The sequence below is a fragment of the Pseudomonas sp. LBUM1679 genome, from assembly GCF_059695565.1.
The window spans coordinates 1,552,750-1,780,817 of record NZ_CP166774.1; the positions used below are offsets into that span (position 1 = coordinate 1,552,750).

208 protein-coding genes, 5 tRNA genes, 3 rRNA genes and 4 pseudogenes (2 of these 220 only partly in view) are annotated in these 228,068 nt (G+C 60.5%); 97 read left to right on the top strand and 123 right to left on the bottom strand.

Features of this window, described 5'->3' with window-relative positions; all coding sequences use genetic code 11:
* The 7 genes from ACA062_RS07155 to ACA062_RS07185 all read right to left on the bottom strand — a co-directional run.
* Positions 1-1,055, bottom strand: partial view of a transporter substrate-binding domain-containing protein gene (locus tag ACA062_RS07155; RefSeq protein ID WP_497455777.1) — the 5' portion only. Its footprint begins 2,581 nt before the window's first position; the window shows 1,055 of its 3,636 coding nt (coding positions 1-1,055); the start codon lies at positions 1,053-1,055; its stop codon lies beyond the left edge, outside the window.
* Between the two features lie 8 nt (positions 1,056-1,063).
* Positions 1,064-1,690 (bottom strand): response regulator, encoded by a 627-nt coding sequence (locus ACA062_RS07160; RefSeq protein ID WP_497455778.1) that lies wholly within the window; start codon positions 1,688-1,690, stop codon positions 1,064-1,066.
* Between the two features lie 255 nt (positions 1,691-1,945).
* Positions 1,946-2,338, bottom strand: a complete 393-nt coding sequence (locus ACA062_RS07165) for a response regulator (protein WP_497455779.1) — start codon at positions 2,336-2,338, stop codon at positions 1,946-1,948.
* Positions 2,339-2,521: 183 nt separating this feature from the next.
* Positions 2,522-3,850, bottom strand: coding sequence for a deoxyguanosinetriphosphate triphosphohydrolase (locus tag ACA062_RS07170; RefSeq protein WP_497455780.1), 1,329 nt, complete (start codon positions 3,848-3,850; stop codon positions 2,522-2,524).
* A 457-nt stretch (positions 3,851-4,307) separates the two neighbouring features.
* Positions 4,308-4,649 carry a hypothetical protein gene (locus ACA062_RS07175; RefSeq protein ID WP_497455781.1) on the bottom strand — a complete coding sequence of 114 codons (342 nt, stop codon included), beginning with the start codon at positions 4,647-4,649 and terminating at the stop codon, positions 4,308-4,310.
* Positions 4,646-5,035, bottom strand: coding sequence for a phage holin family protein (locus tag ACA062_RS07180; protein ID WP_064676499.1), 390 nt, complete (start codon positions 5,033-5,035; stop codon positions 4,646-4,648). The genes ACA062_RS07175 and ACA062_RS07180 overlap by 4 nt, the downstream gene beginning before the upstream one ends.
* A 2-nt stretch (positions 5,036-5,037) precedes the next feature.
* Entirely contained in the window at positions 5,038-5,352 is a 315-nt protein-coding gene (locus ACA062_RS07185) for an ElaB/YgaM/YqjD family protein (RefSeq protein WP_128871571.1), read from the bottom strand.
* Between the two features lie 304 nt (positions 5,353-5,656).
* Here ACA062_RS07185 and ACA062_RS07190 point away from each other — a divergent pair, with 304 nt between their 5' ends.
* Complete coding sequence (locus ACA062_RS07190) at positions 5,657-6,865, top strand: ammonium transporter (protein WP_497455782.1); 1,209 nt, start codon at positions 5,657-5,659, stop codon at positions 6,863-6,865.
* 1 nt (position 6,866) lies between these two features.
* Here the strand turns inward: ACA062_RS07190 and ACA062_RS07195 are convergent, their stop codons facing one another.
* Complete coding sequence (locus ACA062_RS07195; RefSeq protein WP_497455783.1) at positions 6,867-8,579, bottom strand: cation:proton antiporter; 1,713 nt, start codon at positions 8,577-8,579, stop codon at positions 6,867-6,869.
* 209 nt (positions 8,580-8,788) lie between these two features.
* Here ACA062_RS07195 and ACA062_RS07200 point away from each other — a divergent pair, with 209 nt between their 5' ends.
* The 3 genes from ACA062_RS07200 (at position 8,789) to ACA062_RS07210 (ending at position 10,472) form a co-directional block, all read left to right on the top strand.
* On the top strand, positions 8,789-9,025 hold the full coding sequence (locus ACA062_RS07200; protein ID WP_497455784.1) for a glutaredoxin family protein: 237 nt from the start codon (positions 8,789-8,791) through the stop codon (positions 9,023-9,025).
* Between the two features lie 164 nt (positions 9,026-9,189).
* On the top strand, positions 9,190-9,510 hold the full coding sequence (locus ACA062_RS07205; RefSeq protein WP_497457375.1) for a transcriptional regulator: 321 nt from the start codon (positions 9,190-9,192) through the stop codon (positions 9,508-9,510).
* A 71-nt stretch (positions 9,511-9,581) separates the two neighbouring features.
* Positions 9,582-10,472 (top strand): pseudouridine synthase, encoded by an 891-nt coding sequence (locus ACA062_RS07210; RefSeq protein ID WP_497455785.1) that lies wholly within the window; start codon positions 9,582-9,584, stop codon positions 10,470-10,472.
* A 70-nt stretch (positions 10,473-10,542) separates the two neighbouring features.
* Here ACA062_RS07210 and ACA062_RS07215 read toward each other — a convergent pair whose 3' ends face one another.
* Together ACA062_RS07215 and mobA are read right to left on the bottom strand one after the other, a co-directional pair.
* Positions 10,543-10,764, bottom strand: a complete 222-nt coding sequence (locus ACA062_RS07215; RefSeq protein ID WP_497455786.1) for a YgdI/YgdR family lipoprotein — start codon at positions 10,762-10,764, stop codon at positions 10,543-10,545.
* Between the two features lie 77 nt (positions 10,765-10,841).
* Positions 10,842-11,444 (bottom strand): molybdenum cofactor guanylyltransferase MobA, encoded by a 603-nt coding sequence (gene mobA / locus ACA062_RS07220; protein ID WP_497455787.1) that lies wholly within the window; start codon positions 11,442-11,444, stop codon positions 10,842-10,844.
* An 81-nt stretch (positions 11,445-11,525) separates the two neighbouring features.
* Here mobA and moaB point away from each other — a divergent pair, with 81 nt between their 5' ends.
* Positions 11,526-12,065, top strand: a complete 540-nt coding sequence (moaB, locus tag ACA062_RS07225) for a molybdenum cofactor biosynthesis protein B (protein WP_497455788.1) — start codon at positions 11,526-11,528, stop codon at positions 12,063-12,065.
* 22 nt (positions 12,066-12,087) lie between these two features.
* Complete coding sequence (locus ACA062_RS07230) at positions 12,088-13,275, top strand: molybdopterin molybdotransferase MoeA (protein WP_497457376.1); 1,188 nt, start codon at positions 12,088-12,090, stop codon at positions 13,273-13,275.
* A 235-nt stretch (positions 13,276-13,510) separates the two neighbouring features.
* On the opposite strand, the gene ACA062_RS07235 is transcribed toward ACA062_RS07230, so the two are convergent.
* Positions 13,511-13,822 (bottom strand): hypothetical protein, encoded by a 312-nt coding sequence (locus tag ACA062_RS07235; protein WP_497455789.1) that lies wholly within the window; start codon positions 13,820-13,822, stop codon positions 13,511-13,513.
* 227 nt (positions 13,823-14,049) lie between these two features.
* Between ACA062_RS07235 and yegS the strand changes: the two genes are divergently transcribed.
* The 3 genes from yegS to ACA062_RS07250 all read left to right on the top strand — a co-directional run bounded on the left by yegS (position 14,050) and on the right by ACA062_RS07250 (position 17,144).
* Positions 14,050-14,970: a lipid kinase YegS gene (gene yegS, locus ACA062_RS07240; protein WP_497455790.1), complete on the top strand. Its 921-nt coding sequence runs from the start codon at positions 14,050-14,052 to the stop codon at positions 14,968-14,970.
* Positions 14,971-15,083: 113 nt separating this feature from the next.
* The gene (locus tag ACA062_RS07245; protein WP_497455791.1) at positions 15,084-16,019 is read left to right on the top strand and encodes a chemotaxis protein CheV; all 936 of its coding nucleotides are present in this window, start codon (positions 15,084-15,086) and stop codon (positions 16,017-16,019) included.
* Between the two features lie 318 nt (positions 16,020-16,337).
* The gene (locus tag ACA062_RS07250; RefSeq protein WP_497455792.1) at positions 16,338-17,144 is read left to right on the top strand and encodes an MOSC domain-containing protein; all 807 of its coding nucleotides are present in this window, start codon (positions 16,338-16,340) and stop codon (positions 17,142-17,144) included.
* Between the two features lie 67 nt (positions 17,145-17,211).
* Here ACA062_RS07250 and ppnP read toward each other — a convergent pair whose 3' ends face one another.
* The 7 genes from ppnP to ACA062_RS07285 form a co-directional block, all read right to left on the bottom strand.
* Complete coding sequence (gene ppnP / locus ACA062_RS07255) at positions 17,212-17,496, bottom strand: pyrimidine/purine nucleoside phosphorylase (protein WP_054614024.1); 285 nt, start codon at positions 17,494-17,496, stop codon at positions 17,212-17,214.
* Positions 17,497-17,574: 78 nt separating this feature from the next.
* A complete protein-coding gene (locus ACA062_RS07260) occupies positions 17,575-18,117 on the bottom strand; it encodes a 3'-5' exonuclease (RefSeq protein WP_497455793.1) in 543 nt (180 codons plus the stop codon).
* A gap of 339 nt (positions 18,118-18,456) precedes the next feature.
* Positions 18,457-20,418, bottom strand: a complete 1,962-nt coding sequence (locus ACA062_RS07265; RefSeq protein ID WP_497455794.1) for an acetyl/propionyl/methylcrotonyl-CoA carboxylase subunit alpha — start codon at positions 20,416-20,418, stop codon at positions 18,457-18,459.
* 59 nt (positions 20,419-20,477) lie between these two features.
* Positions 20,478-21,275: an enoyl-CoA hydratase-related protein gene (locus tag ACA062_RS07270; RefSeq protein ID WP_497455795.1), complete on the bottom strand. Its 798-nt coding sequence runs from the start codon at positions 21,273-21,275 to the stop codon at positions 20,478-20,480.
* Entirely contained in the window at positions 21,272-22,429 is a 1,158-nt protein-coding gene (gene atuD / locus ACA062_RS07275) for a citronellyl-CoA dehydrogenase (RefSeq protein ID WP_497455796.1), read from the bottom strand. Before atuD ends, ACA062_RS07270 begins: the two co-directional genes overlap by 4 nt.
* Positions 22,430-22,454: 25 nt before the next feature.
* A complete protein-coding gene (gene atuC / locus ACA062_RS07280) occupies positions 22,455-24,071 on the bottom strand; it encodes a geranyl-CoA carboxylase subunit beta (protein WP_497455797.1) in 1,617 nt (538 codons plus the stop codon).
* Positions 24,072-24,154: 83 nt separating this feature from the next.
* A complete protein-coding gene (locus ACA062_RS07285) occupies positions 24,155-25,957 on the bottom strand; it encodes an acyclic terpene utilization AtuA family protein (RefSeq protein WP_497455798.1) in 1,803 nt (600 codons plus the stop codon).
* Between the two features lie 178 nt (positions 25,958-26,135).
* Here ACA062_RS07285 and ACA062_RS07290 point away from each other — a divergent pair, with 178 nt between their 5' ends.
* The 3 genes from ACA062_RS07290 to ACA062_RS07300 all read left to right on the top strand — a co-directional run bounded on the left by ACA062_RS07290 (position 26,136) and on the right by ACA062_RS07300 (position 28,762).
* On the top strand, positions 26,136-26,759 hold the full coding sequence (locus ACA062_RS07290; RefSeq protein WP_497455799.1) for a TetR/AcrR family transcriptional regulator: 624 nt from the start codon (positions 26,136-26,138) through the stop codon (positions 26,757-26,759).
* Between the two features lie 94 nt (positions 26,760-26,853).
* The gene (locus tag ACA062_RS07295) at positions 26,854-27,648 is read left to right on the top strand and encodes a substrate-binding periplasmic protein (protein ID WP_497455800.1); all 795 of its coding nucleotides are present in this window, start codon (positions 26,854-26,856) and stop codon (positions 27,646-27,648) included.
* A gap of 100 nt (positions 27,649-27,748) precedes the next feature.
* Positions 27,749-28,762 (top strand): GNAT family N-acetyltransferase, encoded by a 1,014-nt coding sequence (locus ACA062_RS07300; protein WP_497455801.1) that lies wholly within the window; start codon positions 27,749-27,751, stop codon positions 28,760-28,762.
* Positions 28,763-28,928: 166 nt separating this feature from the next.
* Here ACA062_RS07300 and ACA062_RS07305 read toward each other — a convergent pair whose 3' ends face one another.
* On the bottom strand, positions 28,929-29,477 hold the full coding sequence (locus ACA062_RS07305; RefSeq protein ID WP_497455802.1) for an RNA polymerase factor sigma-70: 549 nt from the start codon (positions 29,475-29,477) through the stop codon (positions 28,929-28,931).
* A gap of 417 nt (positions 29,478-29,894) precedes the next feature.
* Here ACA062_RS07305 and ACA062_RS07310 point away from each other — a divergent pair, with 417 nt between their 5' ends.
* A complete protein-coding gene (locus ACA062_RS07310) occupies positions 29,895-42,872 on the top strand; it encodes a non-ribosomal peptide synthetase (RefSeq protein ID WP_497455803.1) in 12,978 nt (4,325 codons plus the stop codon).
* A gap of 271 nt (positions 42,873-43,143) precedes the next feature.
* Positions 43,144-43,968, top strand: a complete 825-nt coding sequence (locus ACA062_RS07315) for an alpha/beta fold hydrolase (RefSeq protein ID WP_497455804.1) — start codon at positions 43,144-43,146, stop codon at positions 43,966-43,968.
* 113 nt (positions 43,969-44,081) lie between these two features.
* On the opposite strand, the gene dsbG is transcribed toward ACA062_RS07315, so the two are convergent.
* From dsbG to ACA062_RS07340, 5 genes are all read right to left on the bottom strand, one after another.
* Positions 44,082-44,852 (bottom strand): thiol:disulfide interchange protein DsbG, encoded by a 771-nt coding sequence (gene dsbG / locus ACA062_RS07320; protein ID WP_497455805.1) that lies wholly within the window; start codon positions 44,850-44,852, stop codon positions 44,082-44,084.
* Positions 44,828-45,694: a prolipoprotein diacylglyceryl transferase family protein gene (locus ACA062_RS07325; RefSeq protein WP_497455806.1), complete on the bottom strand. Its 867-nt coding sequence runs from the start codon at positions 45,692-45,694 to the stop codon at positions 44,828-44,830. The genes dsbG and ACA062_RS07325 overlap by 25 nt, the downstream gene beginning before the upstream one ends.
* Positions 45,694-47,430 (bottom strand): protein-disulfide reductase DsbD, encoded by a 1,737-nt coding sequence (gene dsbD, locus ACA062_RS07330; protein ID WP_497455807.1) that lies wholly within the window; start codon positions 47,428-47,430, stop codon positions 45,694-45,696. Before dsbD ends, ACA062_RS07325 begins: the two co-directional genes overlap by 1 nt.
* A gap of 268 nt (positions 47,431-47,698) precedes the next feature.
* A complete protein-coding gene (locus ACA062_RS07335) occupies positions 47,699-48,514 on the bottom strand; it encodes a hypothetical protein (RefSeq protein WP_497455808.1) in 816 nt (271 codons plus the stop codon).
* A gap of 250 nt (positions 48,515-48,764) precedes the next feature.
* Positions 48,765-49,568: a hypothetical protein gene (locus tag ACA062_RS07340; protein WP_497455809.1), complete on the bottom strand. Its 804-nt coding sequence runs from the start codon at positions 49,566-49,568 to the stop codon at positions 48,765-48,767.
* Between the two features lie 326 nt (positions 49,569-49,894).
* Here ACA062_RS07340 and ACA062_RS07345 point away from each other — a divergent pair, with 326 nt between their 5' ends.
* The 5 genes from ACA062_RS07345 to ACA062_RS07365 all read left to right on the top strand — a co-directional run bounded on the left by ACA062_RS07345 (position 49,895) and on the right by ACA062_RS07365 (position 54,397).
* A complete protein-coding gene (locus ACA062_RS07345; protein WP_497455810.1) occupies positions 49,895-50,575 on the top strand; it encodes a response regulator in 681 nt (226 codons plus the stop codon).
* Complete coding sequence (locus ACA062_RS07350) at positions 50,572-51,897, top strand: ATP-binding protein (RefSeq protein WP_497455811.1); 1,326 nt, start codon at positions 50,572-50,574, stop codon at positions 51,895-51,897. Before ACA062_RS07345 ends, ACA062_RS07350 begins: the two co-directional genes overlap by 4 nt.
* Before the next feature lie 216 nt (positions 51,898-52,113).
* Positions 52,114-52,599 carry a GNAT family N-acetyltransferase gene (locus ACA062_RS07355; protein ID WP_497455812.1) on the top strand — a complete coding sequence of 162 codons (486 nt, stop codon included), beginning with the start codon at positions 52,114-52,116 and terminating at the stop codon, positions 52,597-52,599.
* A 75-nt stretch (positions 52,600-52,674) separates the two neighbouring features.
* The gene (locus ACA062_RS07360; protein ID WP_497455813.1) at positions 52,675-54,087 is read left to right on the top strand and encodes an aspartate aminotransferase family protein; all 1,413 of its coding nucleotides are present in this window, start codon (positions 52,675-52,677) and stop codon (positions 54,085-54,087) included.
* An 82-nt stretch (positions 54,088-54,169) separates the two neighbouring features.
* Positions 54,170-54,397 carry an MbtH family protein gene (locus ACA062_RS07365; protein ID WP_008152757.1) on the top strand — a complete coding sequence of 76 codons (228 nt, stop codon included), beginning with the start codon at positions 54,170-54,172 and terminating at the stop codon, positions 54,395-54,397.
* A gap of 143 nt (positions 54,398-54,540) precedes the next feature.
* Here ACA062_RS07365 and ACA062_RS07370 read toward each other — a convergent pair whose 3' ends face one another.
* The 10 genes from ACA062_RS07370 to soxR form a co-directional block, all read right to left on the bottom strand.
* Positions 54,541-55,443, bottom strand: a complete 903-nt coding sequence (locus ACA062_RS07370) for a metal ABC transporter substrate-binding protein (protein WP_497455814.1) — start codon at positions 55,441-55,443, stop codon at positions 54,541-54,543.
* Positions 55,444-56,343, bottom strand: coding sequence for a metal ABC transporter permease (locus tag ACA062_RS07375; protein ID WP_003226663.1), 900 nt, complete (start codon positions 56,341-56,343; stop codon positions 55,444-55,446).
* Complete coding sequence (locus tag ACA062_RS07380; RefSeq protein ID WP_497455815.1) at positions 56,343-57,200, bottom strand: metal ABC transporter ATP-binding protein; 858 nt, start codon at positions 57,198-57,200, stop codon at positions 56,343-56,345. The genes ACA062_RS07375 and ACA062_RS07380 overlap by 1 nt, the downstream gene beginning before the upstream one ends.
* Complete coding sequence (locus ACA062_RS07385; RefSeq protein ID WP_497455816.1) at positions 57,197-58,123, bottom strand: metal ABC transporter solute-binding protein, Zn/Mn family; 927 nt, start codon at positions 58,121-58,123, stop codon at positions 57,197-57,199. Before ACA062_RS07385 ends, ACA062_RS07380 begins: the two co-directional genes overlap by 4 nt.
* 35 nt (positions 58,124-58,158) lie before the next feature.
* A complete protein-coding gene (locus ACA062_RS07390; RefSeq protein ID WP_497455817.1) occupies positions 58,159-58,731 on the bottom strand; it encodes a DUF6162 family protein in 573 nt (190 codons plus the stop codon).
* On the bottom strand, positions 58,728-59,057 hold the full coding sequence (locus ACA062_RS07395; protein ID WP_497455818.1) for a hypothetical protein: 330 nt from the start codon (positions 59,055-59,057) through the stop codon (positions 58,728-58,730). The genes ACA062_RS07390 and ACA062_RS07395 overlap by 4 nt, the downstream gene beginning before the upstream one ends.
* Complete coding sequence (locus ACA062_RS07400) at positions 59,054-59,596, bottom strand: PA2404 family protein (protein WP_064676538.1); 543 nt, start codon at positions 59,594-59,596, stop codon at positions 59,054-59,056. The genes ACA062_RS07395 and ACA062_RS07400 overlap by 4 nt, the downstream gene beginning before the upstream one ends.
* Positions 59,593-60,792, bottom strand: coding sequence for a PepSY-associated TM helix domain-containing protein (locus ACA062_RS07405; RefSeq protein ID WP_497455819.1), 1,200 nt, complete (start codon positions 60,790-60,792; stop codon positions 59,593-59,595). The genes ACA062_RS07400 and ACA062_RS07405 overlap by 4 nt, the downstream gene beginning before the upstream one ends.
* Positions 60,793-61,042: 250 nt before the next feature.
* Positions 61,043-61,501, bottom strand: coding sequence for a VOC family protein (locus ACA062_RS07410; RefSeq protein WP_497455820.1), 459 nt, complete (start codon positions 61,499-61,501; stop codon positions 61,043-61,045).
* A 164-nt stretch (positions 61,502-61,665) separates the two neighbouring features.
* Positions 61,666-62,133, bottom strand: a complete 468-nt coding sequence (gene soxR, locus ACA062_RS07415; protein WP_497455821.1) for a redox-sensitive transcriptional activator SoxR — start codon at positions 62,131-62,133, stop codon at positions 61,666-61,668.
* A 94-nt stretch (positions 62,134-62,227) separates the two neighbouring features.
* Here soxR and ACA062_RS07420 point away from each other — a divergent pair, with 94 nt between their 5' ends.
* From ACA062_RS07420 to ACA062_RS07440, 5 genes are all read left to right on the top strand, one after another.
* Complete coding sequence (locus tag ACA062_RS07420) at positions 62,228-62,593, top strand: antibiotic biosynthesis monooxygenase (RefSeq protein ID WP_497455822.1); 366 nt, start codon at positions 62,228-62,230, stop codon at positions 62,591-62,593.
* 267 nt (positions 62,594-62,860) lie between these two features.
* The gene (locus ACA062_RS07425; RefSeq protein WP_497455823.1) at positions 62,861-63,130 is read left to right on the top strand and encodes a hypothetical protein; all 270 of its coding nucleotides are present in this window, start codon (positions 62,861-62,863) and stop codon (positions 63,128-63,130) included.
* Between the two features lie 98 nt (positions 63,131-63,228).
* Positions 63,229-63,843 (top strand): LysE family translocator, encoded by a 615-nt coding sequence (locus tag ACA062_RS07430; RefSeq protein WP_497455824.1) that lies wholly within the window; start codon positions 63,229-63,231, stop codon positions 63,841-63,843.
* A gap of 204 nt (positions 63,844-64,047) precedes the next feature.
* Positions 64,048-65,214: a cysteine desulfurase family protein gene (locus ACA062_RS07435; protein WP_497455825.1), complete on the top strand. Its 1,167-nt coding sequence runs from the start codon at positions 64,048-64,050 to the stop codon at positions 65,212-65,214.
* A gap of 57 nt (positions 65,215-65,271) precedes the next feature.
* The gene (locus tag ACA062_RS07440) at positions 65,272-67,080 is read left to right on the top strand and encodes an aminopeptidase P family protein (protein ID WP_497455826.1); all 1,809 of its coding nucleotides are present in this window, start codon (positions 65,272-65,274) and stop codon (positions 67,078-67,080) included.
* Positions 67,081-67,116: 36 nt separating this feature from the next.
* On the opposite strand, the gene ACA062_RS07445 is transcribed toward ACA062_RS07440, so the two are convergent.
* Positions 67,117-67,722, bottom strand: coding sequence for a 2-hydroxychromene-2-carboxylate isomerase (locus tag ACA062_RS07445; protein WP_497455827.1), 606 nt, complete (start codon positions 67,720-67,722; stop codon positions 67,117-67,119).
* 36 nt (positions 67,723-67,758) lie between these two features.
* The gene (locus ACA062_RS07450; protein WP_497455828.1) at positions 67,759-68,487 is read right to left on the bottom strand and encodes an SDR family oxidoreductase; all 729 of its coding nucleotides are present in this window, start codon (positions 68,485-68,487) and stop codon (positions 67,759-67,761) included.
* A gap of 93 nt (positions 68,488-68,580) precedes the next feature.
* Here ACA062_RS07450 and ACA062_RS07455 point away from each other — a divergent pair, with 93 nt between their 5' ends.
* Positions 68,581-69,141, top strand: coding sequence for a TetR/AcrR family transcriptional regulator (locus ACA062_RS07455; protein ID WP_497455829.1), 561 nt, complete (start codon positions 68,581-68,583; stop codon positions 69,139-69,141).
* Between the two features lie 9 nt (positions 69,142-69,150).
* Here ACA062_RS07455 and ACA062_RS07460 read toward each other — a convergent pair whose 3' ends face one another.
* From ACA062_RS07460 to ACA062_RS07470, 3 genes are all read right to left on the bottom strand, one after another.
* Entirely contained in the window at positions 69,151-69,432 is a 282-nt protein-coding gene (locus tag ACA062_RS07460; RefSeq protein ID WP_128870961.1) for a hypothetical protein, read from the bottom strand.
* A gap of 172 nt (positions 69,433-69,604) precedes the next feature.
* Positions 69,605-70,492: a threonine/homoserine exporter RhtA gene (gene rhtA, locus ACA062_RS07465; protein WP_497455830.1), complete on the bottom strand. Its 888-nt coding sequence runs from the start codon at positions 70,490-70,492 to the stop codon at positions 69,605-69,607.
* Positions 70,493-70,737: 245 nt separating this feature from the next.
* The gene (locus ACA062_RS07470) at positions 70,738-71,037 is read right to left on the bottom strand and encodes a hypothetical protein (protein ID WP_497455302.1); all 300 of its coding nucleotides are present in this window, start codon (positions 71,035-71,037) and stop codon (positions 70,738-70,740) included.
* A gap of 136 nt (positions 71,038-71,173) precedes the next feature.
* Between ACA062_RS07470 and ACA062_RS07475 the strand changes: the two genes are divergently transcribed.
* The 5 genes from ACA062_RS07475 (at position 71,174) to rrf (ending at position 76,476) form a co-directional block, all read left to right on the top strand.
* Positions 71,174-72,710 (top strand): 16S ribosomal RNA (locus tag ACA062_RS07475).
* 165 nt (positions 72,711-72,875) lie between these two features.
* Positions 72,876-72,952: transfer RNA gene (locus ACA062_RS07480), tRNA-Ile, on the top strand.
* A gap of 34 nt (positions 72,953-72,986) precedes the next feature.
* A tRNA-Ala gene (locus ACA062_RS07485) sits at positions 72,987-73,062 on the top strand.
* Positions 73,063-73,312: 250 nt separating this feature from the next.
* Positions 73,313-76,204, top strand: a 23S ribosomal RNA gene (locus ACA062_RS07490).
* A 156-nt stretch (positions 76,205-76,360) separates the two neighbouring features.
* Positions 76,361-76,476, top strand: a 5S ribosomal RNA gene (gene rrf, locus ACA062_RS07495).
* Together the 16S, 23S and 5S rRNA genes with 2 tRNA genes alongside form the textbook arrangement of a ribosomal RNA operon.
* A gap of 223 nt (positions 76,477-76,699) precedes the next feature.
* On the opposite strand, the gene ACA062_RS07500 is transcribed toward rrf, so the two are convergent.
* Positions 76,700-77,623, bottom strand: coding sequence for a TIGR03571 family LLM class oxidoreductase (locus ACA062_RS07500; protein ID WP_497455831.1), 924 nt, complete (start codon positions 77,621-77,623; stop codon positions 76,700-76,702).
* Positions 77,624-77,882: 259 nt separating this feature from the next.
* On the opposite strand from ACA062_RS07500, the gene mrdA reads away from it, so the two are divergent.
* Complete coding sequence (gene mrdA, locus ACA062_RS07505; protein ID WP_497455832.1) at positions 77,883-79,775, top strand: penicillin-binding protein 2; 1,893 nt, start codon at positions 77,883-77,885, stop codon at positions 79,773-79,775.
* Between the two features lie 12 nt (positions 79,776-79,787).
* Here mrdA and ACA062_RS07510 read toward each other — a convergent pair.
* Positions 79,788-80,147 (bottom strand): annotated as a pseudogene (locus ACA062_RS07510) (LysR substrate-binding domain-containing protein); the annotation flags it as partial.
* On the opposite strand from ACA062_RS07510, the pseudogene ACA062_RS07515 reads away from it, so the two are divergent.
* The 8 genes and pseudogenes from ACA062_RS07515 to recR form a co-directional block, all read left to right on the top strand.
* Positions 80,139-80,639: pseudogene (locus ACA062_RS07515) on the top strand (M20/M25/M40 family metallo-hydrolase); the annotation flags it as partial. The pseudogenes ACA062_RS07510 and ACA062_RS07515 overlap by 9 nt on opposite strands.
* Before the next feature lie 165 nt (positions 80,640-80,804).
* Positions 80,805-81,829 (top strand): annotated as a pseudogene (locus ACA062_RS07520) (histone deacetylase family protein).
* A gap of 246 nt (positions 81,830-82,075) precedes the next feature.
* Positions 82,076-83,980 carry a sigma-54-dependent Fis family transcriptional regulator gene (locus ACA062_RS07525; RefSeq protein ID WP_497455833.1) on the top strand — a complete coding sequence of 635 codons (1,905 nt, stop codon included), beginning with the start codon at positions 82,076-82,078 and terminating at the stop codon, positions 83,978-83,980.
* Positions 83,980-85,698: an ABC transporter ATP-binding protein gene (locus ACA062_RS07530; protein WP_497455834.1), complete on the top strand. Its 1,719-nt coding sequence runs from the start codon at positions 83,980-83,982 to the stop codon at positions 85,696-85,698. The genes ACA062_RS07525 and ACA062_RS07530 overlap by 1 nt, the downstream gene beginning before the upstream one ends.
* Entirely contained in the window at positions 85,688-86,365 is a 678-nt protein-coding gene (qhpE, locus tag ACA062_RS07535; protein ID WP_497455835.1) for a subtilisin-like serine protease QhpE, read from the top strand. The genes ACA062_RS07530 and qhpE overlap by 11 nt, the downstream gene beginning before the upstream one ends.
* Complete coding sequence (gene qhpG / locus ACA062_RS07540) at positions 86,362-87,651, top strand: flavin-dependent monooxygenase QhpG (RefSeq protein WP_497455836.1); 1,290 nt, start codon at positions 86,362-86,364, stop codon at positions 87,649-87,651. Before qhpE ends, qhpG begins: the two co-directional genes overlap by 4 nt.
* A gap of 162 nt (positions 87,652-87,813) precedes the next feature.
* Positions 87,814-88,851, top strand: a complete 1,038-nt coding sequence (curA, locus tag ACA062_RS07545) for an NADPH-dependent curcumin/dihydrocurcumin reductase (protein WP_497455837.1) — start codon at positions 87,814-87,816, stop codon at positions 88,849-88,851.
* An 88-nt stretch (positions 88,852-88,939) separates the two neighbouring features.
* A complete protein-coding gene (gene recR / locus ACA062_RS07550) occupies positions 88,940-89,542 on the top strand; it encodes a recombination mediator RecR (protein WP_497455838.1) in 603 nt (200 codons plus the stop codon).
* A gap of 127 nt (positions 89,543-89,669) precedes the next feature.
* Here recR and ACA062_RS07555 read toward each other — a convergent pair whose 3' ends face one another.
* The 16 genes from ACA062_RS07555 to ccoN (ACA062_RS07630) form a co-directional block, all read right to left on the bottom strand.
* Positions 89,670-90,218, bottom strand: coding sequence for an adenine phosphoribosyltransferase (locus tag ACA062_RS07555; RefSeq protein ID WP_497455839.1), 549 nt, complete (start codon positions 90,216-90,218; stop codon positions 89,670-89,672).
* Between the two features lie 79 nt (positions 90,219-90,297).
* Positions 90,298-91,032, bottom strand: a complete 735-nt coding sequence (gene fnr / locus ACA062_RS07560; protein ID WP_497455840.1) for a fumarate/nitrate reduction transcriptional regulator Fnr — start codon at positions 91,030-91,032, stop codon at positions 90,298-90,300.
* Positions 91,033-91,125: 93 nt separating this feature from the next.
* A complete protein-coding gene (gene hemN / locus ACA062_RS07565) occupies positions 91,126-92,508 on the bottom strand; it encodes an oxygen-independent coproporphyrinogen III oxidase (protein WP_497457377.1) in 1,383 nt (460 codons plus the stop codon).
* Between the two features lie 217 nt (positions 92,509-92,725).
* A complete protein-coding gene (locus ACA062_RS07570) occupies positions 92,726-93,409 on the bottom strand; it encodes a sulfite exporter TauE/SafE family protein (RefSeq protein WP_497455841.1) in 684 nt (227 codons plus the stop codon).
* Positions 93,402-93,620 (bottom strand): cbb3-type cytochrome oxidase assembly protein CcoS, encoded by a 219-nt coding sequence (ccoS, locus tag ACA062_RS07575; RefSeq protein WP_042932684.1) that lies wholly within the window; start codon positions 93,618-93,620, stop codon positions 93,402-93,404. Before ccoS ends, ACA062_RS07570 begins: the two co-directional genes overlap by 8 nt.
* Before the next feature lie 23 nt (positions 93,621-93,643).
* A complete protein-coding gene (locus ACA062_RS07580; RefSeq protein ID WP_497455842.1) occupies positions 93,644-96,097 on the bottom strand; it encodes a heavy metal translocating P-type ATPase in 2,454 nt (817 codons plus the stop codon).
* Positions 96,098-96,222: 125 nt separating this feature from the next.
* Positions 96,223-96,762 carry a FixH family protein gene (locus ACA062_RS07585; protein WP_497455843.1) on the bottom strand — a complete coding sequence of 180 codons (540 nt, stop codon included), beginning with the start codon at positions 96,760-96,762 and terminating at the stop codon, positions 96,223-96,225.
* Between the two features lie 11 nt (positions 96,763-96,773).
* Complete coding sequence (gene ccoG, locus ACA062_RS07590) at positions 96,774-98,186, bottom strand: cytochrome c oxidase accessory protein CcoG (RefSeq protein ID WP_497455844.1); 1,413 nt, start codon at positions 98,184-98,186, stop codon at positions 96,774-96,776.
* Between the two features lie 490 nt (positions 98,187-98,676).
* Positions 98,677-99,660 carry a cytochrome-c oxidase, cbb3-type subunit III gene (gene ccoP, locus ACA062_RS07595; RefSeq protein ID WP_497455845.1) on the bottom strand — a complete coding sequence of 328 codons (984 nt, stop codon included), beginning with the start codon at positions 99,658-99,660 and terminating at the stop codon, positions 98,677-98,679.
* The gene (locus ACA062_RS07600; protein WP_003175465.1) at positions 99,657-99,842 is read right to left on the bottom strand and encodes a CcoQ/FixQ family Cbb3-type cytochrome c oxidase assembly chaperone; all 186 of its coding nucleotides are present in this window, start codon (positions 99,840-99,842) and stop codon (positions 99,657-99,659) included. Before ACA062_RS07600 ends, ccoP (ACA062_RS07595) begins: the two co-directional genes overlap by 4 nt.
* 5 nt (positions 99,843-99,847) lie before the next feature.
* Positions 99,848-100,456, bottom strand: a complete 609-nt coding sequence (ccoO, locus tag ACA062_RS07605) for a cytochrome-c oxidase, cbb3-type subunit II (protein WP_018925301.1) — start codon at positions 100,454-100,456, stop codon at positions 99,848-99,850.
* Positions 100,456-101,898: a cytochrome-c oxidase, cbb3-type subunit I gene (gene ccoN / locus ACA062_RS07610; protein ID WP_497455846.1), complete on the bottom strand. Its 1,443-nt coding sequence runs from the start codon at positions 101,896-101,898 to the stop codon at positions 100,456-100,458. Before ccoN (ACA062_RS07610) ends, ccoO (ACA062_RS07605) begins: the two co-directional genes overlap by 1 nt.
* Before the next feature lie 482 nt (positions 101,899-102,380).
* A complete protein-coding gene (ccoP, locus tag ACA062_RS07615; RefSeq protein WP_497455847.1) occupies positions 102,381-103,334 on the bottom strand; it encodes a cytochrome-c oxidase, cbb3-type subunit III in 954 nt (317 codons plus the stop codon).
* The gene (locus ACA062_RS07620) at positions 103,331-103,531 is read right to left on the bottom strand and encodes a cbb3-type cytochrome oxidase subunit 3 (RefSeq protein WP_170206212.1); all 201 of its coding nucleotides are present in this window, start codon (positions 103,529-103,531) and stop codon (positions 103,331-103,333) included. Before ACA062_RS07620 ends, ccoP (ACA062_RS07615) begins: the two co-directional genes overlap by 4 nt.
* Before the next feature lie 21 nt (positions 103,532-103,552).
* Entirely contained in the window at positions 103,553-104,161 is a 609-nt protein-coding gene (ccoO, locus tag ACA062_RS07625) for a cytochrome-c oxidase, cbb3-type subunit II (protein WP_403138571.1), read from the bottom strand.
* 10 nt (positions 104,162-104,171) lie between these two features.
* Positions 104,172-105,596 carry a cytochrome-c oxidase, cbb3-type subunit I gene (gene ccoN / locus ACA062_RS07630; RefSeq protein ID WP_497455848.1) on the bottom strand — a complete coding sequence of 475 codons (1,425 nt, stop codon included), beginning with the start codon at positions 105,594-105,596 and terminating at the stop codon, positions 104,172-104,174.
* A 94-nt stretch (positions 105,597-105,690) separates the two neighbouring features.
* On the opposite strand from ccoN (ACA062_RS07630), the gene ACA062_RS07635 reads away from it, so the two are divergent.
* A complete protein-coding gene (locus ACA062_RS07635; protein WP_497455849.1) occupies positions 105,691-106,365 on the top strand; it encodes an alpha/beta family hydrolase in 675 nt (224 codons plus the stop codon).
* A gap of 161 nt (positions 106,366-106,526) precedes the next feature.
* Here the strand turns inward: ACA062_RS07635 and ACA062_RS07640 are convergent, their stop codons facing one another.
* Entirely contained in the window at positions 106,527-107,450 is a 924-nt protein-coding gene (locus ACA062_RS07640; RefSeq protein ID WP_497455850.1) for a LysR family transcriptional regulator, read from the bottom strand.
* 227 nt (positions 107,451-107,677) lie between these two features.
* Here ACA062_RS07640 and ACA062_RS07645 point away from each other — a divergent pair, with 227 nt between their 5' ends.
* Positions 107,678-108,898 carry an acyl-CoA dehydrogenase gene (locus ACA062_RS07645; protein WP_497455851.1) on the top strand — a complete coding sequence of 407 codons (1,221 nt, stop codon included), beginning with the start codon at positions 107,678-107,680 and terminating at the stop codon, positions 108,896-108,898.
* 171 nt (positions 108,899-109,069) lie between these two features.
* Here the strand turns inward: ACA062_RS07645 and ACA062_RS07650 are convergent, their stop codons facing one another.
* Positions 109,070-109,876 (bottom strand): TatD family hydrolase, encoded by an 807-nt coding sequence (locus ACA062_RS07650; RefSeq protein ID WP_497455852.1) that lies wholly within the window; start codon positions 109,874-109,876, stop codon positions 109,070-109,072.
* 230 nt (positions 109,877-110,106) lie between these two features.
* Between ACA062_RS07650 and ACA062_RS07655 the strand changes: the two genes are divergently transcribed.
* The 3 genes from ACA062_RS07655 to ACA062_RS07665 all read left to right on the top strand — a co-directional run bounded on the left by ACA062_RS07655 (position 110,107) and on the right by ACA062_RS07665 (position 113,464).
* The gene (locus ACA062_RS07655) at positions 110,107-111,528 is read left to right on the top strand and encodes an MltF family protein (protein ID WP_497455853.1); all 1,422 of its coding nucleotides are present in this window, start codon (positions 110,107-110,109) and stop codon (positions 111,526-111,528) included.
* Positions 111,529-111,633: 105 nt separating this feature from the next.
* Positions 111,634-112,068 (top strand): DoxX family protein, encoded by a 435-nt coding sequence (locus ACA062_RS07660; RefSeq protein ID WP_128871796.1) that lies wholly within the window; start codon positions 111,634-111,636, stop codon positions 112,066-112,068.
* Positions 112,069-113,155: 1,087 nt separating this feature from the next.
* Positions 113,156-113,464, top strand: coding sequence for a class I SAM-dependent methyltransferase (locus ACA062_RS07665; RefSeq protein ID WP_128871797.1), 309 nt, complete (start codon positions 113,156-113,158; stop codon positions 113,462-113,464).
* A gap of 18 nt (positions 113,465-113,482) precedes the next feature.
* Here the strand turns inward: ACA062_RS07665 and greB are convergent, their stop codons facing one another.
* From greB to ACA062_RS07680, 3 genes are read right to left on the bottom strand one after another with little or no spacing between them, the layout of a single operon-like run.
* On the bottom strand, positions 113,483-113,980 hold the full coding sequence (greB, locus tag ACA062_RS07670) for a transcription elongation factor GreB (RefSeq protein ID WP_028619975.1): 498 nt from the start codon (positions 113,978-113,980) through the stop codon (positions 113,483-113,485).
* Between the two features lie 34 nt (positions 113,981-114,014).
* Complete coding sequence (locus ACA062_RS07675) at positions 114,015-116,519, bottom strand: ABC transporter permease (RefSeq protein WP_497455854.1); 2,505 nt, start codon at positions 116,517-116,519, stop codon at positions 114,015-114,017.
* Positions 116,519-117,202, bottom strand: a complete 684-nt coding sequence (locus tag ACA062_RS07680) for an ABC transporter ATP-binding protein (RefSeq protein ID WP_128871799.1) — start codon at positions 117,200-117,202, stop codon at positions 116,519-116,521. Before ACA062_RS07680 ends, ACA062_RS07675 begins: the two co-directional genes overlap by 1 nt.
* A gap of 10 nt (positions 117,203-117,212) precedes the next feature.
* Here ACA062_RS07680 and ACA062_RS07685 point away from each other — a divergent pair, with 10 nt between their 5' ends.
* From ACA062_RS07685 to ACA062_RS07695, 3 genes are all read left to right on the top strand, one after another.
* Positions 117,213-117,818 (top strand): arylesterase, encoded by a 606-nt coding sequence (locus tag ACA062_RS07685; RefSeq protein WP_128871800.1) that lies wholly within the window; start codon positions 117,213-117,215, stop codon positions 117,816-117,818.
* 56 nt (positions 117,819-117,874) lie between these two features.
* Complete coding sequence (locus ACA062_RS07690) at positions 117,875-118,168, top strand: hypothetical protein (protein ID WP_003226812.1); 294 nt, start codon at positions 117,875-117,877, stop codon at positions 118,166-118,168.
* Between the two features lie 267 nt (positions 118,169-118,435).
* Positions 118,436-119,407 carry a L,D-transpeptidase family protein gene (locus tag ACA062_RS07695; protein ID WP_497455855.1) on the top strand — a complete coding sequence of 324 codons (972 nt, stop codon included), beginning with the start codon at positions 118,436-118,438 and terminating at the stop codon, positions 119,405-119,407.
* A 120-nt stretch (positions 119,408-119,527) separates the two neighbouring features.
* Here the strand turns inward: ACA062_RS07695 and oprI are convergent, their stop codons facing one another.
* Positions 119,528-119,779: an outer membrane lipoprotei OprI gene (gene oprI / locus ACA062_RS07700; protein ID WP_003172710.1), complete on the bottom strand. Its 252-nt coding sequence runs from the start codon at positions 119,777-119,779 to the stop codon at positions 119,528-119,530.
* A gap of 636 nt (positions 119,780-120,415) precedes the next feature.
* Between oprI and ACA062_RS07705 the strand changes: the two genes are divergently transcribed.
* Positions 120,416-120,703: a GNAT family N-acetyltransferase gene (locus ACA062_RS07705; RefSeq protein ID WP_008057026.1), complete on the top strand. Its 288-nt coding sequence runs from the start codon at positions 120,416-120,418 to the stop codon at positions 120,701-120,703.
* An 86-nt stretch (positions 120,704-120,789) separates the two neighbouring features.
* Here ACA062_RS07705 and ACA062_RS07710 read toward each other — a convergent pair whose 3' ends face one another.
* Both ACA062_RS07710 and ACA062_RS07715 read right to left on the bottom strand, forming a co-directional pair.
* On the bottom strand, positions 120,790-121,866 hold the full coding sequence (locus tag ACA062_RS07710) for a 3-deoxy-7-phosphoheptulonate synthase (RefSeq protein ID WP_307339950.1): 1,077 nt from the start codon (positions 121,864-121,866) through the stop codon (positions 120,790-120,792).
* A 169-nt stretch (positions 121,867-122,035) separates the two neighbouring features.
* Complete coding sequence (locus ACA062_RS07715; protein ID WP_497455856.1) at positions 122,036-122,479, bottom strand: PilZ domain-containing protein; 444 nt, start codon at positions 122,477-122,479, stop codon at positions 122,036-122,038.
* Between ACA062_RS07715 and ACA062_RS07720 the strand changes: the two genes are divergently transcribed.
* The 4 genes from ACA062_RS07720 (at position 122,478) to cysB (ending at position 125,550) form a co-directional block, all read left to right on the top strand.
* Positions 122,478-122,864 carry a thioredoxin family protein gene (locus ACA062_RS07720; RefSeq protein WP_497455857.1) on the top strand — a complete coding sequence of 129 codons (387 nt, stop codon included), beginning with the start codon at positions 122,478-122,480 and terminating at the stop codon, positions 122,862-122,864. The genes ACA062_RS07715 and ACA062_RS07720 overlap by 2 nt on opposite strands.
* Positions 122,865-122,958: 94 nt before the next feature.
* Positions 122,959-123,864, top strand: a complete 906-nt coding sequence (locus ACA062_RS07725; RefSeq protein WP_497455858.1) for a 5'-nucleotidase — start codon at positions 122,959-122,961, stop codon at positions 123,862-123,864.
* Positions 123,865-123,958: 94 nt separating this feature from the next.
* Entirely contained in the window at positions 123,959-124,462 is a 504-nt protein-coding gene (locus ACA062_RS07730; protein WP_128871806.1) for a universal stress protein, read from the top strand.
* A 113-nt stretch (positions 124,463-124,575) separates the two neighbouring features.
* Positions 124,576-125,550 carry an HTH-type transcriptional regulator CysB gene (gene cysB / locus ACA062_RS07735; protein WP_497455859.1) on the top strand — a complete coding sequence of 325 codons (975 nt, stop codon included), beginning with the start codon at positions 124,576-124,578 and terminating at the stop codon, positions 125,548-125,550.
* A 6-nt stretch (positions 125,551-125,556) separates the two neighbouring features.
* On the opposite strand, the gene ACA062_RS07740 is transcribed toward cysB, so the two are convergent.
* Positions 125,557-126,039 carry a GreA/GreB family elongation factor gene (locus ACA062_RS07740; RefSeq protein WP_497455860.1) on the bottom strand — a complete coding sequence of 161 codons (483 nt, stop codon included), beginning with the start codon at positions 126,037-126,039 and terminating at the stop codon, positions 125,557-125,559.
* 14 nt (positions 126,040-126,053) lie between these two features.
* A complete protein-coding gene (locus tag ACA062_RS07745; RefSeq protein ID WP_497455861.1) occupies positions 126,054-126,464 on the bottom strand; it encodes a hypothetical protein in 411 nt (136 codons plus the stop codon).
* A gap of 124 nt (positions 126,465-126,588) precedes the next feature.
* On the opposite strand from ACA062_RS07745, the gene earP reads away from it, so the two are divergent.
* Positions 126,589-127,731, top strand: coding sequence for an elongation factor P maturation arginine rhamnosyltransferase EarP (gene earP, locus ACA062_RS07750; protein ID WP_497455862.1), 1,143 nt, complete (start codon positions 126,589-126,591; stop codon positions 127,729-127,731).
* A gap of 48 nt (positions 127,732-127,779) precedes the next feature.
* Positions 127,780-128,349 carry an elongation factor P gene (locus tag ACA062_RS07755; RefSeq protein ID WP_007943632.1) on the top strand — a complete coding sequence of 190 codons (570 nt, stop codon included), beginning with the start codon at positions 127,780-127,782 and terminating at the stop codon, positions 128,347-128,349.
* Between the two features lie 108 nt (positions 128,350-128,457).
* Here ACA062_RS07755 and ACA062_RS07760 read toward each other — a convergent pair whose 3' ends face one another.
* A complete protein-coding gene (locus ACA062_RS07760) occupies positions 128,458-129,414 on the bottom strand; it encodes a LysR family transcriptional regulator (protein WP_497455863.1) in 957 nt (318 codons plus the stop codon).
* Between the two features lie 110 nt (positions 129,415-129,524).
* Between ACA062_RS07760 and ACA062_RS07765 the strand changes: the two genes are divergently transcribed.
* On the top strand, positions 129,525-130,274 hold the full coding sequence (locus ACA062_RS07765) for a sulfite exporter TauE/SafE family protein (RefSeq protein ID WP_497455864.1): 750 nt from the start codon (positions 129,525-129,527) through the stop codon (positions 130,272-130,274).
* Here ACA062_RS07765 and ACA062_RS07770 read toward each other — a convergent pair.
* A complete protein-coding gene (locus ACA062_RS07770; RefSeq protein ID WP_497455865.1) occupies positions 130,264-131,118 on the bottom strand; it encodes a LysR substrate-binding domain-containing protein in 855 nt (284 codons plus the stop codon). The two genes, ACA062_RS07765 and ACA062_RS07770, sit on opposite strands and share 11 nt — an antisense overlap.
* Before the next feature lie 95 nt (positions 131,119-131,213).
* On the opposite strand from ACA062_RS07770, the gene ACA062_RS07775 reads away from it, so the two are divergent.
* The 3 genes from ACA062_RS07775 to ACA062_RS07785 all read left to right on the top strand — a co-directional run bounded on the left by ACA062_RS07775 (position 131,214) and on the right by ACA062_RS07785 (position 133,133).
* Positions 131,214-131,435 carry a DUF1127 domain-containing protein gene (locus ACA062_RS07775; RefSeq protein WP_150765859.1) on the top strand — a complete coding sequence of 74 codons (222 nt, stop codon included), beginning with the start codon at positions 131,214-131,216 and terminating at the stop codon, positions 131,433-131,435.
* Positions 131,436-131,596: 161 nt separating this feature from the next.
* The gene (locus ACA062_RS07780; RefSeq protein WP_497455866.1) at positions 131,597-131,836 is read left to right on the top strand and encodes a DUF1127 domain-containing protein; all 240 of its coding nucleotides are present in this window, start codon (positions 131,597-131,599) and stop codon (positions 131,834-131,836) included.
* Between the two features lie 67 nt (positions 131,837-131,903).
* Positions 131,904-133,133, top strand: coding sequence for a winged helix-turn-helix domain-containing protein (locus tag ACA062_RS07785; protein WP_497455867.1), 1,230 nt, complete (start codon positions 131,904-131,906; stop codon positions 133,131-133,133).
* Between the two features lie 123 nt (positions 133,134-133,256).
* Here the strand turns inward: ACA062_RS07785 and ACA062_RS07790 are convergent, their stop codons facing one another.
* Positions 133,257-134,603, bottom strand: coding sequence for a class II 3-deoxy-7-phosphoheptulonate synthase (locus tag ACA062_RS07790; protein ID WP_497455868.1), 1,347 nt, complete (start codon positions 134,601-134,603; stop codon positions 133,257-133,259).
* A 148-nt stretch (positions 134,604-134,751) separates the two neighbouring features.
* Between ACA062_RS07790 and ACA062_RS07795 the strand changes: the two genes are divergently transcribed.
* Positions 134,752-135,507: a spermidine synthase gene (locus ACA062_RS07795; RefSeq protein ID WP_497455869.1), complete on the top strand. Its 756-nt coding sequence runs from the start codon at positions 134,752-134,754 to the stop codon at positions 135,505-135,507.
* 133 nt (positions 135,508-135,640) lie between these two features.
* On the opposite strand, the gene ACA062_RS07800 is transcribed toward ACA062_RS07795, so the two are convergent.
* Positions 135,641-136,432, bottom strand: coding sequence for a crotonase/enoyl-CoA hydratase family protein (locus tag ACA062_RS07800; RefSeq protein WP_497455870.1), 792 nt, complete (start codon positions 136,430-136,432; stop codon positions 135,641-135,643).
* A 422-nt stretch (positions 136,433-136,854) separates the two neighbouring features.
* Here ACA062_RS07800 and ACA062_RS07805 point away from each other — a divergent pair, with 422 nt between their 5' ends.
* Positions 136,855-138,528: a DEAD/DEAH box helicase gene (locus ACA062_RS07805; protein WP_497455871.1), complete on the top strand. Its 1,674-nt coding sequence runs from the start codon at positions 136,855-136,857 to the stop codon at positions 138,526-138,528.
* Between the two features lie 76 nt (positions 138,529-138,604).
* Here ACA062_RS07805 and ACA062_RS07810 read toward each other — a convergent pair whose 3' ends face one another.
* The 8 genes from ACA062_RS07810 to minC form a co-directional block, all read right to left on the bottom strand.
* On the bottom strand, positions 138,605-139,942 hold the full coding sequence (locus ACA062_RS07810) for an amidohydrolase (protein WP_497455872.1): 1,338 nt from the start codon (positions 139,940-139,942) through the stop codon (positions 138,605-138,607).
* A gap of 67 nt (positions 139,943-140,009) precedes the next feature.
* Positions 140,010-142,166: a mechanosensitive ion channel domain-containing protein gene (locus ACA062_RS07815; RefSeq protein WP_497455873.1), complete on the bottom strand. Its 2,157-nt coding sequence runs from the start codon at positions 142,164-142,166 to the stop codon at positions 140,010-140,012.
* Positions 142,167-142,242: 76 nt separating this feature from the next.
* The gene (locus ACA062_RS07820) at positions 142,243-142,419 is read right to left on the bottom strand and encodes a hypothetical protein (RefSeq protein ID WP_497455874.1); all 177 of its coding nucleotides are present in this window, start codon (positions 142,417-142,419) and stop codon (positions 142,243-142,245) included.
* 123 nt (positions 142,420-142,542) lie between these two features.
* The gene (locus tag ACA062_RS07825) at positions 142,543-143,832 is read right to left on the bottom strand and encodes a M18 family aminopeptidase (protein ID WP_497455875.1); all 1,290 of its coding nucleotides are present in this window, start codon (positions 143,830-143,832) and stop codon (positions 142,543-142,545) included.
* A gap of 212 nt (positions 143,833-144,044) precedes the next feature.
* Positions 144,045-144,680: an RluA family pseudouridine synthase gene (locus tag ACA062_RS07830; protein WP_030131660.1), complete on the bottom strand. Its 636-nt coding sequence runs from the start codon at positions 144,678-144,680 to the stop codon at positions 144,045-144,047.
* 172 nt (positions 144,681-144,852) lie between these two features.
* Entirely contained in the window at positions 144,853-145,107 is a 255-nt protein-coding gene (minE, locus tag ACA062_RS07835) for a cell division topological specificity factor MinE (RefSeq protein ID WP_007944431.1), read from the bottom strand.
* A complete protein-coding gene (gene minD, locus ACA062_RS07840) occupies positions 145,107-145,919 on the bottom strand; it encodes a septum site-determining protein MinD (protein ID WP_497455876.1) in 813 nt (270 codons plus the stop codon). The genes minE and minD overlap by 1 nt, the downstream gene beginning before the upstream one ends.
* Positions 145,920-146,120: 201 nt before the next feature.
* Positions 146,121-146,858 (bottom strand): septum site-determining protein MinC, encoded by a 738-nt coding sequence (minC, locus tag ACA062_RS07845; protein ID WP_497455877.1) that lies wholly within the window; start codon positions 146,856-146,858, stop codon positions 146,121-146,123.
* Between the two features lie 117 nt (positions 146,859-146,975).
* Between minC and ACA062_RS07850 the strand changes: the two genes are divergently transcribed.
* Both ACA062_RS07850 and ACA062_RS07855 read left to right on the top strand, forming a co-directional pair.
* Positions 146,976-147,908 (top strand): lipid A biosynthesis lauroyl acyltransferase, encoded by a 933-nt coding sequence (locus ACA062_RS07850; RefSeq protein WP_497455878.1) that lies wholly within the window; start codon positions 146,976-146,978, stop codon positions 147,906-147,908.
* A gap of 155 nt (positions 147,909-148,063) precedes the next feature.
* On the top strand, positions 148,064-149,236 hold the full coding sequence (locus ACA062_RS07855; protein WP_497455879.1) for a patatin-like phospholipase family protein: 1,173 nt from the start codon (positions 148,064-148,066) through the stop codon (positions 149,234-149,236).
* A gap of 161 nt (positions 149,237-149,397) precedes the next feature.
* Here the strand turns inward: ACA062_RS07855 and ACA062_RS07860 are convergent, their stop codons facing one another.
* From ACA062_RS07860 to puuE, 8 genes are all read right to left on the bottom strand, one after another.
* A complete protein-coding gene (locus ACA062_RS07860) occupies positions 149,398-150,183 on the bottom strand; it encodes an outer membrane protein OmpK (RefSeq protein WP_497455880.1) in 786 nt (261 codons plus the stop codon).
* Between the two features lie 375 nt (positions 150,184-150,558).
* Positions 150,559-151,344, bottom strand: coding sequence for an outer membrane protein OmpK (locus ACA062_RS07865; protein ID WP_497455881.1), 786 nt, complete (start codon positions 151,342-151,344; stop codon positions 150,559-150,561).
* A gap of 156 nt (positions 151,345-151,500) precedes the next feature.
* Positions 151,501-152,859, bottom strand: a complete 1,359-nt coding sequence (locus ACA062_RS07870; protein WP_497455882.1) for a nucleobase:cation symporter-2 family protein — start codon at positions 152,857-152,859, stop codon at positions 151,501-151,503.
* A 156-nt stretch (positions 152,860-153,015) separates the two neighbouring features.
* Positions 153,016-154,320: a urate hydroxylase PuuD gene (locus tag ACA062_RS07875; RefSeq protein ID WP_497455883.1), complete on the bottom strand. Its 1,305-nt coding sequence runs from the start codon at positions 154,318-154,320 to the stop codon at positions 153,016-153,018.
* Between the two features lie 50 nt (positions 154,321-154,370).
* Complete coding sequence (locus tag ACA062_RS07880) at positions 154,371-154,874, bottom strand: ureidoglycolate lyase (protein ID WP_497455884.1); 504 nt, start codon at positions 154,872-154,874, stop codon at positions 154,371-154,373.
* A 116-nt stretch (positions 154,875-154,990) separates the two neighbouring features.
* The gene (gene alc, locus ACA062_RS07885; protein WP_338922273.1) at positions 154,991-155,986 is read right to left on the bottom strand and encodes an allantoicase; all 996 of its coding nucleotides are present in this window, start codon (positions 155,984-155,986) and stop codon (positions 154,991-154,993) included.
* Between the two features lie 99 nt (positions 155,987-156,085).
* The gene (uraD, locus tag ACA062_RS07890) at positions 156,086-156,601 is read right to left on the bottom strand and encodes a 2-oxo-4-hydroxy-4-carboxy-5-ureidoimidazoline decarboxylase (protein WP_497455885.1); all 516 of its coding nucleotides are present in this window, start codon (positions 156,599-156,601) and stop codon (positions 156,086-156,088) included.
* On the bottom strand, positions 156,598-157,524 hold the full coding sequence (gene puuE / locus ACA062_RS07895) for an allantoinase PuuE (protein ID WP_497455886.1): 927 nt from the start codon (positions 157,522-157,524) through the stop codon (positions 156,598-156,600). Before puuE ends, uraD begins: the two co-directional genes overlap by 4 nt.
* 422 nt (positions 157,525-157,946) lie before the next feature.
* Here puuE and uraH point away from each other — a divergent pair, with 422 nt between their 5' ends.
* Positions 157,947-158,300 (top strand): hydroxyisourate hydrolase, encoded by a 354-nt coding sequence (gene uraH, locus ACA062_RS07900; protein ID WP_497455887.1) that lies wholly within the window; start codon positions 157,947-157,949, stop codon positions 158,298-158,300.
* 198 nt (positions 158,301-158,498) lie between these two features.
* Here uraH and ACA062_RS07905 read toward each other — a convergent pair whose 3' ends face one another.
* From ACA062_RS07905 to ACA062_RS07940, 8 genes are all read right to left on the bottom strand, one after another.
* Positions 158,499-160,418 (bottom strand): hypothetical protein, encoded by a 1,920-nt coding sequence (locus ACA062_RS07905; protein ID WP_497455888.1) that lies wholly within the window; start codon positions 160,416-160,418, stop codon positions 158,499-158,501.
* Positions 160,419-160,825: 407 nt separating this feature from the next.
* Positions 160,826-161,455, bottom strand: coding sequence for a LysE family translocator (locus ACA062_RS07910; RefSeq protein WP_497455889.1), 630 nt, complete (start codon positions 161,453-161,455; stop codon positions 160,826-160,828).
* Positions 161,456-161,518: 63 nt separating this feature from the next.
* Entirely contained in the window at positions 161,519-162,868 is a 1,350-nt protein-coding gene (locus tag ACA062_RS07915; RefSeq protein ID WP_497455890.1) for an NCS2 family permease, read from the bottom strand.
* A gap of 509 nt (positions 162,869-163,377) precedes the next feature.
* The gene (locus ACA062_RS07920; protein WP_497455891.1) at positions 163,378-163,749 is read right to left on the bottom strand and encodes a glutathione S-transferase N-terminal domain-containing protein; all 372 of its coding nucleotides are present in this window, start codon (positions 163,747-163,749) and stop codon (positions 163,378-163,380) included.
* A gap of 102 nt (positions 163,750-163,851) precedes the next feature.
* Complete coding sequence (gene folE / locus ACA062_RS07925) at positions 163,852-164,397, bottom strand: GTP cyclohydrolase I FolE (protein ID WP_128871843.1); 546 nt, start codon at positions 164,395-164,397, stop codon at positions 163,852-163,854.
* 78 nt (positions 164,398-164,475) lie between these two features.
* Positions 164,476-165,033, bottom strand: coding sequence for a Smr/MutS family protein (locus tag ACA062_RS07930; RefSeq protein ID WP_497455892.1), 558 nt, complete (start codon positions 165,031-165,033; stop codon positions 164,476-164,478).
* A 76-nt stretch (positions 165,034-165,109) separates the two neighbouring features.
* Positions 165,110-165,430, bottom strand: coding sequence for a hypothetical protein (locus tag ACA062_RS07935; protein WP_497455893.1), 321 nt, complete (start codon positions 165,428-165,430; stop codon positions 165,110-165,112).
* A gap of 131 nt (positions 165,431-165,561) precedes the next feature.
* On the bottom strand, positions 165,562-166,152 hold the full coding sequence (locus ACA062_RS07940) for a cysteine hydrolase family protein (protein ID WP_497455894.1): 591 nt from the start codon (positions 166,150-166,152) through the stop codon (positions 165,562-165,564).
* A 239-nt stretch (positions 166,153-166,391) separates the two neighbouring features.
* On the opposite strand from ACA062_RS07940, the gene prmB reads away from it, so the two are divergent.
* A complete protein-coding gene (prmB, locus tag ACA062_RS07945) occupies positions 166,392-167,300 on the top strand; it encodes a 50S ribosomal protein L3 N(5)-glutamine methyltransferase (protein WP_497455895.1) in 909 nt (302 codons plus the stop codon).
* A 124-nt stretch (positions 167,301-167,424) separates the two neighbouring features.
* Here prmB and ACA062_RS07950 read toward each other — a convergent pair whose 3' ends face one another.
* Together ACA062_RS07950 and ACA062_RS07955 are read right to left on the bottom strand one after the other, a co-directional pair.
* Positions 167,425-168,216 carry a hypothetical protein gene (locus ACA062_RS07950; protein ID WP_497455896.1) on the bottom strand — a complete coding sequence of 264 codons (792 nt, stop codon included), beginning with the start codon at positions 168,214-168,216 and terminating at the stop codon, positions 167,425-167,427.
* Between the two features lie 99 nt (positions 168,217-168,315).
* On the bottom strand, positions 168,316-169,314 hold the full coding sequence (locus ACA062_RS07955) for an alpha/beta hydrolase (protein ID WP_497455897.1): 999 nt from the start codon (positions 169,312-169,314) through the stop codon (positions 168,316-168,318).
* A gap of 84 nt (positions 169,315-169,398) precedes the next feature.
* Between ACA062_RS07955 and aroC the strand changes: the two genes are divergently transcribed.
* Genes aroC through ACA062_RS07970 form a run of 3 tightly spaced genes read left to right on the top strand, consistent with a single transcriptional unit; the run spans position 169,399 to position 172,247 of the window.
* A complete protein-coding gene (aroC, locus tag ACA062_RS07960; protein WP_497455898.1) occupies positions 169,399-170,490 on the top strand; it encodes a chorismate synthase in 1,092 nt (363 codons plus the stop codon).
* A gap of 28 nt (positions 170,491-170,518) precedes the next feature.
* Complete coding sequence (locus tag ACA062_RS07965) at positions 170,519-171,670, top strand: MFS transporter (RefSeq protein WP_497455899.1); 1,152 nt, start codon at positions 170,519-170,521, stop codon at positions 171,668-171,670.
* A gap of 31 nt (positions 171,671-171,701) precedes the next feature.
* Entirely contained in the window at positions 171,702-172,247 is a 546-nt protein-coding gene (locus tag ACA062_RS07970) for a 1,2-dihydroxy-3-keto-5-methylthiopentene dioxygenase (RefSeq protein WP_497455900.1), read from the top strand.
* 126 nt (positions 172,248-172,373) lie between these two features.
* On the opposite strand, the gene ACA062_RS07975 is transcribed toward ACA062_RS07970, so the two are convergent.
* The gene (locus ACA062_RS07975) at positions 172,374-172,652 is read right to left on the bottom strand and encodes a DUF3509 domain-containing protein (RefSeq protein ID WP_064676634.1); all 279 of its coding nucleotides are present in this window, start codon (positions 172,650-172,652) and stop codon (positions 172,374-172,376) included.
* 344 nt (positions 172,653-172,996) lie between these two features.
* Here ACA062_RS07975 and ACA062_RS07980 point away from each other — a divergent pair, with 344 nt between their 5' ends.
* Both ACA062_RS07980 and ACA062_RS07985 read left to right on the top strand, forming a co-directional pair.
* A complete protein-coding gene (locus ACA062_RS07980; protein WP_497455901.1) occupies positions 172,997-174,832 on the top strand; it encodes a long-chain-acyl-CoA synthetase in 1,836 nt (611 codons plus the stop codon).
* Between the two features lie 96 nt (positions 174,833-174,928).
* Entirely contained in the window at positions 174,929-175,447 is a 519-nt protein-coding gene (locus tag ACA062_RS07985; RefSeq protein WP_497455902.1) for an ankyrin repeat domain-containing protein, read from the top strand.
* Between the two features lie 255 nt (positions 175,448-175,702).
* Here ACA062_RS07985 and ACA062_RS07990 read toward each other — a convergent pair whose 3' ends face one another.
* Complete coding sequence (locus ACA062_RS07990; RefSeq protein WP_497455903.1) at positions 175,703-177,043, bottom strand: substrate-binding domain-containing protein; 1,341 nt, start codon at positions 177,041-177,043, stop codon at positions 175,703-175,705.
* Between the two features lie 244 nt (positions 177,044-177,287).
* Between ACA062_RS07990 and ACA062_RS07995 the strand changes: the two genes are divergently transcribed.
* Positions 177,288-179,648, top strand: coding sequence for a DNA polymerase II (locus tag ACA062_RS07995; protein WP_497457378.1), 2,361 nt, complete (start codon positions 177,288-177,290; stop codon positions 179,646-179,648).
* Here the strand turns inward: ACA062_RS07995 and ACA062_RS08000 are convergent.
* Positions 179,634-180,083 (bottom strand): DUF1810 domain-containing protein, encoded by a 450-nt coding sequence (locus tag ACA062_RS08000; protein WP_497455904.1) that lies wholly within the window; start codon positions 180,081-180,083, stop codon positions 179,634-179,636. The genes ACA062_RS07995 and ACA062_RS08000 overlap by 15 nt on opposite strands.
* 30 nt (positions 180,084-180,113) lie before the next feature.
* The gene (locus ACA062_RS08005; RefSeq protein ID WP_497455905.1) at positions 180,114-180,935 is read right to left on the bottom strand and encodes an aldo/keto reductase; all 822 of its coding nucleotides are present in this window, start codon (positions 180,933-180,935) and stop codon (positions 180,114-180,116) included.
* Between the two features lie 436 nt (positions 180,936-181,371).
* Between ACA062_RS08005 and ACA062_RS08010 the strand changes: the two genes are divergently transcribed.
* Positions 181,372-182,121 (top strand): hypothetical protein, encoded by a 750-nt coding sequence (locus tag ACA062_RS08010; RefSeq protein ID WP_497455906.1) that lies wholly within the window; start codon positions 181,372-181,374, stop codon positions 182,119-182,121.
* A 337-nt stretch (positions 182,122-182,458) separates the two neighbouring features.
* Positions 182,459-183,244 (top strand): sulfite exporter TauE/SafE family protein, encoded by a 786-nt coding sequence (locus ACA062_RS08015; RefSeq protein ID WP_150765817.1) that lies wholly within the window; start codon positions 182,459-182,461, stop codon positions 183,242-183,244.
* A 19-nt stretch (positions 183,245-183,263) separates the two neighbouring features.
* Here ACA062_RS08015 and ACA062_RS08020 read toward each other — a convergent pair whose 3' ends face one another.
* Positions 183,264-183,632, bottom strand: a complete 369-nt coding sequence (locus tag ACA062_RS08020; RefSeq protein ID WP_497455907.1) for a VOC family protein — start codon at positions 183,630-183,632, stop codon at positions 183,264-183,266.
* A 45-nt stretch (positions 183,633-183,677) separates the two neighbouring features.
* Positions 183,678-184,145 carry a GNAT family N-acetyltransferase gene (locus tag ACA062_RS08025; protein WP_497455908.1) on the bottom strand — a complete coding sequence of 156 codons (468 nt, stop codon included), beginning with the start codon at positions 184,143-184,145 and terminating at the stop codon, positions 183,678-183,680.
* Between the two features lie 228 nt (positions 184,146-184,373).
* Between ACA062_RS08025 and ACA062_RS08030 the strand changes: the two genes are divergently transcribed.
* On the top strand, positions 184,374-184,931 hold the full coding sequence (locus tag ACA062_RS08030) for a DUF4174 domain-containing protein (protein WP_497455909.1): 558 nt from the start codon (positions 184,374-184,376) through the stop codon (positions 184,929-184,931).
* Positions 184,932-185,213: 282 nt separating this feature from the next.
* Here ACA062_RS08030 and ACA062_RS08035 read toward each other — a convergent pair whose 3' ends face one another.
* Both ACA062_RS08035 and ACA062_RS08040 read right to left on the bottom strand, forming a co-directional pair.
* A complete protein-coding gene (locus ACA062_RS08035) occupies positions 185,214-185,849 on the bottom strand; it encodes an HNH endonuclease family protein (protein WP_497455910.1) in 636 nt (211 codons plus the stop codon).
* Entirely contained in the window at positions 185,842-187,209 is a 1,368-nt protein-coding gene (locus ACA062_RS08040) for an AAA family ATPase (RefSeq protein WP_497455911.1), read from the bottom strand. The genes ACA062_RS08035 and ACA062_RS08040 overlap by 8 nt, the downstream gene beginning before the upstream one ends.
* 502 nt (positions 187,210-187,711) lie before the next feature.
* On the opposite strand from ACA062_RS08040, the gene ACA062_RS08045 reads away from it, so the two are divergent.
* On the top strand, positions 187,712-188,071 hold the full coding sequence (locus ACA062_RS08045; RefSeq protein ID WP_497455912.1) for a DUF6124 family protein: 360 nt from the start codon (positions 187,712-187,714) through the stop codon (positions 188,069-188,071).
* A gap of 232 nt (positions 188,072-188,303) precedes the next feature.
* Here ACA062_RS08045 and ampC read toward each other — a convergent pair whose 3' ends face one another.
* From ampC to ACA062_RS08070, 5 genes and pseudogenes are all read right to left on the bottom strand, one after another.
* On the bottom strand, positions 188,304-189,458 hold the full coding sequence (gene ampC, locus ACA062_RS08050) for a class C beta-lactamase (RefSeq protein ID WP_497455913.1): 1,155 nt from the start codon (positions 189,456-189,458) through the stop codon (positions 188,304-188,306).
* A gap of 172 nt (positions 189,459-189,630) precedes the next feature.
* The gene (locus ACA062_RS08055; RefSeq protein WP_497455914.1) at positions 189,631-189,900 is read right to left on the bottom strand and encodes a PAAR domain-containing protein; all 270 of its coding nucleotides are present in this window, start codon (positions 189,898-189,900) and stop codon (positions 189,631-189,633) included.
* A gap of 2 nt (positions 189,901-189,902) precedes the next feature.
* Positions 189,903-190,595, bottom strand: a complete 693-nt coding sequence (locus ACA062_RS08060; protein ID WP_497455915.1) for a T6SS effector phospholipase Tle3 domain-containing protein — start codon at positions 190,593-190,595, stop codon at positions 189,903-189,905.
* Entirely contained in the window at positions 190,592-193,153 is a 2,562-nt protein-coding gene (locus ACA062_RS08065) for a type VI secretion system Vgr family protein (RefSeq protein WP_497457379.1), read from the bottom strand. The genes ACA062_RS08060 and ACA062_RS08065 overlap by 4 nt, the downstream gene beginning before the upstream one ends.
* Before the next feature lie 172 nt (positions 193,154-193,325).
* Positions 193,326-193,529, bottom strand: a pseudogene (locus ACA062_RS08070) (enolase C-terminal domain-like protein); the annotation flags it as partial.
* 123 nt (positions 193,530-193,652) lie between these two features.
* Here ACA062_RS08070 and ACA062_RS08075 point away from each other — a divergent pair.
* The gene (locus tag ACA062_RS08075) at positions 193,653-193,883 is read left to right on the top strand and encodes a hypothetical protein (protein WP_497455916.1); all 231 of its coding nucleotides are present in this window, start codon (positions 193,653-193,655) and stop codon (positions 193,881-193,883) included.
* A 184-nt stretch (positions 193,884-194,067) separates the two neighbouring features.
* On the opposite strand, the gene ACA062_RS08080 is transcribed toward ACA062_RS08075, so the two are convergent.
* The gene (locus ACA062_RS08080) at positions 194,068-194,979 is read right to left on the bottom strand and encodes a DMT family transporter (RefSeq protein ID WP_497455917.1); all 912 of its coding nucleotides are present in this window, start codon (positions 194,977-194,979) and stop codon (positions 194,068-194,070) included.
* Positions 194,980-195,075: 96 nt separating this feature from the next.
* On the opposite strand from ACA062_RS08080, the gene ACA062_RS08085 reads away from it, so the two are divergent.
* Together ACA062_RS08085 and ACA062_RS08090 are read left to right on the top strand one after the other, a co-directional pair.
* Positions 195,076-195,939 (top strand): LysR substrate-binding domain-containing protein, encoded by an 864-nt coding sequence (locus ACA062_RS08085; RefSeq protein ID WP_497455918.1) that lies wholly within the window; start codon positions 195,076-195,078, stop codon positions 195,937-195,939.
* A 322-nt stretch (positions 195,940-196,261) separates the two neighbouring features.
* Positions 196,262-197,323, top strand: coding sequence for an AI-2E family transporter (locus tag ACA062_RS08090; protein WP_497455919.1), 1,062 nt, complete (start codon positions 196,262-196,264; stop codon positions 197,321-197,323).
* Here the strand turns inward: ACA062_RS08090 and ACA062_RS08095 are convergent.
* The 3 genes from ACA062_RS08095 to ACA062_RS08105 all read right to left on the bottom strand — a co-directional run bounded on the left by ACA062_RS08095 (position 197,320) and on the right by ACA062_RS08105 (position 198,575).
* A complete protein-coding gene (locus ACA062_RS08095; RefSeq protein ID WP_497455920.1) occupies positions 197,320-197,502 on the bottom strand; it encodes a hypothetical protein in 183 nt (60 codons plus the stop codon). The genes ACA062_RS08090 and ACA062_RS08095 overlap by 4 nt on opposite strands.
* Positions 197,503-197,602: 100 nt before the next feature.
* Complete coding sequence (locus tag ACA062_RS08100) at positions 197,603-197,797, bottom strand: hypothetical protein (protein WP_003179723.1); 195 nt, start codon at positions 197,795-197,797, stop codon at positions 197,603-197,605.
* Between the two features lie 403 nt (positions 197,798-198,200).
* Positions 198,201-198,575: a hypothetical protein gene (locus tag ACA062_RS08105; RefSeq protein ID WP_497455921.1), complete on the bottom strand. Its 375-nt coding sequence runs from the start codon at positions 198,573-198,575 to the stop codon at positions 198,201-198,203.
* A gap of 244 nt (positions 198,576-198,819) precedes the next feature.
* On the opposite strand from ACA062_RS08105, the gene ACA062_RS08110 reads away from it, so the two are divergent.
* Entirely contained in the window at positions 198,820-199,638 is an 819-nt protein-coding gene (locus ACA062_RS08110; protein WP_497455922.1) for a shikimate 5-dehydrogenase, read from the top strand.
* 258 nt (positions 199,639-199,896) lie between these two features.
* On the opposite strand, the gene ACA062_RS08115 is transcribed toward ACA062_RS08110, so the two are convergent.
* Positions 199,897-200,544: a YceH family protein gene (locus ACA062_RS08115; RefSeq protein ID WP_497455923.1), complete on the bottom strand. Its 648-nt coding sequence runs from the start codon at positions 200,542-200,544 to the stop codon at positions 199,897-199,899.
* Positions 200,545-200,683: 139 nt separating this feature from the next.
* On the opposite strand from ACA062_RS08115, the gene ACA062_RS08120 reads away from it, so the two are divergent.
* Positions 200,684-201,193, top strand: a complete 510-nt coding sequence (locus ACA062_RS08120) for a DUF1993 domain-containing protein (protein ID WP_150800307.1) — start codon at positions 200,684-200,686, stop codon at positions 201,191-201,193.
* A gap of 187 nt (positions 201,194-201,380) precedes the next feature.
* On the opposite strand, the gene sstT is transcribed toward ACA062_RS08120, so the two are convergent.
* Positions 201,381-202,613 carry a serine/threonine transporter SstT gene (gene sstT / locus ACA062_RS08125; RefSeq protein ID WP_497455924.1) on the bottom strand — a complete coding sequence of 411 codons (1,233 nt, stop codon included), beginning with the start codon at positions 202,611-202,613 and terminating at the stop codon, positions 201,381-201,383.
* 281 nt (positions 202,614-202,894) lie between these two features.
* On the opposite strand from sstT, the gene ACA062_RS08130 reads away from it, so the two are divergent.
* Positions 202,895-204,049, top strand: a complete 1,155-nt coding sequence (locus tag ACA062_RS08130) for an MFS transporter (protein WP_128871014.1) — start codon at positions 202,895-202,897, stop codon at positions 204,047-204,049.
* Between the two features lie 4 nt (positions 204,050-204,053).
* Here the strand turns inward: ACA062_RS08130 and nhaR are convergent, their stop codons facing one another.
* On the bottom strand, positions 204,054-204,953 hold the full coding sequence (nhaR, locus tag ACA062_RS08135) for a transcriptional activator NhaR (RefSeq protein WP_497455925.1): 900 nt from the start codon (positions 204,951-204,953) through the stop codon (positions 204,054-204,056).
* A 289-nt stretch (positions 204,954-205,242) separates the two neighbouring features.
* Between nhaR and ACA062_RS08140 the strand changes: the two genes are divergently transcribed.
* Together ACA062_RS08140 and ACA062_RS08145 are read left to right on the top strand one after the other, a co-directional pair.
* A complete protein-coding gene (locus ACA062_RS08140) occupies positions 205,243-205,485 on the top strand; it encodes a hypothetical protein (RefSeq protein ID WP_497455926.1) in 243 nt (80 codons plus the stop codon).
* A gap of 28 nt (positions 205,486-205,513) precedes the next feature.
* The gene (locus ACA062_RS08145; RefSeq protein WP_497455927.1) at positions 205,514-206,263 is read left to right on the top strand and encodes a TerC family protein; all 750 of its coding nucleotides are present in this window, start codon (positions 205,514-205,516) and stop codon (positions 206,261-206,263) included.
* An 81-nt stretch (positions 206,264-206,344) separates the two neighbouring features.
* Here the strand turns inward: ACA062_RS08145 and ACA062_RS08150 are convergent, their stop codons facing one another.
* A complete protein-coding gene (locus tag ACA062_RS08150; RefSeq protein ID WP_497455928.1) occupies positions 206,345-206,515 on the bottom strand; it encodes a hypothetical protein in 171 nt (56 codons plus the stop codon).
* 167 nt (positions 206,516-206,682) lie between these two features.
* Between ACA062_RS08150 and ACA062_RS08155 the strand changes: the two genes are divergently transcribed.
* From ACA062_RS08155 to ACA062_RS08165, 3 genes are all read left to right on the top strand, one after another.
* Complete coding sequence (locus tag ACA062_RS08155; RefSeq protein WP_497455929.1) at positions 206,683-207,411, top strand: peptidase C39 family protein; 729 nt, start codon at positions 206,683-206,685, stop codon at positions 207,409-207,411.
* 130 nt (positions 207,412-207,541) lie between these two features.
* The gene (locus tag ACA062_RS08160) at positions 207,542-207,748 is read left to right on the top strand and encodes a DUF6021 family protein (RefSeq protein ID WP_497455930.1); all 207 of its coding nucleotides are present in this window, start codon (positions 207,542-207,544) and stop codon (positions 207,746-207,748) included.
* A gap of 17 nt (positions 207,749-207,765) precedes the next feature.
* Positions 207,766-207,978, top strand: coding sequence for a hypothetical protein (locus ACA062_RS08165; protein WP_497455931.1), 213 nt, complete (start codon positions 207,766-207,768; stop codon positions 207,976-207,978).
* Between the two features lie 193 nt (positions 207,979-208,171).
* Here the strand turns inward: ACA062_RS08165 and pbpG are convergent, their stop codons facing one another.
* Together pbpG and folD are read right to left on the bottom strand one after the other, a co-directional pair.
* Positions 208,172-209,110, bottom strand: a complete 939-nt coding sequence (gene pbpG / locus ACA062_RS08170; RefSeq protein ID WP_497455932.1) for a D-alanyl-D-alanine endopeptidase — start codon at positions 209,108-209,110, stop codon at positions 208,172-208,174.
* Between the two features lie 1,501 nt (positions 209,111-210,611).
* Positions 210,612-211,466, bottom strand: a complete 855-nt coding sequence (folD, locus tag ACA062_RS08175; protein WP_497455933.1) for a bifunctional methylenetetrahydrofolate dehydrogenase/methenyltetrahydrofolate cyclohydrolase FolD — start codon at positions 211,464-211,466, stop codon at positions 210,612-210,614.
* 279 nt (positions 211,467-211,745) lie between these two features.
* Here folD and ACA062_RS08180 point away from each other — a divergent pair.
* The 10 genes from ACA062_RS08180 (at position 211,746) to ACA062_RS08225 (ending at position 222,124) form a co-directional block, all read left to right on the top strand.
* Positions 211,746-211,822: transfer RNA gene (locus ACA062_RS08180), tRNA-Arg, on the top strand.
* A 40-nt stretch (positions 211,823-211,862) separates the two neighbouring features.
* Positions 211,863-211,938 (top strand) — tRNA-His (locus ACA062_RS08185).
* A gap of 56 nt (positions 211,939-211,994) precedes the next feature.
* Positions 211,995-212,079: transfer RNA gene (locus tag ACA062_RS08190), tRNA-Leu, on the top strand.
* A 400-nt stretch (positions 212,080-212,479) separates the two neighbouring features.
* Positions 212,480-213,790 carry a trigger factor gene (tig, locus tag ACA062_RS08195; protein ID WP_497455934.1) on the top strand — a complete coding sequence of 437 codons (1,311 nt, stop codon included), beginning with the start codon at positions 212,480-212,482 and terminating at the stop codon, positions 213,788-213,790.
* 92 nt (positions 213,791-213,882) lie between these two features.
* Positions 213,883-214,518 carry an ATP-dependent Clp endopeptidase proteolytic subunit ClpP gene (gene clpP, locus ACA062_RS08200; protein ID WP_497455935.1) on the top strand — a complete coding sequence of 212 codons (636 nt, stop codon included), beginning with the start codon at positions 213,883-213,885 and terminating at the stop codon, positions 214,516-214,518.
* Between the two features lie 109 nt (positions 214,519-214,627).
* Positions 214,628-215,911 (top strand): ATP-dependent Clp protease ATP-binding subunit ClpX, encoded by a 1,284-nt coding sequence (clpX, locus tag ACA062_RS08205; protein ID WP_007946893.1) that lies wholly within the window; start codon positions 214,628-214,630, stop codon positions 215,909-215,911.
* Between the two features lie 175 nt (positions 215,912-216,086).
* Complete coding sequence (gene lon / locus ACA062_RS08210) at positions 216,087-218,483, top strand: endopeptidase La (protein ID WP_497455936.1); 2,397 nt, start codon at positions 216,087-216,089, stop codon at positions 218,481-218,483.
* 148 nt (positions 218,484-218,631) lie between these two features.
* Entirely contained in the window at positions 218,632-218,904 is a 273-nt protein-coding gene (locus ACA062_RS08215) for an HU family DNA-binding protein (protein WP_002552737.1), read from the top strand.
* A gap of 233 nt (positions 218,905-219,137) precedes the next feature.
* Positions 219,138-221,009: a SurA N-terminal domain-containing protein gene (locus ACA062_RS08220; protein ID WP_497455937.1), complete on the top strand. Its 1,872-nt coding sequence runs from the start codon at positions 219,138-219,140 to the stop codon at positions 221,007-221,009.
* Positions 221,010-221,281: 272 nt separating this feature from the next.
* Positions 221,282-222,124 (top strand): DUF2242 domain-containing protein, encoded by an 843-nt coding sequence (locus ACA062_RS08225; protein WP_497455938.1) that lies wholly within the window; start codon positions 221,282-221,284, stop codon positions 222,122-222,124.
* A 343-nt stretch (positions 222,125-222,467) separates the two neighbouring features.
* On the opposite strand, the gene ACA062_RS08230 is transcribed toward ACA062_RS08225, so the two are convergent.
* Together ACA062_RS08230 and ACA062_RS08235 are read right to left on the bottom strand one after the other, a co-directional pair.
* The gene (locus tag ACA062_RS08230; RefSeq protein ID WP_497455939.1) at positions 222,468-223,508 is read right to left on the bottom strand and encodes an AraC family transcriptional regulator; all 1,041 of its coding nucleotides are present in this window, start codon (positions 223,506-223,508) and stop codon (positions 222,468-222,470) included.
* 3 nt (positions 223,509-223,511) lie between these two features.
* Positions 223,512-224,642 (bottom strand): carbon-nitrogen hydrolase family protein, encoded by a 1,131-nt coding sequence (locus tag ACA062_RS08235; RefSeq protein WP_497455940.1) that lies wholly within the window; start codon positions 224,640-224,642, stop codon positions 223,512-223,514.
* 210 nt (positions 224,643-224,852) lie between these two features.
* Between ACA062_RS08235 and ACA062_RS08240 the strand changes: the two genes are divergently transcribed.
* Both ACA062_RS08240 and ACA062_RS08245 read left to right on the top strand, forming a co-directional pair.
* Positions 224,853-226,892 (top strand): oxidoreductase, encoded by a 2,040-nt coding sequence (locus ACA062_RS08240; protein ID WP_497455941.1) that lies wholly within the window; start codon positions 224,853-224,855, stop codon positions 226,890-226,892.
* Positions 226,893-227,074: 182 nt separating this feature from the next.
* Positions 227,075-227,998 (top strand): 1-aminocyclopropane-1-carboxylate deaminase/D-cysteine desulfhydrase, encoded by a 924-nt coding sequence (locus ACA062_RS08245; protein WP_497455942.1) that lies wholly within the window; start codon positions 227,075-227,077, stop codon positions 227,996-227,998.
* On the opposite strand, the gene ACA062_RS08250 is transcribed toward ACA062_RS08245, so the two are convergent.
* A protein-coding gene (locus tag ACA062_RS08250) for a cytochrome b (RefSeq protein ID WP_497455943.1) crosses the window boundary here: on the bottom strand, positions 227,985-228,068 show its 3' portion. 465 nt of this gene lie beyond the right edge of the window; only the last 84 of its 549 coding nucleotides appear in the window; its start codon lies beyond the right edge, outside the window; the stop codon is at positions 227,985-227,987. The genes ACA062_RS08245 and ACA062_RS08250 overlap by 14 nt on opposite strands.

Below are 228,068 nucleotides of genomic sequence, written 5' to 3' on the forward strand. Positions count from 1 at the left end.
CGGCTGCGTCGGATGTCGAAGCGCAAACCCGTACGCAGCCTGATCAGTTCGAGCAGGTCGGCGGTGATGCCTCGAAAGTTGCCGTCGTTGTCGAAAAACGTCAGCGGCGCAAACGCTTCATTGACCACCACCCGCACGACCGGATGGTGCGCCAGCCAGCGTTGCTCGTTGTCACTGAGCTGCAGTTTTTGATCGGTGAGCAGAATGTCGCTGCCAGCGCTCCAGCGCTTGGCGATGCTGTCTCGCTCGCCTGTGGGGACCGCCATCAGCATCGCATTGATAATCCCGAGCAGTTCGGGGTTGTTCCTGTTCACGGCAAAGCTGAAGCCCTGGGCTTCGTGTTTGCCGAAATTGGCCATGCGGACGTTGTTCAGGTAGCCCTTGTTGATCATGTAGTGGGTGGAAATCGTATCGCCGAGGAAGACGTCAGCCTGGTCGAAAGCCACGGCATTGATCGCATTCTGGTAGGACGGATAGGACGTGATGATCGCCTTGGGATAGACGGCCCTGACTTCCTCCAGTGGCAAATAGTGATACACCATGCTCAGCCGCAGACCCGCGAGACCCTCGCTCAGTGACCTGCTTTCGTCTTCCCGGGTCACCAGCACCGGTTGATCCACGGCGTAGGGTTCGGACAGCACGATGTCCAGGGCATTGTGGGCTTCGAACCCATTGGCGGTGCCGAGCAGGTCGACCTCGCCGTTTTCGAGTGCCTCGATCGCCGCCCCCCGGGACTCGAAGCGCTGGACCTTGATGGCCAAACCGGTGGACTTGCCCAGGATGCCGGCATAGTCGGCGGTGTAACCTTCATACTCGTGACCGCTGACGGTCAGATCGAAAGGCGGATAATCCGGGGCCGAAGTGCCGAGAATCAGTTCACCCTTGTTCTTGATCCATTGGCGTTGGGATTGATCCAGTTGCACTTCCAGGGGGGCGGCCGATGAACGACTGAGCAGGGTGAGACTTTGGCTTGAGGGCTGTGCAGCGGGCACCGAGGTGCTCAGGCTTAAACCCGCGGCCATGAGTATCAGATAGTCCTTTATGTGGCTGGGCATCCTGCTTCTCACACTAACGCGTTACGTTTTGCCATATCGATGAGTTCAACCAGGGATTTGGCCTTGAGTTTTTGCATAAGTCGTTTTTTATAGGTGCTGACTGTCTTGTTGCTCAGAAACATGCCTTTGGCAATTTCCTTGTTGGTGCGGCCTTGGGCGAACAGTTGCAATACCATCAATTCGCGATCGTTGACGGCCTTGAATAACTCCAGGTCTGCATAATGTGCATCATCGCCACGAACAGGACTGAGGGCCTGGCTCGGATAATAGTTGTAACCTGACAATACCGCTTTAATGGCGCTGACCAGTTCACTCAGTTCTTCCTGCTTGCACACATAACCGGAGGCGCCGGATTGCATGCAGCGAATACCGAAAAGTTTCGGGCATTGGGCTGTGAGTACCAGGGTTTTTATCGGAGTACACATCTGGTTGAAACGAGCGAGAACTTCCAGTCCGTCCAGTTTGGGAATACTGATATCGAGAATGACCAGGTCAGGCATGCATTCGCGAACCATCTGCATGGCATCGACCCCATTATCTGTTTCGCCGATGACATTGTAACCTTCATGTTCGAGCAGCATTCGGATGGCAAGGCGGATGACAGGGTGATCGTCGACGATAAAAACGGAGTTCATAATCAAATCCCATACGAGCGCGAATAAAGCGCGCACCTTAGCTCAGATAGTTGAGGTGACGCATGAACTGACGGACCTGCTGCAGCAATCTAGGAATATTCCTACAAGTGAAAAAGAATAGGACTACGTATCAAGTGGATTTTTTGTGGAAAAGGTGACAGTGGCGGGTATTTAGACGAAGTGTCTGAACTTTTGTTTTCGGCAGTTGGAAATTGTGTTTCGGTCGGGGTTTTAGTGCCTGGATTTAAACTTTGTTTATGGTGAGGCCAAGGTCAACAAGTTTAGAAATTCGGATTGTTTCAACGGCTTGACCAGATAACCCAGTAATGGCAACCGATGTTCGTTGGCCCATTGTTTTAATCCGTCCAGTTCAGCGGGTGACAGGCTGCTTAGCAGTATGGCTTGCCTGATCATCCCGCGGTGACTGGCGTACTCGATCAACTCGAGGCCGGGAAGGTCGGGCAGGCATTGATCGCATAAAAGAATATCGAAGGGTTGCGCAGCCCTGAACATATGGTTCATCGCGCTTTCGGCACTGTCGGCGGGGGTCAATTGAGTGAAGCCGTAACTCTCAAGCAGACACTGGGTCACCCTGAGCTGAAAAGGGTGATCTTCTACCAGCAGGATGCGCAGATCGTCTTCGAACATAGGATTACTCACGCTTCATCTGTCGAGTACAGTGGAGTGTGATTATTGAGCGAAAATGCCGGACAGACGATCAGTAAACTTACCTCGAGCTGTAGGGGGATTCAGCGAGGGTTGAATGTACTTGGATTTTCAAGCATCGATCGGCCATTTCGGGTGTCGAAATGGCCGATCGACCGGTTCCTGTCAGTGGTTGGAGCGACCGGTCATTTCCAATGCCATGTCACTGGCATAGCTGTCGGTCATGCCCGCGATGAAATCGATCATGCGCAGAAACGAAGTGTGCAGGGGACCGCAGGGATCGGGCGCATTGTTGCCCAACAGATCGAGGATGCGCCGGCTCTTGAAGGAGGGCGTACGACCGTCATGCTGTTCCAGTGCCGCGCCGCAGAAGGCATTGAGCAGGATTTCCAGCGTGGTATAGGCGCCGATCTCGTGCAGGGTCTTGCGCTTGTCCTGGAAGATCTTTTTGCGCGCCATGTCCTTCGCATTCAACACGCATCGCTTGGCGGGGCCATGCATGTGCTCCACCAGATCACCGGGCAGCAGGCCCGCCAGCAATGCGTCCTGTTGCTCGACAAAGGCGCGGGCCGCGGCATTGGTCAGGTGTTCAATGGCTTTGCCGCGCAGGATCGCCAGTTTACGCCGGCGCGAGTCCTGCGGACCGAGCTGGCGATAGGTTTCCGGCAAATCGTCACCCACCAGGTCCAGCAGCAGTGATTCGACTTCGGCATACTCCAGCAACTCCATCTCCAGGCCATCTTCCAGGTCGATGAGTGCGTAGCAGATGTCATCGGCGGCTTCCATCAGGTACACCAGCGGGTGACGTGCCCAGCGCTGTTCCTCGAGTTGCGGCAGGCCGAGCTTGTGGGCGATCTGCTCCAGCAGCGGCAGTTCACTCTGATAGCAGCCGAACTTGTGCTTCTTGTAGCCCAGTGAGTCCGCGTGTTTTGCCGTCCATGGATACTTCAGATAAGTACCCAGGGTGGCGTATGTCAGCCGGGTGCCGCCGTCGAACTGGTGATATTCCAGCTGCGTAAGTACCCGGAAGCCTTGGGCATTGCCTTCGAAATTGAGGAAGTCATCGCGTTCGACGTCGCTCATGGCATCCAGCCAGCCACGGCCGGCGGCTTGCTGGAACCAGTGCCTGATGGCGTCTTCGCCGGAGTGGCCGAAGGGCGGGTTGCCGATATCGTGGGCCAGGCAGGCCGATTGCACGACCATCCCCAGGTCACTGGGGTCGCACCAGTCGGGCAGGGCATCGCGGATGGTTTCACCGACGCGCATGCCCAGCGAGCGGCCGACGCAACTGACTTCCAGCGAGTGGGTCAGGCGCGTGTGGATGTGATCGTTACTGGAGACTGGATGAACCTGCGTCTTGCGCCCGAGGCGGCGAAACGCTCCCGAAAAAATGATGCGGTCGTGGTCTTTGTGGAAAGGGCTGCGGCCGAGTTCTTCCCGGCTGTGCAGTGGCTTTCCGAGGCGTTCGCGAGTAAGCAAAGTTTGCCAATCCAAGGCTGGTGCTCTCCGTCAGGTGACTGAGTCCCTAGCTTCCGTGTTCGCGCCATGGCCTGCAAGGGGGAAAACACGCACACACACCTGTAGGCGCACGGCCTGCCGGCGACCGGGTGGGCACGCCGGGATGAACCCCTCGATGAAGAGGTTGATCCCGGTGACGTTACAAGCATGCAGCCAGAGAGTGGCCTAGGGGGCGTTCTCAATTAGTTTCCCCACCGCGTTGTCGCCTTAAAGCGGGCCAGGCAAGGCGCAGGCCGCTGGGAATGGTTATTCCCTTTCCAAGGCCTGCAACGCAGCCTGGCCCGCTTTAAGGCACAACCCGAAGGGCCGGGCCTGCTGTTGTGCAGGGCTGCGTTGCTCGAAGCTTATTTGGAATGACCAAACCACGCTTCTCGCGCCTTGCCCTGCACAACAGCAGACCCGGCGCGGAGGGGAAACTAATTGAGAACGCCCCCTAGTGGTTGCGCGAGGAGCCTTGCATGACCAGCTTGATCAACGGACCCAGGGTGGTCCCAAGTCGAACCAGTCGGGTCAGGCTGCTGGTGCCGCCACTCTTGGCGCCCTTGCCGGTGAGAAAACCCAGCAAGGTCACGGCCGCCATGCCCCAGAGCGGGGCGTGTTTGATGCCGAAGCCCCCCTGCAGGTTTTGCGTCATCCCGCGCACACGCTGCAGGGGTTGCAGCAGTTGCGCGGATTCGTGGCGGATTTCCTGGCGATGCATTTCCATGCGCAGGCGGATCAAGGCCTTGCGCATTTCCGTGCGCGAGTTGTTGTTAGGCAATGCAGGCAGACTCATGGCAGCAGGCGCTCCCGATCATTGGCCAATTCTTCCAGCGTGCCGTGAAAGGGCGAGGACTCATCGAAAATCGCCGCTCTCAAGCGCATCCCGCAGAATATGGCCGCGAGGGTATAGAACACGCAGAGCCCGATGATGGCCGGCAGGCGATAGGTGTCCCAAAACAGGATCAACACCAGCGTCGACAAGCCCACCAGCAACAGCAAGGCAAACACCAGCGCGAGGCCGGCGAACAGCAACAGGCTGACGGTGCGGGCCTTCTGTTCCTGCAGTTCGATGCCGAACAGTTCGACATGGCTGTGCAGCAGCCCAAGAAAAGCGGCACCCAGGCGCCGCGGTGAGGAGCTTGGGCCCGTCGCGGACGAGCCGGATTCGCCGATCGCCATAATCAGCGCCGAGTGGCCAGCAGGCCAATCAGGAAGCCTACGCCCGCCGCTATCCCGACCGATTGCCATGGATTGGCCTGAACATAGTCTTCAGTTGCGGTGACGGCGGCCTTGCCGCGTTCGCGCAGGGAATCTTCGGTCAGTTTCAAGGTTTCCCGGGCACGCAGCAGGCTGTCGTGGATTTGCGAGCGCAATTCATCGGCCTGATCGCCGGCCAGCGTCGCCGTGTGTTCCAGCAACCGCTCGGTGTCGCTGACCAGTGTTTGAAAGTCATTCATCAGAATTTCTTGAGCAGTCTTTGCCTTGATGCTGGCCATGGGTGGATCTCCGTAAGTGGCGTCTGTTGCGTTCGAGTATGAGCCTTGCGTGAAGGTTCAGTACAAATGACTGGTACAACTTTTGCTATGTCGTGGTGCGTCCGCCTGCGCCCTTGCGCTGTTGCCGGGCATGATTCGAGCGAAACCTTATCTCAAATAAAGAAACCTCGCGCAAAGGCTCCAACCTTGTGCGCCAAAGTGGCTCAGCGGATCCTTGTACCGATCCGGGAGCGTTGCAACTTGGTGCATGAATCGTCTGTGCGAACTGCTTTGGTGCTTTTTTAGCCTTCAGGTCTGCCAATCCATGGAAAATCTGCAAAGCGCTGTGGACAGTCTGATCCATAGCTCCAACACGTTGTTCATTCTCGGCGGCGCGGTCATGGTGCTGGCCATGCACGCCGGTTTTGCCTTCCTGGAAGTTGGCACGGTCCGACAGAAGAATCAGGTCAACGCCCTGTCGAAGATCCTCAGCGACTTCGCAATTTCGACCCTGGCCTACTTCTTTATAGGCTATTGGATTTCCTATGGGGTCAGCTTCATGCAACCGGCGGCGGTGATCAATGCCGATCATGGCTACGGGTTGGTAAAGTTTTTCTTTCTGCTGACGTTTGCCGCGGCGATCCCGGCGATCATTTCCGGGGGGATCGCCGAGCGAGCCCGGTTTGTCCCGCAGTTGTGCGCGACGGCCTTGATCGTGGCGTTCATTTATCCGTTTTTCGAAGGCATGATCTGGAACGGCAACTTTGGCTTGCAAGCCTGGTTGCTGGAACGCTTTGGCGCAAGCTTCCATGATTTCGCAGGCTCGGTGGTGGTCCACGCCATGGGGGGCTGGCTGGCACTGGCGGCGGTGTTGTTGCTCGGGCCACGCAATGGTCGTTACCGCGACGGAAAACTGGTCGCGTTCGCCCCCTCGAGCATTCCTTTCCTGGCATTGGGTTCGTGGATCCTGATCGTCGGCTGGTTCGGTTTCAACGTGATGAGTGCGCAAACCCTGCAAGGTCTCAGCGGACTGGTGGCAGTGAATTCGCTGATGGCCATGGTCGGTGGCACCGTGGCGGCGCTGATCGTCGGGCGCAATGACCCGGGCTTTCTGCATAACGGCCCGCTGGCCGGGTTGGTGGCGATCTGCGCCGGCTCCGATCTGATGCACCCGGTGGGTGCGCTGGTGACCGGTGCCGTTGCAGGTGCGCTGTTTGTCGGGTGCTTTACCGCCGCCCAGGGCAAATGGAAGATCGACGATGTCCTGGGGGTGTGGCCGTTGCATGGCCTGTGCGGCGTCTGGGGTGGAATCGCCTGCGGCATTTTCGGCCAGGTCACATTGGGTGGTCTGGGCGGGGTCAGCCTGATCAGCCAATTGATCGGTACTGCGCTGGGTGTGATGGTGGCGCTGGTCGGTGGCTTTGCCGTGTATGGCGTGATCAAGGCGTTCCATGGTCTGCGCCTGAGTCAGGAAGAAGAGTATTACGGCGCGGACTTGTCGGTGCACAAGATCGGCGCAGTCAGCCAGGACTGAGTCAATGCGCGTCATCGTCTGCGCCGGGATAAAATCCGTGCAACAGGCGATAGCGGTCGTGCCGGATCTGGTCGGCCCGCTCCTGCACCTGATGCGCGGGCAACCCCAGCATGATCAGCGCGTGGGAGGCGAGCATCAGGCTCGACTCCAGCAGTTCCGGCACGACTTCGCTGGCGCCGGATGCTTTCAACTCGGCCAGTTGGCTGTCGTCGCGCGTGCGTACCAGGATCGGCACGGTCGCGTTGATTCGCCGCGCTTGCTTGAGGATCAGTAAAGCGATGTCGGTCTGATCCACGGCGATCACCAGCAGCCTGGCGCGCTCCAGCCCTGTCGCGATCAGCAGTTCACCGCGGCGTGAGTCGCCATAATGCACACAGGTTTCACCCACGGCGGCTTCCTGGACACGCACCGGATCAGTATCCAGTGCGATATAGGGTTGCTGCGCATTGCGCAGTGCGCGTCCGATCGACTGGCCGACACGACCATAGCCACAGATCACTGCATGGCCATGCAAGTCGGCGGTGAGCGCGCTGATTTCCTCGAGTTTCGCTTCTTCATTGGGCTTGCGGTGCAGGCGTGTCGCAAGGTGAGGCGCGGCGCGCAATAGCAGCGGCGTGACGAGCATCGAACAGAAGGTTGCCGCCAGCAGCAGGCCGCCAAAATCGGCGGGCATCAGTGTGTTCTGCTGCATCTGTGCCATCAGCGCAAAGCAGAACTCGCCGCCCTGGGCCAATGCCAGGCCGCTGCGCCAGGCAGTTTCGCCATCGCTGCCGCGCCATTTGACCAGGAGCGCAACGACGCTGCCCTTGAGCAGCAACAACCCCAGGGTCAGGCCGAGGATCAGCAGGCCGTGGCTGGCGAACAACTGCAAGTCGATCAGCATGCCGATACTGACAAAGAACAGGCCGAGCAGAATGTCGCGGAAGGGGCGGATGTCGGCTTCGATCTGGTGCCGGTAGTGGCTTTCTCCCAACAGCATGCCGGCCAGGAATGCGCCCAGGGCCGGGGAGAGGCCGAGCAGGTGAGTCAACCAGGCTGTCAGCAGCACGATGACCAGCGCCAGCAGCACGAACAGCTCAGCGGAGCGGGCTGCCGCTACTTCATGGAACAGCCGCGGCAGTATCCAGCGACTGGCCAGCAGCAGACCGACGAACAGCACCACGGTCTTGCCCAGCGTCAGTGGCAGCGCCCAGTACCAGGCCTGATCGCTGTTGCCGGCGAACACGGGCACCATCGTCAGCAGCAACACCGCCACCACATCCTGGAACAGCAGCACGGCGATGGCATTCTGGCCGTGGCTGCTGAAAATCTCGCCGAGACTGCCCAGCTCCTTGCTGACGATGGCGGTGGAGGACAACGACAAGCCGGCACCGAGTAACAACGCAGGCAGGGTCGAGATGCCGAGCACCATCAGCAAACCACCCAGCAGCATTGCAGTGCCCAGCACCTGCAGGCTGCCGAGGCCAAACACCACTTGGCGCAACGCGAGCATTTTCGTCAGGGAAAACTCCAGCCCCAGGGAGAACAGCAGGAAAACCACCCCCAGTTCGGCGAGGTCCGGCAAGTCTTCGCCTTCATTGACCCAATTGAATGCGCTCGGCCCGATCATCAGTCCCACGCACAGGTAGCCGAGCACGGGCGGCAAGCGCAGGCGCTGGAACAGTGCAATCACCACCAGCGAGGACGTGAAGATGATCAACAGGTTGGCGAACACAAAACACTCCGGAATCAGGTCTGGCTACTCAAGCGTAGAGGCAAAAAGGCCATGAGCATCGCGTAAGTTCCACTGCGCACGAATGATTTGAGTCAGCAGTTTGCCGAAATCTTCTGATATTCACCGTTGCTCAGACGCTTGGTTCATTGGCTCGACTGCTTTTGATCACCGGCCTAGAATGAACGCCTACTTAGTCGGGTCTTGTCGTCATGCTTCCTGAATGTCAGCTGTTCGGCACCATAGGGTGCCATCTGTGTGAAGTGGCCGAAGCCATGCTGATGGAATTTGTCGAGCGCGGCCTGCTGGTCGAACTGGTGGATATCGCTGACGACGAAACATGGTTCGAAGCCTACAGCCTGCGTATTCCAGTGTTGCGACGGATCGATACCGGCGCGGAGCTGGGCTGGCCGTTCGGTGCCGATCAGGTAGTGGCGTTCTTGGGTTGATCGGACGCTTTCGGCAACGGCCCACCCGTCGCCGTTCTCGTTTCCTCCATTGGCGAAAAACAGCTTATTCGGTTACTGTATGGGCATACAGCTATTCCGGTTGCCTGCCATGCGGTCCCTCCTGCGGGATTGGGCAGGCGATCCCAGAAGTGAGAGGGATGAACGTGGTCAATGTCGAACAATTGAAGAACAGCGTGAACCGGATGTCGGCGGACGTGGTGCGCGAGGCCGTCACCGAATTGCGTCTGGATGGCCTGGTCACCGAAGGAAAAACCCCCTTCAACAAGCTGCATTTCAACACCTGTTTCGCCGAAATCGAAGCCTTGTTCCAGCGCGCGGGTTATCACAGGCAATTGGATGTCGTGGGTTATCAGGGCTTGTTGTATGCCCTTTATGACCCGGGTCGCTGGGAGGCGGTCGACGTGCTGCGCTGGCTCAAGGAGTTCACCGAAGCGGCAGCGCAGACCCGAGCCCTACCGGCTTGAGGATTCTCTTCTAGGTTCGATCCGGCTGCTGTCGGATAATGCCGCCCTGTATCGAGGGTCAGAACGTCCGTATGTCCACTTCATCTTTTTCTGCAGCACACACCCAGGCCAGCACGCTCTACTTGCCGCCGGGGCCGTGGCAGACCGTGCTCGATTGCCTGTGTGAGCACTTCAGCGCCATTGGCCGTGAACAATGGCTGGACAGGATCGCTCGCGGGCGCGTCCTCGACGGGCATGGCGCACCGATTGCCCTCGATCTGCCTTACAAGGAAGGTCTGCGGATTCACTATTTTCGAGAAGTGCCGGACGAAAAGCCGATCCCGGTGGTCGAGTCGATCCTGTACGCGGACGACCATCTGGTGGTGGCGGACAAACCGCATTTCCTGCCGGTGACGCCGGCCGGGGAATATGTGGAGCAGACCCTGCTGCGACGGTTGATCCGCCGCCTGGATAACCCGCATCTGGTGCCCTTGCACCGCATTGACCGGCATACGGCGGGGCTGGTGCTGTTTTCCGCCAACCCTCGGAGCCGGTCGGCGTATCAGTCGTTGTTTCCTGCGCGGCAGATCGAAAAGCGCTACGAGGCGATTGCCAGGGCATTGCCTGATCTCTCCTTTCCACTGGTGCACAAGAGCCGGCTCATCGATGGCGAGCCTTTCTTCCGCATGCAGGAAGGTCCGGGCGTCAGCAACACCGAGACAGCCGTCGAGGTCCGGGAGAAGAACGGTGATCTGTGGCGGTATGCGCTTTACCCGGTGACGGGCAAGAAGCATCAATTGCGCGTGCACATGACCGCCCTGGGCGCGAGCATCTGCAACGACCCGTTCTATCCCCAGGTGCTCAAGGACGTCGTGGATGACTATGCCAATCCCTTGAAGCTGCTTGCCCAAGGGCTACGGTTTGTCGATCCGGTGAATGGCCAGGAAAGAACCTTCGAAAGCGCGATCACGCTGCAGTGGTGAGCACCGTTCTTCGGTCACGAAAAAGCCCGCTTGATGCGGGCTTTTTCGTGGCCGGTCGTCAGCGCAAGGATTACAACTCCTTGACGGTACGCACCTGGTCCTTGTTGACGCGATTTTGCTTGCCATCCAGTTGTTCGAATTCGTAGAAACCGGATTCGTCATCATATTTAGGAGCGTCGACGGCCTGGATTTCGCGACCGTCATTCAAGGTGATCACTGTAGGCGAAGCGCAACCGGCAAGGGTCGCGAGGCCCAGTGCGAGCATGAAAGTGGCAAGGGTCCGTTGAGTCATGAGTGTGTCTCCGATTTGAATTCTTTTGGTTACTGAGCTTGAGACGTATACAACGAGTGCAAGTTCCGTGGGTAGTGTCAGTCTGGCACAGTGTTATGGGTACTTAACAGTTCCGGGGTATTGAGGTTGGCCAGGCGCGGGTCATTGTCGGGGCATTGCAGTGCATGGGCCCCCAGCTTGCGCATGAGGCGACCCGGGCTGCGTTCACCGTCGTGCCAGGCACGTTCAAAAGCGTTGGAAAGTGCCACGGGGATGATGCACAGCAAGGGCTCCCAATGTTCGCCCTGGCGCAGCATCAACGGTTTGTCCGGATGCCGGCTGGCGGTTTCGCGCATGCCCTGGAGCAACGCGGCATCGATACGGGGCACATCACAGGGCAATATCATCAGCTGCGCATGCCTGGCCGCCTTCAGGCCCGCCCGGATACCGGCCAAAGGCCCCGGAAAATCCCCTTCGTCGTCATGGACCAGCCGGTCGGCGTAGGGTGCGTACTGCTCCGGGTTCCTGTTGCAGGAAATGATCAGGTCATCGCTCAATGCGCGGGTCTTGCGGTGCAGATGAGCAATCAGGGGTTCACCGTGCCATTGCAGCAACCCTTTATCCTGACCGCCCATGCGTTGGCCTCGCCCACCCGCCAGGAGCAGGATGGAGCAGGGCGGCAAATCCATAGGCGAAGTCATGGCAGGTCTCCATGGGGGCGGCGAAAAAATGAGGGGCTGTGATATAACACCGGGCTGTTTCTCCTACAACTGGACGAGCCTATGAAAGCCAAGGCTGATGTACCTTTTGCGCCGCTCAATATCGCGGTGCTGACGGTCAGCGACACCCGTACCCTGGAAACCGACACGTCAGGCCAGCTCTTCGTCGACCGCCTGACTGCCGCCGGCCATCACCTGGCGGACCGGGTGTTGCTCAAAGATGACCTCTACAAAATTCGCGCGCAAGTCGCCAACTGGATTGCCGACGATGTCGTGCAGGTCGTGCTGATCACCGGGGGCACCGGTTTTACCGGACGCGACAGCACGCCTGAAGCCGTGAGCTGCCTGCTGGACAAGCAGGTCGACGGCTTTGGTGAACTGTTCCGGCAGATATCGGTGGCCGATATCGGCACCTCGACCGTGCAGTCCCGGGCCCTGGCCGGTCTGGCCAATGGCACGCTGGTCTGCTGCCTGCCCGGTTCGACCAATGCCGTACGCACTGGTTGGGACGGCATTCTCGCCGAGCAGCTGGATTCGCGGCACCGTCCGTGCAATTTCGTGCCTCATTTGAAACAGGCGGCACCCTGTGAATCCCGTGGGTAAGCCAGGCAAGACCGGCAGTTTGATGGCGGTCGAAGTGGCTCTGGCCCGTTTGCTCGAAATGGCCGAAGCCTCGCCGATTCGCGAGCGGGAACGCTTGCCGTTGGCGCAGGTGGAAGGCCGCGTGCTGGCCGATGACCTGGTGTCGACGCTTGACCTGCCGCCATGGCCCAACAGTGCCATGGACGGTTATGCCTTGCGCGTGGCTGACTGGACGGGCGAGCCGTTGGTGGTCAGTCAGAAGATTTTTGCAGGCAAGGCTCCGGATCCCTTGGAGCCAGGCACTTGTGCACGAATCTTCACCGGTGCGCCGGTTCCTGCGGGTGCCGATTGCGTCGAGATGCAGGAAAACGCCGAGGTCCAGGCGGATGAGCGAGTGCGTTTCATCGAACCCATGGTCCCGGGGCAAAACATCCGTCCGCAAGGGCAGGAAACCACCGTCGGTGAACTGATCCTGCCTGCCGGCACGCGCCTGGGACCGATCGAGCAGGGGCTGGCGGCATCGCTGGGTTGCGCAGCGCTGGAAGTGATTCGCAAGGTTCGCGTCGCGGTCTTGTCTACCGGGGATGAGTTGCTTGAACCGGGTCAGGCGCTGGGACCGGGGCAGATTTACAACAGCAACCGCGTGTTGCTCTGCAGTTGGTTGCAGCGCCTGGGCTGTGAAGTGATAGACGCCGGTATTCTTGCGGACGACCTGGCGACTACTCGCACCTGTCTGGGTGAGTTGAAGGATGTCGACCTGATCCTCTCGACGGGCGGGGTCTCGGTAGGTGAAGCCGATTTTCTCGGGATCGCCTTGCGGGAAGAGGGCGAGTTGACCTTGTGGAAGTTGGCCATCAAGCCAGGCAAACCGTTGACCTTCGGGCATTTTCGCGGCGTCCCGGTGATCGGCTTGCCCGGCAACCCGGCGTCGACCCTGGTGACCTTTGCCTTGTTGGCAAGGCCCTATCTGATGCGTCGTCTGGGGGTGAAGGAGGTCGAGCCCCTGAAGTTTCAGGTTCCGGCAGGATTTGCCTGGCCCAAAGCCGGCAATCGGCGCGAGTATTTGCGCGGACGGCTGGAGAACGGGCGGGCCATCATCTACAGGAATCAGAGTTCCGGGGTGCTGCGCAGCGCCGCCTGGGCGGATGGTCTGGTTGAAGTGCTGGAAGATCGCACGCTGGTCGAGGGCGACTGGGTCAGCTTTATCCCGTTGAGTGAGGTCCTGGGCTAACCCGGCATCCATGCCGGGTTAGCCCACTGCGCAGAACCTGCGTTCGGCCTCTCGAGGGCGCATGCCCCGTAGGAGCTGTCGAGCGAAGCGAGGCTGCGATCTTTTGATCTCGCTTCTCGGCGATCTCGAGAAGGTCAAGATCAAAAGATCGCAGCCTGCGGCAGCTCCTACATTGACCGCGTCCGCCGCATGGGTTGACCTCAACCCCGGCGGGTACTGCGTTCATGGCGACTCCTTATCGACCCACGAGAAGCGTGACGAGCTGGTCGAATCGGCTATTGCCGATCCACACCAGAAGCCCCAGGACCACGGCTGTTCCGCCAGCTGAATAAACCAGCCGGTGCTTGATGGATTTGACGTGGTCACGCAGTTCATCCATGTCTCTACGCATGTATCTGAGATGCGTCTCCAGTTCAGTGACGCGAGGATCCATGGCGACTCCGCCGGTGGGTGCTGCGCTGTTTTTTAATTCAGCCTGATGATTGGAGCGTTTTTCTGCGAGTGGTGTGACCGGAATGAGCGGTGGCCTGATGTCATGGTTTTGCATGGCACGTCCCTGTTTGTTTCTGCTGATGACTGTTAAATGCAGTCGCCACGTTGGACCAATCACGGCAGTCTGGTCAATTGAGCCAATTCCTAACGTTTTGTAAGAAAATTCCTTATTACAGGGCGCAAGGGGGCTCGATTTGAATTAATTCAATTCCCATCGACTTTTCTGCAGGCCGGTGAGGTCCATATCTCCCGTACGGAATTCAATTCATGGGAGTGAGCACAATGAGCGAACGCAGGGCGCTATTGATTCTGCATGGCAAGCAGGCGCTCAACGAGTCGGTTCGCGCCGCCGTCGAGGGCAAGCGCCAACAGGGTTGGGAACTGGCGGTTCGACTGACCTGGGAAGCCGGGGACGCACAACGGCTGGTAGAGGAGGCATTGACGGCAGGCTATAGGCACATCATCGCCGGCGGCGGTGATGGCACCTTGCGTGATATTGCCGAGGCCATGGCCGCACAACCGACGCAGGCCAGCCTGGTATTGATGCCCCTGGGTACGGCCAATGATTTTGCCCGCGCCGCCGGTGTGCCTCTGGAGCCGGATCAGGCACTGAATCTTCTGGACGTCGCGCCGAGCGCCATCGATCTGGGCGAAGTGGGCGGACAGGTCTTCCTGAATATGGCCACGGGCGGCTTTGGCAGCCAAGTGACGGCCAACACCTCGGAGGATCTGAAAAAAATCCTTGGGGGGGCGGCTTATCTATTCACCGGGTTATCTCGCTTCAGTGAGTTGCATGCGGCCTATGGCGAGTTGCAGGGCCCTGGTTTCCAATGGAGTGGCGAGCTGCTGGCATTGGGGATCGGTAATGGCCGACAGGCTGGCGGTGGGCATGTGTTGTGCCCGGACGCACTGGCAGACGATGGCCTGCTGGATATCAGCATCTTGCCTGCGCCGCAGGAACTGGTTGGCACCTTGAAAACACTGTTGGCTGACGGTTTCGGTATCGACAACATGTTTGTGCGCGCCCGTTTGCCATGGGTCGAGATCAAGGTCGCGGAAGGTCTTTATATCAACCTTGATGGCGAACCTCTGGAAGGCGACAGTCTGCGGTTCTCTGCGCGGGCGGCGGCACTGCGCGTGCACCTGCCGGAAAACTCGCCGCTGCTCGGCGGCACTCGAACGACGGCAGGTCAACAGGCTTGATCGTTACAGGCAGCAATGCCTGGACGTGGCGTTATGCCTGGGGGGTCAAGGTCCGATAAAAACAGCCGATAACCCCTTTAGTGAATACATCAGAACAAGCCCTGGAGTCCTTGATGGCCGGCATTCTCGACACGGTAGACCAACGCACGCAACTGGTGGGTGAGAATCGCCTGGAAATTCTCATGTTCCGACTGGCCGGACGGCAATTGTTCGCGATTAACGTGTTCAAGGTTCAGGAAGTGCTGCAACTGCCGAAACTGACCCTGATGCCCCAGCGCCATCCGTTTGTCTGCGGCGTGGTCAATCTGCGTGGCAAGACCCTGCCGGTGATCGACCTGTCCCAGGCCATCGGCATGCGTGCACTGGTGCCAAGCCCTGCCAGCACCATCATCGTCACCGAGTACAACCGTTCGGTGCAGGCGTTCCTGGTCGGTGGCGTGGACCGCATCGTCAACATGAACTGGGAAGCCATCCTGCCGCCGCCGACCAGCGCCGGTCGCCAGCACTACCTGACCGCCATCAGCAAGGTCGACGACCAGTTGGTGGAAATCATCGACGTCGAAAAAGTCCTCGCCGAAATAGTGCCGTACAACGCCAAGGTGTCCCGCGAAAAACTCGACGATCCGGTACTGGAACACGCCCGCGGTCGTGAAGTGCTGCTGGTGGATGACTCCAGCGTGGCGATCTCGCAGTTGCGCGAGACCCTGGGGCAACTGGGCGTGAAGATGCACGTTGCCAGCGATGGCCTGAAGGCATTGAACCTGCTCAAGGGCTGGGCCGATACGGGCGTGAACATGACCGACAAACTGCTGATGGTCTTCACCGATGCGGAAATGCCGGAAATGGACGGTTACCGCCTGACCACTGAAATCCGTAACGACCCGCGCCTGCGCGGCCTTTATGTGGTGCTGCACACCTCCTTGTCCGGCAGTTTCAACGACTCGATGGTCAAGAAAGTCGGCTGCGACAATTTCCTCTCCAAATTCCAGCCGGACAAACTGGTCGATGTGGTGCGCCAGCGCCTGATGCTCGACCAGGTCCCGGCCTGATAACGACGCGAGCAATCTGTGGGAGCCTGCTCGCGAAGGCGGTATGTCAGACACATCAATGTCGACTGACACTCCCTCTTCGCGGGCAAGCCCGCTCCCACAAGGATCTCTGGTGGTCACAAAATCGGAGTTCACACCGGCCCACTGTGGGAGCGGGCTTGCCCGCGAAGAGGGAGTGTCAGTCAATGTTGATGTCGACTGACACACCGTCTTCGCGAGCAAGCCCGCTCCCACAGGTAGACCGTGTCCGGTTTTCAGCCTTTGATTCGGCGCTCGAGCTCGTATAGGGTGGCGTTTTTACCCTCCAGGGAGCTGGCCATGCTGCGTCTGAGCGCGCTTTATCGTTATCCGTTGAAATCCGGCAAGGGCGAGATCCTGCAGCAGGCCAGCCTGGACAAGCTCGGGCTGGAAGGGGATCGACGCTGGATGTTGGTGGACGAGGCCAGCGGGCGGTTCCTGAGCCAGCGCGTAGTGGGGCAGATGAGTCAACTGTCGGCATTGTGGAATGCCGAAGGCGGATTGACCCTCAGTGCGCCGGGCCGCTCGCCGATTGATATCGCCTTGCCAGGCAGCGACGCGCAACTGCGGGGCGTGACGATCTTTCGCGACAGTTTGCGGGTCCCGGATGCCGGTGATGAGGCCGGTGCCTGGGTCAGTGAATTCATTGGCAAGCCGACTCGCCTGGTGCAAATACCGCTTGATCGCGCGCGGATCACTGAGGCGGGCTACGGCAAGGATGACGATCGGGTGGCGTTCGCCGATGGCTTCCCGCTGTTGCTGATCGGGCAGGCGTCCCTTGAGGATCTTTCGCAACACGTCGGGCGCCCGCTGGAGATGCTGCGTTTTCGACCGAATCTGGTGATCGAGGGCACGCCAGCGTACGCCGAGGATGGCTGGAAGCGTATCCGTATCGGCGATGTCGAGTTTCGCGTGGTCAAGCCTTGTTCGCGCTGCATTCTGACCACCGTCGACCCGCAAACCGGTCTACGCAGCGCCGATCGTGAGCCTCTGGCCACCTTGCAGAAATACCGTGCCCAGGCAGAGGGGGCGATGTTCGGCCAGAATCTGGTCAACGATGGCAATGGCCAGCTCGAAGTCGGCATGCCGGTGACGATCCTGGAATAAACGCGCCAATGAACAATGCCCGTGTCCTGGGACACGGGCATTTTTTTTGCGCTGTGAACCCTGGGGTTTAGCCGCGGTATTCGCACAGGTAAGCGGTGTCGACAGCCACTTTCAGCTGGAACTTGCTGTTGGCGGGCACGTTGAACTGGCTGCCCGCGGCGAAGGTTTCCCAGTCGCTGCTGTCGGGCAGCTTGACGGTCAGGGCGCCGGTCACCACGTGCATGATTTCACGCTGGCTGGTGCCGAATTCGTACTCGCCCGGCGCCATGACGCCGATGGTCGCCGGACCTTCTGCGGTGCCAAAGGCGATCGACTTGACGGTGCCGTCGAAGTACTCGTTGACTTTAAACATGGTCGATTCCTCGAAAAGGGCTGAAAAGGGCTGAAAAGCGCCGGCCAGTATGCACAAGGCCCATAGCGCCGTCACGCGCTAGAGAGGGAGTACCAGGGGTAACAGCCGTGCAGTATTGCGCGCGTCTTCCAGTGCCCGGTGTTGCTGCCCGGTAAACTGCATGCCCGCCAGTTGCAGGGCGCCGTTGAGCCCCAGTGGGCGTTCCAGCCGACGGGCCTTGGCAAAGCGTTGCTTGAGGTTCATGTGCGGCACCCGGCTCAGGGCGCTGTCGAGCTGCAGGCGCTGCCATTCCTGAAGCAGTTGCAGGCGGTCGTAGTCACCCCAACTGGCCCAGCCTTCCAGCCGCGCGTGATGTTGGCCGAGCCAGCGTTCGAACGACGCCCAGACTTCGCTCAGCGGCTCGGCACCGTCGACGTTGGCCTGGGTGATGTGCGTCAGCTCCCGGCAAAACGGCGTCAGCAAAGGCCTCCGCAAGGGCCGCACGAAGCGCTGGAATGAATCCAGTTCTCGCCCCTTGCGATCCACCAGCGTGGCGCCGATTTCGATGATTTCCATTTCCGTTACTGGCCAGCCACCCTCATCGGTGGTGGCTTCCAGATCAATGACCAGCCAGTGAGGCATCGCAGGGTTCCTGGTATCCGCGTCCTGATAGCGCTTGAGCGTAGCCAAACCCGGCGGATCCGCCTAGGGGGCGTTCTCAATTAGTTTCCCCTCCGCGCCGGGTCTGCTGTTGTGCAGGGCAAGGCGCGAGAAGCGTGGTTTGGTCATTCCAAATAAGCTTCGAGCAACGCAGCCCTGCACAACAGCAGGCCCGGCCCTTCGGGTTGTGGCTTAAAGCGGGCCAGGCTGCGTTGCAGGCCTTGGAAAGGGAACAACCATTCCCGGCGGCCTGCGCCTTGCCTGGCCCGCTTTAAGGCGACAACGCGGTGGGGAAACTAATTGAGAACGCCCCCTAGCGACTTATTCGACCTCCAACAATATCTGACGATTTTTCACCTGGTCGCCGACCCTGACCTGCAAGCGCTTGAGCACGCCATCGATGCCTGACTTGAGGGGATGCTCCATTTTCATGGCCTCCAGCACCACCAGCAACTGGCCTTTACTGACCGGGCTGCCTTCGGCGACCAGCACGTCGACGATCGCACCGTCCATCGGAGCCTTGAGCGTGCCGGAGCTGACGCTGGCCTGACTGCTGACCGGGGCTTGAGTGCGATCCACCAGTTGCAGGCTGCCGGGCCGGGTGAACAGCCAGAGCTGCGCGGATTCGAGACGATAGGCATAACGTTGGCGGATGCCATCGATTTCCAGGGTGGCCCAGCGTCCGTCGCACTGCACAACCTTCAATTCGAGGGTCCGGGTGGCGACTTGAATCCGGTAGGGTGCGCCCGGCACTGCGTGCAGTTGCGCCGGCCAATCCTGGTCTTCCAGGCCGATGCGATAGTGCAACGGCACGCTGGCGTTGTTGCGCCAACCGGCCAGGGGGGCGAGGTGAGTCTGCGCCGAGGCCCGATAAAACAGGGCCGTTGCGATCGCCAGTTCTTCGGCGGTAGGGACAGGCGGATGCAGGCAGGCAGAGTCGGCAAAATACCTCGGGATAAACCCGGTGTTGAACTCGCCGCTGATGAACTGCGGGTGTTGCAGCAGGCTGGCGAGCAGGCGCTGATTGCTCTGTACGCCCAGCAGCACGCTGTCCTGCACGGCGCGCAACAACTTGCGCCGGGCTTCTTCGCGGGTGGCACCGTGGGCAATGAGCTTGCCCAGCAGCGGGTCGTAGAAGGGGCTGATGCCTTGGCCTTCGATCAGGCCATGGTCGATCCGCACCCCGTCCTGCAAGGCCGGCTCCCAGGTTGCGATGCGCCCGGTCTGTGGCAGAAACCCGCGGGCAGGGTCTTCGGCATACAAGCGCACTTCCATGGCGTGGCCGTTGAGTTGCAGCTGCTCCTGACGCAGCGGCAGTGGCAGCCCTGCGGCGACCTGCAGCTGCCAGGCCACCAGGTCGAGGCCGGTGATCGATTCGGTCACCGGGTGTTCCACTTGCAACCGGGTGTTCATCTCCAGAAAGTAAAACTGTCCGCTGGCATCCAGCAGGAATTCCACGGTGCCAGCGCCGACGTAACTCACCGCACGCCCGGCCTTGAGCGTGGCTTCACCCATGGCCTGGCGCAGTTCGGTGGTCATCACCGGGCAGGGCGCTTCCTCGATGACTTTCTGATGGCGCCGCTGGATCGAACAGTCGCGCTCGCCGAGGTGGATCAGGTTGCCGTGCCGGTCGCCGAATAGCTGAACCTCGACGTGCCGGGGATCGATCAACGCTTGTTCGAGAATCAGCTCGTCACTGCCGAACCCGTGCAGCGCTTCGGAGCGGGCGCTGCGGATCTGCTCCAGCAAATCATCGGCGCCCTGTACCAGGCGCATGCCGCGCCCGCCACCGCCGGCACTGGCCTTGATCATCAGCGGGTAGCCGATGCGCCCGGCTTCGCGACTCAGGGTCGCGTCGTCCTGTTCGGCGCCCTGATAACCTGTGATGCAGGGCACGCCGGCGGCAAGCATGGCGAGTTTCGACAAGCGTTTGCTGCCCATCAGCTCGATGGCGTCGGGGCTGGGGCCGATGAAGGTGATGCCGGCGTGTTGGCAGGCCAGGGCGAAGCCGGGGTTTTCCGAGAGGAAACCGTAGCCGGGGTGGATCGCGTCGGCCCCGGTGCGCCGGGCGGCGTCGATGATTGCCGGAATGTTCAGGTAAGACTGCTGCACCGGGGCCGGGCCGATGTTCACGGCTTCGTCGGCCATCTGCACGTGCAGGGCATCGGCGTCGGCCTCGCTGAAAACGGCGACGGTGCGATAGCCCAGGGTTTGGGCGGTGCGCTGGATGCGGCAGGCGATTTCACCGCGGTTGGCGATGAGGATTTTGCTGAATCCGGGCATGGTTTGGTCCCTTGGTTTTGCGGTGATTTTGAGGGCCTCTTCGCGGGCAAGCCTCGCTCCTACAGGGCCCACCCCGGCTTGCGTTTTTGCACGAAGGCCTGGGTCCCCTCGACCCCTTCAACCCCGGTCACCGCTTCGCTGAACCACTCGGCCGCCTCATCGAGCAACGCATCCGCCGGCTGCCCCGCACTCGCCAGCAGCAGTTTTTTGGTCCGCGCATTGGCATCCGGTGCGCAGCACAACACATGGGCCAGCACCTCATCCAGACGCTCGGCCAGGGCTTGCGCGTCATGTTCGACAAAATGCACCAGGCCGATCCGCTTGGCCTGGGTGCCATCGAAGCGCGCCGCCGTCAGGGCGAGTCGACGGGCCTGGGTCAGGCCGATGCGCTGGACCACGAACGGCGCGATCTGCGCGGGCAGCACACCGAGACTGGTTTCCGGCAGACCGAATTGCGCCTGATGATCGGCCAGGGCGACGTCACTGACGCAGGCCAGGCCCAAGCCACCGCCGAGTACGGCACCTTGCAGCACGGTGATGACCACTTGCGGCGTGTGTTGCACCGCTTGCAGCAGCGTACCGAACGCACGGTTCAACTCGCGGCAGGCCGTCGGGCCTTGAGCGCGGGCGTTGGCCATGTCCTTGATGTCGCCACCGGCACAGAAATGCCCGCCGGCGCCACCGATCACCAAGGCACGCACTGTTCGGTCATCGTGTACCGCGGCGAGTACCGCGCACAGTTCGGCGACCATCTGCAGGCTCATGGCGTTACGGCTGTCGGGGCGGTTGAGGGTGATGTGCAGGACGCCGTTGTGCAGTTCCAGCAGCAGGGTCTGGCAAACCGGCAAGGTGCTCATGGTTTTTTCCCCGGCAGGATGCCCATGAGTTTGCAGATGATCCCCAGCATGATCTCGTCGGCCCCGCCGCCGATCGACACCAGCCGCACATCGCGGTAGGCCCGGGCCACCGGGTTGTCCCACATGAAGCCCATGCCGCCCCAGTATTGCAGGCAACTGTCGCTGACTTCGCGGCCCAGGCGACCGGCCTTGAGTTTGGCCATCGACGCCAGGCGGGTGACGTCCTGGCCTTTGATGTATTGCTCGGTGGCCTGATAGACCAACGCGCGCAGGCATTCGATTTCGGTTTGCAGTTCGGCCAGGCGGAAGTGAATCACCTGGTTGTCGATCAGCGCATTGCCGAAGGTCTTGCGGTCCTTGCAGTACTCGATGGTGCTGTCGATGCAGTATTCCAGGCCCTTGATCATGTTGGCCGCGCCGAACAGGCGTTCCTCCTGGAACTGCAGCATCTGCATCATGAAGCCCGCGCCTTCGTGGCCGATGCGGTTGCGTTGCGGCACGCGCACGTTGTCGAAAAATACCTGGGCGGTTTCCGAACTGCGCATGCCGAGCTTGTCCAGGTGAGAGCTCAGGCTGATGCCTGGCGTGTTCATCGGCACCATGATCAGTGACTTGTTGACGTGGGGTTTGTCGTCCGAGGTGTTGGCCAGCAGGCACATGAAATCGGCGCTCGGCGAGTTGGTGATCCACATCTTGCTGCCGTTGATCACGTAGTCGTCGCCGTCCTTGCGCGCGCTGGTTTTCAATCCCGCCACGTCGGAACCGGCGCCGACTTCGGAGACGCCGATGCAGCCGACCTGCTCGCCGGTGATCGCCGGACGCAGGAACTCTTCGCGCAATTCATCGGAGCCGAAGCGGGCGAGTGCCGGGGTGCACATGTCGGTCTGCACGCCGATGGACATCGGAATCCCGCCGCAATGAATGGTGCCGAACGCTTCGGCGGCGACGATCGAATAACTGTAGTCCAGGCCCATGCCGCCGAACTTCTGCGGCTTGGAAATCCCCAGCAAACCGAGGTCGCCGGCCTTGCGGAAAATCTCATGGATCGGAAAGCGTCCGGCCTTTTCCCATTCTTCGACGTGCGGGTTGATCTCGTGATCGACAAATTGGCGAACGGTGCGGCGCAGTGCTTCGTGTTCCTGGGTGAAGATCATTTTTATTGTTCTCCTGTGATCGCCCTTAGAAGCGGGCTACACCAAAACTGTTGGGTTGCAGCGCTCGCACTTCGGCTTCATGACAAATATCCAGCAAGTACCCGAGCAACGTCCGGGTATCCCGCGGATCGATCAACCCGTCGTCCCACAAACTGGCGCTGCCGTAGAGCGCGGTGGACTGGCTGTCGAGTTTTTGCGCAGTGACGTGCTCCAGCATGTCGAGCATTTTCGGGTCCGGCACCAAACCGTCCTTGAGCTGCCTGGCCTCGGTGACGATCCGCAGCACCTTGCCGGCCTGGGCGCCGCCCATCACCGCCGTACGGCTGTTGGGCCAGGCGAAGATGAAGCGCGGGTCGAGGCCGCGGCCGCACATCGCGTAGTTGCCGGCGCCATAGGAGCCGCCGACAACGATGGTCAGTTTCGGCACCCGGGCATTGGCCACCGCCTGGATCATTTTGGCGCCGTGCTTGATTACGCCTTGCTGTTCCGCTTCGGTGCCGACCATGAACCCGGTGGTGTTGTGGAAAAACAGCAGCGGCGTCTGGCTCTGGTCGCAGAGCTGGATGAACTGCGCCGCCTTGCTCGCACCCTTGGGCGTGATCGGGCCGTTGTTGCCGATGAAGCCGCAGGCGCGGCCTTGAATCTGCAGATGGCCGCAGACGGTTTGCTGATCGAACTCGCCCTTGAATTCGAGGAAGTTCGAGCCGTCGGCAATTCGCGCGATGATTTCACGGACGTCGTAAGGTTTTTTCGGATCGTCGGGGATCAGCCCCAACAGTTCGTCGATAGGGTAGAGCGGTTCTTCCCACTGTCGCGCAGGGATTGCAGGCAACCGCGCATTCCACGGCAACAACCTGACGATCTCGCGCACCTGTCGCACGCCATCGGCATCGTTCTCGGCCAGGTATTCGGCGGTGCCAGCGATCTGCGCATGCATCTGGGCGCCACCCAGTTCTTCATCTGTGGCCACTTCGCCGGTGGCCGCCTTGAGCAGCGGCGGGCCGGCCAGAAATAGCTTGGCTTTACCGCGCACCACCACCACGTAGTCCGACAACCCCGGTTGATAAGCCCCGCCAGCGGTGGCCGAACCGTGAACCACGGTGATCTGCGGCAGGCCCATGGCCGACATCCGCGCCTGATTGGCAAAGCTGCGCGCGCCTTCGACGAAAATCTCCGCCGCGTAATTGAGGTTGGCGCCGCCGCTTTCGGCGAGGGTGATCACCGGCAGTTTGTTGTCCATGGCGATCTGTTGCAGGCGCAGGGATTTTTTCAAACCGCTGGGGGAAATGGTCCCGCCCTTGATCGCACTGTTGTTTGCCACCACCAGCACCCGCACGCCGGACACGTAACCGATCCCGGCGATCAAGCCGCCGCCGGCCGAGCTGCCGTCCTTGTCGTCGTGCAACCTGTAGCCGGCCAGGCTCGCCAGTTCGAGGAAGGGGGCGCCGGGGTCGAGCAGCAGGTTGAGGCGCTCGCGGGGCAGCAGTTGGCCGCGCTGGTCGAACCGGGCTTTGGCTTGGGCAGCCTTGTCCAGCAGGTTCTGTTCGAGCTGGCGGACGTGCTCGATGCCCACCAGCATCGCCGCGCGATTGCGGGCGAACGGGTCGCTGAAGGGGTCCACTTGCGACTGGATTACTGGCATGGCTTACTCCTTGCCCTTGAGCACCTCGGGCCTGCAAACAGATCGGCGTAGAACATCGAATCGTAGGCCACGGCGCTTGTCCTCTAGTTGACCTGGTCAGCGATGCGCTGCGGCACCGGAATCTGGATTTCCAGCAGTTGTTGAGCGAAGGCCTTGCCTTGCGGATCGATGCGCAGACTGGCCACACCGCCACCCCCCAGGGCGTTTTCCAGCAGAAAATTAAGGCTGTGGCTGGCGGGCAGATACCAACGTTCGACTCGCCCAAGGACCGGGTCGAGAACATGGCTCATCCAGTCGACGATCACCTCCGGGGTCAAGGCTTCGGCGATCCACGGCAAGTACTCGGGTTCGCGCGCCATGACCCCGATATTGCTGTGATTGCCCTTGTCGCCGGAGCGCGCCACCGCGAGCTTGATCAGGGCGACGCTGGCGTCGGCCAGGCCCGTGGGTTTGGGTGGGGCCAGGGGGATGGGCAAATCCGCGGTGTCGAGACTGTCGACGGCGGGCAGGGCACACGGATGGCGCTGGCCCGCGAGGTCGATCTGCAGGGTGCAGACGCTTTTGTCGATGAGGAACGAGAACAGCCGGATCAGCGGATACACAGTCGGCCGCCCGCCGACGATCCCGGTCAGCCCCGGCGCCATGCCGGTAGCGGCCTGGGCGATTTCCCTGGAGAACAGGATCAGCGCCTGTTTGCTCGAATGGCGTACGGCGAGCTTGATCACCACTTCGCGGCTGTCCTGGCGCTGGCCATGGGGGCCATAGGTGGCCTCGCTGCCCAACAGCTCGATGTTCACCTCGGTGTAAGGTGCCCAGCCGCGCTGGCTGAACATTTGCGCGGTCTTGGCGATGATCGCTTGGCCGACCCGGCGCGCCTTGTCGACCGCATCGATCCCGGCGATCAGGCAACTGGCGGTGCAACGGAAACCGTCCGGATAAGTCGCACTGACTTTGTATTGGTCGGTCGGCGGCAAGCCTTTTGCGCCGTGCACCTGAACCGCGTTTCTACCTTGTTGCACCAGTTTGACTTGAGTTAAGTCGCAGATCACGTCCGGCAGCAGATAAGCCTGCGGGTCACCGATTTCATAGAGCATCTGCTCCCCGACAGTCAGTGGTGTGACCAGGCCGCCGGAGCCTTCGGGTTTGCTGACGATGAACTGGCCGTCGGCGCTGACTTCAACGATGGGAAAGCCGATGTGTTCGTAGTCGGGAACGTCGCGCCAATCAGTGAAGTTGCCACCGGTGCACTGCGCACCACATTCGATGATGTGGCCAGCCAGCGCGGCCTGGGCGAGTTTGTCGTAGTCGTGCCAGGACCAGCCGAATTCGTGCACCAGCGCGGCACTGACCACGGCGCTGTCGACCACGCGGCCGGTAATCACGATGTCCGCGCCCAGGCGCAGGGCCTCGACGATGCCCGGCGCGCCCAGGTAGGCGTTGGTCGAGACGCACATCGGCGGCAGCGGCGCGCCGCTGAATATTTCATGCAGTCCAAGGCCGCTTAGTTGTTGGAATTGTGGTTGCAGGTCGTCACCCAGCAGCACGGCGATTTTCAGCGCCACCCCGGCCTGGTCGCAGGCGGCCTGCAGTGCAGCGGCACAAGCGTGTGGGTTGACCCCGCCGGCATTGCTGATCACGCGAATGTTCTGTTCGGCGAGCTGAGTGAGCAGCGGGCCGAGGACTTCGATGAAGTCGCTGGCGTAGCCGGCCCGGGGGTCTTTCATTCGTGCGCCGGCCATGATCGACATCGTGATCTCGGCCAGGTAGTCGAACACCAGATAGTCCAGACGCCCGCCGGCCACCAGTTGCGCGGCGGCGGTCGAGGTGTCGCCCCAGAAGGCGCTGGCGCAACCGATGCGAATTGTCTTGGACCCCGTCAACGCCATAGCCACCTCCGACAGCAGAATATCGAGACTACCAAGCAAGCGCTTGGTCTGTAAACGACTAAACTATCTTCTGCCCGAGCGCTTGCTTGGTCGCCCCCGCCAGCTTAAATTGCCCGCGCAACCCCGCTGTTTTCGCGGTGAGCGGCGCCTTGGATTGATCGACTGTAGGAGAGAATGGGTGGACGAGCAAAAAGCCCTGAGGGTGATGCGCGAATTGGTCGACGACGGCCAATTGACCGACCCGGACAGCGCCCGCGGTAAACTGCTGCAAGTGGCGGCCCACCTGTTTCGCAACAAAGGCTACGAGCGCACCACCGTGCGCGATCTGGCCAGTGCCGTCGGCATTCAGTCCGGCAGTATTTTTCATCACTTCAAAAGCAAGGACGAAATCCTGCGGGCGGTGATGGAGGAGACCATTCGCTATAACACGGCGTTGATGCGCGCAGCCCTGGCCGAGGCCGGCAGCGTGCGCGAACGGGTGCTGGCGCTGATCCGTTGCGAATTGCAATCGATCATGGGCGGCAGCGGCGAGGCCATGGCGGTGCTGGTGTACGAATGGCGTTCGCTGTCCGAAGCAGGGCAGGCACGGGTACTGGCCCTGCGCGACATCTACGAAGACCTGTGGCTGCAGGTGCTGGGCGAGGCCAAGGATGCCGGGTTCATTCGCGGCGATGTATTCATTACCCGGCGGTTCCTGACCGGTGCACTGTCCTGGACCACCACCTGGTTTCGCGCCGGCGGCAGCCTGAGCCTCGATCAATTGGCCGATGAAGCGTTGATTCTGGTGCTGGCAGAGAATTAAGAGGGGTGTGCGAAACACGTCTAGACTGGTGAAGTGGCTGAAACCGCCTAGCTTGAATGCATTGAAGCGTATTTTTTCGGGAGTGGGTTGTTTGATGTCTTCGCCAATTCGGACGGCCTCGGTGTTTTTGCTCGCGGCGCTTTCGTCGATAGGGGCAGTTCCGTCCCAGGCTGCACAACTGGTGCGGATCGGCGCCGCGCATTTTCCGCCCTACACGGTTCGCCCGGAAACCGGTGCCGACACCGGCCTGTTGCCGCAATTGGTCGAGGCGCTCAATGCCATGCAGAGCGACTATCAATTTGCCCTGGTGCCGACTTCGATTCCCCGGCGCTTCGGTGACTTCAAGCAAGCCCGGGTGGACATGGCGATCTTCGAGAACCCGGACTGGGGCTGGAAGGACATCCCCCACACCACCGTCGACATGGGGCTGGAAGACGCCGAGATTTTTGTCGCGCAACGCGAGCCCGATCGTCAGCAAAGCTATTTTGCCAGCCTCACCGGCAAACGCCTGGCGCTGTTCAGCGGCTATCACTACGAATTTTCCAATTTCAATGCCGACCCGAAATTTCTCGCGCAGAACTACAACGCCACGCTGACCTATTCCCATGACAGCAACCTGTTGATGGTGCTGCGCGGGCGAGCGGACATTGCCCTGGTGACTCGCTCTTACCTGAGCGACTACTTGCTGCGCAACGAGCAGGTTGCCAATCAGTTGCTGGTGTCCGAGCGGGTCGATCAGATCTATCACCACTACGCCATCCTCCGCCCCACAGCGTCCATCAGTGGCGCTGCATTTGGCAAGTTGCTGCAAGACTTGCGCGAGAACGGCCAGATGCTGAAGATTTTTGATCCGTACAGGATTGCCGTGGTGCCGGTGCCCGGTCACTGAGATCGCGCCACAGGTCGCGTATTGACCGACTTCTCTTAAATTTCTCGCCTTGGCTCACGTCACCTCGTTGAACTGTCGACGATTAACGTGAGCCCGACCCATGCCCGATCCGAATCACCTGACTGCCCTGGCGTTGCCCACCGGAAGCCGTCTTGTAGCTGATGAAACCGAAAGCCGGCTGAGCCTTGACCTGGATGGGCAGCCGCTGATCAAGTTGCGTCTGAGGCGCGACACCGAACTGCGGGTGCAGATCGAGCAAGGCTTCGACCGTCCCGATGGCGATGCACTGCGCACGGCCTGTTATTGGCTGTTTTCCCGCGACCCTGCCTGTCAGCGCCTGACCTGGCAGCTGGATGAAGTCCCGGTTGAAGCCTTGCGCAACGGCTTGCTGGTCGCCAGCGAAACCCCAGGCCAGTATCGCTGCGAGCGCACCCTGTTCTGGCAGTTGCCGCAGCCCTGGCTCGGTCAGTCCCTGGCCAGCAGCTATCCGCAGCACATGGTCATCAGTGGCGGCAAACGTCATCCGTTGCGTGCGATGAAACCGCAGGGTGAAGTGTATCGACGGTTCGATGCCCGGTTGGGCGCGTGGATTTCCCTGCGCACGCTGGACATCGACCATGACCTTGAACGGTTCAATCGTTGGCAGAACAGTGCGCGGGTCGCGAGTTTCTGGCAGGAGCAGGGCAGTCTCGAACAGCATCGCGAGTACCTGGGCAAGCTCGAGGCCGCCCCCCACACCCTGATGCTGATCGGCTGTTTCGATGATCAGCCGTTTGCCTATTTCGAGGCCTATTGGGCCAAGGAAGATCGCATCGCGCCGTTCTATGAGGCGGACGATTACGACCGGGGTATTCACATGCTGGTCGGTGAAGAACATCACCGCGGCCCGCACAAGGTAGCGAGCTGGTTATCGGCGCTGGTGCATTACCTGTTTCTCGATGATCCACGGACCCGGCGGGTGGTTGCCGAGCCTCGGGCCGACAACGGCAAGATGATCGGGTATATGCAGGGCCAGCGTTTCCATTGCGAGAAAGAGTTTGATTTTCCGCACAAGCGTGCGGCGCTGATGGTGTTGGGGCGGGAGCGGTTTTTTGATCGGTGTGAGTTGGCGTAATACGCAGGACTCAAGATCTTTATTGGTCTTGAGTCCGCTATCGCGAGCAAGTCGGATCGCCGCACCGTCGCTCCCACAGGTTTTGGGGTGTTCTCTGATGTTGTGCTCGACACAACACCTGTGGGAGCGAGCTTGCCCGCGATGGGGGCGACGCAGGATTCAGATCTCAGCGGCGGGCAAAGGTATCCACCCGAGTCCCCGACACCTTCCGGCAGTGCACCAAAGCATCGCGAATCATGAAGTTCACCAGGGTCGGCGAGACCCCGAGTTCCTTGGCGATGTCCTTCTGCGGCACGCCATGCAGGCGGTACATCTCGAAAGCGTAACGGGTGCGGCTGGGCAACTCCGTCAGCGCGTCGGCAATGTGTTCCAGGGTCGAGAAATTGATGTGCGAGGTTTCCGGCGAGGCGCCTTGAATCACCACATTAAGGCCTTCTTCTTCAGGCCCTGAATACTTCTGTTCCAGCGCCTGTTTACGGTAGTGATCGATCGCCAGGTTGCGCACGATCTGGAACAGGTAGCTGAGTTGAGCCTTGAACGAGGACGTGATCTGCGGTGCCGACTGCAGGCGGAAGAACGCATCCTGTACCACGTCTTCAGCCCGCGAGCGGCAGCCGGTGATACGGGCTGCAATCTTGACCAGAATCAGTCGATTGTCGACGAATGCCTGAAGTAGCGGTGAATCGCACCTGCTTGTGGACACTTGTTCCGTCATGGAAATCCCCTGCTGCAAATAGGTTAGTGGGACGCCTGGGAGACCGGTGCCGTCCTACACATCGAGCGACAAATTATGTTGAATGATAATGATTGTCAATTGAGAAAGAGAATTAATGCTCCCCAAAGGTGCAGAGTGAGAACTGCGACACGCTGTTGTGCTCGCTTGCGGACGCTCGCTTGCGATGCTCGCTTGCGACACCGCAGCGGGGTTGGCGATCCGGCCCGCCGACTAATTATTTGCAGACGTCATCCGTTCTCATTGGTGAATAGCACAGCGCAATCCTCATAACCCTGTAGGAGCGAGCTCGCTCGCGAAGGTCGTTAACGATGACGATGGGTACCTGACACCCCGCGGCGTTCTCCGGTTTTTCGCGAGCAAGCTCGCTCCTACAGCCGAATTCAGGCAGGAAACCCCATGACCGACGCGTTCGAACTCCCCAGCACACTGGTCCAATCCCTTCAGCGCCGCGCGGCCCTGACGCCGGACCGGGTAGCCTTGCGTTTTCTCGCCGAAACCGAGGATCAGGCTGTGGTGCTCAGTTATCGCGAACTGGACCAGCGGGCACGCGTCATTGCCGGCGCGTTGCAGGCTGAGGCCGAGTTTGGCGATCGCGCGGTGCTGCTGTTCCCCAGTGGCCCGGATTACGTCGCGGCGTTTTTTGGTTGTCTGTACGCAGGTGTCATCGCGGTGCCGGCCTATCCACCGGAATCGACCCGTCGTCATCATCAGGAGCGCCTGCTGTCGATCATCAGCGATGCCGGACCGCGTCTGTTGCTGACCAGCGCCGGCCTGCGGGATTCGTTGTTGCACATCGAAGGCGCACCGCCGCTGTTGTGCGTCGATACCCTCGACAGCGCCCTGGCCGAGCGATGGGTCGAGCCGGACCTGCAAGACGATCACATCGCCTTCCTGCAATACACCTCCGGCTCCACCGCCTTGCCTAAAGGTGTGCAAGTCAGCCACGGCAACCTGGTGGCGAACGAATTGCTGATTCGCCATGGCTTCGGCATCGATCTGAACCCTGACGATGTGATCGTCAGCTGGTTACCGCTGTACCACGACATGGGTCTGATCGGCGGTCTGCTGCAGCCGATTTTCAGCGGCGTGCCGTGCATCCTGATGTCGCCGGCCTACTTCCTCGGTCGGCCGTTGCGCTGGCTGGAAGCGATCAGCGAATACGGCGGCACCATCAGCGGCGGGCCGGATTTTGCCTATCGGTTGTGCAGCGAGCGGGTCAGCGAATCGGCCCTGGCGCGCCTCGACCTGAGCGGTTGGCGCGTGGCGTATTCCGGCTCGGAACCGATTCGCCTCGACACGCTGGAGCGCTTTGCCGAGAAGTTCGCGGCGAGCGGTTTTACCCCGGACAGTTTCATGGCGTCCTATGGCCTGGCCGAAGCCACGCTGTTCGTCGCCGGCAGCCCTCGCAGCCAGGGTATCGGCAACCTGCGGGTGGACGATCAGGCCTTGGCGCAAAACCGTGTCGAGCCGGGCGAGGGTAGCGCGATCATGAGCTGCGGCATCGGCCAACCGGATCACGCCATACTGATCGTCGATCCCTCGGCGCTCAACGAGCTGGCCGGCAATACCGTCGGCGAAGTCTGGGCTTGCGGTCCGAGCATCGCCCACGGCTACTGGCGCAATCCCGAAGCCAGCGCCAGGACTTTCGTGCAACACAACGACCGTACCTGGCTGCGCACCGGCGACCTGGGCTTTATGCGTGACGGTGAACTGTTCATCACCGGGCGCCTGAAAGACCTGCTGATCGTGCGGGGGCACAACCTCTATCCGCAGGACATCGAACAGACTATCGAGCGCGAAGTGGAAGTGGTGCGCAAAGGTCGCGTCGCCGCTTTCGCCGTGAACATCGAAGGGCAGGAAGGCATCGGCATCGCGGCGGAAATCAGCCGTAGCGTGCAAAAAATCCTCGCGCCCGAGGCGTTGATCAAAGCCATTCGCCAGGCGGTGGCCGAGGCGTATCAGGAGGCGCCGGGCGTGGTGGTGCTGCTCAATCCGGGTGCGCTGCCCAAGACCTCCAGCGGCAAACTGCAACGCTCGGCGTGCCGCGATCGTCTGGCGGACGGCAGCCTCGACAGTTATGCGCTGTTCCCGACGGAGGCCAGCGAGCGTGAGGCGCAAACCGAGTCGGGCTCTGAATTGCAAACCCTGATCGGCCAGATCTGGTGCGAGCAACTGCAGATCAAACAGGTCAAAGCCGACGATCACTTTTTCCTGTTGGGCGGCAACTCCATCGCCGCCACGCAAGTGGTCGCGCGTCTGCGCGAAGAACTTGACCTGGAACTGAACCTGCGCCTGTTGTTCGAAGCGCCGACCCTTGGCGCGTTTGCCACCGCAGTCGCTACGCAGCAACAGAACGGCGGCCTGGCCCAAGGCTCGATCACCCCACTGTCGCGCAGCGAAGCCATGCCGCAATCCCTGGCGCAAAACCGTCTGTGGATCACCTGGCAACTGGACCCGCAGAGCAGTGCCTACAACATTCCCGGTGCCTTGCGCCTTCGCGGCGAGCTGGATCAAGACGCGTTGCGCGCCAGTTTCCAACAACTGATCGAGCGTCACGAATCCTTGCGCACACGCTTCTTCGAACGTGACGGCGTGGCACTGCAGCAGGTCGATTCCGCCGCCGAATTCAATCTGCAATTGATCGATATCAGCGACCTGCCAGCCACCGAGCGCGAAGCCCGCGCGCTGCAAATCCGTGAGGACCAGGCCCGCACCCGGTTCGAGCTGGAGAAGGGCCCGCTGCTGCGGGTGACGCTGGTGCGCCTCGATGATGAGGATCACCAGTTGCTGGTGACGCTGCACCACATCATCGCCGATGGCTGGTCGCTGAACGTGCTGATCGACGAGTTCTCGCGCCTGTACGCTGCCGCTTCCCAGGGACAAACAGCGACGCTTGCGGCATTGATCACGCACTATGCCGACTACGCCAGCTGGCAGCGCCAATGGCTGGCGCAAGGGGAGGGCGAGCGGCAACTGGCCTACTGGAAAGCCCGGTTGGGCGATGAGCATCCGACACTGAGCCTGGCCACCGACCACCCGCGCTCGACGCAACACAACCACAGTGCTGCCCGTCATTCCATAAAGCTTGGCGCAACGTTGAGCGATGCCATTCGCCAGACCGCCCAGGCCCATGAATCGACCACTTTCATGCTGTTGCTCACCGCCTTCCAGAGCCTGCTGCACCGCTACAGCGGCCAACGCGACATCCGCATCGGTGTGCCCAACGCCAACCGTCCGCGCCTGGAAACCCAGGGCCTGATCGGCTTCTTCATCAACACCCAGGTGCTGCGCGCCGAGGTCGATCCGCGCCAGCCATTCGTTGAACTGCTGGCGCAGACCCGTCAGGCCGCGCTGGGTGCACAAGCGCATCAGGACCTGCCGTTCGAACAACTGCTCCAAGCCTTCGCGCAAGCCCGCGAACAAGGCTTGTTCCAGGTCATGTTCAACCACCAGCAACGCGACCTCGGCGCATTGAAACGACTGCCCGGGCTGCTCGCCGAAGAACTGCCATGGCACAGCCGCGAAGCCAAGTTCGATCTGCAACTGCACAGTGAGGAAGACCGCAACGGTCGCCTGAGCCTGTCCTTCGACTACGCCAGCGAACTGTTTGATGCCGCCACCATCGAGCGTCTGGCCGAGCATTTCAGCAACCTGCTGCGGGCCGTCTGCGCGCAACCGAAAACTGCCATCGCCGACCTGCAACTGCTGACGCCCGGTGAGTACGATCAGCAAACTGCCTGGAGCGCGGCACCGTGCACCCCGGCCAGCCAATGGTTGCCGCAGTTGCTCCACGAACAGGCGCGCCTGACTCCCGAGCGCGTCGCGTTGATGTGGGACGGCGGCCAACTGGACTTCGCCGAGCTGCACAGCCAGGCCAACCGCCTGGCCCATTACCTGCGCGACAAAGGTGTCGGGCCGGATGTGTGTGTAGCGATTGCCGCCGAGCGTTCGCCGCAACTGCTGATCGGTCTGCTGGCGATTATCAAGGCCGGCGGCGCCTATGTGCCGCTGGACCCGGATTACCCGGCCGAACGCCTGGCTTACATGCTCAACGACAGCGGCGTCGAATTGCTGCTGACCCAGACCGGATTGCTCGACCGTTTGCCGGCTGCCGACGGTGTCAGCGTAATCGCCATGGACGCTTTGCATCTGGATGGCTGGCCGAGCCATGCGCCGGGCCTGCACGTGCACGGCGACAACCTTGCCTACGTGATTTACACCTCCGGTTCCACCGGTCAGCCCAAGGGCGTAGGCAACACCCACGCGGCCCTCGCCGAACGCCTGCAATGGATGCAGGACACCTATCGCCTGAACGACACCGACGTGCTGATGCAAAAAGCGCCGGTCAGCTTCGACGTGTCGGTGTGGGAATGCTTCTGGCCGCTGATCACCGGCAGCCGGTTGCTGCTTGCCGGTCCCGGCGAACACCGTGATCCGCACCGCATTGCGCAACTCGTTCAAACGTACGGCGTGACCACGCTGCACTTCGTGCCACCGTTGCTGGCGTTGTTCATCGACGAGCCGCTGAGCGCCGGATGTACCAGCCTGCGTCGTGTATTTTCCGGCGGTGAAGCCTTGCCCGCAGAGCTGCGCAACCGGGTGCTGGCACACCTGCCGGTGGTGCAATTGCACAACCGCTATGGCCCGACGGAAACAGCGATCAACGTCACTCATTGGCCGTGCACAGCCGCCGATGGCGAACGCTCGCCGATCGGGCGTCCGCTGGGCAACGTGGTGTGCCGCGTGCTGGACGCTGAACTCAATCCGGTTCCGGCCGGTGTGCCGGGCGAACTGTGCATCAGCGGCATCGGCCTGGCCCGAGGCTATCTGGGCCGTCCAGGCCTGACCGCCGAACGCTTCGTCGTCGATCCGCTGGGCGAGCCGGGTGCCCGTCTGTATCGCACTGGCGACCGTGCACGCTGGACTGCCGATGGTGTGATCGACTACCTCGGTCGTCTCGATCAGCAGGTCAAACTGCGCGGCTTTCGCGTGGAACCGGAAGAAATCCAGGCGCGTTTGCTGGTACAGGACGGTGTCGCTCAGGCAGTCGTGGTGGTGCGCGAAACCGCGGCCGGCGGACAGTTGATCGGTTACTACACCGCTTCGCAAACCAGCGAAACCGAAGAGGCTCAAACCGCGCGCCTGAAAACCGTGCTGGCCGCCGAGTTACCTGAATACATGGTCCCGGCGCAGTTGATGCGGCTGGACGCAATGCCCCTCGGCCCAAGCGGCAAACTCGACCGTCGCGCCTTGCCGCAACCCCAGTGGCAAGCCAGCGAACACGTCGCACCGGTCACCGCGCTGGAACAGCAAATCGCCGGCATCTGGCGTGAGGTCCTGGGCCTTGCGCAGATCGGTCTGCGTGACGATTTCTTTGCCCTCGGCGGCCACTCGCTGCTGGCCACGCAAATCATTTCCCGTACCCGTCAGGCCTGCGACGTCGAGTTGCCGCTGCGGGTGTTGTTCGAGCACAGAGAACTGGGGGCGTTTGCCGAGCAGGTGCAGTTGATTCAAGCCAGCGGCAACACGAATAAGCAGCCACCGATCGAGACAGTCGACCGCAGCCAACCGGTACCGTTGTCTTACTCCCAGCAGCGCATGTGGTTCCTCTGGCAGCTGGAACCGGACAGCCCGGCCTATAACGTCGGTGGCATGGCGCGGCTGCGCGGGGTACTCGACGTCGGGCGTTTCGAGGCGGCATTGCAAGCGCTGATCATGCGCCACGAAACCCTGCGCACCACCTTCCCGAGCGTCGATGGCGTGGCCCGGCAACAGGTTCAGGCCGACACCGGCCTGCGCATGGACTGCAAAGATTTCTCGGCGCTGGATGCCGACAGCCGTGAGCAACGGGTCCAGCAACTGGCCGACAGCGAAGCCCACACGCCATTCGATCTGGAAACCGGGCCGCTGCTGCGCGCCTGCCTGGTCAAGACCGCCGAGCAGGAACATTACCTGGTCCTGACCCTGCACCACATCGTCACCGAAGGCTGGGCGATGGACATCTTCGCCCGTGAGCTGAGCGCGCTGTACGAAGCCTTTGTCGAGGACCGCGAATCGCCGCTGGCACCGCTGCCGGTACAGTACCTGGATTACAGCGTCTGGCAGCGCCAGTGGCTGGAGTCCGGTGAACGTCAGCGCCAGCTCGACTACTGGACCGCACAATTGGGCCGCGAACATCCGCTGCTGGAATTGCCCGCTGACCGACCGCGGCCGCCGGTGCAAAGTCATCGGGGCGAACTGTTTCGTTTTGACCTCAGCGATGAGCTGGCCGCCCGGGTTCGCGCCTTCAACGCACACCATGGCCTGACCCTGTTCATGACCATGACCGCCGCGCTGGCCGTGCTGCTTTACCGCTACAGCGGCCAGAACGACTTGCGCATCGGTGCCCCTGTCGCCAACCGGATTCGTCCGGAAAGCGAAGGGCTGATCGGTGCGTTCCTCAACACCCAAGTCCTGCGTTGCCAGCTCGACGGCCAGATGTCCGTGGCGCAATTGTTCGAGCAGGTTCGCCACAGGGTGATCGAGGGCCAGTCCCATCAGGACCTGCCGTTCGACCATCTGGTCGAGGCCTTGCAGCCACCGCGCAGCGCTGCGTACAACCCGCTGTTCCAGGTGATGTGCAACGTACAGCGCTGGGAGTTCCAGCAGAGCCGTACCCTGGCCGGCATGACCGTCGAGTACCTCGCCAACGATGCCCGGGCGACCAAGTTCGACCTCAACCTGGAAGTCACCGACCTCGACCACCGCCTGGGTTGCTGCCTGACCTACAGCACCGACCTGTTCGACGAACCGCGCATTGCGCGCATGGCCGGGCATTGGCGCAATCTGCTGGAAGCGCTGCTGGCCGATCCGCAACAGCGCCTCAGTGAGCTGCCCTTGCTGGACGCGAGCGAACAGCAACACCTGCTCGACAGCCTCGGCGTCGAACCGGGCGAGCACCGCCTGGATCAGTGCATCCATCACCTGTTCAGCGAGCAGGCGCTGGTGCGCAAGGATGCGCCGGCACTGACCTTTGCCGGCAACACCCTGAGCTACGCCGAACTCGACAGCCGCGCCAATCGCCTGGCCTGGATGCTCCGCGAACGAGGGGTTGGCCCGCAGGTCCGAGTGGGCCTGGCACTTGAGCGTTCACTGGAAATGGTCGTCGGCTTGCTGGCGATCCTCAAGGCGGGCGGCGCCTACGTGCCGCTGGACCCGGAGTACCCGCTGGATCGCCTGCACTACATGATCGAAGACAGCGGCATCGGTTTACTGCTCAGCAATGCGGCGATGTTCGATGCGCTTGGCGAGCTGCCGGTTAGTGTCGCCCAATGGTGCCTGGAAGAAGACTCCGCCGAACTGGTCAACTGCCCGGCCAGCGAGCTGCCGTTTATCAGCCTGCCGCAACATCAGGCCTACCTGATCTACACCTCCGGCTCCACCGGCAAACCCAAAGGCGTGGTGGTGTCCCACGGCGAAATCGCCATGCACTGTCGCGCCGTGATCGAACGTTTCGGCATGCGCCCCGACGATTGCGAGCTGCACTTCTACTCGATCAACTTCGACGCGGCCACCGAGCGTTTGCTGGTGCCGTTGTTGAGCGGCGCCCAGGTTGTCCTGCGTGCCCAAGGCCAGTGGGACGCGGAAGAAATCTGCGGTCTGATTCGCCGCCACCGCATCAACATCCTCGGCTTCACTCCGAGCTACGGCAGCCAGTTGGCGCAATGGCTGGCGACTCGAAACGAGACGCTGCCGGTGCGCATGTGCATCACCGGCGGCGAAGCCCTGACCGGCGAACACTTGCAGCGAATCCGCGCGGCGTTCAAGCCGAGCCTGTTCTTCAACGCCTACGGCCCGACCGAAACCGTGGTCATGCCGCTGGCCAGCCTGGCGCCGGAACAGTTGGACGAGGGCCTGGGCAGCGTGCCGATCGGCAGTGTGATCGGCGCTCGCGTGGCCTACATCCTCGACGCGGATCTGGCGTTGGTGCCGCAAGGCGCGACCGGCGAGTTGTATGTCGGCGGCGCCGGTCTGGCGCAGGGTTATCACCAGCGTCCGGGCATGACCGCCGAGCGTTTTGTCGCCGATCCGTTCGCCGCCAATGGCGGGCGTCTGTACCGCACCGGCGACCTGGTGCGTCAGTGCGCCGAGGGTCTGGTGGAGTACCTGGGGCGTATTGACCATCAAGTGAAAATTCGCGGCTTCCGCATCGAACTGGGCGAAATCGAAACCCGACTGCTGGAACACCAATCCGTCCGTGAAGCGGTGGTGTTGGCGCTCGATGCGCCGAGTGGCAAGCAACTGGTCGGCTACGTTGTCACCGAGTTCGCCGAGCAGGACGAAAGGCAACAAGCCGAGCTGCGCGAATCCCTCAAGGCGCACCTCAAAGCGCAACTGCCGGATTACATGGTGCCTGCGCACCTGACCTTGCTGGCTCAATGGCCGCTGACCGCCAACGGCAAACTCGACCGCCGCGCACTGCCGGCACCGGATCCGGAACAGAACCGCCAGCAGTACGTGGCACCGAGTAACGTACTTGAACTGACCCTGGCCGATATCTGGTGCGAAGTGCTGAACGTCGAGGAGGTGGGGCTCAACGACAACTTCTTCGAACTGGGCGGCGACTCGATTCTGTCGATCCAGGTGGTCAGCCGGGCGCGGCAGCAGGGCATTCACTTCAGCCCGCGGGACTTGTTCCAGCACCAGACCGTGCAGACCCTGGCGGCCGTGGCGACCCGTGTCGGGCAGCTCAGCGCCGAACAAGGTCTGATCACCGGCGAGTCGCGGTTGACGCCGATCCAGCACTGGTTCTTCGACACCGACATCCCGCAGCGTCAGCACTGGAACCAGGCGTTGCTGCTGGAACCCACTGTGGCGCTGGAGCCCCATCGCCTGGAGCAAGCGCTGCTGGCCGTGATCGAACAGCACGACGCCTTGCGTCTGCGTTTCGCTGAATATGCAGGCCAATGGCAGGCCGGGCACCAAGCGATTTGCGACGCGCCGGTGCTGTGGCAAGTACGCGTTTCGTCCATGGACAAATGCGCGGCACTCTTCGCCGATGCCCAGCGCAGCCTCGACCTTGAGGAAGGGCCGCTGATGCGCGCGCTGCTGGTCGATGGTCCCGAGGCGCAACAGCGGTTGTTCATCGCCATTCACCACCTGGTGGTGGACGGGGTTTCGTGGCGGCTGTTGCTGGACGATCTGCAAACGGTGTATCGCCAACTGGATGCTCGACAGTCCGTCAAACTGCCGGCAAAAACCAGTGCATTCAAGGACTGGGCGGCACGTTTGCAAGCGTATGCCGGCAGTGAATCCCTGCGCGAAGAGTTGAGCTGGTGGCAGTCGCAACTGGCCGGTAACCGTGCTGAATTGCCGTGCGACCGACCGGCGGGTGGCCGGCAGAATCGTCATGCGCAAACCGTCAGCGTGCGCCTCGATGTCGAGCGCACTCGCCAACTCCTGCAACAGGCACCGAGCGCCTATCGCACCCAGGTCAACGACTTGCTGCTGACCGCTTTGGCCCGCGTGCTGTGCCGCTGGAGTGGCCACGAATCGGCGCTGATTCAACTCGAAGGCCACGGCCGCGAAACCCTGTTCGACGAGATCGACCTGACCCGCACCGTTGGCTGGTTCACCAGTGCTTATCCATTGCGCCTGATGCCAATGGAAGAGCAGGGCGCCTCGATCAAGGCGATCAAGGAACAACTGCGCGCAGTGCCACACAAAGGTCTGGGTTATGGCGTGTTGCGCTACCTGGCCGATGAACCCTGCCGCCAGGCCATGGCTGCACTGCCGGTGGCGCCTGTCACCTTCAACTACCTCGGCCAGTTCGACCAGAGTTTCGGCAACGATGCACTGTTCCGTCCGCTGGATGAACCGGTCGGCGCCGCGCACGACCCGAAAGCGCCGCTGCCCAACGAGCTGAGCATCGACAGTCAGGTGTATGGCGGTGAACTGGTGCTGCGCTGGACCTTCAGCGGCGAACGTCATGATCCGCAGACCATCGGAGCGCTGGCGGATGCCTACCTCGGTGAACTGCAGAGCCTGATCGAGCATTGCCTGCAGGACGACGCGGGCGGCCTGACGCCGTCGGACTTCCCGCTGGCCAGGCTGACCCAGCCGCAACTCGATGCGCTGCCGGTTCCGGCCGCGGTCATCGAAGACGTCTACCCGCTGACGCCGATGCAGGAAGGCATGTTGCTGCACACCCTGCTGGAGCCGGGCACCGGCCTCTACTACATGCAGGACCGTTATCGCATCAACAGCGAGCTCGACCCGCAGCGTTTCGCCCAGGCCTGGCAGGCGGTGATCGCTCGCCATGAAGCCTTGCGTGCGTCGTTCTGCTGGAACGTCGGCGAAGACATGCTGCAAGTGATCCACAAGCCGGGCAGCACGCCGATCGAGTATCTGGACTGGACGACGATTGCTGAAACCGAACAAGAGCCGAGGTTGCAGGCGCTGCTCAAAAGCGAGCGCGAGGCCGGTTTCGATCTGCTCAACCAGGCACCGTTCCACCTGCGTCTGATCCGGGTCGGCGCGGCGCGCTACTGGTTCATGATGAGCAACCACCACATCCTGATCGATGCCTGGTGCCGTTCGCTGCTGATGAACGACTTCTTCGAGATCTACAGCGCCCTTGGCGAAGGCCGGGAAGCGCAGTTGGCCGTGCCACCCCGTTATCGCGATTACATCGGCTGGCTGCAACGCCAGAGCCTGGCCGAGGCGCGGCAATGGTGGAAGCACAACCTGCAAGGCTTCGAACGCACCACGCCGATTCCGAGTGACCGGCCGTTCCTGCGCGAACATGCCGGTGACAGCGGCGGCATGCTCGTCGGCGACCGTCATACCCGGCTAGATGCCCGTGATGGCGCCCGACTGCGCGAACTGGCCCAGGCGCATCAGCTGACCATCAACACCTTCGCCCAGGCGGCGTGGGCCTTGGTATTGCGGCGCTTGAGCGGTGATCGCGACGTACTGTTCGGCGTCACCGTGGCCGGGCGCCCGGTGGACATGCCCGAGATGCAGCGCACGGTCGGGCTGTTTATCAACAGCATCGCGTTGCGGGTAAAGATGCCGCAAGACGATCAGCGTTGCAGCGTGCGTCAGTGGCTGAGCGGCTTGCTCGACAGCAACATGCAGTTGCGCGAGTACGAGTACCTGCCGCTGGTGAACATTCAGGAAAACAGCGAGCTGCCCAAGGGCCAGCCGTTGTTCGACAGCCTGTTCGTGTTCGAAAACGCCCCGGTGGAAGTCTCGGTACTGGACCGTGCGCAAAGCCTCAACGCGACCTCGGATTCGGGCCGTACCCACACCAATTTCCCGCTGACCGCGGTGTGCTATCCGGGCGACGACCTGGGCTTGCACCTGTCTTACGACCAGCGTTACTTCGACGCGTCGACCATCGAGCGCATGCTCGGCGAGTTCAAGCGTTTGCTGTTGGCGCTGGTCGAAGGCTTCCATGGCGACATGGCTGATCTGCCGCTGTTGGGTGCCGAGGAACAGGACTTCCTGATCCATGGCTGCAACCAGAGCAAGCACGATTACCCGCTGGAGCAGAGTTACGTCGAGTTGTTCGAAGCGCAGGTCGCCCGGCATCCACAACGGATTGCCGCCAGTTGCCTGGATCGGCAGCACAGTTACCTTGCGCTGAACCAACGCAGCAATCGTCTCGGCCATGCGCTGCTTGCCGCCGGTGTCGGGCTGGATCAGCCGGTGGCGTTGCTGGCCGATCGCAACCTCGATCTGCTGGGCATGATCATCGGCAGCTTCAAGGCGGGCGCCGGTTATCTGCCGCTGGATCCGGGACTGCCGAGCCAGCGTTTGAGCCGGATCATCGACCTGAGCCGTACGCCGTTGCTGGTCTGCACTCAAGCTTGTCGCGAGCAGGCGCTGGCATTGCTGGATGAGTTCGGTTGTGCCAATCGACCGCGATTGCTGGTCTGGGAAGATGTTCAGGCGAGCGATGTGTCGATTGCCAATCCGGGCATCTACAGCGGGCCGGACAACCTCGCCTACGTGATCTACACCTCGGGCTCCACCGGATTGCCGAAGGGGGTGATGGTCGAGCAGCGCGGCATGCTGAATAACCAGCTGAGCAAGGTGCCGTATCTGAACCTGAACGAGGCCGATGTCATCGCACAAACCGCTTCGCAAAGCTTCGACATCTCGGTCTGGCAGTTCCTCGCCGCGCCGTTGTTCGGGGCGCGGGTGGACATCGTGCCGAACACCATCGCCCATGACCCGCAAGGTTTGCTGGCGCACGTCCAGAGCCAGGGCATCACCGTGCTGGAAAGCGTGCCGTCGCTGATCCAGGGCATGCTCGCCCAGGAACGCATGAGCCTCGATGGTCTGCGCTGGATGCTGCCAACCGGTGAAGCGATGCCACCGGAACTGGCGCACCAATGGCTGCTGCGCTACCCGGACATCGGACTGGTGAATGCCTATGGCCCAGCGGAGTGCTCGGATGACGTGGCCTTCTTCCGTGTGGACTTGGCGTCGACGCGCGGCAGTTACTTGCCGATCGGTACGCCGACCGACAACAACCGTTTGTACCTGCTCGATGGCGCGCTGGAATTGGTGCCCTTGGGTGCGGTGGGCGAGTTGTGCGTCGCTGGCACCGGGGTGGGTCGCGGTTATGTCGGCGACCCGATGCGCACCGCGCAGGTGTTTGTGCCGAACCCGTTTGGTGCAGATCGCCTGTATCGCACCGGTGACCTGGCCCGTCGTCGCAGTGACGGCGTGCTGGAGTACGTCGGTCGCATCGACCATCAAGTGAAGATTCGCGGTTACCGCATCGAACTGGGTGAAATCGAAGCCCGTTTGCATGAGCAACCACAGGTCCGTGAAGCGGCGGTCGGCGTGCAGGAAGGGGTGAACGGCAAACATCTGGTGGGCTACCTGGTGGCGGCTGACTCGGCGCTGGATCCGACCGAACGCCTGGAGCGCATCAAGCAACGCCTGCGCGCCGAGCTGCCGGAATACATGGTGCCGCTGCACTGGCTGTGGCTCGAGCGGATGCCGCTCAACGCCAACGGCAAACTCGACCGCAAGGCCCTGCCGGCGCTGGAGATCGGTCAGTTGCAGAGCCAGGACTACCAGGCGCCGCGTAATGCGCTTGAGCAGACGTTGGCAGGTATCTGGGCCGAAGTGCTGAAGGTCGAGAAGGTCGGCATTCGTGACAATTTCTTCGAGCTGGGTGGGCATTCGCTGCTGGCGACGCAGATTGCTTCGCGGGTGCAGAAAACTTTGCAACGCGATGTGCCGCTGCGCGCGATGTTCGAGTGCAGCACGGTGGAGGAATTGGCCGGGCACATCGAAGGGTTGGCGGCGAGCGATATCACCGAGGAGAAGGTCGATCGGCTCAATGATCTGATGGCGGAGTTGGAGGGGCTTTGATTCTCTAGCGTCTGTACCGGCCCCATCGTCGGAACGCCGCCCGGAGCAAGCTCGCTCCCACAGGGAGCTATGTTGGTCACAAATCATGTGTCCACCACCGATTCCTGTGGGAGCGGCGGTGCGGCGATCCGACTTGCCCGCGATGGCGTCAGTCCAGACTCCATAAAACTCACGGTACAAATGCGTACATTCTTGCGATTGACTGCTGTTTCCGGCCAGCTCAGGCTGCCTCTGCTCTTTTAGTGAACCGCACTTCACAAGGAAACAGCCAATGCCCTTCGTCACAATAGATGGACAACCGCTTCACTACATCGATCAAGGCACAGGCCCGGCAGTGCTGCTGGCCGGCAGCTATCTGTGGGACCAGGCCATGTGGGCGCCGCAGATTGCCGCCCTGTCGCCACACTACCGGGTGATCGCACCGGACCTGTGGGGCCATGGCGAGTCCGGGCCAATACCGCAAACAACCACTTCACTGGATGACATCGCCCGTCAGGGATTGGCCTTGCTCGATCATCTGGACATCGAACGCGTCACGCTGGTGGGGCTTTCGGTGGGAGGCATGTGGGGCGCGCGCCTGGCCTTGTCGGCGCCCGGGCGAATCAACGGCCTGGTGCTGATGGACACCTATCTCGGTAACGAGCCGGATCCGACCCGTGAATATTATTTCTCATTGTTAAAGCAGATCGAAGAGGCCGGCATGATCACGCCACCGCTGCTGGATATCATTGTGCCGATCTTCTTCCGTCCCGATATCGACCCGCAGTCGGCGTTTTATCAGAAATTCCATGCGTCGTTGGCGGCGCTGCCCTCGGATCGTCTGCGCACAAGCATCGTGCCGATGGGGCGGATCACGTTTGGCCGGGATGACCTGCTGTCGGATCTATGCCGGCTGAACGCTGACACCACGCTGCTGATGTGTGGGGACCAGGATCAACCGCGGCCGCCGGCGGAAACCAGGGAAATGGCCGAGTTGATCGGTTGCCCGTACGTGCTGGTGCCGGAGGCGGGGCATATCTCCAATCTGGAGAATCCGCAGTTCGTCACAGATGAACTGCTGACGTTTTTGGCCCAGAGCAATTCAGCGAAGCGTTGAGAAAACATCGCAGCCCCCTGTAGGAGCGAGCTTGCTCGCGAAAAACGCAAGGACAACGCGTGCATCCTGAAAGTACGCGTTATCGTTGACGACCATCGCGAGCAAGCTCGCTCCTACTTGGGCCCGAGAATCTTCACCAATTTGTCCGGCGACGGCGCGCCTTGCTGCTGTTGCAGCTCTCCCTTGTCATCCATATAGAAAATCGCCGGGGTAGCAGACAACTCCAGCTCTTCCATCATTTGCATGTTCGCTGCAAGCTTCGCCTGAATCGCTGGCGGCACTTCTTTCAAGGCCTTGAGCGAGCTGCCCTTGCCGGCGCCTTCATGGTCCTGCAAAGCTTTCTGCGGGTCCTTGGCCGCCAGTAGCGCCGCCGATTTGCCCGGGCTGTCTTCACGGATGATGCCGACCATGATGTGGCGCAGCTGCACCTTGCCGGCCTTCACCCACGGCCGTGCCTGCTCCCAGAACATATTGCAGTAAGGGCAGTTCGGATCGCTGAACATATAGACGACCCGCGGTGCGTCTTTGTTGCCGTCAGCGATCCAGTTGCTGGTTTCCAGTTTGGCCCAGACTTCTTTCGCCATCGGTGCATAAACAAGCTTCTGCAACGGCGCGCTGCTCAGGTCATTGCCCTCGGCGTCATACAGATTGCCCAGCAGAACATGCTTGCCATCCGGGGTCAGGTACAGTGCCATACCCCGGTTCTGGTACTGCGCCGCATAGCCGCGCAAACCGTCGGGGGCATCGAATTGGCCGACGATTTTCGCACCTTTGGCTTCGATCTTCTTGATCGCTTCGGGCAGTTCTTCGGCAGCCTGCACCGACGGCAGGTGCAGCAGGGTGGCACCCAGGGTCAGCGTTAACAGGTGGCGGAGGCGGGGCATGGCAGTTTCCTTGAAGAAGTGGCTGGTGTGGCAGGATTAGAGGTGTCGAAGCTTTCCAGGGCGCGGGCCAGGCTGGCTTCCGACAGCTCTCCCAGATGGCTGCCCAGCAAGCGACCTTCAGGGCTATAGAGCAGCGTAGTCGGCAATGCCATGGAGCCGACGGCCTGGCCCAATCGGCCGCCGCCATCGAACAGGACGTTGGACAGGCTCAGGCCCTGGGTTTCCAGATAGGTGCTGACGCTTTGCATGCTTTCGGCCTGGTTGACGAACAGGAAGGTCAGGTCCGGACGTTGTTGCTGGGCTTCTTCCAGCACCGGCATTTCCCGGCGACAGGGCGGGCACCAGGTGGCCCACAGATTGATCACCAGCGGGCCGCCCTTGTAGTCGGCCAGTTGCACGGTTTCCCCCGCGGCATTGCGCAGGGTGATGTCCGGCAGGCGGGTGCCTTGCTCGTAAATCGTCAGGGAGTACGTTGCCAGCAGCCAGAACGCCAGACCGCTGGCCACGCCAAACCCCAGGGGGCGGCGCAAGCCAGGGCGACGCCAGCCTCGGTACAAGGCAGCGAGCAGCAGCACGATCACCCCCGGCCAGGCCAGGAAACCGCCGTCACGCAGGTCGATCATCTGCCACGGATCGTCCCGATAATGGGTCCAGTAAAGGGCGACAAACCCCACCCGCGCCGCCAGCATGCCCACCAGGAACAGACTGAACAGCGCCGACTCGGGATTCTCGCCACCGCGCTTGGCCACCCGCCAGCCGACAAAGGTCGCCAGCACCAAGGCGCTGATCAACAGCAGGTGATTGAGCGCAATGGCAAAGGTGCCGAGGGTAAAAGTCAGCATTAACGGGCGTCTCGGGTGATGGTCCAACGTTGCAGGAAGGTGTCGGCATTGACCTCGCCGGTGATGCGCTGGCTGCGGCGTTCGATGCCGTCGGCGCCGATCCACAGCAGGCTCGGTGGCCCCGGCACTTTATACCGGGTGAGCAATTCGCGGCTGGCGGCATTGTCGGCGGTGACGTCCAGACGTAGCAGGCGCACGTCGCTCAAGGCTTGCAGCACATGGGCTTTGCCGAACACCTGTTTTTCCATGACCTTGCACGACACACACCAATCGGCGTAGTAGTCCAGCAGCACCCATTGGCCTTGTGCCTGTGCCGCATCGAGCTCCCGTTGCAGGGCGGCGGGGTCGTTGATGGTGGTGAAGGCGTCGTGACCGACAGGGCTTGCGGCGCTGCCCGGGTTTGTCGCGCTGTAGACCTGCAACGGCTTGAACAGATCATCGCTGCCGCCGGCGGCACCGATCATCAGCAGGCTGCCCCATAAGCCCAGCAACAGCGAACTGGCACCAAACAGGTGAGCGACGCGCCCGAATCCCTCCGACTGTTTCCAGGCACTGTAGGCGGCGATCAACAACAATGCACCCCACAGACCGATCCACAGGGATTCGGCCAGCACCGGACGCAGCATCAGCAGCGCAGTGGCGAGGAACAGGAAACCGAACACGCCTTTGAGCAGGTTCATCCACGCGCCAGGCTTAGGCAGGAAGCGATTGCCGACCGTCACCAGCAACAGCAGCGGGATGCCGATGCCGATGCCCATGGCGAACAGAATCAGCCCGCCATGCAGCGCATTGCCGCTTTGCGCGATGTAGAGCAGGGCGCCGGCCAACGGAGCGGTCATGCAGGGGCCCACCAGCAAACCGGAGACGGCCCCCAGGACACCCGCGCCGATGAGGCTGCCTCCGCGCTGGTTGCGAGAGACATTTTCCAGGCGATCCCGCACGGCTACCGGCAATTGCAACTCGAAGAATCCGAACATCGGCAACGCCAGCAACACAAACACCGCGGCGAAGGTGCCCAGCAACCATGGGTTCTGCAGCAATGCCTGCAGATTTGCCCCAAGCAGGGCCGCCAGTACACCCATCGCCGCATACACCAGCGCCATGCAGATCACATAGCTGCTGGCCAAGGCAAACCCGCGTCGGGGCGTGGCGCCACTGCCGACAATCAAACCGGCGAGGATCGGCAGCATGGGGAGCGTGCAAGGGGTGAAGGCCAACAGCAGCCCCAGACCGAAGAACACCAGTAGGCTCCAGCCCAGTGCCCGCTGTTGCAGGCCGCTGGCCAAGGCTTGATCGGGTGCTTCGTCAACGGCCGATGTGGCAGCGCTTCCACCCAGATCCACCACCTGCGTTTGCGGCGGATAACACAGGCCGGCATCGGCACAGCCCTGGAAGCCCACCTTGATCTGGCCCGTGGCCCCCGCTGGAATCTTCAGCTCCAGGCCCTGGCGATAGACTTGCTGCTCGCCGAAAAACTCATCGCTGTGCGACTCGCCCTCGGGCAGCACTGGTTTGAACTCCGGCGCCAATCCGTCGAATTTCAGGCGTTGTTGATAGAGGTAGTAATTGTCGGCGATCTGCCAATAAAGCTGGGTTTCACCGCTTTCGAGACGTTCAGAGGTGAAAACGAACGCTTTGCCGACGGGAAGAAAGTCCGGTTTGGTCGCGAACGGATCAGTCCCTGCCTGGGCCAGGCCCGAGATCAGGATAACGAAAAACAGAAATAGTCGACGCATGGGTAAGCCTTATCCCTGTGCAAGTGAGGTGCACGATGGCGGGCGGCGATTAACCGGTGATTAACCGCCGTGCGTTTGCTGCCAGGGGCTTGAAAGCTCAGTCGCGTAGCAGTCCGGGCCAGGTGTGGTCACCGATTTTTTTTCAGGCTTGTAGGAGATCGTCTTCCGGGATAATCATAATAGGGGAGCGATTGCCCCCGGTTATTAACTACTCGTCGCGGCTCTTTGAAAAATACAACACCGCTTTTGCGGCTCTTCTTGTCAAGGCTTACCTCTCCTCGTGACTGTTTCCAAAATTTAGCAATAGGTCTGGGATTTCAGCGCTTAACGCTGATCCTGATCCTGATCCTGATTCGCGCAAAAGCCCGGGCCAGGTCTCGTCGTCGACTTTATTCGGGCCGTATGCAAGTTTGTCGGAAGAAATATTGTAGGTGACATACTCATTGTTGGTTAGAAATATATACAGGTAACTGTCAGCAAATGTTCGATCATTTTGTGCGGCGCTGATAATTCGATGCGTGTAGGACTGAAGTCCACGCCAGGTGAAGTTGGTAATGGGTGCTAATGTCAGTTCGTGAATCCCTTCTTTGAAGTGGGGAGGACGTTGCGGGAAATTAAAGTCAATAAATAGTGAATTACCATCACTCATCAGGAATCGGAACTTACCCGTGATGCCGGGTGCATAGGTTCGCCACCATACGCCTGCAACGATACGATCAAAGTAAGGAAGGAGGGTGCGCCATATCGAAGATTCGACAGGTTTGTTCCAGTTGACCTTGTCCGTGTTCTGGTTGTATGCGCAGACCATAGGGGTGCCTCCTTCATAGTAGAAGAGCCAAAGAATGTCTCCGTATGCACTTGGATTGGTTTGAAGGTTAGTGGTCGTGAATCCAAATCGCAGATTGTTGACGTGCTTGTGAACGTCATGCCAGTTATCATAATTGACCGGTGTAGGGTACTCGTCGGGTGTTGCATTGTCACCGATATCGAATCGACTGTATGTGTTGTCATCTTTGAAGAAAAAGTAAATTCTATCTTTTCCTGCACGCCAGTCGACGGCGACAAAGTTTTTTAATATTTTCATGTCTGAGTCCTTTCAGTTGGATTTAGATACGCCTTCTGATCGAGGCGGCTTCCCCTTGGCTTTTTTTTGCTTGTATTGCTGTTGCTGGTGTCAGAACAGTGTTTTGACTTTAAATCGAAAACAGTTTTTATGATGTATATGTGGCGAATTGAAATCGGGATGATAATAGCCGTCGGCAGTCCTCCAGAATGGTGGGTTTGCGCGGAGTCCAGGCGCTCGGCATGGAGGGCGGTGATCATCCCCTGCTTGATCACATCTCATCGTGACTGTTGCCAAAATTAAATGCTGTAGCTGAAATTCCAGCACCAGCCCCTGTATTTGATATTTCAGATCCTGATGGCAGTACCAGGCCGGGCCAAGTGCCGTCATTGACCTCTTTTGGGCCGTATTCGACCTTGTTTTCATGAATGTTATAGGTAATGTATTCATTATTGGTCAGGAAAATATAGAGGTAACTATCGCCCAATGAGCGGTTGTTTTGTGCGGCGGTAATGATTCGGTCCTTGTACGGCGCCAGGCCGGGCCACGTGCTGTTATTGAGGGGCTCAACCCTTACTCTGGGTGGCTTAGCGCCTCGCGCCAGGTGCGCGCTATGGTTAATCCAGATTGAACGCCCGTCGTTAGTGAGGAAACGAAATTTAAACGGGTATTCTACAGAGGTCTGCCACCATGTGCCCGCGACGATATGATCGAAAAACGGAAGGAGATCTTTCCAGTCAGTGTCTTCTACGCGGTAGTTTTCTATGACCTGGTCAGTGTCCTGATCATAGTTGCAAACCATGGGGGTAGAGGCGTCATGATAGAAGAGCCAGAGAATGTCCTTATCAAGGTTCCAGCCTTCAATTAAAGTGCAGGCGAATCCAAATCGCAGGTTTCTGGCATGTGCGTGGAAATTGTGCCAGTTACTGTATTTGATCGGTTTTGGATATCCTTCCGGTACCCGGTTGTCGCCGAGATCGAATCGGCTGTAAGTATTGGTGTCTTTGAAAAAAAAGAAGCATTTGTCTTTTCCTGCGCGCCAGTCGACGGCGACGAAGTTGGTTAATACTTTCATGTCTGAGTCCTTTCGGTTGAATTTAAATGTGTCTGCTTTTCAAGGTGGTTTTCTTCACGGTTTTTGGTTGTGTTAGTGTTGCTGTTTGTGGATGTCAGATTAGTGTTCTGGCTTCATGTTGAGAATATTTTTTTATGGCTTGTATGTGTCAAATTGAAACCGGAATGCTTTCGTTAAAAATATAAATAAAAAGTTCGTCTGCAGTTATTGGCCCCCTGGTCGGCGGCAAAAACTTTACGAAGACGCTTCTCGACCGTCGAATCACTCGTCATAATTTGGCCTTAATCCTCACCTGTTTGACTCATGTTTTTGCTCAGGGAGCTCCCATGCACGTACTGGTTTGCGAAGACGACGAGCTGATCGCCAGCGGCATCGTCGCCGGCCTGACCGCACAAGGCCTGACGGTGGAGCACGTAGCTACCGCCTCGGCGGCCCGGGCGATGCTCAAGGTCGCCGAATTCGACGTCATGGTGCTCGACCTCGGCTTGCCCGACGAAGACGGTCTGAAGCTGTTGCAGCAGTTGCGTCATGGTGGTCTGGAAATTCCGGTGTTGATCCTCACCGCCCGGGATTCGGTCACCGACCGGGTCGACGGTTTGCAGGCCGGTGCCGACGATTACCTGCTTAAACCCTTCGATCTGCGCGAACTGGCGGCGCGTCTGCACACCTTGTTGCGCCGGGTGGCCGGGCGCAGCGTCAACCTGATCGAACACGGTACGCTGACGTACGATCCGAGCAGCCGCGAAACCATGCTCGGCGGCCAGCCGGTGGACCTGTCGCGTCGTGAGCAGGCACTGTTGCAGGCCTTGTTGCATAACCGTGGCCGGGTGCTGTCCACCGAACAGCTGAAGGACAGTGTCTACGGCTTCAACGACGAACTGGAAAGCAACGCCCTCAACGTGCACATCCATCACCTGCGGCGCAAACTCGGTAACGGCATCGTCGAAACGGTGCGCGGCCTGGGTTATCGCCTGGGGCCGGCGGACGGCGGAGGTCAATCGAAGTGATGAGCCTGCGTTTGCGCCTGAGCCTCACGCTAGGCGCCGCTTTTGCGCTGATCTGGGCCCTGGCGGCGGCCTGGATGCTCAGCGACCTGCGCAATCAGATGATGTTTTCCCTCGACCAGCGGCTGGTGGCGTCGGCGCGCATGGTCGCCGGTCTGATGGAGCAATTGCCGGCGTTGCCGAGCAAGGGCGAGGGCACCCATTTCAGCGCCGAACAACTGACGATCCCCGGCGGCATGGCGTGTCAGGTCAGCTCGTTGCGCGGCGAAATCCTCGCCCGCAGTCACACCGACCCGCAACAAACCCTGGAAGCCGAGAAGCTGGGCTTTCACGATCAGATGATCGACGGCGCGCCGTGGCGCAGTTTCACCCTGGCCCGCGGCGATTTGCGCATCACCACCGCCGACCGGCAAATCGAGCGCGAAGCCCTGAACATGTCGATCCTGCTGGCCGCCTCCGTGCCGGTAGGCGTGGCGTTGCTTGGGTGCCTGTGCCTGCTCTGGCTGGGCATCGGTCAGGGGCTGGCACCGCTCAATCGCATGCGCGATGCCTTGAAACGGCGCAGCGCCGACTCCCTGGAACCGTTGCAGATCCAGCCGTTGCCCAGTGAACTGCAACCCTTGCTCGATACCCAGAACCAGCTGTTGCAGCGGATCGGCAAGACCATCGAACGCGAGCGCCGCCTGACCGGTGACGCGGCCCACGAGTTGCGCAGCCCGCTGACAGCGATCAAGACGCACCTGCAAGTGGCGCGCATGACCGAAGGCGCAGCCCGGGATCAGTCCCTGGCCCGGGCCGAAGAGGGCGCCGATCGCCTGCATCGGACCCTTGAACAATTGCTGCTGCTGGCGCGGGTCGAAGGCAGTCTGTCGTTCGACGATGGTGCGCAATGCAGCGCCGAGCAAGTGGCTAAACTGGCGATTCAGGACGCCGCCAGCGGTGATCGCCAGCGAATCAGGTTCCAGGTACCGCCGAAGATTTCTCATGCCCCGGTGCAAATGCCGGCCGTATTGTCCATCGCGGCACTGCGCAACCTGCTGGACAACGCCCTGCGTCACACCCCAGGTGACGGGCCGGTGGAGCTGAGTCTGGAAACCACCGGTAATTGCGTGCAGTTTGTGGTGCGCGACCATGGCCCGGGCATTGCCGAAGAGGATCTGCAACACCTGACCCAACGTTTCTGGCGCAACGGCCAGAGCACCGGCTGTGGCCTGGGACTGGCGATTGTCCAGGCCATCGTCCAGCGCTGCGGTTGTTCCCTGCATTTCGACAGCCGACCGGATGGGTTGCGGGTCAAGTTGACCATGCCGCTGCAACCGATCTAACCAGCACCACAACCCCCTGTAGGAGCTGGCTTGCCAGCGAAGAGGCCATCACCCGCACCATCAATGGCGCCTGATACGCCGCCTTCGCCGGCAAGCCGGCTCCTACATGGGATCTGCGTCGCTCATCAAATGTAACTCCTCTCCATTGGCATTCGAGCCCCCACCGGCGCTATCGTCTGCGCCAGTTTTGACTCAATGGATTGAGGTAACAACGCCATGGAAGCATCGATACTCATCTGCAAGGCAACCCCCGCCGACGCCGGCATCATCAGCCGCATCGTCGAGCGCTCCATCCGTGTCGGTTGTGCGCTCGATCACCGCAACAACCCGCGAACTGTCGCCAACTGGACTCACAATAAGACCATCGACCACGTGTTGCCGTGGCTGGCCGACCAACGGTTGTATCTGAACATCGCCCTGTTGCAGGAAAAACCGGTCGGCGTCGCCATGGCGGCGATCAGCGGCAAGGTCGCCTTCTGTTACGTGCAACCGGAATGGTTTCGCCGGGGAGCCGGGCGAGCGCTGGTGCGCGACCTCGAGGGCTGGTTGATCGGCCGGGGATTGCGCCAGGCTCGGCTCAACAGTACTCGAACCAGCGAAGCCTTTTATCGCCACCTGGGTTACCGGCCTTGCGCCCGAACCTTCGCGGTGGCAGGGCTGCGCGCCATTCCCATGCACAAGGGATTGTCGTCACCTTCATGAAAGCGGGTCAGGAGGCTAAATCCCCGAGGCGCCGATGCGTTTCCACAACAGGAAATCCTTTTTAGGGGTCGAGAGATGTCAGTCGCTACCAGCCTTGTGGAAGATCAGCCGGTCCGGATCACTCCGGCGCCGACCGAGGTGCTTTATCACTTCAACGAATCGCCGTTGCTGGCCCGTCAGAGCCAGCAGGAATCGAATGCCCGCAGCTACCCGCGACGCATTCCCCTGGCACTCAAGCGCGCCAGAGGCCTCTACGTCGAGGACGTCGAGGGTCGTACGTTCATCGACTGCCTGGCCGGCGCCGGCACGCTGGCGCTGGGGCATAACCACCCGGTAGTGATCGAAGCGATCCAGCAAGTGCTGAGCGATGAACTGCCGTTGCACACCCTCGACCTGACCACCCCGGTCAAGGATCAGTTTGTCCAGGATCTGTTCGGCCTGCTGCCACCCGCCTTGGCCGCTGAAGCGAAAATCCAGTTCTGCGGCCCCACCGGCACCGACGCAGTGGAAGCTGCGCTGAAACTGGTGCGCACCGCCACCGGCCGCAGCACTGTGCTGTCGTTTCAGGGCGGTTACCACGGCATGAGCCAGGGCGCGCTGAGCCTGATGGGCAGTCTGGGGCCGAAGAAACCCTTGGGTGCCTTGCTGAGTAACGGCGTGCAGTTCATGCCGTACCCCTACGATTACCGCTGCCCGTTCGGCCTCGGTGGCGCGCAAGGGGTACAGGTCAACCTCAATTACCTGGAGAACCTGCTCAATGACCCGGAAGCCGGCGTGCAGTTGCCGGCAGCGGTGATTGTCGAAGTGGTGCAGGGCGAGGGCGGGGTGATCCCGGCCGATCTCGACTGGTTGCGTGGTCTGCGGCGGATGACCGAACAGGCTGGCGTGGCGCTGATCGTCGATGAGATCCAGAGCGGATTTGCCCGCACCGGCAAGATGTTCGCCTTCGAGCATGCCGGGATCATTCCGGATGTGGTGGTGCTGTCCAAAGCCATCGGTGGCAGCCTGCCGCTGGCGGTGGTGGTCTATCGCGACTGGCTCGACACCTGGCTGCCGGGCGCCCATGCCGGGACGTTCCGCGGCAATCAGCTGGCGATGGCGGCTGGCTCCGCGGTGATGCGTTACCTGACCGAACACCGCATCTGCGATCACGCTGCCGCCATGGGCGAACGCTTGAGCGAACACCTGCGCATCCTGCAGCGGGACTTTCCGCAACTGGGTGATATTCGCGGGCGCGGCTTGATGCTTGGCGTGGAACTGGTCGATCCGAGCGGCGCACCGGATGTCCAGGGTCACCCGCCGATCTTTGCTCGCCTGGCGCCGCTGGTGCAGCGCGAGTGCCTCAAACGCGGCTTGATCCTCGAACTCGGTGGCCGCCACGGCGGCGTGGTGCGCTTCCTGCCGCCGCTGGTAATTACCGCCGCGGAAATCGATCGGGTCGCCGAGATTTTCGGCCGGGCCATGGCTGCGGCGACCGCCAGCCTGTAAATTTTCCGGCCCCTCGAACGTTCCTTCTACAGACCGGCTGCGCACGCAGTGCAGCCCACCCCTACAGCGATGGAGACACACCATGACGTCAGTATTCGACCGCGAGGACATCCTCTTTCAGGTCGTGGTCAACCACGAAGAGCAATACTCGATCTGGCCCGATTACAAAGCCGTGCCTGCCGGCTGGCGCACCGTGGGCAAGAGCGGCCTGAAAAAGGAATGCCTGGCCTACATCGAAGAAACCTGGACCGACATGCGTCCGTTGAGCTTGCGGCAAAAGATGGAAGAGCAGGCCGCTGTGGCTCACTGAAGTTTTCGCGCAAAATAGAAACCCGCTAGTCCGGTAAGGTCAGCGGGTTTTTTTGGTCTGGACGCTGTGGCAGCTGCCAACCTGTCTCCCGCAGATATTCCCCGATCAAACTGTAGGAGCTGGCAAGCCAGCTCCTACAAATGCTACACCCCGCTCAATCCTTTAATGACCAAATCCACATTCCCCTCCAGCTCCGCCACCGGATCCGCCGCATCCACGCTCAACACCACCAACCGGCTCCCAGCCTCGGCAATCACCGCTTTCACCGCGTCCGACGGCTGTCGATGATGCAACACCACCGCCACGTCATTGTCTGTCAGCGTCGCGCCCAACGCCTTGAGCGCTTCAGGTGTCCATTCGGCATCCGGCCGCGCATCGACGCCGATCAGCTCGAGGTTGAGCCCGCCAATCAGGTAGCCGAAGTGATCGCTCAGGCTCATCACACTGAGATTATCGGCACTGGCCAGACGCGACTCATTGTCGGCGCTGAACTTGAGCAGGCGCTGTTTCAGCGCCGCCAGGTTGGCCTCGATCTTCGGCCTGGCCTCCGGCGCCAGGCGCACCAGATCCGCCGCCATCACGTCCGCCATCCGCCCCATGTTATTACTGGAAAACCACGGCTGACTGTTCAACCCATCGACCTTGTTGTCCGGCTGCACGGCGATGCCGGGCAGGGCACCGTCCACCGGGCGAGCGGCATCGACTTCGACGATACGGATATTGCTGCGCCGGGAGATCGGGTACAGCGGATCATCCGCCCACAGCGAACGCAGACCAATCACCGCATCGGCATCGCTCGCCAGTCTGGCCAGCGCCGGCGCCCCACGTCCGGTGAAGTAGGCGGTCTGACGGCTGCCAGGCAGGTTCGCCGGCGCCGCCCGTTCAAGGTTGACGTCGGTGCCCTTGAGCAAGACTTCGCCCAGACCGTAGGTGATCGGCAACGACGCCAGCACGCGCAGTGGTTTGGCGCTGTCCATCGCAAATGATGTATTGACCAGCCCGCACAGGGCGATGGCCAGGCTCAATTGACGCAGAGAAAAAGACATTTATCCAAGGTTCCCTTTCAGACTTGGGACAACACCACGGGCAATGGCGGCCAGGGCGAAGGCGATGCCGGCCACCAGAATGATCGCGGCGCCGGACGGAATAGGCAGGTCGAAGACAATCGGCGCGAGAATCCCGCACAGCGTGCTGACCGTGGCGATCAACACCGAACACCAGAAGAAACCCTTCAGCGACTGGCTCAGCAAGCGTGCCGCCGCCGCTGGAATCACCAGCAGGGCGCCGACCAGAATCGCGCCGATGACTTTAACGGCTGCCACGGTAATCAGGGTCACCAGAATCACGAACAGGTAATCCAGGGTTTTCACCGCCACGCCGCGCACCGCCGCCAGTTGCGGGTTGAAACTGGCGAGCATGATGCGGTTGTACAACGGCAAGGCCAGTGCCATGACCAATGAACCGACGATGGCCAGCACCAGCAGGTCATTGCCATTGACCGTCAACACCGAGCCGAACAAAACGTTTTCCAGAATGTGCACGTTGATTTTGCCGGCCAGAATCAGCAGCAGGCTCGCCCCCAGCGCCAGGGACACCGAGAGAAACACGCCGATCAAGGTATCCGGCGCCAGGCCGGTGCGGTTGCGCAGGTAGTTGAGCAAGATGCCGAACAGCAGGCAGTAGCCGAACAGGCTGCCGTAAGGTCCGGTGTAGGGTTCACCGAGCAGGATGCCAATGGCCACGCCGGTCAATGCTGCGTGACCCACCGCTTCGGAGAAAAACGCGAAGCGCTTGACCACCACCAGCGTGCCCAGGCCGCCCAGCACCGGGCCGATCAGCAAACCGGCGAGCAGCGCGTTGACCACAAACCCATAGGCCAGCGCCTCGGGCAGATAACCCGACGAGGCCCACCCCTGGACCATCAAGCGAAAGGCTTCGTAGCTCATCAGGCAGTGCTCCGTGGATGGGTGGAGAACAGGGTCAGCAAACGTTCCGGCGTCAGTGCCTGTTTCGGCGTGGCATCGAACAGTACCCGGCGATTGAGCCCGGTGACGCGATCCGCCAGGCGTCCGACCGCTTCCAGGTCATGCTCGATCCATAGCACGGTGATGCCGCTCTCGCGCCAGTCGCCGAGCAACCGTTCGAACACCTGGATGCCCGCCTCATCGAGGGCCGACATCGGTTCATCGAGCACCAGCAATTGCGGCGCCGGAATCAGCCCCTGAGCCAGCAGCACGCGTTGACGTTCGCCGCCGGACAACGCGCCCATGCGCCGTTTGCGTTTGTCCTGCATGCCAACCCGTTCCAGGGCTTCACCTATCGCTGCCGCGTAATGCTTGCTCAAACCGAGGAACGCCGGACGCCGCTGGCACATCGCCGCCATGAAGTCGTCAACGGTCATCGGCAGGCCGCGGTCGAATTCCAGTGCTTGCGGCACATAGCCGATGGTCCCGGGCGTGCCCGGCCATTGCAGGCTCAGGCGACCCTGATGCGGCATCTGCCCGAGCAGGGTCTTGATCAACGAACTCTTGCCGCCCCCGTTGGGGCCGACCAGCGCATGCACACTGCCGGGCTGGACCTGGAAGGTCACCTGGTCGAGGATCGTCGTGCGACCCAGCGTCAGGCTGACCTCCGCAAAATCCAGGGTCGGACCCAAACCCTGTGGGAGCGACGGTGCGACGATTCGACTTGCTCGCGATTGCGGTATGTCATTTGGCACTGATGTTGACTGACCCACCGCCTTCGCGAGCAAGCTCGCTCCCACAGGGGATTCGGAGTCGATGAGCTTTTCTTTCGCCGTCATGCGCCGGACTCCTGAATGGCCCGGACCACGGTGTCGAGGTTGCCGGTCATTTCCTTTTCGTACTTTTCAGCCGTGTATTCGCCATATGAAATGTGCGACAGCGGATACAATTTCACCCCGGACTCACGCTGGATGGTCTCGACGTAAGTGGATGGGAAATCCATCTCCGAGAAGATCACTTTCACGTCCAGTTCACGCAGTTGATCGATGGTCTTTTTCAGCTGGCTCGGGCTCGGCTCGATGCCATGGGCCGGCTCGACCACCGCCGTGACTTCGAGGCCGAATTCGCGCAGCAGGTAGTCATACGCCGCGTGCACCGTAGCCACCCGCAGTTCGGCGTTTGGCGCCTGGGTCAGTTTGGCCAGGGCGTCGGCGCGCATCTGCCGCAGGCGTTTGCCATAGGCGCGGGCGTTCTGCGTGTAGGCCTTGGCGTTGGCTGGATCGAGCTTGCCCAGTTCCCGGGCGATGTTGTTGACCTGGGCAATCGAGGCGCTGATCGACAGGAAGGTGTGTGGGTTCACGACCTTGCCGGCACCGCGGGCGGCGGTGCCAGTAGCGGCCAACAGCGGCACGTTTTCGTTGGCTTCGATCACCGGCACGTGCGGCGTTTCGCTGGCGGCGATCATGCGGTCGGCGAAGTCGTCATGGCCGACGCCATTGAGCACGACCACGTCCAGTCCGCTGATGCGCTTGATGTCTTCGGCACGGGGCTCGTAGGCATGCGGGTTGAAACCGGCCGGGATCAGCGGCACGACTTCGGCCTTGTCACCGACGATGTTGGCGACGTAGCTGTAATAAGGGTGCAGGGTGATGCCGATGCGCAGGCGCTTGGCGTCGTCGGCACTGGCCAGGGGTGTCAGCAGGCAGGCGAGCAGGCCGACCAGCAGCAGGCGCAGGAATGAGCGTTGAGATGAACTAGGCATGGGAAAGCGGTCTTCTCTCGGGTGAAGGCGAGGGTTCAGTGTCGGTGCTGGCGCGTCACGCCGGCATCGAATTGCGCGACGATCTGCTGCCAGCCGGCACTTTCGAGTGCGGCGTCGGAGAGGTCAGTCGGGGCCGCCAGGGTTTGGCCGGGGTTGAGCCAGATGTCCGGCGCATCGTCGTCAGCGCTCAGGCGCATCAGAAACGAACCGGCCACCGTGGGCACCTGGCTCTGACCGAAGTAGGCCTTGGTCTCGAGCAATTGCCAGGCATGACCGCCACGGCTGACGGAACTGGCATCCTGCGCAAACGGCGCAAAACCTTCATCGGCGAGGACTTCAGGGGTCGGCAGGGATTGCTGTTCCTGGCGCAGCAGATGAATTTCGTCCAGCGTAACCCGCAGGTCGGCGTAGATGCCTTGCTCGGACGCGCTCAGGTCGCGACGGGCATCCAGTTGATGGCTGCCGACACTGCTGACCTCCTGGGACTCTGCGCGCCAGGCGACCACCGAGCCGGCCACCGCCAGGATCAGCAGGCACAACAGCAGCACATAAAGGGTTTCATGACCGGCTCCGGCCGGGCGGACGACGTGGGTGGTTGGCGTACTCATGGGGCCTCGATGTCCGCTTGGTCGATCTCGACGACGTGACCGGGACCGGCGTCGAACAGCACGTAGAACTCGGCGCCGGGCTTCTTGAAGGTCAGGGTCGAATCGGCACCGAGCTTGCCCGGTACCAGGATGGTTTCGTCGTAGCCGATCACGTCCAGGGTCACGCCCGGCGCGCCGCTGCCATCGGAAAAACCGCCGGTGCACTGGATCTGCTCGGCGTCGATGGCCTTGCACTCGCACATCGGGTTGTGGGCCAGGACGCTGGTGCTGAAACCGGCGCAAAGCACCAGCAACGCGGCGCTCAGAGGACGGATAACAGTGATCATGGTTTGCCTCCTTGTTGGTTCAGCCAGGCGAGGGTGGCCGGGGAGGCCTGGCTCAGCGGAATGGATGCCTGATGCATGCTGCCGTCCCAGCCTTCCATGGTGATCCACAGCTCGGCGTCGGCCTTGGTCTTCTCGGGGATCGGCAGCATCGCCCCCATGCGGTACGGCGTACCGAAGAAAATCACCCCGGCGGCGCGCAGGCTGCGTGGCTTGCCGATGCGCAGGTAAGTCGCCTTGACCTGATCGCGGCAGCTGTCGCACAACGCAGCGTTGAAGTTCTTCATGTAGCCGGCCGGGCCATCGAGCCTCGGTGCTTCATTGCGCAGCTCGGCCAGGCGCAGGCTCCAGGGCCCGACCTGAACCTCACCGACTTCCCGCTCGCCCAGGCCCGTATCACCGCGAAACAGTGCGGCATCGGCGAAGTACTTGGGCATGAACCCCAGTGGCACCAGCAATAGCAGGACGTTGATGTGGAAACGCCATTTGTGCCAGAAACGGCTCAGTTTCGACCCTGGTTTTTCTGCGGCGAACAGGCTCATTGGCTGGCCTCCGTGGCTTCACGGCTGGCGGCCGCAGCAGTCTGGCTGCGCGGGGTTTTGTTGCTGCGCTTGAGGGCGTTGGCCGTGGCCAGGGCGGTGCGCTTGGTCCAGATCAGCAGGCCGCTGAGGACCATCATGCTCAGGATCAGGCCGAAGAAGAACCAGATCAGTTTGATCCAGAGGCCACCGAAATCGCCGGTGTGCAGCGGCCGCATGGATTCGGTGACCAGCTCCAGGCCCGAACGGTCCGACAGCAGGCGGGTCGCGCCGACGTCGCCGGTGTACGGGTTGATTTCGGCGGTCTGGAACATCAGCGGGTACCAACTGCGACCGCCCACCGACAGGTAGCTGTAGGCATTGGCGGGCAGGCTGACGAAACTGTCTTCCAACCCTGGAATGCTGGCCTTGGCCTGCGCAATCGCGGCCTCCAGGCTGATCATCGGTGCCGGCGCGCCATCGGCGGTCATCGGCACGCTCTCGCGCGGCACCACCAGCGCCACCGGCGCGGTGGATATCGAAATCTGGTTATCGAACAGGAAGGCTTCGATCAGGAACCATGTGCTGGTGACGGAAATCACCGCGATGAACCAGATCGACCAGATGCCGCTGAGGCGGTGAAAGTCGCCCCAGAAGATCCGGGCGCCATGACGAATGCGCAGGGTCGGTCGGAAAAAGCCTTTCCAGAACCGCTTGTAGACCACCAGCCCGGTGACCAGGGATGCGAGCAACGGCAGGCTGAGGAACGACACCAGGTACCAGCCCCAGCTGTAACCGTTGGTGAACGGCACCAGCCACCAGCCATGCAGGGCACGGGTAAAGGCCTGGAAATTGAACTGCGGGGCCGTGCCTTGGATCACACCGGTGTACGGGTTGACGTAGACCGTCACCGAGCGACCGTCGGGGTAGCTGACCTCCACGTCGAGGGCGAAGTGCGATTCGTCGGGCCGACTGATGGCCTCGACCAGGGTATTGGGTTCGGCCTTCTTGATGGCGGCGATGATCTGGTCATAGCTGAGCAGCGGCGCATCGTCCGAAGGCTGGCTGGCGCGCATCTGCGGGTTGGCCAGCCAGACGATTTCCTGGCTGACCACCGCCAGGGTGCCGGTCACGCAGACGATCAGCACGAAAACCCAGATCGGCAAGGCCAGCCAGCTATGCACCAGAAACCAAAGTTTTGAGCGGGATTTCTTCGACATGATTAAAGGTCTTGTTTCGATGGGAGGGTCTCTGCTGCGGGCTTCCCAGCGTTGAGGTCGATGAAGGCCCGGCCGTGGCTTTTGTCTGCACGGCCTGACTGCATCTATATAAGACGAATGAGAATCGGAAATCCCGAAGGGGGATATGAAAGAAAATGTTTCGTGTTTCGCGAAAACTGATTTTCTTTGGAAGGGACGCCCCCGCGCCGGTCGATGATGGCCAGTGCGGGGAAGATTCAGGCCGAAGATTTCAACCCTGCTGGAACATCTCCTTGGCCCGCTGCTCAATCTGCTCCTGAGTCAGGTCCTCCTTGTGCGTAGCCAGGAACCACAAATGCCCATAGGGATCTTTCAAGGTCCCCGAACGGTCGCCGTAAAACTGATCCTTGACCTCGGACACCACCGTGCCGCCTGCCGCAATCGCCTGTTTAAAGGACGCGTCCACATCGTTCACGTACAGATGCAGCCCCACGGAAGACGAGGTGTCCGGATTGCTCAGCGGCCCTTGATCGCAAGGCGTGCCCAGCATGATCGGGCAATCGCCGATACGCAGTTCGGCGTGGCCGATGCCACCATCCGGCATGGACAGGCGCATGACTTCGGTGGCGCCAAAGGCTTTCTTGTAGAACTCGATGGCTTCGGCAGCTTTTTGAATGCCCAGATACGGGGTAATGCTGTGATAACCCTCTGGAATGGGTTTGACGCTCATGACGGTTCTCCCTTTTTGTTGTGAGTTGACGAGGTTCGTCGGTCTCCGGCCGAACGTGTAGAAGCTGCCGGAGGCTGCGATCTCTTGATTTTGATCTTTAAAAGTCGTCAAGTTCACAAAAATCGCAACCTGCGGCAGCGCCCAAGCCCGCGATGGCCGCACCGCTATTTGGAACCTGGCCCCGACTCCAGGAGCTGCGCCCCAGGACCCCGTTCCCCCAACACGTCACCAAAATTACGCAACGGACACGCCTCCATCGACAAACACCCACACCCTATGCAGCCGTTCAGCTTGTCCCGCAGCAATGTCAGTTGGTTGATCCGCTCATCCAGATCCCGACTCCATTTTGCCGACAATTGCTTCCAGTCCGCCGCCGTCGGCGCCCGGCTGTCCGGTAGGGACTTCAAGGCCTGGCCGATCTCCGCCAACGGAATCCCCAGCCGCTGCGCCACTTTGATCAACGCCACTCGCCGCAATACTTCCCGTGGATAACGCCGCTGATTCCCCTGATTGCGATTGCTTTTGATCAGCCCCCTGGATTCATAAAAGTGCAGGGCGGTGACGGCCACGCCGCTGCGCGCCGCCACTTGGCCGACCGTGAGCTCTTTATGCAGATGTTCCGAGCTGATCATTTAAAAATGCCCCTTGACCTCGAGTTAACTAGAGGTTTTACCCTGCAGGCCTTCGGATCGCAAGATCCGTCTTACAGGTGAGCGGGGACTATTCATGCAGGCGCTAGAGAAAAATCGCAGCTTCACTCAACTGATCGAATTCGAGATCGAACCCCATCAGCAACCGGCACTGGTATCGGCGCTGTCGGCCCAAACCGAACGCCTGGCCCAGTGCTACTCAGGGTTTCTGAGCGCCAGTATCCAGGCCAGCGACGACGGTCGGCGGGTACTCAATTATCTGCAATGGCAATCCCGCGAGGCCGGGGAAGCCGCGCTTCAGGGGTTTGAAAGCGGCGAACAGGATTTCTGGCAGCTGATTCGCGCTCATCAGGCGAAAACCGTGACGTTCGGCTCGTTCCAGGTGCTGCACAGCCTGGAGCGCAGCCATGACAATGCGCTGCACTGCAATCTGGTGGGTTAGATCAAGCAGAATTTCCGTATGTCGACGGACAACTGTAGGAGCTGACGAGTGAAAAGAGGCTGCGATCTTTTGATCTTGATCTTTTTAAAATCAAAAGATCGCAGCCTCGTTTCACTCGTCAGCTCCTACGGGGCCGGGACCGCGTCAGGACGATTTTTCAATGTTAGCCAAATCCAATACCCACTATCGAGAGTGTTGATTTCTGCCCATCCAAAGGCGCGAGTAGCCTGTGTTCATTGCCGAACCCAGATGCCAGGACGCCAGACCATGAAACACCTACTCGCCACTTTCCTTCTGCTTGCCGCCTCCGTCCTTGCCGGATGTGCCAGCCACGGTTCCCCGGAACTGCGGCCCTACACCGCTGAAGAAAGCAAGGAACTGGCGCTGGAAGCATTGAATCGTCGTGGCTTGTCTTTCGATGAATACCACGCCAAAAAAGCCGAACTGCTCGGCGAGCCACGGAAGTCGTTCAGCTTCGACAAACAAGGCGAAATGAGCGCCGAGCGTGCAGTACAACTCCACGGTCGCCCGAGCTGAGCGACTGTACTGCTCGAAGTTTCACCCAACTGTCCGTGGGTTTCGCGCAAGCGGTGCGATAGGGTCAATACCTGACTGAACCTGATGGACTGCCACCGATGACGCTCTCGCTCGATCTGCTGCTGGGCTTCGCCCTGTTTGCCCTGGTCACCTCGATCACCCCAGGCCCGAACAACACCATGTTGCTGGCATCGGGCGTGAACTTCGGCTTTAATCGCACCATCCCCCATATGCTTGGCATCACCTGCGGTTTCTTCGTATTGGTCGTGGCCGTGGGGTTCGGCCTGGGCGCGGTGTTTCAAACCTATCCAGTGCTCTACACCGTGCTGCGTTACATCGGTGCTGCGTATTTGCTGTACCTGGCGTGGAAAATCGCTCATTCCGGCCCCGTCTCGGACGCCGGGCAGAGCGACGCCAAGCCGATCAGCTACCTGGGTGCGGCGGCGTTTCAATGGGTCAACCCCAAGGCCTGGATCATGGCGATCGGTGCCATCAGCACTTACACGCCCCTGCAGGGCTATTTCACCAATGTGATCGTGATTGCCGCGGTCTTTGCTTTGATCAACTTGCCGAGCGTCGGTGTCTGGGCCGCTTGCGGCACGCTGTTGCGCAACGTGCTGAAGGATCGCCGCTGGTTGCGCCTGTTCAATTGGGGCATGGCCGCGCTGCTGGTGGCTTCGCTGTATCCGATTTTGCTCGAAAGCTTTCACTGAGGCATTGCTACAACCGGTTGGCCGATGCCTGTTAAGCTCGACTTCAGGAGCGTTCCTACGCACTTTTAAATGAAGTTGTTCTTCTTTAACGGCCTCCGATCAGGTATTTCTAAGGTTCCGGACGATCGGCGCAGCTCACGAGGCTGCGCCTTGACCCTTCGGTAACGAGCTTCCTGATCCCGGAACACGCTCTGCGAGTCTTCTATGAATAAACGTCCACTGTATTTCGACTACGCCGCCACCACGCCGGTGGATGAGCGGGTCATCCAGGTCATGATCGAATGTCTGGGTTTCAACGGCAATTTCGGCAACCCGGCCTCCAGCTCCCATGCGTTCGGCCAGCAGGCCCGGCAATCGGTCGAGCAGGCACGGCATCAGGTGGCGGAGCTGGTCGGTGCCCGGGCGGAGCAGATCGTCTGGACCTCCGGCGCCACCGAATCGAACAATCTTGCCCTCAAGGGCGTGGCCCAGGCTCGCGGCGTTGGCGGCGGCCACATCATCACCAGCCAGATCGAACACAAGGCGATCCTCGATACGGCGAAACAATTGCAGGACGCCGGTATTGCCGTGACGTATCTGGTGCCTGACGCCGAAGGCCTGATTACCCCGCAAGCCGTCAGCGAAGCGATGCGCGAGGACACCTTCCTGGTCTCGCTGATGCTGGTCAACAACGAACTGGGCACCGTCAATGACATACCGGCCATTGGCCGGGTCGTGCGTGATCGTGATGCGTTGTTCCATGTCGACGCGGCTCAGGGCGCGGGCAAGGTGGCAATCGACCTGGCCGAATGGCCGGTGGACCTGATGTCGTTTTCCGCCCACAAGATTTATGGCCCCAAGGGCATCGGTGCGTTGTACGTCGGCCCGCGCGCGCAGCCGCGCTTGCAGGCGCAGATCCACGGCGGCGGTCACGAAGGTGGCTTGCGTTCCGGAACGCTGGCGACTCACCAGATCGCGGCCATGGGCGCGGCCTTCGCGTTGGCGGGGCAATTGTTCGAGGATGAGAAAGCCGTGATCGAGAATTTGCGTGAACGCCTGCTCGAGCCGCTGCTGGGCATTCCTGGCGTTCGCCTCAATGGCAGCCCGACCCGACGCATTCCCCATACCCTGAGCCTGACATTCAACGAAGGCGAGTTCAGCTCTGCGGCGTTGAGCACCTCGATCGCCTTTTCCGCGACCTCGGCCTGTAACTCCGCGAGCAATGCGCCCTCCCATGTGCTGCTGGCCCTGGGACATGACGCCCGCTCGGCGAGCCGTACCATCCGCTTGAGCCTGGGACGTTTCACCACCGAGCAGGACATCGATCAAGCGGTACACCTGATCAAATCGGCCTGCACCAGTGCTCCGGCATTCTGGGCGACAGGGCCATAAAGCGCCGGCTTCGATCGGCACTCAACAATAATGATGCAGTGGTTAGCAGGAGACACGATGAGTACGCAGCCTTCGATCAATGGATCGGTGCCCGAGCGCCTGGCGCACACCCGCGAGCTGATGAGCCGGGAGGGCATTCACGCTCTGCTGGTGCCGTCGGCCGACCCGCACCTGTCGGAATACCTGCCGGGCTATTGGCAAGGGCGGCAATGGTTGTCGGGCTTTCATGGCTCGGTCGGCACACTGATCGTGACCCAGGACTTTGCCGGCGTCTGGGCTGACAGCCGTTACTGGGAACAAGCGAGCAAGGAACTCCAGGGCAGCGGGATCGAACTGGTCAAGCTGCAACCGGGGCAACCCGGTCCGTTGGACTGGCTGGCCGAGCAAACCCCTGAAGGCGGCGTCGTCGCGGTGGATGGTGCAGTGATGGCCGTGGCCTCGGCGCGTACCCTGGGCGGCAAGCTTGAAGAGCGCGGCGCACGCCTGCGTACCGACATCGATCTGTTGAGCGAAGTCTGGAGCGACCGCCCGAACCTGCCGAACGAGCCGATCTATCAACACTTGCCGCCGCAGGCGACTGTCAGCCGCGGCGAGAAGCTCGCCAAGCTGCGCGAAGTATTGAAGGCGCGCGGTGCCGACTGGCATTTCATCGCCACCCTCGATGACATCGCCTGGCTGTTCAACCTGCGCGGCGGCGATGTGTCGTTCAACCCGGTGTTCGTCTCCTTCGCCTTGATCAGCCAGCAGCAAGCCACCTTGTTCATTGCCCTGAGTAAAGTCGATAGCGAACTGCGCGCAGTCCTCGAACAGGACGGCGTGACCCTGCGCGATTACAGCGAAGTGGCCGACGCCTTGCGAGCCGTGCCGAGCGGCGCCAGCCTGCAAGTCGATCCGGCGCGGGTGACGGCGGGTTTGCTGGATAACCTCAACAGCGGGGTGAAACTGGTCGAGGGCCTGAACCCGACGACATTGGCCAAGTCGCAGAAAAGCCTGGCCGATGCCGGGCACATTCGTCAGGCGATGGAGCAGGACGGCGCGGCATTGTGCGAATTCTTCGCCTGGCTGGAGTCGGCATGGGGCCGTGAGCGCATCACCGAACTGACCATCGACGAACACCTGACGGCCGCGCGTACCCGACGCCCGGGTTATGTGTCCCTGAGCTTCAACACCATTGCCGCGTTCAACGCCAATGGCGCGATGCCGCATTACCACGCCACCGAAGAAGAGCACGCGGTGATCGAGGGCGACGGTCTGTTGCTGATCGACTCCGGCGGCCAATACCTGGGCGGCACCACCGACATCACGCGGATGGTCCCGGTCGGTACGCCGACGGATGAGCAGAAACGCGATTGCACGCGGGTACTCAAAGGCGTGATTGCCTTGTCCCGGGCACAATTTCCGAAAGGCATCCTGTCGCCATTGCTGGATGCCATCGCTCGTGCGCCGATCTGGGCCGACAGCGTCGACTACGGTCACGGCACCGGTCATGGCGTCGGCTACTTCCTCAACGTGCACGAAGGTCCGCAGGTCATCGCCTATCAGGCGGCAGCCGCGCCGCAAACGGCAATGCAGCCAGGCATGATCACGTCCATCGAACCGGGTACTTACCGTCCGGGCCGCTGGGGCGTGCGGATCGAGAACCTGGTATTGAACCGCGAGGCGGGCAAGAGCGAATTCGGTGAGTTCCTGAAATTCGAGACCCTGACCCTGTGCCCGATCGACACTCGCTGCCTGGAGCCGTCGTTGCTGACCGAAGCTGAAAAACAGTGGTTCAACGCTTACCACGCCGAGGTGCGCGAACGCCTGAGCCCGTTGCTCGACGGTGCAGCTCGGGAGTGGTTAAACACCCGAACCGCCGCTATCTGATCGGCATGAGTCCAGGCGCTGTTGCCAGCGCCTGGCTCATTTCGTCGAGATCCGACTCAGGGCTTCAAGCACGAACTCCAGCCGATCCTGGCCAAAGAACAACTCATCGCCGACAAACATGCTCGGTGCGCCGAATACACCCCGGAGCACCGCTTTCTCGGTGTTGTCCTTGAGTGCGGCTTTGACTTGCTCATCGGTGATCAGGGCCAGTACTTCATCCGGATCGAAGCCGTTCTGGGTCAGCACCGACGCGACCGTCGCCAGGTCATCGAGGCTGCGGCCTTCAACCCAGAGGGCGTGGAACAGGCAGTCGATGAACGCCTGAAAGCGTTCCGGATGGCGCAACTGCATGCCCGTGACGGCGCGCATGAGCATCAGGGTGTTGATGGGAAAGTGCGGGTTGAACTTCAGTGGCACGCCGTAGCGCCGGGCATAGCGGTCCAGGTCTTGAAACATGTAGCGGCCCTTGGCCGGGATGGTTGCCGGGGAGGCGTTGCCGGTGGCTTTGAAGACGCCACCCAGCAGGATCGGCACGTAGATCAGGCGACTGTCAGTCTGTTCGCAGATCTTTGGCAGTTGGGTATAGGCCAGGTAGGTCGCGGGGCTGCCGAGGTCGAAAAAGAACTCCAGGGTTTTGCTCATGGTCGATGTGCTCTGCTTATTGTTGTAGGGGAGGGCTTACCAACGCTCATTCCACGGACGCAGGTCCAGTTCGAAGGTCCAGGCGTCCCGGGGCTGGCTGTGCAGGTACCAATAGTTCTCGGCGATGTGCTCGGGGTTGAGGATGCCGTCCTGCTCCTTGGTCGCGTATTTCTCCGGAAAGCTGTCACGGATGAAGTCCGTATCGATGGCGCCGTCGACGACGACATGGGCCACGTGAATATTCATCGGGCCCAGTTCCCGGGCCATGCTTTGGGCCAGCGCGCGAATCCCGTGTTTGGCGCCGGCAAAGGCCGCAAACCCTGCCGCACCGCGCAAGCCGGCGGTGGCGCCGGTGAACAGGATGGTGCCGCGTTGACGCTTGGCCATGCGCTTGGCCACTTCACGGCCGTTGAGAAACCCTGAGAAACAGGCCATTTCCCAGATCTTGAAATACTTGCGGGCGGTTTCTTCGAGAATGCTGCACGGCACATTGGCGCCGATGTTGAAGACGAACGCTTCGATAGGCCCGATCTCGGTTTCGATCTGTTCGACCAGCGCAATCACCTCTTCTTCCTTGCGCGCATCGCAGGCGAATCCGTGGGCTTGTGCGCCACTGGCCTGGATGGCCTCCACCAGTGGCTGGAGTTTGTCCGCGCTGCGCCGAGTGACACAGGCCACAAAACCTTCCCGGGCAAAACGCTTGGCGATGGCACCGCCAGTGGCATCCCCTGCGCCGACAACCAGTACGACCTTCTTATTGTTCATGGGTAGATCCCTTTGGATAAACGATCGTTAACTAAACGAACGTTATGCTACGATTCGGCAGGCGTCAAGTCGATCAACTCTGAGGGCAAGGCAATGCGTTACTCGGCCAGTCACAAGCAGGAAACCAAAGAGAAGCTGCTGCAAAGCAGTGCGGAGTCGGCCAAGCAATCCGGTTTTGCAACGGTAGGTGTCGACGGCTTGATGAAAGCGATCGGCTTGAGTGGCGGGGCTTTTTACAGCCATTTTTCGTCGAAGGATGAACTGTTCGCGTCAATCGTCGAGCGCGAGTTGAGCCAAAGTCTGACTCGGCTGGGGGCTGACCAGGACCGGGGCAAGCTTGAGCGTTGCCTGAAGCATTACCTGACCATGGCCCATGTCGAGCATCCGGGAGCCGGCTGTGCGTTACCGGCCCTGGGCGCGGAGATTGCCCGTTCGGACATCACGATTCGCCAGCAGGCTGAGCATTGGATTTGTCGGCTGCAGGAGAGTTGGGCGCAGGTCCTGGAGAGTGACAGCCTGGCCTGGGCGATACTGTCGCAATGCATCGGTGCGTTGGTCGTGGCGCGGATGTTGGCCACTCCAGACCTGCAGCGCAGGGTGCTGAAGTCCAGTCATGAAGAGATTGGCCGCCAGATCGCAGGTCCGCGAACCTGACCAGACGGCCTATTTGCAGATGACGATCATGCTGCGGCTGGTGTAGCCGGCAGGATTGAGACCAAATGGATAATCGCCGGGTTCTTCCACCGAGTCCCCCGACTTGGCGATGACCTTGTAACCCTTGGGCGCACATGAGTTTGCAGCGCTGGTGTAGCATTTGTCCCAGGAAGACGACAGTCCGGAACAGTTGATATGCAGCCCTTTCTTGCCATGTTTGATCGTGGGTTTCGACGTCGCCGCGCAGCCCGCAACCGCCAGCACGGCGATCAGAATCAAAATTCGTTTCATTACTATCCTTATAGCGTCCCCGGATCTTGATGCCCGGGTCTTGCCGTATTCGCTTGCGCTGGAAGCGTCTCCGATGTCCCTGTCCTTGAAAATCCATGTCTGGCACCGCGTTGCGGGTCTAAACATGGCCTAATTGCGCGATAAATACCAGACCCTCGTTAAAAATCTGATATCAATCCGCCACGATTGCGGGCTTGGCGGCGTTGCCCATGGTCATGGTTGCACCGACGGATGCCAGAATGATGCACAGGATAGCCATCCATTGTGACAGCGAGAGGTATTCCTGAAGGAACAACAGGCCGGACAATGCGCCGAACGCAGGTTCAATGCTCATCAGCGTGCCAAAGGTCCGGGCCGGCATGCGGGTGAGGGCGACCATCTCCAATGTGTAGGGCACTGCGGTGGACAGCAGGGCGACACCAATGGCAATGGGGATCAGCGACGGAGTCAGCAGGGCGGCGCCCGCATGGGCGATGCCGATCGGGGCGACGAACAGTGCGGCAATCATCACTCCCAATGCTGCGGTCTGCACGCCATTGTCGGCACCGGCTTTTTGCCCGAACAGGATATACACCGCCCAGCAGACACCCGCCCCCAACGCATATCCGGCACCTGCCAGGTCGATACTGGCGGAGGCGGCTCCAGTCGGTATCAACAGCATCAGGCCGACGGCAGCCAGGGCGATCCAGACAAAATCGATGGCGCGGCGCGAGGCATAGATGGCAACCGCCAGGGGGCCGGTGAACTCCAGTGCCACCGCGATGCCCAGGGGCACGGTGCGCAAGGACATATAGAAGAGGAGGTTCATGCCACCCAGCGCCATGCCGTAGACAATCACTGTGCGCAGGGATTTCGCCGTGAATGTCGCCCGCCATGGGCGCAGAATGAGCAGCATGATCACGCTGGCAAAAACCAGGCGCAGGGTGGTGGTCCCTTGAGCGCCCACAACGGGAAACATGCTTTTGGCCAGGGACGCTCCAGACTGGATCGATGCCATGGCTATTAATAGCAGGCCCACCGAGAACAGGGTCGAGGCAAGGCTGCGGGGCTGGTCATTCATTGCGTGGCATCGTCCGAGGTAGGAAACGAGAGTGTAGTGCTGATTGTTGGGCAATATACTGCGCATTCGTTGCAGGCGCGTCTATATATACACGGTGTTTTTGACGATCTTGATAGAAATGCCTGATCAGGGGTTGACGGCAGATTCTGGAAGTCTATAATTCGCCCCACTTCCGGCGCAGTCGAAACGGAAAACTCCTTGGTAAACAAAGAGTTACGCAGTTTTCGGCAGCGAGTTGCTTCAGTTCATCGAAGCCCAGAAGGAGTTGAAAGAGCGGTGATGTTTGGCTCTTTTAGCGGTTCGATCTTCTCGGTCGAAAGCGGAGAAAAAGAGGTGTTGACAGCAGCGAGTAACGCTGTAGAATTCGCCTCCCGCTGACGAGAGATCGGAAGCGCAAGTGGTTGAAGTTGTTGAGGATTTCCAAGCGAAACTTTGAAAACTTCTGAAAATAACCGCTTGACAGCAGCAGAGGAAAGCGTAGAATGCGCGCCTCGGTTGAGACGAAAGTTCTTAACCAACCGCTCTTTAACAACTGAATCAAGCAATTCGTGTGGGTGCTTGTGGAGTCAGACTGATAGTCAACAAGATTATCAGCATCACAAGTTACTCCGCGAGAAATCAAAGATGTAACCAACGATTGCTGAGCCAAGTTTAGGGTTTCTTAAAAACCCAAAGATGTTTGAACTGAAGAGTTTGATCATGGCTCAGATTGAACGCTGGCGGCAGGCCTAACACATGCAAGTCGAGCGGTAGAGAGAAGCTTGCTTCTCTTGAGAGCGGCGGACGGGTGAGTAATGCCTAGGAATCTGCCTGGTAGTGGGGGATAACGCTCGGAAACGGACGCTAATACCGCATACGTCCTACGGGAGAAAGCAGGGGACCTTCGGGCCTTGCGCTATCAGATGAGCCTAGGTCGGATTAGCTAGTTGGTGAGGTAATGGCTCACCAAGGCGACGATCCGTAACTGGTCTGAGAGGATGATCAGTCACACTGGAACTGAGACACGGTCCAGACTCCTACGGGAGGCAGCAGTGGGGAATATTGGACAATGGGCGAAAGCCTGATCCAGCCATGCCGCGTGTGTGAAGAAGGTCTTCGGATTGTAAAGCACTTTAAGTTGGGAGGAAGGGCAGTTACCTAATACGTTGCTGTCTTGACGTTACCGACAGAATAAGCACCGGCTAACTCTGTGCCAGCAGCCGCGGTAATACAGAGGGTGCAAGCGTTAATCGGAATTACTGGGCGTAAAGCGCGCGTAGGTGGTTTGTTAAGTTGGATGTGAAATCCCCGGGCTCAACCTGGGAACTGCATTCAAAACTGACAAGCTAGAGTATGGTAGAGGGTGGTGGAATTTCCTGTGTAGCGGTGAAATGCGTAGATATAGGAAGGAACACCAGTGGCGAAGGCGACCACCTGGACTGATACTGACACTGAGGTGCGAAAGCGTGGGGAGCAAACAGGATTAGATACCCTGGTAGTCCACGCCGTAAACGATGTCAACTAGCCGTTGGGAGCCTTGAGCTCTTAGTGGCGCAGCTAACGCATTAAGTTGACCGCCTGGGGAGTACGGCCGCAAGGTTAAAACTCAAATGAATTGACGGGGGCCCGCACAAGCGGTGGAGCATGTGGTTTAATTCGAAGCAACGCGAAGAACCTTACCAGGCCTTGACATCCAATGAACTTTCCAGAGATGGATTGGTGCCTTCGGGAACATTGAGACAGGTGCTGCATGGCTGTCGTCAGCTCGTGTCGTGAGATGTTGGGTTAAGTCCCGTAACGAGCGCAACCCTTGTCCTTAGTTACCAGCACGTAATGGTGGGCACTCTAAGGAGACTGCCGGTGACAAACCGGAGGAAGGTGGGGATGACGTCAAGTCATCATGGCCCTTACGGCCTGGGCTACACACGTGCTACAATGGTCGGTACAGAGGGTTGCCAAGCCGCGAGGTGGAGCTAATCCCAGAAAACCGATCGTAGTCCGGATCGCAGTCTGCAACTCGACTGCGTGAAGTCGGAATCGCTAGTAATCGCGAATCAGAATGTCGCGGTGAATACGTTCCCGGGCCTTGTACACACCGCCCGTCACACCATGGGAGTGGGTTGCACCAGAAGTAGCTAGTCTAACCTTCGGGAGGACGGTTACCACGGTGTGATTCATGACTGGGGTGAAGTCGTAACAAGGTAGCCGTAGGGGAACCTGCGGCTGGATCACCTCCTTAATCGACGACATCAGCTGCTCCATAAGTTCCCACACGAATTGCTTGATTCATTGAAGAAGACGATTTAGAAGCAGCCCGTAATCAGGTTGTAGCTTAGTTGGTTAGAGCGCACCCCATGCTTTGTGGTAAAGAGCAGGGTGAGGTCGGCCTGAGTAGCTCGAAATTGGGTCTGTAGCTCAGTTGGTTAGAGCGCACCCCTGATAAGGGTGAGGTCGGCAGTTCGAATCTGCCCAGACCCACCAATTTTGCTTGTGTGGGAAACGCCTGTAGAAATACGGGGCCATAGCTCAGCTGGGAGAGCGCCTGCCTTGCACGCAGGAGGTCAACGGTTCGATCCCGTTTGGCTCCACCACTACTGCTTCTGTTTGTTGAAAGCTTAGAAATGAGCATTTCCTTCGTATGAAGGCTAAATGTTGATTTCTAGTCTTTGATTAGATCGTTCTTTAAAAATTTGGGTATGTGATAGAAAGATAGACTGAACAACACTTTCACTGGTGTTGGATCAGGCTAAGGTAAAATTTGTGAGTTGCTCTTAATTGAGTATTATCGAATTTTCGGCGAATGTCGTCTTCACAGTATAACCAGATTGCTTGGGGTTATATGGTCAAGTGAAGAAGCGCATACGGTGGATGCCTTGGCAGTCAGAGGCGATGAAAGACGTGGTAGCCTGCGAAAAGCTTCGGGGAGTCGGCAAACAGACTTTGATCCGGAGATGTCTGAATGGGGGAACCCACCTAACATAAGTTAGGTATCTTAAGCTGAATACATAGGCTTAAGAAGCGAACCAGGGGAACTGAAACATCTAAGTACCCTGAGGAAAAGAAATCAACCGAGATTCCCTTAGTAGTGGCGAGCGAACGGGGACTAGCCCTTAAGTGGCTTTGAGATTAGCGGAACGTTCTGGAAAGTACGGCCATAGTGGGTGATAGCCCTGTACGCGAAAATCTCTTAGTCATGAAATCGAGTAGGACGGAGCACGAGAAACTTTGTCTGAATATGGGGGGACCATCCTCCAAGGCTAAATACTACTGACTGACCGATAGTGAACTAGTACCGTGAGGGAAAGGCGAAAAGAACCCCGGAGAGGGGAGTGAAATAGATCCTGAAACCGTATGCGTACAAGCAGTGGGAGCCCACTTTGTTGGGTGACTGCGTACCTTTTGTATAATGGGTCAGCGACTTATTTTCAGTGGCGAGCTTAACCGAATAGGGGAGGCGTAGCGAAAGCGAGTCTTAATAGGGCGTCTAGTCGCTGGGAATAGACCCGAAACCGGGCGATCTATCCATGGGCAGGTTGAAGGTTGGGTAACACTAACTGGAGGACCGAACCGACTACCGTTGAAAAGTTAGCGGATGACCTGTGGATCGGAGTGAAAGGCTAATCAAGCTCGGAGATAGCTGGTTCTCCTCGAAAGCTATTTAGGTAGCGCCTCATGTATCACTGTAGGGGGTAGAGCACTGTTTCGGCTAGGGGGTCATCCCGACTTACCAAACCGATGCAAACTCCGAATACCTACAAGTGCCGAGCATGGGAGACACACGGCGGGTGCTAACGTCCGTCGTGAAAAGGGAAACAACCCAGACCGTCAGCTAAGGTCCCAAAGTTATGGTTAAGTGGGAAACGATGTGGGAAGGCTTAGACAGCTAGGAGGTTGGCTTAGAAGCAGCCACCCTTTAAAGAAAGCGTAATAGCTCACTAGTCGAGTCGGCCTGCGCGGAAGATGTAACGGGGCTCAAACCATACACCGAAGCTACGGGTATCACTTAGGTGATGCGGTAGAGGAGCGTTCTGTAAGCCTGTGAAGGTGAGTTGAGAAGCTTGCTGGAGGTATCAGAAGTGCGAATGCTGACATGAGTAACGACAATGGGTGTGAAAAACACCCACGCCGAAAGACCAAGGTTTCCTGCGCAACGTTAATCGACGCAGGGTTAGTCGGTCCCTAAGGCGAGGCTGAAAAGCGTAGTCGATGGAAAACAGGTTAATATTCCTGTACTTCTGGTTATTGCGATGGAGGGACGGAGAAGGCTAGGCCAGCTTGGCGTTGGTTGTCCAAGTTTAAGGTGGTAGGCTGGAATCTTAGGTAAATCCGGGATTCTAAGGCCGAGAGCTGATGACGAGTGTTCTTTTAGAACACGAAGTGGTTGATGCCATGCTTCCAAGAAAAGCTTCTAAGCTTCAGGTAACCAGGAACCGTACCCCAAACCGACACAGGTGGTTGGGTAGAGAATACCAAGGCGCTTGAGAGAACTCGGGTGAAGGAACTAGGCAAAATGGCACCGTAACTTCGGGAGAAGGTGCGCCGGTGAGGGTGAAGCATTTACTGCGTAAGCCCATGCCGGTCGAAGATACCAGGCCGCTGCGACTGTTTATTAAAAACACAGCACTCTGCAAACACGAAAGTGGACGTATAGGGTGTGACGCCTGCCCGGTGCCGGAAGGTTAATTGATGGGGTTAGCTAACGCGAAGCTCTTGATCGAAGCCCCGGTAAACGGCGGCCGTAACTATAACGGTCCTAAGGTAGCGAAATTCCTTGTCGGGTAAGTTCCGACCTGCACGAATGGCGTAACGATGGCGGCGCTGTCTCCACCCGAGACTCAGTGAAATTGAAATCGCTGTGAAGATGCAGTGTATCCGCGGCTAGACGGAAAGACCCCGTGAACCTTTACTATAGCTTTGCACTGGACTTTGAATTTGCTTGTGTAGGATAGGTGGGAGGCTTTGAAGCGTGGACGCCAGTTCGCGTGGAGCCAACCTTGAAATACCACCCTGGCAACTTTGAGGTTCTAACTCAGGTCCGTTATCCGGATCGAGGACAGTGTATGGTGGGTAGTTTGACTGGGGCGGTCTCCTCCTAAAGAGTAACGGAGGAGTACGAAGGTGCGCTCAGACCGGTCGGAAATCGGTCGTAGAGTATAAAGGCAAAAGCGCGCTTGACTGCGAGACAGACACGTCGAGCAGGTACGAAAGTAGGTCTTAGTGATCCGGTGGTTCTGTATGGAAGGGCCATCGCTCAACGGATAAAAGGTACTCCGGGGATAACAGGCTGATACCGCCCAAGAGTTCATATCGACGGCGGTGTTTGGCACCTCGATGTCGGCTCATCACATCCTGGGGCTGAAGCCGGTCCCAAGGGTATGGCTGTTCGCCATTTAAAGTGGTACGCGAGCTGGGTTTAGAACGTCGTGAGACAGTTCGGTCCCTATCTGCCGTGGACGTTTGAGATTTGAGAGGGGCTGCTCCTAGTACGAGAGGACCGGAGTGGACGAACCTCTGGTGTTCCGGTTGTCACGCCAGTGGCATTGCCGGGTAGCTATGTTCGGAATAGATAACCGCTGAAAGCATCTAAGCGGGAAACTAGCCTCAAGATGAGATCTCACTGGGACCTTGAGTCCCCTGAAGGGCCGTCGAAGACTACGACGTTGATAGGTTGGGTGTGTAAGCGCTGTGAGGCGTTGAGCTAACCAATACTAATTGCCCGTGAGGCTTGACCATATAACACCCAAGCAATTTGTGAGCCTGAAAAGGCACCAGATTGCGGTGTGTGAAGACGAAACGAACCGAAAGTTCGAATCTTGCAAACACCGAAAGCTATCACATACCCAATTTGCTGAAGCGAGGCCAACTGGTCACGACTCAGTACCCGAATTTCTTGACGACCATAGAGCATTGGAACCACCTGATCCCATCCCGAACTCAGCAGTGAAACGATGCATCGCCGATGGTAGTGTGGGGTTTCCCCATGTGAGAGTAGGTCATCGTCAAGATTAAATTCCGAAACCCCTATCTGCGTATGCAGGTAGGGGTTTTGTTTTTGCCCGCTGTTTGTGTGTAGGAGCGAGCTCGCTCGCGATGGTCGCCAACGATGACGCTGGCCTCCTGACACCCCGCGCTGTCCTGAAGTTCTTCGTCGGATCGCCGCCCGGAGCAAGCTCGCTCCTACACACGAAAAAAGGGATAACCCAACGGCTACCCCTGGTCTCGACAGCATCAGTGAAACTTCGGCAGCACGTACTCGGCGATCTCTTCGATAACCTCGGCCACCGGTCGTTCGCTGCGACGCACATGCAAGCCAACATGCTGCACCCCCGCCTCACGCAAAGCCTGAAGCTCATCAATCAGGGCCAGCCGCCCACAGCTGCCACCGAAACGCACACGGCGCATCGGCGCATGGGGATTGGCCGCCAGGTCCAGGTGCACGAAACTGATATAGGGTTTATCAGCGCCGACTTCCCGCCAAAGCCCCGCTCGACGACGATGTTCATCCGGGGTACCGGGGTAGGCAAGCCAACCGTCCATGTGTTGGCCAATCCATGCCGGGGATTGTTGACCAAGACCGGCTACCAGCAACGGCACCGGCTGATCCCGTTCGGGAAGCAACCGGGCACCTTCAGGCAATCGCCCTTCACCTTGACTGCGCAACAACTCAACCGTCTCGCGAAAGATCTCTCCCCGCTGTTCATAGTCCACCCCAAACAACGGATATTCCATCGGCCGGTCACCACTGGCCACACCCAGCAGCAAGCGCCCGTCACTCAATTCATCGACGCTGTTGGCGGACTTGAGCGTGAGCCAGGGCTGACGCAGTGGCAGCACCACCGCCGCCGTGCCCAGCATGATGTTATCGGTGATCCCCGCCAGGTAGCCCAGGTAGGAAAAGGTTTCGAACACCTGTGCGGCATCGCCGAAGTGGGGGTCGTAAACCGGCACGTCACGCACCCACAGGGCGCGGAAACCCGACTGGTCAGCCAGGCGTGCCATGGCCGCGTGCTGCTTCAGATCGGGAACGCCGAACGGCCTGTCCTCGGCGATCCGCAGTCGCTGCCCATCGCTGGACCAATCATTATCCAGCGGCAACTCCAGTCCGATGGAAAATCCATTCGAGCCGAGTAATCGTTTAAAACGTGGGTGCATGAAAGACTCCAGATAGCACAAAGGGAATGACATGCACCCAGTATCTACAGGCGCTACAGCAAGAAAAATGCATGAATCGGAATATCAATCTTGAGGGAAAGGCACGAGTGAGCCGCAAACTGCCCCTCAAGGACCGCCCTTTGAGCAAATCGCACTAAAGTGACCGCGCGGTTTTTGGTATGGTGCAGCTCGTTTTTTAACGGACTGATTTCAAGCCTGAGGACGGGGCTCCCTTTAAAGTCAAAGAGCTGTTGCACAAATGCCCGGACCGATACCGATCAAGGACCACGAACAAGAGACGCGCCTGGTCAACAAACGACTGATGGCCTGCGCCTTGTTCGTCGCCGCCATTACCTGCGCCTTGGTCGTACGCCTGTACGTCCTGCAGGTACTCGAATTCGACTACCATTCGACGATCTCCGAAAACAACCGCGTGCACGTATTGCCGATCACCCCCACCAGAGGGCTGATCTATGACCGCAACGGCGTGGTCCTGGCAGACAACCGCCCCAGCTTCAACCTGACTATTACTCGCGAACGCGCTTCCGATATCAAGGAAGAGCTGGACCAGGTGGTCAACCTCCTGCATTTACCCGCCGAAAGCCGCACGCTGTTCGACAAGGCCATGAAGCAGGCACACCATCCGTTCGTACCCGTCACGCTGTTCTACGAACTCAGCGAAGAACAGATCGCGGTACTGGCCGTGAACGAGTTCCGTCTGCCAGGGATCGACGTCGAGCCGCAGTTCGTTCGTCACTACCCGATGGGCGCGCACTTCGCCCATTCGATCGGCTACGTCGGCCGGATCAACGAGAAAGAATCCAAGGTCCTGGACACGGTGGAATACCGTGGCACCCAATCCATCGGCAAGACCGGCATCGAGAAATTCTACGAGTCGCAATTGCACGGCCACGTCGGTTACGAAGAAGTCGAAACCAACGCTCAGGGCCGGGTGCTGCGCGTGCTCAAGCACACCGATCCGATCCCCGGCAAAAACATCGTCCTGAGCCTGGATGTAAAACTGCAGGAAGCCGCCGAGGAGGCGTTGGGTGATCGTCGCGGTTCAGTGGTCGCACTTGACCCGTCGACCGGCGAAGTGTTGGCCATGGTCAGCAAGCCAAGCTTCGACCCGAACCTGTTCGTGACGGGCATCAGCTTCAAGGAATACGCGGCGCTGCACGACTCCATCGACCGGCCGCTGTTCAACCGCGTGCTGCGCGGCCTCTATGCCCCCGGCTCGACCATCAAGCCGGAAGTGGCGATTGCCGGCCTCGACGCCGGCGTGGTCACCCCGCAGACCCGCGTCTACGATCCGGGTTATTACCAGTTGCCGGACTTCGATCACAAATACCGCAACTGGAACCACAGCGGCGATGGCTGGGTGGACATGGACGCAGCGATCATGCGCTCCAACGACACCTACTTCTACGACCTGGCCCACAAGCTGGGCATCGACCGCCTGCACGACTACATGGCCATGTTCGGCCTCGGCGAGAAGGTCTCGCTGGACATGTTCGAAGAGTCTGCCGGGCTGATGCCGTCCCAGGCCTGGAAGCGCGCCACGCGCCGCCAGCCGTGGTTCCCCGGCGAAACGGTGATCCTCGGCATCGGCCAGGGCTACATGCAGGTCACGCCACTGCAACTGGCCCAGGCCACTGCGTTGATCGCCAACAAGGGGGTCTGGAATCGACCGCACCTTGCCATGACGGTGGATGGCACCGCGCCGGTGGATGAGCATCCGATGCCGAACATCCTGCTCAAGGACCCCCGTGACTGGGAACAGGTCAACCATGGCATGCAGATGGTGATGCACGACGCGCGCGGGATTGCCCGGGCGGCAGCGGCGGGCGCGCAGTACCGCATCGCCGGCAAGAGCGGGACCGCGCAGGTGGTGGCGATCAAGCAGGGCGAGCGCTACAACCGCGCGAAAACCCTGGAGCGTAACCGCGATAACGCCTTGTTCGTCGGCTTCGCGCCAGCCGAGCATCCGAAGATCGTCATCTCGGTGATGATCGAAAACGGCGAGGCCGGTGGTCGCGTCGCCGGTCCCGTGGTGCGGCAGATCATGGACGCCTGGCTGCTCGATCAGGACGGCCACCTGAAGCCGCAATACGCCACGCCGAGCAAAAAGCCAGGCGACCCTCACGTCTGACTGATCGAGGCTTCACAGCACAGGCTCACGAATGCTGAGCCGGTGCTGGAAGCTGTCGAGGAACACGGTTTTGGCCTGGCTCATCTTCTGCTCGCGATTCCACAACAGCTGGATATCGAAATCCACCACCCCGTCTTCCGGCGGCAAACGCCAGAGCAACCCTTGCTCGACATCCCGCCGCACCAGGTGTGTCGGCAGACTGCCAATACCAAAACCTGCGCAGATCAAGCGATAAATCTCTTCGAAACTCGTCGATGACGCAACGATTTTGCCGGTGAACCCTTGCTGGTCGCGAAACAATGTCAGCGGCGATAGATTGCCGCCGAGCTGATCGCTGGTGAAGCTCACGAAGTTTTCCGCCGCGAGCTGATCGAAGGGCTGGCCGGTGATTTCGCCCCCGAGGGGCTGACCACCGTCGGCGAGTTGAGCATCAACAAGTCGTCGCGCAACACCATTCCGGGGTTGGTGAATTTCACCGTCGACCTGCGTCATCACCGCGATGAAGCCATCGAGGCCATGGAACAGCAGGTGCGTGCGCGACTGCAGGCGATTGCCGACGGTCGCGGCCTGAAGCTGACGATCACGCCCCACTGGATCAGCCCGGCGACGCCTTTCGACGCCGATTGCGTGGCGGCCGTGCAGCAGGCGGTGGATGCGCTGGGCTACGCTCAGCAATCGATTGTCAGTGGTGCCGGGCATGACGCGATTCACCTGGCGCGGTTCTGCCCGACGGCGATGGTGTTCATCCCGTGTGTCGGTGGTCTGAGCCACAACGAAGCCGAAGATGTGCTTCCCGAAGACGTGCGTCAGGGCACCGATGTATTGCTCAACGCCGTGCTGTCCCGCGCTGGAAGAACTGAATAAATACAATCCCTGTGGGAGCGAGCTTGCTCCGGGCGGCGTTCCGACGATAGCGGTGGATCAGTCGCCATCAATATTGAATGTGCTGACCTCATCGCGAGCAAGCTCGCTCCCACAGTTGAACGCACCCGGTTTCAAGATTTATGTTAACTGACAGGTATTAATCCCATGCGCAGTTTTTTCCATCCCGAACAATTGCTTCACCATCCACGCAGCTACTACTCCCGCGGGCAAATGCGTACGCCGCAGGAAGTGCCCGAGCGCGCTCAACGCTTGGTGCAGGCCTCGCGCTCCCTGGGTTTACGGTCGAGCAACCAATCGATGCCGGGCTCGATCCGCTGCTGGCGGTCCACGGCGCCCCCTACCTGGCGTTCCTGCAGGAAGCCCATCAGCGCTGGAAGGAAATTCCCGAAGACTGGGGCGATGAGGTGATGTCGAACATCTTCGTGCGCGAGCCCAACGCCTTGCGCGGGATTCTCGCCCAGGCCGCCCGTTACCTGGCGGACGGCAGTTGCCCGGTGGGCGAGCAAACCTGGCGTTCGGCCTATTGGTCGGCACAGAGCGCTGTCGCCGGCGCCCAGGCATTGCTCGACGGCGAACCTGCCGCTTACGCCTTGTGCCGTCCGCCGGGTCATCATGCCCGGGCCGAAGCGGCAGGCGGGTTTTGCTATGTGAATAACGCGGCGGTCGCGGCGCAGGTGTTGCGCGGCGGTTTTGCGCGAGTCGCGGTGCTCGACACCGACATGCACCACGGGCAGGGGATCCAGGAGATCTTCTATGACCGCGATGATGTGCTGTATGTCTCGGTGCATGGCGATCCGACCAACTTCTATCCGGGGGTGGCCGGGTTTGCCGATGAGCGTGGGAGTGGCAAGGGCGAGGGGTGCAACCTGAACCTGCCAATGGCCCATGGCGCGAGTGAGGCGCACTTCCTGGAGCAACTGGAGGTGGCGTTGGCGGCGGTGAAGGACTTCGGCGCCGAGGTGCTGGTGCTGTCCCTGGGCTTCGATATTTTCGAGCTGGATCCGCAGAGCAAGGTGGCGGTGACCCGGGACGGGTTTGCGCGGCTGGGCGAGCGGATTCGCAGCCTTGGGTTGCCGTGTTTGATTGTGCAGGAGGGGGGGTATCATCTGGAGAGTCTGGAGGACAATGCGCGGGCGTTTTTTGTGAATTCCGAGGTGTGGACGATCTGAGTTTTGTGGTGTCTGGGAGGGCGCTTTCGCTGGCAAGCCAGCTCCTACAGTGACCGGGTTGTACCGCAGATTTGTGAACAACGCCGAACCTGTAGGAGCTGGCTTGCCAGCGAAGAACGATAACGCGGTCCACCTGACGGAACACAAGTGCTGGAAGGCACTTGCCATCGCCCTGACGTTAACGTAAAGATTGCGCCAGGGCGCTGAACTTGAATAAGCGCAAAGCGGACCGCTCCGGAGCGCTTGATGACGCTGATAAAAACAACTCCACCCAAGCCGCACCGCGAAGCCCGGCTGGCCCGGGAAAAACTCCATCTCGAGGGCGAAGTCCCGGATGGTGTGTTGCGGGCGGAAATCGATGCCTCGTGGCGACGCAGCCTCAGCCATGGCGTGCATTTCAATGCCAAGCACGAACTGGCGCTGGAATCGAGCGCCAGCCTGGACCTGCTGTTGGCGAGCAACCGTCTGCTGATCGACGCGGCATTGCCGGCGATCGATTACCTGGCCGAACGCCAGGGCAAGGAAGGGCTGATCATCCTCGCCAATTCCGACGCCACCATCCTGGCCGTCGAAGGACGCGCCGATCGCCTCAAGGGTAGCGGCCTGCAAGACATCACCCTCGGCGCCTGCTGGAGCGAAGCCGTTCGCGGCACCAATGCCCTGGGCACCGCGCTGGTGGAAGCCCGGCCAACGCTGATCGATTGCGGCGAACATTACCTCGATCGTTTGACCGATTTCTCCTGCACCTCGGTGCCGATCCATTGCCCCCAGGGCGACATCCTCGGCGTGCTCGACCTGACCCGTGAAGGCCCGCTGGGCCGGGTCCACGACAGCACCGCGCTGCTGGCCATGGCCGTCAGCCAGATCGAAAGCCGCGTCTTCAACACAAGCTATCCGGACGAAATCGTCCTGGCGTTCCACAGCCGGCGGCAATACCTCGAATCCCCTTGGCAAGGCCTGCTGGCGGTGAGCCTCGGCGGGCAAATCCTCGCGGTCAGTGCCCAGGCCTGCCAGTTGCTGCGTGCCGAACGTGCGGCGCTGGTCGGTCGACGCTGCGAAGAGTTTCTCGGGGTCGACGGCCTGCAACTGCTATCGCGCCTGCAACAGGGCGGTGTCGGCAGCCTGCAGACCGCCAAAGGCGAATTCTTCTACAAGACGTTGCGTGCGCCGCAGCGGTCGATCAACGTCAGTACGCCGCCGCGCACCACCGCCAAGACCGCCAAACCGCAACCGGACCTCGAAGCCCTGGCCGGCAGCAACGTCCGTTATGCCCGGGCCTTGCGCATGGCCCGCCAAGGCCTGGCCAATGAACTGCCGGTGTTGCTGCTGGGCGAAACCGGTACCGGCAAGGAAGTCATTGCCCGTGCCTTGCACATGGCCGGCGCCCGCTGCGATAAACCCTTCGTCGCGGTGAACTGCGCGGCGATCCCCGAAGGCCTGATCGAGTCGGAACTGTTCGGCTATCGCGAAGGCGCGTTCACCGGCTCCCGGCGTGGCGGCATGATCGGACGTTTGCAACAGGCCCACGGCGGCACCTTGTTCCTCGACGAAATCGGCGACATGCCCCTGGCTTTGCAAGCACGTCTGTTGCGCGTGCTGCAGGATCGCAAAGTCGCCCCGCTGGGGGCTGGCGAAGAGCAAGACATCGACGTCGCACTGATCTGCGCCACCCACCGCGACCTCAAGCGTCTGGTGGAAGAAAAGCACTTTCGCGAAGACCTGTTCTACCGGGTCAACGGCATCAGCGTGATGCTCCCGGCCCTGCGCGAACGCGACGATTTCAGCGCCCTGGTCGCTCGCTTGCTGGCCAGGCTCGACGCGCCGACGATGGTCCTGCATGACGACCTGAGCCGCTTGCTCGGCGGCTATCACTGGCCGGGCAACATCCGCCAGCTGGAGATGGTCCTGCGCACCGCGCTGGCCATGCGTGAACCGGGCGATACGGTGCTCACCCTCGATCACTTGCCCGACAGCATGCTCGACGAGTTGACCGCCACCGACCGCCCTCAATCGGGGAGCATTCGCGAAAACGAACTGGAGCTGATCCGCCAGTCCCTGGACACTCATCAAGGCAATGTCTCGGCCGCCGCCGATGCCTTGGGCATCAGCCGCGCGACCCTGTATCGCAAGCTCAAACAGTTGCGCTCGTGATGCAGCGCTTGCTCGTTCGGCTGATCCACAGCCAGAATCCCGCAGCCCTGCAAGCGGCGCTGCGCTGGCTCTACAGCTTTGTGCGCCCCCATCGGCTGGCGATTGCCGGGCTGCTCGGCTTGTCGGCCTGTGCCTCGGCGCTGGTGCTGGTGCAACCCTGGCTGACCAAGCTGCTGATCGACGACGGCCTGTTGGCGCGCGACTTTTCCATGCTGGTGCTGATCGCCGGGCTGATGATCGTGGCCGGGTTGCTCGGCACGCTGCTGTCGGGCATCAATCGTTACCTGCACACGCGGCTGTCCGGGCGGATTCTGTTTGCCCTGCGCGATGACCTTTATCGGCATTTGCAAACCCTGTCGCCGAACTTCTACGGCCAGCGGCGCATCGGTGACCTGATGTCGCGCCTCGATGGCGACGTCGCGGAGATCCAGCGTTTTGCCGTGGACTCGCTGTTTTCGGCAGTGTCGAGCGTGATCGGCCTGGTGGTCGCGGTGGCGATGCTGGTGACCCTGTCCTGGAAACTCTCGTTGCTGGCACTGGTGCTGATACCCCTCGACGTGCTCTGGCTGCGCTGGATGCGGCGCAAGGTCGAACGCGATGTGCGGCAGTTGCGCGAGCGCTCGGCGGACATGTCATCGTTCATGGTCGAGACCTTGCCGGTAATGAAATTCATCCAGGCTGCCGGTCAGCAGCAGCGTGAAGCGCGACGCCTGGAGACCTTGGGGCAGGGCTATATGAGCCAGTTGCTGCGCCTGCAAGTGACCGAGTTCTTCACCCAGGCCGTACCGGGCACGCTGACGTCGCTGTCGCGGGCTTGTGCGTTTTTGATTGGCGGTTACTGGGTGGTGCAGGGGACCTGGCAACTGGGTGCGCTGATCGCGTTTTCCACCTACCTGGGCATGGCAGTGGGGCCGGTTCAGAGCCTGCTGGGCCTGTACGTCGCGATTCAACGGATGACCGTCAGCCTGGGGCGGGTCATGGAGCTGCGCGGCGAAGAGCCGACCGTGCTCACGCCGGTTACGCCGCGGCCGATGCCGAGCTCCGGCGAGCTGCGTTTCGACGACGTGCACTTCAGCCACCCGGGTCGCCCGACGACCTTGCGCGGCATCGAAGCGCGTATCCCCTATGGCTTGAAAGTTGCCCTGAGCGGTGGCTCCGGGGTCGGTAAATCGACCCTGATCGACCTGCTGCAACGGCACCACGATCCGCAGTCCGGCCGGGTGTTGCTGGGGGAGGTCGACTTGCGCGACCTGGACCTGTTCCAGCTGCGTCGGCGAATTGCCGTGGTCAGCCAGGACATCGTGCTGTTCCGTGGCAGCCTCGCCGACAACCTGGCCTACGCCGTACCGGATGCCAGCCGCGAAGCGATCGCCGAAGTGGCGCGGCTGGCGCAACTCGACAGCCTGATCGCCTCATTGCCCGAAGGCCTCGACAGTCCATTGGGCGAGCGCGGCCAACAATTGTCCGGCGGGCAAAAACAACGCATCGCCATTGCCCGGGCGTTGTTGCAGGACCCACTGATCCTGGTGCTGGACGAGGCCACCTCGGCGGTGGACGAAGCCACCGAGCGCGAAGTGATCGAGGCCATCGACCGCCTGTTTGCCGGACGTACGCGCATCCTGATCAGCCATCGTCCCTCGACCCTGGCCGATGCCGATCTGCGCTTTGAATTGCTCGACGGCGTGCTGACCTCGAAAACGGTGCCGCATGAAGCCTGAGTTGCGCATTGGCGTGGTGGACAGTGGTCACTCGGCGGCGCAGCGGGTGCAGGTGGTCGCCGGGCGACGATTCTCGTTGCTGGCAGATGGGCTGGCAGAAAGCGATCTGCACGATGATCCGCTCGGCCACGGCAGCGCCGTGATCGAGGCCATCGGTCGCCGGGCGCCGGCAGCGGTATTTTGCGTGGGCCAGGTGTTCGACCAGCGGGGTGTCACCAGCGCCTTGCAGATCGCCACGGCCATCGACTGGCTGGTGGCGCAGGACGTGCGCCTGATCAATCTGAGCCTGGGCCTGCGTCAGGATCGCAGCCTGTTGCGCGAAGCCTGCGCCGCGGCGGTGGCTCGGGGTATTCTGCTGTGTGCGTCCAGTCCGGCCCAGGGCGAAGGTGTGTTCCCGGCGAATTATCCACAGGTGCTGCGGGTCACCGGCGATGCGCGGTGCGCCGAACAGGAATGGTCGTGGCTCAACAGCGCCCAGGCGGATTTTGCGGCCTGTGTGCATGGGACGTATCCGGGTCAGTCCGGCGCGAGCCTGGGGTGTGCGGCCTTGAGCGGGCACATTGCCGGTTTCCTGGTGGCGCATCCCGAAGCGAGCAACCCACAGGTCATCGAATGGTTGCAAGAACATGCCCGTTATCGCGGCCCTGAACGGCGCTTCGGGCGATGATTTTGATTCTTGGCGCCGGGCCAGCAGGTGCGGCGGTCGCGCTGGGGCTGCGGCGGCTCGGTTATCCGGTAACACTGGTCAGTGAGTGGCGCCGCTTTGCCGCGCTGGAAGGCGTTTCCGTGCGGGTGCTCGAGGCGTTGCGCGGCGCGGGGCTGACTCAGGCGCTGGCGGATGCGGCGCTGCCTTCCCAGCGGCAGGTGTCGTGGAACGGCCAGCAGCATGCGCAAAACATCGAATACCTGGTGGATCGCCCGAGCTTTGATCGAGGCCTGCGCGAGGACCTGCGCCTGGCGGGCGTCGAGCTGATCGAAGCGCGGGTGTTGACGGTTAACTCGTCGGCGGCGGGACATCGGGTCGAGCTCGAAGGGCGTCCGGCACTGCTGGCGGACTTTCTGGTGGAGGCGCGAGGGCGTCAGGCGCCAGCGCTGGGCAAAGGCCTGCGCGGGCCGGAGACGGTCAGCCTGCTCAATCGCTGGCAAGGCACGCCGGGCACCACCGCCAGCGCCGTGGAAAGTCTTGAGGATGGCTGGGCCTGGATGGCGCGACGGGCGGACGGTCAGTGTTACTGGCAATGGACGGTCGACGTCGCCAGCGCCGAATTGCCCGGCAAGGCGCAATTGCTCGACTACTGTCGTCTGCGGCGCCAGGGTTCGGCGTTGGCCCGGGCGTTTTTTGCGGCCGGGCCTGAGGACGATCTACAGCTGCATGCCCGCAGCAGCACGGCAATTGTGAGTCCACAGGTCTGTGGCGCTCACTGGATTCGGGTCGGCGATGCGGCAATGGCGGTGGATCCGCTGTCGGGCAACGGGATTTTTCAGTCGTTGTCTTCGGCGTTACAGGCCCCCACGGTGATCAACACCCTGTTGCGTAAACCCGAACGAGCGGCGTTGGCCCAACGCTTTCATCAGCAGCGGGTCGAGCAATTGTTTTTGCGGTTTGCGCGGATCGGGCGCGATTTTTATGCCGATGAGCAGCGTTGGTCCGGGCAACCGTTCTGGCAGGCGCGGCGACAGTGGCCGGATGCCGTGGTTGCGCATGCCGAGGCGGATTTCAACGCGCTGAGGATCGAGCGCGCGCCGGTGCTCAGGGAGGGCTTTGTCGACGAAGCCGAGGTGGTGATCACGGCCGATCAGCCATTGGGTATCTGGCATGTGCAAGGGATCGAGTTGGCGCCGTTGGTGCGGCGGTTGCGTACCGAACCGGCGGAGCAGGCACTGGCGGGGTTGACGGTGGAGCAGGGGCGGGTGGTTCGCAGTTGGTTGCTCGCCCAGGGCTTCAAACCCTGACCGATCCTTTGCACGTGCACTGCAAAGCCACGTCCCGGATTGCCTATCCACGATAAACGATCAACGATGAATACTCCGTGCACGGCACAAACATCGAACGCGACCCCGCCACAACGGTCTGCTCCCTATATCACCAAATTCTTCGTACAAGGAGACGCTCACATGCCTGAAGCATTGACCCTCAACCAACGTATCGTCCTGGCATCGCGCCCGACAGGCGCGCCGACGCCGGAGAATTTCCGCCTGGAAAGGCAAGCGCTGCCGGACCTGGCCGACGGTCAGGTGCTGCTCAAGACCCTTTATCTGTCGCTGGACCCCTACATGCGCGGGCGCATGAGTGACGCGCCATCCTACGCCGCACCCGTGGAAATCGGCGAAGTGATGACCGGTGGGGCGGTCAGCCGGGTCGAGCGCTCGCTGAATCCGAAATTCCACGAAGGTGACCTGGTGGTCGGCGCCACCGGCTGGCAGAGCCACAGCCTCAGCGACGGTCGCAACATCATTCCGGTGCCGTCCGGGCTGCCGAGTCCGTCGATGGCGCTGGGCGTCCTGGGCATGCCGGGCATGACCGCCTACATGGGGCTGATGGACATCGGCCAGCCCAAGGCCGGTGAAACCCTGGTGGTCGCGGCCGCGTCCGGTGCGGTGGGATCGGTGGTCGGCCAGGTGGCGAAGATCAAAGGCTTGCGGGTGGTCGGCGTGGCCGGTGGTGAGAAAAAGTGCCGTTACGTGGTCGAGGAACTGGGCTTCGATGCCTGCATCGATCACAAGAGCGCCCGCTTCGCCGATGAGCTGGCTCAGGCTTGCCCTGACGGCATCGACATTTATTACGAAAACGTCGGCGGCAAGGTGTTCGATGCGGTGCTGCCGCTGCTCAACCCCAAGGCGCGGATTCCGCTCTGCGGCCTGATCGCTTCGTACAACGCTCACGAGGCAGCGACCGGGCCGGATCAACTGCCGCAACTGCAGCGCACCGTGCTGACCAAGCGGGTGCGAATCCAGGGCTTCATCGTGTTCGACGACTACGGCGATCGTCAGCCGGAGTTCATCAGCGCCATGGCGCCCTGGGTGCGCGACGGCAAGGTGAAATTCCGCGAAGACGTCGTCGATGGCCTGGAGAATGCGCCCGAGGCGTTCATCGGCCTGCTGGAAGGACGCAACTTCGGCAAACTGGTGGTTCGGGTCGCGCAGGCCGAATAATTGGCCCTGCCATTTGACGCTGCTATTTGACGCTCAAGGGGAGGCGCGGGTATAAACCGCGTCTCGTTGTTTTGTCGGACTTTTCCCCATGAGCTTCAGCCCTCTGATTCGCCAACTGATCGACGCCCTGCGAATTTTGCCCGGTGTCGGTCAGAAAACTGCCCAACGCATGGCGTTGCAGCTGCTCGAGCGTGATCGCAGCGGTGGCTCGCGCCTGGCCCTGGCGCTGAGCCAGGCCATGGATGGCGTGGGCCACTGCCGGCTGTGCCGCACGCTGACCGAAGACGATCTGTGCCCGCAATGCGCCGATACCCGTCGCGACGACACCTTGCTCTGCGTGGTGGAAGGGCCGATGGATGTCTATGCGGTGGAGCAGACGGGCTTTCGTGGGCGCTACTTCGTGCTCAAGGGCCACCTGTCGCCGCTCGACGGCTTGGGCCCGGACGCCATCGGCATTCCGCAACTGCTGGCGCGGATTGAAGAAGCGGGCACGTTCACTGAGGTCATCCTCGCCACCAACCCGACGGTGGAAGGTGAAGCCACGGCGCACTACATCGCCCAGTTGCTGAGCAATAAAGGCCTGATCGCCTCGCGCATCGCCCATGGCGTGCCCTTGGGTGGCGAGCTGGAATTGGTCGATGGCGGGACGTTGGCGCATTCGTTTGCGGGGCGTAAGCCGATTGCTTTGTAGCGTCTGCACTGACGCCATCGCGGGCAAGCCCGCTCCCACAGGAATCAAGGGTGTTCACAGATTTTGCGTACACCAATGGACCTGTGGGAGCGGGCTTGCCCGCGATGGCGTCGGTACAGACGCCGCGTTACTTATCGTCCAACGCAAACTGCGTCAGGCAAAACGTCGGAATCCCCATATCTTCCAACCGCTGCGCCCCACCCAGCTCCGGCAAATCAATAATCGCCGCCGCCTCATGCACCCGCGCACCCATGCGCCGAATCAGGTTCGCCGCCGCAATCAGCGTACCGCCGGTGGCAATCAGGTCATCGAACATCACCACCGAATCGCCTTCACACAGGCTGTCGGCGTGGACTTCGAGGAAGGCTTCGCCGTACTCGGTCGCATACCCCTCGGCCAGCACGTCGGCCGGCAGCTTGCCTTGCTTGCGGAACAACACCAGCGGCTTGTTCAACTGATAGGCCAGCACCGAACCGATCAGAAAACCCCGGGCGTCCATCGCACCGATATGGGTGAAGTCGGCTTCGACATAACGGTGAGCGAAGCTGTCCATCACCAGGCGCAGGGCCGTGGGTGACTGGAACAACGGGGTGATGTCGCGAAAGATCACGCCCGGCTTGGGGAAGTCGATCACGGGGCGGATCAGGGATTTGATGTCGAAGGCGTCGAAGGCCATGGTCGAAGAATCCTGGCAGGCTGCAAACGTTGCAGTATAACGGCGACTGAACCCTTTCGCTCAGCCGCGAGGGTTACTGTCAGCCTTCGAGCGAGCCGCCGGCCAGGGCGCAGAGCTGGATCGGGTCGAGGATATGAATTTCCTTGCCTTCGGCGGCGATCAGTTCGTTTTGCTGGAAGCGCGTGAACACCCGGGACACGGTTTCCACCGCCAGCCCCAGATAATTGCCGATCTCATTACGGGACATGCTCAGGCGGAACTGGTTGGCCGAGAAACCCCGGGCGCGAAAGCGTGCCGAGAGGTTGACCAGAAACGTTGCAATACGCTCATCGGCGGTTTTCTTCGACAACAGCAACATCATTTGCTGATCGTCACGAATCTCGCGGCTCATGACGCGCATCAACTGTCGGCGCAGTTGGGGCAGTTGCACCGCCAGCTCGTCGAGGCGCTCGAAAGGAATTTCACAGACTGAAGTGGTTTCCAGGGCTTGCGCCGAGACCGGGTGTTTTTCGGTGTCCATACCCGACAAGCCGACCAGTTCACTCGGCAAATGGAAACCGGTGAGCTGCTCTTCGCCGCCATCGCTCAGGCTGAAGGTCTTCAAGGCGCCAGCGCGAACTGCATAAACGGAATCGAACGTGTCGCCCTGACGGAACAGGAACTCGCCCTTTTTCAGCGGGCGGCCACGTTTGACGATTTCGTCCAGCGCATCCATGTCTTCCAGATTCAGAGAAAGTGGCAGGCAGAGGGGGGCCAGGCTGCAATCCTTGCAATGGGCCTGGCTATGAGCGCGCAGTTTTACTGGCTCGGACATTTCTTCAATCCTTGTGGGAAAAAACACACATAAGCCGTAAGGGTAACTCACGGGAGGACATTCAGGCCAGCGCCTGGCGATTTTGTCGTAGGCCTAGATCACCCGTGAAAAACGCTGGCGATTTTGTTCGCCCAAATAGGCGTCGAACACCATGCACACCGAACGCACCAGCAACCGCCCTGCGGGCAGTACGTTGATTTTTTCATTATCGAGTTCGATCAGGCCGTCCGCGGCCATGCGCTGCAATTGCGGCCAGAGTTCGGCGAAATAACCTTGAAAATCGATGTTGAAGGTGTGTTCGATCCGGGCGAATTCCAGGCTGAAATGGCAGATCAATTGTTGGATGACCGCCCGTCGCAAACGATCGTCGGCATTGCACAGCAGACCCCGGTTGGTAGCTGGTTGCGAGGAAGCCAGCGCGTTCTGATACTGGTTCAGGTCGCTGCTGTTCTGGCAGTACAGGTCGCCGATCTGGCTGATGGCCGAAACGCCGAGGCCGATCAAGTCGCAGTGACCGTGGGTGGTGTAGCCCTGGAAGTTGCGTTGCAGGGTCGATTCTTCCTGGGCAATCGCCAGTTCATCGTCGGGCAGCGCGAAGTGATCCATGCCGATGTAGCGGTAACCGGCTGCGGTCAGTTGTTGGATGGTGCCCTGGAGCATCTCCAGTTTCTGCGCCGGCGTCGGCAGTTCATCACTGTTGATGCGCCGCTGCGGCATGAAGCGTTCCGGCAGGTGCGCATAGTTGAACACCGACAGCCGGTCGGGTTGCAGCGCGATGACTTCGTCGACCGTGTGCGCGAAGGTGTCGGGCGTCTGTTTCGGCAAGCCGTAGATCAGGTCAATGTTGATCGAGCGAAATTGCAGGGTGCGGGCGGCGTCGATCACCGCGCGGGTCTCTTCCAGGCTTTGCAGGCGATTCACCGCCCGTTGCACCGCCGGATCGAGGTCCTGCAGGCCGATGCTGACCCGATTGAAGCCCAGTTCACGGAGCAGGCCCATGGTCGACCAATCGGCTTCGCGAGGGTCGATCTCGATGCCATAGTCGCCGGAATCATCCTCCAGCAAGTTGAAGCTTTTGCGCAAGCGGGCCATCAACTGGCGCAGTTCGTCGTGACTGAGAAACGTCGGCGTGCCGCCACCGAAATGCAACTGCTCGACGGTCTGTGCCGGGTCGAGGTGGCAGCCGATCAGCTGGATTTCCTGTTCCAGGCGCTGCAAGTAGGGCAAGGCCCGCCCGCGGTCCTTGGTGATGACTTTGTTGCAGGCGCAGTAGTAGCAAACGTTCGCGCAGAAGGGCACGTGCACATAGAGCGACAACGGCCGCTGGGCCTTGCGGCTGTCACGCAGGGCATGGAACAGGTCGAAGCTGCCGACATGCCCGTCGAACTGCAGGGCCGTCGGATACGAAGTGTAGCGCGGTCCCGCCAGGTCATAACGGCGGATCAGATCGGTGTCCCAACGAATGGCGTCGAGCATCATGCGGGCGTTCCCCCGGATAGGCTGGCTGTGTTGGCGAGTCTAGTGGGCGGGGCGGAGGGGCATCTTGATTTGCATCAAAGGTCGTCGGTGTGTGGGCAGTGAGGGCCCCATCGCGAGCAAGCTCGCTCCCACAGGATTTTGGATTGCCTCAGTTCTGTGTTCCAAACCAAGACCCTGTGGGAGCGAGCTTGCTCGCGATGGGCGCACCGCCGATCTAATGCCCCATGAGCCAATGCTGATGCGGCCCCGGCAAGGTCCAGATGCCAAACAGTATCACCAGCAAGCCACCCGTCATGCGCACGCTGCGTTTTCGCAACAGCGCCGTGACCCGCTCGGCCGCCAGCCCCGTGGCCAGCAGCACCGGCCAGGTGCCCAGGCCGAATGCGAGCATCAGCAACGCACTGTCCAGCGCATTGCCCTGACTCGCCGACCACAGCAGCGTGCTGTAGACCAGTCCGCACGGCAGCCAGCCCCAGAGCGCACCCAGCAGCAACGCGCGGGGCAGGCTCGACACTGGCAGCAGCCTGGTGGCAACCGGCTGGATGTGCCGCCACAGGCCGCGACCGAGGCTTTCGATGCGGGTCAGGCCGCTCCACCAGCCGGCAAGGTACAGGCCCATGGCGATCAGCAATAATCCGGCGATGACGCGCATGAACATCGCGGCCGGGCTGTTGGCCACCGCCCACCCGGCCAGTCCGATCAGCAGGCCGGCAGCGCCGTAGCTGAGAATTCGTCCCAGGTTATAGGCCAGCAGCAACCGAAAGCGTCGGCTGCGCTGCTCCTGGGGAATCGCCAGGGTCAGCGCGCCCATCAAGCCGCCGCACATCCCCAGGCAATGACCGCCACCGAGCAGGCCGAGAATGACGGCAGACACCAGCAGGGGCGCCAACTCAAGCATGCGGAGGCGCCTTGTCGTCCGGTTTGGCCGGATGGCCGCTGGCCTCGTCGACCGCCGCCTGGTGATTCGGGTCCTGATCGTCGAACAGGATGCTGTGGGCGGGGCCGTCCAGATCGTCGTACTGGCCGCTGTCGACCGCCCAGAAGAAAATGTAGATCGCAATGGCCACAATCAGCAGCGCGGCCGGGATCATCACGTAGAGAGCTGGCATGGGTCACTCCATGCCCGCGCGGCTCAGGCCGGCAGCGGGCGGGTTTGTGGCAGGGTGCTGGCGGCAGGCGCGCTCGGCAGGCGAGTCAGGCGCAGGGCGTTCAGCACCACGGTCAACGAACTGATGGACATGCCCACCGCGGCCCATACCGGGGTGATCCAGCCGAGGGCGGCGAAGGGTAACATGAGGCCATTGTACAGCCCGGTCCACAGCAGGTTCTCGATGATGACCCGGCGGGTGCGCCGGGCCAGGCTGAAGGCTTGCACCAGTGCGTCGAGCCGGTTGGACAGCAACACCGCATCGGCACTGGTCTTGGCCAGATCCGTCGCCGAACCCATCGCCACGCTGATGTCGGCGGCGGCCAGCACCGGCACGTCGTTGACCCCGTCACCGAGCATCAACACCTTGCGCCCTTCCTTGTGCAGTTGTTGCAAGACCTGCAATTTATCGTCCGGACGCAAGCCGCCACGGGCTTCGTCGATGCCCAGTTCCGCTGCCACGCTGGCCACCATCGGCGAGCTGTCGCCGGACAACAGCAGCGTGCGCCAGCCGCGGGCCTTGCACGCGGCGAGCAAGGCGGGGGCGTCGCTGCGCATACGGTCGTCGAGGACGAACCACGCCAGGGGCCCCAGGCTGTCGCCGAGCAGCAGCCATTGACCGGGTTCATCGGGCATCGACGGCGCGCCGGCGCCACTGAGTTCGCAGACAAAACCCGGCTGGCCGATGCGCAGGCGTTGCTCACCGACCAATCCTTCGAGGCCCAGGCCCGGCGTGCTGTGGACCTCTTCAGCGGCCAGCGGCGCCCGGCCGAATGCCCGGGCAATCGGGTGTTCGGAGCGGTTTTCCAGGGCGGCGGCGAGACTCAGGCATTGATCACTGTCGAGCGCGCCGAGCGGGCGGATCGAGCGCAACGCCAGGCGGCCTTCGGTGAGGGTGCCGGTCTTGTCGAAAATCACCGTGTCGATCTGGTTCAGGCCCTCCAGCACATGACCGCGAGTCAACAACAACCCCAGTTTGTGCAGGGTGCCGGTGGCGGCGGTGAGGGCGGTCGGCGTGGCCAGGGACAAGGCGCACGGGCACGTCGCAACCAGCATCGCCAGCACGATCCAGAAGGCCCGTGACGAATCCAGTTCCCACCAGACCAGGCCGATGACGGCGGCGGCAATCAGCGACAGCAGCAGGAACCACTGCGCGGCGCGGTCGGCAATTTCCGCCAGTCGCGGCTTTTCGGCCTGGGCACGGTCCAGCAGGCGGACGATGGCGGACAATCGGGTGTCCTGGCCGAGAGCCAGCACTTGCACGGTCAACGCGCCCTCGACGTTCAGGGTGCCAGCGGTGACTGCATCGCCCGGCCGCCGTGACTGCGGCAGGTATTCGCCGGTGAGCAGGGATTCGTCGATGCTCGACTGGCCGTCGAGGATCTTGCCGTCCGCCGGGAGGATCGCGCCGGGATGCACCAGCACGTGATCGCCCACGCGCAGTTCGCTGAGCAGGATCCGCTCGCTCTGGCCGTCAGCACTCAGGCGCAGGCAAGAGGCGGGCAATAGATTGACCAGCTGCGCGGTGGCGGCGGCGGTACGCTCCCGGGCGCGACGTTCCAGGTAGCGCCCGGCCAGCAGGAACAGCGCAAACATGCCGACGGCATCGAAATACAGTTCGCCGACCCCGGTGATCGAGGTCCAGATCCCGGCGATGTAGGCGCTGCCGATCGCCAGCGACACCGAAACGTCCATGGTCAAGTGCCGGGTGCGCAGGTCGCGCATGGCGCCCTTGAAGAAGGGCGCACAGCTGTAGAATACGATCGGCGTGGTGAGGAACAGCGCGACCCAGCGCAGGATGGTGTGCAGCTCGGGGCTGAGGTCGATGTTGAATTCCGGCCAGGTGGCCATGGTCGCCATCATCGCCTGGAACCACAGCAGGCCGGCGACCCCGAGCTGGCGCAGGGCCAGGCGGTTTTCACTGGCCAGTTGTTCGCTGGCGCGGTCGGCTTGATAGGGGTGTGCGACGTAACCGATGTGGCGCAATTCGCTTAGTACCCGGCTCAGCGGCAATTGCGCGTCGGCCCAGCGGACGTGCAGGCGATGGTTGGACAGGTTCAGGCGCGCTTCGGCCACTGCCGGCAGGCCACGCAGGTGTTTCTCGATCAGCCAGCCGCAGGCGGCGCAGCTGATGCCTTCGATCAACAACGTGGTTTCGGCGAGGTCGCCTTCGTGGCGAACGAAGGGTTGTTGCACGTCGGCGCGGTCGTACAACGCCAGCTCGTCCACCAGTTGTACGGGCAAGGCTTCGGGGTTGGCCGAGGCTTCGCTGCGATGTTGGTAATAGCTTTCAAGGCCCCCGGCGACAATCGCCTCGGCCACGGCCTGGCAACCCGGGCAGCAGAACTCGCGGGTTTCACCGAGGACGGCAGCGGTGAAGCGGCTGCCGGCCGGGACGGGCAGGGCGCAGTGGTAGCAGGGGAGTGGCGTGGTGGTCATGGAATTATCACTAGTACCGCAGATATCTATCGTCGGATAGGGCCTCTTCGCTGGCAAGCCAGCTCCTACAAAGGTTCGCGTGATCCTGTAGGAGCTGGCTTGCCAGCGAAGCGCGAAGCGCGATTTTATTTTTTCAGGTCTTCGGCGCCTTGCAGCGGTTCATCACCCAGCAGCAGGTCCTTGTCATGACTGACCTGTTCTTCCTCGAACATACGCCAGGTCTTCTCATCCTGCACCCCCAGCAACTCCACGAAGCGACGGCCTTCGACCTTGTCGCTCACCTGGCCAATGTAGCGGCCCTGTTCGGTGTCGCTGCGGGCGAGGGTGATCTTGCGATCCTTCTCCGGCTGGGTCGGCGAGATCAGGTTCAGCTCCAGGGTGGCCGGTGCGCTGTTGCCGTTCAGGCGCACATCGACTTCACCGGTCACGCCATCCAGATGAACGCTGGCGCGCAACAGCAGGGTCTGGGCCAACAGTTCACGGTCCAGCGAACGGTTGATGCCCTTGCCGGCCTCGTAGTAGTTATCGTTGACCAGGTTGTCCGGGTTGTTCACCGCGATCGTCACCATGGACAGGGTCAGGGTCACCGAGCAGGCCAGGATGGCGATGATGATCCACGGCCAAAGGTGCTTGTACCAGGGACTTGTGGCAGTTGCTGCGGGCATGGTCACTTCTCTCAACGAATTTGTGGGCCGATGAATCGGCTCTTGGCTTCAACGTGGATGCTGGCGTCATCGGCGTCCTTGAGGATGAACTTCACCTCGTTGGTACTCGACGGCAGTTGTTCCGGTGCGCTGGACAACTCGACCGGCTGGCTGAAAATCTCCCCGGCGGCGACCTTGATCTCGCGCTTGCCTTGCAGCTTGAGGTCCGGCAGGCCAGTGGCTTCCAGCAGGTAGGTGTGGTCGCGCTGGTCCTTGTTCATGATCTTCAGGCTGTAGACGTTCTCGATCCGGCCTTCGGCGTTCTCGCGGTACAGCACGCGGTCCTTGCTGACGTCAAAGCCGACCAGCGATCGCATGAAGAACGCGGTCACCAGCAAGGCGATCATCGCCAGCAGCACCGTGGCATAGCCGAGCAGGCGGGGCCGCAGTTTATTGGTTTTTTGCCCGGACAGGTTGTGTTCGGTGGTGTAGCTGATCAGGCCGCGCGGGTAGTCCATCTTGTCCATGATGCTGTCGCAGGCATCGATGCAGGCGGCACAGCCAATACATTCGACCTGCAGGCCATCGCGGATGTCGATACCCGTCGGGCAGACCTGGACGCACATGGTGCAGTCGATGCAATCACCCAGGCCCATGGCCTTGTAGTCGACGCCTTTCTTGCGCGGGCCGCGGGATTCACCACGGCGCGGGTCGTAGGACACGATCAGGGTGTCCTTGTCGAACATCACGCTCTGGAAGCGTGCGTAGGGGCACATGTAGATGCACACCTGTTCACGCAACCAGCCGGCGTTGCCATAGGTGGCGAGGGTGAAGAAGCCGACCCAGAAGTACGACCAGCCATCGGCTGCGCCGGTGAAGAAGTCGATGGTCAGTTCGCGGATCGGCGAGAAGTAGCCGACGAAGGTCATGCCGGTGACGAAGCCGATCAACAGCCACATCGCGTGTTTGCTGAACTTGCGCAGGAACTTGTTGGCGCTCATCGGCGCCTTGTCGAGCTTGATGCGCTGGTTGCGGTCGCCTTCGGTGACCTTTTCGCACCACATGAAAATCCAGGTCCAGACACTCTGCGGGCAGGTATAGCCACACCAGACCCGCCCGGCGTACACGGTGATGAAGAACAGGCCGAAGGCGCTGACGATCAGGATCCCCGAAAGCAGGATGAAGTCCTGGGGCCAGAAGGTCGCGCCAAAAATGAAGAACTTGCGCTCCGGCAGGTTCCACCAGACGGCCTGGTGGCCACCCCAGTTCAGCCAGACCGTACCGAAATACAGCAGGAACAGCCCGGCACCGCCCATCATCCGCAGGTTGCGGAACAGGCCGGTGAAGGCGCGGGTGTAGATCTTTTCCCGTGAGGCGTAGAGGTCGACGCTGTTGGAGTTTTTGGCAGGCGGGGTAACGTCGTGTACCGGAATCTGGTTGCTCATCATTGCATCCCACGGCAGTGGAAAAATGCCCCGGTCAGTACATGCCGACCGCGGTCAAAAAGGGTGTAGCAGTGGCGCAATGATACGCCTGTCGCTCTGGCTCAAGGGTGCGACCTTTGGTCACATTGGTGGAAATCAACTGACCGTGTAATGACTTGAATCAATTGACTTATGAATTATGGACGAGATTCTGGGCTGGGGCGGGTGATCCTGTGTCCTCCCATTTCCACAATGCACGGGATGATTCCGATTTCCCATGTAGGAGCTGCCGAAGGCTGCGATCTTTTGATCTTGATCTTGATCTTGATCTTGATCTTGATCTTGATCTTGATCTTGATCTTGATCTTGATCTTGTGGCGTCTTCAAATGCGCTGAAAATCAAGATCAAAAGTTCGCAGCCTTCGGCAGCTCCCACCGGTCTAACCTGGGCCCCAAACAAAACGGCCCCGCCAATTCTCACTGGCGGGGCCGTTTTTTACTGCATCAAGCGTTACTGGGCGTCTTGCGCCGGAGCCTTCTCACCGTGAGACAGGCTGTAGACGTAAGCGGCCAGCAGGTGGACCTTGTCGTTGCCTTGCAGCTGTTCCTGCGCAGGCATCTGGCCCTGACGGCCGTAACGGATGGTCTGCTGCAGCTGAGCGAAGCTCGAGCCATAGATGAACGCACCCGGGTGGGTCAGGTCAGGGGCGCCCATGGCTGGCGTCCCTTTGCCTGCCGGCCCGTGGCAGGCCACGCAGTTGGCCGCGAACAGTTTCTGCCCGGCCACCGGGTCGGCCTTGGCGCCTTCCGGCAGCTTGCGGCCATCGAGGTTGGTCAGCACGAACGCGGCAACGTCAGACACGCCTTGCTCGCCGATCACTTCGGCCCACGCCGGCATCACCGCGTGACGACCGCCCATGATGGTGGTCTTGATGGTTTCCGCTTCGCCGCCCCAGCGCCAGTCGGCGTCGGTCAGGTTAGGGAAGCCATAGGCGCCTTTGGCGTCGGAACCGTGGCAGACCGAGCAGTTGGAGGCGAACAGGCGGCCACCCATCTTCAGGGCTTGCGGATCCTTGGCCACTTCTTCGATGGGCATGGACGAGAACTTGGCGAAGATCGGGCCGAACCTGGCGTCCGACTTGGCCATTTCCTTTTCCCACTCGTGAACGCCGGTCCAGCCGGTCTGGCCGTTGGCGAACGCAGTCTGCTTGTCGTTATCGAGGTAGTTGTAACCCGGCAGCAGGCCTTTCCAGTTGCCCAGGCCCGGGTACAGCACCAGGTAGCCCAGGGCGAAAATGATGGTGCCCACGAACAGCATGAACCACCATTTTGGCAGTGGGTTGTCGTACTCCTCGATCCCGTCGAAGGAGTGGCCAACCGTTTCTTCGGTGGCTTCGCTGCGCTGGCCCTTGCGGGTGGACAGCAGCAGCCAGGTCAGGGCGAAGATCGTGCCGAGACTGAGGACTGTGACGTACAGACTCCAGAACGTAGTCATTCTTTGTTACTCCTAGAAGCTTGCTCGACGTGCTTGATGGCTTCGGGATCATCCGCGAAAGGCAGCAAGGTCGCGTCTTCAAACTCCGACTTGCGCTTGGGGCTGAACACCCATAACGCCAGACCGATGAAGGCCACCATCACAACAACGGTGCCCAGGCCACGAATCATCCCGATATCCATCTAAATCACCGTTTGCTTTTGATGATGGTGCCCAGGCCTTGCAGATAGGCCACCAGCGCGTCCATTTCGGTTTTGCCCTTCACAGCATCCTTGGCGCCGGCGATGTCTTCGTCGGTGTAAGGGACGCCGAGCGTGCGCAAGACTTCCATTTTCTTGGCGGTGTCTTTGCCGTCGAGCTTGTTTTCCACGAGGAACGGGTAGGCCGGCATTTTCGACTCAGGCACCACGTTGCGCGGGTTGTACAAGTGCGCACGCTGCCAGTCATCGGAGTAACGACCGCCGACACGGGCCAGGTCCGGACCGGTACGCTTGGAACCCCACAGGAACGGGTGGTCCCAGACGCTTTCACCGGCAACCGAGTAGTGGCCGTAACGTTCGGTTTCAGCACGGAACGGGCGGATCATCTGCGAGTGGCAGCCGACACAACCGTTGGCGATGTAGATGTCGCGGCCTTCCAGTTCAAGGGCGGTGCGAGGCTTCATGCCTTCGACCGGCTTGTTGGTGACGTCCTGGAAAAACAGCGGAACGATCTGGGTCAGGCCGCCGATGCTGACGGCGATAACCATGAAGAAGGCCAGCAGGCCAATATTCTTCTCGACTGCTTCATGCTTCATCAGTGAGCTCCAACTACAGCAATCTGTTCAGCGGCTTTGGCTTCAGCCGGGTTCGAGGCACGTACGGTACGCCATACGTTGTAGGCCATGAACAGCATGCCGCTGGCGAAGAACGCACCGCCCAGGGCGCGAACGATGAAACCAGGATGGCTGGCTTGCAGCGCTTCGACGAACGAGTAGGTGAGGGTGCCGTCATCGTTGATTGCACGCCACATCAGACCCTGGGTGATGCCGTTGACCCACATCGAAGCGATGTACAGAACGGTACCGATGGTCGCGAGCCAGAAGTGCGTGTTGATCAGGCCGATGCTGTGCATCTGCGCGCGACCGAACAGTTTCGGGATCATGTGGTAGATCGCGCCGATCGAGATCATCGCCACCCAGCCAAGAGCACCGGCGTGTACGTGGCCGATGGTCCAGTCGGTGTAGTGCGACAGCGAGTTGACGGTCTTGATGGCCATCATCGGGCCTTCGAAGGTCGACATGCCGTAGAACGCCAGCGATACAACGAGGAAGCGCAGGATCGGGTCGGTGCGCAGCTTATGCCAGGCGCCCGACAGGGTCATCATACCGTTGATCATGCCGCCCCAGCTTGGCGCCAGCAGGATGATCGACATCGCCATGCCCAGCGACTGAGCCCAGTCCGGCAGTGCGGTGTAGTGCAGGTGGTGCGGACCGGCCCAGATGTACAAGGTGATCAGCGCCCAGAAGTGCACGATCGACAGACGATAGGAGTAGATCGGACGCTCGGCCTGCTTCGGAACGAAGTAGTACATCATCCCCAGGAAGCCGGTGGTCAGGAAGAACCCGACCGCGTTGTGGCCGTACCACCACTGGATCATCGCGTCAGTCGCACCGGCGTACGCCGAGTAGGACTTGAAGAAGCTGACCGGCAGGGACGCGTGGTTGACGATGTGCAGCATCGCCGTCACCACGATGAAGGCACCGTAGAACCAGTTACCCACATAGATGTGCTTGGTTTTGCGCTTGGTAATGGTGCCGAAGAACACCAGACCGTAAGTAACCCAGACGATGGCCAGCAGAATAGCCAGGGGCCATTCCAGTTCCGCGTATTCCTTGGTGGTGGTGTAACCCAGCGGCAAGGTAACGATCGCGCCGACGATCACCGCTTGCCAACCCCAGAAGGTGAAGGCGGCGAGGCTGTCGGAAATCAGTCGCGTTTGGCAGGTTCGCTGCACGACGTAATAAGAAGTGGCAAACAGTGCACAACCACCGAAGGCGAAAATCACCAGGTTGGTGTGCAACGGGCGCAGGCGTCCAAAGCTCGTCCATGGCAGACCGAAGTTCAACTCCGGCCAGACCAGTTGCGAGGCGATGAAGACACCGAGCCCCATGCCAAGGATCCCCCAGACCACCGTCATGATGGCGAACTGGCGGACTACCTTATAGTTATAAGCAGTCGGACTGATTGCTGTGCTCATTCTAAGGTTCCACGGTTTGGGTGTTTTATTAGGAGTAAAAATCGGCCGCAAGTATGGAGAAAGCGGGGGGTCATTGCAACGCGCCATGACCTGGGTCAATGCTTTCAAAAGCTGATTCTGCGGCCTTTCCATGCGCCGCGTAAGGACAAAATTGCCCATGGGCAAAATGTCGCAGCAGACGAAAATGGTGAGGGGGTCAGGTCGGATGTAACGGGGTGTGTTCAAACACAACGATCGGGTGACAGATGGCAATTGGCACGACAGCCGGTATCTACCAGCCTTTGCGGCTTGTCATCGAGCAGATTCGTCGAACACATCGGGTTGGGTCGACCTGGAACCGGCTCATGCCAGTCCGCATCGAGGAAGCTTAGACCCGAATCTGGGGAACCGAAAGGAGGACTAACGGAGGGGTGCGACACTTGGTCGCAAAGGGGCAGGGAACTGCCGCATCCGGGAGAATGCGGCAGCAGAGAGGTCGAGATTTATTCGTGTTTGCCTTCAGCCTGCAAACGCTCGGTATTCAGCCCGTGAGACAGGCTGTAAACGTAAGCGGCCAGCAGTTGCACCTTGTCGTTGCCGAGCAGTTCGATCTGCGCCGGCATATGGCCTTGGCGGCCATGACGAACAGTCTGTTGCAGTTGCGCGAGGCTTGTACCGTAGATAAAACCGGCCGGTTGCGTCAGATTCGGCGCGCCCATGGCTTCAGTGCCCTGGCCGTTTGCCCCATGACAGGCTACGCACATCGTGCTGAACGCTTGCTGTCCGGCATGCAGGTCGGCGCCGCTGTCAGCCGGCAACGGCAGGCCGGCCAGTTCATGGCGTACATAGGCGGCAACGTTTTTCACACCCGCATCACCAAGGATTTCACCCCAGGCCGGCATCGCGGCCATGCGGCCGCCCATGATTGTGGTTTTGATGGTGTCGGCGTTGCCGCCCCAGCGCCAGCTATTGTCAGCCAGGTTCGGGAAGCCAAAAGCGCCCTTGGCATCCGAGCCGTGGCAGACCGCGCAATTGGAGGCAAACAGGCGACCGCCCATTTTCAACGCTAGCGGGTCCGCGGCCACTTCTTCCACGGGCATCGCCGCGAATCTGGCGAAGATCGGCCCGAACTTCGCATCGGCCTTGTTCATCTCCTTTTCCCACTCGTGGACGCCGGTCCAACCGTCCTCGTAACCCGGCAGAATGCCTTTCCAGTTGCCCAGGCCCGGGTACAGCACCAGATAACCCACGGCGAACACCAGGGTGCCGGCGAACAGCATGAACCACCACTGCGGCAGCGGATTGTCGTACTCCTCGATGCCGTCGAAGCTGTGGCCCATGGTCTGGTCGACGCTGCCCTTGGTTTCGCCCTTGCGAGTGCCGATCAGCAGCCAGGTCAGGCCGATCAGGCTGCCGATGGTCAGTACGCAGATCCACGTACTCCAGAAGGTGGTCATGGCCGGGTACTCCTTGTTTCAGGTTCTTGGGTGGCGTCGTCGGATAGGGGTTCATCGGCGAACGGCAGCAAACGCGCTTCGGCGAATTCCGGATTGCGCTTGCTGTTGAACACCCACAGCGTCAGGCCGACGAAGGCCACGAACACCACGACCGTGCCCAGGCCGCGGATCATTCCACTGCTCATTTCGCTTACGATTTCAAAGGGCATGGCCATGGCTCACCTCTTGCTCTTGATGGATGTGCCGAGCACTTGCAGGTAAGCGACCAGGGCGTCCATTTCGGTCTTGCCCTTGAGCGAGGCGACCGAGCCGGCGATGTCGTCGTCGGTGTACGGAACGCCGAGGGTGCGCATCGCCTTGATCTTGCTTTCGGTGTGGCTGCTGTCGAGTTGATTGGCCACTAGCCACGGATAGCCGGGCATTTTCGATTCCGGCACCACGTTGCGCGGGTTGTACAAGTGCGCGCGGTGCCAGTCTTCGGAGTAACGACCGCCGACTCGGGCCAGGTCCGGACCGGTACGTTTCGAACCCCACAGGAACGGGTGATCCCAGACGCTTTCACCGGCTACCGAGTAGTGGCCGTAGCGTTCGGTCTCGGCGCGGAACGGCCGGATCATCTGCGAATGGCAACCGACGCAGCCTTCGCGGATGTAGATGTCGCGACCTTCCAGTTGCAGCGCGGTGTAGGGCTTCATGCCTTCCACCGGTTTATTGGTCACGTCCTGGAAGAACAGCGGGACGATTTGAGTCAGGCCGCCAATGCTCACGGCCAGCACCATCAGCAACATCAGCAGGCCGACGTTTTTCTCGATTGTTTCGTGTTTCATGGCGGCCTCCTCAGGCGATCTGCGCAGCAGCGGCGACTTCGGCGGGCTGCGAGGCCCGCACGGTGCGCCAGGTGTTGTAGGCCATCAGCAACATGCCGCTGAAGAAGATCGCGCCACCCACCAGTCGCACGACGAAGCCGGGATGGCTGGCCACCAGGGTTTCGACGAAGGAGTAGGTCAGCGTGCCGTCTGCATTGACCGCGCGCCACATCAGGCCCTGGGCGATGCCGTTGACCCACATCGACGCGATGTAGAGCACGGTGCCGATGGTGGCGAGCCAGAAGTGCGCGTTGATCAGGCCGATGCTGTGCATCTGCGTGCGGCCGAAGATTTTCGGGATCATGTGGTACAGCGCGCCGATCGAGATCATGGCCACCCAGCCGAGGGCGCCGGCGTGCACGTGGCCGATGGTCCAGTCGGTGTAGTGGGAGAGGGCGTTCACCGTCTTGATCGCCATCATCGGCCCTTCGAAGGTCGACATGCCGTAGAACGCCAGCGACACCACGAGGAAGCGCAGAATCGGGTCGCTGCGCAACTTATGCCAGGCGCCGGAGAGCGTCATCATGCCGTTGATCATCCCGCCCCAGCTCGGTGCCAGCAGGATCAGCGACATCACCATGCCCAGCGACTGCGCCCAGTCCGGCAGCGCGGTGTAGTGCAAGTGGTGCGGGCCGGCCCAGATGTACAGGGTGATCAGCGCCCAGAAGTGCACGATCGACAGGCGATAGGAATACACCGGGCGTTCGGCCTGCTTCGGCACGAAGTAATACATCATGCCGAGGAAGCCGGCGGTGAGGAAAAAGCCTACGGCGTTGTGCCCGTACCACCACTGCACCATGGCATCGGTGGCACCGGCGTATACCGAATAGGACTTGGTGAAACTCACCGGCAGTTCAAGGTTGTTGACGATGTGCAGAATCGCCACGGTGATGATGAATGCGCCGAAGAACCAGTTACCAACGTAGATGTGTTTGGTCTTGCGCTGCATGATCGTGCCGAAGAACACCACGGCGTAGGCCACCCAGACGATGGTGATCAGGATGTCGATCGGCCATTCCAGTTCGGCGTATTCCTTGGAACTGGTGTAACCCAGCGGCAGGCTGATGGCCGCCAGCAGGATCACCACTTGCCAGCCCCAGAAGCAGAACGCGGCGATTTTCGGTGCAAACAATCGGGTCTGGCAGGTGCGTTGCACCGAATAGAACGAACTGGCGAACAGGGCGCAGCCGCCGAAGGCGAAGATCACGGCGTTGGTGTGCAACGGGCGCAGGCGGCCGAAACTGGTCCACGGCAAATCGAAGTTGAGTTCCGGCCAGACCAATTGGGCTGCGAGAAAAACCCCGAGTCCCATGCCGACGATGCCCCACACCACCGTCATAATGGCGAATTGGCGGACCACCTTGTAGTTGTAGGCGGTACTGATTGAAGTGTTCATGGTTCCCCATCCACGGTTCAGCCGAAGTGAGGCGTATGCGCAAGGCAACGCTCGCTTCGCCTGGAGTTATAGGCAGACTAAAAGCGAGGCAATCATGGGCAAAGAGCACAAGGCCAGTATTGACGGGGATCAATGGGCGCAGTGTGTGCGCGACCACGGATGGTTGTGGAATGCCGCTTCGGTGCCGGCATCGGCGACGCTGATTCTCGCCCACGGCGCCGGTGCGCCAATGGACAGTGGCTGGATGAACGACATGGCTGCACGCCTTGCGGCTCAAGGCGTCAACGTGTTGCGGTTCGAGTTTCCATACATGGCGCAGCGGCGGCTGGATGGCGGCAAACGTCCACCGAACCCGGCACCCAGACTGCTGGAGTGCTGGCGTGAGGTCTATGCCGTGGTGCGACGCCATGTCGCTGGGCGCCTGGCCATTGGCGGCAAGTCCATGGGCGGGCGTATGGCCAGTCTATTGGCGGATGAACTGGGGGTGGATGCGTTGGTGTGCCTGGGGTATCCGTTTTATGCGGTCGGCAAGCCGGAGAAGCCGCGGGTCGAGCATTTGGCCGGATTGAAAACGCGCACGTTGATCGTTCAGGGGGAGCGGGATGCGCTGGGCAATCGTGAGGCGGTTGAGGCCTACAGGCTGGCGCCGGGCATCGAAGTGTTCTGGATGCCGGCGGGGGATCATGATTTAAAGCCGCTGAAGGCTTCGGGGTTTACTCATGAACAGCATTTGGCGGCAGCGGCGAGCCAGGTTGCCGCGTTTCTGTGAGCTTTCGCTGCGCTCGGGATCCCATCGTCGGGATGCTGCCCTCGCCGTGCCCCTGTACCTGTCCCCTGTAGGAGCGAGCTTGCTCGCGATGGACGTGAACGATGACGCGTGCTGCCTGGAAAAACGCGTCGCCTGCAGGTTTTTCGCGAGCAAGCTCGCTCCTACAGGGGCTTCTTCTCATGGGCCGTCACCTGCTGGCACAGTTCGATCATCTGCTCGCGCATCCAGCGGTTGGCCGGGTCCTGGTCGGTGCTTTCGTGCCAGTAGAGGTGGGTTTCCACTGATGGTACGTCGTTGACCGGCAAGTTCACCGAGTACAAGTCATGGCGGCGGGCGAAGCGCTCCGGCACGGTCATGACCATGTCAGTCTGCTGCAACACTTGCGAGGCCATCAGGTAATGCTGGGAGCGCAGGGCGATCTTGCGCTGGATGCCCATCTTGCCCAGTGCCAGATCGACATGGCCCAGACCGCTGCGACGGCTGGAGATATGGATGTGGGTCAGGGAGAGGTAGTCATCGAGGCTGAATTTTTCCTTGCCAGCCAGCGGATGCCCCTTGCGCATGGCACACACGTAGCGGTCTTCCATCAACTTGACATGGCGCACCTGTGGGTCGGTGTTGAGCGGCGCATCGACGGCGAAGTCGAGGCGCCCGGCCGCCAGATCCTTGGTGGTTTCGCGGCGCTTGGACAGGAAGCTCTCGATGATCACCGAGGGGGCCAGGCGACGCAGGCGCTGGAACAGGGGCGGCAAAATCACCGCTTCGGTGAGGTCGGTCATGCTGATGCGGTAGGTCTTGACCGCCTGCAATGGATTGAAGATGCGGCTTTCCTGCACCGAGACCCGCAGCAGGGAGAGGGCGTTGCGTACCGGGCCGATGATGTTCTGGGCCATCGGTGTCGGGACCATGCCCTGGGCGGTGCGCACGAACAACGGATCGTTGAAGGTCTCACGCAGGCGAGCCAGAGCGTTGGACACCGCCGGTTGAGTGATCCCGACGATCTGCCCGGCCCGGGTCAGGTTGGCTTCGGTGTAGATCGCATCGAAGACGATGAAAAGATTGAGGTCGACCTTGCTCAGATTCATTGCGCTGCACTCTTGTTATAGGGGCGGTGTTATCGGAACGGTGTTATAGGGCGGTTATAGGGGCGTTTATGGGGGCTGGGAGGCCTTGACGATCAGTCGATCATATATCGGTGATGAATGTTAATACACGCCGAGAATAGGCTAGGTAAATTTTCGTAGCTGTTCTAGCATCGATTGCATGACCTGAACAACTCATCAAAACCCCCTGTCAATAGGTAGAGCTGCCCATGGATTTCGCTTATTCGCCCAAGGTGCAAGAACTGCGTGAGCGCGTGACCGCGTTCATGGACTCCTACGTTTATCCTGCCGAAGCCGTGTTCGAGCGCCAGGTTGCCGAGGGCGATCGCTGGCAGCCGACGGCAATCATGGAGGAGCTCAAACTCAAGGCCAAGGCTGAAGGGCTGTGGAATTTGTTTCTTCCCGAGTCGGAACTCGGCGCCGGCCTGAGCAACCTGGAATACGCGCCGCTGGCGGAAATCATGGGCCGGTCGCTGCTGGGGCCGGAACCGTTCAACTGCTCCGCGCCGGACACCGGCAACATGGAAGTGCTGGTGCGTTACGCCAACGAAGAACAGAAGCAACGCTGGCTCGAACCCTTGCTGCGCGGCGAAATTCGCTCGGCGTTTGCCATGACCGAGCCGGACGTGGCGTCCTCCGACGCCACCAACATGGCCGCCCGCGCCGTGCGCGATGGCGACGAGTGGGTGATCAACGGCAAGAAATGGTGGACCTCGGGTGCCTGCGATCCGCGCTGCAAGATCCTGATCTTCATGGGCCTGAGCAATCCGGACGCACCGCGCCATGCCCAGCACTCGATGATTCTGGTGCCGGTGGATACCCCGGGGGTAAAAATCGTGCGCCCGTTGCCGGTGTTCGGTTACGACGATGCCCCTCACGGTCACGCCGAAGTGCTGTTCGACAATGTCCGGGTGCCGTACGAAAACGTTCTGTTGGGTGAAGGCCGCGGCTTCGAAATCGCCCAGGGTCGCCTTGGCCCTGGCCGGATTCACCACTGCATGCGTTCGATCGGCATGGCTGAGCGTGCGCTGGAACTGATGTGCAAGCGCTCGGTGAACCGTACGGCGTTTGGCAAGCCCCTGGCACGCCTGGGCGGTAACATCGACAAGATCGCCGATTCGCGGATGGAGATCGACATGGCGCGCCTGCTGACATTGAAGGCCGCGTACATGATGGACACGGTCGGCAATAAAATTGCGAAGAGCGAAATCGCGCAGATCAAGGTGGTGGCGCCGAACGTCGCCTTGCGGGTGATCGACCGGGCGATCCAGATCCATGGCGGGGCAGGGGTGTCCAACGATTTCCCGCTGGCCTACATGTACGCGATGCAACGCACCCTGCGCCTGGCCGATGGCCCGGACGAAGTGCACCGCGCGGCGATCGGCAAGTTCGAGATCGGCAAGTACGTGCCAAAGGCAATGATGGTGTAGCAGCAAGCTCGCTCGCGATGATCGTTAACGATAACGCTGGAAACCTGACACCCCGCGGCGCTCTCAGGTTCTTCGCGAGCAAGCTCGCTCCTACAGCGATGGTCGTTAACGATAACGCTGGAAACCTGAAACCCCGTGGCGCTCTCAGGTTCTTCGCGAGCAAGCTCGCTCCTACAATACCGTCGGCAGCCCGTAGAACGCCCGCGCACACGCCGTGCTGTGAGCCGCCAGGTCTTCCTCGCTTTCCCCACGGTGCAGCGCCACTTCACGCAACACTTCGGTGAGATACGCCGGCTCGTTGCGCCCGTTTTTCGGCTTGGGCCGCAAACTGCGCGGTAACAGGTACGGCGCATCGCTCTCCAGCATCAAGCGCCCGCGCTTGATTTCCTTCACCAACGGATGCAGGTGCGTACCCCGGCGCTCGTCACAAATCCAGCCGGTGATGCCGATGTGCAAATCCAGATCCAGGTAGCTGAACAGGGCCTTTTTTTCGCCGGTGAAGCAATGCACTACCGCGGCGGGCAACTGATCGCGGTAATCACGCAGGATCTCCAGCAAACGCTGACTGGCATCGCGTTCGTGGAGGAATACCGGCATTTGTAGCTCGACCGCCATCGCCAGGTGTTCTTCGAGGACTTTTTCCTGCTGCGGACGCGGCGAGAAATCGCGGTTGAAATCCAGTCCGCATTCACCCACGGCCACCACATTCGGCTCCCTGAGCAAGCTACGCAGTTGCCGGTCGCTGTCGGCGTTCCAGTCACTGGCCGAGTGCGGATGAATACCGGCGGTGGCGAACAGGCGTTGCGCCGTGTCATCCAGCTGGCGACACAGCTCCAGCGCCTGTTCGCTGCCCTCGACACTGGTCCCGGTGAGCACCATTTGGCAGACCCCGGCCGCGTAGGCTCGGTCGAGTACCGCCTGGTGTTTGTCGGCAAAACTGGGGTTGGTCAGGTTGACGCCGATATCGATGAGTTGCATGGTGCTACCTCGGACCAAAGGCCGGAAAGCATATCAGAGCTGCAGATTTATAAAGAAAAACCAAGAACTACAACGGGTTATTGCTGTCTCTTGAGGCCGAGAGACAGGTCCGGCTGGTCGATGTGCCATCACTGTGCCAGTTTTCGGCACCTTGTCAGCGCTCAGAGCGCTCTGTTTCTGTCGTTCGATCTCGTGAAAACGATCGACCCGGTATTCTTTGCGGAGAGCGGATGATTCGTCCCTCGGTTTTGCTACTGCTGTGTTGTTCGTTGCTGCTGCCGATGCCGGCGGTTGCGCGCCTGGCCGGGCCGCTGCAAGCCGTGCCGGCAGCCAAGGTCCGCGATCTGGCGGACATCCGCAGCAGCCGGGTGCTGAGGGTGCTGGTCAATCAGAGCCGCAACAGCTCCGGCGAAGTCCAGGGCCAGTCCATTGGCGTCGAATACCATCGCCTGCGCGCCTTCGAGCAATACCTCAACGGTCACGCCCGAGACGGTCAGGAAATCACCCTCAAGATCATTCCCAAGGCCAAGGATCAATTGCTCGGTGCGCTGCAGCGCGGTGAGGGGGATCTGGTGGCGCCTGGGGAACTGCTCGATCTGCGACCAGGCTACGCCGTCAGCACCAGTGCCCCGGTTTCGAGCAACGTACCCTTGCTGCTGGTCGGTATCAAGGGCGAGCGACGCTACACCCGTCTTGAACAACTCTCGGGCAAAACCCTGGCGCTGCCCACCGGCAGTGCCGCCGGCGATGCGGTCAGTCAGATCAATCAGAAGCTGGCGCTGCACAAGCTGGCGCCGGTGAAGATCGAGTGGGTCGACCCCAGCCTGGCGGTCGAGGATGTGCTGGAGATGGTCCAGGGCGGGATTTTTCACCTGACCATCGTCGAACAACCGATTGCCGAGCGCTGGGGCAAGATCCTGCCCAAGTTGCGTTTTGATCGCCAGGTGCTCATCAGCGAGCCGGGCGAAGAGTACTGGTTCGTGCGCCGCGATGCTTCGATGTTGCGCGCGAGCATCGATCGCTTCCTGACCGGCTACAAGAAGCCATCGGATCAGGACGTCGCGTTCCTGCGGACCTATCGACGCTTGTATCGAGTGCACTATCCCTTGGCCAAGGCTGATCGACAGCGCCTGGAAAAACTGCGACCGGTGCTGCAGAAACACGCTGATGCCCAAGGCATGGACTGGCTGAACCTGGCGGCGCTGGCGTTCAAGGAGTCGTCCCTGCAACCCAATGCCCGCAGCGGCAGCGGCCCCACCGGCCTGATGCAGATCACCCCTTCTGCGGCCCAGCGGGTTGGGGTCAACAATATTCAGAACCTCGATGCCAATGTGCAGGCCGGGGCCAAGTACCTGGCCTTGATCCGTCGCAAATTCTTTTCCAGCCCCAAACTCAACGAGCGCGAGCGCATGGCGTTTGTGCTGGCGGCCTACAACATGGGGCCGGAGCGTGTGCAAGGCATGCGTGCCGAGGCACGTCGCCGGGGCTTGAATCCCAATCAATGGTTCTTCCAGGTGGAACGCATCGCCATGGAGCAGGTGGGAATGGGCGCCGTCAGCTATGTTAATAGCGTGAACAAGTATTACCTGGCGTTCGATCGGGAGCGGGAGTCGTTGGAGCCCGGGGGGCAGAAGGTTGTCTCGCGTAAATGATCGAATAAACTGATTGTTATGGCGGATTTATTGCGCTTTTAACATGATATTTACTGATTAATATAGCGGCCAACCCACACACAACCCCAGAATGGATGACACAGCATGAGCACACTGATCAACAAGGTACTGTTTACCCGCGCCGGCTATGGCCTGACTGTCCTGCGGATTTTCGTTGGCATCATCTTCGCGGCCCACGGTTCGCAGAAACTGTTCGGTGCGTTTGGTGGTTATGGGCTGGCGGGTACGGCGCAGTACATGGAGAGCATCGGTCTGACGCCAGGCTATGTGATGGCGACGCTGGCGGGCGGGACCGAGTTCTTCGGCGGTCTGGCATTGATCATTGGCTTGCTGGCACGCCCGGCTGCTCTGGGTCTGACCTTCCTGTCGCTGGTCGCGATTTTCACTGTGCATATTGGTAATGGGCTGTTCATGGCCAATAACGGGTATGAGTTCGCCCTGGCGTTGCTGGGCGGCAGCATTGCGGTGTTGATCGAAGGTGCGGGCAAGCTGTCGGTTGATCGTGCTATCGCTGGTTGATCGTTTTCCGTGTACATATCCGTTTCTGCGGTAACGGCCGCTGACGGTTTCGCTCTTACAGCGAGTCCCTTTTGTCAAACGCCACAAAAGGAACCAAAAAGGCTCGCCCCGGCGTCCGGCCCCTCGCTAAGGCTCGGCGTTCCTTCGCTCCGGTATTCATCCGGGGACACTGCCCTCCGGTCTGCTTCGCGACGACCTACATGCAGCGTGTTCGACTGCGTCGAACGGCGCTGCGCGCCACTCCCCGGATGAACACCTCCACTCAGCCTCCCGAAGGGGCGGGTGGATCAAGATCAAGCGCTGCAGGCGAGCTAACGCTCGGCCTGATGAGTGGTGAGGAGCGTCGGTGTACGCCTATCCATTGTAGGAGCTGGCTTGCCAGCGAAGATGACCTGCCAGCCGACCAATCTCTGTCAGATGTACGCAGACCCACATAGGAGCTGCCGCAGGCTGCGATCTTTTGATCTTCAACATGATTGCGCGGTGCCTGATCCGCAGCAAAGATCAAAAGATCGCAGCCTGCGGCAGCTCCTACAGGGGAACGCGTGCGCTTGAAGGATAGGCCGGCCGGTAGGCCGCCTCGCTTTGCTTTTGCGGTGTGCGCCCCCTCGAGAGGCCGAGTGGAGGTTCTGCGCAGTGGGCAACCCGGCATGGATGCCGGGTTAGCCGCGCACGGCCATGGATGGCCGATCGCGGCGGGCCCACGGAGCAGGACCGGAGCGAGGGCATGCCGAGCCTAGGCGAGGCACCGAACGAAAGGGGCAAGAGCCCTTGGTTACTTGGGGCTTTTCCAAGTGACTCGCCGTAAGGGCGAAACCCTAAGTCGCCGTTACCGATGAAACGGATATGTACTCCCACATCCCCATCGCGCAGCCGGTTTTTTGTTGCGCGTCATTCTTGACACCCTCCGGTCAGCTTCTCTAGGATGCTGCTCATGCGCCGATTTAAACAGCTACTTGCGGGGCGCCAGGTAACTCATTCAGTTGCCGACAGAAGCTTGCAGCAAGCTTCGAAATACCGCTAAAGCGCTGGTTCGGTGTTGCCTCTCACCTGCCATGCAGACTTTTTGAGGCAGAGACACGACACGATGAATGCACTAAGCCCCGTTATACGCCCCGCGCCGATCACGGCCCATCTGACCCAGCGCAATCCAAAAATCCTGCTGGGCGGCAAACATCAGCCGACGCTCCTGCGCTATCTCGATGGCTGGCCACGTCGCACCGGCGGGCCTGCAGCCTTCCTGATCCAGTTTGTCGAAGACGGCGAGTCCCTGGCCCGATTTGCCAGCGACAGCTTTGATCTGGCGGTGATTCAATCACCCAGCATTGAAGACGCCCCCGAAGTGATCAGGCAACTGACCCGCGTTGCCAGACAAGGGCTGATTACCCGCCGCTGAAGTTCATGGCGCTGCGACTCAGGGATAGTCGATCGCCACGATATACACACACTGCTCGCCGGTAGGCGTCTGGACCCGAACTTCCGCGTCCAGTGCCTTGCCGATCAGAGCACGGGCCAGCGGTGAGTCGATGCTGATCAGCCCCTGCTTTAAATCAAGCTCATCCGGCCCGACGATGCGATAACGCGATTGTTTGCCGTCCTCGTCTTCAATGGTGACCCAGGCGCCAAAATAGACCTTGTTCGGGTCGCTCGGCTTCTCGCTGACCACCTTGAGCGCTTCCAGCCGCTTGGTGAGAAAGCGCACGCGACTGTCGATCTCGCGCAGCATTTTCTTGCCATAGGTGTACTCGGCGTTCTCCGAGCGATCGCCCTGGGCCGCGGCTTCGCTGACCGACTGCGTGACCTGCGGGCGGCGCACATGCCAGAGCTCATGGAACTCGGCCCGCATCCGCGCTTCACCCTCGGGGGTGATCAGCGCGGTGCCGGCAGTGCGGGGAGGGCGATAACGGCTCATGGCAACTTCTTGTGGTGGAGAAGGCTTGAGTCTATCAACCCTCGCGCAAGACTGTCAGGGGGCTGGCATTCAAGGCGCGACGAGTACCGAAGACACCGGCGCCACCGATCAGCACGGCGCCGATCAGCGGCAGCACCAGCAGCCACGGATGCGGGTGCCAGGGCAGGTCGAAGGCGTAGCGGTAAAGCACCAGGCTCACCAGCTCCGAGCCCAACGCCGCCAACAAGCCGCTGACTGCACCAAGCAAACCGAACTCGATGCGTCGGGCCTTGACCAGTAACTGCCGCTCGGCCCCCAGCGCCCGCAACAAGGCACCTTGGCGAATGCGCTCGTCCAGCGTCGCTTGCAGGCCGGAGAACAACACCGCCATTCCCGCCGCCAACACGAACAACAGCACGTACTCCACCGCCAGGGTGACCTGGGCGAGGATGCTGCGCAACTGCGCGAGCAGGGCTTCGACTTGCAGAATCGTCACCGCCGGGAAGGACCGGGACAGGTCGACGATCTGCTGATCATGACCGGCCGCCAGATAGAAACTGGTCAGGTAGGTCGCCGGCAAATCCTTGAGGGTGCCGGGCTGGAAGATCATGAAGAAGTTTGGCTGGAAGTTGTCCCAATTGATGTCTCGCAGGCTGGTGACTTTCGCTTCGCGATTGACCCCGCCGACGGTGAACACCATGTGATCGCCCAGCTTGAGCTTGAGGCTTTCGGCGACCTTGCCTTCCACCGATACGCCGGGAATCTCATCCGGCGCTTGTCCGGGCCACCAGTTGCCGGCGGTAAGCGTGTTGCCCGGCGGCAGGTCCGCCGCCCAGGTCAGGCTCAGGTCGCGCTGGATCGCCCGGTCACCGGCCGAATCCTTGCTGACGATGTCCTGCACCGGCTCGCCATTGATGCTGATCAGTCGCCCCGGCACCACCGGGTATAAGGGTGCCGACTGTGCCGACAGTTCGATCAATCGATCGGTGAAGGCCTGCTTGTCCGCCGGCAGAATGTTCAGCGCGAAATAGTTCGGCGCGTTTTTTGGCAACTGGTTCTGCCAGGTATCCAGCAATTCGCCGCGCAACAGGGCGATCAATGCCATGGACAGCAGAATCAGACCGAAGGCCAGGGCTTGACCCGCGGCGGCCAGCGGATGGCGCAGCAACTGGCCCAGCCCGAGGCGCCACGGCAAGGACGCGCGCGCGAGCATTCGGCGCAGGCTCTTGAGCAGCAGCAACAGCAAACCGCCCAGCACCAGCGCGGCGATCACACCGCCGCCGAGCAGGGCAAAGGTCAGCAGCAGGTCCAGGCTCAGGCGCCACATGATCAGGCCGAGGGCGCCCAACGCCGCACCGTAGACCATCCAGGTGCTGGTGGGAATCGGCAGCATGTCCCGCCGCAATACCCGCAAGGGTGGCACCCGACCCAGCGCCGCCAGCGGCGGCAAGGCAAAACCGGCCAGCGCCACCAACCCGGTGCCGATCCCGGCGATGCCCGGAAACAGGCCGCCCGGGGGCACATCAGTCGGCACCAGATCATGCAGCAAGGCGAACAGGCCGAGCTGCGCCAGCCAGCCGATAAAGGCGCCGATGATACTGGCGAGGAGCCCGAGCACCGTCAGCTGCAAACTGAACAGCACCAGGGTTTCCCGACGGGACAGCCCCAGGCAGCGCAACAAGGCGCTGGCATCGAATCGCCGCGTAGCGAAGCGCGTCGCCGACAACGCCACCGCCACACCGGCCAGCAGCACCGCCACCAGGCTGGCCATGTTCAGGTAACGTTCGGCCTTGCCCAGGGCGCCGCCGATCTGCCGGTTGCCGTCGCGGGCATCCTGTATGCGCTGGTTGGGGGCCAGCCCGGGCTTGATCAGTTGCCGATAGGTTTCCAGCGCCTCGGCTTTGCCGCGCCAGAGTTCGCGGTAGCTGACCCGGCTGCCGGGTTGCACCACGCCGGTCGCCGCGAGGTCACTGAGGTTGATCAGTACGCGCGGCGTAAGACTGTAGAAGTTGCCGGCACGGTCGGGTTCGTAGGTCAGTACGCGCGCCAGTTTCAGGGTTTTCATGCCGACGTCGATGCTGTCGCCGATCTTCAGGTCCAGCGCGGTCAGCAGGCGTCCTTCGACCCAGGCTTCGCCGGGTTTCGGGCCGCCACCTACTTCTTCCGCGGCAAAGGGCGCGGGGGTGCTTTTCAGTTCGCCGCGCAGCGGGTAGACGGCGTCGGCGGCTTTGATACTGGAGAGCTGGATGCCGTTGTCGGTGGCGATGACGCTGGAAAACTCCACCACCTGCGCGTGTTCCAGGCCCAGCTCCACGCCGCTCCTGATCTGTTCGGGGCGCGCCGGCGAGCTGCCTTCGAGCAGCAGGTCGGCGCCGAGGAACTCGGTGGCGCGCAGCATCATGGCGCCGTTCAGGCGGGCACCGAAGTAGCCAATGGCGGTACTTGACGCCACGGCCACCAGCAGGGCGAAGAACAATACCCGCAATTCACCGGCGCGGGCGTCGCGCAGCAGTTGGCGGATGGCGAGGCTGAACAGGCGCAGCAGCGGCAGGCGTGCCATCAAGGCTCCAGAGGGGCGACCAGCAGGCCGGCTTCAAGGCGGATCAGGCGCCGGCAGCGATGTGCCAGGCGTTCGTCGTGGGTCACCAGCACCAGGGTCGTGCCCCTTTCCTGGTTGAGTTCGAACAGCAGGTCACTGATGCGTTCGCCCGTGTGGCTGTCGAGATTGCCGGTGGGTTCGTCGGCGAACAACACATCCGGTTCTGCGGCAAAGGCGCGGGCGATGGCCACGCGCTGCTGTTCACCACCGGAGAGCTGGCGTGGCGAGTGGCTCAGGCGCTGGCCAAGACCGACCCGTTGCAGCAGTTCGGTGGCGCGCTCACGGGCGTCTTTGCGACCGTCGAGTTCCAGCGGCAGCATGACGTTTTCCAGGGCGTTGAGACTGTCGAGCAGCTGGAAGGATTGAAACACAAAACCAACATGTTCGGCACGGATGCGGGCGCGCTGGTCTTCATCGAGTTGGCTCAGGCCCTGCCCGGCCAGGGTGACTTCGCCACTGCTCGGCAGGTCGAGGCCGGCCAGCAGGCCGAGGAGGGTGGATTTGCCGGAACCGGAGGCGCCGACGATGGCCAGGCTGTCGCCCTTGTTCAGTTCCAGGCTGAGTTCGTGCAGGATAGTCAGTTCACCTTCCGCGCTGGACACCACTTTGCTGAGGTTCTTCGCGGTGAGAATGCTTGCGCCCATGGAGAATCCGATGCGAGTGTGGTTTTTGAGTGCTGGCCTGGCCTTGATGTGCATGGCCCAGAACGCAGCGGCGGGTACAGTCCTGATCGTTGGCGATAGTATCAGCGCCGGTTTCGGCCTGGATACCCGCTTGGGGTGGGTGTCGCTGCTGGAGCAACGGCTCAAGCGCGAAGGTTTCGACGATAAAGTGATCAACGCGTCCATCAGCGGCGACACCAGTGCCGGAGGCCAGGCGCGCCTGCCGGCGCTGCTTGCAGAGCATAAGCCGGAACTGGTGATCCTCGAGTTGGGCGGCAATGACGGGCTGCGCGGAATGCTGCCAACGCAATTGCAACAAAACCTTGCGGCGATGATCGACAGCTCCCGCGCCAGTGGTGCCAAGGTGTTGTTGCTCGGCATGCAATTGCCACCCAACTACGGTGAGCGCTACACCAAGGCCTTCGCCGAGGTTTACACCAAAGTGGCCGATGAGAAAAAAATCCCGCTGGTACCGTTTTTTCTCGACGGCGTGGGCGGTCATCCGGACTTGATGCAGGCCGACGGCTTGCACCCGGCCGCGGGGGCGCAGGACAAGTTGCTGGAAAATGTCTGGCCGGCACTGAAACCGCTGCTTTGACGCTTTTCTAGCGGTCGCGTTTCGGCTAAGGTGGCGCCCCCGATTTGGAGCCCCCGATGCCGCGTCCCGCCTGGTCACTTTTTGCCTATCAACTGATCGAGCCTGACGAACAGCTGGATCTGTTTGCCTGCCAGGAAGTGCGGGTGCATCTGGTGACCCGTCAACTGGAGCTGGGCGGCTCGGCGGACCGCACCCTGTGCGGCAGCCTGCTGCCGGCGCAGCCACGCTGGTCGAGCGTCGACCGCCGAGTGTTCCAGGACCAGCGCCTGTGCTCGCTGTGCCGGGCTATCCTGGAATCGCAAAAGCGCGGCACATCGCCGATCTGGCCTGAGCTGCGCTTCGAGCTCTAGACCCTGTGGCGAGGGAGCTCTGTGGCGAGGGGGCTTGCTCCCGTTGGAGTGCGAAGCGCTCCCATGCGGTTTATCTGACGGACTGATTGGGGCTGCTTCGCAGCCCAACGGGGGCAAGCCCCCTCGCCACAGAGCCTCCTTTGCCACAGAGCCCCCTCCCCACAAGTGCCTTGCATCGCCTGTAACAGTCGCGCCTCCCCGAAATAACGGGCGCCAGTGTACAATCGCGTTTTTATACCCTTGTCGATCATGCGAAGGATTTTCCGGATGTTGCCGCGTTTTCCTGCCGTCACCCGTTGCCTGACCCTTGCCGCCCTGTGCGTCGCGGGTCCGGTTGCCGCATTGGAGCTGCCCCTGCCACCGCCCGGTGAAGACATCGTCGGCCAGGTGCAAGTGATCAAGGCCAAGTACGAAGACACCTTCGCCGACCTTGGTACCACCTACGATCTGGGCTATTCGGAAATGGTCGCGGCCAACCCCGGGGTCGATCCATGGTTGCCGGGAGGCGGCACCGAGATCGTGCTGCCGACGCGCTTCATCCTGCCCCCGGGCCCGCGTGAAGGCATCGTCATCAACCTGGCCGAGTACCGGCTGTATTACTACCCGAAAGACCGGAACGTGGTCTACACCTTCCCGCTGGGTATCGGCCGTGAAGGCTGGGGGTCGCCGATTGCCCACACCAGCATCATCGCCAAGACGCCGAACCCGACCTGGACACCGCCAGCGTCGATCAAGGCCGAGCACGCCGCCGACGGCGATCCCTTGCCGAACGTGGTGCCGGCCGGCCCGGACAACCCGCTGGGGCCGTTCAAATTCACCCTGGGTACACCGGGCTACCTGATCCATGGTTCGAACAAGAAGTTCGGCATCGGCATGCGCACCAGCCACGGTTGCTTCCGCATGTTCAACAACAACGTGCTGGAAATGGCCGGCATGGTGCCGGTAGGCACGTCGGTGCGCATCATCAGCGATCCGTACAAATTCGGCGTCAGTGGCGGCAAGGTTTATCTGGAAGCGCACACACCGCTGGACGACCAGGGCAACCCGTCGGTGGTGGACAAGCACACCGGGGTGATCAATGCGATGCTCAAGCGCGAGGACATCACCAACAACCTGCGCATGAACTGGGATGTGGTCCGCGACGTGGTGGCTGCCGAAGACGGCCTGCCGGTGGAAATCGGCGTGCCGGACGCCTCGGCGCCGATGATGACGAGTGCACCGCTCGATCCACTGCAGTAACGCTTGAAACGAACCCGCCGATGCTGACCGCGTCGGCGGTTTTTTTTGCCTGTACGAAACGGCGGGCAAAAAAAAGCCGACCCATGAATGAGTCGGCTTGATAACAATCCCGAAGGACTATTACTTGCGGCTAGCTTTTTCCAGCATGCGCAGAGCACGCTCGTTAGCTTCGTCAGCAGTCTGTTGTGCTTTTTGAGCAGCAGCCAGAGCTTCATCAGCTTTACGGTAAGCTTCGTCTGCACGAGCCTGGGAGCGAGCAGCTGCGTCTTCGGTAGCAGTCAGACGTGCTTCGGTTTCTTTCGATACACTGCTGCAACCGGTAGCCAGAACTGCGGCCAGCGCCAGAGCAGAGAATTTCAGAACGTTGTTCATCGTGTTCCCCTTCAAGGACTTTCTAGTAAGTAGCTGTCTCCTCAGAGTGAGGAAATGGCCGGCGTACATACTACCCATTACTTCTAGTAAGTAAACTGACGTGTAGCAAGAAGCAAAAAAAATTGTAGGCGTTGATTCTTTTTCGAGCAACTTTTAACTGCATTGTTTAAAAAATATCCAGCTGCGGAGGCCCGAGTTGAGCGAGCCCGGGTAAAAAAGTTCCCCGTGCCCGCAGCTGTTTTACCGGTGTTGGCCAAAGTCTGTCTATATGGATTCGTCTACACTTTTGTTCAGCATGTGTGCGGCACCTCTCATATCTTTCTCCTAGTTGAGGTGACTTTAACGAGGGGCGTTCGTCTTAAGTCTCAATATCCGGCAGTGTTCGGGCGCCAATCGGGTGAGATACCCGGTCGAGCCGTCCCTGCGCAACCCGGAGCGGCACCCGCCAACCTGCATGATGACGAGCGTACCTTGAGCATTTTTGCCAATGGTGCCTACTATTTGTACGTGCCCGGTTGCGCGAGATCGTGCAGCTCTTCTCGGTGTGCATTCAGGCACGGGGTGGCGTAGATGTTCCTTCGCCGGAAAAACATCGGTAAGGTAGGGGTCAGAATCCAAGACCCGCGAGGAGTAGTGATGAGCGAGGCGTTGTCCATCCACCATGACCAGGCTGGTCATCAGTTCGAGACCAATGTGGACGGTCATCGTGCCTACCTGACCTATATGGATCTGGGGAAACAGACCCTGGATATCTATCGCACCTTTGTGCCCAATGCATTGCGTGGTCGAGGCATTGCGGCCGCCTTGACCGAAAAGGCGCTGGAGTACGCCGAGGAAATGGGCTACACCGTCATTCCCTCGTGCTCGTACGTGGAGCGCTACATGGAGCGTCATCAGCGGCATGCGGCCAAGCTGAGCCAGTAAAACCAACGCATAAAAAAACGCCGGGCTCAGCCCGGCGTTTTTTTGTGGCGGTTTTTTGTCTGGCGCTTTTTTTTCTGAAGCAGCGATCAGGTGCGATCGCGTTTGGGCAGCACATCCTTGAGCTTGGCATGCATGCTGCGCAAGGTGGTTTCGGTGGCGGTCCAGTCGATGCAGGCATCGGTGATCGACACGCCGTATTGCAGGTCGGCGAGGTCTTTAGGGATCGCCTGGCAGCCCCAGTTCAGATGACTTTCGACCATCAGCCCGATGATCGACTGGTTGCCTTCGAGGATCTGGTTGGCGACGTTCTCCATCACCAGCGGTTGCAGGGCCGGGTCCTTGTTGGAGTTGGCGTGGCTGCAGTCGACCATGATGTTCGGCTTGATCTTCGCCTTGTTCAGCGCTTGCTCGCACAGCGCGACACTCACCGAATCGTAGTTCGGCTTGCCGTTACCGCCACGCAACACCACATGACCGTAGGCGTTGCCCTTGGTGGTGACGATCGACACGCCACCTTCCTGGTTGATGCCCAGGAAACGGTGTGGGCTCGAAACCGACTGCAGCGCGTTGATCGCAACCGTCAGCCCGCCATCGGTGCCGTTCTTGAAACCGACCGCCGAGGAAAGGCCGGACGCCATTTCACGGTGAGTCTGGGACTCGGTGGTGCGTGCACCGATGGCCGACCAGCTGATCAGGTCCTGCAGGTACTGCGGGGAGATCGGGTCGAGGGCTTCGGTCGCGGTCGGCAGGCCCATTTCGGCCAGGTCCAGCAGCAACTGACGGCCGATGTGCAAGCCGTCCTGGATCTTGAAGGAGTCGTCCAGGTACGGATCGTTGATCAAGCCTTTCCAGCCGACGGTGGTACGTGGCTTCTCGAAATACACGCGCATGACCAGATACAGGGTATCGGACACTTCCGCTGCGAGTGCTTTCAGGCGCTCGGCGTATTCGTGGGCCGCCTTGATGTCGTGGATCGAGCAGGGCCCGATGACGACAAACAGGCGGTGATCGGTGCCATCAAGAATGTTGCGAATGACTTCGCGACCCTTGGTGACGGTGCGCAAGGCAGCGTCGCTCAGAGGGATATCACGCTTGAGCTGATCAGGAGTGATCAGCGTCTCGTTGGAGGCGACGTTTAGGTCGTTGATCGGTAAATCAGCCATCGTTTACTCGTCAGGTCACGGGTGCCGGCCGCCAGCGAACCCGCGCGGCGGAGCACAGCAAATTAAGCGCGTCGGGGAGCGGAACCTTAGCGCGTTACACCGTGGCTCGACAATGGGCAGACGCCGGTTTGCGGCGACAACGCGGCAGGAAACTGACCGAGAACGCGCCCTAATCCAACACCGGCTGAGAAAATGCCCGGCGAACCGTGTCATGGGAGAACTCGTCGGCGTGCTCCTGGACCCATTCCAGAGCCAGGGCCTGGTTATCGTGCAAGTCGCTGTGGGTGTCATGCATGCGGCAATATCGTTCGATCTGGCACACCTGTTCGCCCATCCGCGCACTGAACAGCGTCTGCTCGTCAACGAAGGCAATGCCCACCAGATAGCCACGCTTTCGTCGCAGGCACCAGGCCACATAACCCAGATAGCGCAAGTCCGGGTTCACGGTCGGCATGCGCACTTGCAGCGCCGTCCCGTGGCGCCACGCACGGTGGTAATTGCAAGCCATGCCCCCGAGGCTGATAGAGTGCAGCTGTTGCCGCGAAATGCACTCGGGTGTGAGCAACGTCAATTCTACGGGTACATCGTCAGGATGAGGAAGAAAACGTCCCATGAGCACGGACTCCATGTGTCGGCCATCTGACATAGTTCCCACCAGTATAGTGGTCGAATTGGAACTGACGGATTTCGACGCCGACCAACGGCTGCTGGCGATGAGCGGTGTTTCGCTGCTGATTTTCACCAGTGTCGGCTGCGCCGGTTGCCGGTTTGCCCGTGAGCGGGTTCCGCAACTCGACCTGAATGTCGATCGGCTGTGCTGGATCGATGCCGGGAACAATGGCGGGCTGGTCGAGCGTTATCAGGTTTTTCATTTGCCGGCGCTGTTTGTCGTGCGCGACGGCGAGTTTTTCGGGGGCCTTGAATCGCGCCTGACGGCTACCGAACTTAATGAAGCGCTGGATCAGGCGCTGAGTCGAATTGCAGAGGAGTTGCCATGATGGGGGCAGTTGCCAGGCCGCAAGCCTTGTATCGCAGTTTGCGTTTTATCGATCGACGTAACGCTTGAGTCGATCAACCAAAGGGGGAAGGGGCATGGCCAAGACTATCGATGACAAACTGGTGCTGGCGATTTCCTCGCGGGCGCTGTTCGACCTGAGCGAAAGCCACAAGATCTACCTGTCGAGCGGCGTTGAAGCCTATCGCCAGTATCAGATCGAACATGAAGACGAAATCCTCGAGCCGGGCGATGCATTCCCGTTGGTGCAGAAGCTCCTCAACCTCAATACCCACCTGGGCCGCGCCCGGGTCGAGGTGATCCTGGTGTCGCGCAACAGTGCCGACACCGGCCTGCGGGTGTTCAATTCGATCCACCACTATGGCCTGGCGATTTCCCGGGCGGCATTTGTCGGCGGGCGCAGTCCTTATCCTTATCTCAAAGCCTTTGGTTGCGACCTGTTTCTCTCGACCCATGCCGAAGACGTGCGCAGTGCGCTGGAGGCCGGGTTCGCCGCAGCAACCATTTTGTCGGGCGGCGCCAGTCGTGCGGCCAGCGATGAATTGCGGATTGCCTTCGACGGTGATGCGGTGCTGTTTTCCGACGAATCGGAGCGCGTCTATCAGTCCGGTGGTCTGGAAGCCTTTCAGGCCAGCGAGCGTGAAGCGGCCCGCCAGCCTTTGCGCGGAGGACCCTTCAAAGGCTTCCTGGCAGCCCTCAACCTGTTGCAGCGCGAATTCCCAGACGACGCTTGTCCGATTCGGACGGCCCTGGTAACGGCGCGTTCGGCACCAGCCCATGAACGGGTGATCCGCACCTTGCGCGAATGGGACATTCGTCTGGACGAGTCGTTGTTCCTCGGCGGCCTGACCAAGTCGGCGTTTCTCGAAGCCTTTGCCGCCGACGTGTTTTTCGACGATCAGGCCGGTCACTGCGAGTTGGCCCGGGAGGTGGTCGCCACCGGTCATGTGCCCCACGGCATAAGCAACGAACAAAAGGTTTAAGCCTGCGCTTCAAGGTGTTGCACGGCACGTCGCACTCGCCAAGGCACTGCTAAGCTGAATCAATCTGCGCCATGTTGGCACTCGAGGAGGTCATATGATTCATTCGATGCTATATGCCACTGACCTCGGCCTGTACGCGCCTTTGGTGATGCAGCATGCCTTGGCGCTGGCGAAAACATTCAACGCCGACCTCTACGTGGTTCACGCCGTCGAACCGATGGGGTTGTTCGCCGAGTCGGTGCTTCAGAGTTACCTCGATGAGCAGGCGCTGAACGAGTTTCACAGTCAGGGCTTGAATACGGTGATTGCCAATATCGAGCGGCGGGTACTCGACAGCTTTCGTGAAGAACTGGGGGAAGACGGCGAGCAGGACCTTAAACGGATCAAGGCGGTGCGGGTGCTGCAGGGCGACCCGTCGCAGGTGATTCTCGACCAGGCGCAGAAACTCTCCGTGGATTTGTTGATCGTAGGTAGTCACAGCCATGGTGCTGGCGCGGAAACGCCGCTGGGCAGGACGGCTGCGCGGGTGTTGCAACTGTCGCGGGTGCCGGTCTATCTGGTACCCCGGGTGGAGCGTCGGCGCCAAGGGGATCGCTAGAACACGAATAATGGCTATTTGACAAAAAAGTTCTAGATTTATTATTCAAACCATTAATATAGTTATATACCGTCGCTGATGCCCGTGGCGTCTACCTGCTTTGAGGGATTGATATGAAGCTTCAACAACTGCGCTACATCTGGGAAGTGGCGCACCACGACCTCAACGTCTCGGCCACCGCCCAAAGTCTGTACACCTCGCAGCCGGGCATCAGCAAGCAGATCCGCCTGCTGGAAGACGAATTGGGCGTCGAGGTTTTCGCCCGCAGCGGCAAGCACCTGACCCGCGTCACACCGGCTGGCGAGCGCATCATCACCACCGCCGGCGAGATCCTGCGCAAGGTTGAAAGCATCAAGCAGATCGCCCAGGAATTCTCCAACGAGAAGAAGGGCACCCTGTCGATCGCCACCACCCACACCCAGGCCCGTTATGCATTGCCGCCGGTGATCAGCAATTTCATCAAGCAATACCCGGACGTGGCCCTGCACATGCACCAGGGTTCGCCGATGCAGATCGCCGAAATGGCCGCTGACGGCACCGTGGATTTTGCCATCGCCACCGAAGCGCTCGAGCTGTTCGGCGACCTGGTGATGATGCCGTGCTATCGCTGGAACCGCTGCGTGGTCGTGCCGCACGGTCACCCGCTGACCAAGCTGTCGAAGCTGACTCTCGAAGCGTTGGCCGAATACCCGATCGTGACTTACGTGTTCGGGTTCACCGGTCGATCGAAGCTCGACGAAGCCTTCAGCCATCGCGGCCTGACACCGAAAGTGGTGTTCACCGCGGCCGACGCCGACGTGATCAAGACTTACGTGCGTCTGGGCCTGGGCGTGGGCATCGTGGCGAAAATGGCGGTCGACGCCAAACTCGACAGTGACCTGGTGATGCTCGATGCCAGCGAACTGTTCGAATCCAGCATCACCAAGATCGGTTTCCGTCGCGGCACCTTCCTGCGTGGCTTCATGTGCGACTTCATCGAGAAGTTCGCCCCGCACCTGACCCGCGAAGTCATGGCCAAGGCCATCCAATGCCACAACAAGCAGGAACTGGAAGAACTGTTCGACGGGGTCGAACTGCCGGTCCATTGATGTCCTTCAGATCACCTCGGTGACAGTAAATTGTTGCCGGGTGCCCGCCACCAGAATCTCCACCTCGTCCCCGTCGAACTTGCCCAGCAGGCTTTTGCCCAGTGGCGAGCGCGGGGTGATGACGGTGATCGGCTGGCCCACCAGATCGATCTTCAATCCGGCCGCGTCGGGGGCCAGGAACAGCCATTGCTCGCGGCCCTTCTCGTCTTCCAGACCGAGCAGGGTGCCGACTTCGATGCCGCGCTGGTTGTCGTAAGGGCGCAACATCAGGTTCTGACACAGCGCCAGTGACTGTCTGATTTCTTCTACCCGTTTAGCCTGTCCGGCAGCCAGGTAAGACGCCTCCAGGCCCAGGGTGTCGTACTTGTTTTCAGCGATGTTCTCTTCGTGGGTCGCGGTTTCATAAGCGGTTTGCGCGGCGCGCTCGGCGATGTCGAGATCGATCCGCAGCTTGTCGAGAATCAGTTGGTGGACGGTCGGCTTGTGCATGGAAAGATTCATGGTCAGTCGCAAAATTGCATGACATTGGCCCGGCTTTTTTCGCTGGGGGCGGTCTGGTCCTGTTGCAGCCAGAACTGGCATTTCGGATTGGCCAGATTGCGCTGGCTGCTGCGGGCTTGATCCAGTCGTTGCTGCTGCTCGTTTCGGCGCAGGTTCTCTTCGTATTGGTCGAACAGCGGGCTCTGCAGTGGACTATCCGGTACCGGTTGCACCACCACCGGCGGTTTGGCCAACTGCTGCACCGCTGCCGCGACGGGCGCCAGTTGCTCGCTGAACAACAGGCGAGAGGCGAGCCAGGCGGTCAGTGCGATTGCAATGAATCCCAGCCACAGACCGAAGGCGATGCTGGCGCTCAGTTGCACGGCATTGAGCGGGATCGGCAACGGCCGGCGCGGGTCGGGACGGTAGGGCATGGCGGCCTCCTGGCGGGTGATCGCGGGCAAGGGGCGATTGTCGCATGAAGATTAATCGCCGTCGGGTCTTCTGTACGGGGTAATTTATGCGGACAATCGGCGGCTTTGCCAACGGGAGCCTGGAATGCCTGAACTGAACACCCGCTGGGATATTTTTTGCACCGTGGTCGACAACTTTGGCGACATCGGTGTGACCTGGCGCCTGGCCCGACAGCTGGTGGCCGAACATTCGGTGACGGTTCGTTTGTGGATTGACGATCTGCGGGCCTTCGAGCGCTTGTGCCCGGACATTGACATTAACGCTGCGCAGCAGTGGCAGCAGGGCGTCGAGGTGTGCCGGTGGGGTGCCGACTGGCAACCCACTGAAGCCGCCGATGTGGTGATTGCCGCGTTCGCCTGTCAGTTGCCGAGTGCTTACATGGACGCCATGGCCGCGCGGGAACAGCCGCCGCTCTGGATGAATCTCGACTACCTGAGTGCCGAGGACTGGGTCGTCGGCTGCCATGGCCTGCCGTCGGTGAAGTACAAGCATGTGCAGAAGTTCTTTTTCTTCCCCGGGTTCCAGCAGGGCACCGGTGGCTTGCTGCGTGAAAACGGCTTGCTGGAGCGGCGTCGGCAGTTTCAGCAAAGTCCCCAGGCTCAGCGCGAATTCCTGCAAGGCCTGGGGGTCGATCATGCAGAAGGCGCGCTGCTGATCTCGCTGTTTGCCTATGAAAATAAAGGCCTGGCGAGCTGGCTCCAGACGATGGCCGGTGATTCGACACCCACGCATCTGCTGGTGCCCGAAGGGCGGATTCTCGCTGATCTTGAACGCTGGCTGGGTGTGAACGGGTTGGCGGCCGGCGCCGTGCAGGTGCGCGACGCCTTGACCGTGCAAGTCCTGCCGTTCGTCCGGCAGGACCAGTATGACCTGCTGCTGTGGAGTTGCGATTTCAACGCCGTGCGCGGCGAAGACTCCTTTGTCCGTGCCCAATGGGCGGCGCGGCCACTGCTCTGGCACATCTATCAGCAGGAAGAAGATGTCCACCTGGAGAAGCTCGAAGCCTTCCTGGAACGCTACGTGAAAGGCCTTTCGCCGCCCGCCAGCGAGGCGATCAGCGGTCTCTGGCGGGCGTGGAACGCCGGTGAGACAATGGGCGATCACTGGCAATCGACCCGCAAACATTGGCCCGAGCTGCAAAAACATGCCGACGCGTGGTGTCTGGAACAGGCCTTGCAGGCTGATCTTGCCGCGGCGCTGGTACAGTTTTATGTAAATTGGATATGATACGCGGCCTAGATTTATGTAAATCCCATCCAAATTCGGATATTCGCAATGAAAACTGGTAAAGAACTGAAACCCGGTACCGTGATCCGTCTCGAAAACGATCCTTGGCTGGTTCAGAAAGCTGAATTCACCAAGTCCGGTCGTAACAGCGCGATCATGAAGACCAAGCTGAAAAACCTGCTGACCGGTTACAAGACCGAGATCGTTTACAGCGCCGACGACAAACTGGACGACGTAATCCTCGACCGCAAAGAAGCGACCCTGTCCTTCATCAGCGGCGACACCTACACGTTCATGGACACCACCGACTACACCATGTACGAGCTGAACGCTGAAGACATCGAAGCTGTTCTGCCTTTCGTTGAAGAAGGCATGACCGATGTTTGCGAAGCGATCTTCTTCGAAGAGCGCCTGGTTTCCGTAGAACTGCCGACCACCATCGTGCGTCAGGTCGACTACACCGAAGGCTCCGCTCGCGGCGACACTTCCGGCAAGGTGATGAAGCCTGCCAAACTGAAGAACGGTACCGAACTGTCGGTGGCTGACTTCATCGAAATCGGCGACATGATCGAGATCGATACCCGCGAAGGCGGTTCCTACAAAGGCCGTGCCAAATAAGCACCGCTTCAGGAATGAAAAAGCCCGACCATTGAGTCGGGCTTTTTTGTGCCTGCAGTTTCAGGTCCAGCGATGAACCCCTTGTGGGAGCGAGCCACCCGCCATGAATCAGTGGCGACCGAAGTTGTTTTGCAGTGCCAGGTCCCACGGCGGCACCGGGCTGAAACGAGCCTTCAGGTATTCCAGCAACAAGCGACTGCGGGAATTGGGTTGCTGCTCCAGGCGCAAGGCGTAAATGCCGGTCGTTTCCGGTTGGGGCAGGCCGCTTTCGCAGAACAGCGGCAGCAGTTCGCCACGCAACAGGTATTTGCTGGTCAGCCAGGTCGGCAAATGCGCGACACCCAGCCCGGCCAATGCGCCTTCGAGCAGCGCCTCGGCGTTATTGGCGCTCATGCGGATGCGTCCAGGGCGGTGCAGGTGCATGTGCCCGTCGCGTTCGAAGCGCCAGGCAAAGAGCGGAGCCAGGCCATCCCAGCCGAGGCCGTCATGTTCCACCAACTGCGCCGGATCGGTGGGTATACCACGGCGCTGCAAATAGTCGGGGCTGGCGCAGGCGATCCGTACCATGCTCGCCAGTGGCGTGGCCACCAGCCGGGTATCGGCCATTTGCCCGGCGCGCAGCACCAGATCGACCTTGCCCAGGTTCAAGCCCTGCATGTCGACAAAACTTTCGATCAGATGAAGTTGCACATCGAGGCCGGGGTACAGCAGCAGAAAGTCGGCAATCACCGGCGCCAGGTGCAACCGACCGAACGCTGCCGGCGCATCAATCCGGATCAGGCCCTCGGGCGCACTGCTGAGGGACACCGCTTCCGCCCGGGCCAACTGCAGTTCCGCGACAATCCGCCGGGCGCGCTCGGCAAAGGCCAATCCTGCCGGCGTTGCGCGCACCGCGTGGGTGCTGCGGATGAACAACTGGCTGCCGAGCGCATTTTCCAGGCTGTCGATCCGCCGCGCCACGGCTGAAGGGGTCAGTGGATGACGGCGGGACGCGGCGGAAAAACTGCCGGTTTCCAGTACGTCGAGGAACAGGCCCAATTGCCCGGTCAATTGATTGGGGTTCATGCTCGGCCTGCGTTTGTGCGAATCTGGCATAGCCATTGTGCGTTGCTGTGCGTTTCCCTGCCAGAGGCGACTGCGTAGGATGAGCGTACTGACGTGAGGGGAATGGGCAAGTGATTGAGTTTTTGATGTACCTGGTGTTTGGCGCTGCCTTGGGGACCCTCGGTGGATTGTTCGGCATCGGCGGCGGTTTGATCGCGATTCCGCTGCTGGGCGTGCTGTTCGGCCTTGATCAGCAGATCGCCCAAGGCACGGCGCTGGTGATGGTGGTGCCGAATGTCATGCTGGCGCTGTGGCGTTATCACCAGCGCAATCGCATCGAGATGCGCCATGCCTTGCCGCTGGCTTCGATGGGCTTCTGTTTTGCCTGGATCGGTTCGATCTGGGCCGTGGGCATTGATGCGCAAACCATGCGTATCGCTTTTGTCGCCTTTCTGGTCGCCCTGACGGCCTACAACCTCGTGCGAATGTTCACGACCCACTCGCCGCCTTCTGCGCAGATGAACCATTCGCCACGGTGGCTGGGTGTGCTCGGTGCCGCATCGGGCAGCATGGGCGGGTTGTTTGGCGTGGGCGCGGCAGTGGTGGCGACGCCGGTGCTGACCAGTGTCTTCGGCACCAGCCAGGTGGTGGCGCAGGGGCTGTCGCTGGCACTGGCCTTGCCGAGTACCAGCGTCACCTTGGTGACTTATGCGGTGCACCATGAGGTGGACTGGACGATCGGCGTGCCCTTGGCGATCGGCGGCCTGATGAGCATCAGTTGGGGGGTGAAGGTCGCCCACGCCTTGCCGGAGCGGCTGCTGCGCGGGCTGTTCTGCGGGTTCCTGGTGCTGTGCGCGGTGATGCTCGCCTTTAAAGTTTGAAGCCTTCGACAATGTGCTCGGCCAGGCACTCGGTGATCGGCGACGGGTTGTGCAGGTTACGCACCAGCATGATGCTCGCCTCCGGCAAAACCGGAAGGTCTTCGGCGTCCCCCAGGATGCGCATGTCCGGGGTGATCAGGCTTTCCAGCTGCGCGGTGATGGCCAGGCCGGCGCTGACCACCGCCATGATCGCCGACAGGCTGGAGCTGTTGTAGGCGACGCGGTAGTCGCGGCCCATGGCGTCCAGCGCATTGCAGGCCCACAGCCTGCAGAAACAGTCACTGTTGAACATCGCCAGCGGCAACGGCGTCTGCTCGTGAACGCTGTAGCACTGCGCTTCGGCCCAGACGAAACGTTCCTTGCGCAGCAACTGGCCGATCTCGTTGCCCGGTTCCCGGGTGACGATGGACAGGTCCAGGTCCTGACGCAGCAGCAGTTGTTTTGATGATTCGCAGTGCACTTCGATCTGGATCAGCGGATAGGACTGGGCAAATCGCCGCAGGATCCCCGGTAGAAAACGCATGACGTAATCGTCCGGCGTGCCGATGCGCACCATGCCGACCATGTGCGGCTCGCGCAAGGTATTGAACACCTCGCTGTGCAGCTTGAGGATGCGCCGGGCATAGCCCAGCAGCACCTGACCTTCAGCGGTCAGCCGCACCTGCCGTCCATCGCGCTGGAATAATTGGCGCTGCAACACGTCCTCTTCCAGTCGCTTCATCTGCATGCTCACGGCGGACTGGGTGCGGTTGACCTGTTCGCCGGCGCGGGTAAAACCGCCCTGGTCGGCGATGGCGACAAAGGTGCGCAGCACGTCGGTGTCGATACTCGGGTAGGCGGACATTCATCAATCTCCGAGATGTGTTGCATCAGAAACATTCGTTGGATTGATCTTAGCCCCGGCGCGACACTTGAGCCATCCAAACGGAGGGCAACACGATGAAAGGTCAAAAAGGTTTTATCACCGTTGAAAAACACTCCATCCACCTGGTGACCGACCTGCTGCACAAGATCAATCGCTGGTACGAACTGCACCGCGAACGTGAAATGTTGGCGGGCATGAGCGATGAAGCGCTGAAGGATATCGGCCTGACCCGCGCAGATGTCGCGCAGGAAGCCGAACGGCACTTCTGGCAAGACCCCCTGAGCAATGGAAAATAAGCTGAACGCTCTGTGGGAAATCCCCGGTCACAACCCTATGATTGCGGCGCAAGCCCATGAAATGGGGTTCGTGGCGACCTGAAACAGACGGTCATAGACATTCACTGGAGCCTGCCCGACACCTGGCCAAGACTGCCGCCTCGACGCTGAGGAGCATCATCATGGAACGATCGTTTATTGCACGGAGCAGCACGTTACAGGTATTCAGCCACGGCTTGGCCAAGGTCGGCCTGCCGCTATCCAGGGCAACGGCGCAACTGAAGCGCTGGCGACAACTGAGCAGGGATCGCGCCGTACTGGCGCGCTTGAGTGATGACTGTCTGCGCGATATCGGCTTGAATCGGGCTGACGTCATGCTGGAGTCGTCCCGGCCGTTCTGGGACGATCCGCTCAAGCGATGAAGCGGCGGCGCTGGCGTTTTATGCGCAGGTCGCTAAGGTGGGAAGAGACCAAGCCATGAGCCGTTGAATGTCCACGTCCTCGAGCTTTTCCTTGAAACAGGCCAGGCGCCTGGCACTGACTGCCCAAGGCTTTACCGGGCGTCAGTCGCCAGTGCCGGTCAAGTCGGCCCGGATCAATCGATTGATCGAGCGCCTGGGGTCGGTGCAGATCGACTCGGTCAATGCGTTGGTGCGTTCGCACTACCTGCCCCTGTTTTCCCGCCTCGGCCATTACGCTCATGATTTGCTCGACCAGGCTGCCTGGAGTCAGGGCCGGCAACGCACGCTGTTCGAATATTGGGGGCATGAAGCCTCGCTGCTGCCATTGTCGATGTACCCGCTGATGCGCTGGCGCATGCTGCGCGCGAGCCGTGGCGAGGACATCTATCAGCAACTGGCGCGTTTCGGCCGCGAGCAGCAGGACACGGTACGCCGGGTGCTGGCCTCGGTTCAGGCACTTGGCGCGCTGGGGGCCGGAAGCCTGTCGACCCGTCAGGAGCGGGCAGGGCCCTGGTGGGACTGGAGCGCGGAAAAGCATGCACTGGAATGGTTGTTCGCCGCCGGTGAAGTGACCGTGGCCGGGCGGCGCGGGTTCGAGCGGCTGTATGATTTGCCGGAGCGGGTGATTCCTTCGGCGATTCTCCAGCAGCCTCTGCTGTCGGAAGCCGAGGCGCAGCGGGGGTTGTTGCTGCACGCCGCAACAGCCTTGGGTGTCGGTACGGAAAAAGACCTGCGCGACTATTTTCGCCTGGGTCCGGCAGACAGTCGACCGCGGCTGGCGGAATTGGTCGAGTCCGGCGCCTTGCTGACCTGCGAGGTTCAGGGTTGGCGACAACCGGCGTACTGCCTGCCCGAGCTGAAGGTGCCGCGTAAGGTCGAGACCAGCGCGCTGCTGTCGCCCTTCGACTCGCTGATCTGGGAGCGTAGCCGCACCGAGCGGTTGTTCGATTTTCGCTACCGGCTGGAGATCTACACCCCTCAGAGCAAGCGGGTCTACGGCTATTACGTGTTGCCGTTCTTGCACAATGAGCGGATTGCCGCGCGGGTGGACCTGCGCGCCGAGCGAGCGCTGGGCAGGCTGGCGGTGCACGCCGTGCATGAGGAAGAGCCGGGGCTGGACGAGGAGGGGATGCTCGCGTTGGCGGTCAATCTGCGGCGCATGGCGGGTTGGTTGGGGTTGGAGCGGGTTCAATTGAATTGTCCGCGGGCGAGTGCGGCCAGATTGCGGGTGGCGTTGGCCCAGGTCGGTGGTGACTGAACCGACGCTATCGCGGGCAAGCCCGCTCCCACAATGACCGAGCCATTCATGAATGATGTGTCTGGCGCTAATCCTGTGGGAGCGGGCTTGCCCGCGATGGCGGCCTGTCAGGCGACGAATGGTTTATCGCCGAACTTGCTTCAGGGTTTCAGCAATAAGGAACGCCAACTCCAGCGATTGATCGGCATTCATCCGCGGGTCGCAATGGGTGTGATACCGATCCGACAACCCATCTTCGGTAATCGGCCGTGCCCCACCGATGCACTCGGTCACATTCTGCCCGGTCATCTCGATGTGGATACCGCCGGCATAACTGCCTTGCGCTTCGTGAACCTGGAAAAACTGCTTCACTTCGCCGAGGATCTGCGCAAAATCACGGGTCTTGTAGCCGCTGCTGGCCTTGATGGTGTTGCCGTGCATCGGGTCGCAACTCCAGAGCACCTGCTTGCCTTCACGCTGCACCGCGCCGATCAGCTGCGGCAAGTGATCGCCGACCTTGGTCGCGCCCATCCGCGCAATCAGGTTCAGGCGACCCGGATCGTTGTCCGGGTTGAGCACGTCGATCAGGCGGATCAGGTCGTCGGGGTTCATGCTTGGGCCGACCTTGACCCCGATCGGATTGTTCACCCCGCGCAGGAATTCGACATGAGCGCCATCCAGCTGACGGGTGCGGTCTCCGATCCACAGCATGTGCGCCGAGCAATCGTAGTAATCGTTGGTCAGGCTGTCGCGACGGACGAAGGCTTCTTCGTAGTTCAGCAGCAGCGCTTCGTGGGCCGTGAAGAAACTGGTTTCGCGCAATTGCGGCGAACTGTCCATGCCACAGGCACGCATGAACGCCAGGGTTTCATCGATGCGATCGGCCAGGTGACTGTACTTTTCAGCCAGTGCCGAGTTGGCGATGAAGTCCAGGTTCCACTTGTGCACCTGATGCAGGTCGGCAAAACCGCCCTGGGCAAAGGCGCGCAACAGGTTCAGGGTGGCGGTGGACTGGTGGTAGGACTGCAGCAGGCGCTCCGGGTCCGGCACGCGGCTTTTTTCGTCGAAACCGATGCCGTTGACGATGTCGCCCCGATAGGCCGGCAGGGTCACGCCATCGATGGTTTCGTCATTGGCCGACCGCGGTTTGGCGAACTGCCCGGCCATGCGCCCGACCTTGACCACCGGGCAACCGGCAGCAAAGGTCATGACGATCGCCATTTGCAGCAGCACTTTAAAGGTGTCGCGGATTTTCGCGGCGGAGAACTCGGCGAAGCTTTCGGCGCAGTCCCCGCCCTGCAATAGAAACGCGCGACCCTGGGTCACTTCGGCAAACTGACGGCGCAACTCCCGGGCTTCACCGGCAAACACCAGCGGCGGATAGCTGGCCAGGGTCTGCTCGACGTGCTGCAGATGTGCGGCGTCGGGGTAACGGGGTTGTTGCTGGATCGGCAGGGCGCGCCAGCTGTCAGGACTCCAGGGTTGGCTCATCGCGGTCTCTAGTGTTTTACGCTCGGACTGTCATGTTATCAGCAATTAGTGCGTGACCTGTTCCCGTCGCTTCGCGGACAATCGCGCCTTTGCCGCGCCACGCCGCGGTTTCAATGTGTTGCCTGTCGGGCGACGATCAGGAGACAAGATGACTGAGGAGCGCGTCGAGCATCTGCTCGCCGAGGTACAGGATGAGTTCGGCGTGATTCGCGTGCTGGAAGTGGCCGATTACCGTTTTCTCGAGTTCGGTGATGCCATCGAGCAAAGCTGCGTGTTCACCGCGGACCCCAGCTGGCTCGAATACGATTACACCCGCGCGATGCTGATCGGCGCGCTGTGCCACGAACAGCCGGAAAACGCGCTGTTCCTCGGGCTGGGGGCCGGTACCTTGACCCAGGCTTGCCTCAAGTTCCTGCCGCTGGAAGACGTCGAAGCCATCGAACTGCGCCCCGACGTGCCACGCCTGGCCATCGAATACCTCGGGCTGGATGACGATCCGCGCCTGTATATCCGTGTCGGCGATGCGCTGGAGCTGCTGGATACGGCGGAACCGGCGGACCTGATTTTCGTCGACCTCTATACCGATGTCGGCCCGGGTGTCGGGCATCTGGCGTGGAGCTTCCTGGAGAACTGTCAGAAACGCCTGAACCCGGGGGGCTGGCTGGTGATCAACCAGTGGGCGACCGATGACGGCAAGCCGTTGGGCGCAGCGTTGTTGCGCGGGCTTTATCACCGGCATTACTGGGAGCTGCCGGTGAAGGAGGGCAATGTGATACTGCTGGTGCCTGCGGAGCTGGATCAGGAGCTGGACATGGACGGCTTGATCGCCCGGGCCGAAGGGCTGGCGCCGCGGTTGGGGTACTCGTTGCAGGCGTTGATCAAGGCCATCCGCCCGGCTACCTGAGTTGTCTGTAAGGGCCCCATCGCGGGCAAGCCCGCTCCCACAGGTTTATTTGTCGTTCACAAATCTGTGTTCGCTGGCGATCCTTGTGGGAGCGGGCTTGCCCGCGATGGGGCCCTCACAGCCAATAAATCCCTCAAAGCCCTTTGAACACCCCAGGCCGCTTCTCGACCATCGACCGCACACCTTCCTTGGCATCCTCACTGGCCAGCAACTTCTTCACCAGCGCCGGCAACCCCTGCGCCGCCGCCGTTTCTCCTTCGTAACGCGCCTGCCGGGCCGACATCAGCGTCGCCTGAACCCCAAGCGGCGCCTGCCGGGCGATCCGCTCAGCCAGCTCGAGTGCTCGCGGCAGCAAATCCTCACTGGCCATGACTTCCTGCACCAGCCCCAGGTGCAAGGCGTCATGGGCGTCGAATTCATCGCCTGTCAGCAGCCAGCGCATGGCATTGCCCCAGCCCGCGACTTGATGCAGGCGCAACGTCGCGCCGCCGAACGGGAAAATGCCGCGCTGCACTTCCTTCTGGGCGAAGCGAGTGTTGCTCGCGCACAGGTTTATATCAGCGGCCAGCATCAGCTCGATACCGATGGTCAGGCAATAGCCTTGCGCGGCGACGATCACCGGTTTGCTCACCCTGGGCCCGGCAAACACCCCCCACGGATCACAGCCGCCTGGCGGTGCCTGCCAGCCTTCGGCCAGGGCCGCACTGGCGTTGATCAGATCGAGCCCGGCGGTGAAATGCTCGCCATGGCCAAACACCACCGCCACCCGCGCCTCGCTGTCGGCCTCGAATTCGCCGTACGCCAGGCTCAATTCATTGAGCAGATCGAGATCGAAGGCATTGCGCTTGGCCACCCGATCCAGACCGAGCACCAGGACATGACCGCGGCGTTCACGGGTTACACGACTGCGGCCGGGCTGATTCATGGGGCATTTCCTCGGGCGGGAAGGGGTTGTCGGACTGCCGGTCCGGGCTGCCTCGATGAACCGTTTTAGCGCGATCGCCAGCAGGGCCGGGGCCTTTGAAAAATAGACCCTTGCACGATTATCCGCAAAGTCTGTGACACAACGGTGTATACGTCAGTTTTCCGACAAATAATGCTCCCTTTTTGGCCGATTTCCGGTATAGTGCGCGCCGGCCTTTAAGCAGGCCGCGTTTAGGTAGCGCAATTCCCCGAAGCCAGCTTCGGCTGCACGTTCGCACAGCGAACTCTTCCTTGACGAATCTTTTTCATTCATTCGTTTTCGCAAATCCCCGCCGACAAAGCAGCCAGGGCGACTCTTGAGTCTTACACGGCATGCGCAGCTTTGGAGCATGGGTCTTTGCGGATGCACTTAGAGGCAGACCCATGACCCAGGAAACCGGCGGCTTCGCCGCTTTTAATCTTAATCCGAATATTCTTGCAGCCGTCATCGCGACTGGCTACGAAGAGCCTTCGGCTATTCAGCAGCAATCGATCCCGATCATCATGGCCGGCCACGACATGATTGGCCAGGCGCAAACCGGTACGGGTAAAACCGCTGCGTTCGCCCTGCCGATCCTGCACTGCATCGATCCTGCCAAGCGCGAGCCGCAAGCCCTGATCCTGGCGCCAACCCGTGAGTTGGCGCTGCAAGTAGCAACCGCTTTCGAAACCTACGCCAAGCAAATGCCGGGCGTTACCGTTGTGGCCGTTTACGGCGGCGCCCCTATGGGTCCACAACTGAAAGCAATCCGTAATGGCGCACAGATCGTTGTCGCCACTCCGGGTCGTCTGTGCGACCACCTGCGTCGCGACGAAAAAGTATTGTCGACCGTGAACCACCTGGTTCTCGACGAAGCCGACGAAATGTTGAAGCTGGGCTTCATGGACGACCTGGAAGTTATCTTCAAGGCCTTGCCAGCGACCCGCCAGACCGTATTGTTCTCGGCTACCTTGCCGCAGTCGATCCGTGCCATTGCCGAGCGTCACCTGCGTGATCCGCAGCACGTGAAGATCCAGACCAAGACTCAGACCGTTACCGCGATCGAACAGGCTCACCTGTTGGTTCACGCTGACCAGAAGACCTCGGCTGTATTGAGCCTGCTGGAAGTCGAAGACTTCGACGCCCTGATCATGTTCGTGCGCACCAAGCAAGCGACCCTGGACCTGGCCAGCGCCCTGGAAGCCAAAGGCTACAAAGCCGCTGCGCTGAACGGTGACATTGCCCAGAACCAACGTGAGCGCGTGATCGAATCCCTCAAGGATGGCCGTCTGGACATCGTTGTGGCGACCGACGTTGCCGCTCGTGGCCTGGACGTTCCGCGCATCACTCACGTGTTCAACGTTGACATGCCGTACGACCCGGAATCCTACGTGCACCGTATCGGCCGTACCGGCCGTGCCGGTCGCGAAGGTCGTGCACTGCTGCTGGTGACTCCACGTGAGCGCCGCATGCTGCAAGTGATCGAGCGCGTAACCGGTCAGAAAGTGGCCGAAGTTCGCCTGCCGGACGCCCAAGCCGTTCTCGATGCCCGCATCAAGAAATTGACCAACAGCCTGTCGCCGCTGGTGGCTGATGCCGAATCGACCCACGGTGATCTGCTGGATCGCCTGACTGCCGACATCGGTTGCACCCCGCGTGCACTGGCTGCCGCTCTGCTGCGCAAGGCAACCAACGCTCAGGCGCTGACCCTGGCCGCGATCGAGAAAGAACGTCCACTGGTGCCGAATAACGCACCGCGTGGCGATCGTCCAGAGCGTACCGGTGATCGTCCGGACCGTGGTGATCGCGAGCGTCGTGCTCCGGTTCCATTGGCCGAAGGTCGTGCTCGTTGCCGTACCGCGCTGGGCGCGCGTGACGGTATCGCGGCCAAGAACCTGCTGGGCGCCATCCTCAATGAGGGTGGTCTGGCTCGCGAAGCAATCGGTCGCATCCAGGTGCGTGACAGCTTCAGCCTCGTTGAGCTGCCGGAAGATGGTCTGGAGCGTCTGCTGACCAAGCTGAAGGACACTCGCGTTGCCGGTAAGCAGTTGAAGCTGCGTCGCTATCGCGAAGATTGATCCGCTCTCGGGCTGATTGATCGAACATAAAAAATCCCCGACTGGTTCGGGGATTTTTTTATGCCCGGGTTTTGACTCAGGGTTTGGCGTTGGCGTAGAGATAGTCCGTGGCCAATGACGCCAGCGTCCGCACGCCGACCACCAACGCCGCCTCATCCACAAAGAAACCCGGATTATGATTCGGCGCCGCCTTGCTCATGTCCTGATCTTTGGGCGTGCCCCCCAGAAATACAAACAACCCCGGCACCTCTTTGGCGTAAAAGGAAAAGTCTTCGGCGCCACCCACCAACGGCCCCTGCACCACGTCGTCCTTGGCCGCCCAGCGCAAGGTCGGCAGCATTTTCTCGGTCAGCGCCGGGTTGTTGATCGTCGGGTCATACTTCTCGATGATCGTCACTTCAGCCTTGGCGCCGCCGCTTTCGGCGATTTTCTCCACGGTCTGGCGTACATCGGCGTGCAGTTTCTGGCGGATGCCGTAGTCGTAGGAGCGAATAGTGCCGCTCATGTCCACGGACTCGGGAATGATGTTGTAGCGGGTGCCGCCATTGATGGTGCCAATGCTGACCACCGACGGATAAGACGAAATGTCGGTACGGCGGCTGACCACGGTTTGCAGGCCGACGATGGTTTGCGCGCCGACGGTGATTGGGTCGATACCGTCCCACGGGCGCCCGGCATGGGTCTGCTTGCCGAGAATCTTGATGCGCAGGTCATCGGAGCTGGCCAGGGTCGGGCCAGGGCGATAGGCGATCCGGCCGGCGGGGACACCGGCCCAGACGTGCAGGCCGAACACCGCGTCCGGTTTCGGCGATTTCATCACGCCTTCTTCAATCATCATTTTCGCGCCCCAGGTGTTTTTACCGTCGGGGATAAAATCGCTCGGGCCTTCTTCTGCCGGCTGGAAATAGAACACCACCGTGCCGGGCAACGTGTCGCGCATGCCGGTCAGGATTTTCGCCGTGCTCAGCAGGATGGCGGTGTGCGCGTCGTGGCCGCAAGCGTGCATCACGTCGACCTCCTTGCCGAGGTAGGTGCCTTTGGCTTTCGAGGCGAAAGGCAGGTCCGAGACTTCCTTGACCGGCAGCGCATCCATGTCGGCGCGCAACGCGACGGTCGGTCCGGGCAGGGCACCTTTGAGAATGGCCACCACGCCAGTGCGGGCGACGCCGGTTTTCACCTCAAGGCCCATGGCCCGCAGTTGTTTGGCGACCATTTGCGAGGTGCGTTGTTCGGTGTTGCCCAGTTCCGGGTGGGCGTGGATATCGCGGCGGGTTTCCAGCAGCTCGGGCTCCAGGGCCTTGGCCTGTTCGGCAATGTGCGTGCGCGCGCCTTCGAGTGTATCGGCGCTGGCGTAGCCGGCCAGTGCGCCGAACAAGGTCAGCAAACAGGTTTGTGCGATGCGGGTCAGCTGCATTGGTAATCTCCATGACTTTTGTTTTTTTTGGCTTCAGTGCCTATGACTGGAGTGCCACAAATAAGTGCTATTGCTGCACCTGGCCGCCACCTGCCGTGATCACTTGCACGCTCATGCGTGGCGTCGCCAGATCGAGCCCGGCCTCATCCAGATGGCGCTTGAGTGACAGGTTGAACGCCCGGGACACCTCCCACTGCTTGATCGGCGCGGTCTTGAACCGGGCGCGCAGGATCGCGTTGCCCGACTCGAAACTCTCGACTCCCTGGATCTCCAATGGCGACCAGATATTGCGCCGTTGCAGCGGATCGGTGCGTATCTTCTGTCCGACTTCGCGCATCAGTTTGATCGCGTTATCGATGTCCATGTTCGAAGGCACTGCCACCCTGAAGATGGCGTAGCCGAATTCCCGGGAGTAGTTCTTGATGCTTTTGATTTCGCTGAACGGAATGGTGTGGACGATGCCGTCGATGTCCCGCAGGCGCACGGTGCGGATGGTCAGGCCTTCGACGGTGCCCAGGTGGCCGCCGACGTCCACGTAGTCGTCGATGGCCAGGGAGTCTTCGATGATGATGAACAGCCCGGTAATCAGGTCGGCGACCAGCGACTGGGCACCGAAACCGATGGCCAGGCCGATCACCCCGGCACCGGCCAGCAGCGGCGTGACGTTCATGCCCATGTTGGCCAGGGCGACGATCAGCGCGATGATGAAAATGGCCACGAACAGCACGTTGCGGATCAGCGGCATCATCGTCTGCGCGCGGGCGTTGGCCAGGCCTTTGCGCGAGCGGGTGAGGGCGTGGTGCACGGCGGTGTCGCTGAGAATCCAGATCAGCCAGGCAAAAATCAGCGTGCCGCCGAGGCTGAACAGTTTGACGCTGATTTCATGGCCTTCGCCTTCAGTGAAGGCGATCAGCGACAGGCCCCAGACCCGCAGGCCGAGCTCGATGAATGCCAGCCACACCAGCAGATGGGCGAGGGTGTAGAAGAAGCTTTTCAGGCGATCGGAGTACAGCGCATGCCGCTTCACGCCTCGCTGCGGTTTGAGCGAGTGGCGGCGCACCAGCCCGTTGATGACCATGCACAGCACCAGCAGTACCGTGCAGATCAGCGACTGGCGCAACGCCGTGCTGGTGTCGCCGGCTGAAACAAAAGTGGCGAACAGCGAAATACCCACCAGCACCAGGGCAGGTATGTACCAGAAGGTCCCGAGGATATCGATGGTGTCGCTGAGCGCGCGGCGGGTCAGGCGTCGGGACAGTGGCTGGTTGCGGATCAGGTGAGCGATAGGGCGCCGGAAGCGCAGAATGAACAGTCCGGTGAACAGCGCGGCCAGGACATTGGCTATCGTTGCAGCGGTGTGCGCCAGGTGGGTGCCGAGGCTTTCGACCAGTCGTGGATCACTCAAGGCTTCACCGAACGCGGCGAAGCTGCCGATCAGCCACAACGGCCGAAAGGCCTGGTGACGCAGGATGTACAGGGCGCGGTGACGGTGCGGGCCGTCGAGCACGGAAAACGCGATCACGCAGATCGCCGAGAAACAGGTACCGACCACCAACGCATACGCCAATACCATGGCCAGGCTTTTGCCCAATGACGAGGGCAGGGCGTAGGTCATGTAGACCGTCATTACCAGCGCAATCAGCCACGGCCCGAGTTTGCGCAAGGCGAAGCGCAGCATGTCCAGAGCGCTGGGATGTTGCGGCAACTCTTCGGTCAGGCCGAAGCGCATGCGCACCCGGTGGCTGAGCCAGATAAGCACGGCGGCGAGCAAGCTCCAGACCATCAGAATCATGGCAAAGGCAAAAATGATCGGCAGCCATTCATTGGCCGGCACTATCAAGGCGTTCAGTTCGTCCCTGGCCAGCTCGTACTCTTCGGACCAGCGCGTGAGCGGGCTGTCTGCACCGGAAAACTGCTTCTCCAGACTGGCCAGCGTTCCGCCGATCAGCCCGAGCACACCCTGCTCGGCGGCGGGTTGGGCCTTTTTGGTGGCATCGCGCAACTTTTTCAGGTCGGCGAGCAACCTGGTCCGTTGCTGATCGTTCTCCAGCGACTTGATGACTTCGTCCAGGGACTGGCCCAGGGGTTCTTGCGCCTCTGGCTGGGATTTCGCCGAACCGCCGAGCAAGCCCGGCAAGCCGACTGCCTGGGCAGGGGCCAACGGCAGCAGCGTCATGAGGCAGACGAGGAGAAGGGATGGCAGGGCAAAAAGACGAGCGAACACTAGGCGGTCAACCTCGGATGAGCGGATCGACCGGTGTACGAGCCTGTCAAAATCAATGCGAGCCGGGGTTGAGGATTTATTCGTTGAGCTTGGCGAGGATCTTGAACACCACGGTCGCGAGAATCGTCAGCATGCCGATCCACATCGCGAAAACGCCCATGTTCTTGTCGCGAAAATTGAAGCCGATCGCCAGGATGATCATCCCGGAGAGAATCGGGATCAGCATGGCGTGGAACGAAGACATCGTGATCATGGGCGACTGCCTTGTCGGAAGGGGATGATTGAAGTCTAGGTGTCTTTTGCGCAACCGGAGGCGATGGGCGTAGGTTTACGCAAAACCCTGTGGGAGCGAGCTTGCTCGCGATGTTTTTGGGGGTTACGGCAACTCGCGGCAGGCGTAAAAGGCGCTCAGCACCTTGACCAGGTGCGCCAGGTCGTGGCTACCGCACAGTTCACGGATCGAGTGCATGGCGAACGTCGGCAAGCCGATGTCGACGGTACGCACGCCCAGGTGGCTGGCGGTGATCGGGCCGATGGTCGAGCCGCAGCCCATGTCGCTGCGCACCACGAAGCTCTGCACCGGGACTTCTTCGGCCATGCACAGATGGCGGAAGAACCCGGCTGTTTCGCTGTTGGTGGCGTAGCGCTGGTTGCTGTTGACCTTGATCACCGGGCCGGCATTGAGTTTCGGGCCGTGGTTGGCGTCGTGCTTGTCGGCGTAGTTGGGGTGCACGCCATGGGCATTGTCGGCCGAGACCAGCAGGGATTTCTGAATGGTCCGTACGAATTCATCACCTTCGGGCAGCAGGCGACGCAGGGTTTGCTCGAGCATCGGGCCATCGGCACCGCAGGCGGAGCTGGAGCCGACTTCTTCGTGGTCATTGCAGACCAGCACGCAGGTTTCGTCGGTCTCGGTCGTCAGCAAGGCTTGCAGGCCGGCGTAGCACGACAGCAGGTTGTCCAGGCGCGCACCGGCGATGAAGTCGCCATGCAGGCCAATGATCGCGGCGCTTTGGGTATCGTAGAAGCTCAGCTCGTAATCCAGCACCACGTCGGCGTTCAGCCCATGCTCCAGGGTGAGCTGGTTGGTGAGCACAGCGCGGAAGTCGACCCGTTCGTCACCGGCAAATTGCGCGAGTATCGGTGGCAGCTCGGTCTGGGCGTTGATGGCCCAACCCATATTGGCTTCGCGATTGAGGTGAATGGCCAGGTTCGGGATAGTGGCGATCGGTGCCTTGAAGTCGACCAGCTGACTCTCGACCTTGCCGTCCCGGCGGAAGGTCACGCGGCCGGCCAGCGACAGGTCGCGATCGAACCACGGCGCCAGCAGCGCGCCGCCATAGACTTCCACGCCCAGTTGCCAGAAGCCCTGGCGTTGCAGTTCCGGCTGGGGCTTGACCCGCAGGCAGGGGCTGTCGGTGTGGGCGCCGACCAGGCGGATACCGCTATGCAGCGGTGAGTGACGGCCCATCTTGATGGCGACGATCGAGGAGTCGTTACGGGTGACGTAGTAACGGCCGTTGGCTTCAGTGGTCCAGGGCTCGCGCTCATCAAGGCGCTGATAGCCCGCCGCTTCCAGGCGCTGTACCAGGCTGGCGGTGGCATGAAACGGGGTAGGGGAGGCCTTGAGGAAGTCGATCAGGCCTTGGTTCAACTCTTCGCGCATAAGTAGCTCCAGACAGCAGTGGCGCCAGTTTAACGTATTGGCCGCAGAATGGGCGGTGGGCTGACGGTGTTGCGTCTGCAGGTGATCCCTGTGGGAGCGGGCTTGCCCGCGAAAGCTGACTCAAGTTCAACAATGATGTTGCCTGTGCCGCCGCCTTCGCGGGCAAGTCGGATCGCCGCACCGCCGCTCCCACAGGTTGGTGTGTGTTCCGCTTAAAACGGAGCCGGGCATTCGAAGCGCAAGCGTTCGCCGGTTTGCGGGTGGGTGAAGCTGAGCATGCTCGCGTGCAGACACAGTCGCGGCCAGGCGGCCAATGCCTGCTCGTGGGCGTAGAGTCCGTCACCCAGCAGCGGATGACCGATGGACAGCATGTGCACGCGCAGTTGATGGGAGCGGCCGGTGATCGGAGTCAGTTCGACGCGGCACCAGTCGCCGCAACGTTCCAAAACGCGCCAGAAGGTCAGGGCATGCTTGCCGAATTCATGGTCCACCACGTGGCGTGGTTTGGTCGGCGGGTCGTAGCGCAGGGGCAGGTCGATGCTGCCACTGTCGAGTTCCGGTTGGCCCCAGCACAGTGCGGTGTAGGCTTTTTCGGTTTCGCGGTCGTGAAATTGCCGAGACAGCTCGCGATGGGTGTCGGGATCACGGGCCAACAGAATGATGCCGGAGGTTTCCCAATCCAGTCGATGGACGATTCGCGCTTCCGGGTAGCCGTTTTCTTGCAGGCGGGTAATCAGGCAGTCCTTGTTGTCGTCAGCCCGGCCAGGGACGGAGAGCAACAGGGTCGGTTTATCCACCACCAGTACGGCGGCGTCCTGATGGATGATGCGGATGTTGGACAGCGGCATTAAAACAGCCTCGTAACAAACACCAACGGCGGCTCAGGCCCTGAATGCCAATGTAGGAGCTGCCGAAGGCTGCGATCTTTTGATCTTGATTCGAAGATCAAAAGATCGCAGCCTTCGGCAGCTCCTACAGAAGCTTCAAGTATCTGAGCCGCCGTGGCTCCCGTCTGACCGACTAGCGATCGGGCAGGGTGATATTGAGTTCCAGGATCGAGCAGCTGCCCTGGTTTTCCAGAGCGACGTGCACGTCATCGGACCCGATATTGACGTATTTGCGGATCACTTCCACCAGTTCCTTCTGCAAGGCTGGCAAGTAGTCCGGCGTACTGCGCTGGCCGCGTTCGTGCGCCACGATGATCTGTAGACGCTCTTTCGCTACCGAGGCGGTACTTGGCTTCTTGTTGGCACGAAAGAAGTCAAAAATGTTCATTACCTACCTCCAAACAGGCGCTCGAAGAATCCCTTCTTCGTGACATCGAGGAAGCGATGTTCCACGGTTTTACCCAGCAGGCGATCGACCGCATCGCTGTACGCCTGGCCGGCGTCGCTCTGATCGTCGAGAATCACCGGCACGCCGGAGTTGGAAGCCTTGAGTACCGCCTGGGATTCCGGAATGACACCCAGCAGGGTGACCGCCAGGATTTCCTTGACGTCTTCGACGCCGAGCATTTCGCCGTCACTGACCCGTTGTGGGTTGTAACGGGTCAGCAGCAAGTGTTCCTTGATCGGTTCTTCGCCCTTTTCAGCGCGGCGCGACTTGCTGGCCAGCAGGCCGAGCATGCGGTCCGAGTCACGTACCGAGGACACTTCCGGGTTGGTCACGATGATCGCTTCATCGGCGAAGTACATCGCCAGGTGAGCACCTTTCTCGATGCCGGCCGGGGAGTCGCAGACAACGAATTCAAAGTCTGCCTTGAGTGCCATCAGGACTTTTTCCACGCCTTCGACAGTCAGCGCGTCTTTGTCGCGGGTCTGACTGGCGGCCAGTACGTAGAGGTTTTCCAGGCGTTTGTCTTTGATCAGCGCCTGCTGCAGGTTGGCTTCGCCGTTCACGACATTGACGAAGTCATACACCACGCGACGTTCGCAACCCATGATCAGGTCGAGGTTACGCAAGCCGACGTCGAAGTCGACGATGACTGTTTTGTGACCCCGCAGAGCGAGGCCGGTACCGATAGCGGCGCTGGTGGTGGTCTTACCCACACCACCCTTGCCGGATGTAACCACGAGAATCTTGGCCAAGGTGTTTCACCCCTAAGGAAAAAGGACTTTTAGCCCCTGAAAAACATCTCTTGAAAAACTACTGCAGTCGGACAGCCTTGGCTGGAATCCGGTTCAGAGCGGCACTTACTTGCGGTAAACACTGCTTGTAGCCTTTTTCCTACTTCGTTTGAGCCGTTTTCGCTACGTTTTAGAGATGCTTGGAAAATGCGGCAGTATCCGTTAAAGCCGAATGATGTTCAACACATCGCCCGACAGGCTGACCTGCACGCCCGACCCCCACAAAGGGTCGCGACGCAGGTCCTCCGACACCTTGTAATGGCCTGCAATGGAGACTAGTTCAGCGCTCATCTGCTGACAGAAAATCCTGGCTTTGGTGTCGCCTTTGACGCCGGCCAGCACACGACCGCGCATCGGGCCGTATACATGGATGTTCCCATCGGCGAGAAGTTCCGCCCCCGGACTGACCGACGACACCACCACCAGATCGCAACCCTGGGCATAAATCTGCTGGCCACCCCGTACCGGCGACGTGATGATCTTGGTCGGCTTGATCGTCGGCTCCGGCGGTTTCTCCGGTTTCTTCGCAACGATGCCTTCGTTCGGGTCCAGTGCACGTTCCCGGGCGCCGGACGGTGGCAGCACCGGCAGGTCGACCGCGATGGCGGCGGCGATGTCCTCGATGCGGCTGGCACGGATCGCCAGGGTGCGCAGGCCGTGCTGGCGGCAAATGCGCATCAGGCCGGGCAGATCGACGGCGCCTTCGTGGGGCGGCAGTTTGTCCAGGGCCAGCACCAACGGCGCATTACTGAAGAAGTTAGGCGCCTGGGCCACCTTGGCGGCCAGTTGCCGATCGAGGTTCTCGAGGTCGTTACGGGCCAGTTCCAGCACCGTGATGGCAAGCATGCTGCCTTTCAACTGGAACACGGGATCTTGGTCTAGCGGATCGATTTTGCTCATGTCGGCATACAACGGCTTGTCACTAAAAGTGCCGAGACTTATAACGAGAACGCCCGCGGGCCGCAAGCCGGGTCGAACGATGTAGAATGCGCGGCCACTGTCTTGACGGAAGCTTTAATGGATCGCCCGCGTTTTCGAACAGCATTTATTTCTCCGCGTTTCTGGCCGCTGTGGTGCGGGCTGGGGCTGTTGTGGCTGATTGTCCAGTTGCCGTACCCGGCATTGCTGGTTATCGGTCGCGCCCTGGGTGCATTGATGTATCGCGTGGCCGGCGACCGACGGCGCATTGCCAAGCGCAATCTCGAGCTGTGCTTCCCTGAAAAAACCGCTGCCGAGCGCAAGCGCCTGCTCAAGGAAAACTTCGCCTCCACCGGCATCGCCTTCTTCGAAATGGCCATGAGCTGGTGGTGGTCGCGCGAGCGCCTGGCGAAACTGGCGCATGTCGAAGGGCTGGAGCATTTGCAAAAGGCGCAACAGGAAGGCAAGGGCGTGATCCTGATGGCCGTGCATTTCACCACCCTGGAAATCGGCGCGGCGCTGCTCGGCCAGCAGCACACCATCGATGGCATGTACCGCGAGCACAAGAATCCGCTGTTCGACTACATCCAGCGCCGCGGTCGCGAGCGGCATAACCTCGACTCGCTGGCGGTGGAGCGCGACGACGTGCGTGGCATGCTCAAGCTGCTGCGGGCCGGCCGGGCCATCTGGTACGCACCGGACCAGGACTACGGCGCCAAGCAAAGTATCTTCGTGCCGCTGTTCGGCATTCAGGCCGCGACCGTCACTGCCACCAGCAAGTTTGCCCGGCTGGGCAAGGCGTTGGTGGTGCCGTTCACCCAGCAGCGCCTGGCGGATGGCAGCGGGTATCGACTGGTGATCCATGCGCCGCTCGAAGGGTTCCCAGGCGAGTCCGAAGAGGCCGATTGCATTCGCATCAATCAGTGGGTCGAAGGCGTGTTGCGCGCATGTCCGCAGCAATACCTGTGGGCCCATCGCCGCTTCAAGAGCCGTCCGCCGGGCGAGCCCAAACTGTACGCAAAACGCGATTGATCGATCTCTGTAGGAGCAGCCGGTCGACGCTCGATTGCTCGCGAAGGTCGTCAACGATGACGTTTGCAGCCTGATACCCCACGGTGGTCTCAAGTTTTTCGCGAGCAAGCTCGCTCCTACAGGTATTAGGTATTTTATTAGACAGGAGTGTTGCCATGAGTCCTGCTGAACCGGTGACAGGCTTGATTCTTTCCGGTGGCGGGGCCCGGGCGGCCTATCAGGTCGGTGTGCTGGCGGCGATTGCCGAGCTGCTGCCGGTGGGGGCAAGCAACCCGTTTCCAGTGATCGTCGGCACGTCGGCCGGGGCGATCAACGCGGTCAGCCTGGCCAGTGGGGCGATGGATTTTCGCAGCGCCATCGAGGGGCTTACCGCATTCTGGCAGGGCTTTCGCAGTCATCTGGTACTGCGCAGTGACTGGCCCGGGGTGATCCATCAGGCCAGCCGTTTCGTCAGTCACAGTCTGCTGGGCATCGGTGCCCAGGTTCCGGTGGCCCTGCTCAACAGTTCGCCGCTGCGCGGACTGCTCAACGACAAACTGCACATGAGCGGTATTGACCAGGCCATTGCGCAGAAGCAGCTGCAGGCAGTGGCGGTGACCGCGTTCGGTTACGAGTCCGGCCAGGCCGTGACCTTTTATCAGGGCGGCGGCACCATCGACGCCTGGTTGCGCCATCGACGAATCGGCGTGCCGACTCAATTGACGGTCGAACATTTGCTGGCGAGTTCCGCCATTCCCTTGCTCTTCGCCCCGGTGAAAATCGGCGAAGAATATTTCGGCGATGGCGCGGTACGCCAATCGGCACCGATCAGCCCGGCCCTGCACCTGGGCGCCAGCCGGGTGTTGGTGGTGGGTGTCAGCGGCAACCCCCGCGGCGTCGATCCGCAGCAGCCGCTGCAACGGGCCTACACCGGCCAGCAGCCGACCCTGGCGCAGATCGGCGGGCACATGCTCAACAGCACGTTCATTGACAGCCTGGAAAGCGACATCGAGTTGCTGCAGCGTCTGAATCAGTTCAGTCATCTGCTGCCCGACGGCACACCGACCCGGGCGCTCGGCGTGGCACCGGTAGAGGTGTTGGTGATATCGCCGAGCCAGCCGATCGACGAAATCGCCGCGCGCCATCGCCAGGAATTGCCGGCGGCGCTGCGCCTGTTCCTGCGCGGGCCGGGGGCGACCAAGACCAGCGGGGCGGGGGTGTTGAGTTATTTGCTGTTCGAGGCGGGGTATTGCAGCGAGTTGATTGATCTGGGGCGGCGGGATGCGTTGGCCAAGCGGGATGAGTTATCCCGGTTTCTCGGGTTGGCGGAGCCTGTGGTCCCCGCTTGAGATCGGCGGCGTGGCCATCGTCGGAACGCCGCCCGGAGCAAGCTCGCTCCCACATTCGATCTCCTGTGAACACATTATTTGTGATCACCGCCGATCAACTGTGGGAGCGAGCTTGCTCCGGGCGGCGTTCCGACGATGGCGTCACTGCAGACGCCGCTGAATCAGAAATGAACCTTGACCAGGAAGCTGGTCACGCTCTGATCAGTCTTGAAACCCTGGCTGTCTTCAATACCGTACTTGTTTTTCCAGTAGTCATACTCGACACCGACGTACAACTGCTTCTCGCCCAGGTTCAGCGCCTTGCCCAAGTCGTATTTGACCTGTGGATTGAAGTGCAGGTTGGCGTGGTATTCGCCTTTTTTGTTGACGTCATTGTCGACCACCCAGTCCATGAAGCCATCAATCAGGATGTTCGAATCGCCCACCGGGATGGTGTAGGACCAGACCGGAGTGACCTGCCAGATATTGTCACCGGGGCGGTCGCCTTCGGTATGACGGTTGTAGAAGTTCAGCTGGAAGTAATCGAAGCCCGGGATCGCCAGGTCAAAAGCAGGACCGATCAGGTACGACTCGGTATCGTCTTCACCGAACTCGTACGTCATGGCCAGCAACACGTCTTTGATCGGGCCGAACTCGAGTTTCTGATCGAAGATCTTGCCGAACGACAGGCGCGGGCTGATTTCACCGTAGTAGGTGTTCTCACCGGCGAAGGAATCTTCCTTGCCGTTGTAGAAGATCTTGTCGACGAACATGAAGTTGTCGCCGTATTTCCAGCCATCGGCGTGTTCGAAGGTCACCGTCTGCTGAATGCGCGGGTTGACCTGGAAGTCCTTGCCATACAGATAGGTCAGGCTGTTGTTCTGCCATTGCAGCAAATCGCCGGCCATGGCCTGGCCACCGGCCAGCAAGGATCCCGCGAGCATCAGGCTAGTGCACGTACGTTTCATTCGGTTGCTCCCAAAAAGTAGGTGTTCCACGTTATTTTTTTAAGGTCGGCGCTCTGGTCTGGCGCCTTGTTCTCAAGCTGTAAAAATTCGTCCAATCGGTCAGCTTCATGGCTGTTGGCAAGCGCTGCGCCAAGGCTTTCGCAACGCACAAAAACTCCCGCTCGGCTGCTCGAAAACAGTCGATTGAGAGGAGTTTTGGGTGGCCTTGATACCGTCCAGAGCCGGGATAAGTTGGCTTTCTGGTCAGGAATTAAATCCGGGCTTTTTTTTAAAGCGGATTCGGGCGGCCGCGGAGAATACTGACTCCTTGGCCAGGTCTCAAGTGCCCCGCAACAGCGCACGGACCTCAGGATGGGGGTACGGTTGCGGGCCATCTTAAAAATGCACCTTCACCAGCAGGCTGGCGGTGTTTTCACGGGTGTCGAGGTTCGAACTGTTTTCGATCCCGTACTTGTTTTTCCAGTAGCTGTATTCGGTGCCGACATAGAACTGCTTCTGGCCCCAACCCAGGGCTTTGCCGAGGTCGTATTTGATCTGCGGGTTGATGTGCAGGTTGGCGTGGTAGGTGCCGCGCTCGTTCTGGTCATTGTCCACCACCCAGTCCAGATAACCATCGATCAACAGGTCCGATTTGCCCAGTGCAATGCTGTACGACCAGGTGGGTGTGATCTGCCAGACACCGTCGCCGGGGCGCGGGCCTTCGGTCTGGCGATGATAGAAATTAAGGGTGAAATAGTTGAAGCCCGGCACCGCGAGGTCGAAGCCGGGGCCGATCAGGTAGGCCTCGCTTTCACCTTCGCCATACTCGTAAGTCATGGCCAGCAGCACGTCCCTGATCGGGCCGTATTCGAAGCGGCGGTCGAGGATCTTGCCGAAGGACAGGCGCGGGCTGAACTCACCGTAAAAGGCGTGACGGCCTTTGCTGCGGTCTTGTTCGCCGTTGTAGAAGACCTTGTCGACGAACAGGAAGTTGTCGCCGTATTTCCATTTGTCGGCATGTTCGAACGTCACCGTCTGCTGGATCGACGGGTTGATCGCGAAATTCTTGCCGTATAGATAGCTGAGGCTGTTGGTTTGCCACAGCAATAAATCGCCGGCCATAGCCTGGCTGGCGGCCAGAAGACCACCGCACAACACCATGTTTGTTTGTGTCCGAATCATCTGTTGCTCCCTCTTGTTGTTATTGTTTGAGGCGCAGGCAGCCACTGACCTCTGTAGGAGCTGGCTTGCCAGCGATGAGGCCGTAACTTTCATCATCAATGTCGTCTGATACACCGCCTTCGCCGGCAAGCCGGCTCCTACAGGGGGTTTGTGGGGTCAGTGCAGGGGAGCGTGGCAGTCGTTGATGGCCGCGCGTTCGGCGCCGCCGAGGATGTTGAACAGCAGGTTCAGCGACAGCGCACTCAGCGTGGCCATCGCAATTCCGCTGTGGGTGATCGGGCTCATCCACAGCGGCAGGTGGGCGAAGAATTCCGGGCGCACCACCGGGATCAATCCCATGCCGATACTCACCGCCACCAGCAACTGATTGCGACGGTCACCGATGTCGGCTTCCTGGAGAATCTTGATGCCGGTGGCGGCGACCATGCCGAACATGGCGATGGCCGCACCGCCCAATACCGCCGGTGGAATCGACGCCACCAGGAATGCCGCTTTCGGCAGCAGGCTCAACACCACCAGCAAACCGCCGGCGACAATCGTCACCGAGCGGCAGCGCACGCCGGTCATCTGCACCAGGCCGATGTTCTGCGCAAACGAGGAGTGGGTGAAGGTGTTGAAGAACCCGGCGAAAAACGAGGCGCCGGCATCACAGAGCAAACCGCGACGCAGCATCCGCGGGCAGACTTCCTGGCCGGTGATCTTGCCCAGCGCGAGGAACATCCCGGTGGACTCGACGAAGATGATCACCACCACCAGGCACATCGAAAGGATCGGTGCGAGCTCAAACTTCGGCAGGCCGAAATGCAACGGGGTGACGATTTGCAGCCACGGTGCCTGGGCCATGCCGCTGAGGTCGACCATGCCGATCAAGCCGCAGATCACGTAGCCCAGACACATGCCGATCAGTACGGAAATGTTGACCCAGAAACCGCGCATGAAACGATGAACCAGCAGAATGGTGGCCAGTACCAGGGCCGCGATGGCCAGGTAAATCGGCGAGCCGAATTGTGCGGCGCCAGCACCGCCACCGGCCCAGTTCACCGCCACGGGAAACAGCGACAAACCGATCGAGGTGATGACCGTGCCGGTGACCAGCGGCGGGAAGAAACGCACGACTTTGGACATGAACGGCGCGATGAGCATGCCGAAGAACCCGGCGGCAATGGTCGCGCCGAAGATCCCCTGCATACCGATGCCCGGCATGCCGGCCATCGCCACCATGCTGCCGACGGCCGCGAAACTGGCGCCCATCATCACCGGCATGCGGATGCCCATGGGGCCTATCCCCAGCGATTGCACGATAGTGGCAATCCCGGCGACCAGCAGGTCGGCGTTGATCAGGAAGGCGATTTCTTCACGGCTCAGGCCGGCGGCCTGACCGATGATCAGCGGCACGGCGATGGCTCCGCCGTACATCAGCAAAACGTGTTGCAGACCGACCAGGATCAGTTGCAACAGGGGCAAACGTTGAATGGCGGGTGCGTCGGGGATGCGCGCTTCGGATAGCTCGGACATGCAACACCTCGGATTTTTTTATTCTTGTGATTTTGTGCAGCGGGGTTGACCGCGGCGCGGCCATTCGCGGGCAAGCCTCGCTCCTACAGGATGGATGTTGTCCTTGTAGGAGCGAGGCTTGTCGGATCGCCGCACCGCAGCGAAGCTTTTCAGCGATTATTGAGTCGAAGCGCCCTGCACGATCCAAGCACCGATCAGGTCACGTTCCTGCTGGGTCATCTGGGTGATGTTACCCAGCGGCATGATCTGGCTGGTGACGGCTTGCGCCTGGATCCGCGCGGCGTTCTGGCGGATCTGCTCGGGGGTGTCGAACATCACACCGGCCGGTGCGGCGCTGAACAGCGGGCTGGTCGGTTTGGCCGAATGGCAAACCGAGCAACGTTCCTGGATCACGCTGTGCACCTTGTCGAAGCTCGGACCTGCGTTGGACGCTTGCGCCGGGGCGGCTGCAGGCGCCTGCGCAGGTTTTGCTTCAGCCGGTTTCAAACCACCGCCCACTGCAGTTTCCGGCAGAGGCTGGTATTCGATCTTCGCCGGGGCGTTGGCCACTTCAGGGGCGCTGGACATCGGCTTCGGACCGGACACGTAGGCCAGGCAAATCATGCCCACCGCTGCCACGGGCAGGGTCCAGGCATATTTGTGGCTGTCGTGACGGGTGTTGAAGTAGTGACGCACCAACACCGCCAGTACCGCGATCCCGGCCAGGATCAGCCAGTTGTACTGGCTGCCGTAGGTGCTCGGGAAATGGTTGCTGATCATGATGAACAGCACCGGCAAGGTGAAGTAGTTGTTGTGACGCGAACGCAGCAGGCCTTTGGCCGGCAGTGCCGGATCGGGCGTGCGGTTCTCGGCGATCGCCGCCACCAGTGCCCGTTGCGCCGGCATGATGATGCGGAACACGTTGCCGACCATGATGGTGCCGATGATCGCGCCGACGTGCAGGTACGCGCCACGACCGCTGAACACCTTGCTGAAGCCGTAGGCGGCGCCGATGATCAGCACGAACAGGATGAAACCCAGCAGGGCAGGGCGCTTGCCCAGGGCCGAGTCGCAGAGGAAGGAGTAGATGAACCAGCCGATGAACAACGAGCCAAGACCGATGGCCACGCCTTCAGGGCCGCTCAGGGTGCTGCCCGGTGCCAGCAGGTACAGCGTCGGGTTGGAGTAGAACACCACGCACAGCAGCGCGATCCCCGACAACCAGGTGAAGTAGGCTTCCCATTTGAACCAGTGCAGGTTGTCCGGCATGGTCGGTGGGGCCAGTTTGTATTTTTCCAGGTGGTAGATACCGCCGCCGTGGATCGCCCACAAGTCGCCGGCCAGGCCGTTTTTCGGGTTGACGCGGTTGAGGTTGTTCTCCAGCCAGACGAAATAGAACGACGCACCGATCCAGGCCACGCCAGTAATCATGTGAACCCAGCGTACGCTCAGGTTCAGCCATTCCAACAGATGTGCTTCCACAGTCTTTACCTCTCGCCCGTCACGCTTATGTCGCGTGATCGGACCTTCTCTTATTGGTGGGGGGCAAGGATCAAACGCTCATCCTCTTTGAAAAAATGCTCATCGCAGTTATTGCCTGTGCCACTGCGATCAACCACCAGGAAGTCATCCCGCTTTTCGATCGTCAGCACCGGATGGTGCCAAACGCCGCGATGGTAATTAATGCCCTGCCTGCCGTTGGTGAGGAAGGCGCGGACCAAGCCCGATACAGGTACATCGCCAAGTGGCGCGACCACGATCAGAAAGGGGTTGCCGAGCAGCGGAATGAAAGCCTGGCTGCCCAGCGGGTGACGCTCCAGCATGCAGACGGTCAGCGGCATGTCCTGCGCGTCGGCGCGGAAGATGCTGATGATCGCGTTGTCCTCTGGCGTGGCGGTTTCCACCGTCGCCAGTTTATGGAAGCGCATCGTCGAACCGTTGTTGATCATGAAGTGATCGCGGCCAGAGGTTTCGATCACGTCACCGAAAGGGGCGAAAGCTTCTTTGGTCAGCGGTTCAATCGTCAGTGTGCGCATGCTGGTCTTCTTAATCTCAAATGTGTTGGTGTGTTGCTTTTCGTAGGAGCTGGCTTGCCAGCGAAGGCGCCCTCACAGACGCCTTCGCCAGCAAGCCGGCTCCTACAGGCTCAGCATTACTTCGCGACCTTGCCGAGAACCCGCAGGCGACTCACACCACCATCCGGGAACACGTTCAGGCGGATGTGGGTAATCGGCCCCAGCGCCTTGATCTGCTCGGCGAAGGTGTGTTCGGCGTGCATTTCCAGTTTCTGCGCCGGCAGCAGTTCGCGCCAGAACAGCGATTGGGTTTCGATCTGGCTGTCGGTGCCGCCTTTCACGAATGCGCCCTGAATCGAGCAAGTGTCCGGGTAGTTGCCCTTGAAGTGCAGGGTGTCGACGATGACTTTCTCGATCTCGCCGGCATGACCCAGCGCGACGATCACCCAGTCATTGCCTGGCGTACGACGACGTGCGGTTTCCCAGCCGTCGCCCATGTTGATGCCACGGCCCGGGTTGAGGATGTTGCTCATGCGCCCGAAGTGTTCGTCGGAGCAGGCGAGGGCGCGGCCACCGTTGAGGGCTGCAGCCAGGTCGATTTGCTCGTTGTCGCCGACAGCGGACCAGTCGCGGAATGGAATGCCGTACACGCGCAGACGGGCCACGCCACCATCCGGATAGATGTTGAAGCGCAGGTGGCTGAACGCCTGGTCGTTGCTGATTTCGTGGTAGTGGTGGCTGTTGCCTTGCAGCTCGACGGCGGACAGCACTTCAGTCCACTGGGTGTTGTCGTCCGGCTCGCCCGAGGCCAGGAAGCACGCTTCCAGGGAGGCAGACGGCGGGAAGTTGCCGGTGAAGAATGAAGTGTCGATGTCCACGCCTTTGATCGAACCCGGTACGCCCAGGCGGATCACGGCGCTGTCGTAGCCTTCGAAGCGCTTGCGGCGCGACTCCCAGCCGTCCATCCACTTGCCGTTGTCATCGAACACGCCCTCCTTCCACACAGCCGGGGTCGGCTGGAACAGGCGGTTGGCATCAGCGAACCAGTCATCGGTGACCGAGATGATTTTGGTGCCCAGGCGGGCGTCGGCCAGGTTGACGAACTTCTCGAAAGGTACGGCGTAAGCTTTCATTCTTCTTGTCTGCCTTTAATTAGTTGGCTTGGGATGCTTGCAGTGCCCTGGGCGATTCCTGCGTTAAGTGGCGCCTGGGCTTTTTACAAGAGCTGCTCGCTATAGGGTCAGTAAACGGAACAGGGCGATCTTGTTGATCTCCGCCAGCGCGCACTTGAACTCGGTGTCTTCCGGGTTGTGAATGCGCGTTTCGAACGCCGCGAGGATCTGATGCCGGTTGCTGCCTTTTACCGCCATGATGAAGGGAAACTTGAACTTGGCCTTGTAGGCGTCGTTCAGCTCGGTGAAGCGCTGGAACTCTTCGGCCGTGCATTGGTGAATACCCGCGCCAGACTGTTCTTCAGTACTGGCCGCGGTCAGCTGGCCCTGGACGGCGGCTTTGCCGGCCAGGTCCGGGTGAGCGTTGATCAAGGCCAATTGACTGGCGTGATCGGCGCTCAACAGGATGTCGCTCATGCGCTGGTGCAGGGTTTCGATCTCGTCGATCGAAGCGTCCTGGCCCAGGTCGAAGGCCTTCTCGGCCACCCATGGCGAATGTTCGTAGATGTCGGCGAAAGCGGCGACGAAGGCGTCGCGGCTCAGGGTCGATGGCTTCAGGGTTTGAAAGGTGCTCATTTCGTAGTCCCTTGGTACGGGTGGGTTTCGTGCCAGTGGCGAGCGATGTCGACGCGACGGCTGAACCACACCTGTTCATGACTTTTAGCGTATTCGATAAAACGCTTGAGCGAAGCCAGACGCGCCGGACGGCCGATCAGGCGGCAGTGCAAACCGATCGACAGCATTTTCGGCGCTTCGGCACCTTCGGCATACAGCACATCAAAGGCGTCTTTGAGGTATTCGTAAAAATCGTCGCCCTTGTTGAAACCCTGGACCTGGGTGAAGCGCATGTCATTGGTGTCCAGGGTATACGGGATCACCAGGTGCGGCTTGCCGGTCGGGTTGTTCGGTTCCCAGTAGGGCAGGTCGTCGTCATAGGTGTCGCAGTCGTAGAGGAAACCGCCTTCTTCCATCACCAGGCGACGGGTGTTCGGGCCGGTGCGGCCGGTGTACCAGCCCAGTGGGCGTTCGCCGGTGATTTCGGTGAGCACGCGGATCGCTTCGAGCATGTGCTCGCGTTCCTGTGCTTCGTCCATGTACTGATAGTCGATCCAGCGATAGCCGTGGCTGCAGATCTCGTGGCCGGCATCGACCATCGCGCGGATCACATCCGGATGGCGCTGGGCGGCCATGGCCACGGCGAAGACGGTCAGCGGGATGTCGAATTCCTTGAACAGTTTCAGAATCCGCCAGACGCCGGCACGGCTGCCATACTCGTACAGGGATTCCATGCTCATGTTGCGCGCGCCTTGCAGCGGTTGCGCCGAGACCATTTCCGAGAGGAAGGCTTCGGATTCTTTATCGCCGTGCAGGATATTGCGCTCGCCACCTTCCTCATAATTGAGGACGAAGGACAGGGCGATACGGGCGTTGCCCGGCCAGTGTGGGTGAGGAGGGTTACTGCCGTAACCGATCAGGTCGCGTGGATAGTCAGCGCTCACTGCAGTCTTCCTTCTTGTTCGTGTTGACAGGTTGTGTGACAGCCCTGGTGTTGGGGTGGCAGGCTGGTGTCACAGCGATGGTTTGATTGTATACAACTTTATATCAACATTGTAAGCCTGTTTTTTCGCATTTTTCCCTAACGGTCATTATGGCTTGATGCTGCAAGAAACCTGCCTGATCGGTCAGCTATTGGGTAGGAGGTCCTTTTATTCCATGGTGCGAAGGCGACTTCGTCGGGAACCCCCGGATGGCGGGAGTCGGGGGAAAAATGTCGTTTTTATTGTGTACAATTTTTTTTAAAAGTGTCTTAATCGATGTCTCGCCGCAGCGTATCGTGCTCCGAACCGCTGCGGTCTCCTTTTCAACTGACTTCGGGAGGCGCGAGGCCTGACTGCTCCACGCAGCCAGGCGCGCAGAATCAATGGGACGTTTGACTACACACATCTTAGACGCTGCACATGGTTGCCCGGGCAGCTTGATCAAGGTCGAGCTGTACCGCGTTGAAGGCTCGCAGCTGGAACTGGTCGCCACCGCGATCACCAACAGCGACGGCCGTGTCGATGCACCGCTGCTGCAAGGCGATGACTACCGCTCCGGGGTCTATCAGGTGCAGTTTCATGCGGGCGACTACTACCGCGCCCGAGGCGTGCAGCTTCCGGAGCCGGCGTTTCTGGATGTCGTGGTGCTGCGGTTTGGCATCTCTGCCGAGCAAGATCACTACCACGTGCCGTTGCTGATTTCGCCGTACAGCTATTCCACGTACCGAGGAAGCTGATCCCCCATTGGCTTACTCAACATCGAAGCGACTGCGCATATAGCTTCTTTGGTCTTTCGCCCGCTCACACTGCGGGCTTTTTTTTGTTCGCCGGACATGGGCAGTTGCCGACGTTCCCGCGCGGATCCGCGAGAACGTCCAGCAGTCCTCTCGGCCTCCTCTGGTAACAAAAAGGCTCGGTTGCGAAGGGGCGAGGAATCAACCTTCTCTAACGATGACGAGGGTGGTCTGATCTGAGCTGACGGGTTGAGTACTGCCCAGCAGATAGATGACGTTGTCCAGGTCGAGGCGATTGCTCAGTTCTTGCCATTGCGCTTCGCCAATTCTGGCCCGGTACGCCGGATCGTTCAGTTCGGAACCCGGCGCAGCGTGACGTTTCATGTTGCCAAGTAGCGTGGTGACGGGGAATCTCAACACGAATACAGCGTCAAGTCCTTCCCGGTGAAACAGCAAGGCGTCCTCGCTGAGCAGGCGGGTCGCACGATTCACGGTATAGCCGTTATCTTCCAGAACAGTGCTGAACAGGCTTCGAAGGCTGGCGCCTGGCGCGTTCGTTACATACTCACTCCATGCTTGAGGGCATCGTCCTGGATCGAAGTCGAGTCGCAGCAATGCCTCGGCAGACGGCGTGGGCAGTGAAATGATGGTGTCGGTGCCGCTCAGGGCTGTGGGCAGATTAGGTAGCATCATCAACGGGTCGGCCAGCTCTCGACGGGGCGCGGCGGTACTGGCTCTATCTATCCAGTGATGAAATGTCCGACTCATCAGCGCGAGTCCATGGGCGTCGATGGTTGAGAAATGACTGGTTTGATTGAATACCGCTCTAGCGATCGCATTCGCTGAATGATTCGACAAATACTTGAACGAACTGGCGACGTATTGAGACAGGGACATTTCAAACGGAAGGCGGCTCTCCACCACCTTCCACTGGTCATCGTCTCTAATGGCCCATTTTGGTTGCAGCGAGGGAGTGTCCAACAGCATCTGCTCGAAAGCGTCATATCGCGCCGGTGAAAATCCCGGGTGCTGCAAATAGACAAGACGAGTAGCGGGCTGCATGACTTGAGGCACGATCGGATAGTGAAGCCCGTCTATTTCTATGGATTGGCCTGATTCAGGCGGTGTGTCTGTTCCCCAGTTTCGCCATAGGCCGTAGGAAAGATCCATTGCGGTCGAGTCAGTCGAGAGAAGGTGTTCGGCAATGATGTCTGTATCGGCGGCGCGGCTACTGTCTTCATCCAGGCGCGGACGTTTGCTCGGGCCAGGAGTGGGCTCACCCGGTTCGGCAGGCGGTTGGTGAGTATTCGGTGTAACGGTCTGTGCTTTTGCTCGCCAGAGGTTCGTTCCAGGGATCCGTTCGAGCGGTGCACCGGACGGGACCAACTCACTGGCGGAGCTCGCCTGATAGTCGCCGTCCTCGTTCTTGCGGACCAGGACGGTGCCTTCTTGCATATCGACATACGTCCTTTTGTGCTTGTCGTAACGGATCCCGTCCACGGAGCTTTCCGCTTTTGTCAGCAAGCCTGCAAGATGCGCAGGAACAACGGTGGGCGCTGATGGCGTCACGGGTGCAACAACAGTTTGAGCTTGCGCATCTGCACCTGAACCGGCTGACAGCCAGTCAGGTCTTTCGGCACGCCAACGCGGCTGACTGTCGACTTTTGTCAGAACCGGGCCGGACACGCCTGGAGCAATGGGGAAGGGGACCTGGTATTGATCATTGATAGTACGCTCGACCAGTAAATGGCCTTCTTCCCCAAGGTTGGCGTAGGTCTTGCCATCCGGGCTCTCGAAAAGCCCGGTGTCGTTTCCGATCGGACGCAAGAGATGAGTTTGATCCGCGGGCCAGGTAATCGATCTGAGATAGGTTTCAACCAAACGGGTAGCTGCGCCGGGCAAATCACTGACCACGACGGATTGCTGATGAGTGCCTGCGCCCGGCGAGGCATCCGATAAGTGTGTGCCTGTTGCTGTATCGGTACCTTGCGACGACGAGCCGGGGATACCGGTGTTGACGAGGTCTACGAGGGTCGAGTTATCCGCAGACACCGATCTGGTGGATGTCGAGGGCAGATCGGGTGAACCGGTACCAGGAACTTTCTTGGGTGGCTTAGCCATTGATTTCACTCTCATAAAGTACTGATTTGATGCCTTTGACCTCGACAGGTAGGCCAAAGAGTGACGTGGTCAGCCTTGCAAGTCGTGCGATTGCACGATGCTTGGTTTCTGAAAGCGAATGTTGGTTTAACAAGTTTCCCTGCGTGCGGTATATATGTACGGCGGGGTAACAAATGATGTGAGCGTTACGGACGCTCCAGGCTCTGCGCCGCCTGGCTGATATAAAGGGTTGTGGTCGTTTATTTAAAATCGGCGGGGTCAAAGCGAACGGCCCATGGACAAGTCACTTGTCCATGGGCCGGGGCAGGGGCAGGGGATAGGTGGAGCTCTGCCCTCCTGAGTGAATTCACGAGTCAGGAAGGCAGCAGGGAAGGGGCAAACTGAAGTTGCGGATACAATAAAAGGTGTCAGTGGCTGCTCAGCAAGGAAGCGGCACCCGCGCCACCGAATAACCCGGCGCTGATGCGGTTGAACCAACTCTGCCCCTTGCCGCTGCGCAGATACCGCGCGGCGCCATGTGCCCCCAGCCCATAAGCCAACTTGCACAGCAGATCCAGCACGGTCCAGGTTGCAATCATTACCAGCAACTGCGGCAGGAACGGCTGCTCGGCGCTCAAGAATTGCGGCAGGAAGGCAGCAAAAAACAGAATGTCCTTCGGATTGCTGGCACCCAGCACGAATGCGCGCCCGAACAACGCACGGAAACGCGGCACCGGCGCAGCCTGGGGCACTTCAGCGCCCGTTGAGGGTAGACGCGATTGCTGCCAGCTCTGCCAGGCAAGGTAGAACAGGTACAGCGCGCCGACGATCTTCAGGGCGCTGAACAACTGTTCCGACGCGAGCAACAACGCGCCCAGCCCCAGCGCCGACGCACTGAGCAAGCAGATCGAAGCAAACACGCCACCCAGAAACGCCGGGTAGGAACGGCGCAGACCGTAATTCAGACTGTTGCTGATCATCAGCAACGACAGGGGCCCCGGGATCAGGATCACCACCAGCGCAGCGCCGCTGAACAGCAGCCAGGTTTCCAGACTCATCACTTTCCTCCATTTGCACAAAAGCCTCACCCGACGGGGTGAGGCCGGTTTTTCGTTTACGGCTTACAAGAAAACGAACTTGGCGATGAAGATCGCGCAGAGCACCCACAAACTGACAGAAATTTCCTTGTGCTTACCGGTACAGGCTTTCAGCACCACATACGTGATAAAGCCCAGCGCGATGCCGTCGGCGACCGAAAAGGTCAAGGGCATCATGATCGCGGTGACGATCGCCGGAATGCTGTCGGTCGCCTCGTCCCATTCGATGTGCGCCATGCCGCCCATCATCAACATTGCCACATAGATCAGTGCGCCGGCGGTGGCATACGCGGGGATCATGCCAGCCAACGGGGCGAAAAACATTGCTGCAATAAATAACACACCTACGGTCACAGCGGTAAGACCAGTCCGACCACCTGCAGCGACACCGGCGGCACTTTCCACGTAGCTTGTCACTGGAGGCACACCCACCACAGCCCCGAATACGCTGGAAGCACTGTCGGCTTTCAGGGCGCGGGAGAGGTTTTCGATCTTGCCGTCGGCGTTCACCAGGCCGGCGCGCTGGGCCACGCCCATCAAGGTGCCGGCGGTATCGAACATGTGCACGAAGAGGAACGCGAGCACCACACTGATCATGCTGACGTTGAACACGCCGGCGACGTCCATGGCCATCCAGGTCGGTGCCAGGCTCGGCGGGGCCGACATGATGCCCTCGTAGTGCACCAGCCCCAGGCCCCAACCGGCCAGGGTCACGGTGATGATGCTGATGAGGATCGCGCCGAACACCTTGTGGTAGCTGAGCACGGCAATCATCAGGAAGCAGATGGCAGCCAGCAATGGACCGGGTTCGCGCAGGGAGCCGAGCTTGATCAGGGTGGCCGGGCTATCGACGACGATCCCCGCGGTTTTCAGGCCGATCAGCCCCAGAAACAAACCCACACCAGCGCCCATGGCGAAGCGCAGGCTCACCGGGATGCTGTTGAGCAGCCATTCGCGAATCCGGGAAAAGGTCAGGAACATGAAGAGCACGCCGGAAACGAACACCGCGCCCAGGGCCGTTTCCCAGTTGTAGCCCATGGTGCCGACCACGGTGTAGGTGAAGAAGGCATTCAGACCCATGCCCGGTGCGAGGCCTACTGGCCAGTTGGCGTACAGGCCCATCAACAGGCAGCCCAGCGCTGCGGCGATGCAGGTGGCGACGAATGCAGCCCCGTGATCGATCCCGGCGTCGGCCATGATGTTGGGGTTGACGAAGATGATGTAGGCCATGGTAATGAAGGTCGTCACACCGGCGATCAGCTCGGTCTTCACCGTGGTGCCATGCATGCTCAGTTTGAAGATGCGCTCCAGCCAGTTATTGCGTATCGGCGGCGAGAGTTCCAGGGTCGGGGCTTCGGATTTGCGGCTTTCCACAGCGAGTACTCCTCAAGAGTTTTATTGTTATTTCCAGGGCAGGACCCATGAGGGTGGCAGCGGCCCTTTGAGGTGCTTGCGAATTTGTTGACCGGTTGGTCAGGAACTCGCACGAAGTGGATTATGCTTTTGTATACAAATAAAGCAAATAATGTTTTTTGTCTTGTAGACGAAAAGATTGGCAATCGGGATATATCGCCTGTGAGGACGACTTCGCCGACAAGCCGGTCTCGCTCCCACAGGAATTTTGTGTGGTGAGGGAGATTTTGGCAGTGCAGGTGCGTCAGGTTCAGGCGGCGAACGCGGCCTGAGGTGAGGGCAGAAGCGAATAAACCGGCGCATGGGCCGGTTTATTTTTATCTGAAAATTTGCGGTGTTTTTACGGGCCTCATCGCGAGCAAGCTCGCTCCCACAGGGGGTCTGTTCCAGACTCACATCGCATACACACCACAAATCCCCTGTGGGAGCGAGCTTGCTCGCGATGAGGCCCGTAAAAACACCGCAAAGCCTCAGGCCGCAGCGAAACGCTTATCCAGATAATCAATAATCACCTTGGACTCATACATCCAGGTGGTCTGCCCATTCTCTTCAATACGCAGGCACGGCACTTTGATCTTGCCGCCTTGCTCCAGCAACGTCCGGCGATCCTGTTCATTGTTCTTCGCATCGCGCAACGCCACCGGCACATTCAGGCGGCGCAGGGTGCGGCGGGTTTTCACGCAGAACGGGCAGGCATGGAACTGATACAGGGTCAGGCCCTTGGCGGCCGTGTTGACCTTGGCCTGAACCTCGCCCGGGCGTTGCTTCTTGCCAGGACGGGTGATGAAGTCGATGAAGATAATCAGTTGGCCAAGGCCGACACGAAGCGCTTTAACGAACACGGGATAAGCCTCACTGGGCAAACGGAAGGCGCGCAGCTTACCTGATTTTTCGCAGACGAAAAAAAACCGGCGATGAATGCCGGTTTTCTTCGTGCTGCGGCCTTACTTGATCAGGCTGAGAAACTCGCTGCGGGTTGCCGCATTTTCGCGGAACTCACCGAGCATCACCGACGTGATCATCGACGAATTCTGCTTCTCCACACCGCGCATCATCATGCACATGTGCTTGGCCTCGATCACCACCGCAACGCCGAGGGCGCCGGTAACTTCCTGGACCGCATCGGCGATCTGACGGCTGAGGTTTTCCTGGATCTGCAGGCGGCGGGCGTACATATCGACGATCCGCGCGACTTTCGACAGCCCCAGCACCTTGCCGCTCGGGATGTAGGCGACGTGGGCCTTGCCGATAAACGGCAGCAGGTGGTGTTCGCACAACGAGTAGAGCTCGATGTCCTTGACCAGCACCATTTCGCTGTTGTCGGAGCTGAACAAGGCACCGTTAGTGACCTCTTCCAGTGTCTGTTCATAGCCGCGGCAGAGGTACTGCATGGCTTTGGCGGCACGCTTTGGCGTGTCGAGCAGGCCCTCGCGGGAGACGTCCTCGCCCAATTGGCCGAGAATCGCGGTGTAATTCTGTTCCAGGGACATGAAACTACCTGTGGGATTTTTACGCAAAGGCCAAGGGTACGGTGGCGGACACGGCGCTGCAAGCACGAAGCGACAGCCTCACTCGTCGCGACCTTCCATCATGGTCCGTTTGAGCATCACATAAACCGCTCCGGCACCGCCATGTTTAGCCTGGCAGGAAGTAAAGCCGAGGACCTGGGAATGCTGGCGCAGCCAGGTGTTGACGTGGCTTTTGATCATCGGGCGCTTGCCGTCCAGGCGCACAGCCTTGCCATGGGTGACGCGCACGCAGCGGATTTCGAACCTGGTCGCCTCGGCGAGGAAGGCCCAGAGGGTTTCCCGGGCCTTTTCTACATTCATGCCGTGCAGGTCGAGGCTGCCTTCGAATGGAATCTGGCCGATCTTGAGCTTGCGCATCTGGCTTTCCTGCACCCCGTCGCGCGCCCACATCAGCTCGTCTTCCGGGCCGACGTCGATGACGAACTGATCGGACAGCCCGTCGACGGTGGTGGCATCGGTGCGCACGGTAGCAGCTTGGCGCAGCTTGGCGATCTGCGCGCGGTCAGCTTTGGGTTTGCCGGTTTCGGCGCGATCGTGCTTGATCGGCTTGACGCCTTGGATCGCGCTTTTGAACAGGGAAAAATCGTCGTCTTGCATGTCAGCCTCCGCGAAGGGCGGCCAGTTTACCCAACTCGGGACGAATGGGGCGCGACAAAACGCCTGCGGGTTCGACTCAGTCGTGTTTTTTCATCAGGTGCGGAGAAATGTTCAGTTCCCGCGACTGGCGCGCACGGCGACGGCAGCGGCGCCACAGCATCACGCCGAGGTACAGCACGAACAGGCCGACCGCCAGAATGATTGCCGAGCCCAGCGGGCTGGCATTCAACTCGCCGAGGGCCGGTGGGCGGCCCAGCAGGCTGGCCGCACCGGCCATCGCCAACAGCACGCCACAGGTCGCCAGCAAGGCAGCAAAGGCTGCGCCGAAGCGAAAACGCCAGTTGCTTTGGCTTTTGGGCCGCAAGCGGCGAGCGTCAAATCCATCGGATAACTTCATTCCGACCTTCCTCAATGAGTATCGGCCCTTCGACCGGGAGTTGACCGGGATGTTCCTGAGGCTAAGACAATTACAGCACACAAGAGGCTTTTGCGGATGAGCGGCGGCATACACCGCTCATCGAGCGTCGATCAAATCAATTCGCGGGTCACGGCGAGGGTGGCGAAGTTGTCCGCCATGATCGCCATTTCGGTCTGTTGCACATGCTCGGCACTCAGGACTCCACCTTTGTACGGCAGGTCGCGAGTGGCACAGGCATCTTCTACCAGGGTGCAGCGAAAGCCCAGGTTCTTGGCGGCCCGCACGGTGGTGCTGACGCTGGAGTGGCTCATGAAACCGCAGACGATCAAATCCAGCGAACCGAGATTCTGCAGGCGCTCCAGCAGTTTGGTACCGTGAAACGCACTCGGCAGCAGTTTGCCGACGATGGTTTCGTCGTGCTGCGGTTCCAGCCCCGGAATGAATTCACCGCGCGCACCTTGTGGATCGAACAGCCCACCGACGGTGCCAAGGTGATGCACATGCACGATCGGCCGGCCGGCTGCGCGGGCAGCGGCCATCAGTTGCTTGATGTTCGCGACGGCAGCATCCATGCCGCTCAGGGCCAGCGGACCACTGAGGTATTCTTTCTGGGCATCGATGACGACAAGGGTCGCGTTGCTCAGATTGGCTGCAGCGTAACCGCGGCCGCTGAGTTGAAACATCGTTTTTGGAACGGACATTCTGGGGCTCCTTCGGGTGGGGCTTTTGCGACATTGTCCTCTGGCTGAGCGCTTCTGTGAATCGCTACTATCGCAGGCGCCGTCGTTGCTGGCTCGCAGCCTTGTCAAGATGTCAGTTTTGTTCAATAGCTACGCTAAAAAAGAGAATAGTCCTACAACTGGTCCGGTGCTTTTCCTGCGTCGTCGTGGCGCGGTTTGGCTGTTAGAATCGCCAGTCGTTTTTTCTGGAGTCTGCCGCCGTGATCACTTCCCGCCTTCGCACCCTGCGCGACCATATCCGTTGGGCCGTCAGCCGCTTTCATGGGGAGGATCTGTTTTTCGGCCATGGGACCGACAACGCCTGGGACGAAGCCCGGCAACTGGTGTTGGGGGCCTTGCACCTGCCATGGGAAATGGCCGACAGCTACCTTGACTGCAGCCTGGAAGACGATGAACTGGTCAAGCTGCAGCGCTTGCTCAAGCGGCGCATCGAAGAACGCATTCCGACCGCGTACCTGCTGGGTGAAGCCTGGTTCTGTGGTATGTCGTTCATCGTCGACGAGCGCGTGCTGATCCCGCGCTCGCCGATTGGCGAGCTGATCGAAAAACGTTTCGAACCCTGGCTGGGCACCGAGCCTGCGCGGATTCTCGACCTGTGCACCGGTTCCGGCTGCATTGGTATTGCCTGTGCCTACGAGTTCCGGAACGCCGAAGTGGTGTTGGCCGATCTGTCGTTCGAAGCCCTGGAAGTGGCCAACCGCAACATCGAGCGCCACGGCGTCGACGAGCGGGTGTACACGGTGCAGGGCGATGGTTTCGATGGTTTGCCAGGCCAGCGTTTCGACCTGATCGTGTCGAACCCGCCGTATGTCGATGCAGAAGACTTTGCCGACATGCCGGACGAATACCAGCACGAGCCGGAGCTGGGCCTGGCCTGTGGTGACGATGGCTTGAACCTGGTACGGCGCATGCTCGCCGAAGCGGCGGATCACCTGACCGAGAAGGGGTTGCTGATGGTCGAAGTGGGCAACAGCCAGGTTCACGTCGAGGCGCTGTACCCGGAAGTCGACTTCGCCTGGCTCGATTTCGAGCGTGGCGGGCATGGGGTGTTCATGTTGACGGCGCAGCAGTGCCGGGATCATCAGGCGTTGTTCGCGTCCCGCGTCTGACTTCAGGACGCCTTCGCGGGCAAGCCCGCTCCCACAGGTTCTGTGTGTGTCGCATCACTTAGGCACGGCACAAATCCTGTGGGAGCGGGCTTGCCCGCGATGGCCGCGCCGCGTTCTCAACCCCTCACCGGTGTGTGGCAATCCAGATCAACAACCCCGCCTGAAACACCGCAAACGCCACCAGGCAGGTAATGGTAAACCGCAGCCCGGCGTCTTCGCGTTGGTACTGGCTGACTCGTTCCTCGTGTTGCTTGAGCTTCACTTCCTGCTCGGCCAGGTTCTGCTCGGCGTGCTGCAGCATCTGCGCCGCTTCGATAATGTCCACCCCCTGGAGCTTCTCGGCGTTCCAGTCACCCAGCAGATCGCCGACCCGCACCTCTTTGACGCGGCCCTTCAAATGCTGGGCGTCGGCGTAGACCACATCAAAACCCTGCATCCGCAGAAAATGATCGCGGCGCAGACGGGTGTCTTCATTCAACGCGTCTTTGTTGTTCAGGTCGGTGCCGTCGACGGTGTAGCCGGGCCAGCGCTGCTTCGCCCAGCTAATGCCTTGGGCCGCGATGAAGCGGCCGAGCCCGCGGTTCATCGGCTCGATCTGCAAGCCACTGTCCGGGCTCAAATGCACACGTTGAGTGCGGTGATCGACCCACACGTCCAGATGATTCTGTTCCTTTCGCACGCGCTGGCCGGGCAGGGTGATGCGCATGCGCATCAGGCTGTGTTCCTTGCCGTGGCGATGCGCATAACCGAATTCGACAAAGCGCAGCGGGCGGGCGCCGGTCGTGCGGTCGGTTTGCAGCGGCGCCAGGCGCAGCAGCCGGTGATGCTCGACGTCGACGTCTGCCCACGGCAGCTCGACCACGGGCGCAGCCTCTGTTTCAGCGGTGGTGTCGGGTGAAGCCGGGGTATGCGTCATAACGGCGAGATCCTGTCCAAGCCCTGCTTGTCGCCAGCGATAGCGTTGGCGACAAAGGCTTATCGGCCGTTTTGTTCAGGACTGGAGGGCAAACAGTGCTTAACGGGTGCGCAGTCCGTCAATAAATCCGATGATTCGCGTGCCCAGTTCGGCCGCCAGCGGCAATTGCGGATCCTTATAGGACGCCAATTGCCGTTTTACGTCGTTGGGCACGATGCGCATCACATGGTTCATGCCCTCGATCAGTGCCAGTTCGGCGTCCGGCTTGGCGGCCTTGAGCAGCCGGGCGTCATTGACGCCGACCTGGATATCGTTGCTGCCCTGGATGATCAGCGCCGGCATCTTCAATTTACCAAAGGCTGCCGCCGGATCCTGGCGGAACAGCGAGATCAGGTACGGCTGCACGCTCGGGCGGAAAATCACCTGCAACTGCGGCGGCACGTTGTCGTCGGTGCGGCCGGCCTTGAGGCTGTCGAGCAGTTCGTTGCTGCGCAGCATCAGGGGCGGCGGCAGGCGATTGCTCAGTTGCTGGCGCAATACCTGGTCGACCGGTCGGGCGCTGCCGGACATGGAAATCACCGCGGCCGCGTCGAGGCTCGGCGCGGCGAGGCTGGCGATCAAGGCGCCCTCGCTATGGCCGAGCAGGATCAGCTGGCCAAAGCGCGGATCGCTTTTCAGCTGGCGGCCCCAGGCCTCGGCGTCGGCCACATAGGCGTCCACCGACAGGTTGCGTTCGTCCGGGGTCGCCGCGAGGCTCGCCGCCACGCCGCGCTTGTCGTAACGCACGCTGGCGATGTTGTGTTTGGCCAGGACCCAGGCCAGACGCTTCAGGCTGTCATTGCGTCCGCCGTCGGGGTTGTTGCCATCGCGATCCGTAGGACCGGAGCCGGAAATGATCAGCACGACCGGCACCGGTTGCTCGGATTTTGGCAGCAGCAACGAGCCGAAAAGCTCGCCAGTGCCAGTATTCAGACTGATGGGCCGTTGCAGGACAGTGGCCTGGACAAAGCCGGTAAACAGGGTAAGGCTCAAGGCTAGAACTCGCAGCATCATCACGCCATCATGAACAAGGTGCCGGTTGGACTCGCGGGCACCCATAAGGTTCGAGGATGAACTACTTGGGTAGCCTGCGTATACTGGCGCGCATTACGTATTCAGGTTCGATTTCACGGAGCGTCCCGCATGTCCGGCAATACCTACGGCAAGCTGTTCACTGTCACCACCGCTGGCGAAAGCCATGGTCCGGCGTTGGTCGCCATTGTCGACGGCTGCCCGCCGGGACTGGAGATCTCCCTCGACGATTTGCAGCGCGACCTCGATCGCCGCAAACCCGGCACCAGCCGCCACACCACCCAGCGCCAGGAAGCCGACGAAGTCGAGATCCTTTCCGGCGTGTTTGAAGGTCGCACCACCGGGTGCGCCATTGGCCTGTTGATCCGCAATACCGACCAGAAGTCCAAGGACTACTCGGCGATCAAGGACCTGTTCCGCCCGGCCCATGCCGACTACACCTATCACCACAAATACGGCGAACGCGATTACCGCGGCGGCGGTCGCAGCTCGGCGCGGGAAACCGCGATGCGCGTGGCGGCCGGCGCTATCGCCAAGAAATACCTGGCCACCCAGGGTATCGTCATTCGCGGCTACATGAGTCAGCTGGGCCCGATCGAGATCTCGTTCAAGACCTGGGACTCGGTGGAACAGAACGCGTTTTTCAGCCCCGACCCGGACAAAGTGCCGGAGCTGGAAGCCTATATGGACCAGCTGCGCCGCGACCAGGATTCGGTGGGCGCGAAGATCACCGTCGTCGCCGAGGGCGTGATGCCAGGGCTGGGCGAGCCGATCTTCGATCGTCTCGATGCCGAACTGGCCCATGCGCTGATGAGCATCAACGCGGTCAAGGGCGTGGAAATCGGCGCCGGTTTCGCCAGCGTTGCGCAACGCGGCACCGAGCACCGCGATGAAATGACCCCGCAAGGTTTCCTCAGCAACAATGCCGGCGGCATTCTGGGCGGCATTTCGTCCGGTCAGCCGATCGTCGCGCACCTGGCGCTGAAGCCGACCTCGAGCATCACCACGCCGGGCCGTTCCATCGACATCCACGGCAACCCGGTGGAGGTCGTCACCAAGGGCCGTCACGACCCCTGTGTCGGCATCCGCGCCACGCCGATTGCCGAAGCGATGATGGCCATCGTGCTGATGGATCACCTGCTGCGTCACCGCGGGCAGAACGCCAATGTACGGGTGAGCACTCCGGTGCTGGGACAGCTTTAATGCCTGACCTCACAGCCGCTGCCGTCTGATGGCAGTGGCGGCGCTCCCGTACTGGCGGCTCTCCAGTTTCTACCTGTTCTATTTCGCCTTGCTCGGTTCGACGGCGCCGTTCCTGGCGCTGTACTTCGATCACCTGGGCTTTTCCAGCGCCCGTATCGGCGAGCTGGTGGCGATCCCGATGTTGATGCGCTGCGTGGCGCCGAACATCTGGGGCTGGCTCGGTGACTACACCGGCCAGCGCCTGGCCATCGTGCGCTTCGGCGCGGTGTGTACCTTGCTGACGTTTTCCTTGATATTCGTCAGCAAGACCTACGCCTGGCTGGCGATGGTCATGGCCTTGCACGCCTTCTTCTGGCACGCCGTGCTGCCGCAGTTCGAAGTCATCACCCTGGCGCATCTGCAGGGGCAGGCATCCCGCTACAGCCAGATCCGGTTGTGGGGGTCCATCGGTTTCATCATCACCGTGGTCGCGCTGGGCCGGCTGTTCGAATGGCTCAGCCTCGACATTTATCCGGTGGCGCTGGTGCTGATCCTGGCCGGGATCGTGGTCAGCAGCCTGTGGGTGCCGAACGCACAACCGCCACAGGGGGAACGATTGGCGGGGGACGGTTTTCTCAAGCAATTGCGCAGCCCCGGGGTCTTGGCGTTTTACGCTTGCGTGGCGCTGATGCAGTTGAGCCACGGGCCGTATTACACCTTTCTGACCTTGCACCTCGAGCGACTCGGTTACAGCCGTGGCTTGATCGGCATGCTCTGGGCCGTCGGCGTGGTCGCCGAAGTCCTGATGTTTCTGGCCATGAGCAAGATCCTCGCGCGCTTCTCCGTGCGGCGGGTGCTGCTGGCGAGTTTTCTGCTGGCGGCGCTGCGTTGGTTGTTGCTCGGCTCGTTCGCCGAGTACCTGTGGGTATTGCTGTTCGCCCAGGTCCTGCACGCGGCCACCTTCGGCAGCTTTCATGCGGCGGCCATCCAGTTCGTGCAACGCAGTTTCGGCGCACGCCAGCAAGGGCAGGGGCAAGCGTTGTACGCGGCACTGGCCGGCACCGGCGGCGCAGTGGGTGCGTTGTACGCAGGCTATAGCTGGAATGCCCTCGGGGCCACATTGACCTTCAGTATTGCCAGTCTCGCCGCTTTCGCGGCTGCCGTTATGATTGCGACATGCATGCAAGAGGACAGGCCATGAGCCTGTCCTGTGAACAAACGAGGAAACAACCATGAGCAGCCTGTCCGTTTACCCTGTCAGCAGTCCGGAACTGCCGAACAAGGTGCTGACCCACTTCGACGATATCGCCTCGACCCTGGCCGAACAGGGTGTGCGCTTTGACCGCTGGCAAGCCGCGACGAAGCTCCAGCCAGGCGCCAGCCCGGAAGACATCATCGGCGCGTACCAGGCGCCGATCGACACACTGATGACTGAAAAGGGTTATGTCAGCGTTGATGTGGTCAGCCTGACCAGCGATCACCCGCAATCAGCCGAGCCGCGCGCCAGGCTTCTTGAGGAACACCGCTGTGATGAGGATATCGTGCGATTTTTCGTTGCCGGTCGTGGTTTGTTCAGCCTGCATATCGGCGATTACGTCTACGCGGTGCTTTGCGAGAAGAACGACCTGATCTCGGTCCCGGCCGGTACTCCCCACTGGTTCGACATGGGGGAGCATCCGCATTTCGTTGCGATCCGTCTGTTCAATCATCCGGAAGGCGGGGTGGCCCACTTCACCGGCGACGACATTGCCAGTCGCTTTGCGCTGCTTGAGGATTGAACACCGCCCTGTAGGAGCGAGGCTTGCCCGCGAAGGCGGCCTCAAGCCCTGCACCGCCCTTGAAGACGCCTTCGCCGGCAAGCCTGGCTCCTACGACGGCCTGTGTGTTTGCAGCATGACAACGGTTTACGCCGAATGATAAGTCGGCAGGGCAAACCGTTGCTGGCTTTGCAGCATGGAGATCTGCGGCAGTTCGCTGGCTTGTTCTGCGAGGTCACGGCGGATCGCGCTGATCACCCACGACAGCTGATCACCAGCATGCAATTGCTGGTAGGAAATCGAGCGTTTGAACACTTTACCTTCGGTGCTGCGCAGGGTCAGCAGGATGCCACCGTCAGGACGTGGCTGGGTGGTCACTTCGAAGTTGGAGAACAGGGACGAAAATTTTTCTTGAATCAGGCTCATGTCGATCGGCTCCGTTAGCACTTGATTGGCAAGCATGGAGAGGAAGTTGCAGCCTTTGTGCCAGCCTTTGTATTTTTAAAATTCCTTTTAAATCAATGAGTTAATTTGATGGTGATTTTAGCCGTTCGTGCAATCTGCATGAACGGCCATCGTGCATCCTGCATTTTGCGTGGTCGCCGCTGTTTCCATGGAACCAATCGCCAGGCTGAGACTCGCGATTTCGCCCCAGCGAATCGTGGATACAAAACATTGCAAAAACCGCGTGTACAGCCCCGGAAGCGCTGACGTATTTTCGGCCTCGATAAACGCCGCCCGACAATAAAAAACAGCGAACGGGAGCCTCCATGAACACGCCGCACGACACCATTACCTGGGGCATGATGCTCCGCAAGCTGCCTGCCATGGCCAAAGCCATCCCCCGTGTGGTGAAAGGCATGAAAGCGGCCAACGTCAAGGACCCGACCCAACCCTGCGGCCTGGGCTGGAGCTTCGAGCAGGCGGCCTTGCGCAATCCCGATGGCCCGGCATTGCTGCAGGGCGAGGTCGCGCTGACTTATGCACAGGTCAACCAATGGGCGAATCGCATTGCCCATCACCTGATCGCCCAAGGCATCCGCAAGGGCGATGGGGTGGCGGTGTTCATCGAGAACCGCCCGGAACTGTTGGTGACGATTCTGGCGGTGGCCAAGGTCGGTGCGATCAGCGCCTTGCTCAATACCTCGCAAACCCGCGACACCCTGGCCCACAGCCTGAACCTGGTGGCGCCCGTGGCAATCATTGTCGGCGAGGAACTGGTCCCGGCGTTTTCGGCGGTGCGCGAACGGGTGTCGATCACGCCTGCGCGCACCTGGTTTGTCGCCGATCAAGGCACCTGTACCCATCCGGGCATTGCCCCCGACGGGTTCATCAACCTGATGGCGGCCAGCGTCGATGCTTGCAGTGACAACCCCGCCAGCAGCCAACGGGTTTTTTTCGACGACCCGTGTTTCTACATCTATACCTCAGGCACCACCGGCTTGCCCAAGGCCGGCGTGTTCAAGCACGGCCGCTGGATGCGCAGTTCCGCCAGCTTCGGCATGATCGCCCTGGATATGCGCCCCGAGGATGTCGTCTATTGCACCTTGCCGCTTTATCACGCCACCGGGTTGTGCGTGTGCTGGGGTTCGGCGATCAGTGGCGCTTCGGGCTTTGCCATCCGTCGCAAGTTCAGCGCCAGCCAGTTCTGGAACGATGTGCGTCAGTACCGCGCGACCACCCTCGGCTACGTTGGCGAGCTGTGCCGTTATCTGGTGGATCAACCGCCCGCTGCCGACGACAACCAGCACTGCGTGACGAAGATGATCGGCAATGGCCTGCGCCCCGGCGCGTGGCGCGAATTCAAGACGCGATTCGGCGTCAACCATATTTGCGAGCTGTACGCCGCCAGTGACGGCAACATCGGCTTCACCAACGTGCTGAACTTCGACAACACCGTGGGGTTTTCCCTGATGTCATGGGAACTGGCGGCCTACGACCACGACAGTGGCTTGCCGACTCGCAACGCCAAGGGCTTCATGCGCAAGGTGGCCAAAGGCGAGCAGGGCCTGTTGCTGGCCAAGATAGACGACAAGGCACCACTGGACGGCTACACCGATCCGCAGAAAACCGCAAAGGTCGTACTCCACGACGTGTTCGCCAAAGGCGACCGTTACTTCAACACCGGCGACCTGATGCGCAACATCGGTTTCGGCCACGCCCAGTTCGTCGATCGTCTGGGTGACACCTATCGCTGGAAGGGTGAAAACGTCTCGACCACCGAGGTCGAGAACATCCTGCTGCAGCACCCGAACATTTGCGAAGCCGTGGCCTATGGCGTGGAAATCCGCAACACCAACGGCCGCGCCGGGATGGCCGCGATCACCCCCGCCGAATCCCTGGCGACCCTGGATTTCAGCGAACTGCTGGCCTTCGCCCGGGAGCAGATGCCGGCCTATGCCGTGCCTTTGTTCCTGCGGGTCAAAGTGAAAATGGAAACCACCGGGACCTTCAAATACCAGAAGACCCGGCTCAAGGATGAAGCCTTCGACCCCGGCAGAACCGGTGATGATCCGATTTACGCCTGGCTGCCAGGGACCGGGACTTACGTGCCGGTCACCGAGCAGTTGCTTGCGGACATTCATGGTGGCAAGTACCGTTATTGAAAATGGCTATGGCCGCCCATGAGAAAAAACAAGTGACAGTTTCGGGGCTCATCGGGAAACTGTCGGCTTTGCGAATAACCGAAAGTGGAGCTCCCGATGTCAGACCAAAGCCGCCAGATGACCCCCGAAGAAGCCGCTGAATTTGCCGAACAGGTATTCAACAAGGCGCGCGAGGGCGATGCGGCCATGATGGCTGCGCTGCTGACCAAGGGCCTGCCGCCGAACCTGCGCAACCACAAGGGCGATACCTTGTTGATGCTGGCCGCTTACCACGGCCATGTGGAGACGGTAAAAGTCCTGCTCGAGCACAAGGCCGACCCGGAAATCCGCAACGACAACGGCCAGAGCCCGATTGCCGGCGCGGCGTTCAAGGGTGACCTGGCGACGGTCAAGGCGTTGGTCGAAGGCGGTGCGCAGGTTGAAGGTTCGTCGTTCGACGGCCGTACGGCGCTGATGATGGCGGCGATGTTCAATCGTGTCGAAATCGTCGATTACCTGATCGGCAAGGGCGCCGATCCGAAGGCGAAGGATGCCAATGGCGTCACCGCGCTGGATGCGGCCAAGACAATGGGCGCGGTGGACACCACGGCGCAGCTTGAGAAACTGCTTGGCTGATTGGCAAATCCTCAGGCAAGCCAAACGCCTGCGGCGAGGGGGCTTGCCCAATGCCAGTCAGTTAAGCGCGGAACCTGTAGGAGCTGGCTTGCCAGCGAAGGCGGTGTGCCAGGCAACATCAATGTTAACTGACAGACCCCCTTCGCTGGCAAGCCAGCTCCTACAGGTTCCGCGTCCTAACTGGCTGGCATTGGGGCGTGCCCCCTCGCCGCAGGAGTCCACTGACGCAAAGGGTGTTTCCGATCAGCCAAAGCCTCAATACACCCACACCTCAACCCGCCGATTCTTGATCCGCCCCTCGTCCGCGCTATTGGCCGCCACGGGCATCTCGGCGCCAAAGCCGCGAACCTCGCGCAACACCACACCGCTTTTCACCAGCTCCCGGCGCACCGCCATGGCGCGCAGTTTCGACAGCAGATCGGCCCGCGCCGGGTCAGTCTTGGCGTCGCCAAACCCGGCCAGCGTCACCTGTCGACGGGTCTTGTCGTGCTGCTTTATATAGTCGAGCACCCTTGAGAGGTCCTGCCGGGCCTTGTTGTCCAGGGTCGCACTGCCTTCTTCGAAACGAAAATTGACCGACAGCCGCTGGGCATGGCGACTGAGCGCCTGATACCCCTCGGGCATCAGCACATTCGGCGTGACCGCCATGGCCTGGACGGTCTGGGCGATAAAACCATTGGCCGCGACGATGGCCTGTCCCTGGTGGCCCTGGGTGAAGGCGACCAAGGCTTCGGCCCAGGGATTGTGCCCGGTGGGTGGCAGGTAAAAGAACAGTCGACGGGACAATGGATAGTCTTCCGTGGCGATCAGGCTGTCGAGCGGCAGCATGGCCTGGGATTGGCCGTCGGCAATGGCCACGGCTTTGGCCTGGCGCACGTAGGGCAGGCCGATGAAGCCGATGCCTTGCGGATCCCGGCTCACCGCGTCGGACAACTGCTCGCTGGATTCGAAACGTTTCGCGGTGTTGCTCAGAGTTTTTCCACGACCCGCGAGAACCAGTTCGTTGAACGTGTCATACGTGCCCGATTGGTCATCCCGCGCATACAGATGAATCGGCCCGCCACGACCGCCGAGTGCTTCCCAGGTGCTGGCCTCGCCGCTGAAAATCCGCGCCAGTTGTTCGGTGTCGAGTTGATTCAGCGGGTTTTGCGGATGAAGGATGATCGCCAGGCCATCGATGGCGATCACCTGCTCGGCGTCAGGTTGTTTCAGGTCGCCCAACGATTGCAGGGTTACCCGTTCGCTGTCCTTGATCGGGCGCGAGGACGCGGCGAGATCGGCGGTGGCGTTTTTCAGGGCGGTGAAGCCGGTGCTGGATCCGTGAGCCGCAATGTCCACCACCACCCGGCGCCCTTGAACGGTTTCGCCGACCACCCGCAGTTCATTGGCGGTGGCCGGCGCTTCGCGGTGAATCTTGTGCAAACCCTGCTCGCGCATCAGGCCTTCGACCAGGGCCGGGCCCAGTGCGGCGCCGATCGTATTGGAACCCTGGATGCGCAGCACCGAACCCTGTTCGGGTGTCGGTAGATCACCGGCCGAAGCCGCCAGCGGCAGGCTCGCGCAGAGCACCCACAGGAACAACACGCGCAGCGTCATGCCGGCACCTTATAAGACAAGGAAAGTGCCGGGAGAATAAGTCAGTGAGATGTCCGAAAGATGACAGATCGGAAGATCGTCCGAACGCGACCCGAGCCTGAGACCGCTCCGGCATCGCCCCCCAGGCCTCCGACCCGCATCGACTCCACCCCTGCGGCGGGTACAAGCACTTCGGATCAATCTGCGCTGCACCCCACCAATGACGCGTAGAATTGCGCTCTGGAGCAAATCTGAGGTTGCAGTGGTGGATTTACAGCGGGGCTTCGTCCTGACCCGGCATTGGCGCGACACACCGGCCGGTACGGAAGTCGAATTCTGGGTGGCGACCGATACCGGTCCCCAGCGCATCCGCCTGCCTTATCAACCTTCGGTGGCGTTCATCCCGGCGGCTCAGCGCGAGCAGGCCGAGGCGCTGTTGCAGGGGGAAAAAAACCTCGAACTGCGCCCGCTGGCCCTGCAGGATTTCGAGCATCGCCCGGTGCTCGGTCTGTATTGCCAGCAGCATGGGCAGCTGATGCGCCTGGAAACCACGCTGCGCAAGGCCGGCGTCGATATGTTCGAAGCCGACGTGCGTCCGCCGGAGCGCTACATGATGGAGCGGTTCATCACCGCGCCGGTGGTCTTTGGCGGCACGCCCACGGCCGAGGGCTTGCTGCTGGACGTGCAGATGAAACCCGATCCGGACTACCGGCCCAACCTCAGGCTGGTGTCCCTGGATATCGAAACCACCGCCCGGGGCGAGTTGTATTCCATCGCCCTGGAAGGCTGCGGCGAGCGACAGGTCTATATGTTGGGCCCGCCCAACGGCGACCACCGCGAGGTGGATTTCCAGCTCGAATACTGTGACTCGCGAACCCTGCTGCTGAAAAAACTCAATGAATGGTTCGCCCGCCATGATCCCGACGCGATCATCGGCTGGAACCTCGTGCAGTTCGACCTGCGCGTGCTGCACGAGCACGCCCGGCGCCTGGCGGTGCCATTGAAGCTGGGGCGTGGCGGTGAGGAAATGCAGTGGCGCGAACACGGTAGCCGCAATCATTACTTCGCCGCGGCCGCCGGGCGGTTGATCATCGATGGCATCGAATCCCTGCGCTCGGCGACCTGGAGCTTCCCCTCGTTCAGCCTGGAAAACGTCGCGCAAACCCTGCTTGGCGAAGGCAAGGCGATCGACAACCCTTACCAGCGCATGGACGAAATCAACCGCATGTTCGCCGAGGACAAACCGGCCCTGGCCCGGTACAACCTCAAGGACTGCGAACTGGTGACGCGCATCTTCGCCAAAACCGAGCTGCTGACCTTCCTCCTGGAACGGGCCAGCGTCACCGGTTTGCCGGCGGACCGCAGCGGCGGTTCGGTGGCGGCCTTCACCCACCTGTACATGCCGCTGATGCACCGCCAGGGGTTCGTCGCGCCCAATCTCGGCAGCAAGCCCGCGCAAGCCAGCCCCGGCGGATTCGTCATGGACTCGCAACCGGGGCTGTATGAGTCGGTGCTGGTACTCGACTATAAAAGCCTCTACCCATCGATCATCCGCACCTTCCTCATCGACCCGGTGGGCCTGATCGAGGGCCTCGAGCATCCCGCAGACAACGAGTCGGTGCCGGGATTCCGCGGCGCGCGTTTTTCCAGAACCCGGCACTGCCTGCCGGCGATCGTCGCCCGCGTCGCCGAAGGCCGGGAAACCGCCAAGCGCGAACACAACGCGCCGCTGTCCCAGGCCTTGAAGATCATCATGAACGCCTTCTACGGCGTGCTCGGTTCCAGTGGTTGCCGTTTTTTCGATACGCGCCTGGCGTCGTCCATCACCCTGCGCGGCCACGAAATCATGCTGCGCACCCGAAAGTTGATCGAAGCCCAGGGCCACACGGTGATCTACGGCGACACCGACTCGACCTTCGTCTGGCTGCGCCGCGCCCACGGCCAGCAGGAAGCGGCGCAGATCGGCCGCGCCCTGGTGGACCACGTCAACCAGTGGTGGCGCGAACATGTACGGCAGGAATATGGCCTGGACAGTGCCCTGGAGCTGCAGTTCGAGACCCATTACAAACGCTTCCTGATGCCGACCATCCGCGGCGCCGAGGAGGGCAGCAAGAAGCGCTATGCCGGGCTGGTGACCCGCGCCGACGGCAGCGATGAAATGGTCTACAAAGGCCTGGAAACCGTGCGCACCGACTGGTCGCCGCTGGCCCGGCAATTCCAGCAGGAGCTGTACCTGCGCATCTTCAATCGCCAGCCTTATCAGGACTACGTGCGCGACTATGTGCGCAAGACCCTGGCCGGTGAGTTCGACGACCGACTGATCTACCGCAAGCGCCTGCGTCGCACCCTTGACGACTACCAACGCAACGTGCCGCCCCATGTCCGTGCCGCGCGTATCGCCGACGACTACAACGACCGACAGGGCCGGCCGCGGCAGTACCAGAACGGTGGCTGGATCAGCTACGTGATCAGCGTCGCCGGGCCAGAACCGCTGGAGATCCGCAGTGCACCCATCGATTACGACCACTACGTCACCCGGCAACTGCAACCGGTGGCGGATGCGATCCTGCCCTTCGTCGACGACGACTTCTCGACCCTGATCGGTGGGCAACTAGGCCTGTTTTGAGTCCAGCAGGGTTAACGTCCACGCGTCAGGAATGCCGTGGAAATACTGATCCAGTGCCCGGCTGAAGAGATTGTCTTCACTATCGACCTGGGCGAACAGGGTCATCGAGGAGTGAAACTTGAGGTCGTCGGGATGGCCGAAAATCGCCACAATCGGGCGCTGCTCGATGTCCAGGACCAATTGCGTGCAGGTACGCAGGCGCGTGCTTAACACGGGGTGTTGGAGATAGGCCTGCGCTTCCGCTGCGGATCGAATCGCGAAGAGACGGGACATCTCGCTGTCGCCAAGTCCCGTGAATTGCGGAAAGATGAACCACATCCAGTGGCTGCGCTTGTGGCCATCACTGAGTTCATCCTGAACCCGGTCGAACACCGGGTTCTGCGCCTGAATGAAGCGTTGCAGGTCGAACCTGTCGAGTGGATCGGTGCTTCTCATGCGCAAACCCTCTGACTAAACCGCGATGGCTCAGACCATGGCCAGCCGTTGCTTTCGTTGCGGCGCGTGAAACGCATGGTCCAGCGCCTCCAGATCCCCGGCTTCAAGCTGCAATTGCGCGGCTTGCGCATTCAGTTGCACATGTTCAGGTCTGACCGCTTTGGGGATGGCGATCACCTCGTCCTGACGCAGAATCCATGCCAGCGCGACCTGCGCCGGTGTCGCGTCGTGATGGGTTGCAACCCGCTTGAGCGCCGGGTGGCTCAGCATCTGCCCTCCCTGGCCAATCGGACAGTAGGCCATGACCGGCAGGCGCTGCTGCTGGCACCAGGGCAGCAGATCAAATTCTATCCCGCGCTCTTCCAGGTTATAGAGTACCTGGTTAGTGGCGCAGGCCGGCGCGGCCAGCTCGTGCAGGTCATCCAGGTCGCAATTGGACACGCCCCAGCGCCCGATCTTGCCGGCTTCGCGCAGGCGTTCGAACGCCTCGACGGTTTCTTCCAGGGGATACTGGCCGCGCCAGTGCAGCAGGTACAAATCGATGTAGTCGGTACCCAGCCGTTGCAGGCTGCGCTCACACGCCTGGGGGATGCCGTTGCGGCTGGCGTGGTGCGGGTACACCTTGCTGACCAGAAACACCTTGTCTCGCAAACCGGCGATGGCTTCACCCACCACCTGCTCGGCGCCACCTTCGCCATACATTTCAGCGGTGTCGATCAGCGTCATGCCCAGCTCGATGCCCAGGCGCAACGCCGCGACTTCCTGGCTGTTCCGGGAGGGATCCTCACCCATGCGCCAGGTGCCCTGGCCGATGACCGGTACATGGACGCCTGCCAGTTCGAGGGTACGCATGCACATCTCCTTTTTTCGCTCGATGGGTACTCTTCGGTTGGCAGCAGAATACCGCGGTGGTTCCGTCGGAAGATCTAAAGATCGCAGCCTCGCTTCGCTCGACAGCTCCTACGGGGACCGCGCACATCCGCAATGACGCTGCCCCCCTGTAGGAGCAAGCTTGCTCGCGATGCACGTGAACGATAATGCAACGCTGCCAGAAAACACGCGCACCCCCGTAGGAGCTGCCGCAGGCTGCGATCTTTTGATCTTTTGATCTTTTGATCTTTTGATCTTTTGATCTTTTGATCTTTTGATCTTTTGATCTTTTGATCTCCTGAGCCACCCCCCAGCACTTACAGACCACCGGCACTGCACTTTTCCCCATTTCCCGGCTCTATCCATGGCCAGCCTGCGGCGACTCCCACCGCAAGCCCATGTCCAAGTCCAATCACCCATGTTTCGAGTGCTACCCCACATCACGATGCACATCCGCCGTAACAGCCTGCTGCTGGCCTGTCTGTCGGCGCTCTGCCTCAGCGGATGCAGCCAGCAACAGGGCGGCGACATCATCGACCAGTTCCGCGAAGGCAAACCCCAGGAATTCCTCCAGACCAGCGTCGACCGCATGGCAACCCTGGCGATGCGCGACAACCTCGACAGCCTCTACTTGCTCATGAGCAAACTCTACCTGCGCAACCCCGAAGAGTTGAAGAAATCCGGCTTCCTCGACGCCCGCACCGCTGAGCAGCAAGTGCGCATGGCCATCGAAATGCAACAGCCGCTGCCGACCCTGGGCGGCAAAAAAGACCTGGCAGCACTGAGCTTCGCCATGAGCCCGGAATTCCTCGGCGACCGGGTCGGTGCCTTCATCTATGCCATCGGCAGCATGCTGGTCACCGCCCACGGCAATCGTCTCGAGTTCTACATGACCGATGCGATCAACCCGACCTTCGTCAACAACGCCGCGCGCAACATCGAGAAAGCCACCTGGATCCTCAGCCAGCGCCAGAACAAGCAGGGCGGGCCCTTGCTGTTTTCCAACGAGATTTCGGAGGAGGGCAGCAACCTGAGTTTTGCCGTGGAATTCGGCAAGATCGTCGCACGGCTGGACCTGCTGACCCAGATGCTCGACGAGCGCTACCGGCGGATCGGCCTCAATTACGCCCAGAGCCTGCTTTTCCTCAATTTCCTGCCCGTACAGTAACTTTGGCGGCCTGCCCCTGATCTATCAAACGCCCGCACCCCCTGTAGGAGCTGGCTTGCCAGCGAAGGCGTCCTGACAGCCAACGCAACCATTTCCACCGTACCCGATCCCCCTGTAGGAGCGAGCTTGCTCGCGAAGAACGCAGGGGCGACGCCTGCTGCCTGATGCCGCGCGTTATCGTTGACGTCCTTCGCTGCGGTGCGGCGATCCGACAAGCCAGCTCCAAGGGATCTCAGCGCACATAGGCATAACGATAGACCGCATCGATATAAGTGGTTATAAGAAAAATCGCTATGCTGCGGGCCAGTTTTTTCATGCGATTTTTGTGGGCGTGTTAATGGAATTCGTTAACTTCGGGTTGGTGGTCGCAGGTTTAGTGGTGGGTTTCATCGTCGGCATGACCGGCGTGGGCGGCGGTTCATTGATGACGCCGATCCTGCTGTGGTTCGGTGTCAATCCGGCGACGGCGGTGGGCACGGATCTTCTGTACGCGGCCATCACCAAATCCAGCGGCGTTCTGGTTCATAAAAAGAACAACAACATCAATTGGTCAATCACCGGCTGGCTGACCCTCGGCAGTGTGCCGGCGGTGCTGATGACGCTGTGGTTCCTGAGCACCCTGCAGACCTCCCCCGATGCCATGAACGCCGTGATCAAACAGGCCTTGGGCTTTGTCCTGTTTGCCACCGCGCTGGCGATTTTCTTCAAGAAACGCTTGCTCGATTTCGCGCACAAACGGGCGGGCGGCAACTACAACCCCAGTGGCCCACGCCTCAACGGGCTGACCGTGCTGACTGGCCTGGTGCTCGGCACCATGGTCGCCCTGACCTCCATCGGTGCTGGCGCCCTGGGAACCGTGGCGCTGTTCATTCTTTATCCGCTGCTGCCGACCCGCCGCCTGGTGGGCACGGAAATCGCCCATGCCGTACCGCTGACCCTGGTCGCAGGCCTCGGTCACGCGAGCATGGGCAACATGGATTGGCACGTGTTGGGCTACTTGCTGGTCGGTTCGCTGCCGGGAATTTACCTGGGCAGTCATCTGACCGGCCGCATCTCCGATGAAGTGCTGCGTCCTTGCCTGGCCACGATGCTGGTGCTGATCGGCTACAAACTGGCGTTCTGATGTTCGCGACAAGCCTCCATCACTCACGGGTGAAAATCTCCAGCAAGTGCCCGTCGGGATCGTCGAAGTAAACCCGTCGGCCACCGCCGTAGTCATTGATCTCGTTCGGCCGCTGCTTGCCGGGATCGGCCCACCAGGATTGCTTTCGCGCTTGCAGGCGGGCGAAGGCTGCATCGAAATCCTCGTCACCGAGCAAAAACGCATAGTGCTGGGAGGCGATCGGCGGGTCGTTGTTGTAGAAGTCCAGCGACACGCCGTTGTCGAGTTTGACGATCAACATCGGGCCGAAGGGTTCAGGAGCGGGCAGGCCGAGGATGTCTGCCAGATAATGGGCCGACGTCTGCTTGTCGCGGCACCAGGCGATGGTGTGGTTCAGCTGAGCGCTCATGGGAGGAGTCTCCTGGGTCTCTCCCATGAGTTAAGCACTGTTGCTTTAAACCTTCGACGTATCGCGTGCCATCAGGGTGACCTCGAGCCCGTCGTCGTCCAGTTGCTCCACAATCTCCCAGCCCAGTCTGGCGTAAAGCGACTGGGCCGAGTCGGTGTATAGAAAGAGCCTGGGGATTGCGAGTGCCGCCGCCTCCTCGACGATACGCGACACCAGCCCGGAGGCGATGCCCCGACCACGATGCCCGGCCTTGACGTAAACGCCTGCCAGCCAGGGAGTCAGTTCGGGCCGCGAGGCCAGATCGCTCTCGATCAGCAGGGCTCCGCCGAGCAGTTGCGTACCATCGAGTGCTACCAGCACGGTGGGCACGGTACCTTTGCCGCATGCAGCGCGCATACGTTCGGTTCTTGCCTTGAGGGTGTCGCCGGGTTTGAATTGACCCCATTCCTTGAAATTCAGCTCGGCCAATTCCGGGATCAGGGCGGGGTGGTTGCAGAGGTAGTCGATTTCCATGTTGTATTGAAGCTCCTTTGCCGGCAGACGATTCAGTCGTCGCAATGGTGAACCACAATAAAGCGCTCGGAACAGCTGATCAAATCCACGTTCGATCCTCAATGATCTGTTGCGCAATGACTGCCCTGACCTAAGCTAGGGTCAGGGCGAAACATAATTGCGAAGCGTCCCCGGAACGAACGCCGCGATGCGCAATCATTAGAGCGTGGATATCAAAAGGAGATGCGCATGCTCATCAGGTCATTGACCCTGGCTACCCTGCTGGCTTTCGCCGGTCCCTTGTTCGCCGCCGATGGCGACTCACCGCTGGACATGGACAAGGGCAGGGCCCGGCCATTGATCGTCATCGCTCCGAGTACGGTCGATCCCACGTGGGTCAGCCTGAAAAAGGCACTGGATGAGCCGGCCAACCGCACGGGCTTCACCGACCGCAACATGGTCCTGTACACCGTGCTCAATCTGATGGGCCAGCGCGAGGGCAAAGACCTGGGGCCACAAGACACGGCGGCATTGATCCGCTCGCTCAAGTTGGGGGCTGGCGCGAAGACCAAGGTGATTCTGGTCGGCAAGGACGGCGAAAAGAAACTGGAACAGTCGGATGCGGTCGACCTGCAGGCGATCTTCAAGACCATCGACGAATTGCCGGCGACCGAGAAAGAAGCCACTGTGCCGACGCCACCGCCGGTGACCGAAGCCGCCCCGGCCAAGGGCGCCAAGGCAACAAAACCGGCCAAACCGACCAAGCCCGCCAAGCCCGCCAAGCCGCCTGAAATGCCGGACGATTGAATCCGCGCAGAACCTTCATGGCAAATGAATTCCCTGTGGGAGCGAGCTTGCTCGCGATGGACGTTAACGATAACGCGTTTTTGCTAAATGAACGCATCGTCCTCGAGACCATCGCGAGCAAGCTCGCTCCCACATGTTGATCGCTGGCGTTCACCCCGATCTGGCGCTGAAGATCCCCTGTGGGAGCGAGACCGGCTTGCCGGCGAAAGCGGCGTATCAGTCAGCAGCGATGTTGAATGATCAATTGCCTTCGCGGGCAATCGAATCGTCGCACCGCCGCTCCTACGGTTGGGCCAGAAAATTGCTGATTACGTTGACCAGGACGGGTGAAAAAGGCTGCAGACATTGCGCTGCATCCGGTGTTTTCAGATCCTCCCGGAGCAAACCCAGGAACTCTTCATCTTCAAACTGCAAGTCTTCGGGAGGCACGCACTGGCTATAAATGAGTGCATCGACCAACGCCTTGCGTTTACCGACAAGGCCTCTATTACTTTCTTCGGTATGACCCAGATTCAATGCCTCAATAGCAACCCTGGCCCGTTCGGTTTGTCCCGTTACCAGTCCGGACAAGTAGAACTTCAGTTCGGTTTCGCATTCGGTCATCAACGGCGTGAGTGGCAAATGTCGTGTACCGCGACCGTGACCACATTGATTGGGGCGCTGGCAACTGGCGACGATGTTGGAAAAATCCAACGTCCGATTCGGCGCACGATCCTGGGCTTCAAGATGTTCATTATGGGCGTCATCAATCGTGATGGACTGACAGCAATACGCACATAAACCGTATTGTTCCGAGATACACGATGAACGAATGGACCGACTCTCTTCCCGTGGTAAGTCCCGGTAACGTAGCGCGTTGTTCGAGCGCTTCCAGCGAGTCAGCGATTGCGGCTCAATGCCTTTGTCGATCTTACGCACGGCGCAACTCCAGCTTGCGGATCAACAGTGCTGCCTTCGCCAGCTCCAGATGCCCCTCTGGGAGCTCAACTGAAAGCTCGGAAAAAAGGTTCTTCGCTGCATCCAGATCACCGTCCTGCAATCGCTCCAGCAATCGATTCAAGCGCTGCTGCACTTCGCTGTTGCGGATGTCGGTGTCCATCACTTCCAGCAGAACCTGATTGGCATCCAGTCCATAAAGGCCATTGCGTTCCTGTAGTTCCCCATCGTCCAGCACGTAAACCAACACATCTTTTGCGTCGCTGATGACCAGCGGCGAATGGGTTGTCAGCACAAACTGGCAATTGGGGAAGGTCTCGCTCAACTGTCGAATCAAACTGCGCTGCCATTTGGGGTGCAGGTGCAAATCGACTTCATCAATCAGTACGATCCCGTCACCTTCTAACGGATTGTCCAAAGACTGGTTCATCATCGCCAATCGGCGAGCGATGTCGCCAACCAAGGCCATCATGGACTTTTCACCCTGCGAGAGCTGGGAGACGTTGAGCGTTACACCGTCTTTGTCTATCGCCATGTGCAGGCGCGGTTTGCGCTGCACTCTCAGGTTGCTGAAGCCAGGCATGAATGCAGCGATAGCGGAGCGAACCGCGGTCAACTGGCGATCACGGGATGAGGCTTTCAGTTGGGAAAGGGTTTTCCAGATGTCACTGTCCTTGCCGAACTTTTCGGAAATTTCGGCCAGCGCAGTGTCGGACACACCGGTTTCATTTTCGCTGTCTTCGCGTTCGCGAAACCATTCAAAAAAACGCCGGAAATCGACGCCGCGATTCAGTGAATTGTCGTAGCCGTCCAGTTGGTCGAAGGTGTGTTTGGTGCGGATTTTTAGCGGGATTTCCAAGACCGAACGCTCTACCGGGTAGTAGGCGATCAAGGGGAGCGAGGCTTTATCAGACGCGGTCAGTTCGCTCCGGTAATGATCAGCCAGACGGCTAGCATCTACCAACTCGCTATGGACAGCGGTCTTTCGCCCTTGCCTGCCGCGAGCAATGGCCCATGAGAACACGTGATTTTTTTGATCACCCTCGGGAAAATTTGAACGTGCCAATGAGGCGTCTACTACGGCAATCAAAATTAATGCGACGGAAGCGCCGTTTCGAATGTCCTCATTTGTTAAGTGGCTGCCATTACCTTTCTCGGTACGAATCCTGGCCACCAACCAGCTCAGTGACGTGGCCAGTGATTTTAATAGGGTAGTTTTCCCGGCACCGTTGTTCCCCACCAATACCGTCACATTTGTGGGATGTTTGGCTGTGGGGGCTAAGTGAACGGTCAAATCGGTGAACCGACCGACATCCTTGAGCTTGAAACTGAAAATTTCCATTACATCGCCCTTTGGGGGTCAGTCGGTTTGAAGGCTTGAGCGCGCATTATGTCATTCCCGACCACGGATTGATCCGATGCCGTTTAGATACAACGGTTTCAGTCACATCACAACGGTTAACAATAAAAAGTAGTTGCAGTGTATGCCCATGAAAATGAGCCAGAGCAAAGGCCTTCAACTGCGTCGGACATTTCCTGCAAACCGTGGCGCACGCCATGAACTGGTGCTCTGTGGATCGCGCCGATAACCTTCTCCAGCCGCTGCAAAATCAGCGGTCGGATGTGGAAGTCCGGTGGTAAAAGTCATCTACCAATGCCCGTAGAGCGCATGTCGACATTTTTATGTCAACATTGCCGCGTTATGGCGGCTGTGCGCGGGAGCACTTTCGAGTGCACCGGGTATTGGTGGGTTGGCCTGGTCTTCCACACCTGCGTACAGCTGCCACCCTCATGTGGAAGTGAGATGGGTAGTTTTCTCAACAACCCTCAATGGATCTTCTCCTATGAAAAAAGTAAGTCCCAATCCCCCTGAATCCCCAACCAATTCAGATCCCCTCGACCCCGTTCCACTTTCCGACATCACCGAACCCGCTATCAGCGCTCGTCTGCGCAACCCCAACCACGCCGACCCGGTCAGCCATATCTTCACCATCGTCCCCGGCGTCGACACGGCAACCCTGCTGTGCCACGCCTGCGAAACCCTCGCGTCGCTGAACGTCCTCGTCACGGACCTGGCCTGCAAACTGGAAAGCTCCAACCGCAACGTGGCGCTGTCGATTCAGCAGTTGGCCGTTGTGGGCGAGTTATTGGTGAACAGGGCACTGGACAATATCGATCCACCCGAAGGCGCGCCGGCTGTTTAGTCAACAGGCGCACCCATGAAAATGGGCGACCTCAAGGGGTCGCCCATTTTGATGACTACCACTGAACCCTGTGGCGAGGGAGCTTGTCGGAACGCCACATCGTCCCGCTCGGCTGCGAAGCAGTCGCAAAACCTGCTACCGAGCAGTATCTGACGGGATGCAGTTGCCGATTGGGGGCCGCTTCGCAGCCCAGCGGGAGCAAGCTCCCTCGCCACAGGTGAGTGGTTTCGGTTTATTTGCTCAGTGCGCTCAATACCCTATGCGCCACTTTCACCCGCTCAGCATTCGGATAGTTTTTGTTGGCCAGGATCACGATGCCGATAGCCTTCGAGGGCACGTACGCGACGTAGGCACCGAAGCCGCCCGTTGAGCCGGTTTTGTTAACCAGCACAGCGTCCGTTTGTGGTTGCGGCGGATTCAGCCACCGGACTTCGTGAGCTTCCATCGCCATCTGCGTCGAGTTACCGGCGAGCAACTGATCAAGCGTGACCGGATAGTGGTAGAGCTCCCAGCCCAATCCCTGGGTCATCTCACCGACTTGGTAATACCCCGTGTGCGTGGTGGCGATTGCCCGTTGCAGCGGCGCTTCAAGCCCTGCCGGTTTCATGTTCAGTTGAACATAACGAAGCAGATCCGCCGCACTGGTCTTCACCCCATACGCCTCTGAATCCAGCGCCCCCGGCCCGACCCGCACCGGCTTGTCTTCCTTGTTGTACCCCTGGGCATAAAGCCCCATCTGATCCTGCGGCACCTTGAGGAAGGTGTGCTTCAACCCGAGTTTCGGCAGCAGGGTTTTTTCCATCACCTCATCAAACGGCGCGCCCAGGCTTTTGGCCGCCAGATAGCCAAACAGCCCCAGGCTCGGGTTCGAATACTGGCGATGGCTGCCAGCGGTATAGGTCGGCTTCCACTGCTTGAAATAGCCGAGCATTTTGTCCGGCGCATCGGCCTCGTCGGGGAATTGCAGCGGCAGGCCGCCAGCGCTGTAGGTGCCCAGTTGCAATATGCTGATGTGATCGAACGCACTGCCGCGCAGCTCTGGCAGGACGTTGCTGGCCTTGTCTGACAGGGACAGTTTGCCTGTCGCCTGGGCGTAGGCGGCGAGGGTGGCAGTGAAGGTCTTGCTCACCGAACCGATCTCGAACAGGGTGTCTTTGGTGACAGCCTTGCCGTTTTCCTTCGAGGCCACTCCGTAGTTGAAGTAATGCGCCTGGCCGTTGACGGTGATGGCGACCGCGACGCCGGGGATCTGCTGTTGCTGCATCACCGGTTTGATGGCGGCGTTGACGATGGATTCCATACGCTCGTCTGCTACGCAGTGACCGGCGCCGAGGAAAAGTACGAAAGCGCTGTAGGACGCGAATTTGTTCAGATTGTATTTAGGCATGACTGAGCCACTCTCCATGAGTTTCAATGATATTAACCGCTACACGCCGAGCGGCGTTTGAATCCGGGCCGCAGGCGCCCGATGATCGAGATCAAGCGATCGATCTCTCGCGTCGAGAAGCTGCTGGTCGGTTTGTCGAACGCGGGCTCGCGTTGAATGAAAATGCGGAGCATCAGGTCCCCCGAACCTTCTGCGCATGACTCGCCACCCCATGGCAGCCACAGGCAAGGCGATGACCTTGCAGGAACACAGGGATGCCATTCATGCGCCTGCGCGGATGCCCCTCGACGAAAGCGAACTCGCCCAGATGAAGCGGGCAGGTGGCCTTGTCGCCCAGCACCGCGGGGGTTTTTCCGTTGAGGGTTTGGGTGTCCGCGAGTTGGCAAGAGACGACGGTGCCGCCGCTGCTGGTGGAATCGCCCAGACAGATGGGATGGGTCATGGTTATCGCCCCGGCATACGAAATCGGAAGGGGTCGACGCCATGGGTCTGCTGGTTTTTCGCTTTGCGGGCTTCGTCAGGCGGACGGACCATTTGCACCGTGGTGCTGCCATCCTTGCCGGCATAGACCACTGCGCTGACACCCCCTTCCTGGTAGCTGGCAATCGTGGCGAGGTTGATTTCAACCAGGGCGCCACTGACGCCGGTATTGCCCAGGCGCCGACCGATGTCGTAGCCCTCGTCGACATTGCCCAGCTCGATACCGGTGCCGTCAATGTTGAGGCCGTGCAGCGCGTTGGTCAGGGCGATTTCGCCATTGATGTTGTCAGTGCTGTCGTAGAACACGCGCACTGGTTTGTGGCCTTCGGGCAGGGTTTCCAAGGCTTGTTGCCAGCCCGCTTGAAGAGCCTTGGCCTGGAGTGCATCCTCTCGCTGCTCATGCGGTACCGCTTTGGCCGCATTGAAATAAGCTCCATACCGCCCAGCCCTGAGATCCGGCCGATCCAACCGCTCATTCACCCCCTGACACAACCCCGTCTCCACCGACTCATACGATCCCCCCGGATCATTGACACCGTGCAGGAAAATCACCACCCCAGGCAGGTCGCCAGGGACTTCCAGCTTGCGCTCGGTGGTGCAGTTCGGTATCAAACGGGTGGTGCTCTGCGCCACTGTGTGAAAGCTCGACTCGCTCATTGACTATCTCCCGCCGGGCCGGTTTTTCGCTTGGCCTTCACCCGGGCTTGATGCATCACCTCGCGTTCCACCCTCTGCGTCAAACCGCTCGCATCCGTTGAACCTTGCACCACGCTGCCATCTCCAAGCTCGATCTGATACGCGTGGTCCGCTGCCATTCGGGGGCTCTCGTGCGCATGGCCCGGATAGTGAAAGGCCAGACGTTGCGCCGCTGGATCACGACTGAAAGAAGGTATGGAAACGCTGTCGCTTTTCGGTCCGACCCAGTCATGGTCGCTGGCATGCACCATGACCTTGTCCTGGGTGCCGATCTCGATGCCGCCACCAATCTTGATGTAGCTGCCGTCGTCGGCCACCAAGCGAATGGTGGGGGCCGTCACGATCACTTCACCTTCGGTGGCCGACAGGTGCAGGTTCTTTTGCGCGTTGAGCGCAATGTCATCTTCCTGGGCTTGCACGAGCACCTTGCCGCGATTGGCGATGGCGCTGATGCCTTCATCTTGGGCAAAGGCTGAAATCCCTTTGCCCGCGTTCAATCGCATGGCCGCACCGCTGGTCAATTGCAGGTGGTCCTGAGCCGTGGTGTCGTGGTTCTCACCGGCGTAGTGCACTTGTGAGCGCGGTGTTGCGCTGGCGATGCCCGCCTCGGCCGCCACGGCGAGCAGTGGGTCGCCCGAACGGTTGCTCTCGGGTGCAGGCCATTGACTCAATGACTGGCGCAGCGTTTCGATGCCTTGGCTATCGACCTGTTGGCTGCCACGGGCGGCGGCGGTCTGGCCGAGCGACTGGAACAGTTCGCCGCACTCGCTCAGCAGCTTGAGCAATTCTTCGCGGTCCAACTGCGAATCCTGCGCACCGTGACGGGCATAGGTGGTCAATAACATGCCTTGGGCCGCTCGCAGAGCGATGGCCGCGTCGGTGCGCAGTTCGGCGCCATTGCCACGGGGCCGGGCTTGTCCATCAGTTCTGGGCGTGGTGAGTTTGCCGAGGTTCAGCGCGGTGGCGTGATGGGTCGTGCCCAGGCGGGCGCGCAATGCACCGGGTGTATCGTCGAAAAGCAGTTCGTTGAAGCCGTTGCCTTTGTGTTCCTGGGTCTGGATGCCCGAGAGCGTTCGATTACCCGGTAGACCCGTGGCGTTACTGAAGCGCGGCGGTAAATGGTCAGCGTTGTAGAGTACCGAAGTGACAAGGGGACGGTCGATGTCGCCCCCGAGGAAAGTCACCAGGACCTCCTGACCGATGCGCGGCAAAAACTGATGACCAAAACCGGCACCGGCGCTGGGCATGGCGACCCTGAGCCAGGTGGTGCCGGGTGCGGGATCTTGCCCGCGCTGCCAATGGAAGCGTACTTGTACCCGCGCCAGCGCATCGGTGAAGACTTCCTCTCCTTCAGGACCCACCACGATGGCGGTGAGTGGTCCCGAAATTGTCGGGCGAGGTGTGATGATTACAGGGCGATACGGGATTTTATGGCGCACGCACACGAAGCTATTGTCGTAGCCTGCCGGTTGATTCGATAGATAGTTGTTACTGCCATGGTGCTCGACGCTCAGCAACAGGAAATGGCGATCTGCAATGGGGTCACGATCGTGATCGAAGTGCTGGGTCAACTCGAAGGTGTAACCCGGCAGCATGGCGCGACAGTTGCTGCTGCCCTGAAACGTCTTGCCCTGTACTTCCATGGCTTCCAGTCGATGACGCACCAGCGTCTCGCCATCCGCGGGGATCGCGTGGCTGTAATGACCGGGAAAGTCGTATATTTCGTAAGGCGGGACCTCACCCTGGACGTTGAGGCTGGGCATGCTGACCGGCAGTGGATTTCGCGGTTGCCGGTAGTCGAATGTCTGTATGGCCATACGACCTGACTGCAAGACCCGGTTGCTGCTCCATTGAGTGATGGAGTCGGCGGTCTCGGTGACCGAAGCACTGTGGTAGCGGATCTGCGGTTGCTGCGGTAACGGCTCGAGGTTGCGGGAATGGTCGGTGATGATCAGCCGATGTCCTTCCTTCGCGTGATCGAAGTAGAAGAACAATCCTTCGCCTTCCAGCAGGCGCAAGACGAAATCCAGATCGTTCTCGCGGTATTGCGTGATGTAGCTGTGGGACTTGAGCGGCGGGTCCAGCCGGAACTCGAAACTGGGCAGCGCTTCATAGCGGGCAAACACCGTACGAATGATGTCTTCGATCGTTTGCTCTTGAAATATCCGCGAGTCTGAACGGCGCGACAGCATCCACAGCCAGGGACTTAATGTTGCCGAGTAGCGCGCCAGCCCACCGTCACTGCCTTGCAGGCTGAAACGGCTGATATAGCCATGAATATAACGGGCCCCACCGGTCGCCAGTTCAATCTCCAGCAACGCGGGTTGCCCTATCAGGGACTTGAGTTCCAGTCGCGCATCCTGACTGATCAGCGACAACTCGAAACTGAACAGCGTCGACAATCCTTCAGTCCCGGAAAATCGCTCCAGTAGCAGTTCCTGCTGACCGTTGGCCGGGGTGGTCAGCTTGATCAAGCGTCGGTTCTGTGGCGCAAATAATGTTGTCAGTTCCATTAACAAGTGTCCTACGGCATAAGCAACCGGTGTTCGATCCATGAGCGGTGCACGTTGTGCTCACGGCGAAATACAAACACGGGAATTAAGACGCTTATGAAATAGCTTGTATGTAGGACGCTTCCTGTTTTAACAAAATGAGCAGCGATAGCGACTGATACATCGCTGTCGCGTGCTGTTGCACACAGGGGATATGCAGCGGGGGCTTGGTCAGGCGCTGGCCGTCCTGCCAGATCCAGTGGGTGTCGATGGCGGTGATCGCACCCGGCGCGGCCGCCGCAACATGGGTGAACATCGCCAGGGAAATATCGAAGTGGTTGTTGGAATGCGAGCCCCAGGTCAGGCCCCATTCGTGGCACATCTGCGCCACGCGGACCGAGCCCAGTCGCGACCGGTTTCTGGCGGATCGCGGGTAACCGTTGGTCTACTCGATAGCACCTCATCCCTGGCCTTGCTTCCAACCAGTACGGCCCAGATTTGCTGGACCTCACCTGTGAGGTGCGTCATGGCTAACGAATCAACGTTCCAGGGTGGAACACCCACTACCGACCCGACCAGACCCCTGTCCGGTACCGATGAGCCGAGCCTGGATCAGGATGCACCACCCGGCATGGACCCGGCCCTGGACCCGGCCGGCGCAGACGCTGATCGACCAGAAGACTGGATGGACCCGACGGCGGATGAAGACGTGCCTCCGGCAGATGAGCCAACACCGCTGTCCGATGACAGGCGATAAACAGAACCCGGCCGGTGCGCCGGGTTTTTTGAGAGTGGCAGGGCAGGTCAACCGCGTCATCGTTCATCGCAGGCAAGCCAGCTCCCACAGGCCTCGAGTCGATCAAAAATGACCTGATCCACACAAAACCTGTGGGAGCTGGCTTGCCAGCGAAGGCGCCAGACGCATCACCGCAAATAAACGATCAGACACTGGCTCCCTGAATCACCACCACCCGCCGCTCCAGATTCAACGCCAGCACACTGATCAGCACAATCGCCGAACCAACGAACACCATCAACGTGGGCTGCTCCGCCAACGCAAAAGACGCAATCCCCATGGCCGTAGGTGGAATCAGATACAACGTCATCGTCGCCCGGCTCAAATCCACATGAGCCAACACATACGCCCAGGCCAGGTACGCCAGAGCGCTCGGAAACACGCCCAAGCCGATCACCGCCCATTGCACATCCACCGGCGCAGCAATCACCTCGCTCGCCAACCCCGGCAAATAAACCAACAACAACAGCGTCCCGAACCAAACCGTGTAGCACACCAGCGTCAAGCCGTCGTAGCGCCGGGCATGCTGCTTCTGCAACGCAAAGTAAAAGCTCCAGGACAGCGCCGCCAGCAGAATCAGCAAGCCGTGGCCATCAATGCTGCCCAGCCCGTGATCGCCAGCCACCACAATCACCACGCCGAGCAAACCCAGGATGACACAGCCCCAGCGCCAGGCACTCACCCGGTCCTTGAACACGAAGCGCGCCAGCAGCGTGCTGAACAAGGGCGTCGATTGCGCCAACACACTGGACGCTCCGGCGCTGACGCCCTGCTGGCCGAAATTCAACGCGACGTGATGCAGGCTGACCGCAAAGAAACCCAGGGCCACCAGCAGCGGCAGATCGCCAAGGCTTGGCAGGCGGATGCCGCGGATCAGCGCGACGACGCCCATGAATGCCGAGGCCAGCAGAAACCGCAGCAACGCCAGATGGCCGGGATCATAAGCTTGCAAACCGAGGTGAATACCGGTCGGCGAATACCCCCAGCAGGCGACGACAAACGCCATCGCCAGCACGATCTTGACGGGGGAGGGGGAGACGGCTGTGAGCGCTTGCATGGTCGGATACCTGTGGGCCTGTGCACCGAGTATCAGAATTCGTACCATTCGCCACAACTGACTTATACTGCGTCAACTGTTCACTTTGGGTGATGTATGGAGCTGGCGCAGATTCGCATGTTCAAGACCGTCGCCGACGTCGGCAGCATTGCCCGCGCCGCCGAGTTGCTGCATTGCGTGCCGTCGAATATCACGGCGCGGATCAAGGCGCTGGAAGCGGAGCTGGGTGTCGCGCTGTTCCTGCGCGAGGGCCGAGGCTTGCGAATCAGTCCGTCGGGGCAGACCTTCCTCGCCTATGCCGCGAAGATGCTCGCGCTCGCGGCTGAGGCCAAACGGGCGCTCGATCCCGCCGCGGAGCCGTCCGGACCGTTGCGCATCGGCGCCATCGAGTCCTCGGCCACCGGTCGCTTGCCGCGCTTGCTGGCCAAGTTCCACAAGCGTTTCCCGAAGGTGGCGCTGGAACTGACCACCGGCCCCTGGAGCCAGCTGCTCGACGACACCTTCAACCATCGGCTCGACGGCGCGATAGTCGCGGTAGATGTCGAACGCTCGCAACTCAAGCGCACGCCGATGTACCGCGAGGAGCTGCTGTTGATTGCCTCGACGTCCCTGGGGCCGGTACGTGATATCGCCGATTTACAGGACAAAACCGTGTTCATGTGGCCACAGGGCTGCCCTTACCGGGCGGCACTGGAGCATTGGTTGTTGCGGCAGGGGCAGGCGTTGCCGATTGTCAGCCTGGCCAGTTACGGCGCGATCGTCGGCTGCGTCAGCGCCGGGGCCGGTGTGGCGCTGGTGCCTAAAGGGGTTTTCGATCAGTTCGCCAAAGGCGCCGGTTGCGCCGGCTACGAATTCCCCGACCTGACGGCCATCGACAACCTGTTCTACTGGCATGAAAACGCCGGGGTTCACCCGGCGCGAGAGGCGTTTGTGGCGATGTTGCGCGAGGAGTTCGCCTGAATTTCTGTGGGAGCGGGCTTGCCCCGGGCGGCGTTCCGACGATGGCGGTGTATCAGCCAGCATAGATGTTAAATGTGAAGGACTCATCGCGGGCAAGCCCGCTCCCACAGGTTTTGTCACGAGCAGTTCCGGGGTTGGGAGCGTCGGGGGAAGGTTCATTGGCGTGTCGACCGCAAAAGTCCGCGAGGGTAATCCGCATACCCGCAGGCTTCATTGATCTGGATCTATGCTTGATGAACAAACGGATGGCACTCGCGCGAACCGTGGCGGACTAAGCATCAGGACGCGACATTGCTTCCCTGCTGACTGACATGGATCGGACATGAACGAACAGACACTGCAAAACAAATCACTGGTGATCCTGTTGGGACTGGTCACCGTCGCTTTCATCTGGATCTTGCTGCCGTTCTACGGTGCGGTGTTCTGGGCCGTCATCCTCGGCATCCTCTTCGCACCCCTGCAGCGCCGACTGCAAGCGAAGTTCGGCTGGCAACGCAACCTGACGGCGCTGCTCACCCTGGGCATCTGCCTGGTGATCGCGATTCTGCCGGTGATCATCCTCGGTTTCCTGCTGGTGCAAGAAGGGGCCTCGGTTTACCAGAGAATCGAAAGCGGCGAACTGGACATCGCCGGGTATGTGACGCATTTCAAACACAGCCTGCCGCCGTACTTCCAGCACTTGCTCGATCGGTTCGGGGTCGGCGAGTTGGACGGTCTGCGAGAGAAAATCATCAAGAGTGCGGTAACAGGCAATGAGTTTATCGCCACACAGGCCTTCAGTTTCGGTCAGGGCACGTTCGAGTTTCTGGTGAGTTTTTTCATCATGCTCTACCTGCTGTTCTTTTTTTTGCGCGACGGCGCCGAACTGGCACGTAAAGTTCGTTCTGCCGTACCGCTGCAGGAGCACCAGAAACGGCGTTTGCAACTCAAGTTCAACCGCGTGGTGCGGGCAACAGTCAAAGGCAACCTGCTGGTGGCAGTTACGCAAGGGGCATTGGGCGGTTTGATTTTCTGGTTTCTGGATATTCCGAGCGCGTTGCTGTGGGCGGTGCTGATGGCGTTTCTGTCGCTGTTGCCAGCGGTGGGGGCGGGGATCGTCTGGGCGCCGGTGGCGGCGTTTTTCCTGTTCACCGGAGCGATCTGGCAGGGCGTGGTGCTGGGGTTGTTCGGGGTTTTTGTGATCGGCCTGGTGGATAACGTGCTGCGACCCATTCTGGTGGGCAAGGACACGAAGATGCCGGATTACCTGATTCTGATCTCGACCCTTGGTGGTTTGGCGATCTTCGGCTTGAATGGCTTTGTCATCGGGCCGCTGATCGCCGCACTGTTCATGTCGAGCTGGGCCATCTTCATCGAAACCAAGCCGCGGGTGCAGCTGCCTTAAGCGCTGAGCTGACCCTGGCCGATTTGTTGCGACAGTGCCTGGGCGTCCGGCAACGAGGTCAGCGGACCACTGATCGCTTCGCCGTCCTGCACCAGGTACCAACAGGCAAGCAATCCAAGCGCTCTGAGCGGTGCGGGAACGGCGCTGCCGATAACGGACATGATCTGAACCTGGGACATAAGTACCTCCATCAATCTATGGAGCTACCTTACGGACCCGGCGCTTGAACGAACAATCAACGCTTTCGATAGTCGTCATTGACGCTAATGAGTCTTGGGCTCAGTCGACCACCAGATCAAGCATGTGGACCACTTCCTGCTCGTTGAGCAGGCCTTTGCGTACCAGGTTTTCCGCCAGCAGCGAGAGAAACTTGGCGCTGCGATGGCCTTCCAGGTGCTTGAGTTCGGTCAGTGCGTTGTACACCTTGCTCGAAGTGCACAAGCCGACGATGCGGTGCGGATTTTGCGTGGGCATGAGGTCGTCCTTGTTATTATCAACCTGTTGTTTTTGAACAGATCCAAGCGTGCGGACCTGACATGACATAAATATGACCGTTTTCCCCAGGAGGGGGGAAGGGCGGCGAGTCAATCTTGCCAACTTGAACCGCAAACTGTCCCGACAGCGACCTTGAGGCGATTTATTCAGACCTGCACCGACAAACGGCAACAAAAAAGCCCCGCTGTCGGGCGCATTGCCGCTTGCTTGTAGGAGCAAGCTTGCTCCGGGCGGCGTTCCGACGATGGGCGCAAGAGCACCGCGGTTAGCCAGTAAGCACGCGGTATCGTTAACGCCCATCGCGAGCAAGCTTGCTCCTACAAGAGCGCGGCGTTCTTGAGCCCATCGTCGGAACGCCGCCTGGAGCAAGCTCGTTTCTACATTACCAGCGGCCATAACCGTGGGGATGGCCATAATACCCGCGCGGTTGGACGTAGTACCCACGGGGCGGGCCGTAGTAGACCGGTGGCGGAGCGTAATAGACCGGTTGCTGTACGTAGACCGGTGCCGGCTGGTAATAAACCGGAGGCGGTTGTTGCACGTACACCGGTTGTGGCTGAACGTACACCGGCTGCTGCACATAGACCGGCCGGTTGCTGTTGATGATGGCCGAACCGACGATGGCCGAGCCGACGATCGCACCGAATACCGCCGGTCCTTCCCAACCGTGACCGCCGTGACCGCCGCCAGCCTCTGCCTGCCCTGTGATAGCAAAAGCACCGATCAGCAAGGCCACTATGGGGATTTTACGGATCATGATAATTCCTCGGTTCTTCGACCCGGCGCCTGGCTCTGCGATAGACCCAGGGATTGTCGCGGGGATACTTCTAAGACAGCGTTTTTTTGCAAATCAGCACAGCCGGTGGGTAAATTTTGTGTAAGGTCTGTACCGGCTTTCTTAGCGTCGTACGCTGTCACCGGCAGGTACGCGAATATGATCGATCAGACCGGGTGGAATGGCTAATCCCGTCCATCCGATAGTGCTATTGAAGGAGATTCACATGCAGATGAACCCCAACAAAGACACCCAGCTGTGCATGTCCCTCTCCGGGCGCCCTGGAAACTTTGGCCTGCGATTCCACAATCATCTGTACGAACAACTGGGCCTGAATTTCTATTACAAGGCCTTCAGCAGTCAGGACCTGCCAGGTGCCGTCGCTGGCATTCGCGCCCTGGGAATTCGTGGCTGCGGCGTGTCGATGCCGTTCAAGGAGGCCTGCATTGCGCTGGTCGATGAGCTGGACGCGTCGGCCGCGGCTATTCAATCGATCAACACCATCGTCAACACCCATGGCCATCTCAAGGCCTACAACACCGACTACATCGCCATCGCTCAGTTGCTGGAAACCCACCAGGTGCCCACGGCGTCGACCTTCGCCCTGCGCGGCAGCGGTGGCATGGCCAAGGCCGTGGCCAGTGCCTTGCGTGATGGCGGTTACAAGCACGGCCTGATCGTCGCCCGTAACGAACGGGCCGGGCGTGCCTTGGCCGAATCGCTGGGCTATGAATGGCAAGCTGAACTCGGCGCGCGGCGCCCGCAGATGCTGATCAATGTCACGCCGATCGGCATGACCGGCGGTCCGGAAGCCGATCAACTGGCGTTCGACGCCGACGCCATTGCCGCTGCCGAGACCGTCTTCGATGTGGTGGCGATCCCCTCGGAAACCCCGCTGATCGTGCGCGGTCGTGCCGAAGGCAAGCGAGTGATGACCGGGCTGGAGGTGATTGCGATCCAGGCGCTGGAACAGTTTGTGTTGTACACCGGCGTGCGGCCGACGGATGAGCAATTCAAGAAAGCGGTGGAGTTTGCCCGCAGCTGAGCATTTTGGGTGATTTGTTGGCTGTGCCGGCCTCATCGCGGGCAAGTCGGATCGCCGCACCGCCGCTCCCACAGGGATCTTTGGCGTACGCACCCATCGTGACCGACGCAAGACCTGTGGGAGCGGGCTTGCCCGCGATGGCCGCGACTCGGTCTCCAGTCATACTCAGCCAGTTGCCGCAAATTTCCCTGCCTACACTGCCTGCCACAAGCAAAGACTTGCCCACCCCCATAAAACTCCGACAGAGGAGAATATGGATTATTCGAGGCGTGCCAGGCGCTCTTCGAGTGCGGCAATCCGCGCTTCCAGCTCTTCGATTCGCTCGACAGACACACCACTGCCGGCACCTCGCTCAACTGGATTACTCCGCGCCGCCAGAATCACCTCGATATCCGCCGGGTCCCCCAGCGCATGCATGTAGCGGTCTTCACGCTGCCCGGCCTGGCGCGGAATCAGCAGCGCCAGACCGCGGGCAATCAAGCGTTCAAGCTGATGCACCACCTGCTCGGTGTCTTCGAATTCATGCATGCGGCCGCTGCGGGTCAGCAGTTCATTGACCGTTTGCGGGCCGCGCAGGAACAGCAAGCCGGTCAGGATGACCTGGGCCGGCACCAGTTCCAGCGCCTTGTCGACCTTGTGCTCCCAGCGATCGGCCCGGCTGCCCATCACCAGCCTGGTAAAACCGCGGCCTTCAAGGGCGCGCAGGCTCTGGCCGACCTGGCCCTGGGTGAGGTTCATCACCGGCTCGCGGCTGGTTTTCTGGTTGCAGGCGATCACCAGGGCATTGAGGGTCAGCGGATAGGTTTCCGGGCTGGTGGCCTGTTTCTCGATCAGCGAACCCAGAATGCGGATTTCCGTGCTGTTGAGGCGTGGCTCGTCGATAACGGTTTCTTGCTCAGTGCTCATCGCGCTTTTCCCTAGGCAGTCGAAGCATGCAGTCGAAGCGGCCTAGCGTAATCCTTGCTGGATAAAAGACAAGTCGCAGGCGCGTCGCGCATGGCTATAATCGGCCCACATTTACCTCCTGTCACAACACGAGACTGCCATGACCATTTCCCTCTACGACGCTTCCGTTCCGGTATTCAAGCAAATGCTCAACGCCCTGAGCGATGTGCTGAACAAGGCCGAAGCCCACGCCACCGCAAAAAACATCGATCCGAACGCGTTGCTGCAAGCCCGTCTGTACCCGGACATGTTCCCGCTGGTACGCCAGGTGCAGATCGCCGTCGATTTCGCCAAAGGCGTTTCCTCGCGCCTGGCCGAGATCGAAGTGCCGAAGTACGACGACACCGAAACCACCTTCGCCGAACTGCAAGCGCTGATCGCCAAGGTCCTGGCCTACATCGGCGAGATCAAGCCGGAGCAGATCGCCGGCAAGGAAGGCATCGAGATCGTTACCCGTCCAGGCACGCCTAAAGAGAAGCGCTTCAGTGGCCAGGCTTACCTGCTGAGCTACGGTCTGCCGCAATTCTTCTTCCACGTCACCACCACCTACGCCTTGTTGCGTCACAACGGTGTGGAAGTGGGCAAGCGTGATTACATGGGCGCGTTCTAAACCGCCCGGGCAATAAAAAGCCCCCGCAGCCTCAAGCTGCGGGGGCTTTTTAATAGGTGCGTATTGTTCAGCTTCACCACCGATCCTGTGGGAGCGAGCTTGCTCGCGATAGCGGTGTATCAGTCGACATTTATCTTGTATGTAACGCCGCCATCGCGAGCAAGCTCGCTCCCACAGGGGGGCGGTGTTATGCCAGGCGTTGTGCTTTCTGTTCTTCACCCAAACACGCCGCCGCCGTGAACAGCACATCGGTAGACGAGTTCAGCGCGGTCTCCGCCGAATCCTGCAACACCCCGATGATGAAACCGACCGCCACCACCTGCATCGCGATTTCACTCGGGATGCCGAACAAACTGCACGCCAGTGGAATCAGCAGCAACGACCCCCCGGCGACGCCCGAAGCGCCACAGGCACAGATCGCCGCGACCACGCTCAGCAGGATGGCCGTCGGAATATCGACCGCAATGCCCAGGGTATGCACGGCCGCCAGGGTCAGCACGGTAATGGTGATCGCGGCGCCCGCCATGTTGATGGTGGCGCCCAGCGGGATCGAGACCGAGTACGTGTCTTCATGCAGGCCCAGGCGCTTGCTCAATTCCAGGTTGACCGGAATGTTCGCCGCCGAACTGCGGGTGAAAAACGCGGTGATGCCGCTTTCCCGCAGGCACATCAACACCAGCGGATACGGGTTGCGACGCAGTTTCCAGAACACGATCAGCGGGTTCATCACCAGCGCCACGAACAGCATGCAGCCCAGCAGCACGGCCAGCAGATGCAGGTAGCCGAGCAGGGCACCGAAGCCGGACGTGGCAAGGGTCGAGGCCACCAGGCCAAAAATCCCCAGCGGCGCGAAGCGAATCACCAGGCGCACGATCAGGGTCACGCCGTTGGACAAATCACCGAGTACCTCGCGAGTGGTGTCACCGGCATGGCGAATGGCAACGCCCATGCCGATCGCCCAGGCCAGGATGCCGATGAAGTTGGCGTTCATCAGGGCGCTGACCGGGTTATCGACCACGCTCAGCAACAGGCTTTGCAGCACTTCGCTGATGCCGCCCGGGGCGCTCACCGCGACGTCGTGAGTGGACAGCACCAGGCTCGACGGGAACATCATGCTGGCAACGACCGCGACCACCGCGGCGGCAAAGGTGCCCAACAGGTACAGAAACAGAATCGGCCGGATGTGGGTTTCCTGGCCGTGCTTATGGTTGGCGATCGACGCCATGACCAGCACGAACACCAGGATCGGTGCGACGGCTTTCAGGGCCGCGACGAAGACTTTGCCGATGAACGCGGTGGACTTAGCCACGTCGGGCGCGACCAGCGCCAGGACAATCCCGGCGATCAGGCCAATGATGATTTGCGTGACCAGGCTCAAGCGTTTCAAACGATGCAATAGCGAAGGGGATGAAGCGGTCATAAAACGGCATCTCTGATTTTATTGGGTGCGGGGGTGTCGCGACATCAATGCCAATCGCTGGCAGATGAGCAGGGTGTACGTATCGCAGGGCGCGGACTTTATCACAGCGTCGTCCTGATCCTTCAGGCCTGTGACGATCTGCCGCCCGCGTGTCGGACGAGAAAGGCAGGTTCGTGCAACCGCGTCTGGAAACACTCTGTTAAGATTGCCCATCCTCATTTTCATGTTCTGCCAGCGGGCCTTCGGGCTTTCGCTGGTGTCGTCGTTTTCTGGAGTTGTGCATGCTGTTGCCCATCCTTCTGTTGTCCGCCGCCGGTTTCACGGTGCTGACCACGGAATTCGTCATCGTCGGCCTGTTGCCGGCGATCGCCCGCGACCTTGACGTCAGCATCCCGCAAGCGGGTTTGCTGGTGACCTTGTTCGCCTTTACCGTCGCCGCCTTCGGGCCGTTCCTGACCGCGTACTTCGCCAGGTTCGAGCGCCGCAAGCTGTTCATTTCGGTGTTGATCATGTTCGGCCTGGCCAACACCCTGGCGGCGTTCGCCCCGAACATCTGGGTGATGGCCATCGCCCGCCTGATTCCCGCGCTCGGGTTGCCGGTGTACTGGGCCCTGGCCAGCGAGACGGCGGTGGACATCGTCGGACCGGACTTCGCCGGTCGCGCCATTGCCAAGATCGGTTTCGGGATTGTCTGCGCCACGGTGTTCGGTATTCCGGTGGGCACGCTGATCTCCGACGCGTTCGGTTGGCGCAGTGCCTTCGGCATTCTGGCGGTGATCGCGTTTGCCAAGGCGCTGCTGCTGTTCATCTACCTGCCGTCAACCAACCTGCATCAGCATCAAGTGAGCTTTCGCTCGCAGTTCAAGATCCTGCGCAGCCCGCTGATGATCGGGCATGTGCTGCTGTCGATCCTGGTGTTCAGCGGCATGTTCACCGTCTACACCTACCTGGCGGACATCCTTGAGCGCCTGGCCGGCTTCAACGGCACGGTGGTCGGCTGGTGCCTGATGGGCTTCGGCGCGGTGGGGCTGATCGGCAACTCGCTGGGTGGCCGCGCGGTGGATCGTCACCCGCTGATCGCTTCGGTAACGTTCTGCGCGTTCATGATTGCCGGCATGGTGGCGTTGGTGCCGAACATTCACTCGCCACTGGGCCTGGCGGCGGCGATGGGGATCTGGGGCGTGACCCAGGCGGCCTTGTTCCTGGTCAGCCACGTGCGCTTGATGAAGGCGGCACCCGAGGCGCCGGCTTTTGCCGCGTCGCTGAACATTGCCGGGGCCAACCTCGGGATCGGCCTGGGCGCCATGGTCGGTGGCCGGGTGATCGACAGCGTGGGTTTGCAAGGCCTGGGTTTTGCGGCGGCCGCTTTCATCCTGGTCTCGATCCTGTTGGCCATGGCGCTGATGACCTTCAAACCCCGCGAAGTCTGCGCCTGACGCGTCACAACTCGGTGAACAGTTCGCGTCGGGCACCTTCGGTAATGGCGACAATGCCGGGGTGCTTGACCTTGCGCTCCACGGAAATGGCGTAGAACGACTCGGTGACCGCGTGGGTCTGGCCAATCAACTCCACACCGTATTGGCGTTGCACCTCGTCGGCAATCACGCTCGGACCGATGAAAATCCCGCTGCCGGATTGACCGAACGCCTGCATCAAGGCGCTGTCGTCGAACTCGCCGACAATGCGTGGCTGGATCTGTTGCTCGGCAAACCAGCGCTGCAAGCGACTGCGCACCACGGTTTCCGGCCCGGGAATCAGCAGTGGTGCACCGTGCAGGCTGCGCGGAAAGTCCTGGCCATACTGCGCGGCCAGTGCAGGGGTGGCAAAGAAGCTGATCCCGCATTCGCCGAGCTTCTGGCTGTAGCCCTTGATGTCCAGGTGCGAGGGCATCGGGCTGTCGGAGATCACCAGGTCCAGGCGCTGGATCGCCAGGTCGGCGAGCAAGCGTTCGAGCTTGTCTTCGCGGCAGGTGATGCGCAGCGGCTCGCTCAACTCCATGGTCGGCGCGATCAGCCGATAGACGATGGACTTGGGCACCACGTCCGCCACGCCGACCCGAAACAGAATCTGCTGCTCGTTGGGTTGCGCCCGCAGCATCAATTCCAGCTCACCGCCCAGCTGGAACATCTGCTCGGCGTAGGGCAGGGCCTGGCGCCCGGCCTCCGTCAGCTCAAGCTGGCGGCCAACCCGGCGAAACAACTCGATGCCATAGGTTTGCTCGAGCAGGGAGATCTGCCCGCTGATGGTCTGCGGTGTCAGGTTCAACTGCTCGCAGGCGCGCACGATGCTGCCGGTCTTGGCCACCACCCAGAAGTAATGCAGCTGTCGGTAATTCAACATTCTGTTTATTTCCCCTGATCACACAACCCCTGTAGGAGCGAGCTTGCTCGCGATGGACTACCGGGCACCGCGTTTAACCAGTAAGCACGCGTCATCGTTAACGACCGTCGCGAGCAAGCTTGCTCCTACAAGTGCACACACACATTTATGCGGGATTTTTTTCTGGCTTCGTAAAAACCGAAGTATAGCAGCCAAAAATACGAATTTTCCTGAAGTGTTTGTCTCCTTAGAATGCTCCGCTATCGACGGGAGGCCTTGTCGGCTCTGTCTGTTCTATCGAGGAAACATCATGAAGCTTAAAACCACGGCGCTGCTGATCACGTCTTTACTGGTACTGGCCGGTTGCGACCAGGCCGAGAAAAGCGCTCAGCAACTGATGGGTAAGGCGGCCGAAAGCGCGAAACAAGCGATCGACGATACGCACAAAGCCGCCGAACAAGCGATAAGCGACGCCACCGGCGGGCTGATCAGCAAGAAAGAACCATCGGGCGAAGACAAACGGAACACCGAGTCTTCGTCACAGGAAATCTAAACCGTCTTAAACGAGTCAGGACTGACCCATGGAATACCTTTTAGAACTTGCTGTAAGCCCCACCGCCTGGGTCGCCCTGGCCACGTTGATCGTGATGGAAATCGTGCTCGGCATCGATAACCTGATCTTCATCTCGATCCTGACCAACAAACTGCCCGAGCAGCATCGGCAGAAGGCGCGGCGCATCGGTATCGGCATGGCGCTGATCCTGCGACTGGCGCTGTTGAGCACCATCGCGTTCATCGTCCAGTTGACCGAGCCGGTGATCGACCTCCTCGGCCACGCGTTCTCCTGGAAAGACATGATCCTGATTGCCGGTGGCCTGTTCCTGTTGTGGAAGGCGACCACCGAAATCCATCACAGCATGGACCCGGCGCCGGATGATCCGAAGTCAGCGACCTCGACCGTGACCCTGGGCTTTGCTGCCGCAATCGGGCAGATCCTGATGCTGGACATGGTGTTTTCCATCGACAGCATCATCACCGCAGTCGGCATGACCGAGCATTTGCCGATCATGATCATTGCAGTGGTGGTGTCGGTACTGGTGATGTTGCTGGCGGCTGACCCCTTGGCCAAGTTCATCAACGACAACCCGACCGTGGTGATGCTGGCCCTGGGCTTTTTGATCATGATCGGCATGACCCTGATCGCCGAAGGCTTTGGCGCCCACGTACCGAAAGGCTACGTCTACGCGGCGATGGCGTTCTCGGCAACGATCGAGGGGCTGAACATGATGTCCCGGCGGGCGAAGCAGAAGCGGATCGCGACTGAAGCGTAACCGGCACTAAACGAAACGGCCGCCCGGACTCGCAAGAATCCGGGCGGCCGTTTTTGGTTTGTGCGACTGAAAAAGCGCCAGTCAGTGCGCGGAGGCAGGGCGGCCGGCCGGTTTATCGGTGGTGGCCGGCGGCGCCGGTTGCACGGGCGGGTGATGGTGCCGGCGGGTAATGCGCAGGACGCCCCACAACATGGCGGACGCCACCGCCAGCCAGCCGGCAACCAGCATCACTATGGTCATTGTCAGGCTCATCAGTGTCTCCTCCTTGCCCCTGCTGCGGGCTCAACACTCTTCAAATGACAGTCTAGCCGCTACCGTGTTTCAGACTATTGACCAAAGGTCGGCTGTGATCAACGAGTTCGCACTATCGAATGCGATCAACTGCCGTTCAAGGCTATACCGCTGCCGCCTGGCGTCCTATGATCGACGGCCAAGCCGGGAGCACGTACGCCTGGCGCCTGAACAAGAGAGTGATGATGGTGCGGTTAATTTCTCGAATTCTTTCTGTGGCGGTGCTGGTTGGCAGTGTCGCAGGTCTGGCGGGGTGTGCGGGAAGCGTTGCGCCTGAAATCAAGCGGCTGCCGGAGCGGGTCGAGCTCAGCGGTACTTTCTACCGTGGGCAGGACAATCAGAGTGGGCCCCAGGTCCTTGCCAGCCTGTTGTCCCAGCAGGGCATCGTGATTACGCCGGGGTTGCTCGACAAGCCCCTGCATTTGCCAGGTGCCGAAACCCAGCTGCAGCAGAACATGCTGAACCTTGCCCGCGAGTACGGCATGGTGGTCTATCCCCTGGACGCCAACCTGCCTGCGCTGCTGGCCCAGGTCGCGGCCGGAAATCCTGTGATGGTGCGATTCACCGAAGGCTCGGCGTTCTGGGCGGGACCGCGTTATGCCATTCTCGCCGGGTACAACCGCCAGAAACAGACCGTGCTGCTGCGTGCCGGGATGAATCGCCGGACGCTGATGAGCTTCAGTTCATTTGAATCTGCGTTCAAGGATGCCGGAGGGTGGGCGGTGCTGATCCAGAAACCTGACCAGCTTCCGGCCAACGTCGATCAACAGCGCTGGCTGAAGGCGGCCAGCGATCTGGCCCAGGCAGGCCAGGAACAGGCGGCTGCCCGGGCGAAGAAGGCCTTGTCCGCGCAGTAGCGTTCCGTTCGTCATCTGCAGGGCACTGTCACCCGCGATTGGCCTCTGAGATAACAGGGCCCGGACTTTTCCGGGCCGGTCCTTTTCTTCAGGATCTACTCTTCTTCAGGATCCATCCAAGGAGGCGCCAATGGCACATTCCACTACCCCCGATGGCCCGCACTCGTCCGAGCATTCGTCCGGCGATGAGCTGGACTTCGACCCCGATTCGCCGGACCTCGCCGATCCACAGGTCGATCCCATCGGACCGGCCAAGGCGCCCAGGGACGTGAAGCCGGGCGATGACGACAAGGCGCCGGCGAAGCCTTACGATCCGCTCGCCGATCTGAAACCCTGACCCCCAGTGAGGTGCGTATGTCTACCGATTCGAGTTTCAACGACAAACGTCCGGACAGCGTTCCAACCACCCCGGAAGCGGACATCGATCCGGTGATGGATCCGAACAGCCCGCTAAGGGATCCGCTGGCCAAGCCGGTGGTGGCGCCAACCGAGCATCAGGGCCACAGAGACCCGAGCACGGGGGATGGCATCCCGGACGACGACCAGATGCCGCTGCCCAATGATTAACCGTTAACTAACGATAACGCGTTCATCCTGAATAAACGCATGACCTGTAGGAGCTGGCTTGCCAGCGAAGGACGTCAACGATAACGCGTTTATCCTGAATAAACGCGTCGCTCTTGCGATCTTCGCGAGCAAGCTCGCTCCTACATTTACAGAAGCGGGCAAGCGGGGGAATGCGGCAAGTGCGGGTTTCGTGTTACTTCGACGCCTCCACCACACCACTTTGCCGATTCTTGAGATTTTTGTCGGATTTGTACTGCAGCGCCACCGATGGCACATCAGCACCCCTGCCGGTTTCGACCCAGCTGCGAATACGGCTGGCATCGGCGAAGTGGGTGTACTTGCCAAAGGCATCGAGAATAACCAACGCCACCTGGCGATTACCCATGCTGGTCACCAGCACCAGGCAGTGACCGGCCTCGTTGGTGAACCCGGTTTTCGTCAGTCTGATGTCCCAGTTCGGCTTCCTGACCAAGTGGTCGGTGTTACGAAAACCCAGGCTGTAATTGGGTTTGCGGAACGAGACGGTCTTTTCCTTGGTGGTGCTCAATTCGGTCAGTAACGGGTACTTGTGTGCGGCCACCAGCAACTTGCTCAGGTCGCGGGCGGTGGACACGTTGCGAGGGGACAGGCCGGTCGGCTCGACGAAATGGGTGCTGGTCATGCCCAGCGCCCGGGCCTTGGCGTTCATGGCGGCAATGAACGCGACATAGCCGCCCGGATAATGATGGGCCAGGCTCGCGGCGGCGCGGTTTTCCGAAGACATCAGGGCGATCAGCAGCATTTCCCGACGCGGCAATTCGCTCTTGAGCTTGACCCGGGAAAACACGCCTTTCATTTCCGGCGTATCGCTGATGTTGACGGAAAGGTACTCATCCATATTCTGCCGGGCTTCGACCACGACCAGGCCGGTCATCAGTTTGCTGACGGAAGCGATCGGGACGACCACGTCAGGATTGCTGGCATAGATGATCTTGTTGGTCTGCATATCCATCAGCAAGGCGCTGCCGGAAGCGATCTTCAGTTGTTTCGTATCCCGTGGCGCCGAGGTGGTTTCGGCAGCGTTGGTTATTGGCGTGATGAAAGACCCTGTAACAGCAAAAAACAGGCTCAGGATGGAAAGACGGATTTTCACGCTGGCAGACTCATAAGGTGTTGATAAGCCGTTATGTAACGGGCTGTTTCGTAAAAAAGCGCGGTATTCTGGAGTATGGCTGAATAACTGTCGATGGTTGTTCAAGGATGGGCGCAAAGTCCTTGGAAACATGAAAAAAAAGCTAATTTCCGGCGGATGGTCGAGTGATTTTCTACTGGCAAAAAGAACCCGGCCATGGGCTGTAATACTGTTCACTTGAGAAGATGGTTGGCGGGCGGATGGATTTCTTTTGGAGGGGGGGCGGATCCGTTTGTGAGGTAACGGCTGCCTGGGGGTGGATACATATCTGTTTCTGCGGCAATGGCTGCCTGGGGCCGGGTACATATCCGTTGCTGCGGTAACGACCACTGACGGTTTCGCCCTTACGGCGAGTCACTTGGAAGAGCCCCAAGTAACCAAAGGCTTTTGCCCCTTTCGTTCGGTGCCTCGCTAAGGCTCGGCATGCCCTCGCTCCGGTCCTGCTCCGTGGGCCCGCCGCGATCGGCCATCCATGGCCGTGCGCGGCTAACCCGGCATCCATGCCGGGTTGCCCACTGCGCAGAACCTGCGCTCGGCCTCTCGAGGGGGCGTGCACCGCAACAGCCAAAACGAGGCGGCCTGACAGCCGACCTAACTCTCTGGTCCGCGCGCAATCTCATCTGTGGGAGCGAGCCTGCTCGCGAAGAGGCCATACCAGTCGACATCGACGCTGGATGTCAGTCCGCCTTCGTCGGAACGCCGCCCGGAGCCGGCTCGCTCCCACACTGGATCTTTGCAGGCCCCGAGATTTGTGTACGCCGCGATAACCTGTAGGAGCTGTCGAGCGAAGCGAGGCTGCGATCTTTTGATCTTGCCGTTGCCGTTGCCGTTGCCGTTGCCGTTGCCGTTGCCGTTGCCGTTGCCGTTGCCGTTGCTGTTGCCGTTGCTTTAGCTTTAGCTTTGGCTTTATGGCTTTGGCTTTGGCTTTGGCTTTGGCTTTGGCTTTGGCTTTGGCTTTGGCTTTGGCTTTGGCTTTGGCTTTGGCTTTGGCTTTGGCTTTGGCTTCAGATCTGCCGCCCCTTTCCCCAGAGGCCGAACGCAGGCGTTGCGCAGGGGGCACCGCGGCAAGGATGCCGCGGTAGCCGCCCTCGGCCATGGATGGCCGATGGCGGCGGGCCCCCGGAGCAATGCCGGAGTGAGGGCATGCCGAGCCTGGGCGAGGCACCGAATGGAGGGGCAAAAGCGTTTGGTTACTTTGCGCTTTTCAAAGTGACCCGCCGTAAGGGCGGAACCCTAAGTAGCCATGACCGCAGAAACGGATATGTACCCAACCCAAGGCAGCCATGACCGCAGAAACGGATATGTACCCAACCCAAGGCAGCCATGACCGCAGAAACGGATATGTACCCAACCCAAGGCCGCCATGCCCGCAGAAACGGATATGTCCCCGACCCAAGCAGCCATGACCGCAGCAACGGATATGTACACATTCAACAAAAGGCGGCAACGCCCATAACCGCACTCAACCGTGCAGCGTTTCCGCCGCGTACAGCGTATTTTCCAGCAGGCAGGCACGCGTCATCGGGCCAACACCACCCGGCACCGGCGTAATCCAGCCAGCGCGGGGCAGGGCGGTGTCGTAGATCACGTCACCCACCAGTTTGCCGTCTTCCTGGCGGTTGATGCCGACGTCGATCACGATCGCGCCTTCCTTGATCCACTCGCCCTTCACCAGCCCCGGCTTGCCGGCCGCCACCACGACCAGGTCGGCACGGCCGACGTGGCCCGCCAGGTCCTTGGTGAAGCGGTGGGTGACGGTCACGGTGCAGCCGGCCAGCAACAGCTCCATCGCCATCGGGCGACCAACAATGTTGGAGGCGCCGACAATCACCGCGTCCATCCCGTAAAGATCGGCACCGGTGCTTTCCAGCAGCGTCATGATGCCTTTAGGGGTGCACGGACGCAGCAGCGGAATACGCTGGGCCAGGCGACCGACGTTATAAGGGTGGAAACCGTCGACGTCCTTGTCCGGACGAATGCGCTCCAGCAATCGGGAGGCGTCCAGGTGTTCAGGTAAAGGCAGCTGCAGCAGAACGCCGTCGATTGCCGGGTCGTCGTTCAGGCGATCGATCAGATCGGTCAGTGCTTCTTGAGTGGTTTCAGAAGGCAGGTCATAAGCTTGGGACAGAAAGCCGACCTCTTCACAGTCTTTACGCTTGTGCGAGACATAAACCTGAGAGGCAGGATCGCTGCCGACCAGGATCACCGCGAGGCCGGGCGTGCGCAGGCCTTGCTGGCGACGCTCGGTGACGCGTTTGGCGATCTGCTGGCGCAGGCTGGCGGCGATCGATTTGCCGTCGATTAGTTGTGCAGTCATTGCGCGTGATTAACCATCGAGAGGTGAAAAAAAGAGAGCGCATTCTCGCATGTCATGAGGTGAGGGCAAAGGCGCTTGGTCTGCAAATTCCCCTAACCCCTTTAATTAAATGAATTTTTTTTAAAAAAGAGTTGACGACCCTCAGGGTCACCTATAACATTCGTCGCACTTGTCGGGCACAGCCTAGCACTGGTTAAGAAGGTTGAGCGGAGTTGATGTTTGATTCGGCGAGACTGAAAGCACTTAGTTTGTAATCGTCCAAGAATACAGATTAACAAGGCGCCCGTAGCTCAGCTGGATAGAGCATCCGCCTTCTAAGCGGATGGTCGCAGGTTCGAGTCCTGCCGGGTGCGCCATTAGGCAGCTTTGGCACAAGTAACGCAACATGGCAATATGGTGGGCGTAGCTCAGTTGGTAGAGCACGGGATTGTGACTCCCGTTGTCGAGGGTTCGATCCCCTTCGTCCACCCCATATTTAGAAAGGCGCCAGATTAACAGTCTGGCGCCTTTGCTTTAAAAGCTTGATACGCGGATGTGGTGGAATTGGTAGACACACTGGATTTAGGTTCCAGCGCCGCAAGGTGTGAGAGTTCGAGTCTCTCCGTCCGCACCATACAAGTCGCTATTTAATAGCAGAAAACGGCGCAGCACCTGAAAAGGGCTGCGCCGTTTTTGTTTTAGAAGTCGAAATTTTCAAGGCAACCGCGGGTTCCGGGTTGAGAGGGCAGGTCGGCTCGTCGCATTTTTGTTTCTCGATGATGCCGCTTCGCCCGCTGTCAGGGGTCCATGGCCGCTTCCTCCTATATATAGAAGGACTGCTGCAGAGCCTTGGCCTGATTGACTGTATTTGCTAACAGGGCGAGGCATAACCGTTTGTCCCCGCCTATAAATTGCCTGCTGCTTTTTTACCCGTTTTCAGTAGGGTGACTTCTTGAGTTTGACCCACTAGAATGCATGCCCTTGATTCTGGGGTCGGAAACGGCCGGCTAACGTCTGTGCAACGAGGAATATCCATGCAAGTTTCTGTTGAAAATACTTCTGCTCTTGAGCGCCGCATGAGCATCACCGTGCCGGCTGAGCGCATCGAGACTCAGGTCAACAAGCGTCTGCAGCAGACTGCCCAAAAGGCCAAGATCGCTGGTTTCCGTCCAGGCAAAGTGCCAATGAGCGAAATCAAGCGTCGTTTCGGTGCCGATGCGCGCCAGGAAGCGGTAGGCGACGTGATCCAGTCTTCGTTCTACGAAGCGGTTGTCGAGCAAAAGCTGAACCCGGCCGGCGCGCCGTCGATCGAGCCCAAGTCGATCGAAGCGGGCAAGGACCTGGAATACGTCGCGGTTTTCGAAGTGTTCCCTGAGTTCACCGTTGCCGGCTTCGAAGGTATCGCAGTCGAGCGCCTGAGCGCTGACGTGGCCGATGCCGACCTGGACAAGATGCTGGACGTGCTGCGCAAGCAGAACACCCGTTTTGAAGTGGCCGATCGCGCTGCCCAGAACGAAGACCAGCTGAACATCGATTTCGTCGGCAAGGTCGACGGTGAAGTGTTCGCCGGCGGTTCCGCCAAAGGTACTCAGCTGGTGCTGGGTTCCGGCCGCATGATCCCTGGCTTCGAAGACGGCCTGGTTGGCGCCAAGGCCGGCGAAGAGCGCGTGCTGAACCTGACCTTCCCCGAGGACTATCAGAACCTCGAGCTGGCTGGCAAAGCCGTTGAGTTCACCGTGACCGTGAACACTGTTTCCGAGCCGAAACTGCCAGAGCTGAACGAAGAATTCTTCGCTCAATTCGGCATCAAGGAAACCGGTCTGGAAGGCTTCCGCACCGAAGTTCGCAAGAACATGGAACGCGAACTGCGTCAGGCGATCAAGTCCAAGGTCAAGAACCAGGTCATGGACGGTCTGCTCGAGACCAACCCGATCGAAGTGCCTAAGGCGCTGCTGTCCAACGAAGTCGACCGTCTGCGCGTGCAGGCTGTTCAACAGTTCGGCGGCAACATCAAGCCTGACCAACTGCCGGCCGAGCTGTTCGAAGAACAAGCCAAGCGCCGCGTAGTCCTGGGCCTGATCGTGGCTGAAGTGGTCAAGCAATTCGACCTCAAGCCTGACGAAGCCCGCGTTCGCGAAATGATCCAGGAAATGGCTTCGGCCTACCAGGAGCCAGAGCAGGTTGTGTCCTGGTACTACAAGAACGACCAGCAGCTGAACGAAGTCCGCTCGGTTGTGCTTGAAGAACAAGTTGTGGATACTGTTCTGCAGAAAGCTAGCGTGACCGATAAATCGGTCTCTTACGAAGAAGCGGTCAAGCCGGTAGAAGCTCCACAAGCCGACTGATTGATTTTGCGTTAGAAGTACACACCATAAGCCAGCTCTCGAGCTGGCTTATGCGTATTCAAGACAAAACTATTTGGGAGCGACTGCAGAGCATGTTACGTAATTCTTATATTCAGCAGAACTCTGATATCCAGGCCGCAGGCGGCCTGGTCCCGATGGTTGTCGAGCAATCCGCTCGCGGCGAGCGCGCCTATGACATCTACTCGCGTCTTCTCAAGGAGCGAGTGATCTTCCTGGTTGGCCCGGTAGAGGACTACATGGCCAACCTGATTTGCGCGCAGCTGCTGTTCCTTGAAGCGGAAAACCCGGACAAGGACATCCATCTCTACATCAACTCCCCGGGCGGTTCGGTGACGGCGGGCATGTCGATCTACGACACCATGCAGTTCATCAAGCCTAACGTGTCGACCACCTGTATCGGTCAGGCGTGCAGCATGGGCGCGTTTCTGCTGACGGCCGGTGCCGCCGGCAAGCGTTACTGCCTGCCGAACTCGCGTGTGATGATTCACCAGCCACTGGGCGGTTTCCAGGGCCAGGCGTCGGATATCGAAATCCACGCCAAGGAAATCCTCTTCATTCGTGAGCGTCTCAACACGCTGATGGCCAAGCACAGTGGACACACGCTTGAAGAGATCGAGCGCGACACCAACCGCGACAACTTCATGAGTGCAGAAGCCGCCCGTGAATACGGGTTGATCGATCAAGTGATCGACCAGCGCCCCGCTTAAAAGCAGCTCAAAATAGGGTCGGTCGGCTTGTCTGGCCACCTGCGGGCTTGAAAAAGCCCGCAATAGCCTTCATCTTGTGTTGCAAGCCTATCGGATTTGGATCGAACGAATGACTGACACCCGCAACGGCGAGGACAACGGCAAATTGCTCTATTGCTCCTTCTGCGGCAAAAGCCAGCATGAAGTACGCAAATTGATTGCCGGCCCCTCGGTCTTCATTTGCGACGAGTGCGTCGACCTGTGCAATGACATCATCCGTGAGGAGGTGCAGGAAGCCCAGGCCGAGAGCAGCGCGCATAAATTGCCTTCGCCTAAAGAAATCAGCGGCATCCTTGATCAGTACGTGATTGGTCAGGAACGTGCGAAAAAGGTTCTGGCCGTAGCGGTGTACAACCACTACAAGCGCTTGAACCAGCGTGACAAAAAGAATGACGACGTCGAACTCGGCAAGAGCAACATCTTGCTGATCGGCCCGACAGGCTCGGGTAAAACCCTGCTTGCCGAAACCCTGGCCCGCTTGCTGAACGTTCCGTTCACCATCGCCGACGCAACCACCCTCACCGAGGCGGGTTACGTGGGTGAAGACGTCGAGAACATCATTCAGAAGCTGCTGCAGAAGTGCGATTACGACGTGGAAAAGGCCCAGATGGGCATTGTCTACATCGATGAGATCGACAAGATCTCGCGCAAGTCTGACAACCCGTCGATCACCCGGGACGTTTCCGGTGAAGGCGTGCAGCAGGCCCTGCTCAAGTTGATCGAAGGCACGGTCGCTTCCGTTCCGCCCCAAGGCGGTCGCAAGCATCCGCAACAGGAATTCCTTCAGGTCGACACCCGTAACATCCTGTTCATCTGCGGTGGTGCGTTCTCCGGTCTGGAAAAGGTTATTCAAAACCGTTCCACCAAGGGCGGCATCGGTTTCAACGCAGAAGTGCGCAGCAAGGAAGAAGGCAAGAAAGTCGGTGAATCCCTGCGTGAAGTCGAACCTGACGATCTGGTCAAGTTCGGTCTGATCCCGGAATTCGTCGGTCGTCTGCCGGTCCTGGCCACGCTGGACGAGCTTGATGAAGCTGCGTTGATGCAGATTCTCACCGAGCCGAAAAATGCGCTGACCAAGCAGTATGCCAAGCTGTTCGAGATGGAAGGCGTAGACCTGGAATTCCGCGCAGATGCGCTGAAATCGGTCGCCAAACGTGCCCTGGAACGCAAGACCGGTGCCCGTGGACTGCGTTCGATCCTCGAAGGCGTCTTGCTCGACACCATGTACGAAATTCCCTCGCAGTCCGAGGTGAGTAAAGTCGTGATCGACGAAAGCGTTATAGAAGGCAAGTCCAAGCCACTGTATATCTACGAAAACAGTGAGCCGGCTGCCAAGGCAGCGCCAGACGCCTAAGCGTCACGCTACTGGAATAAAGAAGGGGCCTTCGGGCCCCTTTGCTATTGTGGCCAGGCCACAATCTTTTAAGCCGCTCTTTTATCCGCTTGTTTTTTTCCAAACCAGCCCCCATCTTGGTTTCAAGCTTACATCCATCTGTTTACGGCCTTACGGCCGCCGTAGAGGCGAAATCATGAAGACGACCATCGAATTGCCTCTCCTGCCATTGCGTGATGTTGTGGTTTATCCGCACATGGTTATCCCGCTGTTCGTGGGGCGCGAGAAATCCATCGAAGCCCTCGAGGCAGCGATGACCGGCGACAAGCAGATCCTTCTGCTGGCTCAGAGAAACCCTGCTGACGACGATCCCGGTGAAGATGCACTCTATCGCGTAGGTACCATTGCGACCGTTCTGCAGCTGCTCAAGCTGCCTGACGGCACGGTCAAGGTTCTGGTCGAAGGTGAGCAGCGGGGCGCCGTGGAGCGCTTCAGCGAAGTGGACGGCCATTGCCGCGCCGAAGTCTCGCTGATCGACGAAACCGAGGCGCCCGAGCGCGAGTCGGAAGTGTTTGTCCGCAGCCTGCTGGCTCAGTTCGAACAATATGTGCAGCTGGGCAAGAAAGTCCCGGCTGAAGTCCTGTCGTCGCTCAACAGCATCGACGAGCCAGGCCGCCTGGTCGACACCATGGCCGCGCACATGGCCCTGAAGATCGAGCAGAAGCAGGAAATCCTCGAAATCATCGATCTGTCGGCCCGGGTCGAACATGTCCTGGCGTTGCTGGATGCCGAGATCGACCTGCTGCAAGTCGAAAAACGCATTCGCGGTCGCGTCAAGAAACAAATGGAGCGCAGCCAGCGCGAGTACTACCTGAATGAGCAGATGAAGGCCATTCAGAAAGAGCTCGGCGACAGCGACGAAGGCCACAACGAAATCGAAGAGCTGAAAAAGCGCATCGATGCCGCCGGTCTGCCAAAGGATGCCCTGGCCAAGGCCCAGGGCGAGCTGAACAAGCTGAAACAAATGTCGCCCATGTCCGCGGAAGCGACCGTGGTTCGGTCGTATATCGACTGGCTGGTCCAGGTGCCGTGGAAGGCGCAAAGCAAGGTGCGTCTGGACCTGGCCCGTGCCGAAGACATTCTCGACGCCGACCACTACGGTCTGGAAGAAGTCAAAGAGCGGATCCTCGAATACCTCGCCGTGCAAAAGCGCGTGAAGAAGATTCGCGGCCCGGTGTTGTGCCTGGTCGGTCCTCCGGGGGTGGGTAAAACCTCGCTGGCGGAGTCGATTGCCCACGCCACCAACCGCAAATTCGTACGCATGGCCCTCGGCGGTGTGCGCGATGAAGCGGAAATCCGCGGTCATCGCCGGACTTACATCGGTTCGATGCCAGGAAGATTGATTCAAAAGATGACAAAGGTGGGGGTGCGCAACCCGCTGTTCCTGCTCGATGAAATCGACAAGATGGGCAGCGACATGCGCGGCGATCCGGCGTCGGCGTTGCTGGAAGTGCTCGATCCCGAGCAGAACCACAACTTCAACGATCACTATCTGGAAGTCGACTACGACCTGTCCGACGTGATGTTCCTGTGCACCTCGAACTCCATGAACATTCCGCCGGCGCTGCTGGACCGGATGGAAGTGATTCGTCTGCCGGGCTACACCGAAGACGAGAAGATCAACATCGCCGTCAAATACCTTTCGCCGAAGCAGATCACGGCCAACGGCTTGAAGAAAGGCGAGCTGGAATTCGAGGCCGAAGCGATCCGCGACATCATCCGCTACTACACCCGCGAAGCCGGTGTACGGGGCCTGGAGCGCCAGATTGCCAAGGTTTGCCGCAAGGCGGTCAAAGAACATGCAATGGAAAAACGCTTCTCGGTGAAGGTCACGGCCGACATGCTGGAGCATTTCCTCGGCGTGCGTAAATTCCGCTACGGCCTGGCCGAATCCCAGGATCAGATCGGTCAGGTCACCGGCCTGGCGTGGACGCAGGTGGGCGGCGAATTGCTGACCATCGAAGCCGCTGTCGTTCCCGGCAAGGGGCAACTGATCAAGACCGGTTCCCTGGGTGACGTGATGGTCGAATCGATCACGGCAGCCTTGACCGTGGTCCGCAGCCGCGCCAAGAGCCTGGGGATTCCCCTGGACTTCCACGAGAAGCGCGACACGCACATCCATATGCCGGAAGGGGCGACCCCGAAGGATGGCCCTAGCGCCGGTGTAGGCATGTGCACGGCCCTGGTCTCGGCACTGACCGGGATACCGGTACGCGCAGACGTCGCCATGACCGGTGAAATCACCCTGCGTGGCCAGGTGCTGGCGATTGGCGGTCTGAAAGAAAAACTGCTCGCGGCTCACCGTGGCGGAATCAAGACGGTGATCATTCCTGAAGAGAACGTACGCGATTTGAAGGAAATTCCTGACAATATCAAAGCCGATCTTCAGATTAAACCGGTTAAATGGATTGACGAGGTCCTGCAAATTGCGCTGCAATACGCGCCGGAGCCCTTGCCCGATGTGGTTCCGGAGATTGTTGCAAAGGATGAAAAACGCGAGTCTGACTCTAAGGAAAGAATTAGCACGCATTAGTACGTATTTGCCTGGGGGGCTTGTTGACGCTTTTTAGAGCCCTTGTTATAAAGCGGCTCTTCAGTGTCTGTAGGCCATTCAGCACTCGTTTTTTTGCTTTTACCAAAAAACTTAGAATCATACTCAAATAGATATAAGGGGACTTAGAGTGAACAAGTCGGAACTGATTGATGCTATCGCTGCATCCGCTGATATCCCGAAAGCTGCTGCTGGCCGTGCGCTGGACGCTGTAATCGAGTCCGTCACTGGCGCTCTCAAGGCTGGCGACTCTGTTGTTCTGGTGGGTTTCGGTACGTTCTCCGTCACCGATCGTCCAGCTCGCATTGGTCGTAACCCACAGACCGGTAAGACGCTGGAAATCGCAGCCGCCAAAAAACCAGGTTTCAAAGCCGGCAAAGCACTGAAAGAAGCTGTCAACTAAGTTCGATTCAGGTTTTTGCCTATCCGGGTCGGGGTCAAGCCTGACCTGGCAGCGGAGCGGTAGTCCAGTCGGCAAGTTGCCGTGCCGAGACACCGAGGGTCGCACGTTCGAGCCCTCGATCCGCTCCGCCAGTTACGAGAAGGCGCATCCTCGGATGCGCCTTTCTTCTATCCGGATTCTACCCACGCTCCACGGTTGCCTAATTTTGAAGTTCAACCGTTTCTGGGGGACGCATGCTGCAGAATATCAGGGACAATTCACAAGGCTGGATTGCCAAGACCATCATCGGGATCATCGTTGTACTGATGGCGTTCACCGGTGTCGAAGCCATTTTCCAGGCCACGACCAACAGCCAGAACGCGGCCAAGGTCAATGGTGAAGAAATCAGTCAGAGCGAGCTGAGCCAGGCGGTCGATATGCAACGCCGTCAACTCATGCAACAGCTGGGCAAGGACTTCGATGCTTCCTTGCTCGACGAAAAAATGTTGCGCGAATCGGCCCTCAAAGGCTTGATCGATCGCAAGCTGCTGCTGCAAGGCGCAGAAAAATCCGACTTCGCTTTTTCCGAAGCGGCGTTGGACCAGGTGATCCTGCAAACGCCTGAATTCCAGGTGGACGGTGCGTTCAGCGCTGAGCGTTTCGACCAGGTCATTCGTCAACTCGGCTACAGCCGCCTGCAATTCCGCCAGATGCTGGCTCAGGAAATGCTGATCGGTCAGCTGCGCGCCGGTCTGGCAGGCAGCGGTTTCGTCACCGACGCACAGGTGCAGGCCTTCGCCCGTCTGGAAAAACAGACCCGCGATTTCGCTTCCCTGAACGTCAAGGTCGACCCGGCAGCTGTGAAGCTGACCGACGACGAAGTCAAAGCCTACTACGACGAACACGCCAAGGAATTCATGACGCCGGATCAGGTGGTCATCGATTACCTCGAATTGAAGAAGTCGTCCTTCTTCGATCAGGTCAGCGTCAAGGATGCAGACCTGCAAGAGGCGTATCAGAAAGAAACCGCGAACCTGTCCGAACAGCGTCGGGCCGCGCACATTCTGATCGAAGTGAACGACAAGGTGACCGAGGCGCAAGCCAAGGCGAAGATCGAAGAGGTCCAGGCACGCTTGGCCAAGGGCGAGAAATTCGAGGCACTGGCCAAGGAATTCTCCCAGGACCCGGGTTCGGCCAACAATGGCGGTGACCTCGGTTTCGCGGGTCCTGGCGTCTACGATCCAGCCTTTGAAACAGCGCTGTATGCGCTGGCCAAGGATCAGGTCTCGGAGCCGGTTCGCACCGACTTCGGTTTCCACCTGATCAAGCTGCTGGGTGTCGAAGCGCCGCAGGTTCCAACCTTCGCCAGCCTGAAAGACAAGCTGACCCGCGAGCTGAAAACCCAGCAGGTCGAACAGCGTTTCGTCGAGGCTACCAAGCAACTGGAAGACTCGGCGTTCGAGGCCTCCGACCTGGCCCAGCCGGCGCAAGACTTGAAGTTGACCGTGCACACCACCAAACCGTTCGGCCGTGAAGGCGGCGAAGGTGTGGCGGCCAACCGTGCCGTGATCACTGCTGCATTCAGTCCAGAAGTGCTGGATGAGGGTGCCAACAGCACCGCCATCGAGCTCGATCCGGAAACCGTGATCGTGCTGCGCGCCAAGGAACACCTCAAGCCTGCGCAACTGCCGCTCGAAGCCGTGTCTGCCGCGATCCGTGGGCAATTGGCCAAGGAGCACGCCAGTGCTGCCGCCAAGACCAGGGCCGATGAGTTGATCGCCAGCCTGCGCGACGGCAAGACCCCTCTGGACCAGGCCATCGATGGTCAGAACTGGACAGTCACCGCCGCCGCCACTCGCGCCCAGGAAGGGATCGACCCGACTGTGCTGCAGGCGCTGTTCCGCATGCCCAAACCCGCCGCGAAGGACAAACCGACCTTCAGCAGCGTGACCCTGGCCGATGGCAGCCTGGTGATCGTGCGTCTCAATGGCGTGAACGAAGCAGCGGCACCGACCGATGAAGAGAAGGCCGAGTACCGTCGCTACCTCGCCTCGCGTATTGGCCAGCAAGACTTTGCGGCTTACCGCAAGCAGCTGGAAGCCGAAGCGGACATCGAGCGGTTCTGATGCTTGATTGAGTGTCACGCAACACAAAGACCCCGGCCCATCGCCGGGGTTTTTTTTTAAAGCAAAATCAAAATATCGCATCCATGTAGGAGCTGCCGAAGGCTGCGATCTTTTGATTTTCTCCCCCTGCCATCGGGAATCCGCAATCCTGCGCGACTTTCCCGCCCATAAACGGTCAGTAGTCGTGTAACCGTTTTAAGACACTAATCGGTGCGACGCTAAGCATTGATCTGTTGCACAATACGCCCCGGACCGTTTCTTCAGGATGTTCAATGACTAAATCAATTCCCATGCATGTCGTCGGGCTGGCTCTGGTATTGGCCGCCGCTGCCGGCTGCTCGTCGGAAAAGGCTGCCATCTATGAGCATGAGAACTTCGATGACTCCGGTACCTTTTCCCGCAATTACCCGGTAACCGATGCGCAGACCTGCGAGGCCGCGCGTCGGGCGTTGCTCAGCCAGGGCTATATCATCACCAGCAGCGACCCGAAACTGGTCAGCGGCCACAAGAGCTTCCAGCAGACCGGCGATACCCACATGGAGATCAGCTTCAGTGTGGTCTGCGCCGATGACGGCACCGAGGGGCATCATGCGACCATGTTCGCCAACGCCCTGCAGGACCGCTATGCGCTGAAAAAGACCAACAACTCCGCCAGCCTCGGCGTGGGTGTGCTGGGTTCGGTGTCGATGCCGATCGGCTCGTCCGACGACTCGATGGTCAAGGTCGCCAGCGAAACCGTGTCCTCGGCCAAGTTCTACGAGCGTTTCTTCGCCCTGGTCGAGATGTTCCTGCCGCCGGAAGCGAAGAAGGCTGCGCACATCAAGGAAAAGCCGAAAACCGACCTGGGCATGCCTGAAGCCAAGGCCGCACCGGCTCAATTGGCGCCGACGCCGGCACCGGCAGCAGAGCCTGCTCCCGCTCCGGCCCAAGAACCTATACAGCAACCGGAACCGGCACCTGCGGCCTCGGAGCCGGTGGCACCGCCGCCTCAAACCGCACCGATTACCCCGGCCGAGAACAGCGAACCGGCAAGCTCCACCGAAACCCCACCGGCGGACTCCAGCCTGCCGCCGCCGACCGAGCCGATTCCGGCCATGCCAGTCACTGCCCAGTAATCATGTGACGGGATCGGGCTGCACGGCGCCGATCCCCGACCCCCTTCATCATTGACCCGCGTCAACCCTGGTCACAGTTCTGCGGCCAGAATCGAAAAAATCCTGTGATAAATTCCCGATCCCCTGCTACGTTTTATCAAGTAGCCGCGTAGCGTCTTGCCTGCGTCATTTTTCTTTCACGTGGGCACTTTATGCTCAGTGCGCAGGTCACTTGATCAGGCATTTTTTTCAAACAAACCGTGGGGGATTGAAAATGGACGAATATCAAGAAGAACTGCTCGAATATCAGGCGTTCGAACTCGACCCGCTGGAACCTGCCGAAGACGCGACCGAGCTGTAGGCGTCAGGCGGATTGGCGATGGCTGCGGCGAAACTCGCCGGGGGTCTGGCCATTCCAGCGTTTGAAGGCCCGTTGAAAGGCTTCGGCTGAGGCAAAACCCAGCAGGTAGGCGATTTCTCCGAACGCCAGTTCGGTATCGCGGATGTAGGTCATGGCCAGGTCGCGGCGCGTGTCATTGAGGATTGCGCGAAATTGCGTGCCTTCCTCGGCCAGTTTGCGGCGCAAGGTCCAGGTCGGCAGCTTCAGGCGTGCCGCCACTTCTTCCAGGTCGGGCTCCCGGCCACCATTGAGCAACGGCCCCAGCAACTGAGTGATTCGTTCACGCAGGCTGCGGGTGCGTGTCAATTGCTCCAGTTCCCGTTCGCACAGTTGCAGCAAGTGCCGCCAGGTGCTCGGGCAGTGCAGCGGATTGCGCTGAGCCAGGCTGGCCAGGCTCAGGCGCAGTTGATTGTGTTCGGCACCGAACTGGATCGGACAGTCGCCCAGCACGGCATACGCCTCACGGTAATCCGGCGCCTGAAACTCGATCTCGATGCGTTCGGCGCGCAGTGGGTCAGGGCTGACGCTGGACAATTGCTGCAACCAGCCGGCGATGATCGAATCCACCACGAAGCGGTTGTAGGCGTTGTAAGGACTGATGGAATAGAAGCGCAGCCAGGCGCCCTGGGCGTCCTCGTGAAAGCTGGATTGGCCGCGATAGTTGGAGCCGTACAAGGCTTCGAAACGAATCAGGCAGCGCGCCGCTTCTCGCACCGTCGGCGCCTGGGCAGCGGTGACGCCGGCCAGGCCGGCCTGGCTCAGGCGACTGAGCTGGCCCATGCGCAAACCCAATGCCGGGTCAGCGGTCAGTTGAATGGCGCTGTGGCCCAGGCGCATGTAGCGCGGGATCGAGAGCCGGGCGCCGGCTTCGCTCAGGCGAGCCGCGTCGAGGCCGTACTGCTCGAGCAAGGGCTGTGGGTCTGCACCGTGGCTGCGCACGGCGTCGGCCAGGCTGTGCACGAAGCCCACCGACAGATCGCCCAGACGCATGGGCAAGGGTTTCATGGTTTACAACCACAGGTTCAGCAAACGCGCGCCACGGGCATTGCCATCGGCGAAATGCTGGCCGTTGCTGCTGAGAAAGCTCTGCCCGGCACTGCCCTGATCCCAGAACTGACCACGCAGGAACACGCTCATGCCGGCGATCGCCTGGCTGCTGGGCGGTTGCGCGGTCAGCGTCAAGTGATGCCAGGCCTGGCCTTCGCTCAGTTCCCCGGTCTTGAGGCTGACGGAGGCGGGCGTCGACAAGCCCTTGTAGCCGCGCCACGGTTTATCCCAGGTGCCGCGCCCGGTCACGAAGGCCGGCACCGCGACGAACTTCGCGCCCTGAGCGTCAAGCTTGCGGTAGGCGTCCGGGTACCAGCTGTCGCTGCCGATCAGCACCCCCAGGCGGCCGGCCGGGGTATCGACGACGCCGGGCGTACGCTCGCCATTGGCCGCGATGACGTCATGGTCATCGAATACCGGGTGCATCTGGCGCTGGGGTTGGCCGATCGGCAGACCGTCACGGCCGAACACCACGCTGCTGTTATACAGCGCGCCGCCGCCGATTTTCAGCCTGCCATCGATGATGACGGGCTCGGGCAACACGATGGAGCCCGCCACCAGGGTCACCTGGAATTCTTTGGCCAGGCCACCGAACAGTGCCTGGTAGTCCTTGGCCATGCCTTTGGCTTTCATCCGCAGGTGAGCGTCGTCCAGGCGACTGTCGCCCCGGGCACCGATCAGGGCGCGCACGAACTTCAAGGGATTGCTCGCCGCCAGCCAGTTCATGGCTTCCTTGAGGGTGGTGGCCTGGTACAGCTCATCTTTCTCGCCGCTGACCATCAGCCAGGTGCCGATATGTTCCGGCAGCACGACGATGGTTTTTTCATTCAGCAGGCCCTGGTCCCGGGCCTTCTGCAAATAGGCCGCGAGCTTGCGGTGCAGGCGCTCGGAACTTTGGTAATCGTTGGGAAACAGCTCGGGCTGGATGCCCAGCAGGTTGCCGCGATCGGCGGGTGTGCCCTGATCGACGGCGAGGTCGATACGCAGGTCCGACAGGTAGTGACCCACCGGACGGTCCGCGGCCCACATCGCGTAGGTCGTCAGGGCGGCAATCAATGCCATGGAGAAGGTCAGGTACAGAAGTTTGCGCATGGGAAAACAGTCAACGGCCGTGTGCAGGGTTCGCTGACTAGGGTAGGGCCCATGCTGGCGCTTGCCAAGGGGCGCTGCGCATTTGGATCAATAAGTTGTCAGTTACGGTCATTGAGCGACCGGTGGAGTGCTCATAGTCTGTGGCACATGACAGAGGGGTGCCAAAGAGCACCCACACTTTTTCCGTGATCGCTCGTTGTGGAGTTACCGATGGCCGCCGCTCATTACCCGCACCTGTTGGCCCCGCTGGACCTGGGTTTTACCACGTTGCGCAACCGCACCCTGATGGGCTCGATGCACACCGGCCTTGAGGAGAAACCCGGCGGTTTCGAGCGCATGGCCGCGTACTTCGCCGAGCGTGCCCGGGGCGGCGTGGGCCTGATGGTCACCGGCGGTATCGGCCCGAACGATGAGGGCGGGGTGTATTCCGGTGCGGCCAAGCTGACCACCGAGGAAGAAGCGCTCAAGCATCAGATCGTGACCCGCGCGGTGCACGAGGCGGGCGGCAAGATCTGCATGCAGATCCTGCATGCCGGCCGTTATGCCTACAGCCCGAAACAGGTCGCGCCGAGTGCGATCCAGGCGCCGATCAACCCGTTCAAGCCCAAGGAACTGGACGAGGAGGGCATCGAGAAGCAGATCAGCGATTTCGTCAGCTGCTCGACCCTGGCGCAAACAGCCGAGTACGACGGCGTCGAGATCATGGGCTCCGAAGGTTATTTCATTAACCAGTTCCTCGCCGCTCACACCAACCACCGCACCGACCGTTGGGGCGGCAGCTACGAAAACCGCATGCGCCTGCCGGTAGAGATCGTGCGTCGGGTGCGCGAAGCGGTCGGCCCGAACTTCATCATCATCTTCCGCCTGTCGATGCTCGACCTGGTGGAAGGCGGCAGCACCTGGGAAGAAATCGTGCAGTTGGCCAAGGCCATCGAGCAGGCCGGTGCGACCATTATCAACACCGGCATCGGCTGGCACGAAGCACGAATCCCGACCATCGCCACCAAGGTGCCGCGCGGTGCATTCAGCAAAGTCACGGCCAAGCTGCGCGGCTCGGTGAACATTCCGCTGATCACCACCAACCGCATCAATACCCCGGAAGTGGCCGAGCAGATCCTGGCCGAGGGCGATGCCGACATGGTGTCCATGGCGCGCCCCTTCCTCGCCGACCCGGACTTCGTCAACAAGGCCGCCGCCGGCCGTGCCGATGAAATCAACACCTGCATCGGCTGCAACCAGGCCTGCCTCGATCACACCTTCGGCGGCAAGTTGACCAGCTGCCTGGTGAACCCGCGGGCCTGCCATGAGACCGAACTCAATTACCTGCCGGTGCAGCAGATCAAGAAAATCGCCGTGGTCGGTGCCGGCCCTGCCGGGCTGTCCGCAGCGACCGTGGCCGCCGAGCGTGGCCATCAGGTGACGCTGTTTGATTCGGCCAGTGAAATCGGTGGCCAGTTCAACATCGCCAAGCGTGTACCGGGCAAGGAAGAATTCTTCGAAACCCTGCGCTACTTCAACCGCAAGCTGCAGACCACCCATGTCGAGGTGTGCCTGAACACCCGGGTCGATGTGGCGCAACTGGTGGCAGGCGGTTATGACGAGGTCATCCTCGCCACCGGCATCGCCCCGCGGACCCCGGCGATTCCAGGCGTGGAAAACGCCAAGGTGCTGAGCTACCTGGACGTGATCCTCGAGCGCAAACCGGTGGGCAAGCGTGTTGCGGTGATCGGCGCCGGCGGGATCGGGTTCGACGTGTCGGAGTTTCTGGTGCACCAGGGCGTCGCCACCAGCCAGGACCGTGAAGCGTTCTGGAAGGAGTGGGGCATCGATACCCACCTTGAAGCCCGTGGCGGGGTGGCCGGCATCAAGCCCGAGCCCCATGCACCGGCCCGTGAGGTGTACCTGCTGCAACGCAAGACCTCCAAGGTCGGCGACGGCCTGGGCAAGACCACTGGCTGGATTCACCGCACCGGTCTGAAAAACAAGCAGGTGCAGATGCTCAACAGCGTCGAGTACCTGAAGATCGACGACCAGGGTTTACACATCCGCATCGGCGAAACCGGCGAACCGCACGTGTTGCCGGTGGACAACATCGTGATCTGCGCCGGGCAGGATCCGCTGCGTGAATTGCATGACGGCCTGGTGGCGGCGGGGCAGAACGTGCATTTGATCGGCGGCGCGGATGTGGCGGCGGAGCTGGATGCGAAGCGGGCGATCAATCAGGGTTCGCGGTTGGCTGCTGAGTTGTAAATTGCAGGTCAAACGTGCCAATGGCTATCGCGGGCAAGCCCGCTCCCACAGGGATTTAGGTTGGTCGTCAATTTTGTGTACGACGCAAAACCTGTGGGAGCGGCGGTGCGACGATTCGACTTGCCCGCGATGGCGTCCTCAAGGCTGCTAATATGCCGGCTCTTCACCCAGAGCCGGCATTGATGCTTCTTCCTCAAAATGACTGGCTACCCCAAGCCCCCCTCGAACCCCTCCACCTCGACTGGCTCTCTACCGCCCACATCGAAGTCGCGATCCTGCGCCTGGACCAGCTCGACCCGCTGATCAGCGGCAACAAGTGGTTCAAACTCAGCGAACACCTCAAAGCCGCAGACCGGGCCGGAGCCAAAGGCATCATCAGTCTGGGTGGCGCCCACTCCAATCACCTGCATGCCCTGGCCGCCGCCGGCAAACGCTTCGGTTTCCCTACTGTCGGCCTGCTGCGCGGTCATCCGCAAGACACCCCCACGGTAAAGGACTTGCAAGCATTCGGCATGCAGTTGCACTGGTTGGGGTATGGCGGTTATCGCGCGCGGCACGCACCCGGTTTCTGGCAGCCATGGCAGTCACAGTATCCCGATCTGCAGCCGGTGCCGGAAGGCGGCGGCGGTTTGCCGGGCGCCAAGGGCTGCAGGCCGCTGAAAGCGATGGTCTGCGAGCAGTTGAACGGTCTGGGCTGGAACGACTACGACGGCTGGTGGCTGGCCTGCGGCACCGGCACGACCCTGGCCGGCCTGGTGTTGGCCGAAGCGGGCGAACATCCGGTTTACGGCGCATTGGCAGTGCCGGACGATCATGGCGTAGCGCAGCAGGTCGAGAAAATTGTGCAGGAAGCGGGTTTGCCTGATCCCGCGTATGAGCTCTTCGACGCCAGCCGCGGCGGCTTTGCCAAAGTCGATCCACTGCTACTCGAATTCATCGAACAGACCGAACTGGCCAGTGGCATCCCCCTCGAACCGCTGTACACCGGTAAAGCGCTGCTGGCACTCAAGCAGCAAGTCAACGCCGGAAAATTTACCCGGGGCACGCGCCTGATCTTCATCCATACCGGCGGCTTGCAAGGCCGCCGGGGGTTCAACCACGCTTAGGCATCATCCGCAGCAACGTGTTATCCCCCACCACATAATGGTGATAAATCCCCGCCACGGCATGCAGGCC

Bases quoted from the DNA above. Each gene is read 5' to 3' on its own strand.
- ACA062_RS07430 (WP_497455824.1), top strand. From the start codon at position 63,229: ATGACGCTCTCGCTCGATCTGCTGCTGGGCTTCGCCCTGTTTGCCCTG.
- ACA062_RS07865 (WP_497455881.1), bottom strand. From the start codon at position 151,344: ATGATTCGGACACAAACAAACATGGTGTTGTGCGGTGGTCTTCTGGCC.
- folD (WP_497455933.1), bottom strand. From the start codon at position 211,466: ATGACTGCACAACTAATCGACGGCAAATCGATCGCCGCCAGCCTGCGC.
- ACA062_RS07665 (WP_128871797.1), top strand. From the start codon at position 113,156: ATGAATGCACTAAGCCCCGTTATACGCCCCGCGCCGATCACGGCCCAT.
- ACA062_RS07315 (WP_497455804.1), top strand. From the start codon at position 43,144: ATGCCCTTCGTCACAATAGATGGACAACCGCTTCACTACATCGATCAA.
- ACA062_RS08130 (WP_128871014.1), top strand. From the start codon at position 202,895: ATGCTGTTGCCCATCCTTCTGTTGTCCGCCGCCGGTTTCACGGTGCTG.
- ACA062_RS08080 (WP_497455917.1), bottom strand. From the start codon at position 194,979: ATGCAAGCGCTCACAGCCGTCTCCCCCTCCCCCGTCAAGATCGTGCTG.
- ACA062_RS08225 (WP_497455938.1), top strand. From the start codon at position 221,282: ATGACTAAATCAATTCCCATGCATGTCGTCGGGCTGGCTCTGGTATTG.
- clpX (WP_007946893.1), top strand. From the start codon at position 214,628: ATGACTGACACCCGCAACGGCGAGGACAACGGCAAATTGCTCTATTGC.
- curA (WP_497455837.1), top strand. From the start codon at position 87,814: ATGCCTGAAGCATTGACCCTCAACCAACGTATCGTCCTGGCATCGCGC.
- ACA062_RS07235 (WP_497455789.1), bottom strand. From the start codon at position 13,822: ATGCAAAACCATGACATCAGGCCACCGCTCATTCCGGTCACACCACTC.
- ACA062_RS07460 (WP_128870961.1), bottom strand. From the start codon at position 69,432: ATGAAACGAATTTTGATTCTGATCGCCGTGCTGGCGGTTGCGGGCTGC.
- ACA062_RS08020 (WP_497455907.1), bottom strand. From the start codon at position 183,632: ATGAGCGCTCAGCTGAACCACACCATCGCCTGGTGCCGCGACAAGCAG.
- ACA062_RS07370 (WP_497455814.1), bottom strand. From the start codon at position 55,443: ATGTCTTTTTCTCTGCGTCAATTGAGCCTGGCCATCGCCCTGTGCGGG.
- ACA062_RS08220 (WP_497455937.1), top strand. From the start codon at position 219,138: ATGCTGCAGAATATCAGGGACAATTCACAAGGCTGGATTGCCAAGACC.
- ACA062_RS07185 (WP_128871571.1), bottom strand. From the start codon at position 5,352: ATGGCCAGCATCAAGGCAAAGACTGCTCAAGAAATTCTGATGAATGAC.
- ACA062_RS08155 (WP_497455929.1), top strand. From the start codon at position 206,683: ATGATCGACGGCCAAGCCGGGAGCACGTACGCCTGGCGCCTGAACAAG.
- ACA062_RS07795 (WP_497455869.1), top strand. From the start codon at position 134,752: ATGACTGAGGAGCGCGTCGAGCATCTGCTCGCCGAGGTACAGGATGAG.
- ACA062_RS07805 (WP_497455871.1), top strand. From the start codon at position 136,855: ATGACCCAGGAAACCGGCGGCTTCGCCGCTTTTAATCTTAATCCGAAT.
- greB (WP_028619975.1), bottom strand. From the start codon at position 113,980: ATGAGCCGTTATCGCCCTCCCCGCACTGCCGGCACCGCGCTGATCACC.
- ACA062_RS08235 (WP_497455940.1), bottom strand. From the start codon at position 224,642: ATGCGCAAACTTCTGTACCTGACCTTCTCCATGGCATTGATTGCCGCC.
- ACA062_RS07775 (WP_150765859.1), top strand. From the start codon at position 131,214: ATGAAAGGTCAAAAAGGTTTTATCACCGTTGAAAAACACTCCATCCAC.
- ACA062_RS07950 (WP_497455896.1), bottom strand. From the start codon at position 168,216: ATGACGCATACCCCGGCTTCACCCGACACCACCGCTGAAACAGAGGCT.
- ACA062_RS07190 (WP_497455782.1), top strand. From the start codon at position 5,657: ATGGAAAATCTGCAAAGCGCTGTGGACAGTCTGATCCATAGCTCCAAC.
- tig (WP_497455934.1), top strand. From the start codon at position 212,480: ATGCAAGTTTCTGTTGAAAATACTTCTGCTCTTGAGCGCCGCATGAGC.
- ACA062_RS07675 (WP_497455854.1), bottom strand. From the start codon at position 116,519: ATGGCACGCCTGCCGCTGCTGCGCCTGTTCAGCCTCGCCATCCGCCAA.
- ACA062_RS07245 (WP_497455791.1), top strand. From the start codon at position 15,084: ATGGCCGGCATTCTCGACACGGTAGACCAACGCACGCAACTGGTGGGT.
- mobA (WP_497455787.1), bottom strand. From the start codon at position 11,444: ATGACTTCGCCTATGGATTTGCCGCCCTGCTCCATCCTGCTCCTGGCG.
- rhtA (WP_497455830.1), bottom strand. From the start codon at position 70,492: ATGAATGACCAGCCCCGCAGCCTTGCCTCGACCCTGTTCTCGGTGGGC.
- ACA062_RS07655 (WP_497455853.1), top strand. From the start codon at position 110,107: ATGATTCGTCCCTCGGTTTTGCTACTGCTGTGTTGTTCGTTGCTGCTG.
- ACA062_RS08075 (WP_497455916.1), top strand. From the start codon at position 193,653: ATGGCTAACGAATCAACGTTCCAGGGTGGAACACCCACTACCGACCCG.
- alc (WP_338922273.1), bottom strand. From the start codon at position 155,986: ATGAAAGCTTACGCCGTACCTTTCGAGAAGTTCGTCAACCTGGCCGAC.
- earP (WP_497455862.1), top strand. From the start codon at position 126,589: ATGCCTGAACTGAACACCCGCTGGGATATTTTTTGCACCGTGGTCGAC.
- ACA062_RS07640 (WP_497455850.1), bottom strand. From the start codon at position 107,450: ATGAATCTGAGCAAGGTCGACCTCAATCTTTTCATCGTCTTCGATGCG.
- ACA062_RS07310 (WP_497455803.1), top strand. From the start codon at position 29,895: ATGACCGACGCGTTCGAACTCCCCAGCACACTGGTCCAATCCCTTCAG.
- ACA062_RS07965 (WP_497455899.1), top strand. From the start codon at position 170,519: ATGGCAGTGGCGGCGCTCCCGTACTGGCGGCTCTCCAGTTTCTACCTG.
- ACA062_RS07935 (WP_497455893.1), bottom strand. From the start codon at position 165,430: ATGAAGTTATCCGATGGATTTGACGCTCGCCGCTTGCGGCCCAAAAGC.
- folE (WP_128871843.1), bottom strand. From the start codon at position 164,397: ATGTCCCTGGAACAGAATTACACCGCGATTCTCGGCCAATTGGGCGAG.
- ACA062_RS07420 (WP_497455822.1), top strand. From the start codon at position 62,228: ATGCAGGCGCTAGAGAAAAATCGCAGCTTCACTCAACTGATCGAATTC.
- ACA062_RS08110 (WP_497455922.1), top strand. From the start codon at position 198,820: ATGCAGATGAACCCCAACAAAGACACCCAGCTGTGCATGTCCCTCTCC.
- ACA062_RS07440 (WP_497455826.1), top strand. From the start codon at position 65,272: ATGAGTACGCAGCCTTCGATCAATGGATCGGTGCCCGAGCGCCTGGCG.
- ACA062_RS07210 (WP_497455785.1), top strand. From the start codon at position 9,582: ATGTCCACTTCATCTTTTTCTGCAGCACACACCCAGGCCAGCACGCTC.
- ACA062_RS07450 (WP_497455828.1), bottom strand. From the start codon at position 68,487: ATGAACAATAAGAAGGTCGTACTGGTTGTCGGCGCAGGGGATGCCACT.
- ACA062_RS08145 (WP_497455927.1), top strand. From the start codon at position 205,514: ATGGAATACCTTTTAGAACTTGCTGTAAGCCCCACCGCCTGGGTCGCC.
- ACA062_RS07705 (WP_008057026.1), top strand. From the start codon at position 120,416: ATGAGCGAGGCGTTGTCCATCCACCATGACCAGGCTGGTCATCAGTTC.
- ACA062_RS07855 (WP_497455879.1), top strand. From the start codon at position 148,064: ATGAGTCCTGCTGAACCGGTGACAGGCTTGATTCTTTCCGGTGGCGGG.
- recR (WP_497455838.1), top strand. From the start codon at position 88,940: ATGAGCTTCAGCCCTCTGATTCGCCAACTGATCGACGCCCTGCGAATT.
- ACA062_RS07820 (WP_497455874.1), bottom strand. From the start codon at position 142,419: ATGATCACGATGTCTTCGTTCCACGCCATGCTGATCCCGATTCTCTCC.
- ACA062_RS08005 (WP_497455905.1), bottom strand. From the start codon at position 180,935: ATGCGTACCCTCGAACTGGCAGGCGTCCATGTACCGGTCATCGGCCAG.
- aroC (WP_497455898.1), top strand. From the start codon at position 169,399: ATGTCCGGCAATACCTACGGCAAGCTGTTCACTGTCACCACCGCTGGC.
- ACA062_RS07200 (WP_497455784.1), top strand. From the start codon at position 8,789: ATGCTTCCTGAATGTCAGCTGTTCGGCACCATAGGGTGCCATCTGTGT.
- ACA062_RS07850 (WP_497455878.1), top strand. From the start codon at position 146,976: ATGGATCGCCCGCGTTTTCGAACAGCATTTATTTCTCCGCGTTTCTGG.
- ACA062_RS07745 (WP_497455861.1), bottom strand. From the start codon at position 126,464: ATGCCCTACCGTCCCGACCCGCGCCGGCCGTTGCCGATCCCGCTCAAT.
- ACA062_RS07215 (WP_497455786.1), bottom strand. From the start codon at position 10,764: ATGACTCAACGGACCCTTGCCACTTTCATGCTCGCACTGGGCCTCGCG.
- ACA062_RS07270 (WP_497455795.1), bottom strand. From the start codon at position 21,275: ATGAGCACCTTGCCGGTTTGCCAGACCCTGCTGCTGGAACTGCACAAC.
- ACA062_RS08165 (WP_497455931.1), top strand. From the start codon at position 207,766: ATGTCTACCGATTCGAGTTTCAACGACAAACGTCCGGACAGCGTTCCA.
- ACA062_RS08015 (WP_150765817.1), top strand. From the start codon at position 182,459: ATGGAATTCGTTAACTTCGGGTTGGTGGTCGCAGGTTTAGTGGTGGGT.
- ccoO (WP_018925301.1), bottom strand. From the start codon at position 100,456: ATGAAGCATGAAGCAGTCGAGAAGAATATTGGCCTGCTGGCCTTCTTC.
- ACA062_RS08105 (WP_497455921.1), bottom strand. From the start codon at position 198,575: ATGATCCGTAAAATCCCCATAGTGGCCTTGCTGATCGGTGCTTTTGCT.
- ACA062_RS07385 (WP_497455816.1), bottom strand. From the start codon at position 58,123: ATGCCTAGTTCATCTCAACGCTCATTCCTGCGCCTGCTGCTGGTCGGC.
- ACA062_RS08100 (WP_003179723.1), bottom strand. From the start codon at position 197,797: ATGCCCACGCAAAATCCGCACCGCATCGTCGGCTTGTGCACTTCGAGC.
- ACA062_RS07880 (WP_497455884.1), bottom strand. From the start codon at position 154,874: ATGCGCACACTGACGATTGAACCGCTGACCAAAGAAGCTTTCGCCCCT.
- nhaR (WP_497455925.1), bottom strand. From the start codon at position 204,953: ATGTTGAATTACCGACAGCTGCATTACTTCTGGGTGGTGGCCAAGACC.
- ACA062_RS07345 (WP_497455810.1), top strand. From the start codon at position 49,895: ATGCACGTACTGGTTTGCGAAGACGACGAGCTGATCGCCAGCGGCATC.
- ACA062_RS08045 (WP_497455912.1), top strand. From the start codon at position 187,712: ATGAAAAAAGTAAGTCCCAATCCCCCTGAATCCCCAACCAATTCAGAT.
- ACA062_RS07365 (WP_008152757.1), top strand. From the start codon at position 54,170: ATGACGTCAGTATTCGACCGCGAGGACATCCTCTTTCAGGTCGTGGTC.
- ACA062_RS07390 (WP_497455817.1), bottom strand. From the start codon at position 58,731: ATGAGTACGCCAACCACCCACGTCGTCCGCCCGGCCGGAGCCGGTCAT.
- ACA062_RS07250 (WP_497455792.1), top strand. From the start codon at position 16,338: ATGCTGCGTCTGAGCGCGCTTTATCGTTATCCGTTGAAATCCGGCAAG.
- ACA062_RS07340 (WP_497455809.1), bottom strand. From the start codon at position 49,568: ATGAAAGTATTAACCAACTTCGTCGCCGTCGACTGGCGCGCAGGAAAA.
- ACA062_RS07980 (WP_497455901.1), top strand. From the start codon at position 172,997: ATGAACACGCCGCACGACACCATTACCTGGGGCATGATGCTCCGCAAG.
- ACA062_RS07355 (WP_497455812.1), top strand. From the start codon at position 52,114: ATGGAAGCATCGATACTCATCTGCAAGGCAACCCCCGCCGACGCCGGC.
- ACA062_RS08115 (WP_497455923.1), bottom strand. From the start codon at position 200,544: ATGAGCACTGAGCAAGAAACCGTTATCGACGAGCCACGCCTCAACAGC.
- ACA062_RS07160 (WP_497455778.1), bottom strand. From the start codon at position 1,690: ATGAACTCCGTTTTTATCGTCGACGATCACCCTGTCATCCGCCTTGCC.
- ACA062_RS07375 (WP_003226663.1), bottom strand. From the start codon at position 56,343: ATGAGCTACGAAGCCTTTCGCTTGATGGTCCAGGGGTGGGCCTCGTCG.
- ACA062_RS08230 (WP_497455939.1), bottom strand. From the start codon at position 223,508: ATGAAACCCTTGCCCATGCGTCTGGGCGATCTGTCGGTGGGCTTCGTG.
- ACA062_RS08090 (WP_497455919.1), top strand. From the start codon at position 196,262: ATGAACGAACAGACACTGCAAAACAAATCACTGGTGATCCTGTTGGGA.
- ACA062_RS07970 (WP_497455900.1), top strand. From the start codon at position 171,702: ATGAGCAGCCTGTCCGTTTACCCTGTCAGCAGTCCGGAACTGCCGAAC.
- ACA062_RS08010 (WP_497455906.1), top strand. From the start codon at position 181,372: ATGTTTCGAGTGCTACCCCACATCACGATGCACATCCGCCGTAACAGC.
- ACA062_RS08030 (WP_497455909.1), top strand. From the start codon at position 184,374: ATGCTCATCAGGTCATTGACCCTGGCTACCCTGCTGGCTTTCGCCGGT.
- ACA062_RS07825 (WP_497455875.1), bottom strand. From the start codon at position 143,832: ATGCGCGAAGAGTTGAACCAAGGCCTGATCGACTTCCTCAAGGCCTCC.
- ACA062_RS07770 (WP_497455865.1), bottom strand. From the start codon at position 131,118: ATGTCCGCCTACCCGAGTATCGACACCGACGTGCTGCGCACCTTTGTC.
- ACA062_RS07780 (WP_497455866.1), top strand. From the start codon at position 131,597: ATGGAACGATCGTTTATTGCACGGAGCAGCACGTTACAGGTATTCAGC.
- ACA062_RS07930 (WP_497455892.1), bottom strand. From the start codon at position 165,033: ATGCAAGACGACGATTTTTCCCTGTTCAAAAGCGCGATCCAAGGCGTC.
- ACA062_RS07760 (WP_497455863.1), bottom strand. From the start codon at position 129,414: ATGAACCCCAATCAATTGACCGGGCAATTGGGCCTGTTCCTCGACGTA.
- lon (WP_497455936.1), top strand. From the start codon at position 216,087: ATGAAGACGACCATCGAATTGCCTCTCCTGCCATTGCGTGATGTTGTG.
- soxR (WP_497455821.1), bottom strand. From the start codon at position 62,133: ATGATCAGCTCGGAACATCTGCATAAAGAGCTCACGGTCGGCCAAGTG.
- ACA062_RS07325 (WP_497455806.1), bottom strand. From the start codon at position 45,694: ATGCTGACTTTTACCCTCGGCACCTTTGCCATTGCGCTCAATCACCTG.
- hemN (WP_497457377.1), bottom strand. From the start codon at position 92,508: ATGCTCGACGCCATTCGTTGGGACACCGATCTGATCCGCCGTTATGAC.
- ACA062_RS08140 (WP_497455926.1), top strand. From the start codon at position 205,243: ATGAAGCTTAAAACCACGGCGCTGCTGATCACGTCTTTACTGGTACTG.
- ACA062_RS07690 (WP_003226812.1), top strand. From the start codon at position 117,875: ATGCCGCGTCCCGCCTGGTCACTTTTTGCCTATCAACTGATCGAGCCT.
- ACA062_RS07410 (WP_497455820.1), bottom strand. From the start codon at position 61,501: ATGAGCGTCAAACCCATTCCAGAGGGTTATCACAGCATTACCCCGTAT.
- ACA062_RS07500 (WP_497455831.1), bottom strand. From the start codon at position 77,623: ATGCACCCACGTTTTAAACGATTACTCGGCTCGAATGGATTTTCCATC.
- ccoS (WP_042932684.1), bottom strand. From the start codon at position 93,620: ATGCCAGCTCTCTACGTGATGATCCCGGCCGCGCTGCTGATTGTGGCC.
- ACA062_RS08085 (WP_497455918.1), top strand. From the start codon at position 195,076: ATGGAGCTGGCGCAGATTCGCATGTTCAAGACCGTCGCCGACGTCGGC.
- ccoG (WP_497455844.1), bottom strand. From the start codon at position 98,186: ATGAGCAACCAGATTCCGGTACACGACGTTACCCCGCCTGCCAAAAAC.
- ACA062_RS07870 (WP_497455882.1), bottom strand. From the start codon at position 152,859: ATGTCCGAGCTATCCGAAGCGCGCATCCCCGACGCACCCGCCATTCAA.
- ACA062_RS07810 (WP_497455872.1), bottom strand. From the start codon at position 139,942: ATGCAGCTGACCCGCATCGCACAAACCTGTTTGCTGACCTTGTTCGGC.
- ACA062_RS07800 (WP_497455870.1), bottom strand. From the start codon at position 136,432: ATGAATCAGCCCGGCCGCAGTCGTGTAACCCGTGAACGCCGCGGTCAT.
- ACA062_RS07305 (WP_497455802.1), bottom strand. From the start codon at position 29,477: ATGACGGAACAAGTGTCCACAAGCAGGTGCGATTCACCGCTACTTCAG.
- qhpG (WP_497455836.1), top strand. From the start codon at position 86,362: ATGATTTTGATTCTTGGCGCCGGGCCAGCAGGTGCGGCGGTCGCGCTG.
- ACA062_RS07710 (WP_307339950.1), bottom strand. From the start codon at position 121,866: ATGGCTGATTTACCGATCAACGACCTAAACGTCGCCTCCAACGAGACG.
- ACA062_RS07730 (WP_128871806.1), top strand. From the start codon at position 123,959: ATGATTCATTCGATGCTATATGCCACTGACCTCGGCCTGTACGCGCCT.
- ACA062_RS07990 (WP_497455903.1), bottom strand. From the start codon at position 177,043: ATGACGCTGCGCGTGTTGTTCCTGTGGGTGCTCTGCGCGAGCCTGCCG.
- ACA062_RS07725 (WP_497455858.1), top strand. From the start codon at position 122,959: ATGGCCAAGACTATCGATGACAAACTGGTGCTGGCGATTTCCTCGCGG.
- ACA062_RS07405 (WP_497455819.1), bottom strand. From the start codon at position 60,792: ATGTCGAAGAAATCCCGCTCAAAACTTTGGTTTCTGGTGCATAGCTGG.
- ACA062_RS07380 (WP_497455815.1), bottom strand. From the start codon at position 57,200: ATGACGGCGAAAGAAAAGCTCATCGACTCCGAATCCCCTGTGGGAGCG.
- ACA062_RS07445 (WP_497455827.1), bottom strand. From the start codon at position 67,722: ATGAGCAAAACCCTGGAGTTCTTTTTCGACCTCGGCAGCCCCGCGACC.
- ACA062_RS07580 (WP_497455842.1), bottom strand. From the start codon at position 96,097: ATGACCACCACGCCACTCCCCTGCTACCACTGCGCCCTGCCCGTCCCG.
- mrdA (WP_497455832.1), top strand. From the start codon at position 77,883: ATGCCCGGACCGATACCGATCAAGGACCACGAACAAGAGACGCGCCTG.
- ACA062_RS07650 (WP_497455852.1), bottom strand. From the start codon at position 109,876: ATGCAACTCATCGATATCGGCGTCAACCTGACCAACCCCAGTTTTGCC.
- ACA062_RS07295 (WP_497455800.1), top strand. From the start codon at position 26,854: ATGTCTTCGCCAATTCGGACGGCCTCGGTGTTTTTGCTCGCGGCGCTT.
- ACA062_RS08060 (WP_497455915.1), bottom strand. From the start codon at position 190,595: ATGAGCGAGTCGAGCTTTCACACAGTGGCGCAGAGCACCACCCGTTTG.
- ACA062_RS07555 (WP_497455839.1), bottom strand. From the start codon at position 90,218: ATGGCCTTCGACGCCTTCGACATCAAATCCCTGATCCGCCCCGTGATC.
- ACA062_RS07335 (WP_497455808.1), bottom strand. From the start codon at position 48,514: ATGAAAATATTAAAAAACTTTGTCGCCGTCGACTGGCGTGCAGGAAAA.
- ACA062_RS08040 (WP_497455911.1), bottom strand. From the start codon at position 187,209: ATGGAAATTTTCAGTTTCAAGCTCAAGGATGTCGGTCGGTTCACCGAT.
- clpP (WP_497455935.1), top strand. From the start codon at position 213,883: ATGTTACGTAATTCTTATATTCAGCAGAACTCTGATATCCAGGCCGCA.
- cysB (WP_497455859.1), top strand. From the start codon at position 124,576: ATGAAGCTTCAACAACTGCGCTACATCTGGGAAGTGGCGCACCACGAC.
- ACA062_RS07785 (WP_497455867.1), top strand. From the start codon at position 131,904: ATGTCCACGTCCTCGAGCTTTTCCTTGAAACAGGCCAGGCGCCTGGCA.
- ACA062_RS08120 (WP_150800307.1), top strand. From the start codon at position 200,684: ATGACCATTTCCCTCTACGACGCTTCCGTTCCGGTATTCAAGCAAATG.
- ACA062_RS07265 (WP_497455794.1), bottom strand. From the start codon at position 20,418: ATGCCCGGATTCAGCAAAATCCTCATCGCCAACCGCGGTGAAATCGCC.
- ACA062_RS07975 (WP_064676634.1), bottom strand. From the start codon at position 172,652: ATGAGCCTGATTCAAGAAAAATTTTCGTCCCTGTTCTCCAACTTCGAA.
- ACA062_RS07585 (WP_497455843.1), bottom strand. From the start codon at position 96,762: ATGCCCGCAGCAACTGCCACAAGTCCCTGGTACAAGCACCTTTGGCCG.
- ACA062_RS07600 (WP_003175465.1), bottom strand. From the start codon at position 99,842: ATGGATATCGGGATGATTCGTGGCCTGGGCACCGTTGTTGTGATGGTG.
- ACA062_RS07905 (WP_497455888.1), bottom strand. From the start codon at position 160,418: ATGGCTAAGCCACCCAAGAAAGTTCCTGGTACCGGTTCACCCGATCTG.
- ACA062_RS07910 (WP_497455889.1), bottom strand. From the start codon at position 161,455: ATGAGTCTGGAAACCTGGCTGCTGTTCAGCGGCGCTGCGCTGGTGGTG.
- atuC (WP_497455797.1), bottom strand. From the start codon at position 24,071: ATGCCAGTAATCCAGTCGCAAGTGGACCCCTTCAGCGACCCGTTCGCC.
- ACA062_RS07425 (WP_497455823.1), top strand. From the start codon at position 62,861: ATGAAACACCTACTCGCCACTTTCCTTCTGCTTGCCGCCTCCGTCCTT.
- ccoN (WP_497455846.1), bottom strand. From the start codon at position 101,898: ATGAGCACAGCAATCAGTCCGACTGCTTATAACTATAAGGTAGTCCGC.
- ACA062_RS07985 (WP_497455902.1), top strand. From the start codon at position 174,929: ATGTCAGACCAAAGCCGCCAGATGACCCCCGAAGAAGCCGCTGAATTT.
- ACA062_RS08160 (WP_497455930.1), top strand. From the start codon at position 207,542: ATGGCACATTCCACTACCCCCGATGGCCCGCACTCGTCCGAGCATTCG.
- uraH (WP_497455887.1), top strand. From the start codon at position 157,947: ATGGGACGTTTGACTACACACATCTTAGACGCTGCACATGGTTGCCCG.
- dsbD (WP_497455807.1), bottom strand. From the start codon at position 47,430: ATGCGTCGACTATTTCTGTTTTTCGTTATCCTGATCTCGGGCCTGGCC.
- ACA062_RS07740 (WP_497455860.1), bottom strand. From the start codon at position 126,039: ATGCACAAGCCGACCGTCCACCAACTGATTCTCGACAAGCTGCGGATC.
- ACA062_RS07455 (WP_497455829.1), top strand. From the start codon at position 68,581: ATGCGTTACTCGGCCAGTCACAAGCAGGAAACCAAAGAGAAGCTGCTG.
- ACA062_RS07830 (WP_030131660.1), bottom strand. From the start codon at position 144,680: ATGCCGCTGTCCAACATCCGCATCATCCATCAGGACGCCGCCGTACTG.
- ACA062_RS07260 (WP_497455793.1), bottom strand. From the start codon at position 18,117: ATGCCTCACTGGCTGGTCATTGATCTGGAAGCCACCACCGATGAGGGT.
- ACA062_RS07400 (WP_064676538.1), bottom strand. From the start codon at position 59,596: ATGAGCCTGTTCGCCGCAGAAAAACCAGGGTCGAAACTGAGCCGTTTC.
- ccoO (WP_403138571.1), bottom strand. From the start codon at position 104,161: ATGAAACACGAAACAATCGAGAAAAACGTCGGCCTGCTGATGTTGCTG.
- ACA062_RS07175 (WP_497455781.1), bottom strand. From the start codon at position 4,649: ATGAGTCTGCCTGCATTGCCTAACAACAACTCGCGCACGGAAATGCGC.
- uraD (WP_497455885.1), bottom strand. From the start codon at position 156,601: ATGAGCACCTTTCAAACCCTGAAGCCATCGACCCTGAGCCGCGACGCC.
- ACA062_RS07525 (WP_497455833.1), top strand. From the start codon at position 82,076: ATGACGCTGATAAAAACAACTCCACCCAAGCCGCACCGCGAAGCCCGG.
- ACA062_RS07755 (WP_007943632.1), top strand. From the start codon at position 127,780: ATGAAAACTGGTAAAGAACTGAAACCCGGTACCGTGATCCGTCTCGAA.
- ACA062_RS07790 (WP_497455868.1), bottom strand. From the start codon at position 134,603: ATGAGCCAACCCTGGAGTCCTGACAGCTGGCGCGCCCTGCCGATCCAG.
- ACA062_RS07360 (WP_497455813.1), top strand. From the start codon at position 52,675: ATGTCAGTCGCTACCAGCCTTGTGGAAGATCAGCCGGTCCGGATCACT.
- ACA062_RS07660 (WP_128871796.1), top strand. From the start codon at position 111,634: ATGAGCACACTGATCAACAAGGTACTGTTTACCCGCGCCGGCTATGGC.
- dsbG (WP_497455805.1), bottom strand. From the start codon at position 44,852: ATGCCCCGCCTCCGCCACCTGTTAACGCTGACCCTGGGTGCCACCCTG.
- ACA062_RS07570 (WP_497455841.1), bottom strand. From the start codon at position 93,409: ATGCTTGAGTTGGCGCCCCTGCTGGTGTCTGCCGTCATTCTCGGCCTG.
- ACA062_RS07530 (WP_497455834.1), top strand. From the start codon at position 83,980: ATGCAGCGCTTGCTCGTTCGGCTGATCCACAGCCAGAATCCCGCAGCC.
- ACA062_RS07165 (WP_497455779.1), bottom strand. From the start codon at position 2,338: ATGTTCGAAGACGATCTGCGCATCCTGCTGGTAGAAGATCACCCTTTT.
- ACA062_RS08240 (WP_497455941.1), top strand. From the start codon at position 224,853: ATGGCCGCCGCTCATTACCCGCACCTGTTGGCCCCGCTGGACCTGGGT.
- yegS (WP_497455790.1), top strand. From the start codon at position 14,050: ATGAGCGAACGCAGGGCGCTATTGATTCTGCATGGCAAGCAGGCGCTC.
- ACA062_RS08150 (WP_497455928.1), bottom strand. From the start codon at position 206,515: ATGAGCCTGACAATGACCATAGTGATGCTGGTTGCCGGCTGGCTGGCG.
- ACA062_RS07695 (WP_497455855.1), top strand. From the start codon at position 118,436: ATGTTGCCGCGTTTTCCTGCCGTCACCCGTTGCCTGACCCTTGCCGCC.
- minE (WP_007944431.1), bottom strand. From the start codon at position 145,107: ATGAACATTTTTGACTTCTTTCGTGCCAACAAGAAGCCAAGTACCGCC.
- ccoP (WP_497455845.1), bottom strand. From the start codon at position 99,660: ATGACTACGTTCTGGAGTCTGTACGTCACAGTCCTCAGTCTCGGCACG.
- ACA062_RS07395 (WP_497455818.1), bottom strand. From the start codon at position 59,057: ATGATCACTGTTATCCGTCCTCTGAGCGCCGCGTTGCTGGTGCTTTGC.
- ACA062_RS07180 (WP_064676499.1), bottom strand. From the start codon at position 5,035: ATGGCGATCGGCGAATCCGGCTCGTCCGCGACGGGCCCAAGCTCCTCA.
- ccoN (WP_497455848.1), bottom strand. From the start codon at position 105,596: ATGAACACTTCAATCAGTACCGCCTACAACTACAAGGTGGTCCGCCAA.
- ACA062_RS08025 (WP_497455908.1), bottom strand. From the start codon at position 184,145: ATGGAAATCGACTACCTCTGCAACCACCCCGCCCTGATCCCGGAATTG.
- ACA062_RS07285 (WP_497455798.1), bottom strand. From the start codon at position 25,957: ATGGCGTTGACGGGGTCCAAGACAATTCGCATCGGTTGCGCCAGCGCC.
- ACA062_RS07435 (WP_497455825.1), top strand. From the start codon at position 64,048: ATGAATAAACGTCCACTGTATTTCGACTACGCCGCCACCACGCCGGTG.
- qhpE (WP_497455835.1), top strand. From the start codon at position 85,688: ATGAAGCCTGAGTTGCGCATTGGCGTGGTGGACAGTGGTCACTCGGCG.
- ACA062_RS08055 (WP_497455914.1), bottom strand. From the start codon at position 189,900: ATGACCCATCCCATCTGTCTGGGCGATTCCACCAGCAGCGGCGGCACC.
- ampC (WP_497455913.1), bottom strand. From the start codon at position 189,458: ATGCCTAAATACAATCTGAACAAATTCGCGTCCTACAGCGCTTTCGTA.
- ACA062_RS07860 (WP_497455880.1), bottom strand. From the start codon at position 150,183: ATGAAACGTACGTGCACTAGCCTGATGCTCGCGGGATCCTTGCTGGCC.
- sstT (WP_497455924.1), bottom strand. From the start codon at position 202,613: ATGACCGCTTCATCCCCTTCGCTATTGCATCGTTTGAAACGCTTGAGC.
- fnr (WP_497455840.1), bottom strand. From the start codon at position 91,032: ATGTCCGAGCCAGTAAAACTGCGCGCTCATAGCCAGGCCCATTGCAAG.
- ppnP (WP_054614024.1), bottom strand. From the start codon at position 17,496: ATGTTTAAAGTCAACGAGTACTTCGACGGCACCGTCAAGTCGATCGCC.
- ACA062_RS07645 (WP_497455851.1), top strand. From the start codon at position 107,678: ATGGATTTCGCTTATTCGCCCAAGGTGCAAGAACTGCGTGAGCGCGTG.
- atuD (WP_497455796.1), bottom strand. From the start codon at position 22,429: ATGATCTTCACCCAGGAACACGAAGCACTGCGCCGCACCGTTCGCCAA.
- ACA062_RS07680 (WP_128871799.1), bottom strand. From the start codon at position 117,202: ATGGGCGCAAGCATTCTCACCGCGAAGAACCTCAGCAAAGTGGTGTCC.
- ACA062_RS07940 (WP_497455894.1), bottom strand. From the start codon at position 166,152: ATGTCCGTTCCAAAAACGATGTTTCAACTCAGCGGCCGCGGTTACGCT.
- oprI (WP_003172710.1), bottom strand. From the start codon at position 119,779: ATGAACAACGTTCTGAAATTCTCTGCTCTGGCGCTGGCCGCAGTTCTG.
- ACA062_RS07230 (WP_497457376.1), top strand. From the start codon at position 12,088: ATGGCGGTCGAAGTGGCTCTGGCCCGTTTGCTCGAAATGGCCGAAGCC.
- ACA062_RS07685 (WP_128871800.1), top strand. From the start codon at position 117,213: ATGCGAGTGTGGTTTTTGAGTGCTGGCCTGGCCTTGATGTGCATGGCC.
- ACA062_RS07635 (WP_497455849.1), top strand. From the start codon at position 105,691: ATGGGCAAAGAGCACAAGGCCAGTATTGACGGGGATCAATGGGCGCAG.
- ACA062_RS07720 (WP_497455857.1), top strand. From the start codon at position 122,478: ATGAGCACGGACTCCATGTGTCGGCCATCTGACATAGTTCCCACCAGT.
- minC (WP_497455877.1), bottom strand. From the start codon at position 146,858: ATGAGCAAAATCGATCCGCTAGACCAAGATCCCGTGTTCCAGTTGAAA.
- ACA062_RS08095 (WP_497455920.1), bottom strand. From the start codon at position 197,502: ATGTCCCAGGTTCAGATCATGTCCGTTATCGGCAGCGCCGTTCCCGCA.
- ACA062_RS08245 (WP_497455942.1), top strand. From the start codon at position 227,075: ATGCTTCTTCCTCAAAATGACTGGCTACCCCAAGCCCCCCTCGAACCC.
- ACA062_RS07955 (WP_497455897.1), bottom strand. From the start codon at position 169,314: ATGGGTGCCCGCGAGTCCAACCGGCACCTTGTTCATGATGGCGTGATG.
- ccoP (WP_497455847.1), bottom strand. From the start codon at position 103,334: ATGACCACCTTCTGGAGTACGTGGATCTGCGTACTGACCATCGGCAGC.
- ACA062_RS07300 (WP_497455801.1), top strand. From the start codon at position 27,749: ATGCCCGATCCGAATCACCTGACTGCCCTGGCGTTGCCCACCGGAAGC.
- moaB (WP_497455788.1), top strand. From the start codon at position 11,526: ATGAAAGCCAAGGCTGATGTACCTTTTGCGCCGCTCAATATCGCGGTG.
- ACA062_RS07715 (WP_497455856.1), bottom strand. From the start codon at position 122,479: ATGGGACGTTTTCTTCCTCATCCTGACGATGTACCCGTAGAATTGACG.
- ACA062_RS08000 (WP_497455904.1), bottom strand. From the start codon at position 180,083: ATGAGAAGCACCGATCCACTCGACAGGTTCGACCTGCAACGCTTCATT.